Below are 180115 nucleotides of genomic sequence, written 5' to 3' on the forward strand. Positions count from 1 at the left end.
AGACTGACCTGGCGCATCAATTCGCCGAAGCCGGGCATCAGCTTGTCGATCACATCCTCGGTGGCTTCAGGCGTGACATCGCGCGGGGCCGGACCGGTGCCGCCGGTGGTGACGATCAGGCAGCAGCCTTCCTTGTCGGCGAGCTCGACCAGCGTCTGGGCGATGCCGGCGCGCTCGTCGGGGATGATGCGCGTGATCGCCTGCCAGGGGCTGGTGAGCGCCTGGCTGAAATAATCGAGGATCGCCGGGCCGCCCTCGTCGGCATAGATGCCGGCCGAGGCGCGGTCGGAGATGGTGACGATGCCGATCTTCGCGGGTGACGCCATCGCAAATCCTCAGACGCGATAGAAGTCGCGATACCAGCGCACCATCCGCCCGATGCCCTCGGCCAGCGGCGTATGCGGGCGAAATCCGACCGCCGCCTCCAGCGCCGAGACGTCGGCGGCGGTGCGTAGCACGTCGCCTGGCTGGCGCGGCTTCATCTCCATTACCGCTGTCCTGCCGAGCGCCTGCTCGATCGTGGCGATGAAGTCCATCAGCGGCACCGGATCGGAATTGCCGATATTGTAGAGCCGCCAGGGTGCCGAGGAGGTGGCGGGGCCGGGCTCGTCGCTCGACCAGGCCGGATCAGGCGCGGCGACGTTGTCGAGCACGCGCACCACGCCCTCGACGATATCGTCGACATAGGTGAAGTCGCGCTCGTGCCTGCCTTCGTTGAAGACCTCGATCGGCTCGCCGGCGAGGATCTTCTTCGTGAAGATCATCGGCGCCATGTCGGGCCGGCCCCAGGGGCCATAGACGGTGAAAAAGCGCAGGCCCGTGGTCGGCAAGCCGTAGAGATGGCTGTAGGCATGGGCCATGCCCTCATTCGCCTTCTTGGTCGCGGCGTAGAGGCTGACGGGGTGGTCGACATTGTCCTCGACGCGGAAGGGCGTGCGGGTGTTGGCGCCGTAGACCGAGCTGGAGGAGGCGTAGACGAGGTGCGCGACGCCGCCCCGGCGGCAGCCCTCGAGCACATGGCCGAAGCCGGTGAGGTTGGAATCGAGATAGGCCTGCGGGTTCTCGATCGAGAAGCGCACGCCGGCCTGGGCGCCGAGATGGACGACGCACTCGAAACGCCCTTCCGCGAAGAGCCGGGCCATGCCGTCGCGGTCGGCGAGGTCGAGCCGTTCGAAGCTGAAGCGGTTGTTTCCGTCGAGCCGGGCCAGCCGCGCCTGCTTCAAGGTGGGATCATAATAGGCGTTGAGATTGTCGATGCCGACGACCTCGTCGCCGCGTTCGAGCAGAACCCGGGCTGTCTCATTGCCGATGAAGCCGGCAGCCCCCGTCACCAGAACGCGCATGATCCTCCTCGCGCCAGACGCGGCGTTTCGTCCAAACGTCTATCGAGCAGCTTGCAGCCCCGGTCAACGCGGGCTGCGGTCGCGCCAGCCTCTCAGCCGCATGCGCGCCGCCGCGGCGAGCCGGGGCAGGGCGGCGGAGCTGTCGGCGAGTGCGACGATCGCGTTCGCCATCTCCTGCCGCTCGCCCCAGGGATAGGCTGACGGATCGATCCGGTCGCCGGCACCGCTGTCGAGCCGGAAAGGACGGCCGGTGGCAAAATCGGCCCGGAGCATCTCGATCGCGAGCGCCCGCCCGGGCGAGAGCCGAGCCTTGCCCTCGTCATAGGCGATCTTGAGGAAATGCGATTGGCCGGCGAGGTCGAGCAGCAGGCCGCCGGCGATCGGGGCGCCATCGAGCCGGAGCAGGTCGATGCGAGCGGCGTCGGCGGCGGCGAGGTTCCGGATGAGCTCGCGGATATAGGCGCCATGCCGCGGCAGGCTGGCGAGGGCGGTCCCGCTGCGGCCTTTCCAGCCGGCGGCTTCGAGCGTCAGGAACGCTTCCAAGGCGGTGATGGCATCAGCGCCGCGATGGCGCTGATAGGCGAGCGCGCCGGCCCTCTCCAGCTGGCGATGCTGCTGCATCCGTTTCTTGTAGCCCTGGCCGAGGGTACGGCGCAGATAGCGCTCGGCATCGTCGCCGGGCTCGGGGACCAGCATCGGCCGCTGCCAGAGTTCGAAGGTCGCGATGCTCCCGCCGGTCGCCATCAGCGCGGCTTCAAGAGCGACGAAGACACTGTTTTTCAGGGGAAGCAAAGGTAGTTTCAGCACCTTCGGCAGGTCGGCCGCCTCGATGATGGCCGCGAGAAGCGCAACGGCGACATCGCCAGCGCGGTCGCGATCGAGCACCGGAGCCGATGAGACCTCGTAGAGCGGCATCAGCGGCGCTCTGAGGACCGCCCCCAGACCGCTTTGAAGGTCGCGCGTCCGGCGCAGCGCCCAGAGGCCGAGCAGGCGTTCGTCGTCTTGCTCCTGTGCCGCGAGCACGACGATGTCGTCGCTCGCTATGCCGAAGCTCATCGCCGCCGCGACGGCCGCCGGAGCCAGATGCAGATTGGGCGCCTCGGCGCGCCGGCAGAGATCGACGAAGGCCTCGGCGTAGGCGGCGCCATAGGTCCCGGCCGGTAGGCGGCGGACCGCGATCGGAGCGGTCATGGGCGCGATGGGCCACTGCGGCGGCGCAGGCCGAGCACGAAGGCGATCACCTGCGCGGTGGCGAGATAGAGCTCCTCCGGGATGCTGTCCTCCAGCTCGACCGCCGAGAGCGCCTGCGCGAGGGCGGCGTTCTGCTCGATGGCGATGTCGTGCTCGCGCGCGGTCTCGACGATCTTCTCGGCGACGAGGCCATGACCCTTGGCCGTGACGCGCGGGGCGCCCTGGCCGTCATATTCGAGCGCGACCGCAAGTGGCAGCGGCAGAGGCCGGGTCATGAGCGGCGATCCAGGAACTGCCCGGCGACCGCCCTGGCCTGCTGCGGATGGCCGGTGAAGACCTCGAATTCGGCGCTGTCGAAGCGCGACCTCAGCAGCGAGGTTTCGAGATCGGGGGTCGCCTGGCGCAACAGGCGGCTCGTATCCTCGCGCTCGGCCCAGAAGGAGACGCCGATGGCGCGGCCCTGCAAGGTCACCACGCCCTGCAACGCCCCGAGCGGCTCTACATCGATTGCGAAGCGCACGCGCCAGAGCGGGGCGTCGGGCGTCGCCGAGCCGGATTGCGGCGGGTCGCGCTCGATCTCGAGCGGCAGCACGGCGGTGCCATTCGGCAGGGCCAGCGGGATCTCGGTGAGCCAGCGTGCCGGTGGCTGCTGATCGAGCCGCGCCGTTTCCTGCGGCAGCGAGGCATATTGTGCGAGTGCGATGCGATCGAGCGCCGCTTCCGCCTGGCCGAACAAGGTCTGCGCGATCATGGCCGGCCGGGCGGCGTTGTTGAGGCTCGGCTCGCTGGCCGGTTGCGGCGTCAGCAGGCCGTCGCGTGGCGGCGCCGGACGGGCCTTGGCCGGCGTCGAGGCGGCCGCGTCCTGCTCTGGCGTGGTGCGCACGGCCGGGCGCCCGGGCTGCGGCGCAGTTTCGTTCGCGGGCTCGCCGGGGAGCGGCAGCCGTGCGGTCGGCGTGCCCTCGACCGCCGGTTTCAACAGGTCGCGCAGGCTCTGCAAGGCCGCCTTGAGATCGGTCTGCGGCGTCGGCACTTCGCCTGCGGCTTGACGGGCTTCGAGGAAGAGGCCGGAGCGGGCGACGGCTGCCTTCAGAGCCTCGGCCGTCACGGGCCTGGTCTCGGCTACGGGCAGGCGCTGAGCGAGGATCTGGTCGACGAGCGCCATCAGCGGCTTGGGCAAGGTCAGAGCGACCGTACCCTGCGCCAGGCTGCCGAGATTGGCGAAGAGCGGGGCGAGGCTGTCCTGCCGCCCGAGCGCCGCGCCGAGCAGGGGGCCGGCGATCGCGCGCGGAGCAACGGGGGCAGGCTGGGGGACGATCGGTGCGGCGGCTGCCGTTGCGGGGATCGTGCGACCGGCCTGCAGGGCGGTGGCGGTAGCAGGCAGAGCGGTCGGAATCGTCGACGGCGGCGAACCGCCCGGGGATGCGATCGTGGTGGGCGTCCCCGGCATCGGCTGTGGCGCCGGGGGCGCGGTGCCGGCCGCCTGTTGTGCGGGCGTCGTCGGAATATTGGCGCTGCCCGCCGGCGCCGGGCGGATGCCGACCAGCGTCGCCTGCAGCGGCCCGCCAGGCTGCTCGGGGGCGGCGAGCTTGAGCATCAGCGCGGCGCCCGGCTGAAGTGCCGCCTGTTTGGCCTCGGGGCCGGCAAGCACGAGCGCGACCTTGACGCCGTTGACCAGGGCCGTGGCGTTGCCCTCGTTGTCGAGCGCAACGAGTTTGGCCTCGACCGTCTTGCCCGCGGCAAGGCCGCCATTGCCGGTCATCGTCGCGAGCAGGGTCGCGAGATTCTGGCTCTTGATGAGCGCCGCGAGCTGCGCCGGATCGGACGGGATGGCTGCCATCCGCGCAGGCTGGCACGAAATGTTAAGGATTCTCTTGCGCCGGTCAGCGTTGCGTCAGCTGGGCTGGTGCGGGCGCCGGCTCTGCGGCAGGTTTGCCCGCCTGTTCAGGAGAGATCGTCATGGATTATCGCGCGCTCGGCCGCTCCGGCCTCAAGGTCTCGCCGCTCTGCCTGGGCACGATGATGTTCGGGGCGCAGACGGACGAAGCCGATGCGCGGGCGATCATCGACCATGCCGCCGCCGCCGGCATCAACTTCATCGACACCGCCGACGTCTATGCCGAGGGGCGCTCGGAGGAGATCACCGGCCGCGCCATCGCCGGCAACCGCCAGGACTGGGTGCTGGCGACCAAGGCGGCGAATGCGATGGGTGACGGGCCGAACCAGCGCGGGCTCTCGCGCAAATGGCTGCTCGAAGCCTGCGACGCCAGCCTGAAGCGGCTCGGCACCGATTTCATCGACATCTACTATCTGCACAAGGAAGATCACGGCACGCCGCTGGCCGAGACGATCCGGGCCATCGGCGATCTCGTGCGGGCCGGCAAGATCCGCTATTTCGGCGTCTCCAATTATCGCGGCTGGCGCGTCGCCGAGATCTGCCGGCTCTGCGACGAACTCGGCATCGACCGGCCGGTGGTCAGCCAGCCCTATTACAACGCGATGAACCGCATGCCGGAGGTCGAGCACCTGCCAGCCTGCGGCTATTACGGCCTCGGCGTCGCCAGCTATTCGCCGCTGGCGCGCGGCGTGCTGACCGCGAAATACGAGCCCGGCCAGGCGCCACCGGAAGGCTCGCGGGCCGGGCGCGCCGACAAGCGCATTATGCAGACCGAATGGCGCGAGGAATCGCTCGTCATCGCCCGCACCATCCGCGACCATGCCGCGCGGCGGGGGCTGACGCCCGTGCAGTTCGCGGTTCGCTGGGTGCTGAACAACAAGCTCTTGACCGCGGCAGTGGCCGGCCCGCGCACCATGGAGCAATGGCAGGGCTATCTGTCGGCGCTGTCAGCCGACTTCACCGCCGAGGACGAGGCGCTGGTCGACAGCCTCGTGCCCGCGGGGCACCCCTCGACGCCGGGCTACAGCGATCCGGCCTATCCGCTCGAAGGGCGGCTGGCGCGGACGGGGTGAAGCGGCGTGCCTCCCGTCATTGCGAGGAGCGTAGCGACGAAGCAATCCAGGGGACGTAGCGCTCTGCCGCCCTTGGATTGCTTCGCTGCGCTCGCAATGACGGTGTTGGGGTCTACGGATGCAACTTCAACCCCTTGATCGCCTTGTCGACGGCCTTGCGCTCGCCATGCAGTGCGATGCCGACGAGGTCGAGGGCGTCGGTCGGCACGGCCTCGACCGCGGCGCGATTGGCCTCGTCATGGCCGGTCGCAAACAGCTCTCGCGTGTAGAGCGAGGGCGTCAGTCCCGCTTCGGCGGCCCGGCGAAGCACGCGGGTGAGGTCGGCCGAGGTCGCGGCGAAGATCAAGGATCGGCTGGCGCACCAGCGGGCCGTAGACCTTGCCGGAGCCGTCGCGGTAAGCTTGCCCGCCGAGCTCCGGCGCGGCGGCGACCAATCCTCCGGACAGGAACGCGGTGACGTTGAGCTTCTGCCAGGCGGCGAGCTCGTCATGGACGATGATGGCAATCTTGGTGTCGAAGCGCATGCCGACAGCGATAGAGCCCGGCCAGCCGGCGGGTCTTGAACGTTCGTGCGCGCTCGCCTCGCCCGGCGACTGGATCCGCACCGCGCCGGACGGGGAGGGCCTCGAGCGGATCGAGGCCTTCTTCAGCGGCCACGCCTATGACACGCACCGGCACGACACCTATGCGATCGGCTACACCATCAGCGGGGTGCAGAGCTTCGACTATCGCGGCGCGCAGCGGGATTCGACGCCGGGCGACCTGATGGTGCTGCATCCGGACGAATTGCATAACGGCCGGGCCGGAATCGAGGACGGCTTCCGCTATCGCATGGCCTATGTCGAGCCCGGGCTGATCATGGCGGCGCTCGCCGCACGCGCCAGTGCGATCCCGTTCATCGGCAACGCCGTTTGCCGCGATGGTAGCCTGATGCGGGCACTGATCGGGTTGCTCGGCGATGTCGAGCACGGGCTGGAGCCGCTGGAGCGCGATGCCGCTATCGGCGCGCTGGCCGAGGCGCTGCTCAAGCTCGATCCGTCGTGCGCGCTGGCCGGCGCGGAGACGCCGGCTATGCGGGCCTGCGAGCGAGCGCGGGATTTCCTCAGCGAGAGCCGCGACGAGACGATCGACTCCTCCATGCTGGAAGCGATCACCGGGCTTGATCGCTATGCGCTGGCGCGGCAGTTCCGCCGCCGCTACGGCACCAGCCCGCATCATTACCTGGTGATGCGCCGGCTGGAGCGGGCACGACTCCTGATCCGCCAGGGCGAGACATTGGCGGAGGCCGCTGCGGCGAGCGGTTTCGCCGACCAGAGCCATATGACCCGCCATTTCCGCAAGGCTTACGGGCAATCGCCCGGGCGCTGGCGGGCGATGCAGGTCGGCGATGTGCCGGACGCGGCCTGAGCGCGCTCAGTTCATCACGCAGAAGCCGCCGGCGACCACTCGCGAGCGGCACCAGACGCGCGGTTCCGCCGGCTGTGAGCCGCGCAGATTGGCCGTTTCAGCCGCAGCGATGGCCGCTGGGGAGGCGATATGCAGAGGCTGCGGCGCGGCGGCAGCGGCTTCCGTCTGGCGGCCGCGCAGCGTCGGGTTCACCGCAACGTTGGCGCCATCGCGCTGGGGCTGGCTGGCGTTCGTGGTCTGCGAGCGGCCGCCACCGCGGAACTTGGCGGCTTCGGCACTCGCCGGCAGCAGGGCGATAGCGAGGGCGGCGACGGCGAGACGACGGATCATGCCAGGCTCCATTGCATGGCATGAGAGTGCCTGCGTACGCGCGCGCCGCCCAGCAAAGCCTCGGATCAGACTGAGCAAGGCGTTAAACGGATATCTTGTTCTGCTGCGCCATCAGATGTGGGGTTCCGTTAGAGCGGGCCAGGCCGCCATCGCGCCCTGCGCCACCGCTTCGAGTTCGGTTCGGCTGGCGCCGTCGCGGGCGCGGATCGACATGCCCTGCTGCACCGTGCAGTAGAAGGCGGCGATGGCGGCCGGATCGCAGCCTGCCGGCAGCTCGCCATGGGCGATGTCGTCGCGCAGGCGCGTTTCCAGCACGCCCTGCATTTCGCCGCGCGCGTCGCGCAAGGCGCGGCCAGCTTCTTCGCTCGTGCCGGCAGCATGAACCACCGAGAGCACGACCATGCAGCCTGCCGGCTTGTCGGGACGGCTGAAGAGAGCGGCCGAGCGCATCAGATAGGTCCCGATCGCTTCGCGGGCGGTCGGCGCGGCGGCGATGGCGGCGGCGAGCTCGGCGCCGTCGCCCGCCTCGTAGAGCGCCATCGCCTCGCGATACAGCGCCTCCTTGCTGCCGAAGCAGGCGTAGAGGCTCGGCGCATTGATGCCCATCGCCGCGGTGAGCTCGCTCATCGCGGCGCCCTGAAAGCCCTTCTCCCAGAACAGCAGCATGGCCTTCTGCAATGCGTCAGCCCTGTCGAAGGCGCGTGGACGGCCTCGTTCGGCCATGATCATCGCCTTTCTGTAATGGCCGATAAATAAATCGCTTGACCTGCCGCGGCAAGCAGTGAATCAATATCTGTATCAATCATTACAGATATGGTGAGCCATGACGAGACTGGCGAGCAAGAGAGCCCTTGTGACCGGCGGCAGCCGCGGCATCGGTGCGGCGACGGCGCTGAGGCTGGCGCAGGACGGGGCGGATGTGGCGCTGACTTATGAGCGCGCCCGCGACAAGGCCGAGGCGGTGGCGGATCAGATCAGGGCGCTCGGCCGCAAGGCGGTGGTACTGCAGGCCGACAGTGCCGATCCGGCGGCGCTGACCGCAGCGGTCGACATGGCCGCGGCCGAGCGCGGCGGGCTCGACATCCTCGTGAACAACGCCGGCATCTGGCACTATGGCGAGGTTGGGAGCTGGAGCCTCGACGAGATCGACAAGGTGATCGCGGTCAACGTCCGGGCGGTGATCGTCGCCTCGCAGGCGGCGGTGAAGCACCTACCAGATGGCGGGCGGATCATCACCACCGGCTCCTGCCTCGCCGAACGCGTGGTCGAGCCCGGAATCGCGCTCTATGCGATGAGCAAGGCGGCGCTGATCGGCTTCACCAAGGGCCTCGCCCGCGATCTCGGCTCGCGCGGCATCACCGTGAACGTCGTCCATCCCGGCTCGACCGACACCGACATGAACCCGGCCGATGGCGATCATGCCGAGGCGCAGCGCCTGCGCATGGCGATCCCGCGCTTCGGCAAGGCCGAAGACATCGCCGGCCTGATCGCCTATCTCGCCAGCGAGGAGGGGCGCTTCATCACCGGCGCGGGGATCGCCATCGATGGCGGGGTGAACACGTAGGCCTCGTCTCCAACTATCAGCCCTCATCCTGAGGAGGCCGGGAAGTGCCGTCTCGAAGGATGGTCCAGCTGTCTCCTGAGTCTCCTGAAGCATCCTTCGAGACGCAGCCTGCGGCTGCTCCTCAGGATGAGGGCTGGGGGTGGACGGAGCGGCGCTCAATGCCCCGGCAGGACGATGATCGTCGGCTTGGCCGGCAGGCTCGCCTTCGACAGCACGATCTCCGGCCGCTCGCGCCGCTCGACCGGCCAGAGATCCTGCGAGCGCGTCAGGAAGCGGTTGAGCGTGCCGCCGCCGAAGAAGTGCATCGGGATCATTACCCTCGCCTGCACGGCCTTCAGCACCTCCAGCATGCCTTCCTGGTCGAGCGTATAGCTGCCGTCGACCGGGAAGAGCACGATGTCGACCCGGCCGAGCGCGCGCAGATGGCCGGACTCGAGCGGGTGATGGAGATGGCCGAGATGGGCGATGCAGAGCTCGCCGATCTCGAAGACGAACATCGAGTTGCCGTCATAGTCGGTGTCGCCGCCATAGGTGCGGATATTGGTCGGGACATTGCGCACGCGCAGGTCGCCCATCGTGACGTCGTGACGGGCGGCGCCCCTGCCGGATGGGTCCCAGCCCGGCAGCACCTGCTTGATCGCCGGATCGGGCGCACGCGAGTAATGCGTCGAATGCGCCTTGTTCATCGTGGCGATATCCGGCGTCACCGGCGGGCGGACATAGTCGTTGTAGTCGGTCGCGACCTTCACCCCGCCGGCCGTCTCGATCAGGAAGGTGGCATGGCCGACAAAGGTGAGCCTTACCTCGTCCTTGCCGAGGTTGGCGCGCTGGATCGGCAGGCGGGAGCTCGCCATTTCCGGCCGGCAGCCCGGCTCGTTCGACTGGGCGAGGGCAGGCGAAGCGAAAGCAGCCGCCAGCAGCAGCGCAAGTCCTGTCACGGCTCGGGATAGAATGCCCATCGTTCCGCTCCGGCCCTTTTCCAGTGCCGCAGGCTGAGGCAAAAAGCGCGCCCGAGGAAGGCCCGATCTGCGAGGCTGGCGGAGTTGTGAGCGGTGGTGCCCCCGCAAGGTTGCGGCTCGCCATCCGGCCCGCTACATAGCGGCCAGATTTCCCCAACGCCCGAACGCCAGTCGCAAGCGGAGCCCGCACGCCCCATGTCTCGTCAGTTCATCTACCATATGCGCGGCCTGTCGAAGACCTATCCGGGCGGCAAGCAGGTTCTGAACAACATCCATCTCTCTTTCTATCCCGACGCCAAGATCGGCGTTCTCGGCGTCAACGGCGCCGGTAAGTCGACCCTGCTCAAGATCATGGCCGGCTTCGACAAGGAGTGGACCGGCGAGGCCTGGGTCGCCGAGGGGGCGCGCGTCGGCTACCTGCCGCAGGAGCCCAAGCTCGACGAGGCGCTGACCGTCCGCGAGAACGTCATGCTCGGCGTTGCGCCCCAGAAGGCGATCCTCGACCGCTACAACGAGCTCGCCATGAACTATTCGGACGAGACCGCCGACGAGATGACCAATCTCCAGGACGAGATCGAGGCCAAGGGCCTGTGGGATCTCGATTCCAAGGTCGACCAGGCGATGGACGCGCTGCGCTGCCCGCCGGACGACTGGGCGGTCGGCAAGCTCTCGGGTGGCGAGCGCCGCCGCGTCGCGCTCTGCAGGCTGCTGCTGGAGCAGCCCGAGCTGCTGCTGCTCGACGAGCCGACCAACCATCTGGACGCCGAGACCACGGCCTGGCTCGAAGGCCATCTGCGCACCTATCCGGGCGCGATCCTGATCGTCACCCACGATCGCTACTTCCTCGACAACGTCACCAGCTGGATCCTCGAGCTCGATCGCGGCCAGGGCATCCCCTACGAGGGCAACTACTCGGCCTGGTCGGTGCAGAAGCAGAAGCGCCTCGCCCAGGAAGGCCGCGAGGACGCCTCGCGCCAGAAGACGCTGGAGCGCGAGGCCGAGTGGATGGCCGCCTCGCCGAAGGCGCGCCAGGCCAAGAGCAAGGCCCGCATCCAGCGCTATGACGAACTGGTCCAGAAGGCCTCGAACAAGGGGCCGGACACCGCGCAGATCATCATCCCGATCGCCGAGCGGCTCGGCAACAACGTCGTCGATTTCGAGGGGCTTTCGAAAGGCTTCCAGGACAAGCTTCTCATCGATGATCTCACCTTCAAGCTGCCGCCGGGCGGCATCGTCGGCGTGATCGGCCCCAACGGCGCCGGCAAGACCACGCTGTTCAAGATGATCACCGGGGTCGAGAAGCCCGATGCCGGCACGATCAGGATCGGCGAGAGCGTCCAGCTCGGCTATGTCGACCAGAGCCGCGACTCGCTCGACGACAAGAAGAATGTCTGGGAGGAGATCTCGGGCGGCAACGACATCATCTATCTCGGCAAGAAGGAGATCAACTCCCGCGCCTACTGCTCGGCCTTCAACTTCAAGGGCGGCGACCAGCAGAAGAAGGTCGGCTCGCTCTCCGGCGGCGAGCGCAACCGCGTCCACCTCGCCAAGATGCTGAAGAGCGGCGCCAACGTCCTGCTGCTCGACGAGCCGACCAACGACCTCGATGTCGATACGCTGCGGGCGCTCGAAGAGGCGCTGGAGGATTATGCCGGCTGCGCCGTGATCATCAGCCACGATCGCTGGTTCCTCGACCGCATCGCGACCCATATCCTCGCCTTCGAGGGCGACAGCCATGTCGAGTGGTTCGAGGGCAATTTCCAGGATTACGAAGAGGATAAGAAGCGGCGCTTAGGGATTGATTCAACGATCCCGAAGCGCATCCAGTACAAGAAGTTCACGCGCTGAGATGTCTCGCTTTTTGGCGGGTTGCGTGTTAGCTAGGTTAGCTAATGTAATGATCCGCCGCGGAGGCGCCGATGACCGTCGTCAACGTCCATGAGGCCAAGACCAACCTGTCGCGCCTGATCGAGCAGGCGCTGCGGGGCGAGGAGGTCGTGATCGCGCGCAATGGCGTGCCGGCGGTCAAGCTGGTACAGGTCGAGGCGCAGGCCGGGACGATTCCGAAGCGCCAGCCCGGCTTCTGGAGCGGCCAGATCAGGGAGATCGATCCGGACTGGTGGAAGCCTGACGATGGGCTTGCTGATCTTTTCGAGGGCAGCGAAAGCTTCGAAGACCGTGACGGCAATTGGCAGAAGCCAAGGTGAGGCTGCTGCTCGACAGCCACATCCTGTACTGGTGGGCGACAGCCCGGCTCGAGCGCTTGCGGCCCGCCGTCCGTGAAGCGATCGGCACTGCCGAAGACATCTTTGTCAGTGTCGCGACGGCCTGGGAACTCGAGATCAAGCGCAATGTAGGTCGTTTCGATACCGGCTCTTTCGACTGGGCGGCCCCGCCAAGCAATGGCATGACCATTTTGCCGATCGAGCTCGAAGACGCACTCGCCGCAGCCCGTCTACCTCTTATCCACCGCGATCCGTTCGACCGGATGCTCGTGGCGCAGGCGATCAGACGGGGGCTCACCCTGGTGACTGCCGATGGTGCGCTCGACCAGTACGGCGTGGCGATCCTCAAGGCGTAGCTGCTGTTACGCCCGAGCCTCCCCGCCGAGCAGCTTCTGCAAGGCCACGAGGTCGGTTCCGACGAAATCCGAGGAGCGGCTGACCTCAGCCCATTCCGCCGCCTCTTTCTGCCGCTGCGCCTCCGCCTGGGCGAGGACGAAGAGGGCGTCGCTGCCAAGGACGAGATGGGCCGGCAGCGTCTCGCGCCGGCTGAGACCGAGGATGATCCCGGCGATCCTTTCAGGATCGCCGATCTCGTTGCCGACGTAAGTCCTCAGCAGATCGAGCACGGCGCCGACGCTGGGCTGGTAGTCAGGCATGACGGCCGGGGTGTTGCCACGGGCGATCTCGCCCCACGAGGTGCGCATGCCGCCGGGCTCGACGCTGACGATCTTGACGCCGAAGGGCGCAACCTCCCTGGCGATCACCTCGCTGAAGCCGCCGACCGCCCATTTCGCCGATTGGTAGGCGCTGAGGCCGGGCGTGGCGGTGCGGCCGCCGACCGAGGAGATGTTGATGATGTGGCCGGCGCGCTGGGCCCGCAGAACCGGCAGGGCGGCGCGGGTGAGGTTCACGACCCCGTAGAAATTGGTCTCGATCTGGGCGCGGAAGCTGTCCTCGCTGGTCTGCTCGAAGGCTGCGGCGTGGCCATAGCCGGCATTGTTCACGAGCACGTCGAGCCGGCCGAAAGTGTCGACTGCGACGGTCACGGCGACGTTCGCTGCCGCCATGTCGGTGACGTCGAGTGCGAAGGACAGCAGCGTGTCGGGGTAGCGGGCCTCGAGATCGGCGAGGCGACCGGGATTGCGCGCGGTTGCGACGACATTGTCGCCCGCGGCGAGGGCGGCTTCGGCGATATTGCGGCCGAGGCCGCGGGCGGCGCCGGTGATCAGCAAAGTCTTGGTCATGAGTTGTCCTCTCGAAATTGTGAGTGAGCACTTGCTCATTTAAGTAAGCGGAATGGACCTGTTCGCTTCTCTCTTTGCGGGTGTCAGGCGGAGATGCCGTCCCAGAAGACCGCGAAGCCGGCCTTCCTGTAGTGATCGTGCCGGCTGGGCTCCTGGGCGATCAGGTCGAGCGTCATCGAGCTCATCGCGTCCAGAACCGTGCCGGTGAAGCTCTGCGGCTGGTCTTTCAGCAGGCCGTCCTTGCGGCCCTGCTCGAACAGGGCGCTGATCTCGGCGAAGGCCATGGCGGCCTTGCTGCGCGTCTCCTGGCTGATCCGGTCGGAGACGGCGAGCTGGCGCAGCGCCTTGCGCTTGGCCGGGTATTTCGCGCCCCAATCGATCAGCCCGTTCCAGAAATGCTCGAACCGGTCGCGCACGCTGCCGCCGGCCGGATAGGACGCGAAGTTGAGCGAGGCGAAATCGGCCTTCAGCTCGAGATAGAGCTGGTTGAGCAGGTCGTCCTTGCTGGCGAAATAGGTGAAGAGCGTGCCCTCGGCGAGCCTGGCCTCCTTGGCGATCTTGGCGGTGGGCGCGCCGGTGCCGAACTCGGCCACCAGCTTGCAGGCCGCCGCCAGGATCGCTTCGCGCTTCGCTTTGCTGAGGGGACGGGCCATGAAGACGTCAAATCTGAATGAGTGAGTGATTGCTCATTTATCTGGATGCGATGAGCGCGAGAGTCAAGGCCGCCAGCACTCGCTTTTTTTAAAGCGAGCGTCCAGCGCGTTCGATCGTCGCCAGGAACCAAGCCAATGCGGGGTCGCTCGTCGCGCGCCGGCTTTGCAGCAGGTCGATGGCGAAGGGCGGCGCATCATAGGGCAGGGGCGTGAGCGTAACGCCCGCGATATCGGCGAAGAGCATGGCGACGCGCCGCGCCATGGTCGCGACGAGGTCCGTGCCGGCAACGGCGAAGGGCACGGCGACGACATGGGCGAGCGTGACCGCGACGCGGCGCTTGCGGCCCTCAATGGCGAGGATGGCGTCGACCACGCCGGGCGAGCCGTCGCCGCCGGCGGAGAACAGCGCATGCGGCAGCCGGAGATAGGCGTCGGGCGTCAGCGACACGGCATGCGCCTTGTCGCGAATGCAGACGAAATCCTCCTCGAACAGCGTGCGCCTGACGATGCGGGCTGAGTCAGGGAGATGCCCGCCGATCAGCGCATCGACATCGCCGCGCTCAAGGGCGGCCAGACTCGCGGCGGCATCGCCGATCGGCCTGACGACGAGGTCGATGCCGGGCGCGTCCTGGCGCAGCAGGGCGACGAGCGGCGGCACGACGACGAGGTCGCCATAGTCGGTCACGGCAATGGTCAGGCGGCGGTAGGCGGTCGAGGGCTCGAAGGCGGTATCCGGCGCCAGCGTCGCCCTGATCCGGGCGAGTGCCTCGCCGATCGGCCGGGCGAGTTCCAATGCCCTGACGGTCGGCTGCATGCCGGCGGCGGTGCGGATGAAGAGCTCGTCGCCGAACAGAGCGCGCAGGCGCGTGAGCGCGCTGCTCATCGAGGGCTGCGCCAGGCCGATGCGCTGACCGGCGCGGGTGACGTTGCGCTCCTCCAGCAGCGCCTCGAAGGCGACGAGGAGGTTGAGGTCAATGGCAGCCAAATTCATCTGAACAATAGTACTGATAGCAAAAATCGATTTCCACAATGTTGTGAGAGCTGGTGAAAGGAGGGCACTGGAACCCGCCGGAAGAGGCGCATGCGAGCTTCCCTGTCGCGCCTCGTGCCGCGCGGACCGACGATCCTGGCGCTCGGCGCCCTCGTCGGCCTGGCCTTTCCGGCGCTCGCCGAGCTGGTCCGGCCGTCAATGCCGGCGATGATCTTCGTCATCGTGCTCGGCACGCTGCTACGGACCGACACAAAGGCCGTCATCGCCGTGCTCGGCCGGCCCGCGCTGTCCGTTCTGCTTCCCGTCACCGTCATGGTCGCCTGTCCGGTGCTGATCGGCCTGCTCGCTCATCGTCTCGGCCTGGGCGCCGAGCTTGCGCTCGCCCTCGTGCTGGCGACCGCAGCCCCGCCATCGAGCGGCACGGCGGCGGTGGCGCGAATGCTCGGGCTCGACGGCACGGTTCCGCTCGCGGTGACGCTTCTCTGCATGGCGCTTGCGCCGCTCCGCGTGCCGCTTCTGGCCGGCTGGTTCGGCGGGATCGGGCTCAGCGCCTTCGATCTCGCCTTGCGTCTCGCCTTGCTGGTCGGCGGCGCCGAGGGCGTCGCCCTGCTGCTGCGGCGTTGCGCGGGAGCCCAGCTGGATAGCCATGGCGAGGCCGTCGACAGGATCGTGGTCGCGGCGCTGCTTGTCTTCGTGATCGCGACCATGGCCGGCGTGCGCGGGCAGATCGAGGCGGACTGGCACGGCGCGCTGCTCTGCCTCGCGCTCGCCTTCGCCTGCAATCTTGGCCTGCAGTGTGCCGGAGCTGCCCTGGTGCCCGGCGCGCTTGCCGAGCGATTGACCGTCGGCCTCATCCTCGGCAACCGCAATGTCGGGCTGGTCTGGTCGGCGCTCGGCGCCGCGGCCTCGCCGCGCATGGCGCTGTTCTTCGCGGCGACGCAATTGCCGATCTATCTCACCCCGCGCCTGATCGACATGATCATCAGCTATGCCAGAGCAAGGAAGCCATCATGACCGCCGCCCATCTGACGGAAGAGCTCGCGCTCCGTTTCGCCCGCATCGCTCTCGGGCATGTCGGGCGCGAATATCCGAACAAGCCGGACCACACGCTGGCCGGACCGGAGGATGCGCGGACCCCGCGCGAGCTGCATCCGATCTTCTATGGCAGCTATGACTGGCATTCCTGCGTCCACAGCTACTGGATGCTGACGCGCCTGCTGCGGCGCTATCCCGGCTTCGCGGCGGCCACCGATATCCGCGCGTTGTTCGATGCGCAGCTGACGCCCGAGAAGGTCGCGGTCGAATGCGCCTATCTCGCCGCGCCGACCGCCCGCGGCTTCAAGCGCCCCTATGGCTGGGGCTGGCTCCTGAAGCTGGCGGCGGAACTCAGCCTGCTCGACGACAAAAGCTGGTCGAAGATTATCGCGCCGCTGGCCGAGGTCTTTGCGCAGCGCTTCCGCGACTTCCTGCCGCTCGCCACCTATCCGGTGCGGGTCGGGACGCATTTCAACACCGCCTTCGGCCTGCGCATGGCAGCCGATTATGCCACCGCGACGGCGGATGAGGCGCTCGCGACGCTGCTGCGCGAGACGGCCCTGCGCTGGTATGGCGAGGATGCCGACTGCCCGGCCTGGGGCGAGCCGAGCGGCGACGATTTCCAGTCCTCTGCGCTAATCGAGGCCGAATGCATGCGCCGCCTGCTGGCGCCGGAGGCGTTCCTGCCCTGGTTCGACCGTTTCCTGCCGCGGCTGGAGCGCCGTGAGCCGGCGACCTTGTTCCGGCCCGCGACCGTCACCGACCGCAGCGACGGCAAGATCGCGCATCTCGACGGGCTGAACCTCAGCCGCGCCTGGTGCTGGCGGGCGCTGGCTGGCGCACTGCCGGACGGCGATGTCCGCCGTCTGGTGGCGAAGACGGCCGCGGCCGAGCATCTCGCCGCGGGCATCCCGCATATCGCCGGCGACTATATGGGCGAGCACTGGCTCGCCAGCTTCGCCGTTCTCGCTCTGGAGGAGGAGTCCTGAGCGACGCTGGCCTCAGGCCTTGCCCTTCACCAGGATATTGGCGTCGACATCCTGGATGTCGCGCTTGCCGCACAGAGCCATGGTGATGTCCATCTCCTTGCGGATGATGTCGAGGGCGAGCTTGACGCCGTCCTCGCCCATGGCGCCGAGCCCGTAGAGGAAGGGGCGGCCGATCAGCACGCCGCGGGCGCCGAGCGCCACCGCCTTCAGCACATCCTGGCCGGAGCGGACGCCGCCATCCATCCAGACCTCCATGCGCCCGCCGACCTGCTCGACGATTCCCGGCAGGGCCGCGATCGAGGAGACCGCGCCGTCGAGCTGGCGGCCGCCATGGTTGGAGACGATCAGCGCATCGGCGCCGCTCTGCGCGGCGAGCTCGGCGTCTTCGGCGTCGAGGATGCCCTTCAGGATCAGCTTGCCGCCCCAGCGGTCCTTGATCCATTTGACGTCGTCCCAGCTCAGCGTCGGGTCGAATTGTTCGGCGGTCCAGGCCGAGAGCGAGGTCATGTCGCCGACGCCGGTGGCGTGGCCGACGATGTTGCCGAAGCTACGCCTTTTGGTGCCGAGCATGCCCATGCACCAGCGCGGCTTCAAGGCGAGGTTGATCAGATTGGCGAGCGTCGGCTTGGGCGGAGCCGACAGGCCGTTGCGGATGTCCTTGTGGCGCTGGCCGAGGATCTGCAGGTCGAGCGTCAACATCAGCGCCGAGCAGCCGGCCGCCTTGGCGCGGTCGATCAGGCGCTCGATGAAGGCGCGGTCGCGCATCACATAGAGCTGGAACCAGAACGGCTTGTCGGTGTTCTCAGCGACGTCCTCGATCGAGCAGACGCTCATGGTCGAGAGCGTGAAGGGCACGCCGGCGCGGGCGGCGGCGCGGGCGGCGAGAATCTCGCCATCGGCGTGCTGCATGCCGGCGATGCCGGTCGGGGCGAGGGCGACCGGCATCGAGACCTGCTCGCCGATCATGGTCGAGGCCAGCGTGCGGTTGGTCATGTCGACCGCGACGCGCTGGCGCAGCTTGATATTGGCGAAGTCGGCCTCGTTGGCGCGGTAGGTGCTCTCGGTCCAGGCGCCGGAATCGGCATAGTCGTAGAACATGCGCGGGACGCGGCGTTTCGCCAGCAGACGCAAATCCTCGATGGTCAGAAGCTGGGCCATGGTCGCCAAATCCCGCGTTTTCTCCGTTCGCTCGGTCGCATGGAACGAAGCGAGAGGCAACCGCGGAGCCGGCGCCCCTGTCGCTTCAGGCCCTGTTCATCGCGATGCGGCGATGCCAGCGGTTGAGCCGGGCGGCCCGATCCTGTAGGGCGGCCTTCCCACCTCACGCTTCAGCGAGACCTTTCCATGCTTCTGCGGCTCGTCGCTGCATTCCTGTTCTGCGGCCTTGCGACCGTCGCCTCCGCCCAGCAGGAGGGCGTCGGCTGGAAGAGCGGGCGCGAGGCTGCGCAGATCGAGCGCAAGATCACGACGCTGATCGGCAGGATGACGCTGGAGGAGAAGGTCGGCCAGCTCCACCTCTCCGGACGTGGCGAGGGCTTCGACATCAATCAGATCAAGGCCGGCCGCATGGGTGCGGTGATGAACTTCGTCGTGCCGGCGGAGGTTCGGCAGGTGCAGGAGGCGGTGCGCCAATCGCGCCTCAAGATCCCGCTGATCATCGGACTCGACGCCGTCCACGGCTTCTCGACCTATTTTCCGCTGCCACTCGGCCAGGCGTCGAGCTGGAATCCGCAGCTGATCGAGCAGGCGGCCTATTGGACCGGGCGCGAGGCGCGTGCCGCCGGCGTCAACTGGACCTTCGCGCCGATGGTCGACATCTCGCGCGATCCGCGCTGGGGCCGGGTGCTGGAGGGCGCGGGCGAGGACGCTTATCTCGCCAGCGTCATCGCGGCGGCGCGGACGCGCGGCTATCAGCGCGGCGGCGTCGCGGCGAGCGTCAAGCACTTCGTCGGCTATGGCGCGGCCGAGGGCGGGCGCGACTACAACTCGACCTGGATCCCGACGAGCCAGCTGCACGACCTGTTCCTGCCGCCGTTCAAGGCCGCCTTCGACACCGGTGCGATGACGGCAATGGCGGCGTTCAATGCGCTGAACGGCATGCCGGCCACGGCCCATCGCGGCATGCTGACCGACCTGCTGCGCGGAAGATGGGGTTTCCGGGGGTTCGTCACCTCGGATTTCGGCTCGATCACCGAATTGCGGCTGCACGGCATCGCCAAGGACGACGCCGAGGCGGCGCGCAAGGCGCTTCTCGCCGGCATCGACATGGACATGATGGGCGATGTCTACCACAAGCACCTTGCCAATGAGTTGAAGGCCGGCCGCGTGCCGGTGAAGGCGCTCGACGAAGCGGTCCGGCGCGTGCTGCGGGTCAAATATCATCTCGGCCTGTTCGAGCGCGCGGATGTCGACGTCGCCGCCGCGCCTTCGCTGATGCAGACCGAGGAAGCCCGCAAAGTTGCCCGCCAGGCGGCGCGTGAGGGCGTGATCCTGCTCAGAAACGACAAGCAGACGCTGCCGATTGCGCCGACCGTGAAGTCGGTCGCGGTGATCGGCGCCATGGCGGTGCCGGAGGATGAGCGGGTCTGGACCGATCCGGCCGGTCTCGGGCGCCGCGTCGTGCAGCCGCTGCCGGAGGCGCTGCGCGAGCAGCTGCCGTCGGACGTCACCGTCACCTACGAGCCGGCCTTCAGCAAGAATTGCGGCACCGAGTTCAAGGACAAGGACGCGGCGCTGAAGGCGGCGGCCACGGCCGACCTCGTCGTCACCATGCTCGGCGAGGATTGTGAGTTTATGGGCGAGGGCGCCTCGCGCACCAATCTCGGGCTGCCCGGTGTGCAGCAGGAATTGCTCGAGGCGCTGGTCGCGACCGGCAAGCCTGTGGTGCTGGTGCTGGCGACGGGCCGGCCGCTGGTTCTGACCTGGGCGGACAGCCACGTCGCCGCGATCGTGCAGACCTTCCATGGCGGCACCGAGGGGCGCGCCGCGATCGCCGAGGTGCTGGCCGGCAAGGTCAATCCGGCGGGGCGCACGCCGATGAGCTTCCCGCGCTCGGTCGGGCAGATCCCGGTCTATTACGACCAGCTGCCGACGGGCCGGCCGCAGAAGATCCGCCAGCGCTATGAATCCATCTACATGGACGAGGCCAACGAGGCGCTCTACCCGTTCGGCTTCGGCCTGTCTTATAGCCGCTTCGCCTATGCCAATCCGCGGGTGACGAACGCCAAGGTGCCGTTCAACGGCGCGACCGAGGTCGCCGTCGACGTGACCAATCAGGGGGAGCGCGACGGCCAGGAGGTGGTACAGCTTTATATCCGCCAGCCGGTCGCGGAACGCTCGCGGCCGCTGCGCCTGCTCAAGGGCTTCGACAAGATCGCGCTCAAGGCGGGCGAGACCAGGACTGTGCGGTTTAGACTGGAAGCCAAGGCACTTGGTGGCCATGACGACGCCGGCCGCTACCAGCTCGATCCGGGTATCGTGGAGGTTTATCTCGGGGGCTCTTCGCTCGCTACGGTAAGGACCGAGTTCGAGCTGACCGGGCGCTGAGCGGACGTTACGGCAACTGCCGTCGCTTTCATCTCGACAAGCTTGCGTTTTCGGTCAATCCTCAGCTGCGCGGGGCCTTTTCGACATCGTTGCCGAGGGACTCCGTTGCGACCACGGATGCTCCAAGGGATGCGGCGATGGCGACCGGAACCGTCAAATGGTTCAATACCGAGAAGGGCTACGGCTTCATTCAACCTGCCGACGGCGGCAAGGATGTGTTCGTGCACATCACTGCCGTCAAGGAAGCGGGCCTGATGTCCCTGACCGAGGGACAGAAGCTCTCCTTCGACCTTAAGACCGAGCGCGGCAAAACCGCAGCCGGTGACCTGAAGCTGCTCTGACGCAGTTGCAGGATTGGTAGGCGTGACGAAGGCTTCAGGCCTGCGGTTGTGATGACTGCGCCCCAAGCCGGCAGGCTCGCCGTCCCATTGACAACCGGCCCCGGCCGGCGAAGTGACCGCGCGTTCGCGACAGCGCGCGCTGCCGCCCTCGATTTCGACTTCGTCGGCCTTGGCATCTAGCGCGCGTAGCGCCGCGCGCCGGCGACGCAGAGCACGACGGCGGCCGAGGTCGCGATCATCTGCCAACCGACAGTTTCTCCTAGCAACAGCCCCGCCAGCGCCAGGCCGAAGAACGGCTGCAGCAATTGCAGCTGCCCGACCGCCGCGATGCCGCCCTGGGCGAGACCGCGATACCAGAAGACGAAGCCGATCAGCATGCTGAACAGCGAGACATAGGCGAGGCCGAGCCAGGCGGGCCCGCCTGTCTGGCTGAACGAGGCCGGCAGCGTCGCGAGCGAGAGGCCGGCCATGATCGGCAGCGACAACACCAACGCCCAGGAAATCACCTGCCAGCCGCCGAGATGGCGCGAGAGCCGCGCGCCTTCGGCATAGCCCAGCCCGCAGACGATGACGGCGGCGAGCATCAGCAAGTCGCCGACGGGAGAGGCGGCTATGCCTTGCGCCCAGGCGAAGCCGACGACACAGAGGCTGCCGAGGATGGCGAAGAGCCAGAAGGCGGGCTGAGGCCGCTCGCCGCCGCGCAGCACGCCGAAAATCGCGGTCGCGAGCGGCAAGAGGCCGATGAAGACGATCGAATGGGCGGAGGTGACGTGCTTCAGCGCCAGCGCGGTCAGCAACGGGAAGCCGACGACGACGCAGAGCGCGACCACGGCGAGCGGCACGAGGTCGGCGCGGGCCGGTCGCTTTTCCCGGAGCGCGAGCAGGAGGGCTAGTCCGAGCAGTCCGGCGATGGCGGCACGCGCGACGGTGAGGAAGATCGGATCGAAATCGGCGACGGCGATGCGGGTCGCCGGAAGCGAGCCGCTGAAGATGAGGACGCCGATGAAGCCGTTGAGCAGGCCGTTCGTAGTTTTGTCCATGATACCTCCGGGGCTGGCCTGCATGCGGCGAAGCCTTGTGGATTTCCAGAGACAGTCCGGTACAGTTCGGGCAAGCTGTACTGATGATGGAAGCAGTACAGGTTAAGAATGCTGGCGAAGCAGAGGCCGTCGTTGACACCCTGGTCGGGCGAGTCATGGCCACGATCCGGCAGCGAATCTCCGGGCGAACGCTGGCGCCGGGAGCGAAGCTGCCTTCGATCCGCGGGCTTGCCGAGAGCATGGGTGTCTCGAAATCGACCGTGGTCGAGGCCTATGAGCGGCTGGCCGCCGAGGGGGCGATCCAGGCGCGGCGCGGCTCGGGCTTCTATGTCCGGCGCCTACCGCCGCTCTGCCTCGCCGATGTCGCGCCGAGGCTCGACCGGGCCGTCGACCCGCTCTGGATTTCGCGGCAATCGCTCGATGCCGGCGCGGACAGTCTGAGGCCGGGTTGCGGCTGGCTGCCGCCCGACTGGCTGCCGGAGGCTGCGATCCGCAAGGCGCTACGCAGGCTCGGCCGGGCCGATGCGGCGACGCTGGTCGAATACGGCACGCCGCTCGGCCTGCCGGCGCTGCGCCACCTCCTCGCGCATCGGCTCGCCGAGCGCGGCGTCGAGGCTGCGCCCGAGCAGATCGTCCTGACCGAGTCGGGCACGCAAGCGATCGACCTGGTCTGCCGCTTCATGCTCGAGCCCGGTGATACGGTGCTGGTCGACGATCCCTGCTACTTTAACTTCAACGCGCTGCTGCGCGCGCACCGGGCGAAGATCGTCAGCGTGCCCTATACGCCGTCGGGACCGGACCTTGCGCTTTTCGCGCAGGCTCTGACCGAGCATCGACCGCGGCTCTATGTCACCAATTCAGCCCTGCATAACCCGACCGGCGCGACACTCTCGGCCGCGACAGCGCATCGCCTGCTCAAGCTCGCCGAGCAGTCCGGCCTGACCATCGTCGAGGACGACATTTTCAGCGATCTCGAACCGGAATTCGCGCCGCGGCTTGCTGGGCTCGACGGGCTGGAGCGGGTGATCCAGATCGGCAGCTTCTCGAAGACGCTGTCGGCCTCGGTGCGCTGCGGCTACATCGCCGCAAAGCCGGACTGGATCGAGGGGCTGACCGATCTCAAGGTCGCGCTCTCCTTCGGCGGCGGCCGGCTCGCGGCCGAACTGGTGCTCGATCTGCTGAAGGACGGCAGCTATCGCCGGCATGTCGAGGCGTTGCGCCAGCGTCTGGGGCGGGCCATGGCGGAGACGCGCGGCCGGCTCGCAGCGCTCGGCATCGAGCCCTGGCTGACGCCACGCGGCGGGATGTTCCTGTGGTGCCGCTTGCCGGGCGAGCTCGATGGGGCGCAGATCGCCCGGCATGCGCTCGCCGAGGGGATCGTGCTCGCGCCGGGCAATGCCTTCAGCCTGTCAGGGACCGCCAGGAGCTTCATGCGCTTCAACGTGGCGCAAGCCGCCGATCCAAGGATCTTCCGGGTGTTGCAAAAGGGGCTGCAGCGCGCCGGCGGACATGTGATGGAGTCTCCCGCGGAACAGTGAACGGCCCGCTGTCCTCCAGCGGAGCCAGGCTCTTCGATCCGAGCAGCGAATCTGGCTGGCCACTGCACAGGCTCGCGCTTTTCACAAAGGGCCGGGGCCGCTGCATGTCAGCGGCCCCGTACTTCACGGACGATAGCGGTCTGCGGACCGCGCCGCGCCGAGTGGACGCAGTCAGGCCGGCTTCGCCTCGGCATCCACGATCCGGCTCGCGAACTCGCGATAGGAATGCAGTGGCCGGCCGAGGATGCTGGTCATGCGCGCGATGTCGGCGGCATCCGGGACCATGCCGTCACTGACATAGCGTTCGGCCATCAGGCGCATCTCGTAGGCCATCCAGTTCGGCATGAAGCTCGCCATATTCTGTTCAAAGCCGCTGGGATCATCACCGCCGTAGATGACGGGGCGGCCGAGGAGCTCCGCCCAGATCGCAGCGATTGCCGGCCCGGTCAGCGTGTCGGGGCCGACCACATTGATGATCTCGAGCGGCAGCTTGCCCGGGGCCCGGTCGCGCCGGATGAGTTCGATCGCAGCGACCTCTGCAATGTCCCGCGCGTCCACCATCGCCACGCCCTTGCTGCCGATCGGCATCGGGTAGACGCCATGCTGCAGGATGACGTCCTTGATCATCAGCTCGTTGTCGATGAAGTAGGCGGGCCGCAGGATCGTCGCGCTGAAACCCAGCTGCGTGAGCATGCGCTCGGCACCATGTTTCACCGCGAAGTGCGGCACGTTCACGGCGCGATCGGCTTCGAATACCGACAGGTAGACGATCCTCTCGACGCCGGCCTCGCGAGCGATGTTGAGCGCGGTGATCGCCTGGGTGAATTCATCGCCGGCGACCGCATTCAGAAGGAACAGCGTCCGCACGCCGCTGAAGGCACTGCGCAGCGCATCGATGTCGAGGATGTCGCCCTGCGCGACGTCGACGCCGGCCGGAAAGCGGGCCCTTGCGGGATCGCGGGTCAGGACGCGCACCCCGGCGCCGCGTTGCACGAGCTGCTGGACGACCTGGCTGCCGACGCGCCCGCTGGCGCCGATCACGAGAATGGTCATTGGAAATCTCCTTGTGGTTTGCGTGGACACAAGGACGATGATCGATCCATAGTCTGGCCAATAGATCTGGAATTTAGACAGTCCGTCCCATGAGTGGAACGAATGGACCTGCTGGCTCTCGCTGACTTCAACCTGGTCGCCCGTCACGGCGGGTTCGGGCGCGCAGCCCGTGCTGCCGGACGGCCCAAGGCGACGCTGTCCCGCCGTGTCGCGGAGTTGGAAGCGGCCCTTGGACTGCGCCTGCTGGAACGCGGCAAACGGGAACTGAAGCTCACGCAGGAGGGCCGGGGTCTCCATGAACGAACGGCTGCGCTACTCATCGAGCTCGAAGAAGCGGCGGCAGCCATCGCGTCCGGCGGGCACACGCCGCGAGGACGCCTGCGGATCAGCGTTCCCCTGCTGTTTTCACAGACTGCTATGGAAAGCTCTCAGCCGATTTCGCAGTCCGCTTTCCGGCGGTGCGCCTGGAGGTGACGGCGGAGGACCGCGCCGTCGACATGATCGAGGAAGGCTACGATCTCGTGATCCGCGTCAATCCGGCGCCGGATGAAGCGCTTGTCGGACGTGCCTTCCTGCGCGATCGACTCGTCGTCGTGTCCACTCCCGCCCTTCATCTTCGCGATGCCGGCGCGCCTGTTCCTGCGGTCGTGCGAGGTCCTATCGATCAGGCGACGACCTGGCGGATGGGGACCTCGACCGGGGACAGAGCGGTTGCGATCGACCCGATCCTGAGCCTGTCCTCGATGATCATGGTCCGCGACGCCGTCCGGGCCGGCGTCGGCGCCGCCTGCCTGCCGATCTCGCTGGTCAGCCACGATCTCCAGGCCGGCAACCTGATCCATTGGGGCGATATCGCCGGCTCGGAGATCGCCTTGTGGATACTCTATCCGTCGCGGCGACTGCTGAGTGCGCGGGTTTCGGCATTCGTCGAGCACATCAAGGCCGCTTTTCCGACAGGCATGCCAGAGGAACTCGCTGCCTATCTCGGCAGGGAGACGATCCCAACCGGCTGACGGGCTTGGCGACCGGTGGAAAGGCAAGCGACAGGCTTGCGTTACGCTCTCAGCTGACATAAAGATATCTTTATATCTTTCATAGAATTTCGAGGCGCTCGCAGGTGACCAGTCGCTTCCACCATTCGCTGCCGACCTTGCTGGGCTGCCTGCGTGCGGCGGGCGAGGAAACGCGCCTGCGAATCCTGGCGCTGCTGGCCGAAGGCGAGCTCTCGGTCTCCGACCTCACCGACATTCTCGGCCAGTCTCAGCCGCGCATCTCCCGGCATCTCAAGCTGATGGCGGAGGCCGGGCTGCTACGCCGCTCACGCGAGGGCGCCTTCGCCTTCTTCCGGCTCGACGATGCGACGCCGGGCGGCGCGCTGGCGCTGACGCTCGCCCGCGATCTCGATCCTGCCGACCCGGTTCTGGCGGCCGATCGCGAGCGTCTCACCGCCGTGCGTGCGAGCCGGGCCGCGGCGGCGCAATCCTACTTCGCCAATGTCGCCAGGGAATGGGACCAGCTGCGCTCGCTGCACGTGCCTGACGCCGCCGTGGAAGCCGCCGTCGAGGCGGCGGTCGGCGAAACGCCATTTCAGGCGCTGCTTGATCTGGGCACCGGCACCGGGCGGATGCTGGAGCGACTCGCGCCAAAGGCCACCCGCGCGGTCGGCGTCGATGCCAGCCACGCCATGCTGGCGGTGGCGCGCGCCAATCTCGAAAAGGCCGGCCTGTCGCGGGTCGAGCTCCGGCAGGGCGACATCTATGCGTTGCCCTTCGCGCGCGGCTCCTTCGACCTCGTGATCGTGCATCAGGTGCTGCACTTCCTCGACGATCCGGCCCGCGCCTTGCGCGAGGCGGCGGCGCTGCTGTCGCCCGGCGGGCGATTGATCCTGGTCGATTTTGCGCCGCACGAGATGGAATTCCTGCGGACCGAGCACGCCCATCGCCGGCTTGGCTTCGAGAGGGACGAGGTCGTCGCCTGGTTCGCCGAGGCCGGTCTCGATTGCGATCTCGCCGAGGAAGTCACCGCTGCCGACGGCGCGAGTGGCCAGCTCGGCGTCATGCTCTGGCGCGGTCGCGACCGCCGACTTCAGGGCGATTTTCCGCTTCGCCAGTTCGATCGTGAGGTTGCGTGATGAACGCGTTCCGTCCCAGCCGCCACGGCTCGCGCCGCCCGCGCGTCTCCTTCGAGTTCTTCCCGCCGAAGAACGAGGAGATGGCGGTCAGTCTCTGGGAGAGCGTGCGCCGGCTCGAGCCGCTCGGCCCCGCCTTCGTCTCGGTGACCTATGGCGCCGGTGGCTCGACCCGCGAGCGCACCCACAACACCGTCAAGCGCATGATCGACGAGACGGCCCTGAAGCCCGCCGCGCATCTGACCTGCGTCTCTGCTTCCTGCGCCGAGGTCGACGACGTCATCCGCTCCTATTGGGCGGCGGGCGTGCGCCATATCGTGGCGCTGCGTGGCGATCCGGCCGGCGGGCTCGGCACCACTTATGAGCCGCATCCGGAAGGCTACCACCAGACCTCAGATCTGGTCGAAGGCATCCGCAGGATCGGCGAGTTCGAGGTCACCGTCTCCGCCTATCCGGAGAAGCATCCGGAAGCGGCCTCGCTCGACGCCGACATCGATGCGCTGAAGAAGAAGGTCGATGCCGGCGCGACCCGGGCGATCACCCAGTTCTTCTTCGATAACGACGTCTATTTCCGCTATCTCGACAAGGTCCGCTCGCGCGGCATCGAGATCCCGATCCTGCCGGGCATCGTCCCGGTCCAGAACTTCAAGCAGACCGCCGGCTTCGCCCGCAAGACCGGGGCGAGCGTGCCGCAATGGCTGGCCGACCGTTTCGAGGGGCTGGAGGACGATCCGGCGACGCGCCGGCTGGTGGCTGCTGCCGTCTGCGCCGAGCAGGTGCTCGACCTGATCGATCGCGGCGTCTCCGACCTGCATTTCTACACGATGAACAAGGCCGACCTGGTCTATGCGATCTGCCATCTCGTCGGCCTGAAGCCGGAGAAGGCGCAGGCGCAGCAGGTGGCGGCGGAGTAAGCCGATGTCCGACTACAAGCCCACCCCCGCCGACGGCGCCGAGATCGAGCGCGTCCTGCGCCAGGCCGCCTCCGAGCGCATCCTCATCCTCGACGGTGCGATGGGAACGCAGATCCAGGACCTGAAGCTGACCGAAGCGGATTTCCGCGGCGAGCGCTTCAAGGGCTGGAACCACGATCTCAAGGGCAATAACGACCTGATCGCGCTGACGCTGCCCGATGCGCTGCGCGACATCCATCTGGCCTATTACCGGGCCGGCGCCGACATCGTCGAGACCAACACCTTCTCCGGCACCTCGATTGCCCAGGCCGACTACGGCATGGAGGCGATCGTCTACGAGCTCAACGTCGCCTGCGCCCGCATCGCGCGCGAGGCGGCCGAGATCGCCCGCAGGGAGGACGGCCGCCGCCGTTTCGTCGCCGGGGCGATCGGCCCGACCAACCGCACGCTCTCGATCTCGCCCGACGTCAACAATCCCGGCTTCCGCGCCGTCACCTTCGACCAGGTGCGCGATGCTTACGCCGAGCAGGTGCGCGGCCTGATCGATGGCGGCTCCGAGCTGCTGCTGATCGAGACGATCTTCGACACGCTCAACGCCAAGGCGGCGATCGTCGCGATCCAGGAGGTCTTCCGCGAGAAGGGTTCGAAGCTGCCGGTGATGATCTCCGGCACGATCACCGACCTTTCCGGCCGCACGCTCTCCGGCCAGACGGTCGAGGCGTTCTGGAACGCGGTGCGCCATGCCGATCCCCTGACGATCGGCCTCAACTGCGCGCTGGGCGCCCGCGAAATGCGCGCCCATATCAAGGACATGGCGCGCGTCGCCGGCACTTTGGTCTGCGCCTATCCCAATGCCGGCCTGCCCAACGAGTTCGGCCTCTATGACGAGCGGCCGGAGGCGACCGCCAAGATGCTGGCCGAGTTCGCCGATGCCGGCTTCGTCAACATGGTCGGCGGTTGCTGCGGCACGACGCCCGGCCATATCCGCGCCATCGCCGAGGCTGTTGCCGGCAAGGCGCCGCGCAGCGTACCGGAGCCCAAGCCGTACCTGCGCCTCGCGGGTCTGGAGCCGTTCACGCTCGACGAGACGATTCCCTTCGTCAATGTCGGCGAGCGCACCAACGTCACCGGCTCGGCCAAGTTCCGCAAGCTGATCACCAATGGCGACTATGCCGCCGCGCTCGACGTGGCGCGCGACCAGGTCGCCAATGGCGCGCAGGTGATCGACATCAACATGGACGAGGGCCTGCTCGATTCCGAGAAGGCGATGACCGAGTTCTGCAACCTGATCGCCTCGGAGCCCGACATCTCCCGGGTGCCGATCATGGTCGATTCCTCGAAATTCCACGTCATCGAGGCCGGTCTCAAGACGATCCAGGGCAAGCCGATCGTCAACTCGATCTCGATGAAGGAGGGCGAGGAAGCCTTCCTGGAGCACGCCCGCATCTGCCGGCAATATGGCGCGGCCGTCGTGGTCATGGCCTTCGACGAAAAGGGCCAGGCCGACACCTATGAGCGCAAGATCGAGATCTGCACCCGCGCCTACAAGCTGCTGACCGAGGTCGCCGGCTTCCCGCCCGAGGACATCATCTTCGATCCGAACATCTTCGCGGTCGCGACCGGCATCGAGGAACACGACAACTACGGCAACGACTTCATCAACGCGACCCGCACGATCCGGGAGACGCTGCCGCACGCGCACATCTCCGGCGGGGTGTCGAACCTGTCCTTCTCCTTCCGCGGCAACGAAAAAGTCCGCGAGGCGATGCATTCGGTCTTCCTGTACCATGCTATCCGGGTCGGGATGGACATGGGCATCGTGAATGCCGGCCAGCTCGGTTCTTACGATGACCTTGACCCAGAGCTGCGCGAACTCTGCGAGGACGTCGTCCTCAACCGCCGTAAGGACGCGACCGAGCGCCTGCTCGATGCTGCGCCGCGCTTCAAGGGCGACGGCTCGGCTGCCTCGTCCGGCAAGGATCTCGCCTGGCGCGAGGCCGATGTGCACGAACGCCTCAAGTACGCGCTGGTCAACGGCATCACCGAGTTCATCGACCGCGATACCGAAGAGGCGAGGACGCAGGCCGAGAAGCCGCTTCATGTCATCGAGGGGCCGCTGATGGCCGGGATGAACGTGGTCGGCGACCTGTTCGGCGCCGGCAAGATGTTCCTGCCGCAGGTGGTGAAGTCGGCCCGCGTGATGAAGCAGGCCGTCGCCTATCTCATGCCCTACATGGAGGAGGAGAAGCGCCTCAATGGCGGCGCTGAGCGCCAGGCCGCCGGCAAGGTGCTGATGGCGACGGTGAAGGGCGATGTCCATGACATCGGCAAGAACATCGTCGGCGTCGTGCTCCAGTGCAACAATTACGAGGTGATCGACCTGGGCGTGATGGTGCCGACGCAGAAGATCCTGGAGACGGCGCGCAAGGAGAAGGTCGACATCATCGGCCTCTCCGGCCTAATCACCCCCTCGCTCGACGAGATGGTCACCGTCGCCTCCGAGATGGAGCGCGAGGGCTTCGACATCCCGCTGCTGATCGGCGGGGCGACGACGAGCCGTGTCCACACCGCGGTGAAGATCCACCCGGCCTACAACCAGGGCCAGGCGGTCTATGTCACCGACGCCTCACGCGCGGTCGGCGTCGTCTCCAGCCTGCTCTCGCAGGAGCAGAAGCCGGCCTATATCGAAGGCCTGCAGGCCGAGTACGAGAAGGTCGCGGCCGCCCATCGCCGTTCCGAGGCCGACAAGCAGCGCCTGCCGCTGGCGAAGGCGCGCGCCAACGCCTTCAAGCCGGATTGGGCCGGCTACCAGCCGCCGAAGCCGACCTTCCTCGGCACCCGCGTCTTCCGCAGCTACGACCTTTCCGAGCTCGTGCCGCTGATCGACTGGACGCCGTTCTTCCAGACCTGGGAGCTGAAGGGCCGGTACCCTGCGATCCTGGAGGACGAGAAGCAGGGCGAGGCGGCGCGCCAGCTCTGGGACGATGCGCAGGCGATGCTGAAGCGCGTCGTCGAGGAGCGCTGGTTCAATCCCAAGGCGGTGATCGGCTTCTGGCCGGCCAATGCCGTCGGCGACGATATCCGCCTCTACACCGGCGAGAGCCGGCAGGAGAGGCTTGCGACCTTCCACGGCTTGCGCCAGCAGCTCTCGAAGCGCGACGGCAAGCCGAACATGTGCATCTCCGACTTCGTCGCGCCTGAAGGCGGCTCGGCCGACTATATCGGCGCCTTCGTCGTGACCTCGGGCGCCGAGGAAGAGCGCATCTCCGAACGCTTCGCGCGCGACAATGACGACTACCGCTCGATCATGGTCAAGGCGCTGGCCGACCGCATCGCCGAGGCCTTCGCCGAGCGCATGCACCAGCGCGTGCGCACCGAGTTCTGGGCCTATGCGCCGGACGAGGACTATTCGAACGAGGAGCTGATCCGCGAGGACTACCAGGGCATCCGCCCCGCGCCAGGCTATCCGGCCCAGCCCGATCACACCGAGAAGGCGACTTTGTTCGACCTGCTTCAGGCCGAGCGCCGCGTCGGCGTCAAGCTGACCGAAAGCTATGCGATGTGGCCGGGCTCCTCGGTCTCCGGTCTCTATCTCTCGCATCCGGACGCCTATTATTTCGGCGTGGCCAAGGTCGAGCGCGACCAGGTCGAGGATTATTCGGTCCGCAAGGGCATGGATATCCGCGAGGTCGAGCGTTGGCTGGCGCCGATCCTGAACTACGAGCCGGGCGCCTATGCGGAGGCGGCGGAGTGATCGGCGGCCTTGCTGCGAACGCGGCGAGGCGCTGTCATGCGGCCAGGAATTCCTCCGCCGCGAAATCGACGAAGGCCCGCAATTTCGGGGAGGCGTAGCGGCTCGCCGGCCACATCACGCTGAGCTTGGTCTGCGCCTCGACATAGTTCTCGAGGATGCGGACGAGCGAGCCGCGTCGCAGGTGCTCGGCAACAGATAGGTCGGGAACGCAGGCGATGCCGAGCCCGCTTTCGGCGAGGCCGATCTGCGCTTCGAGCGAGTTCGTCACCACGCTGGGCTGGATCTCCGGCTGCGCCGGCTCGCCGCTTCTGGACAAGGGCCATTGGTGGAGCTTGCCGGTATTGGCGAAGCGGTAGACGAGACAGGCGTGCCGGGCGAGGTCCTCCGGCGTCTCCGGTTTGCCCATCGTGCGGAAATAGTCCGGTGAGCCGACGAGCGCCTGGCGGAAATGGCCGAGAGTGCGGGTCATCAACCGGGAATCGGCATGCTCGCCGGTACGGAGCACCACGTCGAAGCCTTCGCCGATGACGTCGACCAGCCGGTCGGTGGCGTCCAGATCGAGCTCGATCTCGGGATGGCGCCGCTTGAAGGCGGCGAGCTTGGCCATCGGGATCATGCTCATCGATGGCAGGCTGACGCGCAGCTTGCCCTGCGGCTTCGCCCGGCTGCGCGAGAGCTCCAGCTCGGCCGCTTCGTATTCGCAGAGGATGCGCCGGCAGCGTTCGAGGAACATCGCGCCCTCCGGCGTCAGCGTTACGCTGCGGGTCGAGCGGTGGAACAGCCTGGCGCCGAGCCGATCCTCCAGGCGCGCCACCGCCTTGCTGACGGCTGAGGCGGAGATGCCGAGCTTGCGGCCGGCCTCGGTGAAGCCATCGGCCTCGGCCGCATGCACAAAGGCGAAGAGCGCTCCGAGACTATCCATGCGGCGGTCACCCAGTCATGACGGAAATATCCAAAGTGTCATGAGTTGTGTCCTGTTTTTCGTCCATTGGGAACCAGGTACCTCAAGCGCCGACCCATCTTCGAAGGCGCTATAGCCATGACATCAGCGACAGATACGATCTCGGCCGGCACGAGCGAGGCGAGGCTGCCCTTGGGCGGCCTGCTGGCGCTCGCCATGGCGGCCTTCATCACGCTCCTCACCGAAATCCTGCCTTCGGGCCTCCTGCCGCAGATGGCGCAGAGCCTCGGACAATCTGAGGCCCTCATCGGCCAGCTCGTCACCGCCTATGCGGTCGGCTCGCTCGTCTCCGCCATCCCCCTGACGATCGCGACGCAGAGCTGGCGGAGGCGCACGCTGCTGCTGATCGCCATTGGCGGTTTCGCGGTCGTCAACACGGTGACGGCCATCTCCGAGAGCTATGCCGTCACGCTGGTCGCCCGTTTCGTCGCCGGCATGAGCGCGGGGCTGCTCTGGGCGCTGGCGGCCGGCTATGCCGCGCGCATGGTGCCAGACCATCTGCAGGGGCGTGCCATCGCGATCGCCATGGTCGGCGCGCCGCTCGCCCTTTCGCTCGGCATTCCGACGGGAACCTTCCTCGGCACGCTGCTGGGCTGGCGCTGGACCTTCGGCGTAATGAGCGGGCTGACTGTGCTGCTCGTCTTCTGGGTTCTGGCCAAGGTGCCGGATTTCCCCGGCCAGAAGCGGGGTCAGGAGTTCGGGCTGAAGGCGGTCTTCACGCTGCCGGGCGTGCGGCCGGTCCTGTTCGTGGTCTTCGCCTATGTGCTCGCCCACAACACACTCTACACCTATATCGCGCCCTTCCTCGAGCCGCCCGGCCTTAAGGAGCGGACCGATGTCGTGCTGCTGGTCTTCGGCCTCGCCTCGCTGCTCGGCATCTGGATCACCGGCGCCTTGATCGATCGTTTGCTCCGCGAGCTGGTCCTGGCAAGCGTCGCGCTGTTCGGCTTCTCGGCCCTGGCGCTCGGGCTCGCAGGGACGATGCCCGCCGTGATCTACGGTGCGGTCGCCATCTGGGGGCTAGCCTTCGGCGGCGCAGGGACGCTGTTCCAGACCGCCTCCGCCAAGGCGGCGGGCCATGCGGCGGATGTCGCGCAGTCGATGCTGGTGACCACATGGAATCTCGCCATCGCAGGCGGCGGCATCCTCGGCGGATTGCTGCTGAGCGGGTTCGGCGTTGCCCCGTTCCCCTGGGTGCTGGCGGCGCTACTGATCGCCACCTTCGCGGTTGCGTGGGCTGCGAAGAGCCATGGCTTCCGCGCCGCCACGCCCAGATGACCCCATTGGCGCCGTGAAGGGGAGGCGCGGGGAACCCTCTCCTGGAAGGAGAGGGCAGGGTGAGGTGTAGGCTGCCTGACCAGCTCCGCGAGGCCCGACCGCGCGGTGAGGTTCACGCCAACGTTTCCAGTCCGAACACCTCACCCCGGCCCCTCTCCTTACGGGAAAGGGGCTCCCCGCGCTTTACTTGGACATGGCTCAGCCGCCGCAGCGCTGCGCCATCACGGCAAAGCCCTTCTGGCCGCCGGCGAGCGGGAAGCTCTGGGTTTCGCCCTCGACGCGCAGGGTCAGGCTCTGGCCCTTGCGCAGCACCGCCTGCAGCGCGGGTGTCAGCGTCGTCGTCGCCTCGAAATGATTGCCCATCTCGTCGCTGATCAGCTTCATCGGAAGATCGGCCTGGCCGCCGCTCGAGGACAGCTTGGCGGTGGTGGCGGCATTGTCCTTCATGCCTTCCTTAAAGAAGGGCACCCGCACGGTCAGGCTCTTGCTGGCGAAGTCGCAGGAGAAGAACAGCCGCTGATCGTCGGTCTGCGGCACCTCATAGGCGACGACGATGCCGTCGGCATCCTGGCGGACGCCCCAGCTCAGGCCGTCCTTGGCCGGCACAGCCGTGGTCTGGAGCGCCAGAGCGGGCGCCAGCAGGAGAATTGCCCTCAAAGTCATCGTCGTCGTCCTCGTAGCCATCGATCGCCGCGCTTTGCGCCGGACAGGCGACACTTCGCGGATTGCACCGCCATTGCGGAAAGCCTCGTTTCGCGCGCGATGACGATAAAATTGTAGGGACAAAAGCAGACAGGCCGCCCGGAGGCGGCCTGTCCACAAGTCTGGCGATGTCAGCCTGTTCAGGCCGGCACGGCAGCGGCGCCGAAATCGCCGGCTTCGCGGGTCTGCGTGCTGGTTTCCGTCACCGGCACGACGCGCGAGACCGAGCGGCGCTCCTCGTCGATGCGCTCGATCAGGAAGAAGGCGCGTTCGGCCGAGCCGAGCAGCGCCAGGATCGCGCCGCGCTCGACCCAGGGCAGCTCGGCGCCGAGGCGCAGGCAGCGCTCGCGGACCGCCGACAGCGCAGCGATGCGCGGCTCGGCCTGCGCGAAGACGATCGGCGCATCCTGGCCGGCCGGGACGATGGCGCGCATCGCCTCGGCAACCTGGTCGACGATGCTGTCGACGATCTCGCGACCCGGCTGGCCGAAGGGCTGGCGCTCGATGCGGCGGGCGATCTGGTAGAGGGTCTCGCCGAGGCTGGCGGTGAAGTCCTCTTCCTCGATCAGGCTCGCGACCAGGTCGGCGCGGGCATAGGGCATCTCGGGCGTGAACATGCCGGAGGTGTAGGCGCGGATGTCACGGTTGAGGACATCGATCGCGGCGTAGTGCTCCTCGCTCTTCTGCGGCGCGTCCGGCTTGTCGCGGGCGATGTCGAGGAAGAGCTGCGAGGCCTGGAGATAGCGGCCCATCTCCTGCTGAATGTTGGCGACGGCATGGGCGTGGTCGGTCGCCTTGGCGAGGAAGCGCGGTGTCGAATAATCCTCGATGTCGTCGACCGACGAGGCGCCGACACGGGACAGGACCCGTTCGAACACGCCGACGAAGGGGAAGAGCAGGACGGTGTTGAAGATGTTGAAGAAGGTCGAGTAGAGGCCGATCGCGACGGGAACGAGCGGGAAGGTCTCCTTGCCGTCCTTGATGACCGGGATGCCGGGATTGCCGCCGAACCACTGCATCGCCCAGGTCAGGATGTCCATGGAGACGAAGAAAAGCGGTATCGTGATGGCGACGCCGATGATGTTGAAGGATATGTGGGCGTAGGCCGCGCGCTTGGCGTTCTTCGACAGGTTGAGCGAGGCCATCCACGAGGTGATGGTGGTGCCGAGGTCGGCGCCGAGCGAGAAGGCGACGGCGGTCTTCCAGTCGAGGATGCCGGCGGCGCCGAGGCCCATGACGATGCCGATCGTCGCCGAGGAGGAGTGGATCATCGCGGTGATGCCGGCGGCGATCAGCACGCAGTAGATCAGGTTGAGATAGGTGTCGGCCTTGAGCGAGGAGATGACGCTCATGACTTCCGGCATGGAGCGCAGCGGACGCAGGCCGCCGGTCATCAGGTTGAGGCCGTAGAAGATCAGCGCGAAGCCCATGCAGGCCAGCGCGATGTTCTTCACCTTGTCGGTCTTGGCGAAGATGTGGACCAGCGCGAAGATGCCGGCGAGCAGCAGGCCGAGCGGGCCAAGCGGCAGCGCGATCAGGCCGTTGCCGAGCGTCGTGCCGATATTGGCGCCCATGATCACCGAGATGGCGGGGCGAAGGCCGATGACGCCGGCATTGACGAGGCCGACGACCATGACGGTCATCGCGGTCGAGGACTGGATCACGCCGGTGATGAAGGTGCCGGCCATGACGCCCTTGACCGGGGTGCCGGCGATCTTGGCGAGCAGGGCCCGCATCTTGTTGACGGCGAGATTCTGAATGCCATTGCTCATGAATTCGAGGCCGAGCATGAAGATGCCCAGACCACCGATCACAGGCACGATGACCTGCGTGAAAATGTCGACTTGCATGCTCTCGACTCCGACAAGGGTGCGCGGACTCATCTGCGGCCGGGTCGGGTCGAGGCGTCACGGCGATCGTCGGCACGCAGGTCCTGCGATGGACACGCGCGCTGCTCCGTGCCGGTTTCCCCACCTGGCTAACGGACTCCTAGGCAGGTCGTGCGACAGCCGGGTGACTATGCGTCACAATTGCGATGAACCGTTTCAATGGTCGGCCGTCGGCGTCGATACGCGCCGACGGCCGCGCTTTTCAGCCGCTCAGGCCGCTGCCTCGTCGAGGTCGAAATGGAAGACCTTGGCGATCAGGCGCCAGTGCCCGTCGAGCTTGATGAAGCTCAGAAGGTCGGTGAAGCGCTTTGCGCCGATCGCACATTCGACGCGGGCCAGCGCCGTGACCGGTCCGGCGAATTCGATCGAGACGATGCGGTCGCGGCGGGGCTCGCCGCGGCTTGCGGGCGAAGGCCGTTTCGCCACCATGGGAAGGTACTCCGTCATGGTGAGATGGGTCAGGCGCCCTTCGGTCGCGCAGGCATAGATCGCCTGCGGGTGGAAGAGCTGGCCGAGCTTGTCGGCATCGCTGTGATGAAGTCCGTCGAAATAATCGCCGAGCGCGGCGACGAGTTCGGCGAAGCGCGGATCGGCGCTCATTGCAGCAGGCCCTCGGCGCGCATCGCCTCCTGTACGCTGGCGCGGGCGCCGATCCGCGCCATGAAGGCGCGCAGCTTCGGGAAGGCGTCGAGCGGCACGCCGCGGCTCTCCGACCAGTTGACGATGGTGAAGAGGTAGCCGTCGGCGACGCTGAAGCGCTCGCCGAGCAGGTAGTCGCGGCCGTCGGCGAGTATGCTTTCAATATGGGCGAGCTTCCTGGCGATGCGGGTGCGTGCCGCCGCTTTGCCGTCTTCGCTGGTGTCGGGGAGGAAGAGCGGGGTGTAGGCCTTATGGAGCTCGCTGCCGATGAAGTTCATGAGCTCTTCGAGCCTGACGCGCTCGAAGCTGCCCGGCTTCGGCGCCAGATCGGTATCGGGGGCGAGATCGGCGATGTAGCGGGCGATGACCGCGCCTTCGGTCAGGACGCTGCCATCCTCGAACTGCAGCGCCGGGACATAGCCCTTCGGATTGACGGCGGCATAATCGGTGCCGGTCTCGGTCTTGCCGGCGACGAGATCGACCTTTTCCAATGTGACGGGCAGGCCGGCCTCGCGCAGGGCGATATGGGGCGAGAGCGAGCAGGCGCCCGGGGCGTAGTAGAGCTTCACGGCGGTGTCCTCATCCGCGTTGACGATAGCGGAGAGCTAGGCGCAAGCAGTTACCTCTGTATACGGGGTAACTTGTTGTAACTGCGTTTTCCGGTATCCTCCCGGTAACCGGAGGACAGCGCGCAATGGCCTTGAAACTCAGGAAGAACCGGGCCGCGGCGCAGCCCGAGACCTGCAATGTCGGCGCCTGCATGCAGGTGCTCGGCGGCGCCTGGACGCCGAACGTGATCTGGTTCCTGTCAGGTGGGCCGCGCCGCTTCGGCGAACTCAGGCGCGACATCCCGGCGATCTCCGCCAAGATGCTGAGCGCGCGGCTGCGCGCGCTGGAGGAGAAGGGCGTCGTCCAGCGCAAGGTGGCGCCGACCACGCCGCCCTCGACCGAATACGCGCTGACTGAGCTCGGGCAGGCCTATGTTCCGGCGATCCTGGCGATCGCCGAGGTCGGCGCCAAGCTGAAGGCACGGGCCCAGGCGGCCTGAGAGATTTGGGATCAGCCCTTCGCCGCGGCTTCCAGGCCGGCGATGTCGAGCTTGACCATCTTCAGCATCGCCTCGGCGACGCGCCCGGCCTTGGCGCGGTCGGGATCGCGAGTGAGCTCGCCCAGGCGCTTGGGTACGATCTGCCAGGACAGGCCCCAGCGATCCTTGAGCCAGCCGCACTGCTCGAACTTGCCGCCCTCGCCGAGCGCCTCCCAAAGGCGGTCGATCTCGGCCTGCGTCTCGCATTCCACGAAGATCGAGAAGGTGTGGTTGAAGGCGTCGGAGCGCCAGGCCTCGAAGGCCTGGTAGCGCTGGCCGCCGATGGTGAAGGCGGCGATCTTAACGCTGCCGGCCGGTCCGCTCGGGGATTCCGCCGGCAGGGCGCTGGTCCATTCCAGAGCCGAGTCTGGGATCAGCGAGGTGTAGAGGCTGATCGCCGCATCCATGTCCTTGTCGAACCAGAGGTTCTGGGTGACCTTCATCGCCGTGCTCCTTGCTTGCGTCATCAGACCGGATGGCGGCCTGTCGTCTCAAGGACGAAGCAGTAAGCAGGGTTCCGACAGAGGCGCGCTTTTTTGTGAGGTGGAGGGTGGGGACGTGCCTGCGCATACCAAAACTGGTATGGGCACGGTATGGGCGTGATCTGTCTAAGCTGTGAAATCGTCTCTGGCAGGAAGGAGGTCACTGGCGGGCCGCTCTGCGAAACGGATCACTTTCATGCTCACCAGGATGTCGCTTATCCCGTCCCAGGGCTCGTGATCGTCGCCTCCAGGCGCCACATCAAGTCTTTTGTCGAGATGGATGGTGGCGAGGCCCAGGAATTTCTGCCGCTTATCCAGAAGATCAGGCGAGCCCAGAGCGCTGTCGGTATAGATTCCGTCTATTACTTCTATAACGAGGATACCAAGCACCATTTCAATTTCTGGATGGTGCCTCGCTACCCATGGATGGCTCGCTTCGGCAAGTCGATCGAAGCCGTGCGCCCGGCATTGATCCATGCTCGCGATCACATGGCGTCCGCGGACGAAATCTCTTTCGTCGCTCAAATGGCAGCAAGGCTGCGGCGGATCCTGGTCGACAATTGATCGCCAGCGGCCGGCGGGGCGCTCCAGTCAGCTCTTCTCAGACCACGTGCACGGTGCCGGCGCTGACCATCGCGACGTCGCCCGCGACCTCCACGGGATCGCCGAACAGGCGCAGGCAGTTGCGGCCGGCAGCCTTGGCGACATAGAGCGCCGAATCTGCCTCGGCGAAGCGCCGTTCCGGGTCATGCAGCAGGCCGGGCCTGAGGATGGTCGCGCCGATCGAGGCGCTGACCTCGATCTTCGAGTCGCGCCAGGTGACCGGGCGGGCGAGCGCCTTCTGCGCTTGGTCCAAACGGTGCAGCAGATATGGGCGGCCGGCGGCGGAACAGAGCAGCAGGCCGAATTCGTCGCCGCCGATGCGGGCGATGATCGCGGCGTCGCTCAGCGAAGTCTCCAGCCGCATGGCGAGCTGGCGCAGGCATTCGTCGCCGGCGGCGTGGCCGAAGCGGTCGTTGATCGGCTTCAGATTGTCGAGATCGACGATGGCGAGCAGGCCGAGCGCGCAGGAATCGCCGGTGTGGCGGCGCAGATCGGAAAGCTGCAGCTCGAAAGCGCGGCGATTGGCGAGACCGGTGAGCGGATCGCTATAGGCGAGGCGGCGCAGCCCCAGCCACATATCCTTCTCGCCGGTGATGTCCTGCTTGGCGCCGTGGATGCGGACTGGCCGGCCATGCTCATGGGTGACGGCGGCGGACAGGCGCATCCAGCGCTCGACGCCGGCAGCAGTGCGGATACGGGCGTCCATGACGAAGCCCTGGCCGCTGGCGATCAAGCGGTGACGCAGCCGCTCCATCTCGGCGCGGGACTCGTCATGATAGAGGTCGACGATCGAGGGGCGGTGGATGGCGGAGCCGCGCGCCAGGCCGAACAGATCGTAGATGCCGTCGGTCCAGCTCAACTGATTGCCGGCGAGCCGGCATTCCCAGGCGCCGATGCCAGCCATCAGCGCAGCCTGGTCATAGAGGCGTCTGGCTTCGGCGTCGGAAAGCGGCATCAGCTGAAGGCCTCGCACCGCACGACTCACGCGGTCGTTCGAAGCTAGTTTCGCAAGCGTTAACGAAGGCTTCCCGTAGCTGCAGCTCACTCGCGCCGGAGCGCCTCGATCGGGTCGAGCCTGGCGGCCTGCCGCGCGGGGTAGAAGCCGAAGAACACGCCGATCAGGCCGGAGACGCCGACCGCGACCAGGATCGTCTGCGGCGAGATCACGAAGGGCCAGCCGGCGAAGCGCGCGATCGCGGTCGCGGCACCGACGCCGAGCGCGATGCCGACCGCGCCGCCGATGGTCGCCAGCGTCGTCGCCTCGATCAGGAACTGCGAGAGCACGTCGCGCTGGCGGGCGCCGACGGCAAGGCGCAGGCCGATCTCACGGGTACGCTCGGTCACCGAGACCAGCATGATGTTCATGATGCCGATGCCGCCGACCAGCAGCGAAACGCCGGCGACGGCGGCAAGCAGCCAGGACAGGGTGCTGGCGGCGGCGGTCGCGGTGTTGGCGATCTCGGTGAGGTTGCGGACGATGAAGTCGTCCTCCTGATCCTCGGTCAGGCGGTGGCGCTGGCGCAGCAGGGCGCGCGTCTGCTCGATGCCGGGATTGATCGCCTGCTCGCTGGCGAACTTGACCATGATGGTCTGGACCGAGCGGTCGCGGGCGTAGTTGCGCCCGACGATGCGGCGCCGGCCGGTGTCGAGCGGCACGAAGATGACGTCGTCCTGGTCCTGCCCGAGCGCCGACTGGCCCTTGCCGGCCATCACGCCGATGACCTTGAACGGCACGTTGCGGATGCGGAACATCTGGCCGAGCGGGTCGCTGTCGCCGAACAGGTTCCTCGCCACGGTCTGGCCGATTATGGCGACGATCTCGCCGCGGCGCAGCTCCTCCGGCTCGAACAGGCGGCCTTCCGCCAAGCCCCATTCGCGGGCGGTGAAGAAATCGAGGTCGGTCGCGGTGATCGTCGTCGACCAGTTGGTGCCGGCATAGACGGCCTGGGCCCGCGTGGTGATCACCGAGGCGGAAGCGACGACGTCCTCGACCTCGGCCGCGACGGCCTTGGCGTCCTCGTCGGTCAGGGTCGAGGAGGCGCCGGCTCCCAGCCTTACGCCGCCCTGCGTGACGTTGCCGGCCTGGATGATGGCGAGATTGGCGCCGAGCGACTTGATCTGGCTGTCGACGCGCTCGCGGGCGCCCGAGCCGATCGCGACCATCGCGATGACCGCGGCGACGCCGATGATGATGCCGAGCATGGTCAGCGCCGAGCGCAGCGCATTGGCGCCGATCGCGGAGAGGGCCGAGCGGATCGCTTCGAGCAGGCTCATTCGGCGGCCTCCGGCATGGGGGCGGCGGTATCGTGCGCGGCGAGGGCGAGGCGGGCGTCGGCCGGCTCCTGTCTGACGTCGGCGATGACATGGCCGTCGCGGAAGCGCACCACCCGGCGGGCATGGCGCGCGACCTCGGCATCATGCGTCACCAGCACGACGGTGACGCCTTCGCGGTTAAGGTCCTGGAACAGCGCCAGGATTTCCAGCGCCGTGCGGCTGTCGAGCGCACCGGTCGGCTCGTCGGCGAGGAGCAGCCGCGGCTGGTTGACCAGCGCGCGGGCGATGGCGACGCGCTGCTGCTGGCCGCCGGAGAGCTGCATCGGCCGGTGATGGGCGCGGTCACCCAGGCCGACACGGGCGAGGGCGGCGAGCGCCCGCTCGCGCCGCGACTTGCCGTCGAGTCCGGCATAGACCATCGGCAGTTCGACATTGGCGCAGGCGTCGACGCGCGGCAGCAGGTTGAACTGCTGGAAGACGAAGCCGAGCTTGCGGTTGCGGAGCTCTGCGAGACCGTCGCCCGACAGGGTCTCGACCGCGACGCCGTCGAGCCGGTAATGCCCGCCGGTCGGCCGGTCGAGGCAGCCGACCAGGTTCATGAAGGTCGATTTGCCCGAGCCGGACGGACCCATCACCGCGACGAGATCGCCGGCCTCGATGTCGAGCGAGACTCCGCCGAGCGCGGTGACGCGGCCGGAGTCGAGATCGTAGACCCGGGAGAGATCGCGCACCTCGATCAGGGGCATGGCGGCTGCCTCAGAACAGGCGCGGGCCGCGCGGGGCCGGGCCGCGGCTGGCAGGGGCGGCCTCGGCGTTGCGCGGGCCGCCGCCGATCACGACCTCGCTGCCCTCGGCGATGCCGTCAGCCGGCAGGACCTGCGTGAAGGCGCCGTCGCTCGGGCCGAGCCGGACCGCGACCGCCTTTGGCTGGCCCTCGCCGTCGAGCACGTAGACGCGGCCCGGCGTGACCTCGCTCTGAGCCGCCGGGCGGCCCTCCTGCATCAGCGCTTCGAACTTGGCCCGGCGCTCGGGATCGAGCACGGCGGCGATCTTGGCGCGCAGTTCGGTGCGCGCGGCGCGGAAGGCGCTGCGGCGCTCCTCCTCGGAGAGGCCGGCCATGGCCTGGCGGCCGGCGGCGCGCTGCTCCGACATGATCGCGGCGATCGCCTGCTTCTGTTCCGGCGTCGGCTGCACCTCCTCCTCGATGCGCTCGCGCAGCGCGCCCGCAGCACGGCCGCCACCTCCGCCGCGTCCCGCTTGCGCGGTCTCGGCCGGCGCGGCGGAGGGCAGGGCGGTCGGCCCCCCCAGCGGGCGGAAGCGCAGCGCCGCATTGGGCACGCGCAGCACGTCCTGCCGGTCATCGGTCACGATCTGGAGATTGGCGGTCATGCCCGGCAGCAATGCGAGGTCACGATTCGCGACGCGGACGACGCCGGTATAGGTGACGACGTTCTGGATGGTCTGGGCGCCGAGGCGGACCATCTGCACCTTCCCCTGGAAGGTGCGGTTCGGATAGGCGTTGACGCTGAACGACACGTCCTGATCGACCTTGAGCCGGCCGACATCGGCCTCGTCGATATTGGCGTAGATGTCGATGGTGCGCAGGTCCTGCGCGATCTGGAACAGGACGGGGGCCGAGAGCGAGGCGGCGACCGTCTGGCCGAGATCGACCTGGCGCTGGACGACGACGCCGTCGACCGGCGAGCGGATCTCGGTGCGTTCGAGATCGATCAGGATATCCTTCAGCTTGGCGTCGCGCTGGGCGATCAGCGCCTCGCCGGACTGAACCTGTCCTTCCGCCAAAGCGATGTCGGCGTCGAGCCCGCCGATCTCGGCCTTGAGCGAGGCGATCTGGGCTTCGTTCGAGGCGAGGGTCGCGGTCTGGATCTCGACCTGGGTGCGGGCGCTGTCGAGGGCTTGCTGGGCGCCGGCACCGCGTGCGAACAACTCGTTCTGGCGATCGAAAGTGCGCTTGGCGTCGGCCAGCTGGGCGCGGGTGCGGTCGCGCTGGGCTTCGAGGTCGTTGACGGTCGAGTTCGCCTTGGTCCGCGCCACCTTGGCCCGGTCGAGCTGGGCGCGCTTGACGACGAGATCGGCCCTGGCCTGCTGCACATCGGCCGCGGCGGCATCGCGCCTTGTCTTGATCTGGTCGCTGTTGAGGCGGGCGACGACCTGGCCGGCCTTCACCTGCGAATTATAGTCGGCGAGGATCTCGACGATCTGGCCGGAGAGCTGCGAGCCGACCACGACGGTGGTCATCGGAGTCAGCGTGCCGGTGGCGCGGACGGAGGCGGTGATCCGGCCGCGATCGATCGCGGCGGTGCGGTAGGGTGTGTCGTTGGCGGCGCCGCCGGTGGGCCGCAGCGCGAAATAGCCGGCCGCCAGCGCGCCTGCGCCGATCACCGCACCGATTGCCCAGAGACGCACGTCCGTTCACCCTCCGAGCCGGGGAAATGCCAGCCCTTCAATGCCGCGCATCATGCCAGATTCAGGCGGGCGAGACGAGTTAACTCGCTGCAATGTTGCGGAAAGCTTGCCGGGCGCGTTGAGAGAGTTCAACTGCAGCCCTCATCCTGAGGAGCGGACGTCAGTCCGCGTCTCGAAGGATGTTCCAGGAGGCTCTGGAACCAGCTGGAGCATCCTTCGAGACGCAGCCTTCGGCTGCTCCTCAGGATGAGGGCTGAGGGAGCTGCGGGTCAGCCCGTCCGCGCGTTCTGCGTCAGCGCCAGCAGGTCGCGCAGCGTGGTGATGGTCGAGCCATCGGCGACGCCGTCGACCTTCTCCGGCCGCCAATGGCGCTGGAAGGCGGCGACCACCGCCTCGAAGCGCTCGTCATAGGTGCCGTCGACCGCAACGCCGTAGCCGAGCATGGCGAACATCGCCTGCAACGCCTCGACCGGGGGGCCGGCATCGCCGCGCGCAAAGAAGCGGCCGCCCTTGATCGGCGCCGGTTCGATCCAGAGGCCGACGCCGCCCTCGGCGAAACGGCGCCAGGGGAATTTCTCGCCGGGATCGATCTTGCGGCCCGGCGCGATGTCGGAATGGGCGAGGACGCGCTCGGGCGGGATCCGCCAGCGCTCACAGATGTCGCGGCAGAGGTTCAGCGTCGCGACGATCTGCGCCTCGGGAAAGTCGGGCAGGCCGGCGGGGTGGCCGGGATTGGCGATCTCGATGCCGATCGAGGCCGAGTTGAGATCGGTCTCGCCGGCCCAGTGCGAGGCGCCGGCATGCCAGGCGCGGCGCTCCTCGGGCACGAGCTGGAGGGTGTGGCCGTTCTCGAAGACGAAATAATGCGAGGAGACCTGCGAGGCCGGGTTGCAGAGCCATTGCAGCGCCTCTCCGGCATCGGGCATGCCGGTATAGTGCAGGATCAGCGTATCGGGACGTCGACCGGTCGAGCCGTCGCGGAACTTGCGCTCGCCATGGTTGGGCGATGGGAAGACCTTGGCGGCGAAGCGGCTGTCGGTGGCGAGTGTGAGGCTCACGCCGGTTCGGGCTCCCTGCGGCCGATGCCGCGTTCCTTCTCGATCGCGTCCCAGGCAGCGTTGATGGCGGCGAGGCGGCGTGTCGCGATGCAGACCGCTTCCTCGGGCAGACCGCGGGCGATCTCGCGATCGGGATGGTTTTCGAGCACGAGGCGGCGATGAAGCTGTTTCAGCTCGCCATCGCTCATCTCGCGATTGGCGCCGAGGACGAGATAAGGATCGTCGCGGCGGCGTAAGTGGCGGGCTTCGATACGGGCGAAGCCGGCCTCGTCGATGCTGAAGATCGTCGCGACATCGCGCAGATAGGCGTGCTCGCGCTCATGGACCGCGCCATCGGCGGCTGCGATCAGGAAGAGGCCATCGAGCACGTCCTCCAGCAGGGCCGGTTCGTCGCGGAAGCTCTCGGCGATCTGCTGGGCATAGGCCTCAAAGCCGGCGCTGGTCTGCTTGGCGAGGTCGAACAGGCGCTCGACCTGCGCCTTCTGCTCCTCCGGCACCTCGACGATGCGCTCGAAGGCGGCGATCTCGTCGCGCGTCACCACCCCGTCTGCGCGCGCCATCTTGGCGGCGAGCGCGACGAGGCCGGTTGTGAAGATCAATTGCTTGGGGGCGGGGCCGAAGAGCGCGCCCTCGCGATCGATCAGGACGTGGCCTGCCAGCGCGCCGACGAGCGCGCCGAGCGGCCCGCCCAGAGCGAAGCCGAGGCCGCCTCCGCCCAAAACCCCCCAGAAAGACGATGTCATCGCTCATCCAGCCACGGCCGGATCGGCCGCGGCTCCTGCGTAGAATGCGCGCGGTTCAGCGGCAATAGAGACGACCGTAGTAGTCGCGGTAGTAGCCATAGGGGCAACCGCCATAGTAGCCGTCGTCATAATAATAGCCGCCGCGGCGGTAGGGCGAGGTCGCCGAGCCGACGATGGCGCCACCCACGCCGCCGATCGCGGCTCCAGCGAGCGCGCCGCCCGCACGGCCAGTGGCGAGTCCACCGATGACGGCGCCGGTGGCCGCACCGAGTACGGCGCCACCACCGACGCGCTCCTCATGCGGCGTGCAGGCGCCGAGCGCCAGCGCGACAGCCGTCATTGCGATCAACTTCTTCATCTTGCTCCCCCTTCTCGGGTCGTACCTAGCGGCATCGCTTCGGCACGAGCCGACTTTCTTGCATTGCGACCGGCAATTGCGGTGGCATTGCGGCGATGATTTGGCCCGATGCCATGACTGCGTCAACGCCGCCGAGGATGAATCGTTCCGACGTTCAATACATGATGATTACTTCTATCGAAACGAGGCTAAAGTAATCACTCTTCTGCTAAGTTCGAACGAATTTAGCTCGTATCAGCCAGATTGTCGTCACATTCATCTATCATTTCGCCGCCCTGTTTTGCGCTGCAACAGATAGATGAGGCTCTTCCAGCATGATGAACATCTCCGGTAGCGGCTGCGCCGCCTTCGCGATTTGCCTGGCCTTTCTTCAACCCGCTTCCGCCCAGGTGAACGCCGAGACCGACGCCCGCGCCTTCATCGTGCGAGAAGCTGAAATCAGGCGCCAGGCCGCCGCTGCCGAGCAGGGTCAGGATTCGGAGAAGGCAGCCGAGACGGCCGAAGCCAAGGGCGACAGCAAGGGCCGGGCCAAGACCAGCCGGACGAGCCGGAACGAACGTACACCGCTCGCCGCGCCGGCCGGCTCGGACGGGCTGCGCCAGCTCGTCGCCCGTCACGCCGCCGCCAATGGCGTGCCGTTCGCGCTGGCCGATGCCGTGGTGCGCATCGAGAGCCGCTACAATCCGCGCGCGGCCAATGCCGGCAATTACGGGCTGATGCAGATCCGCCACCAGACGGCGCGCGGCGTCGGCTACAATGGCGGTGCCGCCGGCCTGCTCGATGCCGATACCAATGCCCGCTATGCCATGAAATATCTCGGCCAGGCCTACAAGCTCGCCGGCGGCGACACCTGCCGCACCGTGATGAAGTATCAGAGCGGCCACATGGCGACCCGCATGAGCGGCGCCAACCGCACCTATTGCGCCAAGGTCCGTACCATCACCGGTGCGAACCAGGCCAGCAACTGAGCTTGACGGCTCGGGCCCGAAGGCGCACATCGGCGCCGCCAGTCGGCCGGACGGCCGCTCCCGCTCGCGGGGGAGGAAAGTCCGGGCTCCACGGAAACACGGTGCCGGATAACGTCCGGCGGGGGCGACCCCAGGGAAAGCGCCACAGAGATCGAACCGCCGCGCGCCTCGGCGTGCGGTAAGGGTGAAAAGGTGCGGTAAGAGCGCACCGCGGACCCGGCAACGGGGACGGCATGGCAAGCCCCACCGGGAGCAAAACCGAATAGGGACGATGCTCGCCCGCAAGGGAGGAGGGGCCGGTTTCCAGGTCCAGTCGTCCGGGTTGGTTGCTCGAGGCGCGCAGCGATGCGCGTCCCAGAGGAATGGCCGTCACGTCGGGGGAGCGATCCTCCGGCCATCCAGAACCCGGCTTACAGGCCGGCTGGCATCCCTCATCGATACGAAAAGGGCCGGGAGCGATCCCGGCCCTTTCGCTACTCAGAGTGTGTAGCTCCACTCCGCCGTGGCGAAGCGATAGCCGTTGCCGTCCTTGCTCACCCGTCCGAAGCCGGGGAAGGGGATATGGGCGCCGCTGAACACCAGCCTGTCGGCCGCCGCCATGTCGAGCACGCGCCGGCGCGAGGCGACGGCCTGCTGCGTATCGGCGTCGAAGGTGAAGGTGATCTCGGGCCGGGCGGTCTGCAGCACGACATTGTGGATGCTGTCGCCGACGAGCAGGAGCTGCTGGCTCCCGGAGGAGAGCCGCAGGATGCTGTGGCCGGGCGTATGGCCGGGGGCGTGCTCCAGGGTCAGGCCGGGGGCGACTTCGCCGGCCTTCACCTTGCGGGTGCGGGCGGCATAGGGCGCGAGCGCGCCGCGAGCCGAGGCGAAGAACGGCTTCGCTTCGGCCGGCGCCTGGCTGAGGATGCCGTCATCGTGCCAGAAGGCGTGTTCGGCCTCGTGGATGATCAGCTCGGCATTGGCGAAGCGGGCTGTCTTCTGCGCTGTCAGCAGGCCTTCGTGATGATCGGGATGGGCGTGGGTCAGGATGATCGCGTCGATCTGCGCCGGCTCGATCCCGGCGGCGCGCAGATTGGTCTCGGCGCGGCCCATCGTGTCGCCCATGCCGTTCCAGGCGCCGGAGCCGGTGTCCACGAGATAGGTCCGGTCCTTGCTGTTGACGACGAAGGCGTTGACCGAGGTCGGCAGGCTCTCGTCGAGGCCGGCGGCAGCGATGAGCTGGCCGATCGTGGCCGGATCGGCGCTGCTGAAGGATTTGGCGCCGAGCGGGACGTAGCCGTCGAGGATCGCGGTGATCTCGAGATCGCCGAGCTTGCGGCGATAGATGCCCGGCACCTGGGTGCCGGTCTGAGGCGCGCGGGCCGAAGCGGGCAGTGCCGGTGCGAGCGCGGCTGCGGCGGTCGCGGCGAGGAAATGGCGGCGATCGATCATGGGATGTTCCAGAGGCTTTGAGGTTGACGCTTCCGGAAACGAGGCCCGCCGGAAGGCAGGCCAAATCGTCTCACGGCCGGAGGGAGGTCCGGCCGTGAGGCTGAGATGGGTGGCGCGGGGTCAGGCCGCAACCGTCAGCTCGACGTCGATATTGCCCCGGGTCGCGTCCGAATAGGGGCAGACGATATGGGCCTTCTGGACGAGGTCCTCGAGCTTGGCCTTGTCGATGCCGGGCGCCGAGATCGTCAGCTTGGCGGCGATGCCGAAACCCTTGCCGTCGTCGCGCGGGCCGATGCCGACATCGGCGCTGACGCGGGCGTCATCCGGGATCTTCACGCCTTCCTTGCCGGCGGCGAATTTCAGCGCGCCGAGGAAGCAGGCGGAATAGCCCATGGCGAAGAGCTGCTCGGGATTGGTGCCGTCGCCGCCGCCGCCGCCAAGCTCCTTGGGCGTGTTCAGCACGAGCTTGACGTTGCCGGTGTCGGTCGCAGCCTGGCCTTCGCGGCCGCCGGTGGCGGAACCATGAGCGGTATAGAGGATCTTCATGACAGCTCTCCTTGTCTGGCGGTCCAGCCGCCGAGGTCGATGTGAATTAGATTGTGCACAATTGAATTGTCTGCAATTCACATTTCCGTGAACGGGGCGGTGTTCGGCTCGAAGTGCGAGTATCTTGGTTCCATCGCAAGTGAGACTGTTTCCTGGGAGGGTTGTTCCAATCCGATCGGATCTGTCTGCCTGTGCAAGGAACGATGATGCGGGCGATAAGCGGCAAGGCGATGACGAAGGACGCGAAGGCGACAGCGGTGCGCGGGCTCGACGAGCAGATCTGCTTTGCGGTCTATTCGGCTGCCCATGCCTTCAACCGGGCCTATCGGCCGTTCCTGGCCGAGCTCGGGCTGACCTACCCGCAATATCTGGTCATGCTGGTGCTTTGGGAGCAGGACGGCCAGAGCGTCAAGGCGATCGGCGAGCGGCTCATGCTCGATTCCGGTACGCTGACGCCGCTGCTGAAGCGCCTGGAAGGCAACGGCCTGATCCTGCGCAAGCGCGGCCGCGAGGACGAGCGGCAGGTGCTGGTCGAGCTGAGCGAGGCCGGTCATGCCCTGCGCGGGAAGGCGGGCAATGCGCCCAATCCGGTGCCATGTGCGGTCGCAGACAGCGGTGTCCCACCGGGGCGCTTGCTGGGCGATGTGCGGGCCCTGCGCGAGGCGCTGCTGCGCCAGGCTGCGGTCGAGGACTGAGCGTTGTGCATCTAACGTTCAGCTCGGGCCGTCATTCCGGGGCAGCCCGTAGGGCTGAGCCCGGAACCCATGACCACGAGGCTCAGAAATAGGGCGCTCCGGCAGCCGCGATGGCCCTCCGGCATCGTCGAGTTCATGGGTTCCGGGCTCGGCGCTGATGCGCCGCCCCGGAATGACGATGGTGTCAATCCGAACAGCGTTCTGACCGGGCAGGGCGGCACCAAAAATATTTCTGCGCAACCCCGCCTGTCGACCCAATCAGGGTACCGGCGGGCGCCGTCGTTCGTGCGCCGAAAATCCTCGTCTTTACGGATAGTTAACCTTAACGGGCTGTGATGGTCACAGGCTCGGGCAGACCCGCGTCCGCAGCGTTGGATCCGTTGACGCCCATATTGTCCCATGCTATCCCAAATCATCCCGTCGAGACCGACAGGCAAGCACCAAGTCAGGGCCCGTGTGCCGCGCGGATTCTGGCTGACGGAGCCGCCATGTCGGGATCGACGGGAGTATCGATCGCCGGCATCTGCCGGTTCGTCTCGCGCTCTCGATGCGCGATTGGAAGCCCGACCCGGAGGCGGCGTTGACGGACCGCTTCGTCTCCCATTTCACCAACAGGCTCGATGCCAAGGGGCGGGTCTCGATCCCGGCTCCGTTCCGGGCCGTGCTGGCGAAGGATGGCTACGAGGGGCTCTACCTCTATCCCGCGCTCGATCAATTCAGTCTCGACTGCGGCGGCCATGCGCTGCGGGCGACGATCGACGAGATACTGTCGCGCTTCTCGCCGTTCTCGGAGGAATGGGAGTCGCTCTCGACGGCGCTGAACGGCACGTCCGAGGTGTTGAAGGTCGATCCGGAAGGGCGGATCATGCTGAGCGAGACGCTGAAGGCGCATGCCGGCATCGGCGATACCGTCACCTTCGTCGGGCAGGGTCACAAATTCCAGATCTGGGAGCCCGAGCGCTTCAAGGCGCATCTCGAGGAGGCCAGGGCGAAGCTGCGCGACGTCCGGCGCATACTGGGCGCGAGGCCGGCATGACCAGTGAACCGCATATCCCGGTGCTGATGGAAGAGGCGCTCGATGCGCTCGCGCTGAAGGCCGGTGGGCGCTATCTCGACGGCACCTTCGGCGCCGGCGGCTATTCACGTGCCTTGCTGGCGCGCGAGCCGAAGGCGACGCTGCTCGCGCTCGATCGCGATCCAAGCGCCATCACAGGCGGGGCCGGGCTCGTTGCGGCGATGGACGGGCGGCTGACCCTGGCCGAGGCCCGCTTCGGCGCGCTGGCCGAAGAGGCCGAGCGTTTCAAGATGGCGCCGCTCGACGGCGTCGTGCTCGATATCGGCGTCTCCTCGATGCAGCTCGACCAGGCGCAGCGCGGCTTCTCCTTCCGCTTGGACGGGCCGCTCGACATGCGCATGGAGGCGGGCGGGCAGAGCGCCGCCGAGCTTGTCAACGAAGCCGATGAGGGCGTGCTCGCCAACATCATCTACCACTATGGCGAGGAGCGGCGCTCGCGTGCCGTGGCGCGGGCGATTGTCGAGGCCAGGCGCAAGGCGCCGATCACCACGACCAAGCAGCTCGCCGATCTCGTCGCCGGCATCGTCCGCGGCGAGCCTGGCGGCGCCCATCCGGCGACGCGGACCTTCCAGGCCCTGCGCATCGCGGTGAACGACGAGCTCTGCGAGCTGGTGCGGGCGCTGCACGGCGCCGAGGCGGTGCTCGTGCCGGGCGGGCGGCTCTCCGTCGTCACCTTCCATTCGCTCGAGGACCGGATCGTCAAGCAGTTCTTCGCCGAGCGCTCGGGCAGGGCGCCGGGCGGCTCGCGCCACGCTCCCGCGACGGCTGCGCCACAGGCGACCTTCAGGCTGGTCACGAAGGGCCCGGTCGCGCCCACCGAGGCCGAGACGCGGGCCAATCCGCGCGCCCGCTCGGCCAAATTGCGCGCCGCCGAACGCACCGAGGCGCCGCCGCGCGCTCCGGATCCTGATCTGGTCGGGCTCGCCGTCGTGCCCGCGCCGCAAACCCGCCGGAGGAGCTGAGCGTGATCAAGCTCTTGCATGTCGTTGCGATCGGCGCGCTGGTCTCCTCGGCGCTCTATGCCTATTCGATCAAATACGAGACGACGCTGCAGGCCGAGCAGCTGCAGAAGCTGAAGGCCAAAGCCCAGCGCGAGCGCGACGCCATCGCGGTGCTGAAGGCCGAATGGCAGTTCCTCAATCGCCCCGAGCGGCTACAGGCGCTGGCAGACAAGCATCTGGACCTGCAGCCGTTGACGACGGCGCAGATCGTGCGTCTGTCCGACATTCCCAATCGCGGTCCCAAGGTGGATTCGATCGGCCGCAAGCTCGAGGATCTCGGCCTTGGCCTGCCGACTGAGACCCCGCGCGACCGCAAGAGCAACACCGCGACGACGCCGGGAGCCCGCCCATGAGCCAGGAGGCCAACCGCCGAGCCGCCGCGCCCGAGATCATCGCCCCCGTGGTCGAAAAGCCCGAGGCCGTGAAGCGTAAATGGCGCTTCCGGACCGACTGGCTGCGCGACGTCTTCCGGATGAGCGGCGAGAAGAGCGAACCGCGCGTCGGGCTCGTCATCCTCGGCTTCAGCGGCTTGTTCCTGGCGATCCTTACTCGGCTCGTGATGCTAGGCGCCTTCCCAGGCGACCAGGTCGGCCTGCGCCGCGCCACCTCGAACGCGATCTCGGCGGCGCGCCCCGACATCCTCGACCGCAACGGCATCCAGCTCGCGACCGACATCCGCACCGTCTCGGTCTTCGCCGAGCCGCGCAACATCCTCGACAAGGACGAGGCGACCGAGCTGCTCACCGCGGTCCTGCCCGATCTCAACGCCAAGGAGCTGCGCGACAAGCTCAGCACCAAGAAGGGCTTCGTCTGGGTCAAGCGCGAGATCACGCCGCGCCAGCAGGCCGAGGTCCACCGGCTCGGCATTCCCGGCGTCGGCTTCGTGCCGGAGAACAAGCGCGTCTACCCGAACGGCAATGTCGCGGCGCATGTGCTCGGCTTCGCCAATGTCGACAATGTCGGCATCGCCGGCATCGAGAAATACATCGACTCGCAAGGGTTGCAGGACCTGAACGGGGCGGGCTTTGCCGTGCAGGCCTCCGACCTCAAGCCGGTGCAGCTCTCGATCGACATGCGCGTCCAGCACCTGCTGCGCGACGAGCTGGTCAAGGGCATTGAGAAATACCGGGCGATCGCGGCGGCCGGGGCCATCATGGACGTCAACACCGGCGAGATGATCGCGCTGGTCTCGCTGCCCGATTTCGATCCCGGCAACCCGGTCGACGCGCTGGAGAAGGACCGGATAAACCGGATGAATGTCGGCGTCTACGAGATGGGCTCGACCTTCAAGGCGCTGACCATCGCGATGGCGCTCGATTCCGGCAAGGCCAACATCAATTCGAGCTATTCGACCGCCGGCGGCATGATGCGATTCGGCCGGCAGGTCATCAAGGAATATCACGGCACCGGCCGCACCCTGACGGTGCCGGAAGTTTTCCTGCACTCGTCGAACATGGGCTCGATCAAGATGGCGCTCTCGGTCGGCGTCGAGGGCCACAAGGCGTTCCTGAAGAAGATGATGCAGCTCGACCGCATGACGACCGAGCTGCCGGAGAGCGCCGCGCCGATCGTCCCCGGGCGCTGGGGCGAGATCAACACGGCGACCATCGCCTTTGGCCACGGCCTCGCGGTGGCGCCACTGCAGGCGTTGGCGGCTGTCGGCGCGCTGGTCAATGGCGGCTACCTGATCACGCCGACCTTCCTGAAGCGTTCCGAGGAGGAGGCCAAGAAGAACGCGATCCGCGTGATCAAGCCGGAGACCTCCGAGGCGATGCGCTACATCATGCGCATCAACGGCGAGAAGGGTTCGGCCCGCTTCGCGAATATCCCCGGCTACTTCGTCGGCGGCAAGACCGGCACGGCCGAGAAGGTCATCAACGGCCGCTACGCCAAGAACAAAAACTTCACCACCTTCACGGCGATCGCGCCCTCGGACAAGCCGCGTTATGTCTTCCTCGCCATCTATGACGAGCCCAAGGGCTATGCCGAGAGCGGCGGCTACTCGACCGCGGCCTGGAATGCCGGCAAGACCACCGGCAAGGTGATCGAGCGGGCGGCGCCGATCCTCGGCATGGCGCCGCGCTTCGAGCCGCCGCCGTCGCCGTTCCCGCTGATGGCTAAGCTCGGGGCTTGGGGCTCGCGATAGGGCGGAGGGCGTCATGCTCGGGCTTGACCCGAGCATCTCTGGACGGAAGGGAGCTTGATCCTGCATGAGATTCTCGGGTCTACGCTTCGCTTCGCCCGAGAATGACGCGCGGGTTTCCGCGCCCGGCAAGGATATGCGCTTTTGACTGACACCGGCTTCAGCCTCGATCAACTCTTCCCTGGGGCCTTCGCCGACGCAGGCGAGCGCCGGGTCAACGGCCTCGCCTTCGACAGCCGCAAGGTGTCTGCCGGTGACGCCTTCGTCGCGCTCGCCGGTTCCAAGGCCGATGGCGCGCGCTTCATCAGCGATGCGGTCCAGCGTGGCGCGGTTGCGATCGTCACGAGCAGGGAGCGTCCCGCCGAACTGCCCGGCGAGATCGCCTATGCGCAGGTCGAGGACCCGCGGCTCGCCCTGGCGTTGGCCGCAGCCAAGCTGCACCCGCGCCAGCCCGGCACGGTCGTCGCCGTCACCGGCACCAGTGGGAAATCCTCGGTCGCCGAGTTCACCCGCCAGATCTTCAAGGCGCTCGGGCGTAAGGCGGCGAGCGTTGGCACCATCGGCATCGTCACCGAAGACGGGGCCGATTACGGCTCGCTGACCACGCCCGATCCGCTCTCGCTGCATGCGTCGCTCGACCGGTTGGCCGGCGACGGCGTCACGCATCTGTCAATCGAAGCCTCCTCGCACGGGCTCGACCAGCGCCGGCTCGACGGCGTCAGGCTCGCGGCCGGCGCCTTCCTCAATCTCGGCCGCGACCATCTCGACTACCATCCGAGTGTCGAAGACTATCTTTCGGCCAAGCTGCGGCTCTGGGAGCTGCTGCCGGCTGTCGCGCCGGTGGTGATCAATCGCGACGAGCCCTTTGCGGACAAGGCTGAGGCGGCCGCACGAACTGGCGGGCATCCGGTGATCGGCATCGGTCGGGGCGGCGATCGTCTCAAGCTGCTCGATGTGGCTCGCGAGGGCTTCTCGCAGCGCCTGACGGTCGCGGTTGATGGCGCCACGACCGAGGTCGTGCTGCCGATGGTCGGCGACTACATGGCCGGGAACGCGCTCGTCGCCGCCGGGCTCGCGATCGCGACCGGCGAGGACCCGCTGGCCAGCGTGGCTGCTATCGCCAGCCTCAAGGGGGTTCCGGGTCGGCTCGATCGTGTGGCTGAGCACAATGGCGGGCTCGTCGTCGTCGACTACGCCCACAAGCCCGATGCGCTGGCGGCGGTACTGAAGACCTTGCGGCCCTATGCCAGCGGCCGGCTGGTCTGCGTCTTCGGCTGCGGCGGCGACCGCGATCGCGGCAAGCGGCCGCTGATGGGCAAGATCGCTGCCGATGGCGCCGACATCGCCATCGTCACAGACGACAATCCGCGCAGCGAGGATCCGGCGGCGATCCGCGCCGAGGTGCTGGCGGCGGCGCCGGAGCGTCTCAAGGAAATCGGCGACCGCGCCGAGGCGATCATGGCAGCTGTCACGATGTTGCAGCCTGGGGATGTCCTCGTGGTTGCCGGAAAAGGCCATGAAAGCGGCCAGATCATCGGCGATCGGACGCTGCCTTTCTCGGACCATGAGGTTGTCCGCGAGGCGATCGCGACCTTGGCTGGGGGAAGACGGGGATGACCACCGAACCGCTGTGGATCGGCGCGCGCCTGATCGAGGCGATGGGCGCCCGTTCGCCAGGGCCTGTTCCGGCCGCCGTGACCGGCGCCTCGATCGATACGCGCACGCTGGAGCCGGGCGACGCCTTCTTCGCGATCACCGGCGAGGCGCGCAACGGCCATGACTTCGTCGCGGCGGCGCTCGACAAGGGCGCGGCGCTCGCCGTGGTCGACGAGGCGCATGCCGGCGCCTTCCCGGCGGATGCGCCGCTCGCGATCGTTCCCGACGTGCTGCGCGGCATGGAACAGGCCGGCATGGCACGCCGGGCGGAACTCTCCGCCAGGGTCGTCGCCGTGACCGGCTCGGTCGGCAAGACCGGCACCAAGGAGGCGCTGCGCCTCGTGCTCTCGCGCCAGGGCAAGACGCATGCGCCAGTCGCCTCCTACAACAACCATTGGGGCGTGCCGCTGACGCTGACCCGGACGCCGCGCGACGTGCGCTACGGCGTCTACGAGATCGGCATGAACGCGCCGGGCGAGATCCTGCCGCTGGCGAAGATGGTCCGGCCGGACGTCGCCGTGATCACCACGATCCAGCCGGTGCATCTGGCCGCCTTTGAGTCGCTGGAGGGGATCGCCCGCGAGAAGGCGGCGATCTTCGCTGGCTTGAAAGCTGGCGGCACCGCGATCATCAATGCCGACATCCCCCAGACCGGCCTGCTGCGCGAATTGGCGCTCGCCGCCGGGGCGGGGCGCGTCATCTCCTTTGGCGAGAACGAGGCGGCGGATGTCCGGCTGCTGGGCTGCTCGCTGAAGGCGGATGTCTCGACCGCCGAGGCGAATGTTCTCGGACAACCGGTGACCTACAAGCTCGGCAGCCCGGGCAAGCACATCGTCCTCAATTCGCTGGCCGTGCTGGCGGCGGCCGAGGCGCTCGGCGCCGATCTTGCGCTGGCCGCGCTGGCGCTCGGCGACCTGACGCCGCCCTCGGGCCGCGGCGCTCGGCAGCTGCTACACGCGCCCGCCGGCCCGTTCACGCTGATCGATGAGAGCTATAACGGCAATCCGGCGTCGATGCGGGCGGCGATCGAGAATCTCGGGAGGATGCCGGTTTCGGGGAGAGGACGGCGCATCGCCGTGCTCGGCGACATGCTGGAGCTCGGCGAAACCGCACCGGAGCTGCACAAGGGCCTCGCCGACGCGGTCACCGGCAACGGCATCGATCTCGTTTTCGCCTGTGGCCCGCTGATGAGATCCCTCTACGACGCCTTGCCTTCGCACCGCCGCGGCGCTTATGCCGCACAGGCGAGCAGCCTCGAGCCTCATGTGCTCGATGCGGTCCGCGCCGGCGACGTCGTTACGGTGAAGGGCTCGCTCGGTACACGCATGGGGCCGATCGTCAAGGCGATGACGGCCCGTTTCCCGGTCGTCCAGGCCGACGACTGAGTAAGGAACAGAATTCGATGCTGGTCTGGCTCGCCGATTTTGCGGTGCATTTTCCTATCCTCAACGTCTTCCGCTACATCACCTTCCGCGCCGGCGGGGCGACCGCGACGGCGCTGCTCTTCGTCTTCTTCTTCGGGCCGGCGGCGATTTCATGGCTCAGAATCAAGCAGGGCAAGGGCCAGCCGATCCGCACCGACGGGCCGGAATCGCACCTCGCCAAGCGCGGCACGCCGACCATGGGCGGCCTGATGATCCTGACCGGGCTGTTCGTCGCGACGCTGCTCTGGGGCAATCTGCGCAATCCTTACGTCTGGATCGTGCTCGGCGTGACCGCGAGCTATGGCGCGATCGGCTTCTATGACGACTATCTCAAGGTGACGAAACAGTCGCATAAGGGCTTCTCCAGCAAAGCCCGCCTCGGCCTCGAGATCGTCATCGCGCTCGCCGCCTGCACAGCGATCATGCAGGTCAGCCCGCCTTCGATCGCCAGCGGCTTCGCCATGCCGTTCCTGAAGGAGCTGATGATCCCGCTCGGCATCCTGTTCCCGCTGGTCACCGCCTTCGTCGTCGTCGGCGCCGGCAATTCGGTGAACCTGACCGACGGGCTCGACGGGCTCGCCATCGTGCCGGTGATGATCGCGGCCGGCACCTTCGGCTTCATCGCCTACCTCGCCGGCAACGCTATCTTCGCCAACTACCTGCAGATTCACCATGTACCCGGTGTCGGCGAGCTCGCCGTGATCTGCGGCGCGATGATGGGGGCGGGGCTCGGCTTCCTCTGGTTCAACGCGCCGCCGGCGCAGATCTTCATGGGCGACACCGGCTCGCTCGGTCTTGGCGGCATGCTCGGCACCATCGCGGTCGCGATCAAGCACGAGATCGTGCTGGCGATCGTCGGCGGCCTGTTCGTGGTCGAGGCGCTCTCGGTGATCATCCAGGTCGCGGTGTTCAAGCGCACCGGCAAGCGCGTCTTCCTGATGGCGCCGATTCACCACCATTTCGAGAAGCTGGGCTGGACCGAGCCGCAGGTGGTGATCCGCTTCTGGATCATCTCGGTGGTGCTGGCGCTGGTCGGCCTCGCCACGCTGAAGCTGCGTTGAGGATGGTCTCTTGTCACGGAGCCTCTCCGTCATTCCGGGGCGCCGCGCAGCGGCGAGCCCGGAACCCATGAACACGACGCCGCAGTACGACTGGTTGCAGCTGCCGTTCCTGTCCGGCCCGGACGGTGTTCATGGGTTCCGGGCTCATGCCTGCGGCATGCCCCGGAATGACGGAGAGGTTTTTAGCCCGCTTTTTGGCTCCTGGACGAAGAGAGCATCATGACACCCGTCACGGCCTTTGCCGGCCAGACGCTCGCTTTGTTCGGCCTCGGCGGTTCGGGGCTGGCGACAGCGCGCGCGCTTGTCGCTGGTGGAGCCAAGGTCGCCTGCTGGGACGATAATCAGGCGAGCCGCGACAAGGCGGCGGCCGAGGGGCTCTCCGTCGTCGATCTCGCGACCGCCGGCTGGTCCGGATTTGCCGCCTTCGTGCTCTCGCCCGGCGTGCCGCTGACGCATCCCGCGCCGCATTGGACGGTCGAGAAGGCCAAGGCGGCGAATGTCCCGGTGATCGGCGACATCGAACTGTTCTTCCTGGAACGGGCGAGGATCGCGCCCGCCGCGCCGGTGGTCTGCATCACCGGCACCAATGGCAAATCGACCACCACGGCGCTGATCGCGCATGTGCTGCAGGCAGCCGGCCGCGATGTCCAGATGGGCGGCAATATCGGCACTGCCGTGCTCGCTTTGGAGCCGCCGGCCGACAGCCGCGTCCATGTGGTGGAGTGCTCGACCTTCCAGATCGATCTGACCCCTTCGATCAAGCCGACGGTCGGCATCCAGATGAACCTGACGCCGGATCATCTCGACCGGCACGGCACCTTCGAAGCCTATGGCGCGATCAAGGAGCGGCTGGTCGCCGCCTCCGACATCGCGGTGATCGGCGTCGATGACGAGCCGTCGAAGCAGATGGCGCGGCGGCGCGCCGCTTCGGGCAAGCCTCTCGTGAAAATCAGCGGCGAGCAGCCCCTCGACGAGGGCGTCTTCGCCGGCGTCACCGCCAATGGCGGCCAGCTCGACACCCGCATCGTCGAGGTCAGGGACGGCAAGCCAAAAGTCGTCGCCAATCTCGCCGGTATCGGTTCCCTCCGCGGCAGCCATAATGCCCAGAATGCGGCCGCCGCCTTCGCTGCCTGCGCGGCGCTCGGCCTGACGGCGGAACAAATCGCTGCAGGGTTCAAAAGCTATCCCGGGCTGAAGCATCGCATGGAGGAGCTCGGCCGCATCGGCCGCGTCGTCTTCATCAACGATTCCAAGGCGACCAACGCCGACTCGACCGAGAAGGCGCTGAACTCCTTCCGCGCGATCTTCTGGATCCTCGGCGGCAAGGCCAAGGAAGGTGGGATCGAGTCGCTCAGGCGCTATTTCCCCAACATCGCCCGCGCCTATCTGATCGGCGCGGCGAGCGACACCTTTGCCGCGACCTTCGATGATGACGGCCGCGTGACTTACGAGCGCAGCGGCACGCTCGACGTCGCGCTCGCCGCCGCGACCAAGGCGGCGCTGGCGCAGCAGGGGAGCGACGAGATCGCCGTGCTCCTCTCGCCGGCCTGCGCGTCCTATGACCAGTTCCCGAATTTCGAGGTCCGTGGCGATGCCTTCCGGACGCTGGTCAAGGCGCTGCCGGGGTTCGAGCCAGTCGAGCGCTGACCTGCTTGTCAAGTGACAATTGACGCGCGACGCACTCAGCACTAATCTCCTCCCATGGAGATCGCGAGCATCAGGCACAAAGCGCTTCGACAGTTCGCAGAAACCGGGAAGAGCAAGGGGCTGCCTGGCAATCTCGTCGATCGATTGCGGAACATGCTCGCCTATCTGGCCGCGATCGATGCGGCCGACGAGCTCAAGCACCCGCCCAATTACGGGGCTCACCAGCTCACCGGCGATCGGACAGGCGAATGGTCGCTCATCGTGACGAAGAACTGGCGCATGACGTTTAGCATCAATCAGGCGCTCGCCATCGAGGATGTCGATCTGGAGGATTATCACTGATGGCCATCAAGCTTCATTCGAGCTTTGCCGTTCATCCCGGCGCGTGGCTGCGGACCGAAATCGTCGAGCCTTATGGCCTGAGCGTGACTGTCGCGGCCGAGAAGCTGGGTGTGACGCGGCAGGCGATGAGCAATCTCCTCAACGGCAAGGCCGCCTTGTCGGCCGAGATGGCGATCCGCTTCGAAAAGGCATTCGGTGTCCGGGCCGAGACGATGCTGCGGATGCAGGCGGCCTATGATCTGGTCGAGGCCCGCGCCCATGAGGACGAGATCAAGGTGGAGCGCGTCGCGGCGCTGGTCTAGCGACCAGTTCTGCGGCGGCGCCGGCTACCCGGAGTATCTTCATGCCCAAGATCGACGTCGCAGCGGTTCCCGAGCGCAAGGGCTCGGGCTATCCGAAGCCGTTCGACATCCCTTGCGCGAACCGTATCCGCATGCGCCTCGGTAATGCCGGCGGCCTGACCGATTTCGGCGTCAACCTGATGCGATTGCCGCCGGGCGGCTGGTCGAGCCAGCGTCACTGGCATTCGCATGAGGACGAGTTCGTCTATCTGCTCGAAGGCGAACTGGTCCTGGTCGAGGATGGGGGCGAGACCGTGCTTCGCGCCGGCGATTGCGCCGCCTTCGCCAAGAACAGCGGCAACGGCCACCACATGATCAATCGCTCGAATAAGGTTGCCGTCAATCTCGAGGTCGGCAGACGCTCTCCCGACGACGTGATCACTTGCTCCGACATCGACATGATCAGCCCGAGCCGAGACGGGCGCTTCCTGCACAAGGACGGCACGCCCTATCCCGACGGCTGAGAAGCCTGTTGGCCGGTGCATCCAGCCCGGCGGGAAACCGAGGATCGGAATCAATCGGTTAACCATTCATTGACAGAGTGATTCGCCGGAGCGGGTGCCTTCGATCTGCCCTTCCGTACGGAGCCTTGGAACGATGGTCTCGCGCGCAGAACCTAGCCTGAGCGGCCGCTGGTGGTGGTCAATCGACCGCGTCATCCTCACGACGCTGGTGGTGCTGATGGTTTCGGGCGTCGTTTTGCTGATGGCCGGCGGCCCGCCCGTCGCTGAGCGGCTGGGCCTCTCGACCTTCCATTTCGTCAATCGCCAGGTGGTCTATCTCCTGGTCGCGCTGGCGATCTTCCTCTCGACCTCGCTGCTGGCGCCACGCCAGGTGCGCCGCATCGCGCTGATCGTCTTCGTCCTGTCGCTCGCCGGCGTGGTCGGCACGCTCTATTTCGGCGTCGAGGTGAAGGGAGCCAAGCGCTGGCTGACGCTCGGCCCGCTCGGCTCGGTCCAGCCGTCCGAATTCCTCAAGCCCGCCTTCGTCGTGCTCGCCGCCTGGGCCTTCGCCGAAGGCCATCGCCGGCCCGATCTGCCGGGCACGATCCTCGCCTTCCTGCTGCTGCCGATCACCATCGTGCCGCTCGTGCTCCAGCCCGATTTCGGCCAGACCATCCTGGTCACCCTCGTCTGGGCCGGGCTGTTCTTCGTCGCCGGCCTGCACTGGTTCTGGGTCCTGGGGCTCGGCGGCATCGGCGCCGTCGGCCTCTTCATCGCCTATGAGCTGGTGCCGCATGTGCGCGCCCGCATCGAGCGCTTCATGGACAAGGGCTCGGGCGACACCTTCCAGGTCGACACGGCGCTGGAGAGCTTCGCGCAGGGCGGCTGGTTCGGGAAGGGCCCGGGCGAGGGCACGGTCAAGCGCATCCTGCCCGACGCCCATACCGACTTCATCTTTGCCGTGACGGCCGAGGAATTCGGCATCGTCGTCTGCATGGTGCTGGTGCTGCTCTTCGCGCTCATCGTGCTCAGGGCGCTGTTCGTGGCGCAGCGGGCCGAGGATCCGTTCGTGCGGCTCGGCGTCACCGGCCTCGCTTTGCTCTTCGGCATCCAGGCGGCGATCAACATGATGGTCAACCTGCACATGATGCCGGCCAAGGGCATGACCCTGCCGTTCATCTCCTATGGCGGCTCCTCGCTGATCTCGCTGGCGCTCGGCACCGGCTTCCTCTTGGCGCTGACGCGCAAACGGCCGCGAGCCGAGAGCTTCGGCAAGCCGGAGCGCCGCTCGTGAGCGCAGGAGCGCAGGCGCCGCTCGTCGTGCTCGCCGCCGGCGGCACGGGCGGGCATCTCTTCCCGGCGGAGGCGCTGAGCCACGCCTTGCACCGCGCCGGCGCCCGGGTCGCGCTGATCACCGACACGCGGGCCGCCGAATACGCCGGCAATTTCCCGGCCGAGTCGATCCATGCCGTGCCGGCGGCAACGCCCTCGCGCAAGTCGCCAGTCGCGATGGCGAAGGCGGCGCTGGTGCTGCTGAAGGGCGGACTCGCGGCGCGGCAGGCGATCAAGCAACTCCAGCCCGCCATCGTCGTCGGCTTCGGCGGCTATCCGACGGTGCCGCCGGTCTTCGCGGCGGCGCTGATGGGCGTACCGACACTGCTGCACGAGCAGAACGCGGTGATCGGCCGGGCCAACCGCTTCCTCGCCAGCCGGGTCAAGGCGATCGCCACCGGCTTCGCCAAGGTCGGCGGGCTGACGCCTGAGCAGGCGAAGAAGTGCACGCAGGTCGGCAATCCCGTGCGGCCGGCGGTGATCGATGCAGCCTCGCCCTATGCCGAGCCGGCAGGGAAGCTCAATCTCCTCGTTTTCGGCGGCAGCCAGGGTGCGCGGGTGATGGCCGACATTGTGCCGCCGGCGATCCAGTTGCTCTCCGCCGAGGAACGCAGTCGCCTGTCAATCGTCCAGCAGGCGCGGGCCGAGGATGATGACCGGGTGCGAAAGATCTATTCCTCGCTCGGCATCAAGTTCGAGCTGGCGCCCTTCTTCAAGGACCTGCCGGCGCGCATGGCAGCGTCGCATCTGGTGGTAGCGCGCTCGGGCGCCTCGACCATCGCCGAGCTCACGGTGATCGGCCGGCCGTCGCTGCTCGTGCCGCTGCCGGGTTCGCTCGACCAGGACCAGGCGGCCAATGCCGGCGTGCTCGCCAGGGCCGGCGGGGCGATGATGATCCTGCAGAACGATTTCTCGCCGCAGCGCCTTGCCGGCGAGCTTTCCACGCTGCTTGCCGAGCCGCAGCGCTTGACGGCGATGGCTCAGGCGGCCAAGAGCGCGGGCTTACCGGATGCGGCCGACCGCCTGGCGCGGCTTGTGCTGCAGACCGCCCAAGGCTGAACCTTTCAGGACTTATCCATCATGAAGCTGCCGCCGAAGCTCGGCTCCATCCATTTCGTCGGCATTGGCGGCATCGGCATGTCCGGGATCGCCGAAGTCCTGCACAATCTCGGCTATCAGGTGCAAGGCTCGGATGCTTCCGACGGCGCCAACGTCAAGCGCCTCGCCGAGAAAGGCATCAGGACCTTCGTCGGGCACAAGGCCGAGAATATCGGCGAGGCCGAGGTCGTCGTGGTCTCGACCGCGATCAAGCGCGACAACCCGGAGCTGATGGCGGCGCGCGAAAAGCGCCTGCCGGTGGTGCGCCGCGCCGAGATGCTGGCCGAGCTGATGCGGCTGAAATCCTGCGTCGCCATTGCCGGCACGCATGGCAAGACGACGACGACCTCGCTGGTCGCGACCCTGCTCGAGAAGGGCGGGCTCGACCCGACCGTGATCAATGGCGGCATCATCAATGCCTACGGCACCAATGCCCGCATGGGCGAGAGCGACTGGATGGTGGTCGAGGCCGACGAATCCGACGGCACCTTCCTGAAGCTGCCGGCCGACGTCGCGATCATCACCAATATCGACCCCGAGCATCTCGACCATTTCGGCACTTTCGACGCGATCAAGGCTGCGTTCCGTTCCTTCGTCGAGAACCTGCCGTTCTATGGCTTCGCGGTGATGTGCATCGACCACCCGACAGTCCAGGGTCTTGTCGGCCAGATCGAGGACCGCCGCGTCGTCACCTATGGCGAGAACCCGCAGGCCGATTTCCGCCTGATCGACATCGACCTCTCCGGCGGGCAGGCGAAGTTCACGCTCCTCATCCGCGACCGCAAGACCAGCCGCGACGAGGTGGTGCGCGATCTCGTCATGCCGATGCCCGGCCATCACAATGCCCTCAACGCCACCGCCGCGATCGCCGTCGCCTATGATCTGGGCGTGCCGGTCGAGCAGATCCGCGCCGCGCTCGCCGGCTTCGGCGGGGTGAAGCGCCGCTTCACCAAGACTGGCGAGTGGAATGGCGCGCTGATCTTCGACGATTACGGCCACCATCCGGTCGAGATCGCCGCCGTGCTGAAAGCCGCGCGCGCCTCGACCAAGGGCAAGGTCATCGCGGTGATGCAGCCGCATCGCTACAGCCGCCTGTCGAGCCTGTTCGCCGACTTCGCCGCCTGCTTCAACGATGCCGACACGGTGATCATCGCCGACACCTATGCGGCCGGTGAGCAGCCTATCGCGGGTGCCGATCGCGAGTCGCTGGTGGCGGCGATCAAGGCACGCGGCCATCGTCACACGCTGCCGCTGGAATCCTCCGACAAGCTCGCCGGCATGGTCGCCGAGCTGGCCGGGCCGGGCGATTACGTCGTCTGCCTCGGGGCGGGGAACATCACGCAGTGGGCTTATGCGCTGCCTGGGGAGTTGGCTTCTCTTCCTTCTCCCCTCGGGGGAGAAGGTGGCAGCGCGAAGCGCTGACGGATGAGGGCCGGTCGTGGAGCGCAAGAACACGACCGGTACTCTCTCTTTCGCCCGCGGCCAGCGCCGCGAGCCGACGCGCGCTGAAGCGATCTTTTGGCAGGCGGTGCGTGGCCGCCGCTTCGCTGGCCTCAAGTTCAAGCGCCAGATGGCGATCGGACCGTTCATCGCGGATTTCTGCTGTTTCGAGGGTCGGCTGATCGTCGAGCTCGACGGCGAGCCCCATGAAACTGATGAAGCGCGCGAGCGGGATCGGCGCCGCGATGCCTTTCTGCGGAGCGAAGGCTATCAGGTCTTGCGCTTTCCGAACGAGCGGGTTCTAGGAAACCTCGAATTCGTCCTGCGCGAGATTGCCGAACATGTCGGCCTCGCCGGGCGGCCCTCATCCGACCCGGCTTCGCCGGGCCACCTTCTCCCCCGAGGGGAGAAGGAGACGCGCGGGTAAGCTCATGCCTTTCCAAGACATCACCTCCGACATCCGCGCCGCCGCGCCCGAACTGCGCGGGCGGCTGCTCGCCAATCAGGAGATGGCGGGGCTGACCTGGTTCCGCGTCGGGGGGCCGGCGCAAATTCTGTTCACCCCGGCCGACGAGGCCGATCTTGCCTATCTGCTCGGCAAGTTGCCGGCCGAGATACCGGTGACGGTGGTCGGGCTCGGCTCGAACCTGATCGTGCGCGATGGCGGCATTCCCGGCGTGGTCATTCGCCTTGCCGGCAAGGCCTTCGGCGAGATCGCCCGCGAGGATGGCGACCGGCTGCGTGCTGGCACCGCCGTTCCGGATGTGAAGGTGGCACGCGCCGCGGCCGATGCCTCGCTCGACGGCCTCGCCTTCTATCGCGGCATCCCCGGCTGCATCGGCGGGGCGCTGCGCATGAATGCCGGCGCGCATGGCGGCGAGACCACCGACGTGCTGGTTGAGGCGCGCGGCGTCACTCGCAAGGGCGAGATCGTCACGCTGTCGCATGCCGATATGGGCTTCAGCTACCGCAACGCGACGGCGCCCGCCGACATCATCTTCACCTCGGCGCTGTTCCAGGGCCGGCCGGGCGACCAGGCCGCGATCCTCGCCGAGATGGACCGCGTGACCTCGGCGCGGGAGGCGGCGCAGCCGATCAAGGAGCGCACCGGCGGCTCGACCTTCAAGAACCCGGAAGGCGGCAAGGCCTGGCAGTTGATCGACGCCGCCGGCTGCCGCGGCCTGCGCGTCGGCGGGGCGCAGGTCTCCGAGATGCACTGCAACTTCCTGATCAACACCGGCGGCGCCACCGCCGCCGATATCGAGGGCCTGGGCGAAGAGGTTCGCCGCCGGGTCAAGGACAATTCAGGCTACGAGCTGCACTGGGAGATCAAGCGCTTCGGCGTTGCGGCCTGAGCGGGCGCAGGACTAAGCCGCCTGCTCGAGCTGCCGGATTGCAGCGATCTCGTCGGCTGCGTTGAGCCGCGCCGTCTCGATTTCGTAGCGAGACTGCAGGTTCATCCAGAACTCTGGCGAGGTTCCAAAGAAGCGAGCGAGGCGTAGCGCGCTATCGCCGGTGACTCCGATTTTCTCCGCTGCGATCCGCTCGATGCGGGTTCTCGGGATGCCGCATGCCCGGGCGACACGCCCCGGCGAAAGACCCAGCGGCTTCAGGAACTCCTCCCGGAGCATCTCGCCAGGATGCATGGGCGGCAGCGTCGCTACGATCTCGATCTCGGCCGCCATGACATCCTCCTTCAATGGTAGTCGACAATCTCGACATCGACCGGCCCGGTCTCCGTCCAGCGAAAGCAGATCCGGAACTGGTCATTGATCCGGATCGCGTGCTGGCCGGACCGATCACGGCCCAAAGCGTGCAATCTATTGCCCGGCGGGCTCTGCAGGTCGGCGAGCACATGCGCAGCGTTGATCGCTTCCAGCTTTCGTCTTGCCGCAGGAAACACATCCGGCGGAAACCCCTTTGGGCAGCGGCCGGAGAAGATCAGCTCGGTTCGCTTGTCGCGAAAACTGAGGATCATCACAGGCTCCGACCGCGGTTATGTATCTAATTGTGATACATTCGAGTGTCAAGCGCAGGATAGGTTTCCTGCGCCGCCGGCTTGCGCTGTGACAGCATGATGCCTGCGACGGTCGAGCCGAAGATGATGGCGATGCCGAGCCATTGCTGGGCGCTGAACCATTCGCCCAGCAGCGCGGCGCCGAGGAAGGTCGCGACCAGCGGGCTGAGCAGGCTGAGGAAGGCGACGCCGGTGCCGATCGCGGCGATGCCGCGCACCCAGAGCCAATAGGCGAAGGCGGTGCCGATCACGACGAGATAGCTGAGGCCGGCGAGGTTGCGCAGGGTTGGCACGGGCGGCAGGCCCTCGACGACAAGCGCGACCGGCAGGAGCAGGAGGCCCCCGAGGGTGAGCTGCCAGGCGGCGAGCGCGAGTGGCGTGCCGACCTTGCCCCAGCGCTCGATCAGCACGGTGCCGGTCGCCATCGAGGCGGCGCCGACGAGCGCGGCAGCGACACCGATCGCATCCAATTTCACCGTATCGTCGATCACTAACAGGCCGACGCCGACCGTGCCGGCGAGGGCGGCGAGCACCTGACCGAGCCTCGGCCTGCGCAGCAGCAGCGGCCAGGCGAGGAAGGCGACGAGCAGTGGCTGCATCGAGCCCAGCGTCGCGGCGAGCCCGCCGGGCAGGCGCGAGGCGCTGAGGAAGAGCATGCCGAAGAACAGGCCGATATTGGCAAAGCCGATGATCGCGAGCGGCAGGAGCTTGTCACGCGGCGGCAGGCCGGGGCCGAGCAGCATCAGGAGGATGCCGGCGGGCAGCGCACGCAGCGCTCCGACCAGCAGCGGATGCTCGACCGGAAGCGTCTGGGTGAAGACGATATAGGTCGAGCCCCAGAGGACGGGCGCCAGGATCGTGGCGAACAGGATGCGGGTCTTGCTGTCGGCCATGGCGGCCTCCCTTTGCATCGCCGGATGGGTAGCGTAGGATTATTTGACGAAAGATAATTCGATATCGAATTATTTGATATGGGATAATTAGGCGCGGGATTTCCATGAGTCAAGCTGACGAAGCCGGGCAGGGCGGCCCGCTTGATTCGATCCTCTCGCAATGGCGACGGGCGCGCCCCGATATCGATCCCGGTCCGATGGCGGTCTGCGGCGCGATCTGGCGGGCAGCCGAGAGGGTGCGCCTCGGCGTAGGGCGCAATCTTGCCGGCGAGGATCTCGATTTCGCCGGCTTCGACGTGCTGATGACCTTGCGCCGGCAGGGCGAGCGCGGCGGCTCGCTGACGCCGTCCGAACTCGCCAAGGACATGATGCTGTCGACCTCGGCGATGACGAATCGGCTCGACCGGCTGGAGAAGCGCGGACTGATCGCGAGGCAGGCCGACCCGCAGGACAGGCGCAGCCTGCGCATCGTGCTGACGCCGGAAGGCTTCGCGCTGATCGAGCGGCTGGTGGTCTCGCATGTGGCGACGGAAGCGGCGCTGATTTCGGCGCTCAGCCCGGCTGAGCATGAGCAGCTCAAGGCCTTGCTGGCCAAGGTCGCGGCCGGTGAGGGGGAGTGAGTCCGGCGTGCAACAGCCGGCTCGTCATTAACCCGCAGAGCGCATCGTTAACGCGCCGTTAACCATCTCGGATCAGGTTCGGACCCAGGTGTTCGGTGTCAGGAACCTTGATGGGCAAGCATGTCGCAGTGCTGATGGGCGGGTGGTCCGTCGAGCGTGAGGTCAGCCTCAGCAGCGGCGCGGCCTGTGCTCGGGCGCTGGAAGGCGTCGGCTATCGCGTCACGCGCGTCGAGGTCGGCCGCGACGTCGCGCAGGTGCTGGCGAAGCTGCAGCCCGACGTCGCCTTCAATGCCCTGCATGGCCGCTACGGCGAGGACGGCACCATCCAGGGCGTGCTCGAGATCCTCGGCATCCCCTATACCCATTCCGGCGTGCTCGCCTCCTCGCTCGCCATTCGCAAGGACAAGGCCAAGATGGTCGTCGCGGCCGCCGGCGTGCCGGTGGCGAAGGGCGTCACCGTCTCGCGCTTCGAGGCGGCGAAACGGCACGTCCTGCCGCCGCCTTATGTGATCAAGCCGATCGACGAAGGCTCCTCCGTCGGGGTGGTGATCGTTAAGAAAGGCCGCGAGCATCCGCCCCAGGAGATCGCCCGGCCGGACTGGCCCTGCGGCGAGACCATGCTGGCCGAAACATTCATCGCCGGACGCGAGCTGACCTGCGCGGTGATGGACGGCAAGTCCTTGGGGGTAACGGAGATTCGGGCGGCGACGGGCGAGTTCTACGACTACGACGCCAAATATGCCAAAGGCGGTTCAATCCACATCTGCCCGGCGCAAATTTTACCGAATCTTTACCGCCAAATCGAAGAGTGTGCGTTAACGGCGCATCAAGCAATCGGGTGCCGCGGCGTCAGCCGTTCAGACTTCCGGTACGACGACGAGAGCGACACGCTCGTTTGGCTGGAGGTCAACACGCAGCCCGGCATGACCGAAACCAGCCTTGTGCCTGAATTAGCCGCCCATGCGGGCATGAACTTCGGTGAGCTCGTCAAATGGATCGTCGAGGACGCCTCCTTGAATCGGTGAAGGTGGAACCGGTGTTCACCGGGTCCAACCTGCCGATGCGCGTGACGGGGCCGCAGCTCCTCGTCGGCGAGCGCTCGCGCCGCTGGTTCCGCGGCTCGCGCCGCAGCGCCGTTGCGGTGCCGCTGGCCGAGCGGCTGCCGGGCGGGCTCGGCTCCTTCCTGGCGATCGGCTTCCTGGTGCTCGTGGGCACGACCGGCGCCGTCCTCGGCGGCCACTACGAGAATTTCCGCGAGACCTATGGCGAGCCCAGGCACGCGCTCGCCCGAGCCGTCGGGCTCGGCATCGATCGCATCACCATCTCGGGCCTCAGCGGTCTCTCCGAGATCGAGGTCCTGGTCGCCGCCGGCATCGACCCGAAGATCTCGCTCGCCTTCTTCGATGCCGACGAGGCGCGCAAGCGGCTCGAGGCGACGCCGATGATCCGCGAGGCCTCGGTCCGCAAGCTCTATCCCGGCGAGATCACGATCAATCTCACCGAGCGCGAGCCCTATGCGCTCTGGCAGGTCAAGGGCGAGCTCTTCCTGATCGCCCAGGACGGCACGGTGATCGACAAGATGGACGATGGCCGCTTCGCCTATCTGCCGCTGGTCGTCGGGCCTGACGCCAATCTCAAGGCAAAGGACTATCTCGCGCTGCTTGGCGAGGCCGGTTCCTTCGCCTCGCGCATCCGCGCCGGCAGCCTCGTCGCCGGCCGGCGCTGGAACCTCAAGCTCGACACCGGTGCCGATATCAGGCTGCCGGAGCAGGGTGCGGGCGCTGCGCTGAAGCGCCTGGCCAGCCTCGAACAGGACTTCCGAATCAGCGAGAAGGATCTGATCGCCATCGACATGCGCCAGCCGGACCGCGTCACCATGCGCCTGACCGAAGAGGCCGCGGCCACGCGCGCCGAGCAGCTCAAGAGCAAGACCAAGAAGAAGGGCGGCGAGGCATGAGCTTGACCTCGCAAGGCCTGACCCCGCGGATGCGTCCGCTCTCGTCGCGCAAGAGCGCGACCTTGTCGATTCTGGACATCGGCACGAGCAAGGTCGTCTGCCTGATCGCCGAGCTGAACCCGGCCGAGGCGAATGAGCGGCTGCGCGGGCGCACCCATGTCGCACGCATCATCGGCATCGGCCATCAGCGCTCTCTCGGCCTGAAGGGTGGCGCGATCATCGATCTGGAAAGCGCCGAACGCGCCATCCGCGCCGCGGTCGACGCGGCCGAACGCATGGCCAAGGTCGAGGTCCAGTCGGTGATCGTCAACCTGACCGGCGGCAGGCTGAACTCGCATCACTACCAGGCCAGCGTCGATCTGCGCGGCGGCTCGGTCGGGGATTCCGACGTGAAGCGGGTGCTTGCCGCTGCTGCGACCCATGCGATCCGGCCGGGCAAGGCGGTGCTGCATGCGCTGCCGACCGGCTACGCGCTCGACGGCTCGCCTGGCGTGCTCGATCCGCGCGGCCTGATCGGCGGCTCGCTCTCGGTCGACATGCATGTCGTCGCGGCGGAAGCGGCGGCGGCGCGCAACGTCATGCTCGCGGTCGAGCGCTGCCATCTCGAGGTCGAGGCGGTGGTCGCCAGCCCCTATGCGGCCGGCCTCTCCGTGCTTGTCGACGACGAGGCCGAGATGGGCGTCGTCGTGGTCGACATGGGCGGCGGCACCACCTCGCTCGGCGTCTTCTCCGGCGGGCACCTGACCCATGCCGACGCGATCGCGGTCGGCGGCAACCACATCACCATGGACGTGGCGCGCGGGCTCTCGACCCGCGTCTCCGCCGCCGAGCGGCTGAAGACGCTGCACGGCTCGGCGATCGCCAGCCCCTCCGACGAGCGCGACATGATCGCGGTGCCGCAAGTCGACGACGACGAGCGCGACATGCCGAACCATCTGTCGAAGTCGCATCTGGTCCGGATCATCAAGCCGCGCGTCGAGGAGATCCTCGAACTGGTGCGCGACCGGCTGAAGGCGGCCGGTTTCCAGGCCGAGGCCGGGCGGCGCGTCGTCCTGACCGGCGGAGCCTGCCAGCTCACCGGCATGCCGGAAGTGGCGCGGCGCGTGCTCGGCGGCCAGGTCCGTACCGGCCGTCCGCTCGGGATCAAGGGTTTGCCGGAAGCGGGCAAGGGCCCGTCCTTCGCGGCGGCGGTGGGCCTCCTGGTCTATCCGCAGGTCGCCCATGTCGAACATTTCGAGCCGCGGGCAGGGGCGTCGTTCTTCGCCCACGCGACCGACGGCTACTTCTCCCGCGTCGGCCGCTGGCTGCGCGAGAGTTTCTAGAGTTGCGGCCCGCTCGGCCGAAAGGCGGCGCGGACCGGGGTGAGTACGAGCAGAGCGGGGCTTAAGGCCCCTGGCGTGGAAGACGGGACGGCCCGCCAGGAGCCGGACAAGACAGTGAAAGAGGCAATCATGGCGATGAACCTGCAAGCCCCGGACATCCGGGAACTGAAGCCCCGGATCACCGTGTTCGGCGTCGGCGGCGCCGGCGGCAATGCCGTGAACAACATGATCGAGGCCGGTCTCGATGGCGTCGATTTCGTCTGCGCCAACACCGATGCGCAGGCGCTCGCCCTGGCCCGCGCCCCGCGCATCATCCAGATGGGCCTCCAGGTCACTGAAGGCCTCGGCGCCGGTTCGCAGCCGGAAGTCGGCCGCGCGGCCGCCGAAGAGGTGATCGACGAGATCCGCGACCATCTCGCCGGCGCCCACATGGTCTTCATCACCGCCGGCATGGGCGGCGGCACCGGCACGGGTGCAGCTCCCGCGATCGCTCGCGTCGCCCGCGACATGGGCATCCTCACCGTCGGCGTCGTCACCAAGCCGTTCCAGTTCGAGGGCCAGCGCCGCATGCGCATGGCGGAAGCCGGCATCGGCGAACTCAACGAAGCCGTCGACACGCTGATCGTCATCCCGAACCAGAACCTGTTCCGTGTCGCCAACGAGAACACCGGCTTCGCCGACGCCTTCGGCATGGCTGACCAGGTGCTCTACTCCGGCGTCGCCTGCATCACCGACCTGATGGTCCGCCCCGGCCTTATCAACCTCGACTTCGCCGACGTGCGCGCCGTGATGCGCGGCATGGGCAAGGCGATGATGGGCACCGGCGAGGCCCAGGGCGAGAAACGTGCGCTGTCGGCCGCCCAGGCCGCGATCAACAATCCGCTGCTCGACGACGTCTCGATGAAGGGCGCGCGCGGCCTGCTGATCTCGATCACCGGCGGGCGCGACATGAAGCTCTACGAGGTCGACGAGGCCGCTACCCGCATCCGCGAGGAGGTCGACTCCGAGGCCAACATCATCGTCGGCGCCACCTTCGACGAGGCGCTGGAAGGCACGATGCGCGTCTCGGTCGTCGCCACGGGCATCGACAAGCCGATCAGCGCCCAGAACGAGGTCGACCCGACCGAGGCCCGTATCGCCGAGGTCGCCGAGCGGCTGAAGGCGGAGGCGCGGCTGCGCTCGGCCGTCCCTAACGTCCGCACCTCCGCTGCTCCTGCTCCTGCGCCGATGCCGACTCCCGTGGCCGAATATGTGGCTCCCGAGCCGGTTCGCGCTCCCGCGCCGGCTCCGGCACCGAGCTTCGCCGCCGATGTCCGCATCGAGCCGGCCCAACCGCGCCCGGCCATGGTCGCCCCGCCGGTCGTCGAGGCGCCGATGCCCGAGACCTCGCAGCCGCATCACGAGGACAGCTTCATCCCGCCGATGCCCGAGCGCGCCGTGATCCGCCCGACCCGCATGCCGCGCGTCGAGGACCTGCCGCTGCCGGCCCAGCACCAGATCGCGCAGAGCCGCGGCGCGGTGCCTGCCCCGGCACCGGCTTCGGTCGAGCAGAAGCGGATGTCGCTGATGCAGCGCCTCGCCTCGGTCGGCTTCGGCCGCAAGGAGGACGAGCACGAGGCGCCGATGGCGCCGCCGGCTCCGGCCGCGCGTCAGGCTCCGCCGGCCCCGGCCGCCGGCCCCAGCGCGGCCCATGCCGAATTCATGCGCCGCCCGCCGGCGCCGGTGAGCCGGCCGGCCCAGGGCCAGCTCGACCAGCTCGGCCGCACCGCGCCGGCGCGCAATTCGGAAGAAGACCAGCTCGAGATCCCGGCCTTCCTGCGCCGGCAGTCGAACTGAGCTTTCCGGCTCGGCGCGACCGCATTAAACAAAAGGCCCGGCGGATCGCTCCGCCGGGCCTTTTTTAACGTCTGAAAAACCATATACATCAAGCAGATGGTTAAGATTTTCTGGCTCTATAACCTCTGTTACAGAGCGAAAGAAAGCGTGATTTTGAAGCCGATGCGCCTGCGCGTATCTTGCAGCGCATCACCGAGTAAGGGGATTCGGGATTAATCCCGAGTTCGCTACAAATCAGGGAACCGCGTCGATCGTCGAACAGGTTGCGCCGCAAGGCGCCGACCCGAGGATCGTCGCGCTCGAGACGGATACTGAGTATGATGGCTGAACGGCAGACGACCCTTCGCTCGCCCGTGACCCTGCAAGGCATCGGCGTTCATTCCGGGGCTCCCGCCTGCCTGACCCTGCGGCCGTCCACTGCGAATTCCGGCGTCGTCTTCCTGCGCAAGGGCCTCGAAGGCGGCCATGAGCAGCTGATCCACGCCCGTCACAACAAGGTCAGCGCCACCGAGCTGTGCACGGTGATCGGCGACCAGGCCTCCGGCTCGGTCGCCACGATCGAGCATCTGATGTCGGCCTGCGCCGGCCTCGGCCTCGACAATGTGCTGATCGAGATCGATGGTCCGGAGATGCCGATCATGGACGGCAGCGCCGCCGAGTTCGTCGCCGCGATCGAATCGACCGGCCTCGTCGCGCTCGGCGCGACCCGCCGCTACCTCAAGGTCCTGCGTCCGGTGCGGATCGAGCATGGCCGCGCCTTCGCCGAGCTGGCGCCATCGGAAAGCGGTTTCCGTCTCGATGTCGAGATCGACTTCGACACCAAGGCCATCGGCCGCCAGCGCAAGATCCTCGACCTCGATCCCGAGGCCTATGCCCGCGAGATTTCCCGGGCCCGCACCTTCGGCTTCATGCGCGACGTCGAGCAGCTCTGGAAGGCGGGCTTTGCGCTCGGCGCCTCGCTCGACAACACCGTCGCGATCGGCGACGACAAGGTGATCAATCCCGAAGGCCTGCGCTACGCGGACGAGTTCGTGCGGCACAAGATCCTCGACGCGGTGGGCGATCTCGCGCTGGCCGGTTATCCGATTCTCGGCGAGTTCCGCTCCTATTGCGGCGGTCATCGCATGAACGTTCGCATCCTCGAGGCCCTGTTCGCCGACCGGGCGAACTACGCGATCGTCGAGGCTCAGCCGGTCTACGCCCACCACGCAGTGCAGATGGCGGCCGGTCCGGTGCCTGCCGCTCTCGCGCCCGATCTGCACTGAGACGCTCTAAGCAGGGTATTACGTGACGCCACGCCTTGCATTCGCCCGCTTCCTGTTGGAAACGGCGATTGCACTGCATGAAGCGCCCGTCACGCTTGGCGAAAAGGCTGCTTCTGGGATAAAGCCATTTCGCGCGCCCTTTCGAAGGGCGTCACAAGGACGGATGAAGTGAGCGTCATGCGGCTGAAGACATTCAACTCCGGCGAAGCGACTCGTGGCGGCAAGCGCCTCGCGTTGGCCTTCGCCCTCGCGGCGGCGCTCGGCGGCTGCGATACGATGAGCGCGCTCAACCCGTTCGATCGGCCCGAGACCTATAAGCCCGAGGTGCTGCCCGAGGTTCCGGCCGACAAGCTCTACAACGAGGGTCTCGCCCGTCTGCAGAACGGCGACACCGAGGGCGCGAACAAGAAATTCGAGGAAATCGACAAGCAGGCGCCGTTCTCGCCCTATTCGAAGCGCGGCCTGATCATGACCGCCTATGCGAATTACGAGGCGGCGAAGTACGACGACGCGATCACCGCCTCGAAGCGCTTCCTGGCGCAGAACCCGGCGAGCCCGGACGCGGCCTACGCGCAGTACATCCTAGCTATGTCCTATTACAACCAGATCCCGGACGCGACGCGCGACCAGGAGCGCACCGACCAGGCGCTGCGTGCGATGCAAGAGCTGCTCGACCGCTATCCGAAGTCGGAATACGTGCTCGACGTGCGCGAGAAGATGCTGGTCGCGCGCGACCAGCTCGCCGGCAAGGAGATGAATGTCGGCCGCTTCTATCTGGAGAAGCGCAACTATACCGGCGCCGTCGGCCGCTTCCGCGACGTCATCACCAAGTACCAGACCACGCGCCATGTCGAGGAGGCGCTGATGCGCCTGACCGAGGCCTATATGGCGCTCGGCATCACCAACGAGGCGCAGACCGCCGCCGCGGTGCTCGGGCACAACTTCCCGGACAGCCCCTGGTACAAGGACGCCTATACGCTCCTGGAGAGCGGCGGCCTGCAGCCACGCGAGGATCGCGGCTCCTATATCAGCCGGGCCTTCAACGGCTTCACGCGCGCCGTCGTCGGGTTGACCGGTCTCGGCCGCCTCTAAGGCGGCCGGTGTCCCGGCGAGGTCATCTGCAGCCGGCACAAGGGGGCTGAGTCGCCATGCTCGCTCAGCTCTCGATCCGCGACATCGTTCTGATCGACCGGCTCGACCTGGGCTTCGAGGACGGTCTCAGCGTGCTGACCGGCGAGACCGGCGCCGGCAAGTCGATCCTGCTCGACGGCTTCGCGCTGGCCCTGGGCGCCCGCGGCGATGGCGGCCTGGTGCGCCATGGCGAGAGCCAGGGGCAGGTCAGCGCCGTCTTCGACCTGCCGATGTCGCATCCGGCGCGCGCTCTGGCGCAGGCGCAGGAGATCGACACGGACGGCGACCTGATCCTGCGCCGCGTGCAATATGCCGATGGCCGGACCCGCGCCTTCGTCAACGACCAGCCGGTCAGCGTGCAGATCCTGCGCATGATCGGCGCCGCCCTGGTCGAGATCCATGGCCAGCATGACGACCGCGCGCTGACCGACCCGGCCCAGCACCGCACTATCCTCGACGGCTTCGGCGAACTCGGCGAGCAAGCGGTGGAGGTCGCCCGCGCCAGCGAGACGCTGAAGAAGGCGCGACAGGCTCTGCAGAGCCAGCGCATCCGGGTCGAGACCGCGCGCAAGGAGGCCGATTTTCTGCGCCATGCTGTGGCTGAGCTCGGCAAGCTCGCCCCCGAGCCGGGCGAGGAGGAGGCGCTCGCCGCCAAGCGCCAGGGCATGATGGCGGCCGAGAAGGTTGCCCGCGACATCATCGAGGCCTTCGAGGCGGTCGGCGGCAACGCGTCCCCCGTCGCTGCCCTGTCCGGCGTGCTGCGCCGGCTGGAGCGACGCGCGAGTCAGGCACCGGAGTTGGTCGATCCGTCGATCGCAGCGCTGACCACCGCGGTGGTCGCGCTAGAGGAGGCCGGGGAGACCCTGCAGGCGGCGGTGCACGCCGCCGAATTCGATCCGCGCGTGCTGGAGCGTGTCGAGGAGCGGCTGTTCGCCTTGCGCGCCGCGGCGCGCAAGTTCGACGTGCCGGTCGATGCGCTGCCGGCACTCGCCGAGACCATGGCGGCCGATCTCGCTGCGCTCGACGAGAGCGAAGGCTCGCTGAAGCGGCTGGAGACCGAGCTTGCCGAGGCCGAGGCGGCCTATGTCACGCTGGCGACGGCGCTTTCGGCAGGCCGGACGCGGGCGGCTTCGGCGCTCGATGCAGCCGTGAAGGCGGAATTGCCCCCTCTCAAGCTGGAGCGGGCGCGGTTCATCACGCAGATCGACAGCGATCCCGACGCGCGCGGGCCGGAGGGGCTCGACCGCGTCGAGTTCTGGGTCGAGACCAATCCCGGCACGCGGCCCGGGCCGATGATGAAGGTTGCCTCGGGCGGCGAGCTCTCACGCTTCATGCTGGCGTTGAAGGTGGTGCTGGCCGAGCGCGGCTCGGCCCCGACCCTGGTCTTCGACGAGATCGACACCGGCGTCGGCGGCGCGGTCGCGGATGCGATCGGCGAGCGGCTGGCGCGATTGGCGGCGCGGGTGCAGGTGATCTCGGTAACGCATGCGCCGCAGGTCGCGGCCAAGGCCGGCCAGCATTTCCTGATCGCCAAGTCGGCCCAAGGCGGGGAGGGCGCCGATGAGCGCACCGTCACCCGCGTCTCGCCCTTGCAGGACGGAACGCGTCGCGAGGAGATCGCCCGCATGCTCGCCGGCGCCTCGATCACCGAGGAGGCGCGCGCGGCCGCCGGCAAGCTGCTCGATGCCGCCGGGATGCGCGGGTAGCGGCGTCAGGCCGGGATCAGCTCGTATCCCGCGCCACTCTCGCTGACGCGCCTGAAGCCCTCGATATGGCCGCCTGAGATGAGCCAGCCTTCGCGCGCTGCGCGTTCCAGGATGGCGCGGCGGGAGGCGCGAGCGGTGGCGGCGTCGAAATCGTAGACGAAGCCGATCCCCGGATCGGTCGCCTGCAGATCGGAGAGGTGCAGCGCATCGCCCCAGAGAAGCAGGGGAGTATCGCCTTCGATGAGGTAACCGCTATGGCCGGCAGTATGGCCCGGCAGCGGGACCAGCGTGATGCCGGGCCGCACAGGGCCGGCCGGGGCGGAATGGATGCGGCCGGCATAGTGCTTCTTCACCGCCGCCGTGACGGCGAAGCCGCCTTGCCGGTTCTGCGGCGTCTGCGCGCGATTGGCTTCGTCCCCGAAGAAGCCGAAATCAGCCTCGGGCACGATGATCTGCGCATCGGGAAAACGGGCGCGCTCGCCGTCGAAGAGGCCGAGCGCATGATCACCGTGCAGATGTGTGATCAGGATACCCTCGACCTGCTCCGGGGCAATGCCGGCCTTGGCCATGGCGGCGGGCGCATGGCCCATCGCCTCGCCCCAGGAAGGGCCGGTGCCGGCGTCGACGAGCGTGATTCCGCCAGCGCCCTTCAGAGCGAAGCAGTTGACGGGGATGCTGATTTTCGACTTGCCCCAGCGCGCCACGGCCTCGTCGCGAGTGGCCTCGCCATCGCCATGGATCAGCACATCCGACGGCGCTTCGAACACGCCATCGTCGAGCATGAGCGCGTCGTAGGAACCGAAACGTCGCCAAGTCTCGCTCATGTCCTCTCTCCGCTCTGGTGACGCCTGTTTAGACCATGAGCCTCTCGCCGCCGGCAACGGAACGGGTAGCATGGTGGGCCTCCGCTGCCGCATGCGGGATCGGCCGATGCTGCATTCCCTTTTTCCGCGTTTTCCTCTATGTGCAGCGCAATATCGTGGCGCCGCGTCCGGCGCTGCCCCTCGTTCTGCGTGCTGCCGACCCGCCAGCTGCAATCTAAGGCCTGACATCGATGTCCTTCATCTCCACGAGTGCGCCGCTCGCGCGGGCGCTCGCCGACCGCAATTACAGCGAGCCGACCCCTGTCCAGGCCGCGGTGCTGGAAGAGGCGGCCGCCGGCCGCGACCTTCTGGTTTCCTCGCAGACCGGCTCGGGCAAGACGGTGGCCTATGGGCTCGCCATCGGCACCGACCTGATCGGCGACGCCGACGTCCTGCCCCGCGCCGGGCTGCCGCTGGCGCTGATCGTCGCGCCGACGCGCGAGCTCGCCTTGCAGGTCCAGCGCGAGCTTGCCTGGCTCTATGGCGAGGCGAAGGCCCGCATCGTCGCCTGCGTCGGCGGCATGGACCCGCGGCGCGAGGCGATGCTGCTGGCCGAGGGCGCGCATATCGTCGTCGGCACGCCGGGGCGCCTGCGCGATCATCTCGAACGCCGCCAGATCGATCTTTCGGCGCTGAAGGCGGTGGTGCTCGACGAGGCCGATGAGATGCTCGATCTCGGCTTCCGCGACGATCTCGAATTCATCCTGCAGGCCACGCCGGAAGAGCGTCGCAGCCTGCTGTTCTCGGCGACGCTGCCGAAGGCGATCATCGCGCTCGCCAAGAGCTATCAGCGCGATGCGCTGCGCATCGAAGTCGCCGGCACCGAGGGAGGCCATGCCGACATCGAGTATCGCGCTATCCGCGTCTATCCGCGCGAGAGCGAGCTTGCCGTCGTCAACCTGCTGCGCTTCTACGACGCGCCCTGTGCGCTGGTGTTCTGCAACACGCGCAACGCAGTGCGCCATCTCGAGGCGGCCCTGCTGGAGCGTGGTTTCGCCGCCGTCTCGCTTTCGGGCGAGCTCAGCCAGAGCGAGCGCAATTCGGCGCTGCAGGCGCTGCGCGATGGCCGCGCGCGCATCTGCGTCGCGACCGATGTCGCGGCGCGCGGCATCGACCTGCCGGGCCTGACGCTGGTCATCCATGCCGAATTGCCGAACGATCCCGAGGTGATGCAGCACCGCAGCGGCCGCACCGGCCGGGCCGGCAAGAAAGGCATCAGCGCCCTCTTGGTGCCGCCGTCGCGCCGGCGCAAGGCGCAGATGCTGCTCGCCGGAGCGGGGGCCGAAGCCGAATGGGCGGCAGCGCCGACACAGGACGAGATCCGCGCGCTCGACCAGGAACGCATGCTGCAGGACCCGCTGCTTTCGGGAGAGGCGGGCGAGGACGATGCCGGCATGATCGGCGCGCTGCTTGCCGGGCGTTCGGCGGAAGAGCTCGCGGCGGCGCTGGTGCGCGTCTACCGCTCGCGCCTGCCGGCGACGGAAGAGGTCGGCGATCCCAATTTCGGCCATGAGGAGCGCCGGCCGGCGCGCAGCGCCGACGATTATGCGCAGAAGCGTTCGCCCGGCGATCGCGAGCGTGGAGAGCGCTCCGGGCCCCGCGGCGAGACCGTCTGGTTCCGTCTCAATACCGGGCGCAAGGACGGCGCCGATCCGCGCAAGCTGCTCCCGATGATCTGTCGCCGTGGCCAGATCACCCGCGACGAGGTTGGCGCGATCCGCATCTTCGATCGCGAGACCAAGGTTGAGATCGATGCCGATGTCGCCGAGCGCTTCGCCGAGCTGACGCGCGTGCCCGATCGCGACCGGATCACGATCGAGCAGGTCGCTGGCGAGGGCGAGCGCCGGGCGGCCAAGCCCTTCGGCGAGAAGGCGAGCCATGCGCCGCGCGGCGCCCATCCGGGGCGCGAGGAGCGTTCGAGCGAGCGCAAACCCTATGAGGGCAAGCGCAAGCCGTTCGGCAAGCCCTATGACCCGACGCGGCGCGACCGAGAGCCTGTCTATGAGGAGACCGCGATCCTGCGGCCGGAGCGCCCGTCCTTCGACAAGAAAGGCGAGCCTGGCGGCAAGCCGTTCGCCGGCAAGTTCAAGGGCGGCAAGTTCGAGGGTGGCAAGAAGCCGTTCGGCGCCCCGCATGGCGCAGAGCGCCCGGGCAGCGGCGAGGGCCGGCCAGCGGGCAAGTCGTTCGGCGGGAAGAAGCCGTTCGGGACGAAAAAGCCTTTCGCCGGCAAGACGCCGCGTCGCGACGATCGCTGAGATAGGCCGAATCTACACCATGTCGTCATGGTCGGGCTCGTTGTCCCGACCATCCACGTCTTTCTTCCTGCAATGCGGTGTCCAAGACATGGATGCTCGCCACGAGGGCGAGCATCACGGGCTGGAACAGCGTCGTGTCAGCGGCTGCTATCAACGCAACCCGAGGAAGGACAGGATCGCGAGGACGACCACGACCAGGCCGACGATGTAGATGATATTGTTCATGGTAGAGCCCCCTGGTTGCGTTGCCGTCGCATCGCGACGGCCAATGAACGGTGCGGCAGCGCCGCAGCATCATCCGAACGCCGCGCCGCGCAGGATTGTTCCGCAATCGTCGCATCTCTGTTGCACTCGCCAGCCATCCGCTCCCACAATGCCCGCCCGGGCAGAGACCCGGACGGGGGAATGCCATGAGGACGATGGGTAAGGCGCTCGGCGCCATGTTGATGTTGGCCGGGCTCGTTCTGCCGGCCGCCGCGCAGGACCGGCTGGTGATCGCCGGGCGCGATGCCGGCTTCGCGCCGGCGCTGGCCAAGATGGTCGAGCTCTACCAGGCCAAGAATCCGAATGTGAAGATCGAGCGGCTCGAGCTCGGCGGCGGCCCGCTCTATGAGCGCCTCGCTGTCGGCGCGCGCGAGAAGACCGCTGCGACCGACGTCGCCATGCTCGACGACATCTGGGCGCCGGAATTCATGGCGCGCGGCTGGCTCACCGATCTCGACACCGTCGGCGGCCTGCCGGGCGAATTCGTCAAGTCGGCGATCGACGTCTCCAAGCATAACGGCAAGCTCTATGCCGCGCCCTTCGTCGGCAACATTGCCATGTTCGCCTATCGCAAGGACCTGCTCGCCAAGCACGGCTTCGAGCGGCCCAAGACCTGGAGCGACGTCGTCAAGGCGGCGCAGACGATCCAGTCGAAGGAAGAGGGCGTCTCCGGCCTCGTCTTCCGCGGCATCAAGGGCAACCCGATCGTCACCTCCTTCCTGCCGGTGCTGTGGGCACATGGCGGCGACGTGGTGAGCGCCGACGGCAAGGCCGTGCTCGACACACCCGAGGCCGAGAAGGCGCTGACCCAGTTCCTGTCGTTCAAGGCGCTCGCGCCGAAGGGCGTCGAGACCTACAACGCGACCGAACTGCGCGATGCGATCCAGCAGGGCCGCGCTGCGATCGCGGTCGAGATGTGGTCGTCCTGGGCCGGCACGCTCGATGGCAGCGCCTCCAAGGTCGCGAACCAGGTCGAGGTCGTCGCCTCGCCGGGCGAGGTCAGGGGGCCGGCGCCGATGCTGGGCGCCTGGCTGCTCGCCATTCCGGCGGATTCGCCAAACAAGGCGCGCGCCGCCGACTTCATCCGCTTCGTCACCAGCTCCGAGAACCAGAAGCTGATCGCGCTCGAGACCGGCAATCCGCCGACCCTCGCTGCGCTGTTCAACGACAAGGATCTCGTCGCCAAGTACCGCTGGTACCCGGCGCAGCTCGAGGCGCTGAACGTCGCCCAGGCCCGCCCGCGCATCAGCCAGTGGGCCCGCGTCGAGACCATCCTCGGCGACTATCTCCAGCTTGCGCTGATCGGCCAGATGCAGCCCAAGCAGGCGCTGACCGAGGCCAACGCCCAGATCGCCCGCGCGCTGTCGCGCTGAGCAGTCTTGCGCCTCCAACTTCTCGCGGTCGTCCCGGGCGCGCATAGCGCGACCCGGGACCCATGCCTGAACCTTCTTCGGAGGCGTTCCGGCATGGATACCGGATCTCCGCTTCGCTGCGTCCGGGATGACTTCGGAGGGGTATTCTCAGTTCAATGCCTTTGATCTCATGACCGCTTCCCGCCGCCTGCTGCCCTGGCTCCTGCTGACGCCGGCGCTTCTGATCTTCGCCGGGCTGACGCTCTATCCGCTCGGGCGGACGCTGGCGCTGTCGCTGTTCGCCACCGATTACGGCTTCGAGAACGCAAAATTCGTCGGCCTCGAGAATTTTCGCGAGCTTTGGGACAGCCGCTTCTTCCGGCAGGCGGTGACCAACACCGTGCTGTTCACGGTGGTCTCGACCATCCTCGAGGTCGCGGCCGGCCTGGGGCTGGCGCTGCTGCTGAACCGTGGCTTTCCCGGCCGTACGCTGGTCATGACGCTTCTGCTCGCGCCCTTCGTGCTCTCGACCATGGTGGTCACCGCGATCTGGCGGGCCTGGTTCCATTTCGATCTCGGCTTCCTCAACAACCTCCTGCGCACCGTCGGCCTGCCCGGCGTGCCCTGGCTGTTCGACCCCAACCTCGCGCTCTGGTCGATCGTGCTGGTCGATCTTTGGCAGACCGCGCCCTTCGCCTTCCTGATCATCTTCGCCGGCCTGCGCCTGATCCCGCAGGACGTCTACGAGGCCGCCCGCGTCGATGGCGCCGGGCCGTGGCGGCGCTTTCGCGACATGACGCTGCCGCTGCTTGCGCCCTATCTTTTCGTCGCGGCGCTGCTGCGCTCGGTCGACAGTTTCAAGCTGTTCGACAAGGTCTATGCGATGACCGGCGGCGGGCCGGGGCAGGCGACCGAGACGGTCTCGATGTTCGTCTACCGGCAGTGCTTCCGCTTCTTCGACATCGGCCTGGCTTCGGCCGCCGCGGTGGTGATGATCGCCGTCGCTGGCCTGCTAGCGGTGGTCTATGCGGCCTCACTCCTCAAAGGGGCTGGCCGATGATCCGGATCATCGCCGCCTTCGGGCTCTGCGCGCTGTCGCTGATCCCGCTGGTCTGGATGGTCGCGACCTCGTTCAAGCCGCCGGCCGAATATGTCTCGACCTCGATCGCGCTCTGGCCGCAGGAGCCGACGCTGACGCATTATCGCGTGCTGCTCGATGGCGGGATGTGGCGGCTCGGCCTCAACAGCGTCGTGGTGGCGCTCGGCACCGTGGCCCTGTCGTTGCTGGCCGGCTTGCCGGCGGCCTATGCGCTGGCGCGCTTCGAATTGCCCAGGCGCTTCGACATTGTCTTCCTCGGCTTCGTCCTGGTGATCAAGCTGGCGCCGCCGATCGCGCTCGCCATCCCGCTCTACCAGGTGCTGCGGGCGCTCGGCTTGCTCGACACCCATCTCGGGCTGATCCTCGCCAACCAGATCCTGGCGCTGCCCTTCGCGATCTGGATGCTGCTCGGCTTCGTGCGCGACGTGCCCTATTCCTTCGAGGAGGCGGCGATGCTCGACGGCGCCGGCTTCCTGAAGCGGCTGCTGGAGATCGTTGTGCCGCTGCTGATGCCGGGGCTGGTCGCGACCGCGGTCTTCGTCGCGATCATGAGCTGGAACGAATTCCTGTTCGCGCTGCTCTTCATCCAGACGCCGTCGAAATTCACCCTGCCGGCCTTCATCGCGACGCTGATCAACGAGGACGAGACCTTGTGGGGCAAGCTCTCGGCGATGGGGCTGATCGCCTCGCTGCCGGTGCTGTTCGCGGTCGGGCTGGTCCGGCGCGGGCTGACGCGCGAGGTCTCGGTCGATCAGCATTGAGCGGGATCGTCATTCTCCGGCGCAGCGAAGCGGAGACCCGAGGATCTCATGACGATGAGGCGCCAGTCAGCGCCTCATCCGGCCTGAGATGCTCGGGTCGAGCCCGAGCATGACCCGAGATGGCTACCGCGGCACGACCTTGCGGTAGAGGTGCCAGCTGGCGTGGCCGAGCACCGGCATGACGATGATCAGGCCGACCAGCACCGGCAGCGAGCCGAGCACCAGCAGGGCCGTGATCGTCAGGGCCCAGTACAGCATGCCGCGCGGGCTCTTCTCGACGGCGGCCATCGAGGTCTTCACCGCGGTCGCCATGCTCACGTGCCGGTCGAGCATCAGCGGGAAGGAGATCACCGTCATCGCGAACACCAGGATGGCGAAGAGCAGCCCGAGCGAATTGCCGAGGATGATCATCGTCCAGCCGTTCGCGGTGGTCAGCAGCGGCGTCATGAAACCTTCGAAGGAGTCGAGCGGGACATCGCCCATCAGCCAGCGATAGATGATCCAGGCGCTGAACAGCCAGGCGAGGAAGACGCCCATCAGGAGCGCGCCGAGCGTCGCGATCTGGCCGATGCCGGGCGAATGCACGACGTCGAGCGCATGCTTCCAGGAGGTATCCATGCCGGCCTCGCGGCGGCGGCTGATCTCGTAAAGGCCGATCGCGGCGAAGGGGCCGAGCAAGGCGAAGCCCGAAGCCAGCGGGAACAGCAGCGGGAAGATGTTGTAGCTCACCGTCAGGCGGGCCAGCAGGATGCCGGCGATCGGATAGATCAGGGCGATGAAGAGCAGATGGCTCGGCTGGGCCATGAAGTCAGAATACCCTTGCCTCAGGGCATCCTTGATGTCGGCGATGCCGATCTCGTTGACGGGCAGGGCATCGGCAGGCGCAGCATCGTTCGCCGCCATCGGGGGATGATGGATATGCGTATCGGCCATGGCGTTCTTCCCGGTTGCGGCCCGGTTCGCCTGGCGGTCCTGACGCGATCCTCCGGTCAAGACCTGCGAGGCGTCGAGCATCCATTTCAGCGGGGTCAGCCTACACCCGGCGCGCTCCTGCCACAAATCGGCGTACCCAAATCGTGAAACAGACGCTTCGCAGCGGACTTCCCCTCAACTAGAACTGCGCCATGGCCGACACTGTTCCCACTCCCGTCGAAGATCTGACGCCCGAGGCGGCGCGCGCCGAGCACCAGCTGCTGGCGCCCGAGATCGCCGCGGCGAACGAGGCCTATCACAGCGACAGCGCGCCGATCATGGACGACGCGACTTTCGACGCGAAGTTCCGCCGGCTGACCGCGCTGGAAAGCGCCTTTCCCGAGCTGAAAGGGGCCGAGGCGCTCTCCGACAAGGTCGGCGCCAAGCCCTCCGGCAAGTTCGCCAAGATCCGGCATCGCGTGCCGATGCTGTCGCTCAACAACGCTTTTGCCGACGAGGACATCGCCGATTTCGTCACCCGCGTGCGGACCTTCCTCGGCCGCAAGGACGACCAGCCGATCGCCTTCACCGCCGAACCGAAGATCGACGGCCTCTCGCTCTCGCTGCGCTACGAGGAAGGCGAACTGGTCAGCGCCGCGACTCGCGGCGATGGCGAGGAGGGCGAGGACGTCACCGCCAACGCCCGCACGATTTCGGAGATCCCGCACCGGCTGAAGGGCAAGGACGTCCCCGAGATCGCCGAGGTGCGTGGCGAGATCTATCTCGGCCATGCCGATTTCGCCGCGATCAACCAGCGCCAGCGCGACAGGCAAGAGCGCGAATTCGCCAATCCGCGCAATGCCGCCGCCGGCTCGCTGCGGCAGCTCGACGTCTCGATCACCGCCAGCCGGCCCTTGCGCTTCTTCGCCTATGCCTGGGGCGAGATGCCGGTCCTGCCGGCGCCGACACAGTTCGGCGTGGTCGAGGCCTTCGCACGTTGGGGCTTCCGCACCAACCCGCTGATGGCGCGCTGCGACAGCGTCGAGGCGCTGCTGGCGCATTACCGGTCGATCGAGGCGCAGCGCGCCACGCTCGGCTACGACATCGACGGCGTGGTCTACAAGGTCGATGATCTAGCACTGCAAGCGCGGCTCGGCTTCGTCGCGCGGGCGCCGCGCTGGGCGATCGCGCATAAATTCCCGGCCGAGCTCGCGACCACCGTGCTGGAGGCGATCGACATCCAGGTCGGGCGCACCGGGGCGCTTTCGCCGGTGGCACGGCTGAAGCCGGTCACGGTCGGCGGCGTCGTCGTCACCAATGCGACGCTGCACAATGAGGACTATATCCGCGGCTTCGATTCGAAGGGGCTGCCGATCCGCGACGGCAGCGACATCCGCATCGGCGACACCGTCACGGTGAAGCGCGCCGGCGACGTCATCCCGCGCGTCGAGGCGGTCGATCTCGCCAAGCGCCCAGCTGATGCGCAGCCTTACGTTTTCCCGACGACCTGCCCGGTCTGCGGCTCGGATGCGGTGCGCGAGCACAATCCGCGTTCGGGCAAGGAGGATGCGGTGCGCCGCTGCACCGGCGGCCTGATCTGCGAGGCGCAGGCGGTCGAGCGTCTGAAGCACTTCGTCTCGCGCGACGCGCTCGACATCGACGGGCTCGGCGACAAGCAGATCGAGTTCTTCCACGCCGATCCGGATCTGCCGGTGAAGGAGCCGGCCGACATCTTCACGCTGGCTGAGCGCGATGCTGCGAACCTGAAGAAGCTCAAGGACAAGGAAGGCTTCGGCGCGACCAGCACCAAGAAGCTGTTCGAGGCGATCGACGACCGGCGGAGGCCCCCGCTCAACCGCTTCATCTTCGGGCTAGGCATCCGCCATATCGGCGAGACCAATGCGCGGCTGCTGGCACGCCATTACGGCTCGTTCGAGGCGCTGCAGGCCGCCTGCCTCGCCGCCGAGAATCCTGAGAGCGAGGAGCGGGCGGCGCTCGATGCGATCGACGGCGTCGGCCCGACCGTGGTCGAGGCGCTGCTGCAGTTCTTCGCCGAGGAGCACAACCAGCAGATGCTCGCCCGGCTGCTGGCCGAGGTGACGCCGCAGCCGCTCGAGGCGGTGGCGTCATCCAGCCCGGTGGCCGGCCAGATCGTCGTCTTCACCGGTGCACTCGAACGCATGACCCGCGACGAGGCCAAGGCGATGGCCGAGCGGCTAGGGGCCAAGGTCGCCGGCTCGGTCTCGTCCAAGACGGACCTCTTGGTGGCGGGGCCGGGTGCCGGCTCGAAGCTCAAGGATGCCGCCAAGCATGGCGTCAAGGTGATCGACGAAGCCGGGTGGTTCGAGCTGGTCGGGGGGTAGAAGGCGGATCGGCGCTGGCTCAGGGCCCCTGCGGCTTGGCCGCGAGCAGGCGGCGTCCCTTCTTGAAGGCGGCCCAGTTCGGCGCGAAATCTGGCGGGGGCCAGATCAGCATACCCGCCAGAAGGCTCATGACGAAGGCGAGCTTGGCCAGGATCGCCAGCCCAGTGCCGCTGAGGCCGAGCCAAAACAGCGCGCGAGCCCTGCCATAGCGCCGCTCGATCCAGTTGTGCGCCAGCCTGCCGCCATCCAGGGGATAGGCCGGCAGGAGGTTGAGGAAACCGAGGACGAGATTGATCCAGCCCAGCCAGTGCAGGACGCGAAGCGGCACCGGATCAAACTTTGGCGGTGGCGACAGGAACACGGTGCGCCCATGCTCGGGATCGGCAATTCCTAGCAATGCAGGCGCCTGCAGGAGCAGCCCGTAGGTCCCGAGGCAGATTAGCCCGAGCAGGAGATTGACCAGCGGCCCGGCCCACAGAATCCGCTGCTCCTCGGCACGGGTCCAGTGCTTGGCTTGCCACGTCACGTCGCCGCCGAGTGCGTACAACCGGATGAGCGAGGGCTTCAATCCGACCCGCTTTGCCACGGCGGCATGACCGAATTCATGGGCCAGCACCGATAGCATCGCGCCGACAGCGACCAGAGCCGCGGCAATCAATCCGTCCGCACGGAAGCTGCGCCACAACGGGTAGGTTAGCAGCGTCGCGACGAGTGGCATGCCGAAATAGAACTGGATCGTCGGCCAGGCCGGGTGACGGAACTCGAGGCCGCCCTTCAATGATTTGACCTGCAAGATTGCGCCCCGACGCCAGACCCTGCCGACCATTTCAACGAACTTCGGAGCTACCGCAAGTTGGTTGTCGCCGACGGCGGTTGCGCCGCCAGCACGCAGATCATCCGCGCGACGTCATAAGACTTCTCGAAGGCCGGCACGGGCAGGAATTCGTAGCGCGAGTGGAAATTATAGGCGCCGGTGAAGAAGTTCGGCGTCGGCAGGCCGCGGGCCGAGAGCGCCGCGCCGTCGGTGCCGCCGCGCATCGGGATCTGCTTCTTCCTGATCTGCAAGCGCTCCAGCGCCCCGAACAGCAACTCGACCGGGCGCTGGTCGTCGCCCAGGCTGTCGTGGATGTTGCCATAGGTGTCGCTGACCACGCACGCGACGCGGCCGGTCGGGTAGAGCGCGGCGACCTCGTTCGCGACCTCGCTGAAGCGGCGCTTGCGGGCTTCGAAGCTCTGCCGGTCGAAGTCGCGGATCAGGGCGCCGAGCCTCGCCTCGCTGGCATTGGCCGTGATGGCGTTGAACCAGACATAGCCTTCGCGGCCTTCTGTGTTCTCCGGCGTCTCGGCGCGATCGAAACGGCTGATGAAGTCCTGCGCCATCAGCACCGGGTTCACCAGTACGCCCTTGGCCGACATCGGGTGGGCGCTGACGCCGGTCAGCGTGATTTCGGCGCTCGCCGCGTTGAAGTTCTCGATCACCACCTCGCCGAGCTCGCAGCAGTCGATCGTATAGGCGAAGTCGCAGGGAAACCGGGCGAGGTCGAGGATCTTGGCGCCCCTTAGGCCGATCTCCTCGTCCGGCACGAAGGCGATGGCGATGTCGCCATGCCGGTCCTGCGGGCTGAGATTGGCGAGCAGGGTCATGATCACGGTGATCGCCGCCTTGTTGTCGGCGCCGAGCACGCTGGTGCCGTCGCTGGCGATGATCTCGGCCCCCAGCCAGTCGCGCAGCTGCGGATGCTCGGCGACGCGCAGCCAGATATCCCGGTCGCGGTTGAGGCAGAGGTCCTCGCCCTCGAATCGCAGCAGCTGCGGGCGGATATCGGGCGAGAGGCCGGCATCGAAGGTGTCGAGATGGGCGATGAAGCCGATCCTCGGCGCATCCGGCACGGTGCCGCGCTTCACTGCCGTGACGGTGGCGCGATCGTCGATCTCGACATCGTCGAGGCCGAGCCCGCGCAATTCGTCGGCCAGGAGCTCGGCGAGGCGCTGCTGGCCCGGCGTGCTCGGCAGCGTCGTGGCCTTGATGTCGCTCTGGCTGGAAATCGCGGCATAGCGAAAGAAGCGTTCAATCAATTGCTGGCGGATGCTCATGGTCGTCCCGTCGAACGCTTGGCGGACTGTGGTCGGCAAGGCGCCCCGAGGCGCTGCCGGCAGGGGAGGCGTCGACCGGCCGCGTCGCGCGGATCGGCGGCTCGGTATTGCGGAAATGGCTTGGCGGCTTGCCGATCACGCGCTTGAAGGCGCGGCTGAAGGACGCCTCCGAATCGTAGCCGAGACGGCGGGCGACGGCGGTGATCCGGAGCTTGTCGCGCTCCAGCCATTGCCGGGCCTGGTGCATCTGGACCTGCAGGACGTAGCGCGCCGGCGTCTCGCCGACGACGCTGGCGAAGCGCTCGGCAAAGGCGGAGCGCGAGGCGTGCATCACCCTGGCGAGCGCATCGACCGTCCAGTTCTCGCTCGGATTGAGATGGATCGCGGCGAGGACACGGCCGATATCGGGGTCGCGCGCGGCGGCCACCCAGCCGGTGGCCGTGCCGCAGCCGCGCTCGACCCAGGAGCGGATCAGGGCGGCGGCGACGACATCGGCGAGGCGGGTCAGGATGCCGCCGGCGCCGACGCGATCGAGCGCAAGTTCGCACGCCATGGTGGTCAGCAAGGCGGGAATGGCCGGCTCGGCCACCGCCATTTCATGCACCCACATCAGCTCCGGCATCATCCGCAGCATCGGATGCTGGGCGTCGACGTTGAAGCAGAGGCTGGCGCTGAAGAACAAGGTCGCTTCGCCGTCGGCTTCTCCAGAGCCACCGCCGCGCGCCTCGGCGATCTCGCCGCAGCAGTGCTGGAAGGCGCAGTGGCCGTTCGGTTTCGCCGGGAGGCCGGGCTCGCTGGCGAGCGCATGCTCGACGCCGCGCGGCATCAGCACGGCGTCGCCCTGTTCGAGCCGGCACCACTCGCCCTCGGGCGTGCGCAGCCAGCAGCCCCGCTCCGCCATGAAGTGCAGGCGCGCCGCCGGCTGGGCCGGGAACAGCAGGCACCAGGGCGTCGTCATCTGGTAGCGGGCGTAATCGACGCCTTCGAGCCGGAGGCCGCGCAGCATCTCCGTCAGCGGGTCCGGTCCCGATCTTCTGGACGATTGGTCAAGCATAGCGGGTTTTCTAGCATGGAAGCTCCAGCCGGTCACGCCTAGTTCTCTGACAACCATCAATGCCCAAGCCCTCATCCTGAGGAGCCGCTCTGTCCGGAGCGGCGTCTCGAAGGATGCTCCAGCTGTCTCCGGAGCCTCCTGAAGCATCCTTCGAGACGGCCGCTGCGCGGCCTCCTCAGGATGAGGGCTCATCCCGTTTGCTGGAGCATCCCATGTCGGATTCCTTGTCAGCCACCGCCGATGCCGAGCTCGTCGGCATCGTCCCCGAAGAGCGCATGGCCGCCTGGCCGGCGGTCTTCGCCCTCTCCCTGGGCGTGTTCGCGCTCGTCAGCGCCGAATTCCTGCCCGCCAGCGTCCTGACCTCGATCGCCGCAGATCTCTCGATCAGCGTCGGTGCCGCCGGACAGACCGTCACGGTGACCTCGCTGGTCGGCGTCGCCGCGGCGATCTTCACGCCGATCGTCACCAGCCGCTTCGACAGGCGGCTGGTGCTCTGGTCGCTCTTGTCACTTCTCGCCTTGTCGAGCCTGGTCACGGCGCTGGCCAACGGCTTCGTCATGCTGCTGGCGGCGCGCTTCCTGCTCGGCCTTGCGCTTGGCGGCTTCTGGTCGATGGCGCCGGCGCTGACGCTGCGGCTGGTGCCGGCGCAGTCGGTGCCGCGGGCGCTGGCGCTGATCTCGGCCGGTGTCTCGGCCGCCTTCATCGGCGGCGGACCGCTCGGGGCCTATCTCGATTCCCTGATTGGCTGGCGCATGGTGTTCGGGCTCTCGGCCGGCCTTGCCGGCGTCGCCCTGCTGGCGTTGCTGGCGACGATGCCGCCCTTGCCGCCGCAGGCGGCGCCGCGGCTGGGCACGCTGGGGATCCTGTTCTCGCGGCCGAGTGTGCGGCTGATGCTGATCTCGGTGCTCGTCATCATCTCCGGGCAGTTCACCGGCTTCACCTATATCCGGCCCTTCCTCGAGCAAGCGCCGCAGCTCGGCGTCGGCGCGATCACTATCGTCCTGCTTGGCTACGGCCTCGGCAATGTGGTCGGCAACTTCGCCGGTGGCGTTGTCGCGGGACGCGGCGTCAAGCTCGCGATCGTCTCCTTTGCGCTGGCGATCGGCATCCTGGGCCTTGTCTTGCTCCAGTTCGGAGCCTCGCCGATCGTGGCGGGGATCGCGGTCGCGCTCTGGGGCTTCGCCTTCGGTTTCGCGCCGGTCGGCTTCCAGACCTGGATGATGCGGGTCGCGGCAGACCATGCCGAATCGGTGAGCGGGCTGGTGACGGCGGCCTTCCTGGTCGCGATCGCCGGCGGTGCGGTGCTCGGCGGCCTGTTGGTCAACCATGTCGGCGGCCTCGGCCCGATCGGCTACATGGCGGTGGCGACGCTCGCCGGAGCGCTGCTGGTGCTCGTCGCCGGCAGGGAGCCGCCGGCAGCCCTGGCCGGGTGACGATCCGCCCTCAAAGGCTGCTGCGGCGGCTCACTGCTGCAGGCCCGGATAGGCCCAGAAGCCGGATACCCGCAGCAGGTCGCGGTAAACGACCAGACGTTCGTCCTTGGTGAGCTTTGCCGCCTCCTCGACACTGGGGAAGTCGAGCGCCGAAACAGGCAGGACTGGTGCGCCGAGCTCGTACTGCCTGAGGGCATCTTCGAGCAGGACCCGGGAACGGCGCATATGGCTTGCGCTCGTCAGCAGCACCACGCTGTCGGCGTGGTGGCGCTTCAGCAAATTGGCGACATTGAGCATGTTGCCGACCGTGTCCTTGGATTTGTCCTCGATCAGGATGCGGTCGCGGTCGATGCTCTTCTCGACCAGCCACTTCATCATCACGTCGCCCTCGGTGAGGCCGGCCTGGGGCTGGCCGCCGGTGACCATGATGCGGGCATTGGGATAGGCCTGCGCCGCCTTGAGGCCGACCTCAAGCCGATCCAGCAGCGGCTTCTGGGCCGTACCGTCCTTGGCCAGGGCGAAACCGAGGATGACGATGGTGATACGGCCCCCGGCTTTCGGGATATCGAGCGCCGGTTTCTCGGCCATGACCGTCTCCGCGCGGGCGAAACGGCTGCGGTAGGCCTCGGCTTTCGCGCGGTCTAGAGCGGCCATGGCGCCCTCGGCGAGAGCGCTGCCTGCCTCATCGCCGTCGACGCGGGCGAGAGCCGCGAGCCACGCCTGTGCCTCGAAGGAGCGCGGGTCGCGCGCCAGAATGTCGCGATAGCTGGCTCGGGCCTCGGTCAGCTTCTTCTGGATGATCTGGGTCGACGCCACAGCGAAGCGAAAATCAAGCCGGTCCGGCGCCAGCGCAGCGGCCTCGGCAAACGCCTTCTCGACCACGTCGTAGCGGCCGTGCAGGGTGATGCCCTTGAAGACATCGGCCTCCGCCTTCTTCACGTCACCGCCGGACCAGTAGTACTGCATACCGGTTTCGACCAGGGTCCTGATCCTGGCGGCGTCGGAGACTTCGAAAGCCGGGGCGGGGGCCGCAAGGAGCAAGAGCGAGAGAGCGGCGGTGGCGGCGATGCGCATGACTGAGGTCCCCTGGACATTCAGTCCTTGAAGCCGGCCTTCATGACAATGGTTGAACAGGTCGGGTTGAATAGGTCGGCCAGAATGCCTGCTGGGACCGTGATCGTCGCCATCACTTTTCTTCAAGACATCAAGGCGCGGTTCCGCTCTATCTTGCGCCATGGATCTGATCAGCCAAGGCGAAGCATTGCTGGAGATGCCGCTCCGGGACGGCGAGCACGCCCGCCTGTTCACGGCGGCGCGCTTCTCCGGGCTGGAGTGCCTGTCGGCGCGGTTCTCGACCCATACCTATTCGCCGCACGCCCACGAGACCTATGCGGTCGGCACCATCCTTTCCGGCTGTGAGCTCTGGCATGCGCGCGGCCGCGCGCTCTTCGCCCGCACCGGCGATCTCGTCTTCAACCACCCGCTCGACGTTCATGACGGCGCGCCGAGCGAGGGCGGCTATCGCTACCGGATGACCTATCCGACGATCGAGCTGATGCGCGAGGTAGCGATCTCGCTCACCGGCGACGAAACGATCGGCACGCCGTTCTTTCGCGAGCCGACCGTGCAGGATCCGGAGGGTTCGGCCCTGTTCTCGGACGCGCATCGGGCCCTGGAAGAGGGCGGCGATGGCCTCGCCGGCGAGGAAGGCCTGCTGCGCGCCTATGCCTGGTGCCTGTCGCGCCATGCCGATCTCTCGATCCGTGATGTCGGGCGTGAGCGCGGGCCGATTGCGCAGGCGCGGGAGCTGCTCGAGCAGCGCTATGACGAGGACCTGTCGCTGGCGGACCTCACCCAGCGCTCGGGCCTGCCGCGGCATCACCTGATCCGGGCCTTCCGGCGCGAGACCGGGCTGACGCCGCATGCCTATCTCGTCGATGTCCGCATCCGCCGCGCCCGCGAGCGGCTGCGGAGCGGCGAATCTCCCGGCGCGGTCGCGGCCGCCACCGGGTTCTGCGACCAGGCGCATCTGACCCGCGCCTTCAAGGCGAGGCTCGGCGTGACGCCGGGCGTCTTCCGCGCCGCCCATCACGGCTGATGGACAAGACGATGAGCTGGAAAGACGAAGCCCGGGCCGGGCTCAACGACATCTGGCCGGCAGCGCTGGCGGCCGTGCCGATCGGCCTGCTCTTCGGCGCGCTCGCCGCCGGCAAGGGGCTCTCGCCGCTGGAAGTCTTCCTGATGAGCGTGCTCGTCTTCGCCGGCGGGGCGCAGTTCGCGGCGGTCGAGCTCTGGGCGAATCCTGCGCCGATCGTCGCGCTGGTGTTCTCGACTGCGCTGATCAATGCCCGCCATATCCTGATGAGCGCCTCGGTCGCCCCGAAGCTCAAGGGCTTCTCGACCGCGCAGCTCTTCGGCGGGCTCTATTACATGGCCGACGAGAACTGGGCGCTGGCCGAGAAACGCGCGCGCAGCCATCCGGTCACGCCGGCCTACTGGTTCGCAATGATCGTGCCCTTCGTGCTCGGCTGGCTGACGACCTCGACCACCGGCGCGATCATCGGCGCCGCGCTCGGCGACCCCAAGCGCTATGGTGCCGATTTCGCCTTCACCGCGCTGTTCATCGCGCTGACCGCCGCCTTCTGGAAGGGCAAGGTCACCGCCTGGACGGTGGCGGCTGCCGGCATCGCCTCGGCGCTCGCCTACAAGCTCGCCGGGCCGCCCTGGCATGTGCTGGCGGGCGCGCTCTGCGGTCTCGCCGCCGCCTGGATCGCAGCTGGCGACCTCGCCGAGACACCTGTCGAAAGCCCGGCCGAATGAGCCTCGACCCGATCAATCTCGCCGCCTTCCTCGGCATGGCGCTGGTGACTTATCTCACCCGCATCGCCGGCCTTGCCCTCGTCGGCCGGCTCAATCTGTCGCCACGGGCGCAGGCTGCCTTCGACGCGATCCCGCCGGCCGTGCTGATCGCCGTGATCGCGCCGAGTGCGCTCGCGACCGGCTGGCCGGAAACGGTGGCGGCGCTGGTCTGTGGCCTCGCGGCGATGCGGTTGCCGCTGCTCGGCGTGGTTGCCGTCGGCGTCGCGACCGTGGTTGCCTTGCGCATGGTCGCCTGATCCCCGGAGGAAGCCTATGCGTCCCGTGATGAATTCCGTGGTCGAGGCGATCGGCGAGACGCCGCTGGTCCGGCTCGACCGCCTGACGCGGCATCTCGGTGTCAGCGGGACCATCCTCGCCAAGCTCGACTATCTCAATCCCGGCTTCTCGAAGAAGGACCGGGCGGCGCTCGGCATCATCGAGGAGGCGGAAGCGTCGGGAGTGCTGAAGCCCGGCCAGACCGTGGTCGAGCTGACCTCCGGCAATATGGGCACAGGGCTCGCGATCGTCTGCGGAATCCGGGGCTATCCCTTCATCGCCGTGATGTCGAAGGGCAATTCCGAGGAGCGCGCCCGCATGATGCGGGCGCTCGGGGCGGAGGTCGTGCTGGTCGATCAGTTGCCGGGTTCGGTGCCGGGGCAGGTCTCGGGCGGCGATCTCGAACTCGTCGACCGCGAGGCGAAGCGGATCACGAGGGAGCGCGGCGCCTTCCGCGCCGACCAGTTCCATCGCGACGGCAACTGGCTGGCGCATTACCGCACGACCGGCCCGGAACTCTGGGAGCAGAGCGGCGGGGCGATCGACGCCTTCGTCGACTTCATCGGCTCGGGCGGCAGCTATGCCGGCGTGACCAAGGCGCTGAAAGAGCGCAGCCCGACATTGCGCTGCTATGTCGTCGAGCCGGCCGGTGCCGCGGCTGCGGCGGGGGAAGCGGTGACGAGGCCTGACCATCCGATCCAGGGCGGCGGCTATGCTATGGCGGATCTCGCCTTTTTGAAGGACGTACCGGTCGATGGCTATCTGCAGGTGACGGGCGAGGATGCGCGCGAGACGACGAGGCTGCTGGCGCGCCATGAGGGGATTTTCGGCGGGTTCTCGGCCGGGGCGAATGTCGCAGCGGCGGTTCAGCTGCTGCGCTGGAGCGAGGCCGGGAAGACAATCGCCGTCATCGTCTGCGATTCCGGGCTGAAGTATCTGTCGACCGATTTGTGGGGGTGACCGGCTCTTCCTTCTCCCCTCGGGGGAGAAGGTGGCAGCGCGAAGCGCTGACGGATGAGGGCCGGACATGCAGGGCGAGCTATCAGCCTCTCACCCGGTCGCACCGCCCTCATCCCCTGCCGGACCTTCTCCCCCGATGAGAGAAGGAGGCATCTCTCACAACGGCAGACACGCCTGCTCCAGCCACGCCTTCGCCTCGCCTTCGACCAGCGGCGCGAGATTGCTCCAGACCTGTGCATGATAGGCGTTGATCCAGGCGAGCTCGCCCTCGTCGAGCAGCGAGAGGTCGATCAACGCCCGCTCATAGGGGCACCAGGTCACAGTCTCGAAGCCGTACATGGTGCGCTCGGCGCCGGGGATCTGGCGCTCCTCGACCACGATCAGGTTTTCGATGCGGATGCCATAGGCTCCTTCCTTGTAATAGCCGGGCTCGTTCGAGAGGATCATCCCCGGCTCGAGCGGGGTGGTGCCGAGCTTGGAGAGGCGCTGCGGCCCCTCATGCACCGAGAGATAGCTGCCGACGCCATGGCCGGTGCCATGATCGAAATCGAGCCCGGCCTGCCAGAGCGGGGCGCGGGCGAAGGCGTCGAGCTGGGCGCCGGAGGTGCCCTTCGGGAAGACGGCGCGCGAGATGGCGAGATGGCCCTTGAGCACGCGGGTGTAGCGGTCGCGCATCTCGGCGCTCGGCTCGCCGACTGCCATGGTGCGGGTGATGTCGGTCGTGCCGTCCTCGTATTGCCCGCCGGAATCGACCAGGAAGATGCCGGGCTCGATCCTGCGATTGCTCGACTCGGTGACGCGGTAATGCGGCAGCGCCGCGTTCGGGCCGGCGCCGGCGATGGTGGTGAAGGAGACGTCGCGCAGTTCGCCGGTCTTCAGCCGCTCGGCTTCGAGCGCCGCGACGGCGTCGATCTCGGTCAGCCCGCCCTTGGGCGCCTCGCGCGCCAGCCAGGACAGGAAGCGGACGATGGCCGCGCCGTCGCGCAAATGCGCCCGGCGGCTGCCGGCGAGTTCGGCCGCATTCTTCCTGGCCTTCATCAGCGCGATCGGGTCGGTGCCGGCTTCGGGCGTGCCGCCGGCATCGCGGATCGGCGTCGCCAGCGCCGAGGCGGCCGTGCTGGAATCGAGCCGGACCTTGGCCCCGGCGGCGCCGAGCGCCTTGAGCTGCTGCTCCAGGGCCTGCGGCGGGGCGATCTCGCCGAGCGCGCCGATGGCGTCGCCGGCCTCGTTGGTGATCTTTTCCGGGGCGAGGAACACGGTCGGCCGGCCCTCGCGCGGCACGATGGCATAGCCGAGCGGTAGCGGCGTGTGCTCGACATCGCCGCCGCGGATGTTGAAGGTCCAGGCGAGCGCGTGCGGGTCGGAGAGGACGAGCGCGTCGACCTTGGCCTTGACGAGCTCCTGCTGGATGCGGGCGAGCTTGCTGGCAGCACTTTCGCCGGCATAGGCGGCCGGGTGCGCCTTGACCGGGGCGGTCGGCGGGGCCGGGCGGTCGCTCCAGAGCGCATCGATCGGGTTCGGCGTCACCGGCACGAGCATGCCGCCAGCCGCCGAGACGGCTTTCTCCAGTTTGGCGACGCCGTCGACGGTGTGGAGCCAGGGATCGTAGCCGAGCTTGGCGCCGGCCGGCAGATTGGCCTCGACCCATTTGTCGAGCGGGGTCTCTTCCATTTTCGTCGGTGTCATGACGCTGGTGTCGGTCTGCGCCGCCGACTGGATGGTGTAGCGGCCGTCGACGATCAGCGCCGCCTTGTCGGCCAGCACGACGGCGTGGCCGGCCGAGCCGGTGAAGCCGGTCAGCCAGGCAAGGCGCGCCATGTGGGCCGGGACGTACTCGCCCTGGTGCTCGTCGGCACGCGGGACGATGAAGCCGTCGAGCCCCTGCTTGGCGAGGGCGGCGCGCAAGGCGGCGACGCGCGGGGCGACATGCGAGGGATCGCTCGGCTCGGAGAAGGACTGGAAGCGGCAGGCGGTCTTGGAATCGGTCATGTCAGGCTCGGCAAGCTGGATTTGCGGCATGCTCGCCTCCGCGCACGCGAAAGGCCAGTGCAAAACTGCCGTTTGGCCCCTGCTTCCGCCGCAGGCGCGGGATGGCTAGCATTTGAGCGATTTGCCTCAGAGCTATGCGACATGCGCACTCCTTAACGGATTTCTTTTTCCGTTATGCGCTCTGTGCATATTGAGCATATGCGAACATATCTTCTCGCAGGTGCGAAGACGGCCCACTTTAGTCGCATAAGAGAACGAGGAAGCGACCGGGACTGTCCTTCGTGATCTGAGGAGAGACCCTATGACCTATGTGCTGAATTCCACCGACGTCCTTCCGGCCGCGACCCGCGCCGAGGCGACCGAGACCAAGACCGCCGGCCAGGGCTTCTGGCAGCGCTTCTACGCCGCGCTGATCGAGAGCCGCCGCCGTTCGGCCCTGCGCGAGCTGCGCGCCCACAGCTATCTGGTGCGCGAGAGCGAGCTGGTGCTCGGCGGCTTCCCGCAGACGACGCTGAAAGACGACGCCGAGCTGCCCTTCAACCGCTGATCTTCAATCGCCGCAGGCCGCGATCCGCGCCGCGCGCAACTGACAAGGAACCGACATCATGATCGCCCTCATCAAGCATGCCTATGACGCCATCGTCGACAGCGCCAAGTTCGCTGCGGCGGTCTGGCACGATGCCCGCGCCATGCAGGCGCAGGCCGAAGAGAAGTACGGCCATCTCGGCTTCTGAGCACTACGGCGGCGCCATTTGCCGCCGGCCGCTCGAAGCGTAGGGCCTAGGGGAGGCGGCGCGGCCTGGCGGCTGCGCCGCCTCTTTTCATGACCAGCGTCGCCCAGCCCTCGCGCGATGTGCGCTTCGCCAGCGCCAATCCCTGATGGCGATAGGCCGAGACCACGCCGGCGACGTCCATCTCCAGCAGCCCCGAGAGGATCACCGTGCCGTCGTCGGAAAGGGCGCGGGCGATGGCGGGCGCGAGCTTACGCAGCGGGCCGGCGAGGATGTTGGCGAAGATCAGGTCGAAATGGCGCGGCCGGTTCGCCTTGGCGTGGCGCAGGCCGGGCGCGACATACAGGTCGAGCGCCTGCGGGGCATGATTGACCCTCGCATTATGGGCCGAGACCTCGCTCGCGACCGCGTCGATGTCGCCGGCGACGACCTTGCGCTTGACCTGCTTGGCGAGCGCCAGCGCGAGGATGCCGGTTCCGGTGCCGACATCGATGGCGTTGCGCGGCCTGCGCTTCTTCAACTCGGCGTCGAGCGCCAACAGGCAGCCGGCGGTGGTGCCGTGGTGGCCGGTGCCGAAGGCAAGCGCCGCTGCGATCTCGATGGCGACATCGTTGACCTTCACGGCGGCGCGGTCATGCGAGCCATGGACGAGGACGCGGCCGGCGCGCACCGGCTGCAGGCCCTCCAGGCTAGCGGCGACCCAGTCTTGCTGCTTCACCGTGGTGAAGGGCGTTGCATCGATGCTGTCGCCCACGATCGGGCGGAGCATGTCGCGCACGGCTTCCTCGTCCGGATGCGTCGCGAAATAGATCTCGACCTTCCAGGGCGCGTTCAGCGAGAGGGTGGTGACGCCGCTCTCGACCTCGAAGGCGGAAACCGCCGTCTCGGTCGGATCGAAGACCTCGCCCAAGAGCTCGGTCAAGGCACGCGCCTTGTCGCCGCTGGTTTGCAGTTCGAGGACGGTCGCGACCGTCGAGGGGAGGAGGCCTTCGCGCATGGGCGCGGCTTAGCAGGGGGCGAGGCCGATGTCATGCGGCTCGACACCCTCCGCAGTCGTCCCGGACAAGCGGCGAAGCCGCGCTGGTCCGGGACCCATGCCTGAACCGTTCCGGAATGGGTCCCGGGTCTGCGCTTCGCTCCGCCCGGGACGACCGGTTTGTGTTGTCAGCCGTGCTGGGCGGCGAGTTGGGCGAAGATCGCGCCGACCTGGCCGTTCTCGGCGGCAAAGCGCAGCGGCTTGCAGCGCTCGACGATGATCTCGCCCGAGGCCGGCTGGCTTTCGAGCAGCGACATCACCTCGGCGGTGAACTCGGCCAGCGGCATCGCCGCAGGATCGACCAGCTGTTGCGGGCCGAGCAGCTCGGTCTGGACATAGGGCGGGGCGATCTCGATCACCTCGACCGAGGTTGCCTTGAGCTGCTCGCGCAGCGCCATCGACCAGGAGTGGATCGCGGCCTTGGTGGCGCTGTAGGCCGGCGTCGACGCCAGCGGCACGAAGGCGAGTCCGGAGGAGACGGTCAGGATCGCCGCACGCTCCTGCTTCAGCAGATGCGGCAGCAGGGCGGCGGTGAGCCGGATCGGCCCGAGCAGATTGGTCGCGATCGTGTCCTCGGCGGTGGCGAGGAAGTCGCCGGCCGCGACCTTTTCGCTGCGCATGATGCCGGCATTGTGGATGACGATGTTGAGCGCCGGGAAGCTCTCGATCGCCTGTTTGGCGAAGGCCGCGACATCGTCCTTGTCCTGGATGTCCAGCAGGAGCGCTTCCATGCCCGGATTGGCCGAGGTCACCTCGTGGAGCAGCGCCTCGCGCCGGCCGGCGATGACGACCTGGTTGCCCACCTTGTGGAAAGCCTCGGCCAGTGCCCGGCCGATGCCGGAGCCGCCGCCGGTGATGAGAATGGTGTTGCCGGTGATGTTCATCGCAAATCCCTTTCCTGGTTGCGAGACACCAGCTGGCATCGATACTCTTCAATCGAAAGAAGGCGCCCAAAGGTTCGATACGCACCAAAAGGAGAGTGTCACAATGCATGCGATTCGCGAGGCAATGGCGGCGATGCACAAGCGCAGTGAGGAGATTCCGCCGGTCTCGAAGGCGGTGGAATCGCTGGTGCGGCAGGTGATTGCGCAGGTCGCCGACAAATGGACGATGCTGGTGCTGGAGGCGCTGGAGGAGCACGGCACGCTGCGCTTCACCGAATGCGGGCGCATCGTCGGCGGCATCAGTCAGAAGATGCTGACCAAGACGCTGCGCGAGATGGAGCGCGACGGGCTGGTGGTGCGCACTGTCCACCCGGTGATCCCGCCTCATGTCGACTACACGCTGACCGAACTCGGCCGCGAGCTCAGCGCCGCCTTCTGCGGGGTCTGGACTTGGGCCGAGACCTACTACGCGGATGTCTCGGCGGCGCGGCGGGCGTTTCGGGAGCGGGAGGAGGGGTAGGGTGCAGATTCTCCCGGATCAATCACACTATCCGTCATGGTCGGGCTTGTCCCGACCATCCACGCCTTCGTTCTTCGAGAGCGGTGTTCAAGACGTGGATGTTCGCCACAAGGGCGAGCATGACGAACCGGATCAGCGCGCGGCCAGACCTTCACAACGCAACTGCTCGCGACCGCCCTCATAGCGGCGGCGATTGCCGTGCTGCATGTTCTTATGATCGGCGCAGCAGCCATTCGCCTTGTGCGGCTTGCAGAGCAGGCAGCCGGCGCGGGCGCTCTTTGGACGTTTGCGCTTGTGGTTCATGGCGACCTCCCAGCTGCGAAATATCACGGCTGAACAGGATGGTCACAACAGTCGGATTGTCGTCCCGGACGGAGCGCAGCGTAGACCGGCACCCATTCCGGAACCCCTTTCGAGTAGGCTCAGGAATGGATCCCGGATCGGCGCGGCTTCGCCGCTTGTCCGGGATGACTCGTGTTAAGGATGGGGACTACCTACCCCGCCTTCTGCACGAAGCTATCCAGCACCATCTTCCTACCGGCCTTGTCGAAATCCACCGTGAGCTTGTTGCCGTCGACGCTGGCGACCGAGCCGGGGCCGAACTTGACGTGGAAGACGCGGGCGCCGGGATCATAGGCGGAGGTGCCGGTCGATTTCGCCGTCAGCTCGCCCTCGATCAGCATCGGGCCGCGCTGGCGGCCTGAACCGAAGCCGCGCTGGCCGGCGTCGGAGAAGCCGGAGCTGCCGCCCGAATTGAACTTCGCCTTGTTCTCCTGGGCGCGCTGCCAGCCCGGTGTCTGGTAGGAGGAGCCGAAGCTTTCCATGCGCTCGAAGCGCGAGGCGCCGTAGCCGCCCTGGCCGTAGGCGGTGGGCGCCTGGACGACCTCGACATGGTCCTCCGGCAATTCGTCGATAAAGCGCGAGGGCAGGCTCGACTGCCAGAGGCCGTGGATGCGGCGGTTCGAGGCGAAATAGAGCTTCAGGCGCTTGCGGGCGCGGGTCAGGCCGACATGGGCGAGGCGGCGCTCTTCTTCGAGGCCGGCGCGGCCGTTCTCGTCGAGGGCGCGCTGGCTCGGGAACAGCCCTTCCTCCCAGCCGGGCAGGAAGACGGTGTCGAATTCCAGCCCCTTGGCGGCGTGCAGCGTCATGATCGAGACACGGGCGCCGCCATCGCCGCTGTCGGCGTCCATCACCAGCGAGACGTGCTCGAGGAAGGACGGGAGGTCGGGGAACTCGTCGAGCGAGCGCACCAGCTCCTTGAGGTTTTCGAGGCGCCCGGCGGCGTCGGCCGAGCGGTCCTTCTGCCACATCTCGGTGTAGCCGCTCTCCTCCAGCACCAGCTCGGCGAGCTCGCCCTGCTGCATGCTCTCGGCGCGCCCCGACCAGCGGGCGAAAGCCTCGACCAGCTCACGCAGGGCAGTGCGGGCCTTCGGCTTCAGTTCCTCGGTCTCGACCACCGCCCGGGCCGACTGCATCAGCGAAAAGCCGGTGGCGCGGGCATGATTGTGCAGGAGCTGGATGGTGGCGTCGCCGAGGCCGCGCTTGGGCACGTTGACGATGCGCTCGAAGGCGAGGTCGTCGGTGGGGCTCACCACGCAGCGCAGATAGGCCATCGCGTCGCGGATTTCGGCGCGCTCGTAGAAGCGCGGGCCGCCGATGACGCGATAGGGCACGCCGACATGGATCAGCCGCTCCTCCATCTCGCGCATCTGCGCGGAGATGCGGACGAGGATCGCGACTTCGGACAGGTTCTCGCCCTTGGACTGCATCGCCTCGATCTCGTCCGAGATCAGGCGGGCCTCCTCCTGGCTGTCCCAGGCGCCGGTGATGGTGACCTTCTCGCCGGCCTCGTCCTCGGTGCGCAGGGTCTTGCCGAGGCGGCCCTCGTTGCGGGCGATCAGTTTGGCGGCGGTGGCGAGGATATGGCCGGTCGAGCGGTAATTGCGCTCGAGCCGGACCACTGTCGCACCCGGAAAATCGTGCTCGAAGCGCAGGATGTTGTCGACCTCGGCGCCGCGCCAGCCATAGATCGACTGGTCGTCGTCGCCAACGCAGGCGATGTTACGCCGGCCCTGGGCCAGCAGGCGCAGCCAGAGATACTGGGCGACGTTGGTGTCCTGGTACTCGTCGACGAGGATGTAGCGGAAGCGCTCGTGATAGCTCGCGAGCAGTTCCGGATGCTCGCGGAACAGCGTCAGGCAGTGCAGCAAAAGATCGCCGAAATCGACGGCATTCAGCGTCTTCAGGCGCTCCTGATAGGCGGCGTAGAGCTTGCCGCCCTTGCCGGAGGCGAAGACGCCGGCTTCGCCCGGCGGCACGTCCTTGGGCGCGAGGCCGCGGTTCTTCCAGCTATCGATGAAGCCCGCCAGCATCCGGCCGGGCCAGCGCTTCTCGTCGATCCCCTCCGCCTGGATCACCTGCTTCATCAGGCGGATCTGGTCGTCGGTGTCGAGGATGGTGAAATCGGAGCGCAGATCGACCAGCTCGGCATGACGGCGCAGCAGCTTGGCCGAGATCGAGTGGAAGGTGCCGAGCCAGGGCATGCCCTCGGCGACCGGGCCGACGAGGTTCGCGACGCGCTCCTTCATCTCGCGCGCCGCCTTGTTGGTGAAGGTCACGGCGAGGATCTGCGAGGGATAGGCGCGGCCGGTCGCGATCAGATGGGCGATGCGGGTGGTGAGGACGCGGGTCTTGCCGGTGCCGGCGCCGGCGAGCACCAGCACGGGCCCGTCGGTCGCCTCGACCGCCAGGCGCTGCTCCGGATTGAGCCCCTGCAGATAGCCGGCCGCCGGCTGCGCTGCCGCGCGCGATGCGAGGCCGCCGGGGCGGGGCAGGGGGGCGGAGGTGGTTTGCTCTGACAAGTTGACGCTGCTCGATCGTGATTCGTTTTAGGGTCAATATAGGGTGTCGCGCGCGCTATTGCTGGATCAGGATGTGGACGGCAGCATGATCGCCCGATTTCCTGAGCCCTCATCCTGAGGAGCGGGCTTCGGCCCGCGTCTCGAAGGATGCTTTAGGAGGTTCGGGAGGCATCTGAAGCATCCTTCGAGACGCCATTTCTGACGAAATGGCTCCTCAGGATGAGGGCTGAGAGAGTCTAGATCGCAGGAGCGACCGATGCCGTCAGCAGGATCAGCGCCGGGGCAGGCCCACCAGGTCACCAACCAGGTGCCGCCGCTGGCCGATTACGACGCCTATGCCGCCGATCCGGTGCTGAGGGCGGCGATCGCGACCTTCGAGGCCGGCTGGGCCGATGAGCGTTTGCACGAGGCCGGGCGGACGGTGGGCGCGGCCGAGACGATCGAGATGGCGCGGCTTGCCAACCGGCACGGGCCGGAACTGCGCAGCCATGACCGCTTCGGCAACCGCATCGACCAGATCGAGTTCCACCCGGCGTGGCACGCGCCATCGGCCAGGAGACGCATGCGCTCGCCTGGAACCGGCCGGGGCCGGGCGCGCAGGTGGCGCGGGCCGCCCTGCAATATCTCTGGTATGGCTGCGAAAGCGGCATCTGCTGCCCGATCTCGATGACCTATTCGGCGATCCCGGTGCTGAAGCAGGACCGGGCGCTCTGGGCGCAATGGGGCGCGCTGATCTCCTCGAAAACTTACGACAAACGCCAGGGGCCCGCCGCAGGCAAGCTAGGGGCGACCGTCGGCATGGCGATGACCGAGACGCAAGGTGGCTCGGACCTGCGCCAGACCCAGACCATCGCCTATGACAATCGCGACGGCACCTATTCGCTGCACGGGAGCAAATGGTTCTTCTCGGTGCCGCATTCCGACGTCTTCCTGACGCTGGCGCGCCATGAGGAGGGCATCTCCTGCTTCGTCGTACCGGGCTGGCGGCCCGAGGGGACACGCAACGGCATCGCGATCCAACGCCTCAAGGACAAATGCGGCAATCGCTCGAACGCCTCCTGCGAGGTCGAATTCCACGGAGCGATCGGCCATATGCTCGGCGATCCCGGCCGGGGGCTGCGCACCGGCCTGTCGATGAACCACAATACCCGGCTCGACATCGCCGCCGCCTCGGCCGGGCTGATGCGGCAGGCGGTGATGCTCGCCGGCCATCACGCCCAGCATCGCACCGCCTTCCAGCGCCTGCTGATCGACCAGCCGATCATGCAGAACGTTCTCGCCGATCTCGCCATCGAGGCGGAGGCGGCGGCCTGGCTCGCCTTCCGGCTCTTCGCCGCGGTCGATCGGCAGGAGCGGTCGGAAAGCGAGAAGCTCTTGGCCCGCATCGGCGCGCCGCTGGCGAAATACTGGGTGGCGAAGCGCACGCCGGCGGTAGTGGTCGAGGCGCTGGAATGCCATGGCGGCAACGGCTTCATCGAGGAGAACCCGATGGCGCGGCATTATCGCGAGGCGCCGCTGAACTCGGTCTGGGAAGGCTCGGGCAACGTCATCTGCCTCGACGTGCTGCGCTCGCTCGAGCGCGAGCCGGGCTCGCTGCAGGCGCTGCGCGCCGAACTGCACGCGGTCTCCGGCCAGGACCGACGCTATGACGCGGCATTACAGGCGCTGGAGAACGATTTGCACGATCTCATCCGGCATGAAGGCCAGGCCCGGCTGCTGACCGAGCGTCTGGCGCTGATGCTGCAGGGTGCGCTGCTGATCCGCCATGCGCCGCATGCGGTGGCGGACGCCTTCGTCGCGACGCGGCTCGGCGGGCACTGGTCCGGGCATTTCGGCGACCTGCCGCTGGCGGTCGATGTGGTGACGCTGGCCAGCAGGGCGGTGCCGGAGGTCTGACGGAGGCGGACAGATCGACCTTTCCTCGATTGCGCCCGCGTGCGAAGGAACCAGCTGCCGCCGCCGCGCATTCTGTCGTGTCGGAGCATTCCTGCCCTGACATTTGCGGAACGATCGACGTGCACAGCGACGCCGGCCTCATCGCCCCCATTCTGACGCAGATGTTCGAGCAGGCGCCGACCTTCATGGCGCTGCTGCGCGGGCCGGAACACCGTTTCGATCTCGCCAATCCGAGCTATCTCAGATTGATCGGCGATCGCGAGGTCGTCGGCCGCACCGTGGCGGAAGCGCTGCCGGACGCCGTTGCGCAGGGTGTCGTGGGCATCCTCGACGACGTCTATCGCACCGGCGTGCCCTTTACCGCGAACGGCGCGCGCTTTGTGATCCAGGCCGAGCCCGGCGGGCCGACGCAGGAGCGCTTCCTCGATTTCGTCTACCAGCCGCTCCGCGACAGCGATGGCAAGGTCAACGCGATCTTCATCGAGGGGGCCGATGTCACCGAGCGAACCCTGGCGGAACGGGCGCGGCGCGAGAGCGAGGCGCTGTACAGGGGTTTGTTCGACGCCATCGATGAAGGATTCTGCATCATCGAGTTCTTCGACGGGCCACATGGCCCGGACAGCGACTATGTCCACATCCAGGCCAATGCCGCCTATGAGCGCCACGCCGGCATCCCTGATGTCGTCGGCCAGAAGCTGCGCGAGATGGTGCCGGACGAGGCGGACGCCTGGGTCGCGCGCTATGGGGCGGTGCTGCGCACCGGCGAGCCGATCCGCTTCCAGCAGGAGCTCGTCGCGACCAGCCGTTACCTCGATCTTGCCGCAGTCCGGATCGATCCGCCGAGCCGCAGGCAGGTCGCTGTCATCTTCCAGGACATCACCGCCCGCCGCAAAGCCGAGATCGCATTGGCCGAGCTCAATGCGACGCTGGAGCAGGAAGTCGAAAAGCGCTCGGCCGAACTGATGAAGGCCGAAGAGGCTCTGCGCCAGAGCCAGAAAATGGAGGCCGTCGGCCAGCTCACCGGGGGCATCGCCCACGACTTCAACAACATTCTCGCCGGCATCGGTGGCAGCCTCGAAATGGCCCAGGCGCGGATCGCGCAGGGCCGGATCGCGGACGTCGAGCGTTTCCTGACAGGCGCAAAAAGCGCGGTCCGGCGGGCCGCCAGCCTGACCGAGCGGCTACTCGCCTTTTCACGGCGCCAGACGCTCGACCCCAGGCCGGTCAATGTGAATACGCTGGTCAACGGCATGCTCGATTTGATCGCGCGCAGCGTCGGCCCGACGATCGCGATTGAGGCGGTCGGCGCCGCGGGCCTATGGACAGTGTTCGCAGATGCCGGCCAGCTCGAGAACGCGCTGCTCAATCTCTGCATCAATTCGCGCGACGCCATGCCGGATGGGGGCCGGCTGACGATCGAGACCTCCAATCGCTGGATGGACGAGCGGGCGGCAAAGGCGCGAGACCTGAAGCCGGGTCAGTACGTCTCGCTCTGCGTCTCCGACACCGGTACGGGCATGGCGGCGGAGGTGGTCGAGCGCGCCTTCGATCCGTTCTTCACGACCAAGCCGATCGGGCAAGGCACCGGACTTGGCCTATCAATGGTTTACGGCTTCGCCGGCCAGTCGGGCGGTGCGGCACGGATCTATTCGGAGCCCGGCAAGGGCACGATGATCTGCATCTATCTGCCGCGCCATATGGGCAAGGTCGTCGAAGCCGGCGAAGCCACCACGGATTCCGTAGTGCCCGCGCCGGCGGCCGGCGGAGAAACCATCCTGGTCGTCGACGACGAGCCTTTGGTCAGAATGCTCGTCGTCGAGCAGCTTGAAGAGCTGGGCTACGCCGTGATCGAGGCGGATGAAGGTCCTTCGGCGATGAGGATCATCGACAGCAAGCAGCCAATCGATCTGCTCGTGACCGATGTCGGGCTGCCGAGGGGCATGAACGGCCGCCAGCTCGCCGACGCGGCGCGCCAGCGCCGTCCCGGCCTCGAAGTGCTGTTCGTCACCGGCTATGCCGAGAACGCGGTGCTCAACCATGGCCATCTCGAACCGGGCATGCACATCATGACCAAGCCGTTCGAGATGGAGATCTTCGCGCAGCGTGTCCGGGACTTGATCGACAGGCGCAGGGAGGCGAAGCGCTGATGCCCGTCAGACGTCCGGCGCGAAATCCATCGCCACGCCGTTGATGCAGTAGCGCAGGCCGGTCGGCGGCGGGCCGTCGGGGAAGACGTGGCCGAGATGGCCGCCGCAATTGGCGCAATGCACCTCGACCCGGTGCATGCCGTAGCTATAGTCCTCGCTCTCCTCGACCGCGCCCTCCAGCGGCTGGTCGAAGCTCGGCCAGCCGGTGCCGCTCTCGAACTTCTTGTGCGACTTGAACAGAGGCTGGCCGCAGCCGACGCAAGAGAAGGTGCCGGCGCGCTTCTCGAAATTCAGCGCGCAGGAGCCAGCCCGCTCGGTGCCGTGGCCGCGCAGCACCTGGTACTGCTCCGGCGTCAGCTTCCGGCGCCATTCGGCGTCGCTGAGCTGGAAGGGGAATTCACGCTCTGCCGGCTTTCCCGTTTTGGCGAACATGTCCATCAGGCCCATGCGAGGCTCCTTTCCGTGCGCTCTTGTTCGATTGTCGCGCGTGATATGGGGATTTGTCTTCCTGATTTCAGCCCTCCGCAACATGGCGTGCTTCACGTTCGTGTTCGGCAATGATCGCTCGCTTCTCCGGCTGCCCGCCGCGTCACCCAACCGTCACGCGACTCCTCTAGTCGGCTCGCCATCGCAATGGGCGGAAACGAGGCTCTCGTGACGCAGACGATCCGCGCGGTGAAGCGCACGACGAATCTCGGCCTCAACACCGCCGTCCATCGCAGCAAGCCCCTGTCGCGCGCCGGCGTGCTGGAGCGGATGTTCACGCTCGCCTTCTCCGGGCTGGTCTATCCTCAGATCTGGGAGGACCCGGTCGTCGACATGGCGGCGCTAGCGCTGCAGCCCAGCGACCACCTCGTCGCGATCGCCTCCGGGTCCTGCAACATCCTGTCCTATCTCACCGCTGACCCGGCGAAGATCAGCGCGATCGACCTCAACGGCACCCATATCGGGCTGGGCCATCTCAAGCTCGCCGCGCTTGCCGAGATCGACGATCACGCGGTCTTCCGCCGCTTCTTCGGGCAGGCGCAGTCGAAGGCCAATGTCGAGACCTATGACCGCCTGATCGCGCCGCGGCTCGATGCCGTCAGCCGCGCCTATTGGGAGGGCCGCAACCTTGCCGGCCGCCGTCGCATCGAGGTCTTCGCCCGCAACTTCTACCGCTACGGCCTGCTCGGCCGCTTCATCGGCACCGGGCATTTCGTAGCCCGCCGGCTCGGCTTCGACCCCAGAGTGATGCTGGAAGCCAAGACGATGGAGGAGCAGCGGGCGCTGTTCGACCGGCATCTGGCGCCGGTCTTCGACAAGAAGCTGGTGCGCTGGCTGGTCCGCCAGCCGGCCTCGCTCTACGGCCTCGGGATCCCGCCGGCACAGTACAAGGCGCTCGCCGCCGACGGCGATGCCGGCATCCGCGCCGTGCTGCGCCACCGGCTGGAGCGGCTCGCCTGCGGCTTCGACCTCAAGACCAACTATTTCGCCTGGCAGGCCTTCGGCCGCGGCTATGGTCCGGAGCCGGATGCTGCGGTGCCGCCCTATCTGGAACGCGGCCATTTCGAGGCGGTGAAGGCGCGCGCCGGGCGCGTCTCCTACCATCAGAGCGCGATCACCGCCTTCCTCGAGAAGCAGCCGGCCGAGAGCTGCAATGGCTTCGTGCTGCTCGATGCGCAGGACTGGATGAACGATGCCGATCTGACGGCCTTGTGGGCGCAGATCACCCGCAGTGCCGCGCCCGGCGCCCGGGTGATCTTCCGCACCGCCGCCGACGAGCGCCTGCTGCCGGGCCGCGTGCCGGAGGCGATCCTGTCGCAATGGCAGTACCAGGAGGAGCGCAGCCGCGAGCTCGGGGCGCGTGATCGCTCCTCGATCTACGGCGCCTTCCACCTCTATGTCCGTGGAGCGGCTGCGTGAGCGCGGCGGAGGGCAGGGCGGATGCCGCCGGCCTGATGGACCGGATGTACCGCTTCCAGCGGCACATCTATGATGCGACCCGCAAATTCTACCTGCTTGGCCGCGACGGGCTGATTGCCGAGCTGAAGCCGCCGCCGGGCGGGGCAGTGCTCGAGGTCGGCTGTGGCACGGGCCGGAATCTGATCAAGATCGCGCAGGCTTATCCGCACGCACGCTGCTACGGCCTCGACGTTTCCGAGCAGATGCTGCGCACCGCCCGCGAGCAGGTGGCGAAGGCGGGGCTGTCCGAGCGGATCGTCCTGGCGCAGGCGGATGCGACGGATTTCGATTCGCAGGCACTATTCGGCCGCGCCGGCTTCGAGCGAGTGGTGATTTCCTATGCGCTCTCGATGATCCCGCCCTGGCGCGAGGCGCTGGCACAGGGGCTCGCCGTCGTTGCACCGGGCGGCGCGCTGCACATCGTCGATTTCGGCGACCAGGCGCATCTGCCGGGGCCGTTCAGAGCGGTGCTGAATCGCTGGCTGGCGCTGTTCCATGTCACGCCGCGCCGGGATCTCGATGCAGTCGTGACCGATCTCTGCGCCGAGACCGGGACGATCGGCAGCACGACTCGGCTGTTCGGCGGTTACAGCGTGCAGGCGGTCGCGATCCGGCCGGCTTGAGCGCCAGGACTGGACGCGGTCGCTGCTGCGCTGCTACGCCAGCACCATGAGCGCCGCCGCCGATCCCGACGACAGCAGCATTGGACGATCCGGGCTGCGCGACCGCCTGCGCCAACTCTATCACGGCCGCACCCCGGCGGCGCTGCGCTTCCAGTTCGCGACGCTGATCGTCGATCTTCTGATCATCGGCTTCTTCGTCGCGACGCCGATGCTGCGCGACCGGCCGGAGTTCCTCTGGCTCGACTATGCCGTCGCGATCATCGTCGCGGCCGAGATCGCGGCGCGCTTCCTGGCCTCCTCGAATATGCTGCGGCTGCTGCGCCAGCCGACCATGCTGCTCGACCTCTTCATCCTGGCGACGCTGCTGGCGCCGCAATGGCTGGAGAATTTCGGCTTCCTGCGCATCTTAAGGCTCTGGTCGCTGTCGCAGCGCGGCCAGCTCTGGACCTATCTGCGGCAGACGCGCTATCGCGACTGGGAGGATGTGGCGCGGGCCCTGATCAACCTCGCGACCTTCCTCTTCGTCGTCACCGGCTTCGTCTACACCTTCTTTTTCATGAACCGGTCGGGGCTGGAGGGCTATGTCGAGGCGCTCTATTTCACCGTCACCACGGTGACGACGACCGGCTTCGGCGACATCACCTTGCCGGGCATCGCTGGCAAGCTGACCTCGATCGTGGTGATGATCACCGGCATCTCGCTGTTCGTGCGCCTGGCGCAGGCGCTGTTCCGGCCGCACAAGGTGACATTTTCCTGCCCGGAATGCGCCTTGCAGCGCCATGAGCCCGACGCCGTGCACTGCAAGGCCTGCGGCCACCGGCTGAAGATCCCGGACGGCGACGATTAGCTCCGATTCCGGAGCTAATGCCGCGTCTCCGTCTCGCGTTCCGCTTCCGGCGCCGGCTCGCCGAGGGTGATCGCGCTCTTCTGCGGCATGCCGATCATCCGGCCGACCGTGGCCGGACGCGGCATCTGCGCATGCGCCGCCTTCATGATCGCGAGGTTGGCGAGGATGTCGGGCGGGAAGGGCGTCACCCTGCGATCATTCATGTCGACGTGCAGCGATAGGTTCTCGGAGGTCGCCGCGAGCCAGCCTTCGCTGGCATGGCGCATCTCGAGATAGTAGTGCAGGCGCTTGTCGTCGAAGGCGATGAGTTGCGCGGTGACCCGCACGAGATCGCCCTCCGTCAGTTCGCGCTTATAGAGCACATGGCATTCGGCAGAGAAGAACGAGGCGTGCCGGCTGTCGACATAGTCCTGGTTGAGGCCGACCAGCGAGAAAACCTCGTCGACCGCGCGGTCGAACAGGACATGGTAATAGGCCATGTTGAGATGGCCGTTATAGTCGATCCAATGCGGCTCGACCCGCATGGGGGACGAGACGAAGGGAGCAAAAAACAAAGCGGGCGTGCGAATTTCGTCCGGCATCGGCTCCTCCTTTCGGTCCGTCTGTCGTCGATGCGTAGGCGGCTCTGCACCGCCGGCTCTTGCCGGCGCGGTCGCGGCGCGTGAAAACAACACGAGCCGCTGCTCTCAAGGCCGAACCATTCCAGACTAGGCGAAGTTCTCCAGCCATGACAATGCCTTCTACAGCTTCCGTGCCTCAAGCCACACCTGCTCCTGCTGCAGAGCAGCCGCCATCGCCGCAGGCCGTTTCCGCGCTGACGCAGGCGCTGGCGGCGCTGTTCGGCAACCGGCTCGTCACCAGCCTCGCGGTCCGGCAGCAGCACGGCCATACCCTGACCTGGATCCCGAACCAGCCGCCGGATGCGGTGGTCTATCCTGAGAGCACCGAAGAGGTGGCCTCCATTGTCAAATTGTGCGCCAAGCACGGGGTTCCCGCCATCGCTTTCGGCACCGGCACCTCGCTGGAGGGCCATGTCAACGCGCCGTTCGGCGGCGTCTGCATCGACATGTCGCAGATGAAGCGGGTCGTCGCGGTCCATGCCGAGGATCTCGACTGCACCGTCGAGCCCGGCATTACCCGCAAGGAGCTCAACGAGCACCTGCGTGACCAGGGCCTGTTCTTCCCGATCGATCCTGGCGCCGATGCCTCGATCGGCGGCATGGCGGCGACGCGCGCCTCCGGAACCAACGCCGTGCGCTACGGCACGATGAAGGACAATGTCATCGCGCTGACCGCCGTCATGGCCGACGGCTCGATCGTCAAGACGGCGAGCCGCGCCCGCAAATCCTCGGCCGGCTACGATCTCACCCGCCTGCTCGTCGGCTCGGAAGGCACGCTCGGCATCATCACCGAGGTGACGCTGAAGCTGCATGGAATCCCTGAGGCGATGTCGGCCGGCGTCTGCCCGTTCCCCTCGGTGAAAGCGGCGTGCGATGCGACCATCATGACGATCCAGTCCGGCCTGCCGGTGGCGCGGATCGAGCTGGTCGACGATGTGATGATGCGCGGCGTCAACCTGCATTCCAAGCTCGGCCTGCCGGAGACGACGATGCTGTTCGTCGAGTTCCACGGCTCGGAGGAGGGCGTGGAGGAGCAGGCCGAGCGCTTCGGCGAGATCGCGGCCGAATTCGGCGGCGGGCCGTTCGACTGGGCGACCAAACCGGAGGATCGCACGAAGCTGTGGCAGGCGCGACACGACGCCTATTGGGCGGCCCGTGCCCTGCGGCCGGGTGCGGAATCGGTCGCGACCGATGTCTGCGTGCCGATCTCGCGGCTGGCAGAATGCGTCGACGAGACCAAGCGCGACATCGAGGCGTCCGGGCTGATCGCGCCGATCGTCGGCCATGTCGGCGACGGCAATTTCCATACCCAGCCGCTGGTCGCTCTCAACGATCCCGACGAGTTGGCGCGCTGCGAGGCCTTCATCGACCGGCTGGTCAAGCGAGCGCTCGCCATGGAGGGGACCTGCACCGGCGAGCACGGCGTCGGCCAGAAGAAGATGAAGTACCTCACCATCGAGCACAGCCCGGCTGCGCTCGCCACGATGCGATTGATCAAGCGCGCGCTCGACCCGCAGAACATCCTCAATCCCGGCAAGATCATAGCCTTGTGACAGTCCGAACGGGGATCATTCGCAAGAATGTCGTGATCCTGCCGCGACTTGCGTGCATGATTGCGCCGTTGAGATTTCGAGGATCGATGCAAGAGCGTGCGTGAGGCCCTGACCTTTCTGGCCGGGCTGCTCGTCGCGGCGTTGCTGGCCGCGTTGCTGGGGCCGGGCTTCGTCGACTGGCGCGAGTACAGGCCCCAATTCGAGCAGCGCATCAGCGCCGCGCTCGGCGTGGAGACGCGCGTCGCCGGCGCGATCGGGTTGCGGCTGCTGCCGTCGCCGCGATTGACGCTGGCTGATGTTCGTCTCGGCTCCAGCGAGAATGGGGCGAGCAGCGCCAGCATCGAAAAACTGACGGCCGAGCTCGCGCTGGCGCCGCTGGCACGCGGCGAGTTCAGGCTGGTCGAGGCCGAGGCCGACGGGCTGACGCTCAACCTTACCGCCGACGAAACTGGCGCCATCGCCCTGCCGGCCCGCCAAGGCGCCGGTCTTCCAAGCGAGACGGCGATCGACTGGCTGGCGATCCGGCGCTCGGCCGTGATCTGGCGCGAGCCTGGCAAGGCGGCGCAGACGCTGGCACCGATCTCGGTCGACGTCTCGGCCCTCGCCCTGCACGGCCCCTGGCGTGTCGAGGGCGAGATCGCCGGCTCGTCCCTGCGCTTCGCCACCGGCGCGATCGAGGCGGACGGGCGGCTGCGGACGAAGAGCTCGGTCACCGGCGAACAGGCGCAGTTCAGCTTCGATGGCTCTCTGATTCTAGCCGGCGCGGACGGGCGCGTCCGGCCAGGGCTGGAAGGCAGCTTCACCATCGCGCCCGGCGGCGCCGTCAGCCTGGCGGGGCGAGTCAGCGGCGACAGCCGGCGCCTCGATTTCTCCGGCCTCGCCGTCGAGATCGCCGGCGGCGCGGCGCGGCTGGAGGGCGAGGGCTCGTTCAACCCGGCCGACAGCTCAGGCAGCGTCCAGCTCAAGGCGCGCCGGCTCGATGCTGATGCGCTGAGCGAGGCTCTGGCCCAGCGGCCGGGCTATCAGCACGCGCTGCGGGCGCTGCCAGGGCCAGTTGATCTCTCGCTGGAGCTCGACCAGATCGTCTGGCGCGGCGAGGACTTCAGCGGCTTTGCCTTGCGCGGCAAGCTCGATGGCGATGGGATCGAGGCGGGCAGCGCCACGGTCAGGATCGCCAACGCCGTGCTCGATGCCCGCGGTGCGCTCGACCGCCAGGGCTTTCGCGGCACGGTCGAGGCGAAAGCGCCCGATGCGCGCCGGACGGCGCTGGCGCTGGCGCGGCTCGGCGTCGAGGCGGGGCTGGCCGACAGCTTCGCCGCCCTGCGTAGCGTCGACGGGACGGCGACGCTGGACTGGAGCGGCGAGCGCCTCGCGATCACCCACATGAGCGCGCGGGCCGGCTCCGGGCCGCGGCTCGACGGGTCCGGGGCGATCACGCCCGGCCGGCTCGATGCCAAGCTGACGGTGAGCGGGCTCGACCTCTCGACCCTGCCGGCCGGCGACAGCCTCAACGCGCTCGCCGGGCGGCGCGATCTTTCGCTGGATCTGACACTGAACGGGTTGCGCTACCTTTCGACACCACCGGGCTCGGCCCGGCTCGCGCTGACCCGGCAGGGCAGCGACTGGCGCCTCAGCCGTCTCGCGGTCGATGGCTTCGGCGGCGTCAAGGTCGAGGGCGAAGGCGCGTTGCTGCCGGGCGGCGGCGAGATCGCCGGGCGGGTGCGCGCGCCGCGCTTCGCCGCGCTGACGGCTTTGGCCGGCCCGCTGCTGCCGGAAGGCTTCCGGCGCGTGCTGCCGCGGATCGAGGACGGGCTCGCCGGGATCGACGCCAGCTTCAGGCTTGCGCGCGCGCCCAATGGCGAGACCAGCGTCGTGGCGGATGGATCGGCCCAGGCCGGGCGGCTCTCGCTCAACGGCAAATTCGACGCTGCCGGACAGTGGAGCGGCGGCGATGTGAAGCTCTCGCTCGACGACCGCCGCCGCGCCTTCGCCGCCTTCGGCCTGCCGCGCCCGGCGCGAGGCGGGTCGGGCGAGCTTTCGCTTGGCTTCGGGCCGAACGGGCCGGTCGGCTCGCTCGCCGGGCCTGGGCTGATGCTCGTTCTGGAGAGTGCCGAGGGCGGGGCGCGGCTCAGCCTGCAGGCCGACGGGCCGGATCAGGTCCTGCCTGACGGGCTGGCGCGGCTGGTTCCGGACGGGGTGCTCGACGCTTCCGGGCGCGTCTCATTCGGTGATGAGGCGCGGCTCGACGATCTCGTCGTCAATGCCGGCGGCAAGGCGGCGCGCGGCGCGGTCAGCTTCTCGGCCGAGAACGGGATCGGCGGGCGGCTCGATCTGCCCTATCTCGCTTTGCAGCCCGCGCTCACGGCGATACTGGGCCAGGCGCAGCCGGTCGCCGGCAGCCAGTGGTCGCCGAGCCGTTTCCAGGGCGCGACAGCGCTCGGCGAGATGAAGCTGGCTCTGTCCGCCGAGCGGCTCGACCTCACCGACCGCATTGCCTTGACCAAGGCGCGGCTCGACCTGGCGGCGGGGCCGGATGGGCTCGTCCTCGACAATATCCGCGGCAGCCATGCCGGTGGCGAGGTCAGCGGGCGGCTCACGGCGCGGCGCGAAGGCGGCTTGGCGCAGATCACCGGCAGGCTCGGCCTCGCCGGGCTCGACCTTGCCACACTGACCAAGGGAGCGCTGACCGGCAAGCTGTCGGGGAGCTTCGAGGCCGGCGGCTCGGGCGAGAGCCCGGCACGGCTGATCGCGGCGCTCGGTGGCGCCGGCTCGATCAGCGTTGCGGGCGCCGGCATGGCGCGCTTCGATCCGGCGGCGATCTCCAAGGTGATCGCCGCGACGGGCGATGACGCCTCCGAAAGCGAGACCGGGCGCCTGCAGGACCGGATCGGCGAGGCGCTGGAGAAGGCGAGCTGGCCACTCGGCGATGTGACCATTCCCTTCACCCAGGCGGCCGGGGTTCTGAGGGTCTCGCCGGTCTCGATCGAGCGTGCGGGCCTCAGGGCCGATGCGACGGGCCTGGTCGACTGGCGTGCGATGACCACCGATCTGCGCCTCAATCTCCGCCCGCTCGGTGCGGCGCCGAAGGGCTGGCCGGAGCAGTTGCCGCAGGTCGGCGTCGCCTGGCGTGGGCCGCTCGATGCGCCGCGGCGCGAGACCGATGTCGGCGCACTGTCTAATGTCGTGGCAGCGCGGGCGCTGGCGCGCGAGATCGAGCGGGTCGAGGCGTTCGAGGCGGATCAGCGCGAGCGGGCGATGCATATCCGCCGCCTGCGGGCCGAGCGCGAGCTGCGCGAGAACGAGCGCAAGCTCGGCGAATTCCTGAAGGCGGAGGAGGAGCGCCGTATCGCCGAGGAGAAGCGGGCGGAGGAGGCGCGCAAGGCCGAGGAGGCCAGGCTGGCCGAAGAAGCTCGCAAGGCCGAGATCGCCCGCCGCGCCGAGGAAGCGAGGCTAGCCGAAGAGGCCCGCAGGGCCGAGATCGCACGGCGCGCCGAAGAGGCGAGGCAGGCCGAGGAGGCACGCCGAGCCGAGATCGCGAAGCGCCAGGAAGAACTGCGAAAGGCCGAGGACGAGCGGCGCAAAGCCGAAGCCGAGGAGCGCGCACGACAAGCCGCGATCCGGGCCGCGATCGAGGGTCGGCCCGGGCCGATGATCCTGCAGGGCGCGCCGCCTTCCTATATCCCCGGCGATCCGCCGGGCTATGGCAGGCCGCGCGGCGAAGCGCCGCCTCTGCCGCCGCCGCTCGACATCCAGTCGGTGCCGCGGCCTTTGTCGCGCTCGCCGCTGCAGAACTGATTCAAAGCGCTGGGAAATTGATTCAAGCGGGTGCGGGGTTGATTCAGCGTTTGCTCGCAAGCTGCTGAGATGACAAGTTGGTTTGCTTGACGCTTATGCGGCCACTCCACGTGAGCCCTCATCCTGAGGAGCCGCGCAGCGGCGTCTCGAAGGATGTTTCAGGAGCCTCCGGAACCAGCTCGAGCATCCTTCGAGACGCAGTCTTTGGCTGCTCCTCAGGATGAGGGCTTTAGGTCGGGCTCTCAATCGCCCCGCAGCAGCTTGAAGGCGATCGCCCACATGGTGGCGGCGACGATGCCGTCGAGGATGCGCCAGGATCTGGGGTCGGCGAAGAGCGGGCGTAGCCAGCGGGCACCATAGCCGAGCCCGAAGAAGAACAGGAAGGACGCGGTCATGGCGCCGGCGGCGAAGACCAGTTCCTGCCCGGGGAACTGGCTGGCGATGCTGCCGATCAGCAGCACGGTGTCGAGATAGACATGCGGGTTCAGCCAGGTCAGTGCGGCGCAGGTGACGAGGCTGGCGGAAAGGGTTGCGCTACCGGCGGTGCCGACCGCGAGCGCCTCGGAGGAACGCACGGCCGAGAGCAGGCTGCGCGCGCCATACCAGATCAGGAAAGCGGCGCCGCCATAGCGCAGGGCCGGCTCCAGCATCGGCAGCATCGCCGTCGCCTGTTTCAAGCCGACGACGCCGGCGAAGATCAGGACCGCATCCGACAAGGCGCAGGTGAGGCAGACCGCGAAGACATGCTCGTTGCGCAGGCCCTGCCGCAGCACGAAGCTGTTCTGGGCGCCGATGGCGACGATCAGGCTGAGGCCCATGGTGAAGCCGGTGACGTAGACGGAGAAGGGCATGTGCGGCGATCCAGTCTCTGCCGTCCCGCCTAGCCGCATGGCGCGCCTTAGTGCAGTTAAACATCGTTGTTCTGATTAAGCTGACCTAATGTTGTGCTCGATTATCCCGCCCTGCAGGCCGTCTCGCTCGTTGTCAGAACCGGCAGCTTCGACAAGGCGGCGCAGGCGCTGAACGTCACGCCGTCGGCCGTCTCGCAGCGGGTCAAGCAGCTCGAGGAGCGGCTTGGCACGGTGCTGATCTTCAGGGGCCAGCCCTGTACCGCGACCGAGCGCGGCGAATGGCTGTGCCGCCATATGGAGCAGGTCGGCTTGCTCGAGGGCGAGCTGATGACCCGGCTGCCGGCGCTTGCCGAGCCGGGACAGCCGCAGCAGCGCGTCACGCTGCGGGTCGCCGCCAATGCCGACAGTCTCGGAACCTGGTTTCTGGGCGCGGTCGCCGCGTTCACGAACCGGAGTCCGCACCTCCTCGACATCGCCGTCGACGATCAGGAGCACACCGCCGACTGGCTGCGGCAGGGACGGGTGCTCGCCGCCGTCACGGCGTTGGACAAGCCGATCCAGGGCTGCCGGGTGATTCCGCTCGGCTCGCTGCGCTATCTCGCGACGGCAAGCCCGGCGTTCATGGCGCGCCATTTTGCCGACGGGGTGACATTGGCCGCGCTGGCGCAGGCACCCTCGCTGGTCTTCAATCAGAAGGATCGCCTGCAGAGCCAGTGGATGGAGCTCGCATTCGGCGAAAGCCCGAGTCATCCCGTGCATTGGGTGCCGTCGACGCAGGGCTTCGTCGAGTCGTGCCTGCTCGGCATCGGCTGGAGCGCCAATCCGGAACTGCTGGTGCGGGAGCATCTCGATGCCGGCCGGCTCTGCGAGCTGATGCCCGGAACGGTGCTCGAGACGCCGCTGTTCTGGCAGGTCAACCGGGTCGCGGCCGACAGGCTGGCCGATCTGACGCGCGCCGTGGTCGAAACGGCGCGGCGACTGCTGCTCAGTCCGCGGGTGTGACCTTCGCAGGCTCGGGGCGCCCGCGATAATGCGCCAGCACCCGCAGACGCAGAGCCGAGGAGAGGTTGAGTTCGCCCCGGCTGGAATCGACCTCCACCACCAGGCTGGCGACAGGCCGTTTTTCGGCGGCCGCGATCTCCTTCAGCGCGTCCCAGAACGGCTCCTCGAGCGAGACGCTGGTGCGGTGGCCGGCGATGGCGAGCGAGCGCTTGCGCAGGCCGCTCATGGTCTGCCGCTCACGCCTTGTCCTCGCCGCCGGGATCGTCGGAGAGGCGATGGCCTTCGAGGCGCCGCTCGGCCAGCGTCTTCTCCGCCTCGGCCAGCTTGCGCTCGGCCTTGGTCCGGCCGAACGCGATCCGGTTCTGCTCGGCCTGCGCCTCGGCGCTCGCCCGGTCACGGGCCTTGCGGGCGCGGCGGAGATTGACGATCTCGGCCATGATCAGCCCGGGCTGAGCATGTCTTCGGCGAGGACGGTCTTGTCGAAGAGCTCACCGTCGACACCGGCCTTCAGCGCTTCCTCGCGCAGAGTCGTGCCGTTGTGATGGGCCGCCTTGGCGATGCTTGCCGCCTTGTCGTAGCCGATCGCGGGGGCGAGCGCCGTCACCAGCATCAGCGAGCGCGAGAGCAATTCGGCGAGACGCTCGCGATTGGGCTCGATGCCCTCGACGCAATTGGTGCGGAAGCTGTCGACGGCGTCTGCAAGGAGCCGCGCGGACTGGAGGAAAGCCTGCGCGATCACCGGTTTGAAGACGTTGAGCTCGAAATGGCCCTGGCTGGCGGCAAAGGTAACGGTTGCCTGGTTGCCGTGCACGCGGGTTGCGACCATGGTCAGCGCCTCGGCCTGGGTCGGGTTGACCTTGCCCGGCATGATCGAGGAGCCCGGCTCGTTCTCGGGCAGGCTGATCTCGCCGAGGCCGGAGCGCGGGCCCGAACCCATCAAGCGGATGTCGTTGGCGATCTTGAACAGATCCATGGCGAGCGCGGTCAGCGCGCCATGGCTGTAGGAGATGGCGCCATGGCTGGCGAGCGCCTCGAACAGGTTGTCGGCGGTGCGGAAGGGCAGGCCGGTCAGCCTGGCGACCTCGGCCGAGAACGCCTTGGCGAAGTCGGGATGGGCGTTGAGGCCGGTGCCGACCGCGGTTCCGCCCTGGGCGAGCGCCAGCAATCCGGGCAGGGTCTGTTCGATCCGGGCCATGCCGAGCTCGATCTGCGCGACATAGCCGGAGAATTCCTGGCCGAGCGTGACCGGGGTCGCGTCCTGCAGATGGGTGCGGCCGATCTTGACGAGGTCCTTGAAGGTCTCGGCCTTGGCGGCGAAGGCATCCTTCAGCCGGCCCAGCGCCGGCAGCAACTCGTTGGAGACGGCGAGCGCGGCGGCGATATGGATCGCGGTCGGGAAGCTGTCGTTCGAGGACTGGCCCTTGTTGACGTGATCGTTGGCGTGGACCGGGCTTTTCTTGCCGAGGCCGGCGCCCAAAATCTCGTTGGCGCGGTTGGCCAGCACCTCGTTGACGTTCATGTTCGACTGGGTGCCGGAGCCGGTCTGCCAGACGACGAGCGGGAAATGCTCGTCGAACTTGCCGGAAAGTGCCTCGTCGGCGGCCTGGACGATCGCGGTCTCGACCTTGTCGTCGAGCAGGCCGAGCCTGGCATTGACGGTGGCGGCGGCCTTCTTGACCAGGATCAGCGCATGTACCAGCGGCAGCGGCATCCGCTCGGCCGGGCCGCCGATCTTGAAGTTCTGCAGAGAACGCTGCGTCTGCGCCGCCCAGTAGCGGTCATTGGCGACGTCGATCGGACCGAAGGAATCGGTCTCGCTGCGATAACCGGTCATGATGGAAGTCCTTGGGTCTCAGGTCTTCTTGCGGAAGGCGTCGAGGCTGACGACCTGGGCGCCGCCATCCTCCTCGGTCTCGGGCCTGGCCACGACATCCGCTTCGGCTGCTTCCTTCTTCGCGCTCGCCGGCAGCGCCTTCTGCGCCGGCTTGGGCGGAAGGGCGAGGGGCGCGGCCGGCGCGACGCTGGGCTCGGAGGCGGCGCCGCGCGGCGCCTTCGCCGGGGCGGCGGGCTCGCTCGCCTGCGTTTCGCCGGCGGCGTCCTGCGTCTCGAACTTCAGGCCGAACTGGACCGACGGGTCGAAGAAGGTGGTGATCGCGTCATAGGGGATCAGCAGCCGTTCCGGCACGCCGGAGAAGGAGAGCCCGACCTCGAAGGCATGGTCGCTGACGTTGAGATCCCAGAACTGGTGCTGGAGCACGATCGTCATCTCGTCCGGATGCTTCTCGCGCAGGCGCTGCGACAGGCGCACGCCCGGCGCAGTGGTCCGGAAGGTGATGTAGAAATGATGCTCGCCCGGGAGCCCGTCACGGCCCGCCTCGGCCAGGATCTTGCGGACCACGCCCTTGAGCGCGTCCTGCACCATCAGGTCGTAGCGGAGAATATCCTTGGTCATCGGGTCCGGGTTCCGTTTCCGCTCCTCTGGCGACCCACTCAGGTCCAGACAAAATTCAGGCAAAAAAGTGGAGGCTTCTGTTGCCAGGCGCCTCCGAGCCCCGCCTTACGCGGCTAAGCGCAAGGGCTTTGGTTTGGGAACCAGCACCGCTTACGCGGCGACAGCAACCCGAGCATTGTTGTCGTTGGCAACTATGCAACGGCCCGATAACGGCGGAACCATGCCGGGCAAAAGAACAACCTTTACACCCTCGTCGATCCTATTTCGCCCCCGCCGCAGCCCTGCAGCGCTGAGGCTGCAAGTGTTCCTGCTGCTCGCGCCGCAGGGCTGGGGTGGAGGCGCCGGGTACCGCCCCCGGGTCCGAAAGGCTTATTACGAAGTCCGTTTATCGCCATAGCCGTTCTTGCGAGCGGCAAGCGGAATATAGGCGCTGTAAACGCGCGGGGAAAGAGAGCAGGACGTCGCTCCGGCTAATTTCTGCGCAAACACGAAAAAGCCGCGGGAAGAGCCCCGCGGCCTGTGTTTTCTCGGCAGAAATGCGATCACGGTGCGGCAGCGCCGCCGATCACCGAGCCGTCATAGGCGTTGAGATCGAGGGTGACCTCGACACCGCCCTGAGCGCGCCCGGCAATCTCCCAGCGCCAGTCGGCGAGGGCGATCTCCTCGACATGGACTAGGCCGTGGCGGAAGGCGATCGAGCGCGCCTGGGACTCCGTGATCTTCGGCGCGGTGGCGGTCGCCGGGTTCTGAGGCTTGGCTTCAGCCGAGGCCGACGCCGAAGCATGCCCTGCCAGGCCCGCTGCCAGAAGCAACGCGGCCAGCATCGATAGTCTGGTCATGATACGGTCCACATCAGCCGGGCTTTTGATGGAGCATCGGATCGTTCCGTTAAACCGGAAGCCACTTTCGTCCGATGCTCCAAGCGCAGGCCCGAAGCGCCCCTTCTGTTCATCCGGCATCCAGATTGGGGCGATCCTTCGGCATTGCAATGTCCGGTGCGATCACGATTTATTTCGATAACGCGAGGGCTGCGCGAAAAGCGGTTGAGAGCTGCGGCAGGCGGGGAGCGCTCCGGCGCGGATAGCGCTAATATCGCGGGCTTTTCAGATTCGCATTCGGATTCAATGCACCAGTATCACGCCCTTCTGCAGCGCGTCCTTGACGAAGGCGTCCGCAAGGACGACCGGACCGGCACCGGCACGCTCGCCCTGTTCGGCCACCAGATGCGCTTCGACCTGTCGGAAGGCTTTCCGCTGGTGACGACCAAGAAGCTGCATCTGAAATCGATCATCCACGAGCTGATCTGGTTCCTGCGCGGCGACACCAATGTGCGCTATCTCCAGGAGAACGGCGTCAGCATCTGGGACGAATGGGCCGATGCGAACGGCGATCTCGGCCCGGTCTATGGCAGGCAATGGCGCTCCTGGCCGGCTCCGGACGGCGGAACGATCGACCAGATCGCCTGGCTGGTCGACGAGATCAGGCGCAATCCCGATTCGCGCCGGCTGATCGTCTCGGCCTGGAATCCCGCCGATATCCCGAAGATGGCGCTGGCGCCGTGCCATTGCCTGTTCCAGTTCTTCGTCGTCGACGGGCGGCTGTCCTGCCAGCTCTACCAGCGCTCGGCCGACGTCTTCCTCGGCGTGCCCTTCAACATCGCGAGCTATGCGCTGCTGACCCATATGGTCGCGCAGGTGACAGGCCTTGCCGTCGGCGATTTCGTCCACTCGTTCGGCGACACGCATCTCTATCTCAACCATCTCGACCAGACGCGCGAGCAGCTGTCGCGGACGCCGCGGGCGCTGCCGACGCTCCGGCTCAACCAGGGGGTGCGCAAGCTCGAGGATTTCCGCTTTGAGGATGTCGTGATCGAAGGCTACGACCCGCATCCAGCGATCAAGGCGCCGATCGCGGTATGACGCTGACCATTCGTCCTGCCCGGGCCGACGAGGTCGGGCTGGTGCTCTCCTTCGTGCGCGAGCTCGCCGAATACGAGAAGCTGCTGCACGAGGTCGAGGCCACCGAGGCCGACCTGGCGGCGGCCCTGTTCGGCCCGGAGCCCAAGGTGTTCTGCGATATCGCCGAATGGGATGGCGCGCCCGCCGGTTTTGCGATCTGGTTCTACACCTATTCGACCTTCACCGGCCGGCACGGCATCTGGCTGGAAGACCTCTATGTCCGGCCCGAGCAGCGCGGCCGCGGCATCGGCAAGGCGCTGATGGTGCGCCTCGCCAGGCGCTGCGTCGACGAAGGGCTGTCGCGCTTCGCCTGGTGGGTGCTGAACTGGAACGAGCCCTCGCGGGTGTTCTACCGCTCGATCGGCGCGGTGGCGCAGAGCGAGTGGACGGTGAAGCGGGTCGACGGGCCGGCGCTGCACAAGCTCGCCGCCGGGGGCTGAGCGGGTGGGCAAGCTTCCCGTCGTCCTGATCGCCGCGATCGCCGACAATGGCGTGATCGGCCGCGACAACCAGCTGATCTGGCGGCTGCGGACCGATCTGCGCCGCTTCCGCGAACTGACCATGGGCTGCCCGATCATCATGGGCCGCAAGACCTTCCTGTCGATCGGCAAACCCTTGCCCGGGCGCCAGAGCGTGGTCCTGTCGCGCGATCCGCAGTTCGGCCCGGACGGCGTCTATGTCGTGCCGACGCTGGAGCAGGCGCTGGAGACGGGGCAGCGGCTCGGCAAGGCGATGGGCGCGCGCGCCGTCATCGTCGCGGGCGGCGGCGAGGTCTATGCGCAGGCGCTGCCCCTCGCGGACCGGCTGGAGCTGACCTTCGTCCATGCCAGCCCGGACGGTGACGCGATCTTCCCGGCTTTCGACCGCTCGGCCTTTCGCGAAAGCGCCCGCAGCGAGCATCCGGCGGGCCCGGAGGACGAGCATGCCTTCAGTTTCGCATCGTTTGACAAGCAGGTTTGAGTTTTCGGTCGGGAAGCCGGTCAACCTTGCCACGGGTCGATGACGACGACGCCGGCGCCCTCGAAATCCCGGACATTGCGCGTCACCACGGCCAGATCGTGGACCAGCGCCGTGGCGGCGATGAGCGCATCCACTTCGTTGTGCCGATCGAGGATGTGGAGGTGTGCGCAGCGCGTGGCGATCTCGGCAGTGACGGGCAGAATGCGTCCGGCGAATTCCGGGCGGACATGATTGTCGAGCCAGGCTCGCAGGCGTGCGCCCTGCGCGGCGTCCCGGCGCTGGACGCCGAGCACGCCTCGTTCCAGTTCGAGGATGGTGATGGCCGAGATGAAGAAGCGCGCTGCGTCTTCCGCCGCGATCCAGGCCAGGACGCGACTGTCCGCCTTGCCGTCTCCGATCTTGCGGAGTTCCGAGACGACGTTGGTATCGAGCAGATAGCTCAAGACAGGTCGATCTTGCGCGGCGCGATTTGGGCGCGCTGCGGATCGAAGTCGACATTCGACAGGCCGGGCATGGCGAGCGCTTCCACAAGATTGCGGCGCTTGCCGCTCAGGCGTTGGAATTCGCCATAGGTCATCAGGACATGCGAGGGCTTGCCCCGGTCCGTGATCACGACGGGGCCTTCCTGCGCAGCCTTCTTGGCGCTGCTGACATCATGGTTCAGCTCGCGGCTCGACAGGGTGATCCACGCCATGATCGAACTCCATGTAGGTATGTACCTACATAAGCTGTCTAGTTTGCGAATGCAAGATCGGCCACAATGGGCGCGGGGGGCCTTTTGAGCCGCCGGATCGAGAGCTGCGACGAAGGGTCTACGACCAAAGGCGCTTGCGTCGTTGACGAATCCATGGCCGATGCCCAATTCAACGCCCATTGCGCCGGATGGCGCTGACAGCGTTCTGCCGTTCAGCTATGCACGGTCGAAGCAAAGAATGAGGAACGGCTGAGGCATGCCTTGGAGTAACCAGAGCGGTGGAAGCGGCGGCAGTGGCGGCGGCGGTGGTCCTTGGGGCCAGCGCGGCGGCGGCGGCAATGGCGGCGGCCCCTGGGGCGGCGGCCCTTCCGGCGGCAATACCCCGCCCGATCTCGAAGAGATCATCCGGCGCGGACAGGACCGGCTGAAGAATTTCATGCCGGGCGGCAATCTCGGCGGGCGCGGGCTCCTGCTCGTCGGTCTCGGCCTGGTGCTGGTCTGGCTCGCCACCGGCGTCTACACGGTGCGGCCCAACGAGGTCGGTCTCAATCTGATCTTCGGCAAATATGTCGGCAAGACCGCGCAGGGCCTGAACTATAACCTGCCTTATCCGATCGGCAGTGTGATCAAGCCGCAGGTGACCAACGTCATCACCACCGAGGTCGGCTTCCGCACCGTCGAATCGGCGCGCACCTCGCGCCAGACCGATGTCGGCGAGGAAAGTCTGATGCTGACCGGCGACGAGAACATCGTCGACATCGACGTGATCGTGCAGTGGCAGATCGATCCGGGTGCACCCGAGGCCTATGTCTTCAACATCCAGGACCCGCCGGGCACGGTGAAGGCGGTGGCCGAGAGCGCGATGCGCGAGGTCATCGGCCGGCGCAACATCCAGCCGGTGCTCACCACCGACCGCGCCGCGATCGAGACCGAAGTGCGCCAGCTGATGCAGGACACGCTGAACACCTACCGGGCCGGCGTGCTGATCCGGCTGGTGCAGCTGCAGAAGGTCGATCCGCCGCAGCAGGTCATCGACGCCTTCCGCGACGTCCAGGCGGCGCGCGCCGACCAGGAGCGCCTGCGCAACCAGGCCGAGACCTATGCCAACCAGGTCGTGCCCGAATCGCGCGGCCGGGCGGCCCAGCTCGTCCAGTCGGCCGAAGCCTTCAAGGACCAGACGGTCAACGAGGCGCTCGGCCAGATCAGCCGCTTCAACTCGGTCTATGAGCAGTACAAGAATGCGCCCGCCGTCACCCGCGAGCGCCTCTTCCTCGAAACCATGGAGCGCGTCTTCGGCGGCATGGACAAGGTGATTCTCGACCAGAACGGCTCCGGCAGTGGCGTCGTACCCTATCTGCCGCTCGGCGAACTCGGCCAGCAGCAGCGCCGGCCGGCCGGTCAGGCCCAGGCCCAGGGCCAGGCCCAGCAGGGAGCGACCCGATGAGCGGCTTTCTTCGCGTCGGCGTCCTGGCCGTCATCGCCGTCGCAGCGATCGTCTTCTACGCCGCGACCTTCGTCGTCCAGCAGACCCAGTCGGCGATCGTGCTGCGCTTCGGCGCGGTGCGCAGCGTCGTCACCGAGCCGGGGCTCTACTTCAAGCTGCCGGCTCCGTTCGAGCAGGTCACCTATCTCGACAACCGCATCCTCGATCTCGACCTGCCGGCGCAGGAAATCATCGCCTCGGACCAGAAGCGGCTCGTGGTCGACGCCTTCACGCGCTACCGGATCTCCGATCCGCTGCGCTTCTACCAGGCGGTCAACAACATCCCGCGCGCCAATTCGCAGCTCGCCTCGATCGTCAACGGTACCGTCCGCTCGGTTCTCGCCGAGGCGACGTTCACATCGATGGTCCGCAATGATCGCTCGCGGCTCATGAACCGCATCCGCGACGAGGTGAACCGGGAAGCGGGCCGGTTCGGCATGACCGTGGTCGATGTCCGCCTGCGCCGGGTCGACCTGCCGGCGGCCAACTCGCAGGCGGTGTTCCAGCGGATGCAGACCGAACGCCAGCGCGAGGCGGCCGAAGCGCGCGCGCTCGGCGGCCAGCAATCGCAGGAGATCAGGGCGCGGGCCGATCGCGAGGCGATCATCATCGTCGCTGAGGCACAGCGGAAGTCGGACGAGATCCGAGGCGAGGGCGAGGGCGAGCGCAACCGCATCTTCGCCGAGGGCTTCGGCAAGGATCCCGAGTTCTTCGCTTTCTACCGCTCGATGCAGGCCTATGAAGCGAGCCTGAAGTCCGGCGATACGCGCATGCTGCTCTCGCCCGACTCGCCGTTCTTCCGCTTCTTCAACGATCCGTCCGGCCAGCGCGCCGGCGCGGCGACCAGCGTGGCCCCGGCGACGCCGGCGGCCCCGAAGCCCTGACCTTATGACCGAGCGCTGCGCATGACAGATTTCCTCGCGGCGCTCGGCCTGGTCTTCGCCATCGAGGGACTGCTTTTCGCGTCTATTCCGGAGATCGCCAAGGAGGCGCTGCGCAGCGCCTCCGAGACTCCCGTCGAGCGCATGCGCCTTATCGGCATCGTCTCGGCGATCGTCGGGGTCGGCCTGGTCTGGCTGGTCCGGAGCTGAAAGCGTCCTCTGCGGCGATCACGGCATTATGACGCGATCTTGCGTCGCCCTTCCGCCGCATTTTGGCGTTCTTGAGTTGCGTTCGGATTCCGGCTGCGCTGCAATGCCGTCAAGGCGACCCCGTCACCCTCGGTCTCTTGGCGCGACATCATCATGATCATGAGGACATCGATGGCATTCACACATTCCCACGCCTACCGTCTGGCGCGGATCGCGGCCGTCGCCGGCATGGCGCTCGCGACGATGCCCGCCTTCGGCCAGGCGACGCCGGCGCCCGGCAACGTCCAGGCCGCGCCGCAAGCGCATGGCACCACGATCTCCCTGGCCGATCTCGCCGAGCGGGTGATGCCGGCGGTGGTCAACATCGCGGCGGTGACAACCAGCGAGACGCGTGGCCGCAACCTGCCGCAGCTGCCGCAGCTCGGCCCCGACACTCCCTTCGGCGACCTGTTCGAGGAGTTCTTCAATCGCCGCGGCCGTGGCGGCGAGCAGGGCCAGAACCAGCCGCCGCAGCAGCGCCGCTCGCAATCGGCCGGCTCGGGCTTCGTGGTCGATCCGTCGGGCCTGGTGGTGACCAACAATCACGTCATCGGCGACGCCAACGAGATCACCGTGGTGTTCAGCGACGGTCTGCGCCTCAAGGCCGAGGTCGTCGGCAAGGACACCAAGGTCGACCTCGCGCTGCTGCGCGTGAAGCACGACAAGCCGCTGCCTTTCGTCAAGTTCGGCGATTCCGACAAGATGCGGATCGGCGATCCCGTGATGGCGATCGGCAACCCGTTCGGTCTCGGCGGCTCGGTCTCGTCGGGCATCGTCTCGGCCCGCAACCGCGACATCAATCAGGGGCCCTACGACACCTATATCCAGACCGACGCAGCCATCAACAAGGGCAATTCGGGCGGCCCGCTGTTCAACATGGCCGGTGAGGTGATCGGCATCAACACCGCGATCCTGTCGCCGACCGGCGGCTCGGTCGGCATCGGCTTTGCCGTGCCGTCCTCGCTCGCGACCAACATCATCGATCAGCTGCGCGAGTTCGGCGAGACCCGCCGCGGCTGGCTCGGCGTGCGCATCCAGAACGTCGATGACGCAGCCGCCGAGGCGCTCGGCCTCGGCACCGCTCGCGGCGCCCTGATCGCCGGCATCGACGAGAAGGGGCCGGCGAAGCCCGCCGGCCTTGAAATCGGCGACGTGATCGTCAAGTTCGACGGCAAGGACGTCAAGGACTCGCGCGAGCTGCCGCGCATCGTCGCCGGCACCCAGGTCGGCAAGGACGTGCCGATCCAGGTGATGCGCAAGGGCAAGGAGCTGAGCAAGACCGTCAAGCTCGCCCGGCTCGAGGACGGCGAGAAGGTCCAGCAGGCTTCGGCCAACAAGCCGGCGGGAGAGGCCGCCAAGCCTGCGACCGCCTCGGCGCTCGGCCTCGAGTTCTCGGCGCAGAACGATGATCTGCGCAAGCGCTACTCGATCAAGGACGGGCTGAAGGGCGTCGTCATCACCAAGGTCGATGCCAACTCGAATGCCGCCGACAAGCGCATCCTGGTCGGCGAGCTGGTGGTCGAGGTCGGCCAGGAGCCGGTGAACTCGCCCGACGACGTCACCAAGCGGCTCGACGCCCTGAAGAAGGAAGGCAAGAAGTCGGCCCTTCTGCTGGTCTCGAACGCCCAGGGCGAGGTCCGCTTCGTCGCAGTGACGATGAACTGACCGCTTTCAACCGGCTTATCGATCAAGGAAGGCGGCCTCTGGGCCGCCTTTTTTCTTGCCGCTGATCGGCGTCATCAGCCTTTTGCATTGGCCGCGGGATCACGCCTGCGGCAGGGTCCGCAGCCGAGATCAAAGAGGCTTCCCATGCGGATGAGCGAGATTCCCTTCGGCACGACCGACTGGTCCTCCGTCGAGCCGGAGCATTTTGCCGGCGAGGAGGGGCAGGCGACCTGGCGCACGCGTCGTTTCGGGCCGGCGGACAATCCGATCCGCGTCAGGATGGTCGAATACTCGCCCGGCTATGTCTCGGATCACTGGTGCGAGAAAGGGCACATACTGCTCTGCCTCGAGGGCGAGCTGGAAACCACCTTGGCGGATGGCCGGGTGATGTGGCTGCGAGCCGGGATGAGCTACCAGGTTGCCGACAAGGCCGAGCCGCATCGCTCGCGCTCGCCAAATGGAGCGCGGCTTTTCATCGTGGATTGAGGCTCAGTTCCTGACGATCTCGTCGCCGCGATAGCCCTGGGCGTAAAGCAAAGCGGTGAGGTCGGCATGGTCGAGGCGGGCATCGGCCGCGGCTGCCACCGCCGGCTTGGCGCGATAGGCGACGCCGAGTCCGGCCTCGCCGAGCATGGCGAGGTCGTTGGCACCGTCGCCGACCGCGAGCGTCGCCTCGTCCGGCAGGGCAAAACGGGCGCGCAATTCAACCAATGCATCGAGCTTGGCCTGCTTGCCGAGGATCGGCTCGGCGACCACGCCGGAGAGCAGATTGCCTTCGCTGAGCAAGATGTTGGAGCGGTGCTCGTCGAAGCCGATCGTCCGGCTGATCGGGCTCGTGAAGACGGTGAAGCCGCCGGAGACCAATGCAGTGTAGCCGCCATTCGCTCGCATGGTGCGCACCAGCGCGCTGCCGCCCGGTGTCAAGGTGATGCTCTTCGCGATGATCTCGTCGACGACGCCGAGCGCAATGCCCTTCAGCAGGCCGACGCGCTCGCGCAGCGCCGGCTCGAATTCGAGCTCACCGCGCATGGCACGCTCGGTGATGTCGGAGACCTTCTCCTTCAGGCCGACATAGGCGGCGAGCTCGTCGATGCATTCCTGGCCGATGATGGTCGAATCCATGTCGGCGAGGAACAGGCGCTTGCGGCGCGTGGCGGCCGGCTGGACGATGATGTCGACCGGGATGTCGCCGAGCGCGTCGCGCAATGTCGCTTCGAGCTTGCGCCCATCGTCCGCTTCCGCGAAGAGGTCGGCCGCGATCTCGCCATCGAGGCGCTCGGTTCGCGCTCCAGTCGGCGCAGCGGCGCGCAGGCGGGCGAGCAGGCCATCGTCGAGCAGGGCCTGGCCATGGGCGGAGACGAAGGTGGCGACGAGCGTCATGACGGAGCCGGAGACCAAGTGAAATACAGCGCGGTGCTCATCGCAGGTCCGACCGCGAGCGGCAAGTCGGCGCTGGCCGTCGAACTCGCCAGGCGCTTCGGCGGCGTCGTGGTCAACGCCGACTCGATGCAGGTCTATCGTGACCTACAGGTCATCACTGCACGGCCGATGCCGGAGGAGATGGGCGAGGTACCGCACCGTCTCTATGGCCATGTCGACGGAGCAGTGAACCATTCGGCAGCGGCCTATGCGGCGGAAGTCGGTGCGCTCTTGCAGGAACTGGCCGGGCAGGGCGCTTTGCCCGTGCTGGTCGGGGGCACCGGGCTCTATTTCAAGTCGCTGACCGAGGGCCTCTCGGATATCCCGCCGGTGCCCGACGAGGTTCGCATCGCCTTTCGATCCCGGGCGGAGCGGCGCGACACAACCGAGCTGCATGCCGAGCTCGCCGGCAGGGATCCGGAAATGGCGGCGCGCCTGCGGCCGAGCGATCGTTTGCGGGTGATGCGGGCGCTGGAGGTGTTCGAAGCGACCGGGCGTTCGCTGGCGACGTTCCAGGGTTCGAGGCGGCCGGGGCCGCTGGCCGGACAGCGGCTGCTCAAGCTCTTCCTCGCGCCGGAGCGGGAGCTGGTGCGTGCCAGGATCGACGCCCGCTTCGATGTGATGATGGACCAGGGCGCGCTCGACGAGGTCGCGGCCCTGCGCGAGCGCCGGCTCGATCCGCTGCTGCCTGTGATGCGCGCCCATGGCGTGCCCGGGCTGATCGCCCATCTCGACGGCAGGCTGTCGCTGGACGAGGCGGTGGCTCGGGGCAAGGCCGATACCCGCGCCTATGCCAAGCGGCAGATGACCTGGTTCCGCCATCAGATGGAAGGTTGGACCGCCGTGGCGCCGGAGGCCGCACTGGACGTGGCAGTCGCGGCCTGCGCCGAGGACGCCTCGCTTGCCGGCTCTAATCCTGCTTGACCATGCGGCGCTGCTCGTTTAGCGTCCGGCAACTTTTGTTTCGACAGGGCTGCGACATGCGCAAGCTTATTATCGTAGAGGTGCGCTGGTAGGGGCCGGTTTAACAACCGGGCGTCCCCGACGCCAGCGCACGCCCAGGCCCCTCCGAGGGCCTTTTTTATTGCCTTTTTCCGACCGACACCGACAGACAGACCTCCGCAGGAGACCGTTATGAGCGAGATGATGACCGGCGCCGAGATGGTCGTTCGCGCCCTCCAGGACCAGGGCGTGGAGCATCTCTTCGGCTATCCCGGCGGCGCCGTGCTGCCGATCTACGACGCGATCTTCCAGCAGGACAGGGTCAAGCACGTGCTCGTCCGCCACGAGCAGGGCGCGGTCCATGCCGCCGAGGGCTACGCCCGCTCGGCGCCGGGCAAGGTCGGCTGCGTGCTCGTCACCTCCGGCCCCGGCGCGACCAACGCCGTCACCGGCCTGACGGATGCGCTGCTCGACTCGATCCCGCTCGTCGTCATCACCGGCCAGGTCCCGACGCATCTGATCGGCTCGGACGCCTTCCAGGAATGCGACACGGTCGGCATCACCCGCTCCTGCACCAAGCACAACTATCTGGTGAAGAGCATCGCCGATCTGCCGCGTGTCCTGCACGAGGCCTTCTATGTCGCCGCCAATGGCCGGCCCGGCCCAGTCGTGGTCGACATCCCCAAGGACATCCAGTTCGCGACCGGCGCCTATAGCCGCCCGCGCGACAACCAGCACAAGACCTACCGTCCCACGGTCAAGGGCGACCTCAACAAGATCAAGGCCGCGGTCGAGCTGATCGCCAAGGCCAAGAAGCCGGTCTTCTACACCGGTGGCGGCGTCATCAATGCCGGCCCGCACGCTTCGGCGCTGCTGCGCGAGCTGGCGCGTTTGACCGGCTACCCGGTGACCTCGACGCTGATGGGCCTGGGCGCCTTCCCGGCCGCCGACCGGCAGTGGCTCGGCATGCTCGGCATGCACGGCACCTACGAGGCGAACCTCGCCATGCATGACTGCGACGTCATGATCAATATCGGCGCGCGCTTCGACGACCGGATCACGGGGAGGCTCGACGCCTTCTCGCCGCACTCCAAGAAGATCCACATCGACATCGACCCGTCCTCGATCAACAAGAACGTCAAGGTCGATATCGGCATCGTCGGCGATTGCGCGCATGTGCTCGAGGACATGGTCCGGATCTGGCGCGAGACCTCGCCGCAGATCGACAAGACCGCGCTCACCGCCTGGTGGACGCAGATCGATGGCTGGCGGGCGCGCAAGAGTCTCGCCTACAAGCGCTCGGACACGATCATCAAGCCGCAATATGCGCTGGAGCGGCTCTATGCCCTGACCAAGGATCGCGACACCTACATCACGACCGAGGTCGGCCAGCACCAGATGTGGGCGGCGCAGTATCTGCATTTCCAGGAGCCGAACCGCTGGATGACCTCGGGCGGCCTCGGGACGATGGGCTACGGCCTGCCGGCGGCGATCGGCGTGCAGATGAAGCACCCCAAGGCGCTCGTCATCGACGTTGCCGGCGAGGCCTCGATCCTGATGAACATGCAGGAGATGTCGACGGCGGTTCAGTACCGGTTGCCGGTCAAGATCTTCATCCTCAACAACGAGTACATGGGCATGGTGCGCCAATGGCAGGAGCTGCTGCATGGCGGGCGCTATTCGGAGAGCTATTCGGCCTCGCTGCCGGACTTCGTCAAACTGGCGGAGGCCTATGGCGGCCATGGCATCCGCTGCTCCGACCCGGCCGATCTCGACCGCGCCATCATGGAGATGATCGAGACGCCCGGCCCGGTGATCTTCGACTGCCTGGTGGCGAAGGAAGAGAACTGCTTCCCGATGATCCCGTCGGGCAAGGCGCATAACGAGATGATCCTGCCCGATTTCGAAGGCGATACCGGCGAGATCATCGACGCCAAGGGCAAGCAGCTGGTTTGAGCCCAAACCCGGTTCCCGTCATCCCGGACAAGCCGCGGAGCGGCGCCGATCCGGGATCCATGCCGGAACCGTTCAGGAATGAATCCCGGGTCGAGCTGCGCTCGCCCGGGATGACCCGGCAGATTTGAGTGGGGGACCACATGGCGACCATCGGCCTGATCGGCGGGATGAGCTGGGAATCGACGGCGGTCTATTACCGGCTGCTGAACGAGGGCGTGCGGGCGCGCCAGGGCGGGCTGCATTCGGCTGATGTCCTGCTGCACTCCGTCGACTTCTCGCCGATCGCCGAGATGCAGGCCAAGGGCGACTGGGACCGGGCCGGGGCGGCGATGGCGTCGAGCGCGCGCCGGCTCGAGCAGGGCGGGGCAGTCTGCATCGTCCTCGCCACCAACACCATGCACAAGCTCGCCGACCACATCACCCAGGCGACGAACCTGCCCTTCCTGCACTTGGCCGATGTCACCGCCAAGGCGATCCGCAAGACGAGCGCGCGCCGGCCGCTGCTGCTGGCGACGCGCTTCACCATGGAGCAGCGCTTCTACCGCGACCGGCTCGCCGCCTTTGGTGTCGAGGCGCTGGTGCCGGACGAGGCGGAGCGGGCGGATGTCCACCGCATCATCTATGAGGAGCTCTGCCGCGGAGTGGCCCTGCCGGCCTCGAAGGTGCGCTATCGCGAGATCGTCGCGCGGGCAGTACGGGAGGAGGGCGTCGATGGCGTCATCCTCGGCTGCACCGAGATCGGGCTCCTGGTCTCGCAGGCCGATTTCGATGTCCCGGCCTTCGATACCACCGCTCTGCATGTCGAGGCGGCGCTCGACTTCACCTTGGCGATGGAGCAGGCGGCGTGACGATCCGTGGCGAAAGCCGGCGCGAGATGTTATCTTACCATCGTCTTACTTTTGGGGAGTGGTGATGGCGACGACGCGTCTGTCCACCAAGGGGCAGGTGATCTTGCCCAAGAGCATTCGCGAGCAGGGGCGCTGGGCGCCCGGCACCGAGTTCGAGGTGACGGCGCGCGACGGCGGCGTCTTCCTTGCGCCGAAGAGCCCGCGCAAGCGCTACACCATCGACGATCTGATCGGCTGCCTGCCCTATCACGGGCCGCCGAAGACGCTTGAGGATATGCAGAGGGGTATCGACCAGGCCATGGCCGAGCGCTGGAAGCGGAAGTCGGGCCTGGACCGGTGATCGCGCTCGATACCAACATCGTCGTGCGTCTCATCACGGAGGACGATCCGGATGCGGTCGTGCGTGCGCGTGCCTTGATCCTGGAGAGATCGGGGTTTGTGCAATCCACGGTGCTGCTCGAAACGGAGTGGGTGCTGCGCGCCGTCTACGGTTTCAAGAAATCGCAGATTGTCGAGGCGCTCCGTGTACTCGGCGAAACCGACGCGATCGAACTTGAGGATGGAGCGCGCCTGGACGCCATCCTTGGCCCCTATGAAGACGGCCTCGATTTCGGCGATGCCATCCATCTTGCTACCTGTCCGGTTGCGGCGTTTGCCAGTTTCGACCGTGCCTTGTTGACCAAGGCCAAGCATACCTTTCCTGAGCTGACGGTCGTCTCGCCATGAAGCTGATCATCGCCAACAAGACTCATTCCTCCTGGTCGCTGCGGCCCTGGCTTGTCCTCAAGCAGTTCGGCATCCCGTTCGAGGAAGTGCTGATCCCGTTCGGGCCGACCATGGACGACCCCGGTTGGAAGCGCGCCGTCGCCGACTATACGCCGGCCCGCAAGGTGCCCTCGCTGGTCGACGGGGCGATCGCGGTCTGGGATTCGCTCGCCATCATCGAATACATCGCCGAAACTCATCCCGAGCTGCCGATCTGGCCGCGCGACAAGACGGCGCGGGCGCTGGCGCGCTCGATCTCGGCCGAAATGCACTCCGGCTTCACCGCCTTGCGCGGCGCCTGCCCGATGAACCTCGCCTGGGTGCATCCGGCGCGCGATCGCGGCGAAGCGGTCGCGGCGGACATCGCCCGCATCACCGAGATCTGGCGCGATGCGCGCCAGCGCTTCGGGGCGGGCGGCGACTTCCTGTTCGGGGAATTCAGCGCTGCCGATGCGATATTCGCGCCGGTGGCGACCCGCTTCACCACCTATTCGATCGCGCTCGATCCGGTCAGCGCCGCGTATGTCGAGGCGGTACAGGGCACCGCTGGCTTCCAGGCCTGGCGCGAGGCCGCGTTGGCCGAGCCCTGGGTCGTAGCCGTCGACGAGCTCGATGAGCCCGTCCTCACCGATTTCCGTCCAAATCTCAGCCGAAGCCGAGCCCAGACATGAACACGACGCACTATCCGACCGCCCCGACTGCGCAGCCGATCGCCCGCCACACTTTGGCGGTGATCGTCGACAACGAACCGGGCGTTCTCGCCCGCATTGCCGGCCTGTTCTCAGGCCGCGGCTACAACATCGAGAGCCTCACCGTCTCGGAGACCGAGCACGAGAAGCATCTCTCGCGCATCACCGTCGTCACCTCCGGCACGGCGAGCGTGATCGACCAGATCAAGGCGCATCTCGACCGGCTGGTGCCGGTCCACCGGGTCGTCGACCTCACCCTTCAGGGCGAGGCGATCGAGCGCGAGCTCTGCCTGCTCAAGGTCGTCGGCAAAGGTGACCACCGCGTCGAGGCGATGCGGCTCGCCGCGGCCTTCGGCGCGCGCACGCTCGATGCGACGCTGACCTCCTTCGTCTTCGAGCTCACCGGCGCGACCGAGGAGATCGAACGCTTCATCAAGCTGATGACCGTGGTCGGCCTGACCGAAGTCTCGCGCACCGGCATCGCGGCGATGAGCCGCGGCCCGGAGGCGATGTAGCTCGCTAGATTGGTTGCGGCATGAGTCGCAGCCTTTCGATCGCGATCATCGGGTGCGGAACCGCCGGGCTGGCGGCCGCGCTGCTGCTCGAACGCGCTGGCCACACCGTCACGCTGGTCGAGCGCTTCAACGAGCCACAGCCGCTCGGCTCCGGCCTGATCCTCCAGCCGAGCGGGCTCGCCGTTCTGAACGAACTCGGCCTGGCCGGTACGCTGATCGCCACTGGCAGCCGGATCGATCGGTTGTTCGGTCTGAATGCCACCACAGACTCGGTGGTGCTCGATGTGCGCTACGCCGCACTGAAGCGCGAGCGCTTCGGCGTCGGCATCCATCGCGCGGCGCTGTTCGAGGCGCTGTTCGCTTCCGTGCAGAAGCGAACTGTCGCGATCGAGACCGGGGTCGAGGTCAGCGACGTCGATGCCTCTGCTGGCGGCAAGGTCTTGTTGATCGCTGCGGGCGGTCGCCGCCTGCGGCCGTTCGATCTGGTCGTCGATGCGTCGGGAACGCGCTCAGCTCTGCTTGGCCATGCCGCTCGCCCTGTGACCCGCACGCCGCTTGGCTATGGCGCGCTCTGGGCCAATGTCCCGCTCGCCGGGACCGACTTCGATCGTCACGCGCTCGAACAGCGCTATCGCCGCGCCAGCGTGATGGTCGGCGTGCTGCCGATCGGACGGCATGGCGAGGAGCCGGAGCCGCAGGCGGCGCTGTTCTGGAGCCTGAAGGCGGATGCGCTCGATGCTTGGTGCAAGGCCGGGCTGGCGGCCTGGAAAGCCGAGGTCGAGCGGATCTGGCCGGCGACCGCGCCACTACTCGCGCATATCGTCGCGCCCGACCAGTTGACCTTCGCGAGCTATCGCCACCAGACGTTGCCGCTACCTTATGGCCGGCGGATCGCCTTCATCGGCGATGCCGCCCATTCGACGAGCCCGCAACTGGGGCAGGGGGCGAACATGGCCCTGCTCGACGCCTATGCGCTGGCGGTGGCGCTCGACCAGGCCGGCGATCTTGATGCTGCGCTGCGCCGTTATGCCCAGCTCCGCCGCTGGCATGTGCGGCTCTATCAGGCGGCGAGCCGGATGTTCACGCCGTTCTATCAGTCCGATAGCGCCGTGCTGCCATTGATCCGCGACAGGGTGGTTCCGCCATTGGCGCGGTTGCCCGGCATCGACCGGATGCTGGCGCTGCTGGTCGCCGGCTTGATCGGCGATCCCTTGCGAAGACTTGGATCGAAGGAAGCCATTCCTGTTGAGGCAGTTGCCCGGAAGGCCGGCGATCAGCAGGCTGGACTCTGAGGCGTCGGCAGAGCGCAGGGCACGCGGACCGGTCGTCCGTTGTTGCGGGATATCCGGCTGGCCTCTATATGGATATCCGAAGGAGGCTGGCATGAAGGTCCAGGTCTCGAAATGGGGCAACAGCACCGCGGTGCGCCTGCCGAAGGCGGTGGTGAAAGAGCTCGGCCTGTCGCAAGGCATGACGCTCGACGTCACGGTCGATGACGGCGCAGTGAAGCTCGCGCCGGTGGAGGCGGCTGACCCCAATGCTCCGGTGCCGAATCCAATGCCCCGACCGGTCACGCTCGATTGGATCGTGGCCGAGATTCGTCGGCTGGGACCGGAGAACGAACCTGATGACGGCTGGGAGTGGGGACCGGATGTCGGCTCCGAAGTGATCTATGACGACTACAACCCGCGTAAGCCGAAGCCCTGAGCGAGGCGATGTCTTCTGGGTCGATCTCGGCCCGGTCAGCGGCTCTGAGCAAGCCGGTCGGAGGCCTGTGCTGGTGCTGTCGGACGCGAAACTCCACAGCGTTTCGCGCCGAACGCTGGTCTGCCCGATCACATCGAACATCAGTCCCTGGCCGACCAAGATCCTGATCCCGCCGGGCTGCGTCGTGTCCGGAACGATCCTGGTGGACCAGGCGCGCATGGTCGATCGGGGCGCCCGCGATTTTCGCTATGTTGGACGGTTGCCAGACGATATCACCTTGCTGGCTCGCGAACTGTTGGCTTCGTTCGTCGGGATCGATCTACCGGACGCCTCATGAATTCCGAGATGCTCAACCTGATTTCGCTCGGCCTTGGCGGCATCGGCTTCGCCTGTTTCGCCTGGCCGATCTATCAGCGCCTGACCGGCCAGGCAGAAGCCGAGCCGCTCGGTTCGGGCAAGAGTCTGCGCTCGCCGCTGTGGTGGGCCGGCTTCGTGCTGACGGTCGCTGCAATCTTCCTGCAGCGCATCGCCTCGCAGCAGGCGGCGGGCGGCTGAGGCTCTTGATCGCCTTCGCCGATCGGCGGCAAAGTGGGCTGCATGATGCTCTCTTGCGCCTGAGCAGGTGATGTCCATCCACCTCGAACTCCGCAGCTATCGCGGCGGCGACCGCCACCGCCACGACTACAGCCAGATCCTGCTGCCGATGCAGGGCGCGATGCGGCTCGATGTCGAGGGGCATCGCAGCGTCGTATCGAGCCAGTGCGTCGCGATCATCCCGCGCGAGCACGAGCATGATTTCGAGCCGAGCGCCGATTGCAGCATGCTCATCCTCGATGTCGAGGCCGGAGCCTTCACCGGCGAGGCAGAGCCGGCGCTGCTGCGCGACCCCGTGCCGTCGCTGACGCGGGTCGAGCCCTGGCTGTGGCGGATGTTCCGCCAGCTCGGCGCCGAGGTCGAGGCCGGGACTTGCCGGCCGAGCGATGCGGCTCGAATGGCCATGGCTGGGCTGCAACTGGTTGCGCCGCGTGCCATGCCTCGGCCGTTGTCGCGGGCGGAGGGCCGGGTCATCGAGGTCGCGCACTCTGGCGGGGCAGGGAGCGTCGCGGAGATGGCGCGGACCGCGGGCCTCGGCCAGAGCCGGTTCCATGCGCTGTTCCGCGCGACCACGGGGCAGTCGCCGAAGCAGGCACAACTGACCAGGCTGTTCGACGAAGCCGCCGAGCTGCTGGTCAAGACAGCGCTGCCGGTCTCGGAGATCGCTTACCGTCTCGGCTACCAGAACGCCTCGTCCTTCAACCGGCAGTTCAGGCGGCGCTTCGGCCTGGCGCCGTCGGAGTTCCGCGCGGCGGGTCGGAGCCGATAAGCGCAGCTTCGGTCAAATCGTTCGGAGCTTCGCCTCATCACGGTCCCGCAGGCGGCCGCTATGGTCGATGCAGCTCCGCATCCATGAGGACGACCCGCGATGACACTTACCGATTTCAAGGTTCTGACCTTCGACTGCTACGGTACGCTGATCGACTGGGAGACTGGAATCTGGAACGCGCTGCAGCCGCTGATCAGCGCCGGCCGGCTCCACATCGAGCGCGAGGAGGCGCTGGCGCGCTTCGGCAAAATCGAGAGCGAACTGGAGGAAGCCGGCCCGTCGCTGCGTTATTCGACGCTGCTCGCGGCCGTGCATGCCCGGCTCGCCAAGGATCTGGGCGTCCATATCCATGCTGATCTGAACGAGCGCTTCGGCGGCTCGGTGCCGGACTGGCCGGCCTTCCCGGATTCCGCCGAGGCGCTCGCCTATCTCAAGCGCCACTACAAGCTCGTCATCCTCTCCAATGTCGATAGGACGAGCTTCGCGGCCAGCAATCGCAAGCTCGGCGTGACCTTCGACGCGATCTACACGGCCGAGGATATCGGCTGCTACAAGCCCGATCCGCGCAATTTCGCCCATTTGCTGGCGCATCTCGAGGCCGATCTCGGCCTCGCGGTCGGGGATGTCCTGCATACCGCGCAGAGCCTGTTCCACGATCATGTCCCGGCCGAGCGGGCGGGGCTGGCGCGCGCCTGGATCGACCGGCGCTTCGGCATGGCCGGTAGCGGTGCGACGCAGATGCCCGCCAACCAGCCGAAGGTCGACTTCTATTTCAAGAGCATGGCCGAGCTGGCCGAGGCTCACCGAAAAGCGGTCAAAGGCTGATCAGCCGCTGAAGCCACCATCATCGAGGAAGCGTCGCTCCTCGGCCGAGCTCTCTCGGCCGAGGACGGCGTTGCGGTGCGGGAAGCGGCCGAAGTCGCGGATGATGTCGCGATGGACGATCGCCCATTTGGTCGAGTCGTCGTCGCCCGAAGCCTTGCTCAAGGCGACGCAGCGCTCCTGGTCCGCAAGATCCTCGGAGTGCATGAACGGCATATAGATGAAGCGGCGCTCCGGGTTCTCGAAGACCTCGTCGAAGCCGCGCGCGATCGCCCGGTGAGCGACCTCGCGCGCCAGCGGGTCGGCGGCGAAGGCGTGGGCTGAGCCGCGATTGAGGTTGCGCGGGAACTGGTCGAGAAGGATCAGCAGGGCATAGACGCCCTCCGGGGTCTCTTCCCAATCGGAGAGCTCGCCGCGTGCGGCGGCGTCTACCAACGGCCGGAAGCGGCTGGCGATCTCGGCGTCGAAGTCCTCGTCCTTGGCGAACCATTTGTCCGGGCCGGCCTCCCGCCAGAAGGCGAGGACCTCGGCGGCTTCAGGTGGGGTCGTCTGTGGCATCGTAGGCTCCGGCGAGGCTGTTTTGCGAGGAAGATATAGGTGCCCTGACAGCCCAAGTGGCGATGAAATTTCTCCAGCACGCCCTTGCGCCCCGGCAAGCGCTGCGGTAGATGCCAGAACCGTAACGTACGGTACTCTCCGGATTGATGAACGACATTGCGACGCATAGCCAAGGCGAGGCGCTGAGCGAGCGGCAGCAGGCCGTGCTCGACGCCGTGCTGGCGCTGATGGTGGAGCAGGGCGACCAGCTGACCATGACCGCGGTGGCGCGGCGGGCGAGTTGCTCGAAGGAGACGCTGTACAAATGGTTCGGTGACCGCGACGGCCTGCTGACCGCGACAGTGCAATGGCAGGCCTCGAAGGTCCGCGCCGATAATTACGACCGCCAGGCGCTCGACGCGGCGACGCTGCGCAAGAGCCTGCGGGACTTCGCCGAGAACTGGCTGAGCGTGATCACGAGCCAGACCTCGATCGCCCTGAACCGCGCCGCCATCGGCCATGCCGCCTCGGGCAAGAGCAATCTCGGCGGCATCGTGCTGGCGAACGGGCGTTTCGCCATCGGCGAGCGGCTGAAGCCGGTCCTGGAAGCTGGCCGCGCGGCGGGACTGCTCGATTTCGACGACGCCGAGACGGCGTTCCGCACCTTCTTCGGCCTCGTCGGCCGTGACGTCCAGATCAGGCTGCTGCTGGGCGATGCGCTCGACGCCGGCAAGGCTGAGATCCAGCGCGACGCGGCCCGGGCCACCGACCAATTCCTCGCCCTTCACGGACGGCAGGGTGCCGTACCGAAAGCCTGAAGCCTAGAGATCAACCCCAAGGGAAGGACGCATCCAATGCGCGTTTATTACGATCGCGACGCCGACATCAACCTGATCAAGGGCAAGAAGGTCTGCATCGTCGGCTACGGCAGCCAAGGCCATGCCCATGCGCTCAACCTGCGCGATTCCGGCGTCAAGGACGTCATCATCGCGCTGAAGGCCGGCTCGGCCACCCGCAAGAAGGCCGAAGAGGCCGGCTTCAAGGTCATGACCCCGTCCGAGGCCGCCAAGGTCTCCGACATCATGATGATGCTGACCCCGGACGAGCTGCAGGGCGACATCTACCGCGACGAGCTCGCCGCCAACATGAAGGAAGGCGCCGCCCTCCTGTTCGCGCACGGCCTCAACGTCCACTTCAACCTGATCGAGCCGCGCAAGGACCTCGACGTGCTGATGGTCGCGCCGAAGGGCCCGGGCCACACCGTCCGCTCCGAGTATCTGCGCGGCGGCGGCGTGCCGACCCTGATCGCGATCCATCAAGACGCGACCGGCAACGCCCATGATCTCGGCCTGTCCTATGCCTCGGCCAATGGCGGCGGCCGCGCCGGCATCATCGAGACCACCTTCAAGGAAGAGTGCGAGACCGACCTGTTCGGCGAGCAGGTCGTGCTCTGCGGCGGCCTGGTCGAGCTGATCAAGGCCGGCTACGAGACGCTGACGGAGGCCGGCTACGCTCCCGAGATGGCCTATTTCGAGTGCCTGCACGAAGTGAAGCTGATCGTCGACCTCATCTATGAGGGCGGCATCGCCAACATGAACTACTCGATCTCGAACACCGCCGAGTATGGCGAGTACGTCACCGGCCCGCGTATCATCACCGCCGAGACCAAGGCCGAGATGAAGCGTGTGCTCAGCGATATCCAGTCGGGCAAGTTCACCCGCGACTGGATGCTGGAGAACAAGGTCAACCAGACCTCGTTCAAGGCGACCCGCGCCCGCTACGCCGCTCACCCGATCGAGGAAGTCGGCGCCAAGCTGCGCGACATGATGCCGTGGATCAAGGCCAAGGCCCTGGTCGACAAGAGCAAGAACTGAGGCGAGAGGCCGGGCTTCGGACGCAGATTCAACGCGATGCGAGGATGATTCCGGGATCTCTTCTAACCGCTTGAGAATAAAAGGAACGGGCGCTGGCAGGGCGCCCGTTTCGCGTTGCGGGGCCTCGTCTCGGGAACCGCGTCCCGCGGTAGGCGTTGATGCTCCAGTCGATGGAAGCAGGAGCGTGCCATGACCGGCCAGGAGGACCTGAAACGCAGGGCGATCGAGCGGCTGCATCAGCGCCATGCCCGTCACGGGCTGGCCGATGTCGCCAAGCCGGCATCATGGAACGACCAGCTCTCCATCTTGTTGCTGGGTGGATTTCTCGCCGTCACGCTGCTCGCGAGCGCGCTCTTGCGCGCCGTCGGGGGCTGATGGTCCGGGGCAGAATGGAGGCCGTCATGCAGAGCGTTCAAGACGACGTCAAGACGCGCGAGGCGCGCATTCCGGAGAAGGGTGGCGAGCCGATCCCGCCGATGCGGGCGGATGTCCATTCCGATGCCGACCCGGCGGTCGAGACTCCGGTGGAGGCGCGGCAAGGCTTCCTCGGCCGGCCGGTGCTGATCGTTCTGGTGGCGGGTCTGGCGCTCGCGATCGTTGGCTGGGGGATTGCCGAGATGTGGGCGTACTGAGCTGATTCCAGCCGGGGAAATCTCCGACGAAAGATATTTCCGCACGAAGCTGATTCAAGCTGAACAGATGGAGGCGATGATGACACCGATCCGATCGATGCCTGCGTCTCAGGGTTTTCAGTTTAAGTTCGCGCATCTGGTGCTGGGCGCCTCGTTCGCCCTGTTGACAATGATCGTCTTTGGCCTGCTGTAGGCCATAGTGGCGCCGAAGCTGGCCGGTCAGACCCTGACCGGGCTGGTTTTGGTTTTGAGAGCATAGTCTCCGTCGCGCTCGCTCGATCACCGCTGACAGAAGCTGTCACTGAGCCCCGGAGATTCTGACAGCTCCTGTCAGGCCAAGGGTGTCCTGTGCCGTCTCACAACGACGGAGACAGGTCATGATCACCTTCATCATCGGATCGGCCAAGCCTGTGCTCGCGGTGTTCGACATGCTCGGCCGGGTTCTCGGCGCGCTCGACCACTGGCTGCAATCGCGCCGCGACTATCGTACTCTCTGCGACATGAGCGAGCGCGATCTGCGCGACCTCGGCCTGCGCGACAGTGATCTGCGCGATGCGACGGCCGCCCCATTCTTCGGCGATCCGACCGGCATCATCTCACTGCGCGTCGAGGAGCGGCGGGGCCTCGCCGGCGGCGAGAGCGTGGACGAAGTCCTGCGCGGTTTGAGCGCGGGGGCACCGGTTCAGTCCGAGCGGATCGCTGAAGAATTCGACAGCGCGGAAACCGGCCGGGTGGTCCTTCTCAGGGCGGCCGAATGAGCGGCCGCGAGAAGGAGGAAGGCCATGAGTGGAACCTGCGCAGCCTGCGATTGCGAACTCGACGAAACCCCGATCAAGGTCACGATCGGCGGCAATACCGTCGAGGTCTGCTGCGACGACTGTGCCCAGGCGCTGCGGGAGGCTCATGCCTCGCAGGCGCAGGGCGATGGCATCTAGCCCGCCCGGAAACGGCAGAGCCGGCCGCGAGAGCGGCCGGCTTTTTTTCGCTTGAGGGGGATCAGAAGGTGACGTGATCCTTGATCTCGGCCTCGACGTTCGAGGGCAGCACGCTGCGCTTCACCAGATCGTCGAAGTTCTTGAACTTCGCCTTGGCGCGCTCCTCGACGATCTTCTTGGAGCGGGCCTCGCCGATGCCCTTGAGCTGCTCGAGCTCGGCGGCGCTGGCGGTGTTGATGTTGACCTTCTTGGCCTGGGCCTGGGTCGCGGCCGGCGCAGCCGGCTTGGCGGCAGGAGCGGCCGGGGCGGCGGGCGTGGTCACGGGCGCTGCCGGCTTGGCCGGGGTGGTGGGCTGGGTCGCGGTCTGTGCGAGGGACGGGCCGGCGGCGAGAGCGAGCGCGGCGAGGCCGATAGCGAAACGAGACATCGTCATGGCGTGGACTCCTGTAAGCCCTGCCCGGGGAAGCTGGAGCTGCGCGGATACCGGGCCGTCCGCGCCGCCGCGCCGGCTACGGACCGGAGGATCCGGTCCAGGCGCGATGGCTGGACTTTCGGCCGGGGCGGCTGAACGCGATCTGAGGCGAGCGTTCAGCTGGCGTTTTGCTCCTCGCCGGGTTTTCGCCGCGATTGGCGCGGCCTTATTTGCCGGTGAATTGCATCATGTATTCGGAGAAGCGACCGGCGCCGTAGATCAGGCCGAAGCCCCAGGCGAAGGACGCTGCGAAGTTCGCGATCTGGAACGGCCAGAACGGCATCTTCACGATACCGGCGACGAGCGCGATCACCGCCCGGATGGGCCCGAAGAAATGGCCGATGGCGACGCCGAGCACGCCCCATTTCTCGAAGAAGTCGTGGCCACGCTGAAGCAGGGCCGGGTTGTTGCGGATCGGCCAGTGGTCATTGACGCGCGGCCCGAGGACGAGGCCGACCCAGTAGGAAATCCAGAAGCCGGAGGCCGCGCCGAGCGCTGCCGCAAGCGAGAGCGGCACGAGATTGAGGCCGGAGGCGCCGGCGATCGCGCCAAAGGCGGTGAAGAACACCGTCGCCGGCACCAGCCAGGACAGGATCGCGACGCATTCGGCAAAGGCGATGAGGAAGACGATCGGCGCCGCCCAGTACTGGTTGACGCGCATGAACGCGACAAGCTCGTGCATCCATTGCTCAAGCTGGGGCATGGGCTGGCGATTCTCCTGAAGCCGGCGCGAACGGTATTGGGAGCGATAGAGCAGGCGTCGCTTTTTCGCTACCAGTTCGCAGGCAGGCGGGGCGGGTTGCCTTCGCGGGTTGATTGCCTAGTGTTCGCGACGAACGGAAATAAGCCGCGCGCCGGGAGGCTGGCGACGGCAGGGGATGGGATATCCATGGAGTCCAAGGTCAGCCCGCCCGGCGATAGGGGCGCGGCAGCGGAACAGCCGGCGGTCAAGCTCGCCGGCATCGACATCACCTTCCATCTCAAGGGCGGCAGCCGCTACCAGGCGGTGAAGGGCATCGACCTGTCCGTCGCGCCGGGCGAGTTCGTCTCGGTGGTCGGACCGACCGGCTGCGGCAAGTCGACCCTGCTCAATGCCGCCGCCGGTCTGCTGGCGCCGTCCGCCGGCAAGGTCTCGATCTTCGGCCAGCCGCTGTCCGGCCTCAACCGCCGCGCCGGCTATCTCTTCCAGCAGGACGCGCTGATGCCGTGGAAGACGGCGCTCGACAACGTCAAGGTCGCGCTGGAGCCGATGGGCGTTTCGGATGCCGAGGCCGACAAGCGGGCGCGCGACTGGCTCGGGCGTGTCGGCCTGCGCGCCTTCGTCGAGCGCTATCCGCACATGCTCTCCGGTGGCCAGCGCAAGCGCGTGGCCCTCGCGCAGATGCTGATCCGCGACCCCGAGATCCTCTTGATGGACGAGCCCTTCGGACCGCTCGACGCGCAGACCCGCCAGATCATGGGCAATCTCCTGCTCGATCTCTGGTCGAAGGATCGCAAGGCGCTGATCTTCGTCACGCACGATCTGGAGGAGGCGATCGCGCTCTCCGATCGGGTGGTGGTGATGACCGCCGGCCCCGCCGCCGGCATCGTCGCCGACTATCGCGTGCCGCTGGCGCGGCCGCGCGACATCGCCGAGATCAGACTGGAGAAGGCCTTCCACGAGATCCATCGCGACATCTGGGCCTCGCTCAGGGTCGAGGTCCAGAAGGCCTATGCGATGGGCGAAGGCAAAGAACTGGTCGAGGGGGCCGCGTCATGAACCGCGTCAAGCTCCTCTCGCTCCAGATTCTGGTCATGATCGTCTTCCTGGCGATCTGGCACATCGTCACCACCACCAGCCTGTTCGGCGACATCAAGACGACGCAGTTCTTCTTCTCGACCCCGGCCGACGTGCTGGCCCGGACCTGGAAGCAGCTCACCGGGGCAGATATCTACTACCATCTCGGCATCACCCTGACCGAGACGGTGCTCGCTTTCGTCATCGGCTCGGCGGCCGGCATCTTCTTCGGCTTCGCCTTCGCCCGGAACGAACTGCTGGCGGCGGTGTTCGATCCCTATATCAAGGCGGCGAACGCCTTGCCGCGCGTCGTGCTGGCGCCGATCTTCGCGCTGTGGTTCGGCCTCGGCATCTGGTCGAAGGTGGCGCTCGGCTTCACGCTGGTGTTCTTCATCGTCTTCTTCAACGTCTACCAGGGCGTGCGCGAGGTCTCGCCGACCGTGCTGGCCAACGCCCGCATGCTGGGGATGAACGAGCGCCAGCTCTTCCGCCATGTCTACTGGCCGTCGGCGCTGACCTGGATGTTCTCCTCGCTGCACACCTCGGTCGGCTTTGCGCTGGTCGGCGCGGTGGTCGGCGAATACCTCGGGTCCTCGGCCGGGCTCGGCTACAAGATCCACGAGGCCGAGAGCGTCTTCGACGTCACCGGCGTCTTCTCGGGCATGCTGATCCTGGCAATCTTCGTGATCCTGATCGACTCGATCGTGACGCTGGTCGAGAACCGGCTTCTGGTCTGGCGGCCGGGCCAGAGCAGTACGACGACGACCTAACGTCAGCTCCGCTTGATTCCTGGCGCGAACGAGCGCCATCCTCGTCCTTGCATCATCGGGGGGCGATCATGGAGCTCGATGTCTGCGATCGCATCACGGCCGATCCGACGCGGGATGACATCACCCGCGCCATCGATCAGCGCGGCGATGATCCGGGTTGGTTCATTACCCTCTCCGATGACGATGGCTATGTCGAAGCAGAGCTGGAGCAAAAGGGCCGGTTCCGGCTGGCCTATCATTCTGGCAAGGCCCGCTTCGACGCTGCCGAGACGGTCGATGCCGCGACGCTGAAGACGATCCTGCTCGCCTATCTTGGTAGTGACAAGACATGGCGCGGCAAGCTGGAATGGCAGCGCAAGGTCGCGCCTGCCAAGGCGGCCGAGGCCAGAGGCGAGCCGCCGACCTGGGCGGTGATAGCCGTCGTCGCCTCGCTGGCGCTGATCTTCGTGATCGTGGAGGTGCTGCCGGACAGCTGGGTCGAACGGCTGCCTTTGGCCGGAACGACCATGGGGAATATCGCGCTGATCGCACTGCCGATGGTGGTGATGGTCGCCGCGATGATCCTCAATGCCGGCCTCAAGGTCCGCCGCGCCAAGGGCTGGGCGCAGGCGCGGGGGCGCATCATCCGCTCGCAAATGGGGGTGCGGCGCCCGCCTGAAGGCAACGAGATCGGCACCGTCGTCAATGTTCCGGCCGTGACCTATTCCTTCTTGGTCGGCGGCGTGACGCATCAAGGCACGCGCGTCAGTCTCGGCGACATCAGCGGCAAATATGCGCAGGAGGCATCGAGGCGCTATCCGGCCGGTGCGAGCGTGACCGTCTACTACGATCCGGCCGATCCCAGCGACTCCGTGCTGGAGCGCGAGGCGCCGAAAGGGGCGGTGAAGGGCTGCGGCCTCGCGCTGCTCGTGGTCGTCCTGCTCGTCTGGGGGCTCTATTGGGTGGGTACCGAAGGGGCCGAAGTCCTCAAGGCGCGCATGCCGGATGCCGATGTCCCGGTGATGCTGTTCGCCGGACTGTTCGGCGCTGCGGCCCTGCTGTTCTTTGTCGGCCACCGGCGCTATCTCGCCCGCGCCAATGCCTGGCCGATCACGCCGGGGGAGGTCGTCTCCAGCAGCATCGAGCAACGCCGCTCGATGCAGAACGGCGAGACGCGCACGACCTATCGTCCCGTCGTCGAGTTCGCCTACACGGTCGAAGGCAACCGCCTGCACAGCCGGCAGGTCAAGCTCGGCCTCGAAGTCTCGGGCTCGGAGAGCCTCGCGCAGGGCATCGTCGATCGCTATCCGGCCGGCTCGCCGGTCGAGGTGCATTACGATCCGCAGGACCCATCCAACGCGGCTCTCGAAAATCCGACGGCGACGAACTGGATCCTGCTCGGCGTCGCGCTCGCCTGCTTCGCCATCGCGCTCTATACGAGCCGGATCTTCCGCTAGAGCATTTTCGCAATTCTTTGAATCGCGAAATTGTTCTAGGCTCTTGTTTTGTCACAGTTTTCTCACGCGGACCTGCGTCCATTCCGCTCAAAAATGCTCTAGCGCGATCCGTCCGCGCTATCCTGGCCCGTCGAGGCTCCGAGCATCCGTATCAGCTCGGCATAGCGCGGCATCAGCGCCTCGCGCCGCTGCATGTCGCGATCGAACTGCTCCCGCTTATCCGCGGCGCTGCTCTCGTCCTGCGGGGCGGCGGCTCCCTGAAACATCTCGTCCAGCGCATGGGCCATCGTGCGGTCGTTGAGCCAGACGAGCTCCTGCTGGAGCGCCGTGTACTCCGTCATCAGCTTGACGCGCTTTTCGACCCAGCTTGGCTCGGCCGCCTCGTCGACGCCGACCCCAGGCGTCTGCGAAGTCGCGCTGCCCTGGGCGAGGGCGGCGCGAGCCTGGTCGGACAGGTCGAGAATGACGGCATCGTCCCGATCGGGCGTTGCCGAGGTCACCGTGGCCGGCGAAGAGCTCGCACTATCCGAAGCCGGCACGGCTGAGGGCGGGCGCTGCGGAAGCTCATAGCGGGAAGGCGCAGTCCGGGCCGCTACTGCGTCCACCATGACCGTCTCCTGTTTCGTCCGTTCTGGTCGAAAGCCGTCGTCGGAAGTCAGCGTATCAGTCAGTGTGAAAGGCCGCCTTTAACAGGCGCTGAATCTTTTCCGTCGCTTCCGCGGAGATCGGGCCGGCCTGGTGGGCTGCTCCGCGACATGCCTGCGCTTGCCCCGCCTGCGGCAATGCGCCTATCTTCGTCGCGAAATCGCGCCTTTTTCGAAGCGCGTCATCGCTCAACCGGAGGAAACCGATGTTTTTCACACGTCGTGCGGCGCTGGCCGCGCTCGCTGTCACTACGGCCCTCGGCCTCTCGCCGGCCTTCGCCCAGAATGCCGAGAAGCCCAAGTTGACGCTCGGCGTCGGCGGCAAGCAGCTGCTCTACTATCTCCCGCTGACCGTCGCGGAGAAGAAGGGCTTCTTCAAGGAGCAGGGGCTCGACGTCGAGATCAATGATTTCGGCGGCGGCGCCAAGTCGCTGCAGGCCCTCGTCGGCGGCTCGGTCGACGTCGTCACCGGTGCCTATGAGCACACCATCCGCATGCAGGCCAAGGGCCAGGACATCCGCGCCGTGATTGAGCTCGGGCGCTTCCCGGCGATCACCATTGCGGTACGCAAGGACCTTGCCGACAAGGTCAAGTCCGCGGCCGATTTCAAGGGCCTGAAGATCGGCGTCACCGCGCCCGGCTCCTCGACGGCGCTGACGGCGCAATACGCCATGGTCAAGGCAGGCCTTAAGGCAACCGACGCCGCGATCATCGGCGTCGGCGCCGGCGCCAGCGCAGTCGCGGCGATGAAGCAGAAGCAGGTCGACGTGATCTCGCATCTCGATCCCGTCACCTCGAAGCTGGAATCGGACGGCGACATCGTCTCGCTGATCGACACCCGCACGGAGGCCGGTACCAAGGCGCTGTTCGGCGGCTCGAATCCGGCGGCGGTGCTCTATCTCAAGAACGACTTTGCCGAGAAGAACCCGGTGACGACGCAGAAACTCGTCAACGCGCTGATGAAGTCGCTGAAATGGCTGGAGACGGCCAAGCCCGAGGATGTCGCCGATCTCGTCCCGGCGGAATACCATCTCGGTGACAAGCCGCTCTACCTGACAGCGGTGAAGAACTCGCAGGAGAGCTATTCGCGCACCGGCATCCCGACCGCCGATGCGATGAAGAGCATGTACGACTCGCTCAAGCTGCTCGACCCCGAGCTGACGAACTCCAATGTCGACCTGACCAAGACCTTCATCGATAGCTTCGCCAAGAAGGCGGCGGCCGGGTCGTAAGGCAGGCTTCCTTCTCCCCTCGGGGGAGAAGGTCCGGCAGGGGATGAGGGCGGTTCGACCGGGTGAGCGGTTGTCGCTTGCGCGTCCTTCCCTCATCCGTCAGCGCTTCGCGCTGCCACCTTCTCCCCCGAGGGGAGAAGGGTAGGTTGGCGTTTGATCGCTCCCATCACCGCTTTCGATTGGCGCGGGCCGCACCAGCCGCTAGGTTCGCCGCCTCATATCGTCGAAGGCTGGCCTACCGCTCATGAACATCCTCTCGATCCAGTCCCATGTCGCCTATGGCCATGTCGGCAATGCCTCGGCCGTGTTCCCGATGCAGCGCCTCGGCGTCGAGGTCTGGCCGATCCACACCGTGCAGTTCTCGAACCACACCGGCTATGGCGCCTGGAAGGGCCAGGTTTTCGACGGCGCCACCATCGACGAGCTGATGGCGGGCATCGGCGAGCGCGGCGTGCTTCCCAAATGCGACGGCGTGCTCTCCGGCTATATGGGCTCGGCCGACATCGGCCACGCCATCCTCTCGGCGGTGGCCAAGGTTCGCGCGGCCAATCCCAAGGCGATGTATTGCTGCGATCCGGTGATCGGCGATGTCGGCCGGGGCGTCTTCGTGCGGCCGGGCATTCCCGAATTCATGCGCGAGCAGGCGGTGCCGGCGGCCGACATCGTCACGCCGAACCAGTTCGAGCTGGAATTGCTCACCGATGTCGAGGTCAGGACGCTGGCCGACGCGCACCGCGCCGTCGAGGCGCTGCGCGATGCCGGGCCGAGGGTCGTGCTGGTGACCTCGCTGATCACCAACGAGACGCCCGACGATGCGATCGACCTGATGGCAGCGGACGGGCAGGGCACCTATCGCGTGCGCACGCCGAAGATCGACATCAACATCAACGGTGCCGGCGATGCGATCGCGGCGCTGTTCTTCGTCCACTATCTGCGCGACGGCTCGGCCGCGAGTGCGCTCGGCAAGGCGGCCTCCTCGATCTACGGGCTGCTGAGGCGGACCAAGGAAGCCGGCTCGCGCGAGATCCTGACCGTGGCGGCGCAGGACGAGTTCGTCACGCCCTCGCAACTCTTCGCAGCCGAAGCGGTCTGACGCGCATGAAGCTGCGCCTCGGCACCTTCAATGTCGAGAACCTGCTGACGCGTCATCGTTTCGAGCCCGGCGGGCGGACCGAGACGGCGGCGGCGATGTCGCTGTTCCATTTCCCGCGCGCCGATGAGCGCGACGCGGTCGAGCGCTCGCTCGCCGTCGCGCTTGAGGACGACAAGCGCCAGATGACGGCGCTCGCCATCGCCGAGGCCAATGCCGATCTCTGGATGCTGCAGGAGGTCGACTCGCTGGCGAGCCTGCAGGCCTTCTTCGCCAATTACGTCCACCGCATCGCCGACCATCGCTACGGCCATTTCACGCTGCTCGACGGCAATGACCGGCGCAATATCGACATCGGCTTCGCCGCGCGGCGCGATCTGGTGAAGCCGCCGCAGGTCACGGTGCGCTCCCATAAGGGCATGAGTTTTGCCGATGCCGGGGCGTTCTCGCCCGGGATCGCCGCCTTCGGCATCAATCCGCGCGACAAGGTCTTCGCCCGCGATTGCCTGGCGGTCGAGCTCGATTTCGGCGACCGGCGGCTTGCCCTGTTCGGCTGCCATTTCAAGTCGATGAACAATGGCCGCGATGATGGCAGGCAGGCGACCTTGCCGATCCGCCGGGCCGAGGCGCTGGCGGTGAAGACGATCATCAAGGACTGGTTCGGACCAGGCTGGCGCGAGGCGAACTGGGCGATCCTCGGCGATCTCAACGGCTATCGCATCGGGCTCGGCCCGCTTGCCGCTCCGGTCGACGAGGGCGACAGCGGCATCGAGCCGCTGCTGGATGATTTCGCCGTCGATCCGATGGCGAGCCTGCCGCCGCATGAGCGCTGGACTCACTTTCGGCGCTACTGGTCGGAGGAGCGCCAGAGCCTGGTCGACAGCCATATGCCGCTCGACCATATCCTGCTCTCGCCGGCGCTCGCCGCCGCCAATCGGAACCCGGCGATGCAGATGATCCGGCGCGGGCTACCCTATCGCGTGCCGCTCGATCCGCGCGAGGCCGATCGCTCGATGGCCAAGCTCGCTTTGACCTGCGACCGCTATCCGCGCGTCGGCTGGGACCGGCCCAAGGCCTCCGACCATTGCCCGCTGACGATCGAGCTTACGATTCCGAAGGAAACCACATGAGCCGCCGCTTCGTCACGCTCGACGTGTTCACGGCAAGACCGCATGCGGGCAATCCGCTCGCCGTGGTGTTGGACAGCGAGGGACTGGACAGCGCGGCGATGCAGGCGATCGCCCGCGAGTTCAACCTGTCGGAGACGGTTTTTGTCGCGCCGCCGGCCAACCCCGCCCACCGCGCGGCAATCCGCATTTTCACGCCGGGGCAGGAACTCCCCTTCGCCGGCCATCCGACGGTCGGCACCGCCGCGCTGCTGGCCCTGCGCGATGCGGCAGAGGGACGGGCGGCGGACCAGCTCGTGCTGGAGGAGAAGGTCGGGCTGGTGCCCTGCTTAATCGAGCTCGGCAATGCGCGCTCGGCTCGCGCAACCTTCACTCTGCCGAAGCTGCCGGAGCAGGTCGCACAGCCCATTGCCGACGCCGCGCTGGCAGAGGCGCTCGGGCTTGAACTCGCTGATCTCGGCTTCGGCGCGCACCGGCCGAGCGCCTTCTCGGCCGGCGTCGCCTATACGACGGTGCCGGTTGCTGGCCGCGAGTCGATCGCCAAGGCGCGTGTCGCTGGATCGTTCGAACGCGTGATGGCGCCGGCCCAGAACGGCAATGCCTTCCTCTATTGCCGCGAGACGGAGGAGGCCGGGCATCACTATCACGCCCGCATGTTCTGGCCGGAAGCCGGCGTGACCGAGGACCCGGCGACCGGTTCGGCCGTCGCCGCGTTCGCCGGCGCGATCATGGCGTTCGACCAGCCGGGCGATGGCGCGCACCGCTTCGTTATCGAGCAGGGCTACGAGATGGGCCGGCCCTCGCAGATCGAGTTGACGCTGACGGTCGCGGGCGGCGCGCTCGCCTCTGCGACGATCGGCGGCGCCGCGGTGGTGATGAGCGAGGGCGTGCTGCTGTGAGCGGCAATGGCGTCGTCGACGGAACGATCGTCGCGCTCGATCGCGTCGAGGCGAAGGTCGAGACTTTCGACTGGGGCTTTGCCCGCGAGCGTGCTGACGAGATCGCGGCGCATTGGGCTGCGATCAGCGCCGGCAAGCCGGCGATGTTCAACGGCCGCGTCATGCTGCAGCACCGCGCTGCGATCGAGGACGGGGTGTTCCATGCCGGCTATTTCGAGGCGGACTATGCCGCCTTTCTGGCCTGGCGCGATTTCGGACTGCCGCCTCCGGCGATCCGCAACGGCTTCGCCATGGCGGCGCTGCGGGCTGCTGACGGCGCCTTCCTACTCGGCCGGATGGGCGACCACACCGCCAATCCCGGCAAGGTCTATTTCGCCGCCGGCACCCCCGACCGGGAGGATGTCCGCCCCGACGGCACGCTCGATCTTGCCGGCAGCGTCACCCGCGAGCTCTGCGAGGAGACCGGGCTGACGCTCGACGAGATTGCCGTCGACGAGCGCTGGACGGCGGTGATCGTGCCGGGGCGAGTGGCGTTCATGCGGCCGGTCGCGATTGGCCTGTCGGCTGAGGCGGCGCGCGAAATGATGCTGGCGCGGATCGCACGGCAGGACGAGCCGGAATTGTCCGACATCGTGATCGTCCGCAATCTCGCCGATTGCGCGGCTTATGACATGCCGCCCTTCATGATGCCCTATCTCACCCATATCTACGGGCGGGATTGACCCTTTACCGATCGAGGTTGCCGATGGCCGATGCCTCCGAAGTCCTTGCCCTGCCCGAAGGCAACCCGTTCGGGCGCGCCTGGGAGACGCCGTTCGGCCTGCCGCCGTTCGCTGAGATCACGCCAGAGCACATCAAAGAGGCCTATCCGGCTGCGCTGGAACAGCACCGGGCCGAGATCGAGGCGATCAAGGCCGTGAAAGCCGCGCCCAGCTTCGCCAATACGATCGAGGCGCTCGAACGCTCCGCCCGTGGCATGAGCCGGCTCGGCGGCGTGTTCTACAATCTCGCCGGAGCCGACACCAACGAGGCGCTGCAGGCGATCGAGCGCGAGATGTCACCGGTGATGTCGCGGCACTGGTCGGCGATCATGATGGATCACGAGCTGTTCGCCCGCGTCGATGCGGTGTTCGAGGCGCGCGAGAGCCTCGGGCTGAGCGAAGAGCAATTGCGCCTGCTGGAGCGGACGCATCGCGGCTTCATCCGCTCGGGCGCCAGGCTCGAAGGCGAGGCCAAGGCGAGGCTCGCGGCGATCAACGAGCGGCTGGCCGGCCTCGGTACCAGCTTCGGCCAGAACCTGCTCAAGGACGAGGCCAGCTATGCGCTGATCATCGAGAACGAAGCCGATCTCGACGGCCTACCGGCCTTCGTCGTCGCGGCGATGGCGCGTGCCGCTTCCGACCGCGGCCAGGAGGGCAAGCATGCGGTGACGCTGGCGCGCTCGATCATCGAGCCCTTCCTGACCTTCTCGACGCGGCGCGAGCTGCGCGAGCAGGCCTTCACCGCCTGGAGCAAGCGCGGCGAGAACGGCGGGGAGACCGACAACCGCGCCATCGTCGCCGAGATGGTCAAGCTCCGTGCCGAGAAGGCCAAGCTCCTGGGCTTTGCCACCTTCGCCCATTTCAAGCTCGACGATTCGATGGCGAAGACGCAGGAGAACGTGCGCAACCTGCTCGAGCTGGTCTGGAAGCCGGCCCGCGCCCGCGCGGGGCAGGAGGCGGCCGATCTTGCCGCGCTCGCCCAGAGCGAGGGCGAGAACGGGCCGATCCGCCCGTCCGACTGGCGCTTCTATGCCGAGAAGGTCCGGCAGAAGACCTATGCGCTCGATGAGGCCGTGTTGAAGCCCTATCTCCAGCTCGACAGGATCATCGCCGCCGCCTTCGACACTGCCGGCAAGCTGTTCGGGCTTTCCTTCGCCGAGCGCCCTGACCTCAAGGGCTATCACCCGGATGTCCGCGTCTTCGAGGTGAGCGAGACCGCCACCGGCCGGCATATCGGCCTCTTCCTCGGCGATTATTTCGGCCGCGCCTCGAAGCGCTCCGGCGCCTGGATGAGCGCCTATCGCGGCCAGCGCAATTTCGACGGCGAGGTCCGCCCCATCATCGTCAACGTCTGCAACTTCGCCAAGCCGGCGGAGGGCAAGCCGGCGCTGCTCTCGATCGACGATGCCCGCACGCTTTTCCATGAGTTCGGCCATGCCCTGCACGGCCTGCTCTCGGACGTGCATTACGGCTCGCTCGCCGGCACCTCGGTCTCGCGCGATTTCGTCGAACTGCCCTCGCAGCTCTACGAGCACTGGTTCCTGACGAAGGAGGTCATGCAGCGCTTCTGCCTGCATGCCGAGACCGGAGAGCCGATCCCGGACGAACTGATCGAGAAGATCAAGCGGGCGCAGACCTTCAACCAGGGCTTCGCGACGGTGGAATACACCTCATCGGCACTGGTCGATCTCGCCTTCCACTCGCTGGAAGCGCCGGCGGAGGTCGATCCGCTCGCCTTCGAGGCGAAGGAGCTGGCGCGGATCGGCATGCCCGCCGAGATCACCATGCGGCACCGCACGCCGCATTTCTCGCATGTGTTCTCGGGCGACGGCTATTCGGCCGGCTATTACAGTTATCTCTGGTCCGAGGTGATGGACGCCGACGCCTTCAACGCCTTCATCGAGGCGGGCAACGTCTTCGCCCCGGAAGTCGCCGGCAAGCTCAAGCGCTACATCTACTCGGCCGGCGACACGCGCGATCCGGCGGAGGCCTATACGCTGTTCCGCGGCCGCCTGCCGACGCCGGACGCGCTCCTGGAGAAGCGGGGGCTGGCGGCCTGAGCTTCCTTCTCCCCCGAGGGCAGAAGGATCAGCCGGCCGGATAGCCGAACTTCGCCCGCGTGGCGCGGATCTGGGAGGTCGCACCGGCATCGTTGCCCGCAGCGCAGCTCTTTCGGGCCGTGTCGATCTCGGCGCTGACACGGGTGTGGACGCCCTTGGTGGTGTGGCCGGTCGAAAGATCGTTGTCCATCACCGCCTGGAAGCGATCGACCTCGCCGGCGCAGCCCGAGCCGGTCGGCATGCGGAAGGTGTTCGGCGTGACGCCGGTCGGCGCCTGCTCGGGCGATGGGGCCGGCGGCGGGCCGGCACTCTGGCAGGCCGCGAGGGAAAGGCCGAGGGCGGCGGCGAGGAGGGCGGCGCGCATGGACGGGGCTCCGGCTGGTCGGACCGGAACCATGTGTGATTCCATCTGCGAGGCAAAGGTCTCCGCTGCGAGAAAGGCCGCTCAGCCCTGATCGGGCAGGAAGAGCGCGATGACAGTGAAGCAGGCCGCCGCCGCAACCGCCAGCCAGATCGCGTACAAGCCGACCTGGCCAAAGGCGAAACCTCCGAGGATCGCGCCGCCGAGCAGGCTGAGCCACAAGGTGAGATGGCGCAGGAAGGCGAGCTTCGGTCCGCCGAGCAGGGCGCCGGCGAGCCGCTGGCCCATCTTGACGAGCGTGCCGGTCATGTAGGTCAGGCCGATCGTGACCTCGCCGTCGCGCTGGAACACGGCGTTCTCGGCGCCCATGGCGAGTGCGAGAACGCCGGCGGCGGCAATGCCGAGCCCGAGCGTGTCGAGCCCGGCCGAGAGGGCGAGCGTGAGGGTGACGAAGGCCAGCACCGCCGCCTGGCGCCGTCGGCCGCCGGCATGGCCGGCGAGCGAGCCGCAGACCACGCCGAACACGAAGAGGACGATGATCATGCCGGCCAGCAGGATGCCATCAAGGCGGCCTTGCGCCAGCTCGATGCCGAGGCGCGTGGTGTTGCCGGTCATGAACGAGACGAAGAAGCCGCCGAGGCTGAGGAAGCCGAGGGCATCGACGAAGCCGGCCAGCCCCGAAAGGCCCATGGCGAGCCCGATGGCGGGTCGATCATAGCGCTGCATCGTCGCGGCACTCCAGTCAGCCGGCCGGCCTGCGGTGTGCGCGACAGCCGGCCGAATCGCGCGCGATCAGGTTAAGCAATATGCAGCGCTGGTCATGCTGGAGAGAGGCTGGGCTTTGCGCACTTACTCCGGTCACAATTCGACGGAAGGCTTGCCGTCATGACGCTGCTGCACTCCATAGAGCTCGAAATCTTCGCCGACTACTTCCAGTTCTATCTCCAGGACGAGGCGGTCGACGAGGATTGGGGCACATTCTGGACCGATGAGACGGTCGAGCGGATGCTCGCCGTCGGCGAATGCTCGGTCGGCGTCGCCACCGCCAGGAACATGAACGTTCCGGTGGTGGTCTCGGTCCACGATGCCGCTCCGGAGCCCGATTTCGGCGAATGGGAGCTGGTCAACGAGTGCTCCTTCCGCGTGCGCTCCGGCCAGATGATGGTGATCGGCTGCACGGAGGGCTCGCCGCAGGAGCGGGCGCGCTTCTCGCTGACGCCCGGCAGCTATCGTCTGCGTGTCTCCTATGTCGGGCTCGACATGGTGAGCGATGACGGGCTGGAGGGCGATGACTTCTATCGCCTGCAGATCTGGCCGAGCCCCCGTGCCGGGACCAGGACGCTGAAGGAGCGGGCGGGCGCCGCCGGCTGACCACGCACGAACGTTCAAGACCCCTGCGACTTGCCTTCCTAGCCTCCGATCCGGTAAACAGCGCAAGTCGTCGAGAGGATCGTTCGTGGCCATATCCGCCACCCATGCCGAGAGCCTGAACCGCGCCGCTGCGCGGATGGCCGGCATGTGCGCTCTCTCGCTCCTTGGTCAGCTGCTTCTTACCTGCCCCTGAGGGCCGGCCGGGCACATGTGCCTGGGCGCTCAGGGGATGACGGGAAACAAGCTCCAGACCTCGCGCGCCAGCCCGAACCGAAATGCGGCGCGCCCTGACCAGGGACAAGACCGATGAGCAATGCAGGCAACACCGTGTCCGCCAAGGACCGCGTCCTGATCTTCGACACCACCTTGCGCGATGGCGAGCAATGCCCTGGCGCGACCATGACCTTCGAGGAGAAGCTCGACGTCGCCGACATGCTGGACGCGATGGGCGTCGACATCATTGAGGCCGGCTTCCCGATCGCCTCGGACGGTGATTTCGAGGCGGTCTCGGCGATCGCCGGCCGGATCAAGCGCGCGAGCGTGGCGGGGCTCGCCCGCGCCATCTCCGCCGACATCGCCCGCGCTGGCGAGGCGGTGCGCCATGCGGCCAGGCCGCGCATCCACACCTTCGTCTCGACCTCGCCGATCCATCTGCAGCACCAGATGCGCAAGAGCGAGGAGGAGGTGCTGGAGATCATCACCCGGACGGTGACGCAGGCGCGCAATCTGGTCGAAGACGTCGAATGGTCGGGCATGGATGCGACCCGCACCCCGATCGACTATCTCTGCCGGGCGGTCGAGACCGCGATCAAAGCCGGCGCGACCACGATCAACCTGCCCGACACGGTCGGCTACGCCACGCCGGACGAATACCGCGCCATGTTCAAGGCGGTGCGCGAGCGCGTACCCAATGCCGACAAGGCGATCTTCTCGGCGCATTGCCATAATGATCTGGGTCTTGCCGTCGCCAATTCGCTGGCGGCGATCGAGGGCGGGGCGCGCCAGGTCGAGTGCACGATCAACGGCATCGGCGAGCGCGCCGGCAATGCGGCGCTTGAGGAGATCGTGATGGCGCTGCGGGTGCGCGGCGACGTGATGCCTTACGACAGCGGCATCGACGCGACCTATCTGATGCGCGCCTCGAAGGCGGTCTCTAGCGCCTGCTCCTTCCCGGTGCAGTACAACAAGGCGATCGTCGGCCGGAACGCCTTCGCCCATGAGAGCGGCATCCATCAGGACGGCATGCTGAAGCATCAGCAGACCTACGAGATCATGACGCCGGCCTCGGTCGGCGTGACCAAGACCTCGCTGGTGATGGGCAAGCATTCCGGCCGCGCCGCCTTCCGCTCGAAGCTGACCGAGATGGGCTACACGCTCGGCGACAACCAGCTGGAGGATGCCTTCACCCGCTTCAAGGCGCTCGCCGACCGCAAGAAGCATGTCTATGACGAGGACATCGAGGCGCTGGTCGACGAGAACCTCGCCACCGCCCATGACCGCGTGAAGTTGGTCTCGCTGACGGTGATCGCCGGCACGCGCGGCCCGCAGCGCGCCATGCTGAAGCTGGACATCGACGGCCGCGTCGTGGCTGAGGAGGCCGAGGGCAACGGGCCGATCGACGCAGTGTTCAACGCGGTCAAGGCACTGGTCCCGCACGAGGCGGTGCTGGAGCTCTACGACGTCCACGCCGTCACCGAAGGCACGGACGCGCAGGCGGAAGTCACCGTGCGCCTCGGCCAGAACGGTGCGGCGGTGACCGGCCGCGGCGCCGATCCCGATACGTTGGTCGCCTCCTGCAAGGCCTATCTCGCCGCGCTCAACAAGCTGGTCGCGCGCGGCAGCCGCATGCACGCCCAGGCGGCGGAGTAAGGGCGCCGGGACCCTGTCCAATCCAACACCGCCGTCATTCTGGACAAGCGCCGATGGCGCGCAGTCCCGTAATCCATCGCAGAGCGTCGAGCCGACGATGGTTTCCGGCGCTCCGCTTCGCCGTGGCCGGAAAGATGGTGTGGGTGAAATCGGCCGACGCGTATCGACAAGAGCCCGGCGCACCCTAGATACTCTTCGCAGCGTCCGCTGGCCGGAAGCCTGCACGCAGTGCATCCCGGCCCCTCCATGGGAACCGGGGTGACGGCGCGGCGATCCTGCGCCAGTCTTTCTCATTCGAGTGATCCGAAGGAAGTTTGCCGATGCGTCCGATGAAATTCGGGATGGGCCAGCCGGTGCGGCGGGTCGAGGATCAGCGCCTCACCACCGGCACCGGCCGCTATACCGACGACACCGCCGTCGAGGGGGCGTTGCACGCCTATGTGCTGCGCTCGCCGCATGCGCATGCGACGTTCAAGATCGTCGACAAGCAGGCAGCGCTTAAGCGCAAGGGCGTCAAGCTGATCCTGACCGGCGAGGATGTCGCCCATCTCGGCGACATCCCCTGCAAGGGGCTGATCAAGGACATCGACGGCAAAGACGTGAAGCCGAACCCGGTGCCGGTGCTGCCGGTCGATACGGTGCGCCATGTCGGCGAAGCCATCGCCTTCATCGTCGCCGAGACGCTCGACCAGGCGCGCGACGCGGCCGAAGCGATCGAGATCGAGTTCGAGACGCTGCCCTCGATCACCGGCATCGCTGAGGCGCTGGAGAATGGGGCGCCGCAGGTCTGGCCGGACCGGGCCGGCAATGTCGCCTTCGAGGCGGAGCAGGGCAACCGCAAGAAAACGGAAGACGCCTTCGCCAAGGCTGACCGGACAGTCTCGGTCACCATCGTCAACAATCGCCTCGCCTCCAACTACATGGAGACGCGGGCCTGCATCGCCGAATACGACAAGGCGACCCAGCGCTGGACGCTGACGCTCGGCAGCCAGGGCAGCCACGGCACGCGCGAGATCCTCGCCGACTACATCCTCAAGGTCCCGCAGTCGCGCATCCGGGTGATCACCCCCGATGTCGGCGGCGGCTTCGGCACCAAGATCTTCATGTACCGCGAATACCCGCTGACCATGGTCGCGGCCGAGAAGCTGAAGCGGCCGGTGCGCTGGGTCGCCGACCGGACCGAGCACTTCCTCGCCGACACCCATGGCCGCGCCAATCTCAGCACCGCGACGATGGCGCTCGACAAGCGCGGCAAGTTCATTGGCCTCAAGGTCGATCTCGCCGCCGACATGGGCGCCTATCTCTCGCAGTATGGGCCCTTCATCCCCTGGGTCGGCACGACGATGACGCCGGGTTGCTACAATATCCCGGCGGTTCATGTGCGCTTCCGCGGCGTCTTCACCAACACCACCCCGGTCGACGCCTATCGCGGCGCCGGGCGGCCTGAAGCCGCCTATCTGATCGAGCGGCTGGTCGATGCGATCGCGCGCGAGACCGGCAAGACGCCGGATGCGGTGCGGGCGCTCAACTTCGTCAAGCCGAGCGAGATGCCACACAAGACGCAGACCGGCCCGGTCTACGATTCCGGCGAGTTCGAAGGCCATATGCGCCGCGCCATGGAGGTGGCGGACTGGAAGGGCTTCAAGAGCCGGCTGAAGGCATCGCAGAAGGCCGGCAAGATCCGCGGCATCGGGCTCGCCTGCTATATCGAGGCCTGCGGCGGCGGCGGACCGGAGAGCTCGACCGTGATCCTGGAGAAGGACGGCACCGTGACCGTGCTGATCGGCACCCAGTCGAACGGGCAGGGGCATGAGACCGCCTATTCTCAGCTCGTAGCCCAGCATCTCGACATCCCGCTCGACCGCATCAAGGTCGTCCAGGGCGATACCGACAAGGTCGCGACCGGCTCGGGCACCGGCGGCTCGCGCTCGATCCCGGTCGGCGGCGCAGCGCTGAATGCAGCGACCGGCATCCTCGCCGACAATCTCAAGAGCCTCGCCTCGGAGGCGCTCGAGGCCGCCCCGGGCGATCTCGAGATCGTCGACGGAGCCGTGCGCATCGTCGGCACCGACAAGCAGCTCGACCTCAAGGCGATCGCCAATCTGCCCGGCGCCAAGGCCGAGCAGCTCAGCGTCCACCAGAGCTGGACGCCGCCAGAGGCGACCTATCCGAACGGCACCCATGTGGTGGAACTGGAGGTCGACCCGGCGACCGGCGGCACCGAGATCCAGAACTATGTCGTGGTCGACGATTTCGGCGTGACGCTGAACCCGATCATGTTGCAGGGCCAGGTCCATGGCGGTGCGGCGCAAGGCATCGGCCAGGCGCTGATGGAAGAGATCCGCTTCGATTCGTCCGGCCAGATGCTGACCGCGACCTTCATGGACTACGCCCTGCCGCGCGCTATCGACATCCCGAACTTTCATTTCGAGACGCGCAACGTGCCTTGCGTGACGAACGCGATCGGGGTGAAGGGTGCGGGCGAGGCGGGGGCGATCGGCGCCTGCCCGGCGGTGATGAACGCCATGGTCGATGCCTTGAACCGCGCTGCAGGCGTCACAGCGATCGATATGCCGGCGACCCCGGCCAAGGTGTTCGCGACGCTGAGGGCGGCGGGGTATCCGTCCTGATGCAAGGAGGCGCTTGCCCTTTTGCAAGGAATTTCACGACAATGCGACTTGGCGCTGTCGCGTGCCTGCGTTGATCTGGAAGAGTTCAAAACAGCGCCGGCTGCGGCGCTGCCTTCCGGAGGATTCCCACGCATGCTTCGCTCTGCTTTCGTCGCCCTCGGTCTCGCCGTCGGCGTCTCGGCCGTTCTGGCCCAAGCCAATCCGATCGCCGAGCGGCGCGATGCCATGAAGGCCGTCGGTGCCGCGACGCGCGACGGCGCAGCGATGGCCAAGGGCGAGGCGCCGTTCGACGCCGCCAAGGCGCAGGCGGTGTTCAAGACCTATGGCGACGCTGCCAAGAAGATGCCGGGCCTCTATCCGGACAGCGCCAAGACCGGCGGTGAGACGACGGCGGCGCCGAAGATCTGGGAGGACCAGGCCGGCTTCAAGGCCGCCTTCGCCAAGTTCGAGGCCGATGCCGCCAAGGGCGCGGCCGCGACCGACCTCGCCGGTTTCCGCACCGCCTTCGGCGACGCCACCAAGAATTGCGGCACCTGCCACGAGGTCTATCGCATCAAGAAGTGACCGGCGGCTTCAAGCGGCCGGATTTGACCTGATCGAAGGAGCGGGCTTCCTTGAGGGAAGGCCCGCTCCATTCATGTCTGCGACGCTCGGCTCGAACCCTGTCGCGATACGAGCGTTGTTTGCTGGGGACAACCGAATGAGGAACCGATGCGCCGCCTGCTGATCACGCTTCTGGTCTTCGTCGCGCTCGGCACCGCCGGCTTCTTCGTCCTCACCGATCCGCGCGTGGTCTCGCCGGGGCCGGAGGTCGGCACGCTGCCGGCGCCGGACATCGAGAACGGCAAGCTGCTGTTCGCCGCCGGCGGCTGCGCCTCCTGCCATGCAACGCCCGGCCAGGATGACAAGACGCGGCTGGGCGGTGGGCTGGTGCTGGAGTCGCCGTTCGGCAAATTCCATGTGCCGAACATCTCGCCGCATACGCGCGACGGCATCGGCAATTGGGGCACGGCCGACTTCATTCAGGCGATGACCGCCGGCGTATCGCCTTCGGGCCAGCACTATTACCCGGCCTTTCCCTACACCTCCTACCGCCTGATGCCGGCCAAGGCGGTGGCCGATCTCCTCGCCTATATCCGCACGCTGCCGTCGGTGGAGGGCAGGACGCCCGGCCATGAGCTCGGCTTTCCCTTCAATATCCGCCGCCTCGTCGGCGGCTGGAAGCTGCTGTTCTTCGACGGGACACCGTTCAAGGCCGATCCCAGCAAGAGCGAGGAATGGAATCGCGGCGCCTATCTCGTTAACGGGCCGGGCCACTGCGCAGAATGCCATTCCAGCCGCAACCAGTTCGGCGCTATCGTCCAGGCGACGCGCTTTGCCGGCGGGCCGGACCCGGAAGGCAAGGGCTGGGTGCCGAACATCACCCAGGCCGAGGACGGGCTCGGCAAGTGGTCGAAGTCCGAGATCGCCGAACTGCTGAAGAGCGGCTTCACACCGAGCTTCGACAATGTTGGCGGCACGATGGCCGCGGTTGTGCGTAACATGGCGCAGTTGTCGGATGCCGACCGGCTGGCGATGGCTGAGTACCTGAAGTCGCTGCCGGCGGTGCAGGGGCCGGCAAGGCCGCCGAAACCCGCGGGCTAGCCGACCCCATCGTCAGGCCGTCGCTGCGCCTGCCGCGATCCGGTCCAGCACGCTCAATGCATCAGCCGAAAGCGGTAGTTCCGCCGCCGCCAGATTTTCGCGCAGATGGCCCGTCGACGACGTGCCGGGGATCAGCAATATGTTGGGCGCGCGCTGCAGGAGCCAAGCCAGCGCTACTTGCATCGGGGTCGCATCGAGTGCCTTGGCGACATCGGACAGTGCGGTCGATTGCAGCGGCGTGAAGCCGCCGAGGGGAAAGAACGGCACATAGGCTATCCCGGCAGCGGCGAGTTCATCGATCAGGGCGTCGTCATGCCGATGCGCAAGATTGTATTGATTCTGCACGCAGACGATCTCGGCGATGCCGCGCCCCTGTGCCAGCTGTGTCGGAGTGATGTTGCTGAGCCCGATATGGCGGACGAGGCCCTGGCGCTGCAAGTCGGCGAGCGCGGTGAGCGGTGCCTCGATCGAGCCTTCTGCAGGCCCGTGCACATCGAACATGACGCGCAGATTGACAACGTCGAGCGCATCCAGACCGAGATTGCGCAGGTTGTCATGGACTGCGCTGGTCAGCTCCTCGGCGGAGAAAGCCGGATTCCAGGAGCCGCCGGCACCGCGCTTTGCTCCGATCTTTGTGACGATGACGAGATCGTCCGGATAGGGATGGAGTGCCTCGCGGATAATCTGGTTAGTGACGTGCGGGCCGTAGAAGTCGCTGGTGTCGATGTGGTCGACGCCACTGGCGACGGCTTCGCGCAGGACGGAAAGCGCTGCCTGCCGATCTTTAGGCGGGCCGAACACGCCCGACCCCGCCAGCTGCATGGCGCCATAGCCCATGCGCTTCACCCAACGTGCGCCGAGCTTGAATGTTCCGGCTTTGCCGATGTCCGTCATTGACCTGTCTCCTTTGGCTTGACCGAGCATGTACGCGGTCGGCATATGATGGATAAGACAGCTCAATCGGCACAGGCTGTTCGGGAAAGCGAACAATGGCGGCTGATCTTGGCGACCTCACGGCCTTCGTCGCGGTTGCGCGCGCCGGCGGCTTCCGCGATGCGGCGCGGGCCAGCAATGGCAGCGCCTCAAGTTTCAGCGAGGCCGTGCGCCGGCTCGAAGCGCGGCTCGGCGTGCGCCTGCTCAACCGTACCACGCGCAGCGTCGCGCCGACCGAAGCGGGAGCCCGCCTGCTCGACAGGCTGGGACCGGCGCTCGGAGAGGTCGAGGCGGCGCTCGACGTCGTCAACGGCTTCCGCGATCGGCCGGCCGGGACGCTGAGGCTGAACGTGCCGGTCAGCGCGGCGCGGCTCGTGCTGCCCAGGATCGTGCCGGCCTTTCTCGCCGCCTATCCCGACATCACTCTGGAGGTGATCGCCGAGGACAGCTTCGTCGACATGCTCGCTTCGGGCTGCGATGCCGGTATCAGATATGGTGAGCGTCTGGAGCAGGACATGATCGCGCTGCCGATCGGCCCGGCTGAACAGCGCTTTGCGACGGCGGCGTCGCCCGCCTATCTCGATCGCTGCGGGCGGCCTGAACATCCGCGCGACCTGCTGGGCCATGCCTGCCTGCGCGGCCGCTTCTCGAGCGGCGCGATGACATCCTGGGAATTCGAGCGCGACGGCGAGATCGTCCGCGTGGAGCCGAGCGGCCCGCTCATCGTTCGTGCCGGCGCTGCGATCGACCTTGCCGTCGAGGCAGCGATTGCGGGCAGCGGCGTCATCCAGCTCTTCGAGGACTGGCTGCGGCCTCATCTCGACAATGGCGCGCTGGAGCCCGTTCTCGAATCCTGGTGGGAGCGCTTCCCCGGGCCGTTCCTGTACTATCCGGGCCGGCGTCATCTGCCGGCGCCGCTTCGCGCCTTCGTCGACTTCGTCAAGGCGCAGGGGCGGTGGCCGTGACTACGCCTAGTCCATCACTGCTGCCTTGAGGATACAGACCATCAGGGCCGTGCCCGGCTGGCCGCTGACGCAGCGGACGATGTGCTGACGGTCGCAGCGATAGCGCAGGGTCTCGCCGGCCTTGGCGCGCTGGGTGATGCCGCCGACCTCGACCTCGAACTCGCCGGCGCTGACCGAGAGCGATTCGATCGAGCCGCGCTGATGGCCTTCCGAATCGAGCTCGCCACCCGGCTCGGCGCTGACCTCGTACCATTGCAGCCATTCGACGGTCTTGATCCAGCCGATGATGGCGAGGCGCAGCTTGCCGTCTTCCGAGACCAGGATCGGCGTGTCCGGCCGGGCGATCTTCTCGATGAAGGCCTCTTCCTCATTGGTCGAGAGCACGCGCTCGATCGAGACGTCGAGCGCCTGAGACAGCCGCCAGATCGTTGCCAGCGTCGGATTGGTCTCGTTGCGCTCGATCTGGCTGATGATCGACTTGGCGACGCCGGACTGCTCGGCCAGTTCCGAAAGCGACAGATTATAGGCCTTGCGCAGCCGCTGGATGGTCTTGCCGAGCTGGCCCGAGATCACCTGCGCGCCGGATTCCAGCTCGCGCCCGCCACGTTCCCTGGTTTCGATGCCCATTGCGCTCTGCCTGCCGTCGCCCCTCATCCGTTTGGGATAGAGAACGATTGTTTGTCCTAGCGGACAATGCCCCGGATCGCTCCAAGCGGCAAGTCGAGGGCGTCAGACGGAGCGGGACGGACCGGCCTCGCGCGTCTCCTTCTTGAGCAGGCCGAGTTGCTGCTCGCGCAGGATGACGTAGATGCCGGAGGCGATCACAATCAGCGAGCCCAGGAGCACGGCCAGCACCGGCCATTCGCCGAAGACGAACCAGCCGAGCGCGGTCGCCCAGATCATCGTCGAATATTCGAACGGTGCGATCAGCGAGGCGTCGCCATAGCGGTAGGCCTGGACCAGCAGCATCTGGCCGAGGCCGCCGAGCACGCCGATGGCGACGAGCAGGATGAAATCCTTCAGGTCGGGCACTGTCCAGCCGAGCGCCAGCGTCAGCAGGCCGAGCAGCGAGGTCAGCGTCATGAAGTAGAAGACGATGGCGCCGGTCTTCTCGGTATGGGTCAGGAGCCGGACCTCGATCGAGGCGAAAGCGGAGCAGAAGGCGCCGGCGAGCGCGAGCAGGGCGCCGATCGCAGGGCCGCCGGAGAGGCCATGGCCGAACGCCTGCACGCCCATATGCGGGGAGAGCATCAGGAGAACGCCGAGGAAGCCGACGGCGACGGCGGTCCAGCGATAGATGCGCACCCGCTCCTTCAGGATCAGCGCCGCCAGCACCACGACGATCAATGGCGCGGCATAGCCGATCGCGACCGCGTCCGAGAGCGGCAGCAGATGCAGCGCGGCGAAGCCGAGGAACATGCCGGTCGAGCCGATGACGCCACGCTTGAGATGGCCGCGCAGATTGCTGGTCTTGAGCGCCTCGGGGAACTCATGGCGCCAGGCCAGCCAGATGATCAGCGGGATCAGTGCGAAGAAGGAGCGGAAGAAGACGAGCTCGCCGGTCGGATAGCGCGAGGCCAGCGTCTTGATGCCGGCCGACATCAGCGTGAACGACAGGGCCGAGAGCAGCTTGAGGCTGATGCCGAGGAGCGGTGACAAGGGAACAGGTCGGGCGCGAGGACTGGAGGTCTTGTGCAAGACCTCCAGTCCTTAGACCACGGGCTTGTGGCCGTTCCAAGCGCCGATCTTGCAAACCGGACCGGCGCGCCGCGGGACGCGATGGCGATGCGGGCTAGGCGAGGCGGTATTCGAGGATCTCGTCGCCTCGATCGTCGAAGCTGTCGGTCGAGGTCCAACCCAGATGCCGGTAGAAGCCATAGGAACGCGCGGCCGGGTCGGATGAGCAGCTCAGGAACAGCCTGCTGAAGCCGAAGTCCTTGAAATCGGCGACGACAAGGTTCAGCAGCGTCCTGCCGACGCCTTGGCCCTCATGGCTCGGCAGCAGCGCCAGCACGGCGATCTCGCCGGTCTCGCGTTCGCCGAAGCAATAGCCGACGATCCTGCCGTCTTCGGTCGCGACATGGCCCGGCAGGCTGCCATCGGCGATGCCGGCGCGCCAGCTTTCGAGCGTGATGCCGAGCGCCGCGAGCCGTTCGACCGAGAAGGCGTTCTCTCGCGTCATGCCACGCAGGACGATGCAGGCGGGCGTGTCGTCGGGGGCGGCGCGGCGATAGGCAATGGTCATGGTGGGCCTAGGCTGGAGGGCGTCGGCCGGGCTGCGTCTGGCGCCGCCCGGCCGGCTTGCGGCTGCGTCAGAAATTCGCCCGGAACGAGCCGCCGTCGATCAGGAAGTTCTGGCCGGTGATGTAGCCGGCATGGGCGCTGGCGATGAAGGCGCAGAGCTTGCCGAACTCGTCGGGCGTGCCGAGGCGGCCGGCCGGGACGGCAGCGAGTCGCCGCTTCGTCGCTTCCTCGATGCTGATGCCCTGCATCTCGGCGACCTTGTTGGTCGCGGTCTTGATCCGGTCGGTGTCGAACACGCCGGGTAGGATGTTGTTGATGGTGACGTTGGCATGGGCGATCTCGCGGGCCACGCCGGCCAGGAAGGCGGTCAGGCCGGCGCGGGCGGCGGAGGAAACGTCGAGCCCGGTCAGCGGGGTCAGCACGCTCGCCGAGGTGATATTGACGATGCGGCCGAAGCGCCGCTCGATCATGCCGTCGACGACGCGCTGCACCAGCTCCAGCGGTGTCGCCATGTTCTGCGCCACGCCTTCGAGCAGTCCCTCGCGCGTCACTTCGCGGAACGGCTTGGGCGGCGGGCCGCCATTGTTGTTGACGAGGATGTCGGGATTCGGCGCGGCGGCGAGGAGCGCGTCCTGGCCAGCCTTCGTCCCGACGTCGGCGACGACGGCGATGACGGTCGCGCCTGTGCTGGCGCGAATCGCAGCGGCGGTGTCCTCCAGCGTCTTGCCGTCGCGGCCATTGACGATGACCTTGCAGCCCGCTTCGGCCAGCGCCTGCGCGCAGCCGCGGCCCAGCCCCTTGCTCGAGGCGCAAACGATGGCCGTGCGGCCGGAAATTCCAAGATCCATCAGTCTTCTCCCGAACAGGCATTGGCTTTCGTGAGCGCAGGCAAAGCATGCTTTCGCCGCCGCGTCATCAAAGCGTAGTGCAAATCAGACACACGCCGCAGGCATCGCAACAGTTGGACTGGCGAGCATGAGCGACGATAGCGACGCCAAGCAGGTTCGCAGCATCTTCATATCCGACCTGCACCTCGGCACGCGTGGTGCGCAGGCGGATCTGGTGCTGGAGTTCCTGCGCGCCTACGACGCCCCGACGATCTATCTGGTCGGCGACATCATCGACGGCTGGCGGCTGAAGAGCGGCTGGTATTTCCCGCAGTCGCACAACGACGTGGTCCAGAAGCTGCTGCGCAAGGTGCGCAAGGGCTCGAAGCTGATCTACGTGACCGGCAATCACGACGATTTTCTGCGCGACTATACCGGCCTGCAGTTCGGCGGCATCACGCTGGTCGACGATATCGTCCACGAGACCGCCGACGGCAAGCGCATGCTTGTCATCCATGGCGACCTGTTCGACCTCGTCGTGCGCAACGCCAAATGGCTCGCCCTGCTCGGCGACTGGGCCTACACGATCGCTCTCTTCCTCAATCACGGCATCAACCGGGTGCGGCGGGTCCTACGGCTGCCGCACTGGTCGCTCTCGGCCTGGGCGAAGCACAAGGTCAAGAACGCCGTGAACTATATCGGCGAGTTCGAGCAGTGCCTCGCCGACGAGGCGCGCCGGCACAAGGCGGACGGCGTGATCTGCGGCCACATCCACCATGCCGCCCAGCGCGACATCGACGGGCTGACCTATATCAACACCGGCGACTGGGTCGAAAGCTGCACCGCTGTGGTCGAGCACGACGATGGCCGCTTCGAGATCGTGCGCTGGCCGCAGCACCGGTTGAAGGGCGAGAGGCCGGTTCTGCCGGCCCCTGCTGCCACACGCCCAGCACCGGTTCCGAGCCTCGTCGAGGCGGCCCGGGGCATGCTCCCCAAAAGCGGGAACCAGTTTTGGGGTAAGATCATGCCCCGGCGTTTTGAGTTGGCGCGAATCCTTGGCGCTCAGCCGGAGCCGGCTGAGCGGAAAGCGCGCTGATGCGCGTCCTGATCGCGACGGACGCCTGGCGGCCGCAGATCAACGGCGTCGTGCGCTCGCTGGAGCGGATGGTCGAGGCGGCGCCGGAATTCGGCGTCACCCCGCATATGCTGACGCCGGAAGGCTTCTGGCAGGTCGGCCTGCCGTCCTATCCCGATATCCGCATCGCGCTGGCGACCCGCCGCCATATCGCCAAACGCATCGCCGAGTTCGGCCCCGACCATATCCATATCGCGACCGAGGGGCCGATCGGCTGGCTGACGCGCGCCGTCTGTCTCGCCCAGAAGCGCACCTTCACCACCAGCTACCACACCCGCTTCCCGCAATATGTCGCGGCGCGCTGGCCGATCCCCGAGAGCTGGAGCTACCGTTTCCTGCGCCGCTTTCACGGGCCCGCCGCCGGCGTGATGGTCTCGACCGCCACTGTCGAGGCCGAGCTGCGTGCGCATGGCTTCGAACACATCCTGCGCTGGGGGCGGGGTGTCGACCTCTCCTTGTTCCACCCGCGCCCTGAGAGCGTGCTCGACCTGCCGCGGCCGATCTTCCTCAGCGTCGGCCGGGTCGCGGTCGAGAAGAACCTCGAGGCCTTCCTGTCGCTGCGCCTGCCCGGCAGCAAGGTCGTGGTCGGCGACGGCCCAGCCCGTGCCGACCTCATGCGCGCCTTTCCGGAGGCGCATTTCCTCGGGGCGCGCGAGGGCGAGGATCTCGCGGCGATCTATGCCTCCTCCGATGTCTTCGTCTTTCCGAGTCTGACCGACACCTTCGGCATCGTGCTGCTGGAGGCGGCGGCGAGCGGGCTGCCGGTCGCCGCCTTCCCGGTGCAGGGGCCGAGCGACGTCTTCGCCGGCAGCGAGGCGGCGGTGCTGCACGAGGATCTGCGCCAGGCGGCGCTCTCGGCCCTGCGCCTACCACGCGAGGCCGGATTGGAGCTTGCGCAGCGCCATAGCTGGCACAGCAGCGCCGAGCAGTTCTACGGCCATATGCGCCGGGCGATGCAGGCGGCTGCCGCGGGCAAGGCGATGCGGGCCGATCTGGCGCCAGCCTCGACGACTGCGCTGTCCGTGCGGCTGGAGCCGGCGGAGCGGAAGGAATTCGCGTAAGTCTGGATCAGGCGCCCGGCGTCACAGCCGCCGCGACCGTGCATGCCTCGGCAGCGCCGGCTGCGGCGCGCTCGCCGGCTTGAGCTCGCTGCGGAAATCGTCTCGGCGCTGATGCACCGAGGCAATGACCAGGCCCATCGGCACGCCGAGGCCGACCAGCGCCGCTTCCGACAATTGCAGGCTGGCTTCGATCGTTTCCGGTACGGCGTCGTTCACCCCAAGCTCGTAGAGATGCCGCGCATGCTTGGCGTCGCGGGCGCGGGCGACGATGACGAGGTCCTGCCGCACGCCGCGCGCTGCCGCGACAATCTCGTCGACGGCGCGGGGATTGTCGATGGTCACGATCAGCGCGGTCGCCTCCTCGAGGCCGCAGAGTCGCAGGAAATCCGGCTGGGTGGCGTTGCCGTAGAAGGCGGGGCGGCCGGCGCGGCGTTGCGTCGCGACCACGGCCGGGTCTGCGTCGAGGCTGATATAGGGCACCTTGTGCTGCGAGAGCATCTCGCCGACCAGCCGGCCGACGCGGCCGAGGCCGACGACGATGGCGCGGGGGGCATGATCGTCCGGCGGCAGGATATTCGCTTCGTCCGGAATTTTCACGGCCGGCGCCAGGCGTGCCGAGAGCTTTCGCGCCATGCGGGCAGCGAGCGGCAGGAAGATCATGGTCAGCGAGACGCCGGCGAGCACGAGCGCGGCGGCGTTCTGGTCGACCAGCTTGGCCGCGACGGACGCGGTCAGCAGCACGAAGGCGAACTCGCCGCCGGGCCCGACCATGATCGCGGTTTCGAGCGCGGTCGGCACCGACAGTTTGAAGTAGCGGGCGAACAGGAAGGTGATCGCGACCTTGGCGAGGAAGAGCCCGGCGGCGATGCTCAGGATCGCAACAGGCTGGGCCGCCAAGGCTGCAGGGTTCACGCTCATGCCGACCGTGAGGAAGAAGACGCCGATCAGCAGCGACTTGAACGGCTCGATCGTCACCTCGATGGCGCGGCGATACTCGGTCTCCGCCAGCAGCAGCCCGGCGATGAAGGCCCCGAGCCCCATGGAGAGGCCAGCTCCTGCGGCGATCAGCCCTGTGCCGAGCGCAACCAGCAGGGTTGCCGCCATGAAGCTCTCGGAGGAATCGGTCGAGGCGACCAGGCGAAAGAGCGGGCGCATGGCGAGGCGGCCGATGACGACGATCGCAGCGATGGCTGCGATCGCCTGCAGCAGCGCCTGAGTCAGGCCGGCGAGCAGTGAGCCGCCGTTCTGCGCGCCGAGCACGCTGACCAGGAAGAGCAGCGGGATCACCGCGAGATCCTGGCAGAGAAGGATGGCGAAGCTGGCGCGCCCGGCCGAAGAGGTGATGCGGCGATGGGCCGAGAGCAATTCGACCACCATCGCGGTCGAGGACAGGGCGAGCGCCGTTCCGATCAGCAGCGCCGCGGCAGCCGGTTGTCCGAAGCCGTAGGCGATGGCGCCGATCGCCGCGGCCGAGAATGCGACCTGGCCGAGGCCGAGCCCGAAGACCAGTCGGCGCATGGTCTTGAGGCGCTCATAGGACAGCTCCAGCCCGATGACGAAGAGCAGGAAGGCGACGCCGAGCTCGGCCGGGCCGGCGAGCGCCTCGGCGCTCGAGACGGTGATGGTGCTGAGGATCGGGATCTTGGCGCCGAGCCCGCCGAGCCCATAAGGGCCGAGCACCGCACCGCAGGCCATGAAGGCGACGACCGAATTGACCCGGAAACGCTTGGCGAAGGGCACGATCACGCCGGCCGTGGCGAGCACGACCACGGCGTCGCGATAGGCGGAAGGATCGATCGTCCCGGCCACGTCACCCTCGAAGAATCAAGCGAAGCTGCTGATCTCTCAGCTTTGCGTCCCAGGGCCTTGCAACACAAACCAAATCACGCATCGGGCTGACGAAAACTTGCCCCGCCGCCGGCTGACCTCTAATCACGATGCCATTCGCGGCGGCAGCATGGCCGCGATCTTGCCACGCGAAGGGTTCCGCATGCGCTTTACCGGTACCGCCTCCTATGTCGCCACCGAGGACCTGACCGTCGCGGTCAATGCCGCGATCCGGCTGGAGCGCCCCCTGCTCGTCAAGGGCGAGCCTGGCACCGGCAAGACCGTGCTGGCCGAGGAGATCGCCGCCGCGCTCGGCGCGCCGCTGCTGACCTGGCACGTCAAGTCGACCACCAAGGCGCAGCAGGGGCTCTATGAATACGACGCGGTCAGCCGCCTGCGCGACAGCCAGCTTGGCGACGCCCGCGTCTCCGACATCGCCAACTACATCAAGCGCGGCAAGCTCTGGGAGGCCTTCGTCTCGCCGGTGCGGCCCGTGCTGCTCATCGACGAGATCGACAAGGCCGACATCGAGTTTCCGAACGACCTCCTGCTCGAACTCGACCGCATGGAGTTCCATGTTTACGAGACCGGCGAGACGATCAGGGCGGCGCAGCGGCCGGTGATGATCATCACCTCGAACAACGAGAAGGAGTTGCCGGACGCCTTCCTGCGCCGCTGCTTCTTCCACTACATCCGCTTCCCGGACGCCGAGACGATGCAGAAAATCGTCGAGGTGCATTTCCCCGGCATCAAGAAGCGACTGATGGAGGAGGCGCTGCGCCTGTTCTTTGAGGTGCGCGAGGTGCCCGGCATCAAGAAGAAGCCCTCGACCTCCGAACTGCTCGACTGGCTGAAGCTGCTCGTCGCCGACGATATCGGCCCCGAGGTGCTGCGCGAGCGCGACCCGCGCAAGCTGATCCCGCCGCTGCACGGCGCGCTGCTCAAGAACGAGCAGGACGTCTCGCTGTTCGAGAAGCTCGCCTTCATGGCGCGGCGGGAGAGCCGCTGAGCTTCGCTTCGGGCATTGTGTCGCAAGGCGGGATCGCGGTGGCGAGATCGACCTTGGGGTCGACTTCGCGGACAGCTTCCTTGAGGTCGAAGTCGCGCATCAGCAGGACATAGTCCTGCGTTTCAGATGTCCTGAGATAGCCTGACATCGCGATCGGCTTGCCTGAGAGCTCGCCGAGGCGGCAGGCCTTGTCGGCGCCCAGCGCGAGGCTGCCGCGATTGCCGCTGTTCTGCGGGCCGGCGAACATCTCCTCGCGGAAGGCGCCGAGGCGCGCGGCGTCGGCCCGGCTCAGCCTGAACAGTGTGAAGCGGCGTCCGGGCGAGGCCACCGCCGGCAGCTTCGCCAGTTCGGCGGCGTCGCGGACTTCTTCCAGCACGACCTTGCGTTCATGGCGCCCGCCATCCTTGGGCAAAGCGACGAGCGTCATCGTTACGCCGCCGGGCAGCGTGCGGATATCGGCCGGCAGGCTGATGCCGGCGCGCAGCTCGGCGAGGTCTGTCGTCCTGATGTCGACCTTGGACAGCTTCGGCAGGGAGGCCAGCGGGACGTGTCCGCAGCCGGCGAGCAGGCCGCAAAGCAGGAATCTGGCGGGCAGGGCAATGCGCATCGAGCTTTCCAGTGACTAGCTTTGACATTCATAAATTCATCTATTAATTTAATTTTGTCAATCATGGAGTGAAGTAACATGGCATCCATTGTGAGTTCAGCGCAGGATCGGTCCGCGATGGCGAGGCTGCGGCGCGTGAGTACGATTGCGCGCGTCCTGTGCATTGCGGCGGCGGCCTTGATGGCGTTCGGCGCCGTCTGGCTCTGGCGCGATCCCGAGCACCTCGCGGCCTATGCCCGCGGCACGATCGGCGTCAACGCCCCGGTCGGTCCGTTCTCGGAGCGCGGCTATTGGGCTGCGCTGACGATCGGCCTCCTACCTGCGGGCCTCTTCGTTGCCGCGATGTTGCGGCTCTCGAGCCTGTTCGGCCGCTTCGGCCGCGGCCAGGTGCTGGAGGAGGAGAACGCGCAGCGCCTCGCGCGGATCGGCTGGCTGTTGACGGCGATGGGCGTCGCGACGCCGCTGGCGCGTGCGCTGCAGAGTGTCGCGCTGACCTTCGACAACCCGTCAGGCCAGAAGCAGCTGGCGATCACGCTCGATCCGGGGACGTTCGGCGTGCTGGCCGCAGGGGCGGCGCTGGTCGCCTTTGGGCTGGTGCTCAGGGAGGCGGTCCGGCTCGCGGACGAGAATCAGAGTTTCGTGTAGGAGTTGGACGATGCCGATCGTCGTCGAACTCGATGTCATGCTCGCGCGCCGCAAAATGCGCTCGAAGGAACTGGCCCAGCGCATCGGGCTGACCGAGCAGCAGGTCTCGCAGCTGAAGTCCGGCAAGGTCCGCGGCATGCGCTTCGATACGCTTACGCGGATCTGTGCGGTGCTCGACTGCCAGCCGGGCGACCTGCTGCGCTACGAGCCGGGCGCCGATGATCTTGTGCCCGGCTCCGATGGCGATGATGCGTAGTGCCTGTCAGCCCCCCCCGAGCAGCGGGCGCGCCTGCAGCGCCGCGACGAGCGCCGTCGCGGTGATGGCGGCATAGGCGGCCGAGACCGTCCCGAGCGCGACGAGCCCGGCCTTGCTCTGCCGCATCGCCAGCCAGAGAGCCACGCCGATCGCCGGGATGATCTGCAAGGCGTGCAGGCCAAGGAAATGCGCGATGCGCAGGTCACCGATCGCCAGCGACCAGCCGAAGAAGGGGATGGTCCGGTGAGCGTCGGGTACGACGCCGACATAGTGCCCGCTGGCGCTGGAGCCGAGCAAGGCGCCGCTCAGCAGGCCGAAGACGCAAGTAAGGGCAAGGCCGGCGACCAGCGCCCAGCGCACGACCGTCGGCATCGGGGCGGCGTCGCGACGGGCGAGTCCATAGGCGAGGAAGCCGGGCGCGATCGTGAACATCACCGCACCGATGCCCATCAGCGTGTAGAGCCAGGCACCGAGCGCGCTGTCGCTGTTGTAATGCGAGGCTTCGACGCGCGAGGCACGCCAGGCGATGTAGAGGACTTCGAGGACGATCGGCACGATCACCGGCCAGACAATGTAGCGCCCGAGCCAGGAGGCGCGAAAGCGCTCGCCCGCGAGCGGGAGGAACAGCGCCAGCGTCAGCAGGTAGAACGCGACCGAGAGCTCGAACTTCAGCGGCTTGATCCAGGTATCCACCCCTTGGAACTGCCTGCTGTCGATCAGCCAGGCGAAGACGGTCGGGACCGCCAAAGCGAGCATGGCGAAGGCCGCCGCGGTGAGCCGCGGCTCCAGTTCGAGATCGGGCAGCCAGGCCGGGAGGCGAGCCTGCAGGCGGGCGATGCGGTCTTCGCGTGCGAGGCGAAAGCAGGCCTCCAGCAGCAGATAGGTCAGGAAGCCGATCGGACCGAACAGGAAGGTCAGCAGCAGCACGGGCAGCATCAGCCAGTGCGGCATCGCTTCCGCTTGCGAACGCCGCAGGATCCAATTGCCGAGGACGAGGTCGAAGGCCAGGTAGTGGATCCAGCCGGCCAGCAGCAGCGGCTTCGATGCAAAGAGCGCCGCCACCGAATCGAGCGAGGAAAAGCCGCCCTTGGCATCGTGCCAGTAGACGGCGATCAGCACGGCATAGCCGAGCGAGAGCAGAGCCGGGATGATCCAGCCGGCCAGCGCGGCCGAGACGCCGCGCCAGCGCGGCAGCAGGATCAGGGCGAGCCAGCCGAGCATCGCAAGCTGACCGGCCCGAGCGAAGGCGTCGTCCAAGTTGAGAGGCATCATGCGCTCCAATCTTGACGCTGTTCAGTTGCGGCACTGTCCTATTGCGTTATCTTGACGGCGTCAAGTTTGATGATGGCGGCATGCAGGCAGGGCGTGCGATGGACACCAAGGTCGGCAAGCGGGGCGGCTACCATCACGGCGACCTGCGCCAGGCGATGATCGACGCGGCCGAGGCGGTGCTGGCCGAGAAGGGCGTCGGCGGCTTCACCTTGCGTGAGTGCGCCCGCCGGGCCGGGGTTTCGCCCGCCGCGCCGGCGCATCATTTCGGTAATCTCGTCGGCCTTTTGACGGTGATCGCGACGCTCGGCTTCGACGACCTTTCCGAGACGATGGAGGCAGCGGTCGCGAAGGCCGAGGCGTCCGGGGGGGACCGGCTGGCGGCGATCTGCGAGGGCTATCTCGACGTCGCGCTGACCCGGCCCGGCCGCTTCCGTGTCGTCTTCGGGCGATTGGGGCTGAAGAGCGGCGACGACGATCTGCGACGCGCCGCCGTCCGGGCCTTCGGCATCCTGGTCCGGGAAACCAAGCTGGCTCTTGGGCGGCGTGTCGATGGGGCGGAAGTGCTGACGCGGCTGCCGTCAAGCTACGCAGACGATACCGATCTCGCCGAGATTCTGTTCGTCTGGTCGATCACCCATGGCTTCTCGACCATGCTGATCGACGGCCAGCTCGCGCCGCTGGAAATGCAGCCCGGCGGACGCGAGCGCCTGATCGGCCTGTATTCCGGCCGGTTGATGGCGATGCTGCTCGCTGCCGTGCGCGCTTCCGCGAGCCTGCCACTCGCAAATCCCGTCAGCCATGGTTAGATGGCGGCCATGCGCCGCCTCATGCTCCTACGCCACGCCAAATCGGCCTGGCCCGCCAACACAGCCGATCGCGATCGGCCGCTCGCCACGCGTGGGCGCGAAGCCGCTCCGGTCATGGGCCGCTATCTCGCCGAGGAGCTGCTGCTGCCCGACCTCGTCCTGATCTCGCCGGCGAAGCGCACGGTCGAGACCTGGGAGCTGGTCAAGCCGATGCTGCCGGAAAAGCCGCCGACGCAGTTCGAGCCGCGCATCTACGAGGCCAGCCGGGAGCGTCTGCTCAAGGTCGTGCAGGAGACGGAGCCGCCGGTCCGCACCCTCCTGATGATCGGCCACAATCCCGGCTTCGAGGAACTCGCCGCCAGGCTCGCCGGCCATGGCGACCGCTATGCGGCGGCAAGGATGGCGCAGAAATATCCGACCTGCGGCCTCGCCGTGATCGATTTTTCCATCGAGGACTGGCGCGATCTTGCGGCGCAGGGCGGCCGGCTCGACCGTTTCGTCACGCCGGCTTCGCTCGGCGAGGGGCCCGACGAATGAGGCGGATCGCCTGATGGCGGCCGGCTCCTATCTCGACGAGGCGCGCAATGCCGCGCTCGCCTTCGGCGACAGCTTGCTCGGCTTCGCTAGGCCGCGCCTGCGTATCGGCGTCACCGGACTGTCGCGCTCGGGCAAGACCGTCTTCACCACGGCGCTGATCCAGAATCTGGTCGAGGGCGCCAAGCTGCCGGTGCTGAAGGCCTCGGCGGAGGGCCGTATCGCCCGCGTCAGGCTGGTGCCGCAACCCGACCCCGAGATTCCGCGCTTTCCCTATGAGGCGCATCGCGCCGCGCTCTCAGGGCCGGATCGGCGCTGGCCGGACTCGACGCGCCGCATCTCGGAGCTGCGTATCGAGATCGACTACGAGCGGGCCGAGGGCTGGTTCAAGGGGCCGGCGACGCTGACGCTCGACATCGTCGATTATCCCGGCGAATGGCTGCTCGATCTCGCTTTGATCGGCCAGGACTATGCGAGCTGGTCGGCACAGGCGGTGGCGGATGCGCGCAAGGCGCACCGGCTCGCCATCGCCGCGCCCTGGCTCGAAGACCTCCGGCAACGCGATCCGGCCGGGCCGGCGGACGAGCTCGCGGCCGAAGCGGCGAGCGATGTCTTCAAGGCCTATCTCGCCGCCTTGCGCGCCGATCCCGAGGCGGTGGCGGTGACGCCGCCCGGCCGCTTCCTGATGCCGGGCGAACTCGAGGGCTCGCCGGCCCTGACCTTCGCGCCGCTCGATCTGCCGCCGGGCGTGCAGCCGCAGGCCGGCACGCTCGCCGGGCTGATGGCAGAGCGCTTCGAGGCCTATAAGCGCGTCGTGGTCGGGCCGTTCTTCCGCGAGCATTTCGCCCGCCTCGACCGGCAGATCGTCCTGGTCGATGCACTGGCGGCGCTCGATGCCGGCCCGGCGGCGCTCGCCGATCTCGAAACTGCGCTCGGCCAGGCGCTCTCGGCCTTTTCGGTCGGCCGCAACAGCCTGCTGTCGAGCCTGTTCGCGCCGCGGATCGAGAAGGTGCTGTTCGCCGCGACTAAGGCCGACCATCTCCATCACTCGAGCCATGACCGGCTCGCCGGGGTGATGTCGCATCTGGTCGCGCGGGCCGCGGCACGGGCGCAGGGCGCGGGGGCCAAGGTCGAGGCGATGGCCTTTGCCGCGATCCGCGCGACGCGCGAGGTTCGCATCCGCGAGGGCCGCGAGGAGCTGCCTGCCATCGCCGGCGTGCCGGAGGCGGGCGAGGTCGTCGACGGCGAGGTCTTCGACGGGCAGACGGAAGCGGCGATCTTTCCCGGTGATCTGCCGGAGCGGCCCCAGGCGATCTTCGATCCCGATGCGCTGCGCTGGCTCGTCCGGGCGCCGCGCTTCCGGCCGCCATTGGTCAAGCCGGATGCAGGCGGGCGCCTTGCGCCGCCGCCGCAGATTCGCCTCGACCGCGCGTTGGAGTTCCTGATCGGGGATCGGTTGGGGTGAGCGACTGTCTTGGTGGTCAAGCGGTTTGTTCGCGCCATGGTTGTCTGTCCCGGATGACGGCGTTGAGGATTGTGACGAGCTTTCGGGCTGTCG

At 67.3% G+C, this 180115-nt stretch carries 182 protein-coding genes, 2 other RNA genes and 3 pseudogenes (1 of these 187 only partly in view); 117 read left to right on the forward strand and 70 right to left on the reverse strand.

All coding sequences use genetic code 11. The features are described from left to right. The 5 genes from mog to fliK all read right to left on the reverse strand — a co-directional run. Positions 1-326, reverse strand: the 5' portion of a protein-coding gene (gene mog, locus ACFPOB_RS10250; protein WP_377798043.1) for a molybdopterin adenylyltransferase. The gene continues 220 nt to the left of window position 1, outside the view; the window shows 326 of its 546 coding nt (coding positions 1-326); it begins with the start codon at positions 324-326; its stop codon lies off the left edge, out of view. Positions 327-335: 9 nt separating this feature from the next. After that, positions 336-1343 carry an NAD-dependent epimerase gene (locus ACFPOB_RS10255; protein ID WP_377798045.1) on the reverse strand — a complete coding sequence of 336 codons (1008 nt, stop codon included), beginning with the start codon at positions 1341-1343 and terminating at the stop codon, positions 336-338. A 63-nt stretch (positions 1344-1406) separates the two neighbouring features. Further along, positions 1407-2534, reverse strand: a complete 1128-nt coding sequence (locus tag ACFPOB_RS10260) for a GNAT family N-acetyltransferase (protein ID WP_377798047.1) — start codon at positions 2532-2534, stop codon at positions 1407-1409. Then, positions 2531-2809, reverse strand: a complete 279-nt coding sequence (locus ACFPOB_RS10265; RefSeq protein ID WP_377798049.1) for an EscU/YscU/HrcU family type III secretion system export apparatus switch protein — start codon at positions 2807-2809, stop codon at positions 2531-2533. The genes ACFPOB_RS10260 and ACFPOB_RS10265 overlap by 4 nt, the downstream gene beginning before the upstream one ends. Then, entirely contained in the window at positions 2806-4371 is a 1566-nt protein-coding gene (gene fliK / locus ACFPOB_RS10270) for a flagellar hook-length control protein FliK (protein ID WP_377798051.1), read from the reverse strand. The genes ACFPOB_RS10265 and fliK overlap by 4 nt, the downstream gene beginning before the upstream one ends. Positions 4372-4490: 119 nt before the next feature. Here fliK and ACFPOB_RS10275 point away from each other — a divergent pair, with 119 nt between their 5' ends. Continuing rightward, positions 4491-5501: an aldo/keto reductase gene (locus ACFPOB_RS10275; RefSeq protein WP_377798053.1), complete on the forward strand. Its 1011-nt coding sequence runs from the start codon at positions 4491-4493 to the stop codon at positions 5499-5501. A gap of 112 nt (positions 5502-5613) precedes the next feature. On the opposite strand, the pseudogene ACFPOB_RS10280 reads toward ACFPOB_RS10275, so the two are convergent. Further along, positions 5614-6025 (reverse strand): annotated as a pseudogene (locus ACFPOB_RS10280) (DUF2000 family protein). On the opposite strand from ACFPOB_RS10280, the gene ACFPOB_RS10285 reads away from it, so the two are divergent. Further along, positions 6024-6908: an AraC family transcriptional regulator gene (locus ACFPOB_RS10285; RefSeq protein ID WP_377798054.1), complete on the forward strand. Its 885-nt coding sequence runs from the start codon at positions 6024-6026 to the stop codon at positions 6906-6908. The pseudogene ACFPOB_RS10280 and the gene ACFPOB_RS10285 sit on opposite strands and share 2 nt — an antisense overlap. Positions 6909-6914: 6 nt before the next feature. Here the strand turns inward: ACFPOB_RS10285 and ACFPOB_RS10290 are convergent, their stop codons facing one another. After that, a complete protein-coding gene (locus ACFPOB_RS10290) occupies positions 6915-7238 on the reverse strand; it encodes a hypothetical protein (protein WP_377798056.1) in 324 nt (107 codons plus the stop codon). 111 nt (positions 7239-7349) lie between these two features. Further along, entirely contained in the window at positions 7350-7961 is a 612-nt protein-coding gene (locus ACFPOB_RS10295) for a TetR/AcrR family transcriptional regulator (RefSeq protein WP_377798058.1), read from the reverse strand. Positions 7962-8061: 100 nt separating this feature from the next. Between ACFPOB_RS10295 and ACFPOB_RS10300 the strand changes: the two genes are divergently transcribed. Beyond that, positions 8062-8802: an SDR family NAD(P)-dependent oxidoreductase gene (locus tag ACFPOB_RS10300; protein ID WP_377798060.1), complete on the forward strand. Its 741-nt coding sequence runs from the start codon at positions 8062-8064 to the stop codon at positions 8800-8802. Positions 8803-8957: 155 nt separating this feature from the next. Here the strand turns inward: ACFPOB_RS10300 and ACFPOB_RS10305 are convergent, their stop codons facing one another. Beyond that, positions 8958-9761, reverse strand: coding sequence for an MBL fold metallo-hydrolase (locus tag ACFPOB_RS10305; protein WP_377798062.1), 804 nt, complete (start codon positions 9759-9761; stop codon positions 8958-8960). 195 nt (positions 9762-9956) lie between these two features. On the opposite strand from ACFPOB_RS10305, the gene ettA reads away from it, so the two are divergent. The 3 genes from ettA to ACFPOB_RS10320 all read left to right on the forward strand — a co-directional run bounded on the left by ettA (position 9957) and on the right by ACFPOB_RS10320 (position 12342). Beyond that, positions 9957-11609 (forward strand): energy-dependent translational throttle protein EttA, encoded by a 1653-nt coding sequence (ettA, locus tag ACFPOB_RS10310; RefSeq protein ID WP_377798064.1) that lies wholly within the window; start codon positions 9957-9959, stop codon positions 11607-11609. A gap of 71 nt (positions 11610-11680) precedes the next feature. Further along, positions 11681-11968: a type II toxin-antitoxin system Phd/YefM family antitoxin gene (locus ACFPOB_RS10315; RefSeq protein WP_377798066.1), complete on the forward strand. Its 288-nt coding sequence runs from the start codon at positions 11681-11683 to the stop codon at positions 11966-11968. After that, positions 11965-12342 (forward strand): type II toxin-antitoxin system VapC family toxin, encoded by a 378-nt coding sequence (locus ACFPOB_RS10320; protein WP_377798068.1) that lies wholly within the window; start codon positions 11965-11967, stop codon positions 12340-12342. Before ACFPOB_RS10315 ends, ACFPOB_RS10320 begins: the two co-directional genes overlap by 4 nt. 6 nt (positions 12343-12348) lie before the next feature. On the opposite strand, the gene ACFPOB_RS10325 is transcribed toward ACFPOB_RS10320, so the two are convergent. The 3 genes from ACFPOB_RS10325 to ACFPOB_RS10335 all read right to left on the reverse strand — a co-directional run bounded on the left by ACFPOB_RS10325 (position 12349) and on the right by ACFPOB_RS10335 (position 14874). After that, positions 12349-13230, reverse strand: coding sequence for an SDR family NAD(P)-dependent oxidoreductase (locus ACFPOB_RS10325; protein WP_377798070.1), 882 nt, complete (start codon positions 13228-13230; stop codon positions 12349-12351). 83 nt (positions 13231-13313) lie between these two features. Then, positions 13314-13883, reverse strand: coding sequence for a TetR/AcrR family transcriptional regulator (locus ACFPOB_RS10330; RefSeq protein ID WP_377798072.1), 570 nt, complete (start codon positions 13881-13883; stop codon positions 13314-13316). An 88-nt stretch (positions 13884-13971) separates the two neighbouring features. Continuing rightward, a complete protein-coding gene (locus ACFPOB_RS10335; protein ID WP_377798074.1) occupies positions 13972-14874 on the reverse strand; it encodes a LysR family transcriptional regulator in 903 nt (300 codons plus the stop codon). Between the two features lie 90 nt (positions 14875-14964). Between ACFPOB_RS10335 and ACFPOB_RS10340 the strand changes: the two genes are divergently transcribed. Further along, positions 14965-15888, forward strand: a complete 924-nt coding sequence (locus tag ACFPOB_RS10340) for a hypothetical protein (RefSeq protein ID WP_377798076.1) — start codon at positions 14965-14967, stop codon at positions 15886-15888. Further along, positions 15885-16898 carry a DUF2891 domain-containing protein gene (locus ACFPOB_RS10345; RefSeq protein WP_377798077.1) on the forward strand — a complete coding sequence of 338 codons (1014 nt, stop codon included), beginning with the start codon at positions 15885-15887 and terminating at the stop codon, positions 16896-16898. The genes ACFPOB_RS10340 and ACFPOB_RS10345 overlap by 4 nt, the downstream gene beginning before the upstream one ends. 12 nt (positions 16899-16910) lie before the next feature. Here ACFPOB_RS10345 and ACFPOB_RS10350 read toward each other — a convergent pair whose 3' ends face one another. Next, a complete protein-coding gene (locus ACFPOB_RS10350; RefSeq protein ID WP_377798079.1) occupies positions 16911-18056 on the reverse strand; it encodes an alpha-hydroxy acid oxidase in 1146 nt (381 codons plus the stop codon). Positions 18057-18242: 186 nt separating this feature from the next. Here ACFPOB_RS10350 and ACFPOB_RS10355 point away from each other — a divergent pair, with 186 nt between their 5' ends. Both ACFPOB_RS10355 and ACFPOB_RS10360 read left to right on the forward strand, forming a co-directional pair. Continuing rightward, a complete protein-coding gene (locus ACFPOB_RS10355; protein WP_377798081.1) occupies positions 18243-20444 on the forward strand; it encodes a glycoside hydrolase family 3 N-terminal domain-containing protein in 2202 nt (733 codons plus the stop codon). Between the two features lie 137 nt (positions 20445-20581). Continuing rightward, positions 20582-20785 (forward strand): cold-shock protein, encoded by a 204-nt coding sequence (locus ACFPOB_RS10360; RefSeq protein WP_057190882.1) that lies wholly within the window; start codon positions 20582-20584, stop codon positions 20783-20785. A gap of 176 nt (positions 20786-20961) precedes the next feature. Here the strand turns inward: ACFPOB_RS10360 and ACFPOB_RS10365 are convergent, their stop codons facing one another. Further along, a complete protein-coding gene (locus ACFPOB_RS10365; RefSeq protein ID WP_377798083.1) occupies positions 20962-21825 on the reverse strand; it encodes a DMT family transporter in 864 nt (287 codons plus the stop codon). 83 nt (positions 21826-21908) lie between these two features. On the opposite strand from ACFPOB_RS10365, the gene ACFPOB_RS10370 reads away from it, so the two are divergent. After that, positions 21909-23363, forward strand: coding sequence for an aminotransferase-like domain-containing protein (locus ACFPOB_RS10370; protein ID WP_377798085.1), 1455 nt, complete (start codon positions 21909-21911; stop codon positions 23361-23363). Between the two features lie 171 nt (positions 23364-23534). Here the strand turns inward: ACFPOB_RS10370 and ACFPOB_RS10375 are convergent, their stop codons facing one another. Then, positions 23535-24416 (reverse strand): SDR family oxidoreductase, encoded by an 882-nt coding sequence (locus ACFPOB_RS10375; protein ID WP_377798087.1) that lies wholly within the window; start codon positions 24414-24416, stop codon positions 23535-23537. A gap of 102 nt (positions 24417-24518) precedes the next feature. Between ACFPOB_RS10375 and ACFPOB_RS10380 the strand changes: the two are divergent. The 4 genes and pseudogenes from ACFPOB_RS10380 (at position 24519) to metH (ending at position 31212) form a co-directional block, all read left to right on the forward strand. After that, positions 24519-25429 (forward strand): annotated as a pseudogene (locus tag ACFPOB_RS10380) (LysR family transcriptional regulator). Between the two features lie 104 nt (positions 25430-25533). Next, positions 25534-26547 (forward strand): ArsR/SmtB family transcription factor, encoded by a 1014-nt coding sequence (locus tag ACFPOB_RS10385; protein WP_377798089.1) that lies wholly within the window; start codon positions 25534-25536, stop codon positions 26545-26547. Beyond that, positions 26547-27458, forward strand: coding sequence for a methylenetetrahydrofolate reductase [NAD(P)H] (metF, locus tag ACFPOB_RS10390; protein WP_377798091.1), 912 nt, complete (start codon positions 26547-26549; stop codon positions 27456-27458). The genes ACFPOB_RS10385 and metF overlap by 1 nt, the downstream gene beginning before the upstream one ends. A gap of 4 nt (positions 27459-27462) precedes the next feature. Further along, positions 27463-31212 carry a methionine synthase gene (gene metH, locus ACFPOB_RS10395; protein WP_377798093.1) on the forward strand — a complete coding sequence of 1250 codons (3750 nt, stop codon included), beginning with the start codon at positions 27463-27465 and terminating at the stop codon, positions 31210-31212. Positions 31213-31246: 34 nt separating this feature from the next. On the opposite strand, the gene ACFPOB_RS10400 is transcribed toward metH, so the two are convergent. Beyond that, entirely contained in the window at positions 31247-32134 is an 888-nt protein-coding gene (locus tag ACFPOB_RS10400) for a LysR family transcriptional regulator (RefSeq protein WP_377798095.1), read from the reverse strand. A gap of 117 nt (positions 32135-32251) precedes the next feature. On the opposite strand from ACFPOB_RS10400, the gene ACFPOB_RS10405 reads away from it, so the two are divergent. Further along, a complete protein-coding gene (locus tag ACFPOB_RS10405) occupies positions 32252-33451 on the forward strand; it encodes an MFS transporter (protein ID WP_377798097.1) in 1200 nt (399 codons plus the stop codon). A gap of 198 nt (positions 33452-33649) precedes the next feature. Here the strand turns inward: ACFPOB_RS10405 and ACFPOB_RS10410 are convergent, their stop codons facing one another. The 4 genes from ACFPOB_RS10410 to gstA form a co-directional block, all read right to left on the reverse strand. Then, positions 33650-34114, reverse strand: a complete 465-nt coding sequence (locus ACFPOB_RS10410) for a hypothetical protein (RefSeq protein WP_377798098.1) — start codon at positions 34112-34114, stop codon at positions 33650-33652. Positions 34115-34293: 179 nt separating this feature from the next. Next, positions 34294-36003 (reverse strand): Na/Pi cotransporter family protein, encoded by a 1710-nt coding sequence (locus ACFPOB_RS10415; protein ID WP_377798100.1) that lies wholly within the window; start codon positions 36001-36003, stop codon positions 34294-34296. Between the two features lie 249 nt (positions 36004-36252). Next, positions 36253-36642, reverse strand: a complete 390-nt coding sequence (locus ACFPOB_RS10420) for a nuclear transport factor 2 family protein (protein WP_377798102.1) — start codon at positions 36640-36642, stop codon at positions 36253-36255. Further along, the gene (gene gstA / locus ACFPOB_RS10425; protein ID WP_377798104.1) at positions 36639-37250 is read right to left on the reverse strand and encodes a glutathione transferase GstA; all 612 of its coding nucleotides are present in this window, start codon (positions 37248-37250) and stop codon (positions 36639-36641) included. The genes ACFPOB_RS10420 and gstA overlap by 4 nt, the downstream gene beginning before the upstream one ends. 125 nt (positions 37251-37375) lie before the next feature. Between gstA and ACFPOB_RS10430 the strand changes: the two genes are divergently transcribed. After that, positions 37376-37729, forward strand: coding sequence for a winged helix-turn-helix transcriptional regulator (locus tag ACFPOB_RS10430; protein ID WP_377798105.1), 354 nt, complete (start codon positions 37376-37378; stop codon positions 37727-37729). A gap of 11 nt (positions 37730-37740) precedes the next feature. Here the strand turns inward: ACFPOB_RS10430 and ACFPOB_RS10435 are convergent, their stop codons facing one another. Beyond that, positions 37741-38211: a VOC family protein gene (locus tag ACFPOB_RS10435; RefSeq protein ID WP_377798107.1), complete on the reverse strand. Its 471-nt coding sequence runs from the start codon at positions 38209-38211 to the stop codon at positions 37741-37743. Between the two features lie 150 nt (positions 38212-38361). Here ACFPOB_RS10435 and ACFPOB_RS10440 point away from each other — a divergent pair, with 150 nt between their 5' ends. Beyond that, on the forward strand, positions 38362-38814 hold the full coding sequence (locus tag ACFPOB_RS10440) for an HIT family protein (RefSeq protein ID WP_377798109.1): 453 nt from the start codon (positions 38362-38364) through the stop codon (positions 38812-38814). A gap of 37 nt (positions 38815-38851) precedes the next feature. On the opposite strand, the gene ACFPOB_RS10445 is transcribed toward ACFPOB_RS10440, so the two are convergent. The 7 genes from ACFPOB_RS10445 to ACFPOB_RS10475 form a co-directional block, all read right to left on the reverse strand. Further along, positions 38852-39808 (reverse strand): diguanylate cyclase domain-containing protein, encoded by a 957-nt coding sequence (locus ACFPOB_RS10445; protein ID WP_377798111.1) that lies wholly within the window; start codon positions 39806-39808, stop codon positions 38852-38854. An 86-nt stretch (positions 39809-39894) separates the two neighbouring features. Next, on the reverse strand, positions 39895-41127 hold the full coding sequence (locus ACFPOB_RS10450) for an ABC transporter permease (protein ID WP_377798113.1): 1233 nt from the start codon (positions 41125-41127) through the stop codon (positions 39895-39897). Further along, the gene (locus ACFPOB_RS10455) at positions 41124-41873 is read right to left on the reverse strand and encodes an ABC transporter ATP-binding protein (RefSeq protein WP_377798115.1); all 750 of its coding nucleotides are present in this window, start codon (positions 41871-41873) and stop codon (positions 41124-41126) included. Before ACFPOB_RS10455 ends, ACFPOB_RS10450 begins: the two co-directional genes overlap by 4 nt. 10 nt (positions 41874-41883) lie before the next feature. Then, entirely contained in the window at positions 41884-43554 is a 1671-nt protein-coding gene (locus ACFPOB_RS10460; RefSeq protein WP_377798117.1) for an efflux RND transporter periplasmic adaptor subunit, read from the reverse strand. A gap of 269 nt (positions 43555-43823) precedes the next feature. Beyond that, entirely contained in the window at positions 43824-44612 is a 789-nt protein-coding gene (locus tag ACFPOB_RS10465; protein ID WP_377798119.1) for an N-acetylmuramoyl-L-alanine amidase, read from the reverse strand. Next, positions 44609-45355 carry a TerB family tellurite resistance protein gene (locus tag ACFPOB_RS10470; protein WP_377798121.1) on the reverse strand — a complete coding sequence of 249 codons (747 nt, stop codon included), beginning with the start codon at positions 45353-45355 and terminating at the stop codon, positions 44609-44611. Before ACFPOB_RS10470 ends, ACFPOB_RS10465 begins: the two co-directional genes overlap by 4 nt. Before the next feature lie 55 nt (positions 45356-45410). Continuing rightward, the gene (locus tag ACFPOB_RS10475; RefSeq protein ID WP_377798123.1) at positions 45411-45713 is read right to left on the reverse strand and encodes a glycine zipper domain-containing protein; all 303 of its coding nucleotides are present in this window, start codon (positions 45711-45713) and stop codon (positions 45411-45413) included. Positions 45714-46027: 314 nt separating this feature from the next. On the opposite strand from ACFPOB_RS10475, the gene ACFPOB_RS10480 reads away from it, so the two are divergent. Both ACFPOB_RS10480 and rnpB read left to right on the forward strand, forming a co-directional pair. Next, on the forward strand, positions 46028-46681 hold the full coding sequence (locus ACFPOB_RS10480; protein ID WP_377798125.1) for a lytic transglycosylase domain-containing protein: 654 nt from the start codon (positions 46028-46030) through the stop codon (positions 46679-46681). Positions 46682-46719: 38 nt separating this feature from the next. Further along, an RNA gene (gene rnpB, locus ACFPOB_RS10485) (RNase P RNA component class A) lies at positions 46720-47110 on the forward strand. 48 nt (positions 47111-47158) lie between these two features. On the opposite strand, the gene ACFPOB_RS10490 is transcribed toward rnpB, so the two are convergent. Both ACFPOB_RS10490 and ACFPOB_RS10495 read right to left on the reverse strand, forming a co-directional pair. Further along, positions 47159-48112, reverse strand: a complete 954-nt coding sequence (locus ACFPOB_RS10490; RefSeq protein WP_377798127.1) for an MBL fold metallo-hydrolase — start codon at positions 48110-48112, stop codon at positions 47159-47161. A 120-nt stretch (positions 48113-48232) separates the two neighbouring features. Next, positions 48233-48658, reverse strand: coding sequence for an organic hydroperoxide resistance protein (locus ACFPOB_RS10495; RefSeq protein ID WP_377798128.1), 426 nt, complete (start codon positions 48656-48658; stop codon positions 48233-48235). A 206-nt stretch (positions 48659-48864) separates the two neighbouring features. Here ACFPOB_RS10495 and ACFPOB_RS10500 point away from each other — a divergent pair, with 206 nt between their 5' ends. The 17 genes from ACFPOB_RS10500 to murB all read left to right on the forward strand — a co-directional run bounded on the left by ACFPOB_RS10500 (position 48865) and on the right by murB (position 65711). Then, positions 48865-49353, forward strand: coding sequence for a MarR family winged helix-turn-helix transcriptional regulator (locus ACFPOB_RS10500; RefSeq protein WP_377798130.1), 489 nt, complete (start codon positions 48865-48867; stop codon positions 49351-49353). Positions 49354-49900: 547 nt separating this feature from the next. Next, positions 49901-50389 carry a division/cell wall cluster transcriptional repressor MraZ gene (locus ACFPOB_RS10505; protein WP_377798132.1) on the forward strand — a complete coding sequence of 163 codons (489 nt, stop codon included), beginning with the start codon at positions 49901-49903 and terminating at the stop codon, positions 50387-50389. After that, positions 50386-51390, forward strand: coding sequence for a 16S rRNA (cytosine(1402)-N(4))-methyltransferase RsmH (rsmH, locus tag ACFPOB_RS10510; RefSeq protein WP_377798133.1), 1005 nt, complete (start codon positions 50386-50388; stop codon positions 51388-51390). Before ACFPOB_RS10505 ends, rsmH begins: the two co-directional genes overlap by 4 nt. A gap of 2 nt (positions 51391-51392) precedes the next feature. Further along, complete coding sequence (gene ftsL, locus ACFPOB_RS10515; RefSeq protein WP_092160854.1) at positions 51393-51782, forward strand: cell division protein FtsL; 390 nt, start codon at positions 51393-51395, stop codon at positions 51780-51782. Then, positions 51779-53575, forward strand: coding sequence for a peptidoglycan D,D-transpeptidase FtsI family protein (locus tag ACFPOB_RS10520; RefSeq protein WP_377798134.1), 1797 nt, complete (start codon positions 51779-51781; stop codon positions 53573-53575). Before ftsL ends, ACFPOB_RS10520 begins: the two co-directional genes overlap by 4 nt. A gap of 141 nt (positions 53576-53716) precedes the next feature. Continuing rightward, positions 53717-55189, forward strand: coding sequence for a UDP-N-acetylmuramoyl-L-alanyl-D-glutamate--2,6-diaminopimelate ligase (locus ACFPOB_RS10525; RefSeq protein ID WP_377798135.1), 1473 nt, complete (start codon positions 53717-53719; stop codon positions 55187-55189). Continuing rightward, on the forward strand, positions 55186-56613 hold the full coding sequence (locus tag ACFPOB_RS10530; RefSeq protein WP_377798137.1) for a UDP-N-acetylmuramoylalanyl-D-glutamyl-2,6-diaminopimelate--D-alanyl-D-alanine ligase: 1428 nt from the start codon (positions 55186-55188) through the stop codon (positions 56611-56613). Before ACFPOB_RS10525 ends, ACFPOB_RS10530 begins: the two co-directional genes overlap by 4 nt. A 17-nt stretch (positions 56614-56630) precedes the next feature. After that, positions 56631-57713: a phospho-N-acetylmuramoyl-pentapeptide-transferase gene (gene mraY / locus ACFPOB_RS10535; protein ID WP_377798139.1), complete on the forward strand. Its 1083-nt coding sequence runs from the start codon at positions 56631-56633 to the stop codon at positions 57711-57713. Positions 57714-57932: 219 nt separating this feature from the next. Continuing rightward, on the forward strand, positions 57933-59360 hold the full coding sequence (murD, locus tag ACFPOB_RS10540) for a UDP-N-acetylmuramoyl-L-alanine--D-glutamate ligase (protein WP_377798141.1): 1428 nt from the start codon (positions 57933-57935) through the stop codon (positions 59358-59360). Between the two features lie 54 nt (positions 59361-59414). Continuing rightward, positions 59415-59702, forward strand: a complete 288-nt coding sequence (locus tag ACFPOB_RS10545; RefSeq protein ID WP_377798143.1) for a type II toxin-antitoxin system RelE/ParE family toxin — start codon at positions 59415-59417, stop codon at positions 59700-59702. Beyond that, on the forward strand, positions 59702-60004 hold the full coding sequence (locus ACFPOB_RS10550; RefSeq protein ID WP_377798145.1) for a HigA family addiction module antitoxin: 303 nt from the start codon (positions 59702-59704) through the stop codon (positions 60002-60004). The genes ACFPOB_RS10545 and ACFPOB_RS10550 overlap by 1 nt, the downstream gene beginning before the upstream one ends. Positions 60005-60045: 41 nt before the next feature. Beyond that, positions 60046-60507 (forward strand): cupin domain-containing protein, encoded by a 462-nt coding sequence (locus ACFPOB_RS10555; RefSeq protein WP_377798147.1) that lies wholly within the window; start codon positions 60046-60048, stop codon positions 60505-60507. 133 nt (positions 60508-60640) lie between these two features. Next, a complete protein-coding gene (locus ACFPOB_RS10560) occupies positions 60641-61780 on the forward strand; it encodes an FtsW/RodA/SpoVE family cell cycle protein (protein ID WP_092160841.1) in 1140 nt (379 codons plus the stop codon). Then, entirely contained in the window at positions 61777-62877 is a 1101-nt protein-coding gene (gene murG / locus ACFPOB_RS10565; protein ID WP_377798148.1) for an undecaprenyldiphospho-muramoylpentapeptide beta-N-acetylglucosaminyltransferase, read from the forward strand. Before ACFPOB_RS10560 ends, murG begins: the two co-directional genes overlap by 4 nt. 21 nt (positions 62878-62898) lie before the next feature. Continuing rightward, positions 62899-64338: a UDP-N-acetylmuramate--L-alanine ligase gene (murC, locus tag ACFPOB_RS10570; protein ID WP_377798150.1), complete on the forward strand. Its 1440-nt coding sequence runs from the start codon at positions 62899-62901 to the stop codon at positions 64336-64338. Positions 64339-64354: 16 nt separating this feature from the next. Next, positions 64355-64783 (forward strand): endonuclease domain-containing protein, encoded by a 429-nt coding sequence (locus ACFPOB_RS10575; RefSeq protein ID WP_377798151.1) that lies wholly within the window; start codon positions 64355-64357, stop codon positions 64781-64783. Between the two features lie 4 nt (positions 64784-64787). Further along, the gene (gene murB / locus ACFPOB_RS10580) at positions 64788-65711 is read left to right on the forward strand and encodes a UDP-N-acetylmuramate dehydrogenase (protein WP_377798153.1); all 924 of its coding nucleotides are present in this window, start codon (positions 64788-64790) and stop codon (positions 65709-65711) included. 12 nt (positions 65712-65723) lie between these two features. Here murB and ACFPOB_RS10585 read toward each other — a convergent pair whose 3' ends face one another. The 3 genes from ACFPOB_RS10585 to ACFPOB_RS10595 are packed head-to-tail and all read right to left on the reverse strand — an operon-like array spanning position 65724 to position 67266. Further along, positions 65724-66041, reverse strand: a complete 318-nt coding sequence (locus ACFPOB_RS10585) for a HigA family addiction module antitoxin (RefSeq protein WP_377798155.1) — start codon at positions 66039-66041, stop codon at positions 65724-65726. 11 nt (positions 66042-66052) lie between these two features. Next, complete coding sequence (locus ACFPOB_RS10590; RefSeq protein ID WP_377798157.1) at positions 66053-66334, reverse strand: type II toxin-antitoxin system RelE/ParE family toxin; 282 nt, start codon at positions 66332-66334, stop codon at positions 66053-66055. A gap of 26 nt (positions 66335-66360) precedes the next feature. Further along, positions 66361-67266 carry a DMT family transporter gene (locus ACFPOB_RS10595; RefSeq protein ID WP_377798158.1) on the reverse strand — a complete coding sequence of 302 codons (906 nt, stop codon included), beginning with the start codon at positions 67264-67266 and terminating at the stop codon, positions 66361-66363. 104 nt (positions 67267-67370) lie between these two features. Between ACFPOB_RS10595 and ACFPOB_RS10600 the strand changes: the two genes are divergently transcribed. The 8 genes from ACFPOB_RS10600 (at position 67371) to recN (ending at position 77103) form a co-directional block, all read left to right on the forward strand. Further along, positions 67371-67886 (forward strand): MarR family winged helix-turn-helix transcriptional regulator, encoded by a 516-nt coding sequence (locus ACFPOB_RS10600; RefSeq protein WP_377798160.1) that lies wholly within the window; start codon positions 67371-67373, stop codon positions 67884-67886. A gap of 110 nt (positions 67887-67996) precedes the next feature. Continuing rightward, the gene (locus ACFPOB_RS10605; protein ID WP_377798162.1) at positions 67997-68911 is read left to right on the forward strand and encodes a D-alanine--D-alanine ligase; all 915 of its coding nucleotides are present in this window, start codon (positions 67997-67999) and stop codon (positions 68909-68911) included. 11 nt (positions 68912-68922) lie between these two features. After that, positions 68923-69843: a cell division protein FtsQ/DivIB gene (locus ACFPOB_RS10610; RefSeq protein WP_244543474.1), complete on the forward strand. Its 921-nt coding sequence runs from the start codon at positions 68923-68925 to the stop codon at positions 69841-69843. Continuing rightward, entirely contained in the window at positions 69840-71165 is a 1326-nt protein-coding gene (gene ftsA / locus ACFPOB_RS10615) for a cell division protein FtsA (RefSeq protein ID WP_377798163.1), read from the forward strand. Before ACFPOB_RS10610 ends, ftsA begins: the two co-directional genes overlap by 4 nt. Before the next feature lie 129 nt (positions 71166-71294). Then, positions 71295-73001: a cell division protein FtsZ gene (gene ftsZ, locus ACFPOB_RS10620; RefSeq protein ID WP_377798164.1), complete on the forward strand. Its 1707-nt coding sequence runs from the start codon at positions 71295-71297 to the stop codon at positions 72999-73001. 317 nt (positions 73002-73318) lie between these two features. Continuing rightward, positions 73319-74266 carry a UDP-3-O-acyl-N-acetylglucosamine deacetylase gene (gene lpxC / locus ACFPOB_RS10625; RefSeq protein ID WP_377798165.1) on the forward strand — a complete coding sequence of 316 codons (948 nt, stop codon included), beginning with the start codon at positions 73319-73321 and terminating at the stop codon, positions 74264-74266. 177 nt (positions 74267-74443) lie between these two features. Further along, positions 74444-75358: an outer membrane protein assembly factor BamD gene (locus tag ACFPOB_RS10630; protein ID WP_377798166.1), complete on the forward strand. Its 915-nt coding sequence runs from the start codon at positions 74444-74446 to the stop codon at positions 75356-75358. A gap of 56 nt (positions 75359-75414) precedes the next feature. Then, on the forward strand, positions 75415-77103 hold the full coding sequence (gene recN, locus ACFPOB_RS10635) for a DNA repair protein RecN (RefSeq protein WP_377798167.1): 1689 nt from the start codon (positions 75415-75417) through the stop codon (positions 77101-77103). A 5-nt stretch (positions 77104-77108) separates the two neighbouring features. On the opposite strand, the gene aidB is transcribed toward recN, so the two are convergent. After that, a complete protein-coding gene (gene aidB, locus ACFPOB_RS10640; RefSeq protein WP_377798168.1) occupies positions 77109-77927 on the reverse strand; it encodes an AidB family quorum-quenching N-acyl homoserine lactonase in 819 nt (272 codons plus the stop codon). Positions 77928-78157: 230 nt separating this feature from the next. Here aidB and ACFPOB_RS10645 point away from each other — a divergent pair, with 230 nt between their 5' ends. From ACFPOB_RS10645 to ACFPOB_RS10660, 4 genes are all read left to right on the forward strand, one after another. Beyond that, the gene (locus ACFPOB_RS10645) at positions 78158-80221 is read left to right on the forward strand and encodes a DEAD/DEAH box helicase (protein WP_377798170.1); all 2064 of its coding nucleotides are present in this window, start codon (positions 78158-78160) and stop codon (positions 80219-80221) included. Between the two features lie 410 nt (positions 80222-80631). Further along, positions 80632-81858: an ABC transporter substrate-binding protein gene (locus ACFPOB_RS10650; RefSeq protein WP_377798172.1), complete on the forward strand. Its 1227-nt coding sequence runs from the start codon at positions 80632-80634 to the stop codon at positions 81856-81858. A gap of 169 nt (positions 81859-82027) precedes the next feature. Next, positions 82028-82897: a carbohydrate ABC transporter permease gene (locus ACFPOB_RS10655; RefSeq protein ID WP_377798174.1), complete on the forward strand. Its 870-nt coding sequence runs from the start codon at positions 82028-82030 to the stop codon at positions 82895-82897. Next, on the forward strand, positions 82894-83697 hold the full coding sequence (locus ACFPOB_RS10660; protein ID WP_377798176.1) for a carbohydrate ABC transporter permease: 804 nt from the start codon (positions 82894-82896) through the stop codon (positions 83695-83697). The genes ACFPOB_RS10655 and ACFPOB_RS10660 overlap by 4 nt, the downstream gene beginning before the upstream one ends. A 123-nt stretch (positions 83698-83820) precedes the next feature. Here ACFPOB_RS10660 and ACFPOB_RS10665 read toward each other — a convergent pair whose 3' ends face one another. Continuing rightward, positions 83821-84600, reverse strand: a complete 780-nt coding sequence (locus ACFPOB_RS10665; RefSeq protein ID WP_377798313.1) for a DUF2189 domain-containing protein — start codon at positions 84598-84600, stop codon at positions 83821-83823. A 221-nt stretch (positions 84601-84821) separates the two neighbouring features. On the opposite strand from ACFPOB_RS10665, the gene ligA reads away from it, so the two are divergent. Then, a complete protein-coding gene (gene ligA / locus ACFPOB_RS10670; protein WP_377798178.1) occupies positions 84822-86972 on the forward strand; it encodes an NAD-dependent DNA ligase LigA in 2151 nt (716 codons plus the stop codon). A gap of 19 nt (positions 86973-86991) precedes the next feature. On the opposite strand, the gene ACFPOB_RS10675 is transcribed toward ligA, so the two are convergent. Genes ACFPOB_RS10675 through ACFPOB_RS10685 form a run of 3 tightly spaced genes read right to left on the reverse strand, consistent with a single transcriptional unit; the run spans position 86992 to position 90120 of the window. Further along, a complete protein-coding gene (locus ACFPOB_RS10675) occupies positions 86992-87765 on the reverse strand; it encodes a M50 family metallopeptidase (protein WP_377798180.1) in 774 nt (257 codons plus the stop codon). 50 nt (positions 87766-87815) lie between these two features. Continuing rightward, positions 87816-89066, reverse strand: coding sequence for a peptidase T (gene pepT / locus ACFPOB_RS10680; RefSeq protein WP_377798182.1), 1251 nt, complete (start codon positions 89064-89066; stop codon positions 87816-87818). Next, positions 89041-90120 carry an AraC family transcriptional regulator gene (locus tag ACFPOB_RS10685; protein WP_377798183.1) on the reverse strand — a complete coding sequence of 360 codons (1080 nt, stop codon included), beginning with the start codon at positions 90118-90120 and terminating at the stop codon, positions 89041-89043. The genes pepT and ACFPOB_RS10685 overlap by 26 nt, the downstream gene beginning before the upstream one ends. A gap of 212 nt (positions 90121-90332) precedes the next feature. Between ACFPOB_RS10685 and ACFPOB_RS10690 the strand changes: the two genes are divergently transcribed. Further along, positions 90333-91553, forward strand: a complete 1221-nt coding sequence (locus ACFPOB_RS10690; RefSeq protein ID WP_377798184.1) for an MFS transporter — start codon at positions 90333-90335, stop codon at positions 91551-91553. A gap of 30 nt (positions 91554-91583) precedes the next feature. Here ACFPOB_RS10690 and ACFPOB_RS10695 read toward each other — a convergent pair whose 3' ends face one another. Beyond that, positions 91584-92627 carry a YdcF family protein gene (locus ACFPOB_RS10695; RefSeq protein ID WP_377798186.1) on the reverse strand — a complete coding sequence of 348 codons (1044 nt, stop codon included), beginning with the start codon at positions 92625-92627 and terminating at the stop codon, positions 91584-91586. Between the two features lie 196 nt (positions 92628-92823). Between ACFPOB_RS10695 and ACFPOB_RS10700 the strand changes: the two genes are divergently transcribed. The 4 genes from ACFPOB_RS10700 to ACFPOB_RS10715 are packed head-to-tail and all read left to right on the forward strand — an operon-like array spanning position 92824 to position 95648. Next, entirely contained in the window at positions 92824-93651 is an 828-nt protein-coding gene (locus tag ACFPOB_RS10700) for an AraC family transcriptional regulator (protein ID WP_377798187.1), read from the forward strand. 11 nt (positions 93652-93662) lie between these two features. Then, positions 93663-94373, forward strand: a complete 711-nt coding sequence (locus ACFPOB_RS10705) for an AzlC family ABC transporter permease (RefSeq protein WP_377798188.1) — start codon at positions 93663-93665, stop codon at positions 94371-94373. After that, positions 94370-94669: an AzlD family protein gene (locus ACFPOB_RS10710; RefSeq protein WP_377798190.1), complete on the forward strand. Its 300-nt coding sequence runs from the start codon at positions 94370-94372 to the stop codon at positions 94667-94669. Before ACFPOB_RS10705 ends, ACFPOB_RS10710 begins: the two co-directional genes overlap by 4 nt. A gap of 16 nt (positions 94670-94685) precedes the next feature. Next, positions 94686-95648 (forward strand): PLP-dependent cysteine synthase family protein, encoded by a 963-nt coding sequence (locus ACFPOB_RS10715; RefSeq protein WP_377798191.1) that lies wholly within the window; start codon positions 94686-94688, stop codon positions 95646-95648. Positions 95649-95804: 156 nt separating this feature from the next. Here the strand turns inward: ACFPOB_RS10715 and ACFPOB_RS10720 are convergent, their stop codons facing one another. Next, positions 95805-97667 carry an aminopeptidase P family protein gene (locus ACFPOB_RS10720; protein ID WP_377798192.1) on the reverse strand — a complete coding sequence of 621 codons (1863 nt, stop codon included), beginning with the start codon at positions 97665-97667 and terminating at the stop codon, positions 95805-95807. 271 nt (positions 97668-97938) lie between these two features. Here ACFPOB_RS10720 and ACFPOB_RS10725 point away from each other — a divergent pair, with 271 nt between their 5' ends. Next, positions 97939-98184 (forward strand): hypothetical protein, encoded by a 246-nt coding sequence (locus ACFPOB_RS10725; RefSeq protein ID WP_092160762.1) that lies wholly within the window; start codon positions 97939-97941, stop codon positions 98182-98184. A 58-nt stretch (positions 98185-98242) separates the two neighbouring features. Next, positions 98243-98371 carry a hypothetical protein gene (locus ACFPOB_RS10730; protein WP_377798193.1) on the forward strand — a complete coding sequence of 43 codons (129 nt, stop codon included), beginning with the start codon at positions 98243-98245 and terminating at the stop codon, positions 98369-98371. Between the two features lie 46 nt (positions 98372-98417). Here ACFPOB_RS10730 and ACFPOB_RS10735 read toward each other — a convergent pair whose 3' ends face one another. Further along, positions 98418-99365: a 50S ribosomal protein L11 methyltransferase gene (locus tag ACFPOB_RS10735; protein WP_377798194.1), complete on the reverse strand. Its 948-nt coding sequence runs from the start codon at positions 99363-99365 to the stop codon at positions 98418-98420. Between the two features lie 167 nt (positions 99366-99532). Continuing rightward, complete coding sequence (locus ACFPOB_RS10740; RefSeq protein WP_377798195.1) at positions 99533-100288, reverse strand: SDR family oxidoreductase; 756 nt, start codon at positions 100286-100288, stop codon at positions 99533-99535. 124 nt (positions 100289-100412) lie between these two features. On the opposite strand from ACFPOB_RS10740, the gene ACFPOB_RS10745 reads away from it, so the two are divergent. Beyond that, positions 100413-100808, forward strand: a complete 396-nt coding sequence (locus ACFPOB_RS10745) for a winged helix-turn-helix transcriptional regulator (protein WP_377798315.1) — start codon at positions 100413-100415, stop codon at positions 100806-100808. A gap of 132 nt (positions 100809-100940) precedes the next feature. On the opposite strand, the gene ACFPOB_RS10750 is transcribed toward ACFPOB_RS10745, so the two are convergent. Both ACFPOB_RS10750 and ACFPOB_RS10755 read right to left on the reverse strand, forming a co-directional pair. After that, complete coding sequence (locus ACFPOB_RS10750) at positions 100941-101111, reverse strand: hypothetical protein (RefSeq protein WP_377798196.1); 171 nt, start codon at positions 101109-101111, stop codon at positions 100941-100943. Positions 101112-101302: 191 nt separating this feature from the next. Next, on the reverse strand, positions 101303-103669 hold the full coding sequence (locus ACFPOB_RS10755; RefSeq protein ID WP_377798198.1) for a UvrD-helicase domain-containing protein: 2367 nt from the start codon (positions 103667-103669) through the stop codon (positions 101303-101305). A gap of 256 nt (positions 103670-103925) precedes the next feature. On the opposite strand from ACFPOB_RS10755, the pseudogene ACFPOB_RS10760 reads away from it, so the two are divergent. From ACFPOB_RS10760 to ACFPOB_RS10770, 3 genes and pseudogenes are all read left to right on the forward strand, one after another. Then, a pseudogene (locus ACFPOB_RS10760) lies at positions 103926-104365 on the forward strand (hypothetical protein); the annotation flags it as partial. 108 nt (positions 104366-104473) lie between these two features. Next, positions 104474-105565, forward strand: a complete 1092-nt coding sequence (locus ACFPOB_RS10765; protein ID WP_377798316.1) for an acyl-CoA dehydrogenase family protein — start codon at positions 104474-104476, stop codon at positions 105563-105565. 161 nt (positions 105566-105726) lie between these two features. Then, complete coding sequence (locus ACFPOB_RS10770; RefSeq protein WP_417281756.1) at positions 105727-107712, forward strand: PAS domain-containing protein; 1986 nt, start codon at positions 105727-105729, stop codon at positions 107710-107712. A 6-nt stretch (positions 107713-107718) separates the two neighbouring features. Here ACFPOB_RS10770 and msrB read toward each other — a convergent pair whose 3' ends face one another. After that, entirely contained in the window at positions 107719-108150 is a 432-nt protein-coding gene (msrB, locus tag ACFPOB_RS10775; RefSeq protein WP_244543477.1) for a peptide-methionine (R)-S-oxide reductase MsrB, read from the reverse strand. A gap of 216 nt (positions 108151-108366) precedes the next feature. Here msrB and ACFPOB_RS10780 point away from each other — a divergent pair, with 216 nt between their 5' ends. From ACFPOB_RS10780 to ACFPOB_RS10790, 3 genes are read left to right on the forward strand one after another with little or no spacing between them, the layout of a single operon-like run. Then, positions 108367-109617, forward strand: coding sequence for a BtaA family protein (locus tag ACFPOB_RS10780; protein WP_377798200.1), 1251 nt, complete (start codon positions 108367-108369; stop codon positions 109615-109617). Positions 109618-109661: 44 nt separating this feature from the next. Further along, the gene (locus ACFPOB_RS10785) at positions 109662-110279 is read left to right on the forward strand and encodes a class I SAM-dependent methyltransferase (protein ID WP_377798317.1); all 618 of its coding nucleotides are present in this window, start codon (positions 109662-109664) and stop codon (positions 110277-110279) included. Positions 110280-110325: 46 nt separating this feature from the next. Further along, a complete protein-coding gene (locus tag ACFPOB_RS10790) occupies positions 110326-111126 on the forward strand; it encodes an ion channel (protein ID WP_377798201.1) in 801 nt (266 codons plus the stop codon). A 14-nt stretch (positions 111127-111140) separates the two neighbouring features. Here ACFPOB_RS10790 and ACFPOB_RS10795 read toward each other — a convergent pair whose 3' ends face one another. After that, positions 111141-111707, reverse strand: a complete 567-nt coding sequence (locus ACFPOB_RS10795; RefSeq protein WP_377798202.1) for a thioesterase family protein — start codon at positions 111705-111707, stop codon at positions 111141-111143. 152 nt (positions 111708-111859) lie between these two features. On the opposite strand from ACFPOB_RS10795, the gene ACFPOB_RS10800 reads away from it, so the two are divergent. Both ACFPOB_RS10800 and ACFPOB_RS10805 read left to right on the forward strand, forming a co-directional pair. Next, complete coding sequence (locus tag ACFPOB_RS10800) at positions 111860-113299, forward strand: FAD-binding oxidoreductase (protein WP_377798318.1); 1440 nt, start codon at positions 111860-111862, stop codon at positions 113297-113299. Positions 113300-113395: 96 nt separating this feature from the next. After that, positions 113396-117094, forward strand: a complete 3699-nt coding sequence (locus tag ACFPOB_RS10805) for an AsmA family protein (RefSeq protein ID WP_377798204.1) — start codon at positions 113396-113398, stop codon at positions 117092-117094. 242 nt (positions 117095-117336) lie between these two features. Here ACFPOB_RS10805 and ACFPOB_RS10810 read toward each other — a convergent pair whose 3' ends face one another. Then, the gene (locus tag ACFPOB_RS10810) at positions 117337-117945 is read right to left on the reverse strand and encodes a LysE/ArgO family amino acid transporter (RefSeq protein ID WP_377798206.1); all 609 of its coding nucleotides are present in this window, start codon (positions 117943-117945) and stop codon (positions 117337-117339) included. Between the two features lie 93 nt (positions 117946-118038). Between ACFPOB_RS10810 and ACFPOB_RS10815 the strand changes: the two genes are divergently transcribed. Then, on the forward strand, positions 118039-118947 hold the full coding sequence (locus ACFPOB_RS10815; protein WP_377798208.1) for a LysR family transcriptional regulator ArgP: 909 nt from the start codon (positions 118039-118041) through the stop codon (positions 118945-118947). Here ACFPOB_RS10815 and ACFPOB_RS10820 read toward each other — a convergent pair. The 6 genes from ACFPOB_RS10820 to ACFPOB_RS10845 form a co-directional block, all read right to left on the reverse strand. Beyond that, entirely contained in the window at positions 118931-119173 is a 243-nt protein-coding gene (locus ACFPOB_RS10820) for a ribbon-helix-helix domain-containing protein (RefSeq protein WP_377798210.1), read from the reverse strand. The two genes, ACFPOB_RS10815 and ACFPOB_RS10820, sit on opposite strands and share 17 nt — an antisense overlap. A 10-nt stretch (positions 119174-119183) precedes the next feature. Then, positions 119184-119384: a DUF4169 family protein gene (locus ACFPOB_RS10825; RefSeq protein ID WP_377798211.1), complete on the reverse strand. Its 201-nt coding sequence runs from the start codon at positions 119382-119384 to the stop codon at positions 119184-119186. Positions 119385-119386: 2 nt separating this feature from the next. Next, positions 119387-120781 (reverse strand): class II fumarate hydratase, encoded by a 1395-nt coding sequence (gene fumC / locus ACFPOB_RS10830; protein WP_377798213.1) that lies wholly within the window; start codon positions 120779-120781, stop codon positions 119387-119389. 18 nt (positions 120782-120799) lie between these two features. Continuing rightward, positions 120800-121399: an SspB family protein gene (locus tag ACFPOB_RS10835; protein ID WP_377798215.1), complete on the reverse strand. Its 600-nt coding sequence runs from the start codon at positions 121397-121399 to the stop codon at positions 120800-120802. A gap of 66 nt (positions 121400-121465) precedes the next feature. Further along, positions 121466-121852: a transfer-messenger RNA gene (gene ssrA / locus ACFPOB_RS10840) on the reverse strand. An 89-nt stretch (positions 121853-121941) separates the two neighbouring features. Next, positions 121942-122238, reverse strand: coding sequence for a PepSY domain-containing protein (locus ACFPOB_RS10845; protein ID WP_377798217.1), 297 nt, complete (start codon positions 122236-122238; stop codon positions 121942-121944). Positions 122239-122523: 285 nt separating this feature from the next. Here ACFPOB_RS10845 and ACFPOB_RS10850 point away from each other — a divergent pair, with 285 nt between their 5' ends. The 3 genes from ACFPOB_RS10850 to ACFPOB_RS10860 are packed head-to-tail and all read left to right on the forward strand — an operon-like array spanning position 122524 to position 124317. Then, the gene (locus ACFPOB_RS10850; RefSeq protein ID WP_377798219.1) at positions 122524-123318 is read left to right on the forward strand and encodes a thymidylate synthase; all 795 of its coding nucleotides are present in this window, start codon (positions 122524-122526) and stop codon (positions 123316-123318) included. After that, entirely contained in the window at positions 123315-123797 is a 483-nt protein-coding gene (locus tag ACFPOB_RS10855; protein WP_377798220.1) for a GNAT family N-acetyltransferase, read from the forward strand. The genes ACFPOB_RS10850 and ACFPOB_RS10855 overlap by 4 nt, the downstream gene beginning before the upstream one ends. A gap of 4 nt (positions 123798-123801) precedes the next feature. After that, positions 123802-124317, forward strand: coding sequence for a dihydrofolate reductase (locus ACFPOB_RS10860; RefSeq protein WP_377798222.1), 516 nt, complete (start codon positions 123802-123804; stop codon positions 124315-124317). Between the two features lie 20 nt (positions 124318-124337). Here the strand turns inward: ACFPOB_RS10860 and ACFPOB_RS10865 are convergent, their stop codons facing one another. Together ACFPOB_RS10865 and ACFPOB_RS10870 are read right to left on the reverse strand one after the other, a co-directional pair. Beyond that, positions 124338-124760: a type II toxin-antitoxin system VapC family toxin gene (locus tag ACFPOB_RS10865; RefSeq protein WP_377798223.1), complete on the reverse strand. Its 423-nt coding sequence runs from the start codon at positions 124758-124760 to the stop codon at positions 124338-124340. Further along, entirely contained in the window at positions 124757-125011 is a 255-nt protein-coding gene (locus ACFPOB_RS10870) for a type II toxin-antitoxin system Phd/YefM family antitoxin (protein WP_377798224.1), read from the reverse strand. The genes ACFPOB_RS10865 and ACFPOB_RS10870 overlap by 4 nt, the downstream gene beginning before the upstream one ends. Before the next feature lie 256 nt (positions 125012-125267). On the opposite strand from ACFPOB_RS10870, the gene hflK reads away from it, so the two are divergent. From hflK to ACFPOB_RS10895, 5 genes are all read left to right on the forward strand, one after another. Then, complete coding sequence (gene hflK / locus ACFPOB_RS10875) at positions 125268-126455, forward strand: FtsH protease activity modulator HflK (protein ID WP_377798226.1); 1188 nt, start codon at positions 125268-125270, stop codon at positions 126453-126455. Further along, a complete protein-coding gene (hflC, locus tag ACFPOB_RS10880) occupies positions 126452-127378 on the forward strand; it encodes a protease modulator HflC (protein ID WP_377798227.1) in 927 nt (308 codons plus the stop codon). The genes hflK and hflC overlap by 4 nt, the downstream gene beginning before the upstream one ends. Before the next feature lie 21 nt (positions 127379-127399). Next, the gene (locus tag ACFPOB_RS10885) at positions 127400-127585 is read left to right on the forward strand and encodes a DUF2065 domain-containing protein (protein WP_137879617.1); all 186 of its coding nucleotides are present in this window, start codon (positions 127400-127402) and stop codon (positions 127583-127585) included. Positions 127586-127756: 171 nt separating this feature from the next. Beyond that, positions 127757-129289: a DegQ family serine endoprotease gene (locus ACFPOB_RS10890; RefSeq protein WP_377798229.1), complete on the forward strand. Its 1533-nt coding sequence runs from the start codon at positions 127757-127759 to the stop codon at positions 129287-129289. 144 nt (positions 129290-129433) lie between these two features. Beyond that, positions 129434-129775 carry a DHCW motif cupin fold protein gene (locus tag ACFPOB_RS10895; protein ID WP_377798230.1) on the forward strand — a complete coding sequence of 114 codons (342 nt, stop codon included), beginning with the start codon at positions 129434-129436 and terminating at the stop codon, positions 129773-129775. Positions 129776-129778: 3 nt separating this feature from the next. Here ACFPOB_RS10895 and serB read toward each other — a convergent pair whose 3' ends face one another. Further along, positions 129779-130669 carry a phosphoserine phosphatase SerB gene (gene serB, locus ACFPOB_RS10900; protein ID WP_377798231.1) on the reverse strand — a complete coding sequence of 297 codons (891 nt, stop codon included), beginning with the start codon at positions 130667-130669 and terminating at the stop codon, positions 129779-129781. Between serB and miaA the strand changes: the two genes are divergently transcribed. From miaA to ACFPOB_RS10965, 13 genes are all read left to right on the forward strand, one after another. Further along, a complete protein-coding gene (gene miaA / locus ACFPOB_RS10905) occupies positions 130637-131632 on the forward strand; it encodes a tRNA (adenosine(37)-N6)-dimethylallyltransferase MiaA (RefSeq protein ID WP_377798233.1) in 996 nt (331 codons plus the stop codon). The two genes, serB and miaA, sit on opposite strands and share 33 nt — an antisense overlap. A gap of 210 nt (positions 131633-131842) precedes the next feature. Continuing rightward, positions 131843-133606 (forward strand): acetolactate synthase 3 large subunit, encoded by a 1764-nt coding sequence (locus tag ACFPOB_RS10910; protein WP_377798235.1) that lies wholly within the window; start codon positions 131843-131845, stop codon positions 133604-133606. A gap of 140 nt (positions 133607-133746) precedes the next feature. Then, on the forward strand, positions 133747-134454 hold the full coding sequence (locus ACFPOB_RS10915) for an aspartate/glutamate racemase family protein (RefSeq protein ID WP_377798237.1): 708 nt from the start codon (positions 133747-133749) through the stop codon (positions 134452-134454). Between the two features lie 64 nt (positions 134455-134518). Then, on the forward strand, positions 134519-134794 hold the full coding sequence (locus ACFPOB_RS10920) for an AbrB/MazE/SpoVT family DNA-binding domain-containing protein (RefSeq protein ID WP_377798238.1): 276 nt from the start codon (positions 134519-134521) through the stop codon (positions 134792-134794). Further along, entirely contained in the window at positions 134791-135180 is a 390-nt protein-coding gene (locus ACFPOB_RS10925) for a type II toxin-antitoxin system VapC family toxin (RefSeq protein ID WP_377798239.1), read from the forward strand. Before ACFPOB_RS10920 ends, ACFPOB_RS10925 begins: the two co-directional genes overlap by 4 nt. Further along, positions 135177-135890, forward strand: a complete 714-nt coding sequence (locus tag ACFPOB_RS10930) for a glutathione S-transferase family protein (RefSeq protein ID WP_377798240.1) — start codon at positions 135177-135179, stop codon at positions 135888-135890. Before ACFPOB_RS10925 ends, ACFPOB_RS10930 begins: the two co-directional genes overlap by 4 nt. Next, complete coding sequence (gene ilvN / locus ACFPOB_RS10935; RefSeq protein WP_377798241.1) at positions 135887-136423, forward strand: acetolactate synthase small subunit; 537 nt, start codon at positions 135887-135889, stop codon at positions 136421-136423. Before ACFPOB_RS10930 ends, ilvN begins: the two co-directional genes overlap by 4 nt. A gap of 20 nt (positions 136424-136443) precedes the next feature. Then, positions 136444-137715: an FAD-dependent oxidoreductase gene (locus tag ACFPOB_RS10940; protein WP_377798242.1), complete on the forward strand. Its 1272-nt coding sequence runs from the start codon at positions 136444-136446 to the stop codon at positions 137713-137715. A gap of 91 nt (positions 137716-137806) precedes the next feature. Continuing rightward, on the forward strand, positions 137807-138130 hold the full coding sequence (locus tag ACFPOB_RS10945; RefSeq protein ID WP_377798243.1) for an AbrB/MazE/SpoVT family DNA-binding domain-containing protein: 324 nt from the start codon (positions 137807-137809) through the stop codon (positions 138128-138130). Then, a complete protein-coding gene (locus ACFPOB_RS10950; protein ID WP_377798244.1) occupies positions 138096-138467 on the forward strand; it encodes a type II toxin-antitoxin system PemK/MazF family toxin in 372 nt (123 codons plus the stop codon). Before ACFPOB_RS10945 ends, ACFPOB_RS10950 begins: the two co-directional genes overlap by 35 nt. 8 nt (positions 138468-138475) lie before the next feature. Next, positions 138476-138685, forward strand: a complete 210-nt coding sequence (locus tag ACFPOB_RS10955; RefSeq protein ID WP_377798246.1) for a hypothetical protein — start codon at positions 138476-138478, stop codon at positions 138683-138685. 70 nt (positions 138686-138755) lie between these two features. Further along, positions 138756-139493: a helix-turn-helix domain-containing protein gene (locus ACFPOB_RS10960; protein ID WP_377798248.1), complete on the forward strand. Its 738-nt coding sequence runs from the start codon at positions 138756-138758 to the stop codon at positions 139491-139493. Positions 139494-139592: 99 nt separating this feature from the next. Beyond that, entirely contained in the window at positions 139593-140318 is a 726-nt protein-coding gene (locus ACFPOB_RS10965) for a haloacid dehalogenase type II (RefSeq protein WP_377798249.1), read from the forward strand. On the opposite strand, the gene ACFPOB_RS10970 is transcribed toward ACFPOB_RS10965, so the two are convergent. Continuing rightward, a complete protein-coding gene (locus ACFPOB_RS10970; RefSeq protein WP_377798251.1) occupies positions 140319-140873 on the reverse strand; it encodes a DUF924 family protein in 555 nt (184 codons plus the stop codon). 146 nt (positions 140874-141019) lie between these two features. Between ACFPOB_RS10970 and ACFPOB_RS10975 the strand changes: the two genes are divergently transcribed. From ACFPOB_RS10975 to ACFPOB_RS11000, 6 genes are all read left to right on the forward strand, one after another. Continuing rightward, positions 141020-141670 (forward strand): TetR/AcrR family transcriptional regulator C-terminal domain-containing protein, encoded by a 651-nt coding sequence (locus ACFPOB_RS10975; protein ID WP_377798253.1) that lies wholly within the window; start codon positions 141020-141022, stop codon positions 141668-141670. 36 nt (positions 141671-141706) lie between these two features. Next, positions 141707-142726 carry a ketol-acid reductoisomerase gene (gene ilvC / locus ACFPOB_RS10980; protein WP_377798254.1) on the forward strand — a complete coding sequence of 340 codons (1020 nt, stop codon included), beginning with the start codon at positions 141707-141709 and terminating at the stop codon, positions 142724-142726. A gap of 189 nt (positions 142727-142915) precedes the next feature. After that, complete coding sequence (locus ACFPOB_RS10985; RefSeq protein WP_377798256.1) at positions 142916-143101, forward strand: hypothetical protein; 186 nt, start codon at positions 142916-142918, stop codon at positions 143099-143101. 26 nt (positions 143102-143127) lie between these two features. Then, positions 143128-143358, forward strand: a complete 231-nt coding sequence (locus tag ACFPOB_RS10990) for a hypothetical protein (RefSeq protein WP_377798257.1) — start codon at positions 143128-143130, stop codon at positions 143356-143358. A gap of 377 nt (positions 143359-143735) precedes the next feature. Next, complete coding sequence (locus ACFPOB_RS10995) at positions 143736-144116, forward strand: DUF1127 domain-containing protein (RefSeq protein WP_377798259.1); 381 nt, start codon at positions 143736-143738, stop codon at positions 144114-144116. 24 nt (positions 144117-144140) lie between these two features. After that, the gene (locus ACFPOB_RS11000; RefSeq protein ID WP_377798260.1) at positions 144141-144293 is read left to right on the forward strand and encodes a hypothetical protein; all 153 of its coding nucleotides are present in this window, start codon (positions 144141-144143) and stop codon (positions 144291-144293) included. A 61-nt stretch (positions 144294-144354) separates the two neighbouring features. Here ACFPOB_RS11000 and ACFPOB_RS11005 read toward each other — a convergent pair whose 3' ends face one another. Both ACFPOB_RS11005 and ACFPOB_RS11010 read right to left on the reverse strand, forming a co-directional pair. Further along, positions 144355-144726, reverse strand: a complete 372-nt coding sequence (locus ACFPOB_RS11005; RefSeq protein WP_377798262.1) for a ComEA family DNA-binding protein — start codon at positions 144724-144726, stop codon at positions 144355-144357. A gap of 205 nt (positions 144727-144931) precedes the next feature. Then, complete coding sequence (locus ACFPOB_RS11010; RefSeq protein ID WP_377798264.1) at positions 144932-145468, reverse strand: DedA family protein; 537 nt, start codon at positions 145466-145468, stop codon at positions 144932-144934. A gap of 186 nt (positions 145469-145654) precedes the next feature. Here ACFPOB_RS11010 and ACFPOB_RS11015 point away from each other — a divergent pair, with 186 nt between their 5' ends. The 3 genes from ACFPOB_RS11015 to ACFPOB_RS11025 all read left to right on the forward strand — a co-directional run bounded on the left by ACFPOB_RS11015 (position 145655) and on the right by ACFPOB_RS11025 (position 148748). After that, positions 145655-146524 (forward strand): ABC transporter ATP-binding protein, encoded by an 870-nt coding sequence (locus ACFPOB_RS11015; protein ID WP_377798265.1) that lies wholly within the window; start codon positions 145655-145657, stop codon positions 146522-146524. Then, positions 146521-147312: an ABC transporter permease gene (locus ACFPOB_RS11020; protein WP_336530182.1), complete on the forward strand. Its 792-nt coding sequence runs from the start codon at positions 146521-146523 to the stop codon at positions 147310-147312. Before ACFPOB_RS11015 ends, ACFPOB_RS11020 begins: the two co-directional genes overlap by 4 nt. Positions 147313-147380: 68 nt before the next feature. After that, positions 147381-148748 carry a DUF3592 domain-containing protein gene (locus tag ACFPOB_RS11025; RefSeq protein ID WP_377798267.1) on the forward strand — a complete coding sequence of 456 codons (1368 nt, stop codon included), beginning with the start codon at positions 147381-147383 and terminating at the stop codon, positions 148746-148748. 98 nt (positions 148749-148846) lie between these two features. Here ACFPOB_RS11025 and ACFPOB_RS11030 read toward each other — a convergent pair whose 3' ends face one another. Beyond that, positions 148847-149356 carry a hypothetical protein gene (locus tag ACFPOB_RS11030; protein ID WP_377798269.1) on the reverse strand — a complete coding sequence of 170 codons (510 nt, stop codon included), beginning with the start codon at positions 149354-149356 and terminating at the stop codon, positions 148847-148849. 242 nt (positions 149357-149598) lie between these two features. Here ACFPOB_RS11030 and ACFPOB_RS11035 point away from each other — a divergent pair, with 242 nt between their 5' ends. The 6 genes from ACFPOB_RS11035 (at position 149599) to ACFPOB_RS11060 (ending at position 156561) form a co-directional block, all read left to right on the forward strand. After that, positions 149599-150624 carry an ABC transporter substrate-binding protein gene (locus tag ACFPOB_RS11035; RefSeq protein WP_377798270.1) on the forward strand — a complete coding sequence of 342 codons (1026 nt, stop codon included), beginning with the start codon at positions 149599-149601 and terminating at the stop codon, positions 150622-150624. A gap of 244 nt (positions 150625-150868) precedes the next feature. Then, a complete protein-coding gene (gene pdxY / locus ACFPOB_RS11040; protein ID WP_377798272.1) occupies positions 150869-151717 on the forward strand; it encodes a pyridoxal kinase PdxY in 849 nt (282 codons plus the stop codon). A gap of 5 nt (positions 151718-151722) precedes the next feature. Continuing rightward, positions 151723-152844: an endonuclease/exonuclease/phosphatase family protein gene (locus ACFPOB_RS11045; protein ID WP_377798273.1), complete on the forward strand. Its 1122-nt coding sequence runs from the start codon at positions 151723-151725 to the stop codon at positions 152842-152844. Then, a complete protein-coding gene (locus tag ACFPOB_RS11050) occupies positions 152841-153740 on the forward strand; it encodes a PhzF family phenazine biosynthesis protein (RefSeq protein ID WP_377798274.1) in 900 nt (299 codons plus the stop codon). Before ACFPOB_RS11045 ends, ACFPOB_RS11050 begins: the two co-directional genes overlap by 4 nt. Beyond that, positions 153737-154462 carry an NUDIX hydrolase gene (locus ACFPOB_RS11055; protein WP_377798275.1) on the forward strand — a complete coding sequence of 242 codons (726 nt, stop codon included), beginning with the start codon at positions 153737-153739 and terminating at the stop codon, positions 154460-154462. The genes ACFPOB_RS11050 and ACFPOB_RS11055 overlap by 4 nt, the downstream gene beginning before the upstream one ends. 23 nt (positions 154463-154485) lie before the next feature. Continuing rightward, positions 154486-156561: a M3 family metallopeptidase gene (locus ACFPOB_RS11060; protein WP_377798276.1), complete on the forward strand. Its 2076-nt coding sequence runs from the start codon at positions 154486-154488 to the stop codon at positions 156559-156561. A 28-nt stretch (positions 156562-156589) separates the two neighbouring features. Here ACFPOB_RS11060 and ACFPOB_RS11065 read toward each other — a convergent pair whose 3' ends face one another. Together ACFPOB_RS11065 and ACFPOB_RS11070 are read right to left on the reverse strand one after the other, a co-directional pair. Then, positions 156590-156925: a hypothetical protein gene (locus ACFPOB_RS11065; RefSeq protein ID WP_377798278.1), complete on the reverse strand. Its 336-nt coding sequence runs from the start codon at positions 156923-156925 to the stop codon at positions 156590-156592. Between the two features lie 81 nt (positions 156926-157006). Beyond that, positions 157007-157648 carry a YoaK family protein gene (locus tag ACFPOB_RS11070; RefSeq protein WP_377798279.1) on the reverse strand — a complete coding sequence of 214 codons (642 nt, stop codon included), beginning with the start codon at positions 157646-157648 and terminating at the stop codon, positions 157007-157009. 159 nt (positions 157649-157807) lie between these two features. Between ACFPOB_RS11070 and ACFPOB_RS11075 the strand changes: the two genes are divergently transcribed. The 5 genes from ACFPOB_RS11075 to ACFPOB_RS11095 all read left to right on the forward strand — a co-directional run bounded on the left by ACFPOB_RS11075 (position 157808) and on the right by ACFPOB_RS11095 (position 164436). Next, a complete protein-coding gene (locus ACFPOB_RS11075) occupies positions 157808-158293 on the forward strand; it encodes a hypothetical protein (protein ID WP_377798280.1) in 486 nt (161 codons plus the stop codon). Positions 158294-158599: 306 nt separating this feature from the next. Further along, a complete protein-coding gene (locus tag ACFPOB_RS11080) occupies positions 158600-160162 on the forward strand; it encodes a 2-isopropylmalate synthase (RefSeq protein WP_377798281.1) in 1563 nt (520 codons plus the stop codon). Positions 160163-160482: 320 nt separating this feature from the next. After that, positions 160483-162792 (forward strand): xanthine dehydrogenase family protein molybdopterin-binding subunit, encoded by a 2310-nt coding sequence (locus ACFPOB_RS11085; RefSeq protein ID WP_377798282.1) that lies wholly within the window; start codon positions 160483-160485, stop codon positions 162790-162792. Positions 162793-162924: 132 nt separating this feature from the next. Beyond that, positions 162925-163356: a c-type cytochrome gene (locus ACFPOB_RS11090; RefSeq protein WP_377798283.1), complete on the forward strand. Its 432-nt coding sequence runs from the start codon at positions 162925-162927 to the stop codon at positions 163354-163356. Positions 163357-163503: 147 nt separating this feature from the next. Further along, positions 163504-164436: a c-type cytochrome gene (locus ACFPOB_RS11095; RefSeq protein ID WP_377798285.1), complete on the forward strand. Its 933-nt coding sequence runs from the start codon at positions 163504-163506 to the stop codon at positions 164434-164436. Positions 164437-164448: 12 nt separating this feature from the next. Here the strand turns inward: ACFPOB_RS11095 and ACFPOB_RS11100 are convergent, their stop codons facing one another. Further along, positions 164449-165330 carry an aldo/keto reductase family oxidoreductase gene (locus ACFPOB_RS11100; protein WP_377798287.1) on the reverse strand — a complete coding sequence of 294 codons (882 nt, stop codon included), beginning with the start codon at positions 165328-165330 and terminating at the stop codon, positions 164449-164451. A 95-nt stretch (positions 165331-165425) separates the two neighbouring features. Between ACFPOB_RS11100 and ACFPOB_RS11105 the strand changes: the two genes are divergently transcribed. Beyond that, complete coding sequence (locus ACFPOB_RS11105) at positions 165426-166334, forward strand: LysR family transcriptional regulator (RefSeq protein ID WP_377798288.1); 909 nt, start codon at positions 165426-165428, stop codon at positions 166332-166334. Positions 166335-166340: 6 nt separating this feature from the next. Here ACFPOB_RS11105 and ACFPOB_RS11110 read toward each other — a convergent pair whose 3' ends face one another. The 4 genes from ACFPOB_RS11110 to ACFPOB_RS11125 all read right to left on the reverse strand — a co-directional run bounded on the left by ACFPOB_RS11110 (position 166341) and on the right by ACFPOB_RS11125 (position 169426). After that, positions 166341-166961, reverse strand: a complete 621-nt coding sequence (locus ACFPOB_RS11110; protein ID WP_092162466.1) for a helix-turn-helix domain-containing protein — start codon at positions 166959-166961, stop codon at positions 166341-166343. A 102-nt stretch (positions 166962-167063) separates the two neighbouring features. After that, entirely contained in the window at positions 167064-167993 is a 930-nt protein-coding gene (locus tag ACFPOB_RS11115) for a DMT family transporter (RefSeq protein ID WP_377798289.1), read from the reverse strand. A 133-nt stretch (positions 167994-168126) separates the two neighbouring features. After that, complete coding sequence (locus ACFPOB_RS11120; protein WP_377798290.1) at positions 168127-168579, reverse strand: GNAT family N-acetyltransferase; 453 nt, start codon at positions 168577-168579, stop codon at positions 168127-168129. Between the two features lie 67 nt (positions 168580-168646). Beyond that, positions 168647-169426, reverse strand: a complete 780-nt coding sequence (locus ACFPOB_RS11125) for an SDR family oxidoreductase (protein WP_377798291.1) — start codon at positions 169424-169426, stop codon at positions 168647-168649. Positions 169427-169553: 127 nt separating this feature from the next. Between ACFPOB_RS11125 and ACFPOB_RS11130 the strand changes: the two genes are divergently transcribed. Continuing rightward, positions 169554-170501, forward strand: a complete 948-nt coding sequence (locus tag ACFPOB_RS11130) for a UDP-2,3-diacylglucosamine diphosphatase (RefSeq protein ID WP_377798292.1) — start codon at positions 169554-169556, stop codon at positions 170499-170501. Beyond that, entirely contained in the window at positions 170501-171601 is a 1101-nt protein-coding gene (locus tag ACFPOB_RS11135) for a glycosyltransferase family 4 protein (protein WP_377798294.1), read from the forward strand. Before ACFPOB_RS11130 ends, ACFPOB_RS11135 begins: the two co-directional genes overlap by 1 nt. 21 nt (positions 171602-171622) lie before the next feature. Here the strand turns inward: ACFPOB_RS11135 and ACFPOB_RS11140 are convergent, their stop codons facing one another. Further along, positions 171623-173410 (reverse strand): cation:proton antiporter domain-containing protein, encoded by a 1788-nt coding sequence (locus ACFPOB_RS11140; protein ID WP_377798296.1) that lies wholly within the window; start codon positions 173408-173410, stop codon positions 171623-171625. 181 nt (positions 173411-173591) lie between these two features. Here ACFPOB_RS11140 and ACFPOB_RS11145 point away from each other — a divergent pair, with 181 nt between their 5' ends. Further along, complete coding sequence (locus tag ACFPOB_RS11145; RefSeq protein WP_091843255.1) at positions 173592-174437, forward strand: AAA family ATPase; 846 nt, start codon at positions 173592-173594, stop codon at positions 174435-174437. Here the strand turns inward: ACFPOB_RS11145 and ACFPOB_RS11150 are convergent. Beyond that, the gene (locus tag ACFPOB_RS11150) at positions 174412-175044 is read right to left on the reverse strand and encodes a hypothetical protein (protein ID WP_377798298.1); all 633 of its coding nucleotides are present in this window, start codon (positions 175042-175044) and stop codon (positions 174412-174414) included. The two genes, ACFPOB_RS11145 and ACFPOB_RS11150, sit on opposite strands and share 26 nt — an antisense overlap. 135 nt (positions 175045-175179) lie before the next feature. Here ACFPOB_RS11150 and ACFPOB_RS11155 point away from each other — a divergent pair, with 135 nt between their 5' ends. Continuing rightward, positions 175180-175689 carry a DUF2975 domain-containing protein gene (locus ACFPOB_RS11155; RefSeq protein ID WP_377798300.1) on the forward strand — a complete coding sequence of 170 codons (510 nt, stop codon included), beginning with the start codon at positions 175180-175182 and terminating at the stop codon, positions 175687-175689. Positions 175690-175699: 10 nt separating this feature from the next. Then, on the forward strand, positions 175700-175945 hold the full coding sequence (locus tag ACFPOB_RS11160; protein ID WP_377798301.1) for a helix-turn-helix domain-containing protein: 246 nt from the start codon (positions 175700-175702) through the stop codon (positions 175943-175945). 6 nt (positions 175946-175951) lie between these two features. On the opposite strand, the gene ACFPOB_RS11165 is transcribed toward ACFPOB_RS11160, so the two are convergent. Continuing rightward, positions 175952-177214 (reverse strand): ABA4-like family protein, encoded by a 1263-nt coding sequence (locus tag ACFPOB_RS11165; RefSeq protein ID WP_377798303.1) that lies wholly within the window; start codon positions 177212-177214, stop codon positions 175952-175954. A gap of 83 nt (positions 177215-177297) precedes the next feature. Between ACFPOB_RS11165 and ACFPOB_RS11170 the strand changes: the two genes are divergently transcribed. From ACFPOB_RS11170 to ACFPOB_RS11180, 3 genes are read left to right on the forward strand one after another with little or no spacing between them, the layout of a single operon-like run. After that, on the forward strand, positions 177298-178023 hold the full coding sequence (locus tag ACFPOB_RS11170) for a TetR/AcrR family transcriptional regulator (RefSeq protein WP_377798305.1): 726 nt from the start codon (positions 177298-177300) through the stop codon (positions 178021-178023). A 9-nt stretch (positions 178024-178032) separates the two neighbouring features. Then, a complete protein-coding gene (locus ACFPOB_RS11175) occupies positions 178033-178560 on the forward strand; it encodes a SixA phosphatase family protein (RefSeq protein ID WP_377798307.1) in 528 nt (175 codons plus the stop codon). A gap of 13 nt (positions 178561-178573) precedes the next feature. Next, entirely contained in the window at positions 178574-180022 is a 1449-nt protein-coding gene (locus tag ACFPOB_RS11180; protein ID WP_377798309.1) for a YcjX family GTP-binding protein, read from the forward strand. Positions 180023-180115: the final 93 nt, after the last annotated feature.

Source organism: Allobosea eneae (genome assembly GCF_042657265.1).
In the GTDB taxonomy this organism is placed as follows: domain Bacteria; phylum Pseudomonadota; class Alphaproteobacteria; order Rhizobiales; family Beijerinckiaceae; genus Allobosea; species Allobosea eneae.

Bases quoted from the DNA above. Each gene is read 5' to 3' on its own strand.
- ACFPOB_RS10975 (WP_377798253.1), top strand. From the start codon at position 141,020: ATGAACGACATTGCGACGCATAGCCAAGGCGAGGCGCTGAGCGAGCGG.
- ACFPOB_RS10645 (WP_377798170.1), top strand. From the start codon at position 78,158: ATGTCCTTCATCTCCACGAGTGCGCCGCTCGCGCGGGCGCTCGCCGAC.
- ACFPOB_RS10430 (WP_377798105.1), top strand. From the start codon at position 37,376: ATGGCCTTGAAACTCAGGAAGAACCGGGCCGCGGCGCAGCCCGAGACC.
- ACFPOB_RS10550 (WP_377798145.1), top strand. From the start codon at position 59,702: ATGGCCATCAAGCTTCATTCGAGCTTTGCCGTTCATCCCGGCGCGTGG.
- ACFPOB_RS10505 (WP_377798132.1), top strand. From the start codon at position 49,901: ATGCGCGATTGGAAGCCCGACCCGGAGGCGGCGTTGACGGACCGCTTC.
- metH (WP_377798093.1), top strand. From the start codon at position 27,463: ATGTCCGACTACAAGCCCACCCCCGCCGACGGCGCCGAGATCGAGCGC.
- ACFPOB_RS10555 (WP_377798147.1), top strand. From the start codon at position 60,046: ATGCCCAAGATCGACGTCGCAGCGGTTCCCGAGCGCAAGGGCTCGGGC.
- ACFPOB_RS10710 (WP_377798190.1), top strand. From the start codon at position 94,370: ATGAGCCTCGACCCGATCAATCTCGCCGCCTTCCTCGGCATGGCGCTG.
- ACFPOB_RS10605 (WP_377798162.1), top strand. From the start codon at position 67,997: ATGGGCAAGCATGTCGCAGTGCTGATGGGCGGGTGGTCCGTCGAGCGT.
- ACFPOB_RS10965 (WP_377798249.1), top strand. From the start codon at position 139,593: ATGACACTTACCGATTTCAAGGTTCTGACCTTCGACTGCTACGGTACG.
- ACFPOB_RS10915 (WP_377798237.1), top strand. From the start codon at position 133,747: ATGGCGACCATCGGCCTGATCGGCGGGATGAGCTGGGAATCGACGGCG.
- ACFPOB_RS10885 (WP_137879617.1), top strand. From the start codon at position 127,400: ATGACAGATTTCCTCGCGGCGCTCGGCCTGGTCTTCGCCATCGAGGGA.
- ACFPOB_RS10855 (WP_377798220.1), top strand. From the start codon at position 123,315: ATGACGCTGACCATTCGTCCTGCCCGGGCCGACGAGGTCGGGCTGGTG.
- ACFPOB_RS11015 (WP_377798265.1), top strand. From the start codon at position 145,655: ATGGAGTCCAAGGTCAGCCCGCCCGGCGATAGGGGCGCGGCAGCGGAA.
- ACFPOB_RS11175 (WP_377798307.1), top strand. From the start codon at position 178,033: ATGCGCCGCCTCATGCTCCTACGCCACGCCAAATCGGCCTGGCCCGCC.
- ACFPOB_RS10455 (WP_377798115.1), bottom strand. From the start codon at position 41,873: ATGCCCCTGATCGAGGTGCGCGATCTCTCCCGGGTCTACGATCTCGAC.
- ACFPOB_RS10340 (WP_377798076.1), top strand. From the start codon at position 14,965: ATGCGAGCTTCCCTGTCGCGCCTCGTGCCGCGCGGACCGACGATCCTG.
- ACFPOB_RS11030 (WP_377798269.1), bottom strand. From the start codon at position 149,356: ATGGTGGACGCAGTAGCGGCCCGGACTGCGCCTTCCCGCTATGAGCTT.
- ACFPOB_RS10470 (WP_377798121.1), bottom strand. From the start codon at position 45,355: ATGACATCGTCTTTCTGGGGGGTTTTGGGCGGAGGCGGCCTCGGCTTC.
- ACFPOB_RS10500 (WP_377798130.1), top strand. From the start codon at position 48,865: ATGCGGGCGATAAGCGGCAAGGCGATGACGAAGGACGCGAAGGCGACA.
- ACFPOB_RS11075 (WP_377798280.1), top strand. From the start codon at position 157,808: ATGACGCTGCTGCACTCCATAGAGCTCGAAATCTTCGCCGACTACTTC.
- ACFPOB_RS11110 (WP_092162466.1), bottom strand. From the start codon at position 166,961: ATGGGCATCGAAACCAGGGAACGTGGCGGGCGCGAGCTGGAATCCGGC.
- ACFPOB_RS10810 (WP_377798206.1), bottom strand. From the start codon at position 117,945: ATGCCCTTCTCCGTCTACGTCACCGGCTTCACCATGGGCCTCAGCCTG.
- recN (WP_377798167.1), top strand. From the start codon at position 75,415: ATGCTCGCTCAGCTCTCGATCCGCGACATCGTTCTGATCGACCGGCTC.
- ACFPOB_RS10590 (WP_377798157.1), bottom strand. From the start codon at position 66,334: ATGATCCTCAGTTTTCGCGACAAGCGAACCGAGCTGATCTTCTCCGGC.
- ACFPOB_RS10720 (WP_377798192.1), bottom strand. From the start codon at position 97,667: ATGCCGCAAATCCAGCTTGCCGAGCCTGACATGACCGATTCCAAGACC.
- ACFPOB_RS10945 (WP_377798243.1), top strand. From the start codon at position 137,807: ATGAAGGTCCAGGTCTCGAAATGGGGCAACAGCACCGCGGTGCGCCTG.
- ftsZ (WP_377798164.1), top strand. From the start codon at position 71,295: ATGGCGATGAACCTGCAAGCCCCGGACATCCGGGAACTGAAGCCCCGG.
- ACFPOB_RS11080 (WP_377798281.1), top strand. From the start codon at position 158,600: ATGAGCAATGCAGGCAACACCGTGTCCGCCAAGGACCGCGTCCTGATC.
- ACFPOB_RS10920 (WP_377798238.1), top strand. From the start codon at position 134,519: ATGGCGACGACGCGTCTGTCCACCAAGGGGCAGGTGATCTTGCCCAAG.
- ACFPOB_RS10750 (WP_377798196.1), bottom strand. From the start codon at position 101,111: ATGAACCACAAGCGCAAACGTCCAAAGAGCGCCCGCGCCGGCTGCCTG.
- ACFPOB_RS10930 (WP_377798240.1), top strand. From the start codon at position 135,177: ATGAAGCTGATCATCGCCAACAAGACTCATTCCTCCTGGTCGCTGCGG.
- ACFPOB_RS11045 (WP_377798273.1), top strand. From the start codon at position 151,723: ATGAAGCTGCGCCTCGGCACCTTCAATGTCGAGAACCTGCTGACGCGT.
- fliK (WP_377798051.1), bottom strand. From the start codon at position 4,371: ATGGCAGCCATCCCGTCCGATCCGGCGCAGCTCGCGGCGCTCATCAAG.
- ACFPOB_RS11130 (WP_377798292.1), top strand. From the start codon at position 169,554: ATGAGCGACGATAGCGACGCCAAGCAGGTTCGCAGCATCTTCATATCC.
- ACFPOB_RS10335 (WP_377798074.1), bottom strand. From the start codon at position 14,874: ATGAATTTGGCTGCCATTGACCTCAACCTCCTCGTCGCCTTCGAGGCG.
- miaA (WP_377798233.1), top strand. From the start codon at position 130,637: ATGGGCGGAGACGAAGGTGGCGACGAGCGTCATGACGGAGCCGGAGAC.
- ACFPOB_RS10765 (WP_377798316.1), top strand. From the start codon at position 104,474: ATGACCGAGACGCAAGGTGGCTCGGACCTGCGCCAGACCCAGACCATC.
- ACFPOB_RS11120 (WP_377798290.1), bottom strand. From the start codon at position 168,579: ATGACCATTGCCTATCGCCGCGCCGCCCCCGACGACACGCCCGCCTGC.
- ACFPOB_RS10370 (WP_377798085.1), top strand. From the start codon at position 21,909: ATGATGGAAGCAGTACAGGTTAAGAATGCTGGCGAAGCAGAGGCCGTC.
- ACFPOB_RS10950 (WP_377798244.1), top strand. From the start codon at position 138,096: ATGACGACTACAACCCGCGTAAGCCGAAGCCCTGAGCGAGGCGATGTC.
- metF (WP_377798091.1), top strand. From the start codon at position 26,547: ATGAACGCGTTCCGTCCCAGCCGCCACGGCTCGCGCCGCCCGCGCGTC.
- ACFPOB_RS10985 (WP_377798256.1), top strand. From the start codon at position 142,916: ATGACCGGCCAGGAGGACCTGAAACGCAGGGCGATCGAGCGGCTGCAT.
- ACFPOB_RS10700 (WP_377798187.1), top strand. From the start codon at position 92,824: ATGCCGCTCCGGGACGGCGAGCACGCCCGCCTGTTCACGGCGGCGCGC.
- ACFPOB_RS10795 (WP_377798202.1), bottom strand. From the start codon at position 111,707: ATGCCGGACGAAATTCGCACGCCCGCTTTGTTTTTTGCTCCCTTCGTC.
- ACFPOB_RS10445 (WP_377798111.1), bottom strand. From the start codon at position 39,808: ATGCCGCTTTCCGACGCCGAAGCCAGACGCCTCTATGACCAGGCTGCG.
- ACFPOB_RS10355 (WP_377798081.1), top strand. From the start codon at position 18,243: ATGCTTCTGCGGCTCGTCGCTGCATTCCTGTTCTGCGGCCTTGCGACC.
- ACFPOB_RS10995 (WP_377798259.1), top strand. From the start codon at position 143,736: ATGATCACCTTCATCATCGGATCGGCCAAGCCTGTGCTCGCGGTGTTC.
- ACFPOB_RS10595 (WP_377798158.1), bottom strand. From the start codon at position 67,266: ATGGCCGACAGCAAGACCCGCATCCTGTTCGCCACGATCCTGGCGCCC.
- ACFPOB_RS10450 (WP_377798113.1), bottom strand. From the start codon at position 41,127: ATGAGCCTGCTCGAAGCGATCCGCTCGGCCCTCTCCGCGATCGGCGCC.
- ACFPOB_RS10585 (WP_377798155.1), bottom strand. From the start codon at position 66,041: ATGGCGGCCGAGATCGAGATCGTAGCGACGCTGCCGCCCATGCATCCT.
- ACFPOB_RS11170 (WP_377798305.1), top strand. From the start codon at position 177,298: ATGCAGGCAGGGCGTGCGATGGACACCAAGGTCGGCAAGCGGGGCGGC.
- murC (WP_377798150.1), top strand. From the start codon at position 62,899: ATGAAGCTGCCGCCGAAGCTCGGCTCCATCCATTTCGTCGGCATTGGC.
- ACFPOB_RS10440 (WP_377798109.1), top strand. From the start codon at position 38,362: ATGGGCGTGATCTGTCTAAGCTGTGAAATCGTCTCTGGCAGGAAGGAG.
- ACFPOB_RS10685 (WP_377798183.1), bottom strand. From the start codon at position 90,120: ATGCTTGACCAATCGTCCAGAAGATCGGGACCGGACCCGCTGACGGAG.
- ACFPOB_RS11065 (WP_377798278.1), bottom strand. From the start codon at position 156,925: ATGCGCGCCGCCCTCCTCGCCGCCGCCCTCGGCCTTTCCCTCGCGGCC.
- ACFPOB_RS10690 (WP_377798184.1), top strand. From the start codon at position 90,333: ATGTCGGATTCCTTGTCAGCCACCGCCGATGCCGAGCTCGTCGGCATC.
- murD (WP_377798141.1), top strand. From the start codon at position 57,933: ATGACACCCGTCACGGCCTTTGCCGGCCAGACGCTCGCTTTGTTCGGC.
- ACFPOB_RS10940 (WP_377798242.1), top strand. From the start codon at position 136,444: ATGAGTCGCAGCCTTTCGATCGCGATCATCGGGTGCGGAACCGCCGGG.
- ACFPOB_RS10365 (WP_377798083.1), bottom strand. From the start codon at position 21,825: ATGGACAAAACTACGAACGGCCTGCTCAACGGCTTCATCGGCGTCCTC.
- serB (WP_377798231.1), bottom strand. From the start codon at position 130,669: ATGACGCTCGTCGCCACCTTCGTCTCCGCCCATGGCCAGGCCCTGCTC.
- ACFPOB_RS10545 (WP_377798143.1), top strand. From the start codon at position 59,415: ATGGAGATCGCGAGCATCAGGCACAAAGCGCTTCGACAGTTCGCAGAA.
- ligA (WP_377798178.1), top strand. From the start codon at position 84,822: ATGGCCGACACTGTTCCCACTCCCGTCGAAGATCTGACGCCCGAGGCG.
- ACFPOB_RS10360 (WP_057190882.1), top strand. From the start codon at position 20,582: ATGGCGACCGGAACCGTCAAATGGTTCAATACCGAGAAGGGCTACGGC.
- aidB (WP_377798168.1), bottom strand. From the start codon at position 77,927: ATGAGCGAGACTTGGCGACGTTTCGGTTCCTACGACGCGCTCATGCTC.
- ACFPOB_RS10825 (WP_377798211.1), bottom strand. From the start codon at position 119,384: ATGGCCGAGATCGTCAATCTCCGCCGCGCCCGCAAGGCCCGTGACCGG.
- ACFPOB_RS10275 (WP_377798053.1), top strand. From the start codon at position 4,491: ATGGATTATCGCGCGCTCGGCCGCTCCGGCCTCAAGGTCTCGCCGCTC.
- ACFPOB_RS10480 (WP_377798125.1), top strand. From the start codon at position 46,028: ATGATGAACATCTCCGGTAGCGGCTGCGCCGCCTTCGCGATTTGCCTG.
- ACFPOB_RS10325 (WP_377798070.1), bottom strand. From the start codon at position 13,230: ATGACCAAGACTTTGCTGATCACCGGCGCCGCCCGCGGCCTCGGCCGC.
- ACFPOB_RS10350 (WP_377798079.1), bottom strand. From the start codon at position 18,056: ATGGCCCAGCTTCTGACCATCGAGGATTTGCGTCTGCTGGCGAAACGC.
- ftsA (WP_377798163.1), top strand. From the start codon at position 69,840: ATGAGCTTGACCTCGCAAGGCCTGACCCCGCGGATGCGTCCGCTCTCG.
- ACFPOB_RS10520 (WP_377798134.1), top strand. From the start codon at position 51,779: ATGAGCCAGGAGGCCAACCGCCGAGCCGCCGCGCCCGAGATCATCGCC.
- ACFPOB_RS11100 (WP_377798287.1), bottom strand. From the start codon at position 165,330: ATGACGGACATCGGCAAAGCCGGAACATTCAAGCTCGGCGCACGTTGG.
- rsmH (WP_377798133.1), top strand. From the start codon at position 50,386: ATGACCAGTGAACCGCATATCCCGGTGCTGATGGAAGAGGCGCTCGAT.
- ACFPOB_RS10735 (WP_377798194.1), bottom strand. From the start codon at position 99,365: ATGCGCGAAGGCCTCCTCCCCTCGACGGTCGCGACCGTCCTCGAACTG.
- ACFPOB_RS10850 (WP_377798219.1), top strand. From the start codon at position 122,524: ATGCACCAGTATCACGCCCTTCTGCAGCGCGTCCTTGACGAAGGCGTC.
- ACFPOB_RS10990 (WP_377798257.1), top strand. From the start codon at position 143,128: ATGCAGAGCGTTCAAGACGACGTCAAGACGCGCGAGGCGCGCATTCCG.
- ACFPOB_RS10405 (WP_377798097.1), top strand. From the start codon at position 32,252: ATGACATCAGCGACAGATACGATCTCGGCCGGCACGAGCGAGGCGAGG.
- ACFPOB_RS10790 (WP_377798201.1), top strand. From the start codon at position 110,326: ATGAGCGCCGCCGCCGATCCCGACGACAGCAGCATTGGACGATCCGGG.
- msrB (WP_244543477.1), bottom strand. From the start codon at position 108,150: ATGGACATGTTCGCCAAAACGGGAAAGCCGGCAGAGCGTGAATTCCCC.
- pepT (WP_377798182.1), bottom strand. From the start codon at position 89,066: ATGAGCATCCGCCAGCAATTGATTGAACGCTTCTTTCGCTATGCCGCG.
- ACFPOB_RS10770 (WP_417281756.1), top strand. From the start codon at position 105,727: ATGTTCGAGCAGGCGCCGACCTTCATGGCGCTGCTGCGCGGGCCGGAA.
- ACFPOB_RS10305 (WP_377798062.1), bottom strand. From the start codon at position 9,761: ATGGGCATTCTATCCCGAGCCGTGACAGGACTTGCGCTGCTGCTGGCG.
- ACFPOB_RS11125 (WP_377798291.1), bottom strand. From the start codon at position 169,426: ATGGATCTTGGAATTTCCGGCCGCACGGCCATCGTTTGCGCCTCGAGC.
- hflC (WP_377798227.1), top strand. From the start codon at position 126,452: ATGAGCGGCTTTCTTCGCGTCGGCGTCCTGGCCGTCATCGCCGTCGCA.
- ACFPOB_RS10415 (WP_377798100.1), bottom strand. From the start codon at position 36,003: ATGCAAGTCGACATTTTCACGCAGGTCATCGTGCCTGTGATCGGTGGT.
- ACFPOB_RS11160 (WP_377798301.1), top strand. From the start codon at position 175,700: ATGCCGATCGTCGTCGAACTCGATGTCATGCTCGCGCGCCGCAAAATG.
- ACFPOB_RS10260 (WP_377798047.1), bottom strand. From the start codon at position 2,534: ATGACCGCTCCGATCGCGGTCCGCCGCCTACCGGCCGGGACCTATGGC.
- ACFPOB_RS10655 (WP_377798174.1), top strand. From the start codon at position 82,028: ATGACCGCTTCCCGCCGCCTGCTGCCCTGGCTCCTGCTGACGCCGGCG.
- ACFPOB_RS11010 (WP_377798264.1), bottom strand. From the start codon at position 145,468: ATGCCCCAGCTTGAGCAATGGATGCACGAGCTTGTCGCGTTCATGCGC.
- ACFPOB_RS11105 (WP_377798288.1), top strand. From the start codon at position 165,426: ATGGCGGCTGATCTTGGCGACCTCACGGCCTTCGTCGCGGTTGCGCGC.
- ACFPOB_RS10725 (WP_092160762.1), top strand. From the start codon at position 97,939: ATGACCTATGTGCTGAATTCCACCGACGTCCTTCCGGCCGCGACCCGC.
- ettA (WP_377798064.1), top strand. From the start codon at position 9,957: ATGTCTCGTCAGTTCATCTACCATATGCGCGGCCTGTCGAAGACCTAT.
- ACFPOB_RS10890 (WP_377798229.1), top strand. From the start codon at position 127,757: ATGGCATTCACACATTCCCACGCCTACCGTCTGGCGCGGATCGCGGCC.
- ACFPOB_RS10330 (WP_377798072.1), bottom strand. From the start codon at position 13,883: ATGGCCCGTCCCCTCAGCAAAGCGAAGCGCGAAGCGATCCTGGCGGCG.
- ACFPOB_RS10600 (WP_377798160.1), top strand. From the start codon at position 67,371: ATGAGTCAAGCTGACGAAGCCGGGCAGGGCGGCCCGCTTGATTCGATC.
- ACFPOB_RS10300 (WP_377798060.1), top strand. From the start codon at position 8,062: ATGACGAGACTGGCGAGCAAGAGAGCCCTTGTGACCGGCGGCAGCCGC.
- ACFPOB_RS10475 (WP_377798123.1), bottom strand. From the start codon at position 45,713: ATGAAGAAGTTGATCGCAATGACGGCTGTCGCGCTGGCGCTCGGCGCC.
- fumC (WP_377798213.1), bottom strand. From the start codon at position 120,781: ATGACCGGTTATCGCAGCGAGACCGATTCCTTCGGTCCGATCGACGTC.
- ACFPOB_RS11025 (WP_377798267.1), top strand. From the start codon at position 147,381: ATGGAGCTCGATGTCTGCGATCGCATCACGGCCGATCCGACGCGGGAT.
- ACFPOB_RS10650 (WP_377798172.1), top strand. From the start codon at position 80,632: ATGAGGACGATGGGTAAGGCGCTCGGCGCCATGTTGATGTTGGCCGGG.
- ACFPOB_RS11150 (WP_377798298.1), bottom strand. From the start codon at position 175,044: ATGCGCATTGCCCTGCCCGCCAGATTCCTGCTTTGCGGCCTGCTCGCC.
- ACFPOB_RS10315 (WP_377798066.1), top strand. From the start codon at position 11,681: ATGACCGTCGTCAACGTCCATGAGGCCAAGACCAACCTGTCGCGCCTG.
- ACFPOB_RS11165 (WP_377798303.1), bottom strand. From the start codon at position 177,214: ATGCCTCTCAACTTGGACGACGCCTTCGCTCGGGCCGGTCAGCTTGCG.
- ACFPOB_RS10400 (WP_377798095.1), bottom strand. From the start codon at position 32,134: ATGGATAGTCTCGGAGCGCTCTTCGCCTTTGTGCATGCGGCCGAGGCC.
- hflK (WP_377798226.1), top strand. From the start codon at position 125,268: ATGCCTTGGAGTAACCAGAGCGGTGGAAGCGGCGGCAGTGGCGGCGGC.
- ACFPOB_RS11020 (WP_336530182.1), top strand. From the start codon at position 146,521: ATGAACCGCGTCAAGCTCCTCTCGCTCCAGATTCTGGTCATGATCGTC.
- ACFPOB_RS10410 (WP_377798098.1), bottom strand. From the start codon at position 34,114: ATGACTTTGAGGGCAATTCTCCTGCTGGCGCCCGCTCTGGCGCTCCAG.
- ACFPOB_RS10800 (WP_377798318.1), top strand. From the start codon at position 111,860: ATGCCTTCTACAGCTTCCGTGCCTCAAGCCACACCTGCTCCTGCTGCA.
- ACFPOB_RS10870 (WP_377798224.1), bottom strand. From the start codon at position 125,011: ATGGCGTGGATCACCCTGTCGAGCCGCGAGCTGAACCATGATGTCAGC.
- ACFPOB_RS10490 (WP_377798127.1), bottom strand. From the start codon at position 48,112: ATGATCGATCGCCGCCATTTCCTCGCCGCGACCGCCGCAGCCGCGCTC.
- ACFPOB_RS10960 (WP_377798248.1), top strand. From the start codon at position 138,756: ATGTCCATCCACCTCGAACTCCGCAGCTATCGCGGCGGCGACCGCCAC.
- ACFPOB_RS10345 (WP_377798077.1), top strand. From the start codon at position 15,885: ATGACCGCCGCCCATCTGACGGAAGAGCTCGCGCTCCGTTTCGCCCGC.
- ACFPOB_RS10495 (WP_377798128.1), bottom strand. From the start codon at position 48,658: ATGAAGATCCTCTATACCGCTCATGGTTCCGCCACCGGCGGCCGCGAA.
- ACFPOB_RS11090 (WP_377798283.1), top strand. From the start codon at position 162,925: ATGCTTCGCTCTGCTTTCGTCGCCCTCGGTCTCGCCGTCGGCGTCTCG.
- ACFPOB_RS10420 (WP_377798102.1), bottom strand. From the start codon at position 36,642: ATGAGCGCCGATCCGCGCTTCGCCGAACTCGTCGCCGCGCTCGGCGAT.
- ACFPOB_RS10255 (WP_377798045.1), bottom strand. From the start codon at position 1,343: ATGCGCGTTCTGGTGACGGGGGCTGCCGGCTTCATCGGCAATGAGACA.
- murB (WP_377798153.1), top strand. From the start codon at position 64,788: ATGCCTTTCCAAGACATCACCTCCGACATCCGCGCCGCCGCGCCCGAA.
- ACFPOB_RS10895 (WP_377798230.1), top strand. From the start codon at position 129,434: ATGCGGATGAGCGAGATTCCCTTCGGCACGACCGACTGGTCCTCCGTC.
- ACFPOB_RS10730 (WP_377798193.1), top strand. From the start codon at position 98,243: ATGATCGCCCTCATCAAGCATGCCTATGACGCCATCGTCGACAGCGCC.
- mraY (WP_377798139.1), top strand. From the start codon at position 56,631: ATGCTGGTCTGGCTCGCCGATTTTGCGGTGCATTTTCCTATCCTCAAC.
- ACFPOB_RS11095 (WP_377798285.1), top strand. From the start codon at position 163,504: ATGCGCCGCCTGCTGATCACGCTTCTGGTCTTCGTCGCGCTCGGCACC.
- ACFPOB_RS11060 (WP_377798276.1), top strand. From the start codon at position 154,486: ATGGCCGATGCCTCCGAAGTCCTTGCCCTGCCCGAAGGCAACCCGTTC.
- ACFPOB_RS10660 (WP_377798176.1), top strand. From the start codon at position 82,894: ATGATCCGGATCATCGCCGCCTTCGGGCTCTGCGCGCTGTCGCTGATC.
- ACFPOB_RS10745 (WP_377798315.1), top strand. From the start codon at position 100,413: ATGGCGGCGATGCACAAGCGCAGTGAGGAGATTCCGCCGGTCTCGAAG.
- ACFPOB_RS10695 (WP_377798186.1), bottom strand. From the start codon at position 92,627: ATGCGCATCGCCGCCACCGCCGCTCTCTCGCTCTTGCTCCTTGCGGCC.
- ACFPOB_RS10740 (WP_377798195.1), bottom strand. From the start codon at position 100,288: ATGAACATCACCGGCAACACCATTCTCATCACCGGCGGCGGCTCCGGC.
- pdxY (WP_377798272.1), top strand. From the start codon at position 150,869: ATGAACATCCTCTCGATCCAGTCCCATGTCGCCTATGGCCATGTCGGC.
- ACFPOB_RS10835 (WP_377798215.1), bottom strand. From the start codon at position 121,399: ATGACCAAGGATATTCTCCGCTACGACCTGATGGTGCAGGACGCGCTC.
- ACFPOB_RS10285 (WP_377798054.1), top strand. From the start codon at position 6,024: ATGCCGACAGCGATAGAGCCCGGCCAGCCGGCGGGTCTTGAACGTTCG.
- ACFPOB_RS10845 (WP_377798217.1), bottom strand. From the start codon at position 122,238: ATGACCAGACTATCGATGCTGGCCGCGTTGCTTCTGGCAGCGGGCCTG.
- ACFPOB_RS10295 (WP_377798058.1), bottom strand. From the start codon at position 7,961: ATGGCCGAACGAGGCCGTCCACGCGCCTTCGACAGGGCTGACGCATTG.
- ACFPOB_RS10560 (WP_092160841.1), top strand. From the start codon at position 60,641: ATGGTCTCGCGCGCAGAACCTAGCCTGAGCGGCCGCTGGTGGTGGTCA.
- ACFPOB_RS10785 (WP_377798317.1), top strand. From the start codon at position 109,662: ATGTACCGCTTCCAGCGGCACATCTATGATGCGACCCGCAAATTCTAC.
- ACFPOB_RS10435 (WP_377798107.1), bottom strand. From the start codon at position 38,211: ATGAAGGTCACCCAGAACCTCTGGTTCGACAAGGACATGGATGCGGCG.
- ACFPOB_RS10375 (WP_377798087.1), bottom strand. From the start codon at position 24,416: ATGACCATTCTCGTGATCGGCGCCAGCGGGCGCGTCGGCAGCCAGGTC.
- ACFPOB_RS11145 (WP_091843255.1), top strand. From the start codon at position 173,592: ATGCGCTTTACCGGTACCGCCTCCTATGTCGCCACCGAGGACCTGACC.
- ACFPOB_RS11050 (WP_377798274.1), top strand. From the start codon at position 152,841: ATGAGCCGCCGCTTCGTCACGCTCGACGTGTTCACGGCAAGACCGCAT.
- ACFPOB_RS11070 (WP_377798279.1), bottom strand. From the start codon at position 157,648: ATGCAGCGCTATGATCGACCCGCCATCGGGCTCGCCATGGGCCTTTCG.
- ACFPOB_RS10630 (WP_377798166.1), top strand. From the start codon at position 74,444: ATGCGGCTGAAGACATTCAACTCCGGCGAAGCGACTCGTGGCGGCAAG.
- ilvC (WP_377798254.1), top strand. From the start codon at position 141,707: ATGCGCGTTTATTACGATCGCGACGCCGACATCAACCTGATCAAGGGC.
- lpxC (WP_377798165.1), top strand. From the start codon at position 73,319: ATGATGGCTGAACGGCAGACGACCCTTCGCTCGCCCGTGACCCTGCAA.
- ACFPOB_RS10955 (WP_377798246.1), top strand. From the start codon at position 138,476: ATGCTCAACCTGATTTCGCTCGGCCTTGGCGGCATCGGCTTCGCCTGT.
- ACFPOB_RS10715 (WP_377798191.1), top strand. From the start codon at position 94,686: ATGCGTCCCGTGATGAATTCCGTGGTCGAGGCGATCGGCGAGACGCCG.
- ACFPOB_RS11005 (WP_377798262.1), bottom strand. From the start codon at position 144,726: ATGACGATGTCTCGTTTCGCTATCGGCCTCGCCGCGCTCGCTCTCGCC.
- ACFPOB_RS10665 (WP_377798313.1), bottom strand. From the start codon at position 84,600: ATGGCGGCGAACGATGCTGCGCCTGCCGATGCCCTGCCCGTCAACGAG.
- ACFPOB_RS11000 (WP_377798260.1), top strand. From the start codon at position 144,141: ATGAGTGGAACCTGCGCAGCCTGCGATTGCGAACTCGACGAAACCCCG.
- ilvN (WP_377798241.1), top strand. From the start codon at position 135,887: ATGAACACGACGCACTATCCGACCGCCCCGACTGCGCAGCCGATCGCC.
- ACFPOB_RS11085 (WP_377798282.1), top strand. From the start codon at position 160,483: ATGCGTCCGATGAAATTCGGGATGGGCCAGCCGGTGCGGCGGGTCGAG.
- ACFPOB_RS11135 (WP_377798294.1), top strand. From the start codon at position 170,501: ATGCGCGTCCTGATCGCGACGGACGCCTGGCGGCCGCAGATCAACGGC.
- ACFPOB_RS10705 (WP_377798188.1), top strand. From the start codon at position 93,663: ATGAGCTGGAAAGACGAAGCCCGGGCCGGGCTCAACGACATCTGGCCG.
- ACFPOB_RS10530 (WP_377798137.1), top strand. From the start codon at position 55,186: ATGACCACCGAACCGCTGTGGATCGGCGCGCGCCTGATCGAGGCGATG.
- ACFPOB_RS11180 (WP_377798309.1), top strand. From the start codon at position 178,574: ATGGCGGCCGGCTCCTATCTCGACGAGGCGCGCAATGCCGCGCTCGCC.
- ACFPOB_RS10820 (WP_377798210.1), bottom strand. From the start codon at position 119,173: ATGAGCGGCCTGCGCAAGCGCTCGCTCGCCATCGCCGGCCACCGCACC.
- ACFPOB_RS11035 (WP_377798270.1), top strand. From the start codon at position 149,599: ATGTTTTTCACACGTCGTGCGGCGCTGGCCGCGCTCGCTGTCACTACG.
- ACFPOB_RS10265 (WP_377798049.1), bottom strand. From the start codon at position 2,809: ATGACCCGGCCTCTGCCGCTGCCACTTGCGGTCGCGCTCGAATATGAC.
- ACFPOB_RS10290 (WP_377798056.1), bottom strand. From the start codon at position 7,238: ATGATCCGTCGTCTCGCCGTCGCCGCCCTCGCTATCGCCCTGCTGCCG.
- ACFPOB_RS10970 (WP_377798251.1), bottom strand. From the start codon at position 140,873: ATGCCACAGACGACCCCACCTGAAGCCGCCGAGGTCCTCGCCTTCTGG.
- ACFPOB_RS10910 (WP_377798235.1), top strand. From the start codon at position 131,843: ATGAGCGAGATGATGACCGGCGCCGAGATGGTCGTTCGCGCCCTCCAG.